The sequence below is a fragment of the Sphingomonas longa genome (assembly GCF_016892685.1).
Classification (GTDB): Bacteria; Pseudomonadota; Alphaproteobacteria; order Sphingomonadales; family Sphingomonadaceae; genus Sphingomonas; species Sphingomonas longa.
This window is the reverse complement of sequence record NZ_JAFEMC010000003.1, coordinates 328344-553523: the sequence shown is the minus strand read 5'-3', so window position 1 is coordinate 553523 and position 225180 is coordinate 328344. Positions and strand designations below refer to the sequence as shown.

At 65.3% G+C, this 225180-nt stretch carries 219 protein-coding genes, 2 tRNA genes and 6 pseudogenes (1 of these 227 cut by a window edge); 116 read left to right on the top strand and 111 right to left on the bottom strand.

Annotated features, from left to right (window positions below; genetic code table 11):
- Nucleotides 1-142 precede the first annotated feature (142 nt).
- The 5 genes from ILT43_RS12680 to ILT43_RS12660 all read left to right on the top strand — a co-directional run bounded on the left by ILT43_RS12680 (nucleotide 143) and on the right by ILT43_RS12660 (nucleotide 8397).
- A complete protein-coding gene (locus ILT43_RS12680; RefSeq protein ID WP_204199327.1) occupies nucleotides 143-889 on the top strand; it encodes a FadR/GntR family transcriptional regulator in 747 nt (248 codons plus the stop codon).
- A gap of 258 nt (nucleotides 890-1147) precedes the next feature.
- Nucleotides 1148-4183 (top strand): TonB-dependent receptor, encoded by a 3036-nt coding sequence (locus ILT43_RS12675; RefSeq protein WP_204199326.1) that lies wholly within the window; start codon nucleotides 1148-1150, stop codon nucleotides 4181-4183.
- Between the two features lie 244 nt (nucleotides 4184-4427).
- Complete coding sequence (gene uxuA, locus ILT43_RS12670) at nucleotides 4428-5639, top strand: mannonate dehydratase (protein WP_239474740.1); 1212 nt, start codon at nucleotides 4428-4430, stop codon at nucleotides 5637-5639.
- A 71-nt stretch (nucleotides 5640-5710) separates the two neighbouring features.
- Complete coding sequence (locus tag ILT43_RS12665) at nucleotides 5711-7021, top strand: MFS transporter (protein WP_204199324.1); 1311 nt, start codon at nucleotides 5711-5713, stop codon at nucleotides 7019-7021.
- 95 nt (nucleotides 7022-7116) lie between these two features.
- A complete protein-coding gene (locus tag ILT43_RS12660) occupies nucleotides 7117-8397 on the top strand; it encodes an MFS transporter (protein WP_204199323.1) in 1281 nt (426 codons plus the stop codon).
- Between the two features lie 6 nt (nucleotides 8398-8403).
- On the opposite strand, the gene ILT43_RS12655 is transcribed toward ILT43_RS12660, so the two are convergent.
- Together ILT43_RS12655 and ILT43_RS12650 are read right to left on the bottom strand one after the other, a co-directional pair.
- Nucleotides 8404-9315 (bottom strand): CE1 family esterase, encoded by a 912-nt coding sequence (locus ILT43_RS12655; protein ID WP_204199322.1) that lies wholly within the window; start codon nucleotides 9313-9315, stop codon nucleotides 8404-8406.
- A 46-nt stretch (nucleotides 9316-9361) separates the two neighbouring features.
- Nucleotides 9362-10054: a cell wall hydrolase gene (locus ILT43_RS12650; protein ID WP_204199321.1), complete on the bottom strand. Its 693-nt coding sequence runs from the start codon at nucleotides 10052-10054 to the stop codon at nucleotides 9362-9364.
- Between the two features lie 100 nt (nucleotides 10055-10154).
- Between ILT43_RS12650 and ILT43_RS12645 the strand changes: the two genes are divergently transcribed.
- Nucleotides 10155-10400: a hypothetical protein gene (locus ILT43_RS12645; RefSeq protein WP_204199320.1), complete on the top strand. Its 246-nt coding sequence runs from the start codon at nucleotides 10155-10157 to the stop codon at nucleotides 10398-10400.
- A gap of 5 nt (nucleotides 10401-10405) precedes the next feature.
- Nucleotides 10406-10627, top strand: coding sequence for a hypothetical protein (locus ILT43_RS12640; protein WP_204199319.1), 222 nt, complete (start codon nucleotides 10406-10408; stop codon nucleotides 10625-10627).
- A gap of 24 nt (nucleotides 10628-10651) precedes the next feature.
- Here the strand turns inward: ILT43_RS12640 and ILT43_RS12635 are convergent, their stop codons facing one another.
- Nucleotides 10652-11578 carry an alpha/beta hydrolase gene (locus ILT43_RS12635; RefSeq protein ID WP_239474568.1) on the bottom strand — a complete coding sequence of 309 codons (927 nt, stop codon included), beginning with the start codon at nucleotides 11576-11578 and terminating at the stop codon, nucleotides 10652-10654.
- Nucleotides 11579-11951: 373 nt separating this feature from the next.
- Between ILT43_RS12635 and ILT43_RS12630 the strand changes: the two genes are divergently transcribed.
- Both ILT43_RS12630 and ILT43_RS12625 read left to right on the top strand, forming a co-directional pair.
- Entirely contained in the window at nucleotides 11952-12764 is an 813-nt protein-coding gene (locus ILT43_RS12630; protein WP_204199317.1) for a hemerythrin domain-containing protein, read from the top strand.
- 15 nt (nucleotides 12765-12779) lie between these two features.
- Entirely contained in the window at nucleotides 12780-13067 is a 288-nt protein-coding gene (locus ILT43_RS12625) for a hypothetical protein (protein WP_204199316.1), read from the top strand.
- Between the two features lie 36 nt (nucleotides 13068-13103).
- On the opposite strand, the gene ILT43_RS12620 is transcribed toward ILT43_RS12625, so the two are convergent.
- On the bottom strand, nucleotides 13104-14102 hold the full coding sequence (locus ILT43_RS12620) for a methyltransferase (RefSeq protein ID WP_204199315.1): 999 nt from the start codon (nucleotides 14100-14102) through the stop codon (nucleotides 13104-13106).
- A 205-nt stretch (nucleotides 14103-14307) separates the two neighbouring features.
- On the opposite strand from ILT43_RS12620, the gene ILT43_RS12615 reads away from it, so the two are divergent.
- On the top strand, nucleotides 14308-14790 hold the full coding sequence (locus tag ILT43_RS12615; protein ID WP_204199314.1) for an ANTAR domain-containing protein: 483 nt from the start codon (nucleotides 14308-14310) through the stop codon (nucleotides 14788-14790).
- A 168-nt stretch (nucleotides 14791-14958) separates the two neighbouring features.
- Here the strand turns inward: ILT43_RS12615 and ILT43_RS12610 are convergent, their stop codons facing one another.
- The 3 genes from ILT43_RS12610 to ILT43_RS12600 all read right to left on the bottom strand — a co-directional run bounded on the left by ILT43_RS12610 (nucleotide 14959) and on the right by ILT43_RS12600 (nucleotide 18617).
- Complete coding sequence (locus ILT43_RS12610) at nucleotides 14959-16011, bottom strand: zinc-dependent alcohol dehydrogenase (protein ID WP_204199313.1); 1053 nt, start codon at nucleotides 16009-16011, stop codon at nucleotides 14959-14961.
- Complete coding sequence (locus ILT43_RS12605; RefSeq protein ID WP_204199312.1) at nucleotides 16008-17021, bottom strand: lactonase family protein; 1014 nt, start codon at nucleotides 17019-17021, stop codon at nucleotides 16008-16010. The genes ILT43_RS12610 and ILT43_RS12605 overlap by 4 nt, the downstream gene beginning before the upstream one ends.
- A 75-nt stretch (nucleotides 17022-17096) precedes the next feature.
- Nucleotides 17097-18617: an MFS transporter gene (locus ILT43_RS12600; RefSeq protein ID WP_204199311.1), complete on the bottom strand. Its 1521-nt coding sequence runs from the start codon at nucleotides 18615-18617 to the stop codon at nucleotides 17097-17099.
- 113 nt (nucleotides 18618-18730) lie between these two features.
- Here ILT43_RS12600 and ILT43_RS12595 point away from each other — a divergent pair, with 113 nt between their 5' ends.
- The 4 genes from ILT43_RS12595 to ILT43_RS12580 all read left to right on the top strand — a co-directional run bounded on the left by ILT43_RS12595 (nucleotide 18731) and on the right by ILT43_RS12580 (nucleotide 25868).
- A complete protein-coding gene (locus tag ILT43_RS12595) occupies nucleotides 18731-21880 on the top strand; it encodes an autotransporter domain-containing protein (protein ID WP_204199310.1) in 3150 nt (1049 codons plus the stop codon).
- Nucleotides 21881-22069: 189 nt separating this feature from the next.
- On the top strand, nucleotides 22070-22531 hold the full coding sequence (locus ILT43_RS12590; protein ID WP_204199309.1) for a sigma-70 family RNA polymerase sigma factor: 462 nt from the start codon (nucleotides 22070-22072) through the stop codon (nucleotides 22529-22531).
- Entirely contained in the window at nucleotides 22528-23472 is a 945-nt protein-coding gene (locus ILT43_RS12585) for a FecR family protein (protein ID WP_204199308.1), read from the top strand. The genes ILT43_RS12590 and ILT43_RS12585 overlap by 4 nt, the downstream gene beginning before the upstream one ends.
- Complete coding sequence (locus tag ILT43_RS12580) at nucleotides 23469-25868, top strand: TonB-dependent receptor domain-containing protein (protein WP_204199307.1); 2400 nt, start codon at nucleotides 23469-23471, stop codon at nucleotides 25866-25868. Before ILT43_RS12585 ends, ILT43_RS12580 begins: the two co-directional genes overlap by 4 nt.
- On the opposite strand, the gene ILT43_RS12575 is transcribed toward ILT43_RS12580, so the two are convergent.
- Nucleotides 25865-26794 (bottom strand): LysR family transcriptional regulator, encoded by a 930-nt coding sequence (locus ILT43_RS12575; protein ID WP_204199306.1) that lies wholly within the window; start codon nucleotides 26792-26794, stop codon nucleotides 25865-25867. The two genes, ILT43_RS12580 and ILT43_RS12575, sit on opposite strands and share 4 nt — an antisense overlap.
- Nucleotides 26795-26927: 133 nt before the next feature.
- Here ILT43_RS12575 and ILT43_RS12570 point away from each other — a divergent pair, with 133 nt between their 5' ends.
- Entirely contained in the window at nucleotides 26928-27626 is a 699-nt protein-coding gene (locus tag ILT43_RS12570) for a pirin family protein (protein WP_204199305.1), read from the top strand.
- A 55-nt stretch (nucleotides 27627-27681) separates the two neighbouring features.
- The gene (locus tag ILT43_RS12565) at nucleotides 27682-28602 is read left to right on the top strand and encodes a pirin family protein (RefSeq protein ID WP_204199304.1); all 921 of its coding nucleotides are present in this window, start codon (nucleotides 27682-27684) and stop codon (nucleotides 28600-28602) included.
- 10 nt (nucleotides 28603-28612) lie between these two features.
- Here the strand turns inward: ILT43_RS12565 and ILT43_RS12560 are convergent, their stop codons facing one another.
- A complete protein-coding gene (locus ILT43_RS12560; RefSeq protein WP_204199303.1) occupies nucleotides 28613-29971 on the bottom strand; it encodes a cation:proton antiporter in 1359 nt (452 codons plus the stop codon).
- A gap of 195 nt (nucleotides 29972-30166) precedes the next feature.
- Here ILT43_RS12560 and ILT43_RS12555 point away from each other — a divergent pair, with 195 nt between their 5' ends.
- A complete protein-coding gene (locus ILT43_RS12555; RefSeq protein WP_204199302.1) occupies nucleotides 30167-30400 on the top strand; it encodes a type II toxin-antitoxin system Phd/YefM family antitoxin in 234 nt (77 codons plus the stop codon).
- Complete coding sequence (locus tag ILT43_RS12550; RefSeq protein ID WP_204199301.1) at nucleotides 30400-30897, top strand: PIN domain-containing protein; 498 nt, start codon at nucleotides 30400-30402, stop codon at nucleotides 30895-30897. Before ILT43_RS12555 ends, ILT43_RS12550 begins: the two co-directional genes overlap by 1 nt.
- On the opposite strand, the gene ILT43_RS12545 is transcribed toward ILT43_RS12550, so the two are convergent.
- The 3 genes from ILT43_RS12545 to ILT43_RS12535 all read right to left on the bottom strand — a co-directional run bounded on the left by ILT43_RS12545 (nucleotide 30872) and on the right by ILT43_RS12535 (nucleotide 36912).
- A complete protein-coding gene (locus ILT43_RS12545; RefSeq protein ID WP_204199300.1) occupies nucleotides 30872-32407 on the bottom strand; it encodes a tryptophan halogenase family protein in 1536 nt (511 codons plus the stop codon). The two genes, ILT43_RS12550 and ILT43_RS12545, sit on opposite strands and share 26 nt — an antisense overlap.
- Nucleotides 32408-32500: 93 nt before the next feature.
- Nucleotides 32501-35296: a TonB-dependent receptor gene (locus tag ILT43_RS12540; RefSeq protein ID WP_204199299.1), complete on the bottom strand. Its 2796-nt coding sequence runs from the start codon at nucleotides 35294-35296 to the stop codon at nucleotides 32501-32503.
- Between the two features lie 104 nt (nucleotides 35297-35400).
- On the bottom strand, nucleotides 35401-36912 hold the full coding sequence (locus ILT43_RS12535; protein WP_204199298.1) for a hypothetical protein: 1512 nt from the start codon (nucleotides 36910-36912) through the stop codon (nucleotides 35401-35403).
- A 76-nt stretch (nucleotides 36913-36988) separates the two neighbouring features.
- On the opposite strand from ILT43_RS12535, the gene ILT43_RS12530 reads away from it, so the two are divergent.
- Nucleotides 36989-37906: a hypothetical protein gene (locus ILT43_RS12530; protein ID WP_204199297.1), complete on the top strand. Its 918-nt coding sequence runs from the start codon at nucleotides 36989-36991 to the stop codon at nucleotides 37904-37906.
- A gap of 579 nt (nucleotides 37907-38485) precedes the next feature.
- Here the strand turns inward: ILT43_RS12530 and ILT43_RS12525 are convergent.
- From ILT43_RS12525 to ILT43_RS12510, 4 genes are all read right to left on the bottom strand, one after another.
- Entirely contained in the window at nucleotides 38486-40042 is a 1557-nt protein-coding gene (locus ILT43_RS12525) for a family 43 glycosylhydrolase (RefSeq protein ID WP_204199296.1), read from the bottom strand.
- Nucleotides 40039-42408, bottom strand: coding sequence for a glycoside hydrolase family 127 protein (locus tag ILT43_RS12520; RefSeq protein WP_204199295.1), 2370 nt, complete (start codon nucleotides 42406-42408; stop codon nucleotides 40039-40041). Before ILT43_RS12520 ends, ILT43_RS12525 begins: the two co-directional genes overlap by 4 nt.
- Before the next feature lie 114 nt (nucleotides 42409-42522).
- Nucleotides 42523-43563 (bottom strand): glucokinase, encoded by a 1041-nt coding sequence (locus ILT43_RS12515; RefSeq protein WP_204199294.1) that lies wholly within the window; start codon nucleotides 43561-43563, stop codon nucleotides 42523-42525.
- Nucleotides 43564-43660: 97 nt separating this feature from the next.
- On the bottom strand, nucleotides 43661-44515 hold the full coding sequence (locus ILT43_RS12510) for a hydroxypyruvate isomerase family protein (RefSeq protein WP_204199293.1): 855 nt from the start codon (nucleotides 44513-44515) through the stop codon (nucleotides 43661-43663).
- Between the two features lie 135 nt (nucleotides 44516-44650).
- Here ILT43_RS12510 and ILT43_RS12505 point away from each other — a divergent pair, with 135 nt between their 5' ends.
- Entirely contained in the window at nucleotides 44651-45829 is a 1179-nt protein-coding gene (locus ILT43_RS12505; RefSeq protein ID WP_204199292.1) for a glycoside hydrolase family 43 protein, read from the top strand.
- Nucleotides 45826-47409 carry an alpha-N-arabinofuranosidase gene (locus tag ILT43_RS12500; RefSeq protein WP_204199291.1) on the top strand — a complete coding sequence of 528 codons (1584 nt, stop codon included), beginning with the start codon at nucleotides 45826-45828 and terminating at the stop codon, nucleotides 47407-47409. Before ILT43_RS12505 ends, ILT43_RS12500 begins: the two co-directional genes overlap by 4 nt.
- Before the next feature lie 40 nt (nucleotides 47410-47449).
- On the opposite strand, the gene ILT43_RS12495 is transcribed toward ILT43_RS12500, so the two are convergent.
- The 14 genes from ILT43_RS12495 to ILT43_RS12430 form a co-directional block, all read right to left on the bottom strand.
- Nucleotides 47450-49261 carry a DUF885 domain-containing protein gene (locus ILT43_RS12495; protein ID WP_204199290.1) on the bottom strand — a complete coding sequence of 604 codons (1812 nt, stop codon included), beginning with the start codon at nucleotides 49259-49261 and terminating at the stop codon, nucleotides 47450-47452.
- Nucleotides 49262-49382: 121 nt separating this feature from the next.
- Entirely contained in the window at nucleotides 49383-50396 is a 1014-nt protein-coding gene (locus ILT43_RS12490; protein WP_204199289.1) for an inorganic phosphate transporter, read from the bottom strand.
- Between the two features lie 7 nt (nucleotides 50397-50403).
- On the bottom strand, nucleotides 50404-51468 hold the full coding sequence (locus tag ILT43_RS12485; protein WP_343283971.1) for a DUF47 family protein: 1065 nt from the start codon (nucleotides 51466-51468) through the stop codon (nucleotides 50404-50406).
- 197 nt (nucleotides 51469-51665) lie between these two features.
- Entirely contained in the window at nucleotides 51666-52214 is a 549-nt protein-coding gene (locus ILT43_RS12480) for a hypothetical protein (protein WP_204199287.1), read from the bottom strand.
- A gap of 52 nt (nucleotides 52215-52266) precedes the next feature.
- The gene (locus ILT43_RS12475) at nucleotides 52267-52800 is read right to left on the bottom strand and encodes a demethoxyubiquinone hydroxylase family protein (protein ID WP_211534476.1); all 534 of its coding nucleotides are present in this window, start codon (nucleotides 52798-52800) and stop codon (nucleotides 52267-52269) included.
- Nucleotides 52797-53276 carry a disulfide bond formation protein B gene (locus tag ILT43_RS12470; protein WP_239474725.1) on the bottom strand — a complete coding sequence of 160 codons (480 nt, stop codon included), beginning with the start codon at nucleotides 53274-53276 and terminating at the stop codon, nucleotides 52797-52799. Before ILT43_RS12470 ends, ILT43_RS12475 begins: the two co-directional genes overlap by 4 nt.
- Nucleotides 53276-54622, bottom strand: a complete 1347-nt coding sequence (locus ILT43_RS12465; RefSeq protein WP_204199285.1) for a S41 family peptidase — start codon at nucleotides 54620-54622, stop codon at nucleotides 53276-53278. Before ILT43_RS12465 ends, ILT43_RS12470 begins: the two co-directional genes overlap by 1 nt.
- A gap of 235 nt (nucleotides 54623-54857) precedes the next feature.
- Entirely contained in the window at nucleotides 54858-56015 is a 1158-nt protein-coding gene (locus ILT43_RS12460) for a murein hydrolase activator EnvC family protein (RefSeq protein ID WP_204199284.1), read from the bottom strand.
- Complete coding sequence (locus ILT43_RS12455; protein WP_204199283.1) at nucleotides 56015-56437, bottom strand: 23S rRNA (pseudouridine(1915)-N(3))-methyltransferase RlmH; 423 nt, start codon at nucleotides 56435-56437, stop codon at nucleotides 56015-56017. Before ILT43_RS12455 ends, ILT43_RS12460 begins: the two co-directional genes overlap by 1 nt.
- A 12-nt stretch (nucleotides 56438-56449) precedes the next feature.
- Entirely contained in the window at nucleotides 56450-56863 is a 414-nt protein-coding gene (gene rsfS / locus ILT43_RS12450; RefSeq protein ID WP_055849198.1) for a ribosome silencing factor, read from the bottom strand.
- Nucleotides 56864-56891: 28 nt separating this feature from the next.
- Nucleotides 56892-57479, bottom strand: coding sequence for a nicotinate-nucleotide adenylyltransferase (locus tag ILT43_RS12445; protein WP_204199282.1), 588 nt, complete (start codon nucleotides 57477-57479; stop codon nucleotides 56892-56894).
- Nucleotides 57476-57763, bottom strand: coding sequence for a type II toxin-antitoxin system RelE/ParE family toxin (locus ILT43_RS12440; protein WP_204199281.1), 288 nt, complete (start codon nucleotides 57761-57763; stop codon nucleotides 57476-57478). The genes ILT43_RS12445 and ILT43_RS12440 overlap by 4 nt, the downstream gene beginning before the upstream one ends.
- Nucleotides 57754-58005: a CopG family ribbon-helix-helix protein gene (locus tag ILT43_RS12435; protein ID WP_204199280.1), complete on the bottom strand. Its 252-nt coding sequence runs from the start codon at nucleotides 58003-58005 to the stop codon at nucleotides 57754-57756. Before ILT43_RS12435 ends, ILT43_RS12440 begins: the two co-directional genes overlap by 10 nt.
- 37 nt (nucleotides 58006-58042) lie before the next feature.
- Complete coding sequence (locus ILT43_RS12430) at nucleotides 58043-59314, bottom strand: glutamate-5-semialdehyde dehydrogenase (protein ID WP_204199279.1); 1272 nt, start codon at nucleotides 59312-59314, stop codon at nucleotides 58043-58045.
- A gap of 75 nt (nucleotides 59315-59389) precedes the next feature.
- Between ILT43_RS12430 and ILT43_RS12425 the strand changes: the two genes are divergently transcribed.
- The gene (locus ILT43_RS12425; RefSeq protein WP_204199278.1) at nucleotides 59390-60463 is read left to right on the top strand and encodes a DUF3667 domain-containing protein; all 1074 of its coding nucleotides are present in this window, start codon (nucleotides 59390-59392) and stop codon (nucleotides 60461-60463) included.
- Between the two features lie 32 nt (nucleotides 60464-60495).
- Here the strand turns inward: ILT43_RS12425 and ILT43_RS12420 are convergent, their stop codons facing one another.
- The 7 genes from ILT43_RS12420 to ILT43_RS12390 all read right to left on the bottom strand — a co-directional run bounded on the left by ILT43_RS12420 (nucleotide 60496) and on the right by ILT43_RS12390 (nucleotide 67197).
- Nucleotides 60496-60867, bottom strand: coding sequence for a hypothetical protein (locus ILT43_RS12420; protein WP_204199277.1), 372 nt, complete (start codon nucleotides 60865-60867; stop codon nucleotides 60496-60498).
- 78 nt (nucleotides 60868-60945) lie between these two features.
- Nucleotides 60946-61734, bottom strand: coding sequence for a MipA/OmpV family protein (locus ILT43_RS12415; RefSeq protein ID WP_204199276.1), 789 nt, complete (start codon nucleotides 61732-61734; stop codon nucleotides 60946-60948).
- A 436-nt stretch (nucleotides 61735-62170) separates the two neighbouring features.
- Entirely contained in the window at nucleotides 62171-63166 is a 996-nt protein-coding gene (locus tag ILT43_RS12410) for an MlaA family lipoprotein (RefSeq protein ID WP_204199275.1), read from the bottom strand.
- A 221-nt stretch (nucleotides 63167-63387) separates the two neighbouring features.
- A complete protein-coding gene (locus ILT43_RS19700) occupies nucleotides 63388-63963 on the bottom strand; it encodes a PEPxxWA-CTERM sorting domain-containing protein (protein ID WP_204199274.1) in 576 nt (191 codons plus the stop codon).
- Between the two features lie 103 nt (nucleotides 63964-64066).
- Nucleotides 64067-64276, bottom strand: coding sequence for a hypothetical protein (locus tag ILT43_RS12400; protein WP_204199273.1), 210 nt, complete (start codon nucleotides 64274-64276; stop codon nucleotides 64067-64069).
- Between the two features lie 83 nt (nucleotides 64277-64359).
- Nucleotides 64360-65937, bottom strand: a complete 1578-nt coding sequence (gene serA, locus ILT43_RS12395; RefSeq protein WP_204199272.1) for a phosphoglycerate dehydrogenase — start codon at nucleotides 65935-65937, stop codon at nucleotides 64360-64362.
- A 105-nt stretch (nucleotides 65938-66042) separates the two neighbouring features.
- Entirely contained in the window at nucleotides 66043-67197 is a 1155-nt protein-coding gene (locus ILT43_RS12390; protein ID WP_204199271.1) for a phosphoserine transaminase, read from the bottom strand.
- Nucleotides 67198-67331: 134 nt separating this feature from the next.
- On the opposite strand from ILT43_RS12390, the gene ILT43_RS12385 reads away from it, so the two are divergent.
- Nucleotides 67332-67970 (top strand): extensin family protein, encoded by a 639-nt coding sequence (locus ILT43_RS12385; protein WP_204199270.1) that lies wholly within the window; start codon nucleotides 67332-67334, stop codon nucleotides 67968-67970.
- Nucleotides 67971-67979: 9 nt separating this feature from the next.
- Entirely contained in the window at nucleotides 67980-68867 is an 888-nt protein-coding gene (locus tag ILT43_RS12380; protein ID WP_204199269.1) for an LOG family protein, read from the top strand.
- Nucleotides 68868-69036: 169 nt separating this feature from the next.
- Here the strand turns inward: ILT43_RS12380 and ILT43_RS12375 are convergent, their stop codons facing one another.
- On the bottom strand, nucleotides 69037-69744 hold the full coding sequence (locus tag ILT43_RS12375) for a c-type cytochrome (RefSeq protein ID WP_204199268.1): 708 nt from the start codon (nucleotides 69742-69744) through the stop codon (nucleotides 69037-69039).
- A 99-nt stretch (nucleotides 69745-69843) separates the two neighbouring features.
- On the opposite strand from ILT43_RS12375, the gene ILT43_RS12370 reads away from it, so the two are divergent.
- Nucleotides 69844-70734: a prephenate dehydratase gene (locus ILT43_RS12370; RefSeq protein ID WP_204199267.1), complete on the top strand. Its 891-nt coding sequence runs from the start codon at nucleotides 69844-69846 to the stop codon at nucleotides 70732-70734.
- Between the two features lie 84 nt (nucleotides 70735-70818).
- Complete coding sequence (locus ILT43_RS12365; RefSeq protein WP_204199266.1) at nucleotides 70819-71115, top strand: hypothetical protein; 297 nt, start codon at nucleotides 70819-70821, stop codon at nucleotides 71113-71115.
- Between the two features lie 121 nt (nucleotides 71116-71236).
- Here ILT43_RS12365 and nudC read toward each other — a convergent pair whose 3' ends face one another.
- The 3 genes from nudC to ILT43_RS12350 are packed head-to-tail and all read right to left on the bottom strand — an operon-like array spanning nucleotide 71237 to nucleotide 74492.
- Nucleotides 71237-72109 (bottom strand): NAD(+) diphosphatase, encoded by an 873-nt coding sequence (nudC, locus tag ILT43_RS12360; protein WP_239474719.1) that lies wholly within the window; start codon nucleotides 72107-72109, stop codon nucleotides 71237-71239.
- Nucleotides 72110-72120: 11 nt separating this feature from the next.
- Entirely contained in the window at nucleotides 72121-73431 is a 1311-nt protein-coding gene (locus tag ILT43_RS12355; RefSeq protein ID WP_204199264.1) for a serine hydrolase domain-containing protein, read from the bottom strand.
- Nucleotides 73428-74492: an NUDIX domain-containing protein gene (locus tag ILT43_RS12350; RefSeq protein ID WP_204199263.1), complete on the bottom strand. Its 1065-nt coding sequence runs from the start codon at nucleotides 74490-74492 to the stop codon at nucleotides 73428-73430. The genes ILT43_RS12355 and ILT43_RS12350 overlap by 4 nt, the downstream gene beginning before the upstream one ends.
- A 26-nt stretch (nucleotides 74493-74518) precedes the next feature.
- Between ILT43_RS12350 and ILT43_RS12345 the strand changes: the two genes are divergently transcribed.
- The 4 genes from ILT43_RS12345 (at nucleotide 74519) to ILT43_RS12330 (ending at nucleotide 79958) form a co-directional block, all read left to right on the top strand.
- Nucleotides 74519-75034: a DUF721 domain-containing protein gene (locus tag ILT43_RS12345; RefSeq protein ID WP_204199262.1), complete on the top strand. Its 516-nt coding sequence runs from the start codon at nucleotides 74519-74521 to the stop codon at nucleotides 75032-75034.
- Complete coding sequence (locus tag ILT43_RS12340; RefSeq protein WP_204199261.1) at nucleotides 75034-75696, top strand: thioredoxin domain-containing protein; 663 nt, start codon at nucleotides 75034-75036, stop codon at nucleotides 75694-75696. The genes ILT43_RS12345 and ILT43_RS12340 overlap by 1 nt, the downstream gene beginning before the upstream one ends.
- Before the next feature lie 9 nt (nucleotides 75697-75705).
- The gene (locus ILT43_RS12335; RefSeq protein ID WP_204199260.1) at nucleotides 75706-76431 is read left to right on the top strand and encodes a thioredoxin domain-containing protein; all 726 of its coding nucleotides are present in this window, start codon (nucleotides 75706-75708) and stop codon (nucleotides 76429-76431) included.
- Nucleotides 76432-76571: 140 nt separating this feature from the next.
- Nucleotides 76572-79958: a chromosome segregation SMC family protein gene (locus ILT43_RS12330; RefSeq protein WP_204199259.1), complete on the top strand. Its 3387-nt coding sequence runs from the start codon at nucleotides 76572-76574 to the stop codon at nucleotides 79956-79958.
- Nucleotides 79959-80110: 152 nt separating this feature from the next.
- Here the strand turns inward: ILT43_RS12330 and ILT43_RS12325 are convergent, their stop codons facing one another.
- A complete protein-coding gene (locus ILT43_RS12325) occupies nucleotides 80111-80863 on the bottom strand; it encodes a porin family protein (protein WP_204199258.1) in 753 nt (250 codons plus the stop codon).
- A 139-nt stretch (nucleotides 80864-81002) separates the two neighbouring features.
- Between ILT43_RS12325 and ILT43_RS12320 the strand changes: the two genes are divergently transcribed.
- Both ILT43_RS12320 and ILT43_RS12315 read left to right on the top strand, forming a co-directional pair.
- The gene (locus ILT43_RS12320) at nucleotides 81003-81287 is read left to right on the top strand and encodes a CsbD family protein (RefSeq protein WP_204199257.1); all 285 of its coding nucleotides are present in this window, start codon (nucleotides 81003-81005) and stop codon (nucleotides 81285-81287) included.
- A gap of 112 nt (nucleotides 81288-81399) precedes the next feature.
- Nucleotides 81400-82647 (top strand): putative DNA modification/repair radical SAM protein, encoded by a 1248-nt coding sequence (locus ILT43_RS12315; RefSeq protein ID WP_204199256.1) that lies wholly within the window; start codon nucleotides 81400-81402, stop codon nucleotides 82645-82647.
- Here the strand turns inward: ILT43_RS12315 and ILT43_RS12310 are convergent.
- Nucleotides 82595-84016: a glycosyltransferase family protein gene (locus tag ILT43_RS12310; protein ID WP_204199255.1), complete on the bottom strand. Its 1422-nt coding sequence runs from the start codon at nucleotides 84014-84016 to the stop codon at nucleotides 82595-82597. The genes ILT43_RS12315 and ILT43_RS12310 overlap by 53 nt on opposite strands.
- A 49-nt stretch (nucleotides 84017-84065) precedes the next feature.
- On the opposite strand from ILT43_RS12310, the gene ILT43_RS12305 reads away from it, so the two are divergent.
- Nucleotides 84066-85451: a UdgX family uracil-DNA binding protein gene (locus ILT43_RS12305; RefSeq protein WP_204199254.1), complete on the top strand. Its 1386-nt coding sequence runs from the start codon at nucleotides 84066-84068 to the stop codon at nucleotides 85449-85451.
- An 89-nt stretch (nucleotides 85452-85540) separates the two neighbouring features.
- On the opposite strand, the gene ILT43_RS12300 is transcribed toward ILT43_RS12305, so the two are convergent.
- Nucleotides 85541-86353 carry an aldo/keto reductase gene (locus ILT43_RS12300; RefSeq protein WP_204199253.1) on the bottom strand — a complete coding sequence of 271 codons (813 nt, stop codon included), beginning with the start codon at nucleotides 86351-86353 and terminating at the stop codon, nucleotides 85541-85543.
- Between the two features lie 72 nt (nucleotides 86354-86425).
- Between ILT43_RS12300 and ILT43_RS12295 the strand changes: the two genes are divergently transcribed.
- Nucleotides 86426-87061, top strand: coding sequence for a DedA family protein (locus ILT43_RS12295; protein ID WP_204199252.1), 636 nt, complete (start codon nucleotides 86426-86428; stop codon nucleotides 87059-87061).
- A gap of 892 nt (nucleotides 87062-87953) precedes the next feature.
- Here ILT43_RS12295 and ILT43_RS19695 read toward each other — a convergent pair.
- Entirely contained in the window at nucleotides 87954-88838 is an 885-nt protein-coding gene (locus ILT43_RS19695) for a cold-shock protein (RefSeq protein WP_275431443.1), read from the bottom strand.
- Nucleotides 88839-89083: 245 nt separating this feature from the next.
- Between ILT43_RS19695 and ILT43_RS12280 the strand changes: the two genes are divergently transcribed.
- From ILT43_RS12280 to rpoN, 5 genes are all read left to right on the top strand, one after another.
- The gene (locus ILT43_RS12280; RefSeq protein WP_204199251.1) at nucleotides 89084-89704 is read left to right on the top strand and encodes a ribonuclease D; all 621 of its coding nucleotides are present in this window, start codon (nucleotides 89084-89086) and stop codon (nucleotides 89702-89704) included.
- On the top strand, nucleotides 89697-90347 hold the full coding sequence (gene lptC / locus ILT43_RS12275; protein WP_204199250.1) for an LPS export ABC transporter periplasmic protein LptC: 651 nt from the start codon (nucleotides 89697-89699) through the stop codon (nucleotides 90345-90347). The genes ILT43_RS12280 and lptC overlap by 8 nt, the downstream gene beginning before the upstream one ends.
- 5 nt (nucleotides 90348-90352) lie before the next feature.
- Complete coding sequence (locus tag ILT43_RS12270) at nucleotides 90353-90892, top strand: LptA/OstA family protein (protein ID WP_204199249.1); 540 nt, start codon at nucleotides 90353-90355, stop codon at nucleotides 90890-90892.
- A 115-nt stretch (nucleotides 90893-91007) separates the two neighbouring features.
- Nucleotides 91008-91787, top strand: coding sequence for an LPS export ABC transporter ATP-binding protein (gene lptB, locus ILT43_RS12265; RefSeq protein WP_204199248.1), 780 nt, complete (start codon nucleotides 91008-91010; stop codon nucleotides 91785-91787).
- 2 nt (nucleotides 91788-91789) lie between these two features.
- Nucleotides 91790-93250, top strand: coding sequence for an RNA polymerase factor sigma-54 (rpoN, locus tag ILT43_RS12260; RefSeq protein ID WP_204199247.1), 1461 nt, complete (start codon nucleotides 91790-91792; stop codon nucleotides 93248-93250).
- Nucleotides 93251-93508: 258 nt separating this feature from the next.
- Here the strand turns inward: rpoN and hemA are convergent, their stop codons facing one another.
- Together hemA and murI are read right to left on the bottom strand one after the other, a co-directional pair.
- Nucleotides 93509-94789: a 5-aminolevulinate synthase gene (gene hemA / locus ILT43_RS12255; protein ID WP_204199246.1), complete on the bottom strand. Its 1281-nt coding sequence runs from the start codon at nucleotides 94787-94789 to the stop codon at nucleotides 93509-93511.
- Nucleotides 94790-94870: 81 nt separating this feature from the next.
- Nucleotides 94871-95668: a glutamate racemase gene (gene murI, locus ILT43_RS12250; RefSeq protein WP_204199245.1), complete on the bottom strand. Its 798-nt coding sequence runs from the start codon at nucleotides 95666-95668 to the stop codon at nucleotides 94871-94873.
- Nucleotides 95669-95769: 101 nt separating this feature from the next.
- Between murI and plsY the strand changes: the two genes are divergently transcribed.
- The 3 genes from plsY to ILT43_RS12235 are packed head-to-tail and all read left to right on the top strand — an operon-like array spanning nucleotide 95770 to nucleotide 98989.
- Nucleotides 95770-96372, top strand: a complete 603-nt coding sequence (gene plsY, locus ILT43_RS12245; RefSeq protein WP_204199244.1) for a glycerol-3-phosphate 1-O-acyltransferase PlsY — start codon at nucleotides 95770-95772, stop codon at nucleotides 96370-96372.
- The gene (gene dprA, locus ILT43_RS12240) at nucleotides 96369-97310 is read left to right on the top strand and encodes a DNA-processing protein DprA (RefSeq protein WP_204199243.1); all 942 of its coding nucleotides are present in this window, start codon (nucleotides 96369-96371) and stop codon (nucleotides 97308-97310) included. Before plsY ends, dprA begins: the two co-directional genes overlap by 4 nt.
- Entirely contained in the window at nucleotides 97208-98989 is a 1782-nt protein-coding gene (locus ILT43_RS12235) for a recombinase family protein (RefSeq protein WP_204199242.1), read from the top strand. The genes dprA and ILT43_RS12235 overlap by 103 nt, the downstream gene beginning before the upstream one ends.
- Before the next feature lie 95 nt (nucleotides 98990-99084).
- Here ILT43_RS12235 and ILT43_RS12230 read toward each other — a convergent pair whose 3' ends face one another.
- Nucleotides 99085-99273 (bottom strand): hypothetical protein, encoded by a 189-nt coding sequence (locus tag ILT43_RS12230; protein ID WP_204199241.1) that lies wholly within the window; start codon nucleotides 99271-99273, stop codon nucleotides 99085-99087.
- Between the two features lie 165 nt (nucleotides 99274-99438).
- On the opposite strand from ILT43_RS12230, the gene ILT43_RS12225 reads away from it, so the two are divergent.
- Complete coding sequence (locus ILT43_RS12225; RefSeq protein WP_204199240.1) at nucleotides 99439-99738, top strand: hypothetical protein; 300 nt, start codon at nucleotides 99439-99441, stop codon at nucleotides 99736-99738.
- Nucleotides 99735-100094 carry a DUF2958 domain-containing protein gene (locus ILT43_RS12220; RefSeq protein WP_204199239.1) on the top strand — a complete coding sequence of 120 codons (360 nt, stop codon included), beginning with the start codon at nucleotides 99735-99737 and terminating at the stop codon, nucleotides 100092-100094. Before ILT43_RS12225 ends, ILT43_RS12220 begins: the two co-directional genes overlap by 4 nt.
- Before the next feature lie 83 nt (nucleotides 100095-100177).
- Here the strand turns inward: ILT43_RS12220 and ILT43_RS12215 are convergent, their stop codons facing one another.
- From ILT43_RS12215 to ILT43_RS12205, 3 genes are all read right to left on the bottom strand, one after another.
- Nucleotides 100178-100522 (bottom strand): hypothetical protein, encoded by a 345-nt coding sequence (locus tag ILT43_RS12215; protein WP_204199238.1) that lies wholly within the window; start codon nucleotides 100520-100522, stop codon nucleotides 100178-100180.
- On the bottom strand, nucleotides 100519-101109 hold the full coding sequence (locus tag ILT43_RS12210) for a hypothetical protein (RefSeq protein ID WP_204199237.1): 591 nt from the start codon (nucleotides 101107-101109) through the stop codon (nucleotides 100519-100521). Before ILT43_RS12210 ends, ILT43_RS12215 begins: the two co-directional genes overlap by 4 nt.
- 114 nt (nucleotides 101110-101223) lie before the next feature.
- Nucleotides 101224-101652, bottom strand: a complete 429-nt coding sequence (locus tag ILT43_RS12205; protein ID WP_204199236.1) for a hypothetical protein — start codon at nucleotides 101650-101652, stop codon at nucleotides 101224-101226.
- Between the two features lie 183 nt (nucleotides 101653-101835).
- Here ILT43_RS12205 and ILT43_RS12200 point away from each other — a divergent pair, with 183 nt between their 5' ends.
- Nucleotides 101836-102348 (top strand): Ros/MucR family transcriptional regulator, encoded by a 513-nt coding sequence (locus tag ILT43_RS12200; protein WP_204199235.1) that lies wholly within the window; start codon nucleotides 101836-101838, stop codon nucleotides 102346-102348.
- Nucleotides 102349-102393: 45 nt separating this feature from the next.
- On the opposite strand, the gene ILT43_RS12195 is transcribed toward ILT43_RS12200, so the two are convergent.
- The 3 genes from ILT43_RS12195 to ILT43_RS12185 form a co-directional block, all read right to left on the bottom strand.
- Nucleotides 102394-103182 (bottom strand): hypothetical protein, encoded by a 789-nt coding sequence (locus ILT43_RS12195; RefSeq protein ID WP_204199234.1) that lies wholly within the window; start codon nucleotides 103180-103182, stop codon nucleotides 102394-102396.
- Nucleotides 103183-103497: 315 nt separating this feature from the next.
- Nucleotides 103498-104112 (bottom strand): hypothetical protein, encoded by a 615-nt coding sequence (locus ILT43_RS12190; protein ID WP_204199233.1) that lies wholly within the window; start codon nucleotides 104110-104112, stop codon nucleotides 103498-103500.
- Between the two features lie 39 nt (nucleotides 104113-104151).
- Entirely contained in the window at nucleotides 104152-104742 is a 591-nt protein-coding gene (locus ILT43_RS12185) for a hypothetical protein (protein ID WP_204199232.1), read from the bottom strand.
- Between the two features lie 81 nt (nucleotides 104743-104823).
- Between ILT43_RS12185 and ILT43_RS12180 the strand changes: the two genes are divergently transcribed.
- Nucleotides 104824-105132 (top strand): HNH endonuclease, encoded by a 309-nt coding sequence (locus ILT43_RS12180; protein ID WP_204199231.1) that lies wholly within the window; start codon nucleotides 104824-104826, stop codon nucleotides 105130-105132.
- A gap of 1 nt (nucleotide 105133) precedes the next feature.
- Here ILT43_RS12180 and ILT43_RS12175 read toward each other — a convergent pair whose 3' ends face one another.
- Nucleotides 105134-105667, bottom strand: coding sequence for a hypothetical protein (locus ILT43_RS12175; protein WP_204199230.1), 534 nt, complete (start codon nucleotides 105665-105667; stop codon nucleotides 105134-105136).
- A gap of 178 nt (nucleotides 105668-105845) precedes the next feature.
- Here ILT43_RS12175 and ILT43_RS12170 point away from each other — a divergent pair, with 178 nt between their 5' ends.
- Nucleotides 105846-106532: a hypothetical protein gene (locus ILT43_RS12170; protein ID WP_204199229.1), complete on the top strand. Its 687-nt coding sequence runs from the start codon at nucleotides 105846-105848 to the stop codon at nucleotides 106530-106532.
- Entirely contained in the window at nucleotides 106525-106875 is a 351-nt protein-coding gene (locus ILT43_RS12165; protein WP_204199228.1) for a hypothetical protein, read from the top strand. Before ILT43_RS12170 ends, ILT43_RS12165 begins: the two co-directional genes overlap by 8 nt.
- A gap of 140 nt (nucleotides 106876-107015) precedes the next feature.
- Here ILT43_RS12165 and ILT43_RS12160 read toward each other — a convergent pair whose 3' ends face one another.
- Entirely contained in the window at nucleotides 107016-108041 is a 1026-nt protein-coding gene (locus tag ILT43_RS12160) for a hypothetical protein (RefSeq protein ID WP_204199227.1), read from the bottom strand.
- A gap of 26 nt (nucleotides 108042-108067) precedes the next feature.
- On the opposite strand from ILT43_RS12160, the gene ILT43_RS12155 reads away from it, so the two are divergent.
- Genes ILT43_RS12155 through ILT43_RS12145 form a run of 3 tightly spaced genes read left to right on the top strand, consistent with a single transcriptional unit; the run spans nucleotide 108068 to nucleotide 110501 of the window.
- The gene (locus ILT43_RS12155) at nucleotides 108068-108439 is read left to right on the top strand and encodes a hypothetical protein (RefSeq protein ID WP_204199226.1); all 372 of its coding nucleotides are present in this window, start codon (nucleotides 108068-108070) and stop codon (nucleotides 108437-108439) included.
- Entirely contained in the window at nucleotides 108436-108837 is a 402-nt protein-coding gene (locus tag ILT43_RS12150; RefSeq protein WP_204199225.1) for a hypothetical protein, read from the top strand. Before ILT43_RS12155 ends, ILT43_RS12150 begins: the two co-directional genes overlap by 4 nt.
- A 2-nt stretch (nucleotides 108838-108839) precedes the next feature.
- Nucleotides 108840-110501 (top strand): terminase TerL endonuclease subunit, encoded by a 1662-nt coding sequence (locus ILT43_RS12145; protein WP_204199224.1) that lies wholly within the window; start codon nucleotides 108840-108842, stop codon nucleotides 110499-110501.
- 4 nt (nucleotides 110502-110505) lie between these two features.
- On the opposite strand, the gene ILT43_RS12140 is transcribed toward ILT43_RS12145, so the two are convergent.
- Complete coding sequence (locus ILT43_RS12140) at nucleotides 110506-110970, bottom strand: hypothetical protein (RefSeq protein WP_204199223.1); 465 nt, start codon at nucleotides 110968-110970, stop codon at nucleotides 110506-110508.
- Nucleotides 110971-111051: 81 nt separating this feature from the next.
- On the opposite strand from ILT43_RS12140, the gene ILT43_RS12135 reads away from it, so the two are divergent.
- The 3 genes from ILT43_RS12135 (at nucleotide 111052) to ILT43_RS12125 (ending at nucleotide 114282) form a co-directional block, all read left to right on the top strand.
- Nucleotides 111052-112353 carry a phage portal protein gene (locus ILT43_RS12135; RefSeq protein WP_204199222.1) on the top strand — a complete coding sequence of 434 codons (1302 nt, stop codon included), beginning with the start codon at nucleotides 111052-111054 and terminating at the stop codon, nucleotides 112351-112353.
- The gene (locus ILT43_RS12130) at nucleotides 112350-113024 is read left to right on the top strand and encodes an HK97 family phage prohead protease (RefSeq protein ID WP_204199221.1); all 675 of its coding nucleotides are present in this window, start codon (nucleotides 112350-112352) and stop codon (nucleotides 113022-113024) included. Before ILT43_RS12135 ends, ILT43_RS12130 begins: the two co-directional genes overlap by 4 nt.
- Before the next feature lie 94 nt (nucleotides 113025-113118).
- Complete coding sequence (locus tag ILT43_RS12125; RefSeq protein WP_204199220.1) at nucleotides 113119-114282, top strand: phage major capsid protein; 1164 nt, start codon at nucleotides 113119-113121, stop codon at nucleotides 114280-114282.
- A gap of 63 nt (nucleotides 114283-114345) precedes the next feature.
- On the opposite strand, the gene ILT43_RS12120 is transcribed toward ILT43_RS12125, so the two are convergent.
- A complete protein-coding gene (locus ILT43_RS12120) occupies nucleotides 114346-114582 on the bottom strand; it encodes a hypothetical protein (RefSeq protein WP_204199219.1) in 237 nt (78 codons plus the stop codon).
- A gap of 99 nt (nucleotides 114583-114681) precedes the next feature.
- Between ILT43_RS12120 and ILT43_RS19895 the strand changes: the two genes are divergently transcribed.
- The 10 genes from ILT43_RS19895 to ILT43_RS12070 all read left to right on the top strand — a co-directional run bounded on the left by ILT43_RS19895 (nucleotide 114682) and on the right by ILT43_RS12070 (nucleotide 121401).
- The gene (locus tag ILT43_RS19895; protein ID WP_204199218.1) at nucleotides 114682-114954 is read left to right on the top strand and encodes a head-tail connector protein; all 273 of its coding nucleotides are present in this window, start codon (nucleotides 114682-114684) and stop codon (nucleotides 114952-114954) included.
- Complete coding sequence (locus ILT43_RS12110; protein WP_275431442.1) at nucleotides 114951-115265, top strand: phage head closure protein; 315 nt, start codon at nucleotides 114951-114953, stop codon at nucleotides 115263-115265. The genes ILT43_RS19895 and ILT43_RS12110 overlap by 4 nt, the downstream gene beginning before the upstream one ends.
- The gene (locus tag ILT43_RS12105; RefSeq protein WP_204199216.1) at nucleotides 115265-115726 is read left to right on the top strand and encodes an HK97-gp10 family putative phage morphogenesis protein; all 462 of its coding nucleotides are present in this window, start codon (nucleotides 115265-115267) and stop codon (nucleotides 115724-115726) included. The genes ILT43_RS12110 and ILT43_RS12105 overlap by 1 nt, the downstream gene beginning before the upstream one ends.
- Nucleotides 115723-116082 carry a tail completion protein gp17 gene (gene gp17 / locus ILT43_RS12100; protein WP_204199215.1) on the top strand — a complete coding sequence of 120 codons (360 nt, stop codon included), beginning with the start codon at nucleotides 115723-115725 and terminating at the stop codon, nucleotides 116080-116082. Before ILT43_RS12105 ends, gp17 begins: the two co-directional genes overlap by 4 nt.
- Before the next feature lie 60 nt (nucleotides 116083-116142).
- Nucleotides 116143-116559 carry a phage tail tube protein gene (locus tag ILT43_RS12095; RefSeq protein WP_204199214.1) on the top strand — a complete coding sequence of 139 codons (417 nt, stop codon included), beginning with the start codon at nucleotides 116143-116145 and terminating at the stop codon, nucleotides 116557-116559.
- Between the two features lie 3 nt (nucleotides 116560-116562).
- Complete coding sequence (locus ILT43_RS12090) at nucleotides 116563-116988, top strand: hypothetical protein (RefSeq protein ID WP_204199213.1); 426 nt, start codon at nucleotides 116563-116565, stop codon at nucleotides 116986-116988.
- 38 nt (nucleotides 116989-117026) lie between these two features.
- Nucleotides 117027-117413: a phage tail assembly protein T gene (locus tag ILT43_RS12085; RefSeq protein WP_204199212.1), complete on the top strand. Its 387-nt coding sequence runs from the start codon at nucleotides 117027-117029 to the stop codon at nucleotides 117411-117413.
- Between the two features lie 63 nt (nucleotides 117414-117476).
- Complete coding sequence (locus ILT43_RS12080; protein WP_204199211.1) at nucleotides 117477-120068, top strand: tape measure protein; 2592 nt, start codon at nucleotides 117477-117479, stop codon at nucleotides 120066-120068.
- Nucleotides 120069-120169: 101 nt separating this feature from the next.
- A complete protein-coding gene (locus ILT43_RS12075; protein WP_204199210.1) occupies nucleotides 120170-120724 on the top strand; it encodes a hypothetical protein in 555 nt (184 codons plus the stop codon).
- Complete coding sequence (locus ILT43_RS12070) at nucleotides 120724-121401, top strand: hypothetical protein (RefSeq protein ID WP_204199209.1); 678 nt, start codon at nucleotides 120724-120726, stop codon at nucleotides 121399-121401. Before ILT43_RS12075 ends, ILT43_RS12070 begins: the two co-directional genes overlap by 1 nt.
- Nucleotides 121402-121411: 10 nt before the next feature.
- On the opposite strand, the gene ILT43_RS12065 is transcribed toward ILT43_RS12070, so the two are convergent.
- The gene (locus ILT43_RS12065) at nucleotides 121412-121849 is read right to left on the bottom strand and encodes a hypothetical protein (RefSeq protein ID WP_204199208.1); all 438 of its coding nucleotides are present in this window, start codon (nucleotides 121847-121849) and stop codon (nucleotides 121412-121414) included.
- 200 nt (nucleotides 121850-122049) lie between these two features.
- Between ILT43_RS12065 and ILT43_RS12060 the strand changes: the two genes are divergently transcribed.
- The 7 genes from ILT43_RS12060 to ILT43_RS12030 are packed head-to-tail and all read left to right on the top strand — an operon-like array spanning nucleotide 122050 to nucleotide 128095.
- On the top strand, nucleotides 122050-122490 hold the full coding sequence (locus tag ILT43_RS12060; protein WP_204199207.1) for a DUF6950 family protein: 441 nt from the start codon (nucleotides 122050-122052) through the stop codon (nucleotides 122488-122490).
- The gene (locus ILT43_RS12055) at nucleotides 122490-125510 is read left to right on the top strand and encodes a phage tail protein (RefSeq protein ID WP_204199206.1); all 3021 of its coding nucleotides are present in this window, start codon (nucleotides 122490-122492) and stop codon (nucleotides 125508-125510) included. The genes ILT43_RS12060 and ILT43_RS12055 overlap by 1 nt, the downstream gene beginning before the upstream one ends.
- Nucleotides 125511-125564: 54 nt before the next feature.
- Nucleotides 125565-125849 carry a hypothetical protein gene (locus ILT43_RS12050; RefSeq protein ID WP_204199205.1) on the top strand — a complete coding sequence of 95 codons (285 nt, stop codon included), beginning with the start codon at nucleotides 125565-125567 and terminating at the stop codon, nucleotides 125847-125849.
- Nucleotides 125849-126592, top strand: a complete 744-nt coding sequence (locus tag ILT43_RS12045) for a hypothetical protein (protein WP_204199204.1) — start codon at nucleotides 125849-125851, stop codon at nucleotides 126590-126592. Before ILT43_RS12050 ends, ILT43_RS12045 begins: the two co-directional genes overlap by 1 nt.
- Before the next feature lie 11 nt (nucleotides 126593-126603).
- Complete coding sequence (locus ILT43_RS12040) at nucleotides 126604-127260, top strand: DUF4376 domain-containing protein (protein WP_204199203.1); 657 nt, start codon at nucleotides 126604-126606, stop codon at nucleotides 127258-127260.
- Between the two features lie 59 nt (nucleotides 127261-127319).
- Nucleotides 127320-127562: a hypothetical protein gene (locus ILT43_RS12035; protein WP_204199202.1), complete on the top strand. Its 243-nt coding sequence runs from the start codon at nucleotides 127320-127322 to the stop codon at nucleotides 127560-127562.
- A complete protein-coding gene (locus ILT43_RS12030; protein WP_204199201.1) occupies nucleotides 127562-128095 on the top strand; it encodes a hypothetical protein in 534 nt (177 codons plus the stop codon). Before ILT43_RS12035 ends, ILT43_RS12030 begins: the two co-directional genes overlap by 1 nt.
- Nucleotides 128096-128179: 84 nt before the next feature.
- Here the strand turns inward: ILT43_RS12030 and ILT43_RS12025 are convergent, their stop codons facing one another.
- Nucleotides 128180-128710, bottom strand: a complete 531-nt coding sequence (locus ILT43_RS12025; protein WP_204199200.1) for an FxDxF family PEP-CTERM protein — start codon at nucleotides 128708-128710, stop codon at nucleotides 128180-128182.
- 224 nt (nucleotides 128711-128934) lie between these two features.
- Between ILT43_RS12025 and ILT43_RS12020 the strand changes: the two genes are divergently transcribed.
- Nucleotides 128935-129297 carry a hypothetical protein gene (locus tag ILT43_RS12020; protein WP_204199199.1) on the top strand — a complete coding sequence of 121 codons (363 nt, stop codon included), beginning with the start codon at nucleotides 128935-128937 and terminating at the stop codon, nucleotides 129295-129297.
- Nucleotides 129298-129330: 33 nt separating this feature from the next.
- Here ILT43_RS12020 and ILT43_RS12015 read toward each other — a convergent pair whose 3' ends face one another.
- From ILT43_RS12015 to ILT43_RS11980, 8 genes are all read right to left on the bottom strand, one after another.
- Entirely contained in the window at nucleotides 129331-129561 is a 231-nt protein-coding gene (locus ILT43_RS12015; RefSeq protein WP_204199198.1) for a hypothetical protein, read from the bottom strand.
- Nucleotides 129558-129809, bottom strand: a complete 252-nt coding sequence (locus tag ILT43_RS12010; RefSeq protein WP_204199197.1) for a hypothetical protein — start codon at nucleotides 129807-129809, stop codon at nucleotides 129558-129560. Before ILT43_RS12010 ends, ILT43_RS12015 begins: the two co-directional genes overlap by 4 nt.
- A gap of 237 nt (nucleotides 129810-130046) precedes the next feature.
- Nucleotides 130047-130292 (bottom strand): hypothetical protein, encoded by a 246-nt coding sequence (locus ILT43_RS12005; RefSeq protein WP_204199196.1) that lies wholly within the window; start codon nucleotides 130290-130292, stop codon nucleotides 130047-130049.
- Nucleotides 130293-130302: 10 nt separating this feature from the next.
- Complete coding sequence (locus ILT43_RS12000) at nucleotides 130303-131466, bottom strand: hypothetical protein (protein WP_204199195.1); 1164 nt, start codon at nucleotides 131464-131466, stop codon at nucleotides 130303-130305.
- Between the two features lie 330 nt (nucleotides 131467-131796).
- Nucleotides 131797-132252 carry a hypothetical protein gene (locus tag ILT43_RS11995; RefSeq protein WP_204199194.1) on the bottom strand — a complete coding sequence of 152 codons (456 nt, stop codon included), beginning with the start codon at nucleotides 132250-132252 and terminating at the stop codon, nucleotides 131797-131799.
- 276 nt (nucleotides 132253-132528) lie between these two features.
- On the bottom strand, nucleotides 132529-133134 hold the full coding sequence (locus ILT43_RS11990; protein WP_204199193.1) for a hypothetical protein: 606 nt from the start codon (nucleotides 133132-133134) through the stop codon (nucleotides 132529-132531).
- A gap of 53 nt (nucleotides 133135-133187) precedes the next feature.
- Nucleotides 133188-134117 carry a hypothetical protein gene (locus ILT43_RS11985; protein ID WP_204199192.1) on the bottom strand — a complete coding sequence of 310 codons (930 nt, stop codon included), beginning with the start codon at nucleotides 134115-134117 and terminating at the stop codon, nucleotides 133188-133190.
- Nucleotides 134118-134481: 364 nt separating this feature from the next.
- Entirely contained in the window at nucleotides 134482-135114 is a 633-nt protein-coding gene (locus ILT43_RS11980; RefSeq protein ID WP_204199191.1) for a hypothetical protein, read from the bottom strand.
- Nucleotides 135115-135251: 137 nt separating this feature from the next.
- Between ILT43_RS11980 and ILT43_RS11975 the strand changes: the two genes are divergently transcribed.
- The 4 genes and pseudogenes from ILT43_RS11975 to ILT43_RS11960 form a co-directional block, all read left to right on the top strand.
- Nucleotides 135252-135932 (top strand): hypothetical protein, encoded by a 681-nt coding sequence (locus tag ILT43_RS11975; RefSeq protein ID WP_204199190.1) that lies wholly within the window; start codon nucleotides 135252-135254, stop codon nucleotides 135930-135932.
- A gap of 63 nt (nucleotides 135933-135995) precedes the next feature.
- On the top strand, nucleotides 135996-139595 hold the full coding sequence (locus ILT43_RS11970) for a hypothetical protein (protein WP_204199189.1): 3600 nt from the start codon (nucleotides 135996-135998) through the stop codon (nucleotides 139593-139595).
- 847 nt (nucleotides 139596-140442) lie between these two features.
- Nucleotides 140443-140619, top strand: a complete 177-nt coding sequence (locus ILT43_RS11965; RefSeq protein ID WP_204199188.1) for a hypothetical protein — start codon at nucleotides 140443-140445, stop codon at nucleotides 140617-140619.
- A gap of 141 nt (nucleotides 140620-140760) precedes the next feature.
- A pseudogene (locus tag ILT43_RS11960) lies at nucleotides 140761-141060 on the top strand (DprA-like winged helix domain-containing protein); the annotation flags it as partial.
- A 10-nt stretch (nucleotides 141061-141070) separates the two neighbouring features.
- On the opposite strand, the gene ILT43_RS11955 reads toward ILT43_RS11960, so the two are convergent.
- Nucleotides 141071-141490: a BLUF domain-containing protein gene (locus ILT43_RS11955; RefSeq protein ID WP_204199186.1), complete on the bottom strand. Its 420-nt coding sequence runs from the start codon at nucleotides 141488-141490 to the stop codon at nucleotides 141071-141073.
- 164 nt (nucleotides 141491-141654) lie between these two features.
- Between ILT43_RS11955 and ILT43_RS11950 the strand changes: the two genes are divergently transcribed.
- Together ILT43_RS11950 and topA are read left to right on the top strand one after the other, a co-directional pair.
- The gene (locus ILT43_RS11950) at nucleotides 141655-142392 is read left to right on the top strand and encodes a Crp/Fnr family transcriptional regulator (RefSeq protein ID WP_204199185.1); all 738 of its coding nucleotides are present in this window, start codon (nucleotides 141655-141657) and stop codon (nucleotides 142390-142392) included.
- A gap of 109 nt (nucleotides 142393-142501) precedes the next feature.
- Nucleotides 142502-145078, top strand: a complete 2577-nt coding sequence (topA, locus tag ILT43_RS11945; RefSeq protein ID WP_204199184.1) for a type I DNA topoisomerase — start codon at nucleotides 142502-142504, stop codon at nucleotides 145076-145078.
- Nucleotides 145079-145290: 212 nt separating this feature from the next.
- Here topA and ILT43_RS11940 read toward each other — a convergent pair whose 3' ends face one another.
- Both ILT43_RS11940 and panC read right to left on the bottom strand, forming a co-directional pair.
- A complete protein-coding gene (locus ILT43_RS11940; protein WP_204199183.1) occupies nucleotides 145291-145587 on the bottom strand; it encodes an SEL1-like repeat protein in 297 nt (98 codons plus the stop codon).
- Between the two features lie 121 nt (nucleotides 145588-145708).
- The gene (gene panC / locus ILT43_RS11935; protein WP_204199182.1) at nucleotides 145709-146551 is read right to left on the bottom strand and encodes a pantoate--beta-alanine ligase; all 843 of its coding nucleotides are present in this window, start codon (nucleotides 146549-146551) and stop codon (nucleotides 145709-145711) included.
- Nucleotides 146552-146642: 91 nt separating this feature from the next.
- Between panC and ILT43_RS11930 the strand changes: the two genes are divergently transcribed.
- The 7 genes from ILT43_RS11930 to ILT43_RS11900 all read left to right on the top strand — a co-directional run bounded on the left by ILT43_RS11930 (nucleotide 146643) and on the right by ILT43_RS11900 (nucleotide 152904).
- A complete protein-coding gene (locus ILT43_RS11930) occupies nucleotides 146643-147461 on the top strand; it encodes a division plane positioning ATPase MipZ (RefSeq protein ID WP_239474559.1) in 819 nt (272 codons plus the stop codon).
- Entirely contained in the window at nucleotides 147458-147706 is a 249-nt protein-coding gene (locus ILT43_RS11925) for a J domain-containing protein (RefSeq protein ID WP_211534472.1), read from the top strand. Before ILT43_RS11930 ends, ILT43_RS11925 begins: the two co-directional genes overlap by 4 nt.
- Nucleotides 147703-149094: a phosphoglucomutase/phosphomannomutase PgmG gene (gene pgmG, locus ILT43_RS11920; protein WP_204199180.1), complete on the top strand. Its 1392-nt coding sequence runs from the start codon at nucleotides 147703-147705 to the stop codon at nucleotides 149092-149094. The genes ILT43_RS11925 and pgmG overlap by 4 nt, the downstream gene beginning before the upstream one ends.
- A gap of 5 nt (nucleotides 149095-149099) precedes the next feature.
- Nucleotides 149100-149864, top strand: coding sequence for a hypothetical protein (locus ILT43_RS11915; RefSeq protein WP_204199179.1), 765 nt, complete (start codon nucleotides 149100-149102; stop codon nucleotides 149862-149864).
- Nucleotides 149865-149930: 66 nt separating this feature from the next.
- Nucleotides 149931-151424, top strand: a complete 1494-nt coding sequence (locus ILT43_RS11910) for a sensor histidine kinase (protein WP_204199178.1) — start codon at nucleotides 149931-149933, stop codon at nucleotides 151422-151424.
- Nucleotides 151421-151873 carry a response regulator gene (locus tag ILT43_RS11905; protein ID WP_204199177.1) on the top strand — a complete coding sequence of 151 codons (453 nt, stop codon included), beginning with the start codon at nucleotides 151421-151423 and terminating at the stop codon, nucleotides 151871-151873. Before ILT43_RS11910 ends, ILT43_RS11905 begins: the two co-directional genes overlap by 4 nt.
- The gene (locus ILT43_RS11900; protein WP_204199176.1) at nucleotides 151870-152904 is read left to right on the top strand and encodes a response regulator; all 1035 of its coding nucleotides are present in this window, start codon (nucleotides 151870-151872) and stop codon (nucleotides 152902-152904) included. The genes ILT43_RS11905 and ILT43_RS11900 overlap by 4 nt, the downstream gene beginning before the upstream one ends.
- A gap of 255 nt (nucleotides 152905-153159) precedes the next feature.
- Here the strand turns inward: ILT43_RS11900 and gyrB are convergent, their stop codons facing one another.
- The 5 genes from gyrB to dnaN are packed head-to-tail and all read right to left on the bottom strand — an operon-like array spanning nucleotide 153160 to nucleotide 158650.
- The gene (gene gyrB / locus ILT43_RS11895) at nucleotides 153160-155727 is read right to left on the bottom strand and encodes a DNA topoisomerase (ATP-hydrolyzing) subunit B (protein ID WP_425530300.1); all 2568 of its coding nucleotides are present in this window, start codon (nucleotides 155725-155727) and stop codon (nucleotides 153160-153162) included.
- A 45-nt stretch (nucleotides 155728-155772) separates the two neighbouring features.
- Nucleotides 155773-156819 carry a DNA replication/repair protein RecF gene (gene recF, locus ILT43_RS11890; RefSeq protein WP_204199174.1) on the bottom strand — a complete coding sequence of 349 codons (1047 nt, stop codon included), beginning with the start codon at nucleotides 156817-156819 and terminating at the stop codon, nucleotides 155773-155775.
- On the bottom strand, nucleotides 156816-157241 hold the full coding sequence (locus ILT43_RS11885) for a PIN domain-containing protein (protein ID WP_204199173.1): 426 nt from the start codon (nucleotides 157239-157241) through the stop codon (nucleotides 156816-156818). The genes recF and ILT43_RS11885 overlap by 4 nt, the downstream gene beginning before the upstream one ends.
- Nucleotides 157241-157483 (bottom strand): type II toxin-antitoxin system Phd/YefM family antitoxin, encoded by a 243-nt coding sequence (locus tag ILT43_RS11880; RefSeq protein ID WP_204199172.1) that lies wholly within the window; start codon nucleotides 157481-157483, stop codon nucleotides 157241-157243. The genes ILT43_RS11885 and ILT43_RS11880 overlap by 1 nt, the downstream gene beginning before the upstream one ends.
- 48 nt (nucleotides 157484-157531) lie before the next feature.
- Nucleotides 157532-158650 (bottom strand): DNA polymerase III subunit beta, encoded by a 1119-nt coding sequence (dnaN, locus tag ILT43_RS11875; RefSeq protein WP_204199462.1) that lies wholly within the window; start codon nucleotides 158648-158650, stop codon nucleotides 157532-157534.
- A gap of 281 nt (nucleotides 158651-158931) precedes the next feature.
- On the opposite strand from dnaN, the gene ILT43_RS11870 reads away from it, so the two are divergent.
- The 6 genes and pseudogenes from ILT43_RS11870 to ILT43_RS19890 form a co-directional block, all read left to right on the top strand.
- Nucleotides 158932-159558: a histidine phosphatase family protein gene (locus tag ILT43_RS11870; RefSeq protein ID WP_204199171.1), complete on the top strand. Its 627-nt coding sequence runs from the start codon at nucleotides 158932-158934 to the stop codon at nucleotides 159556-159558.
- Nucleotides 159555-160025, top strand: a complete 471-nt coding sequence (locus tag ILT43_RS11865; protein WP_204199170.1) for a hypothetical protein — start codon at nucleotides 159555-159557, stop codon at nucleotides 160023-160025. The genes ILT43_RS11870 and ILT43_RS11865 overlap by 4 nt, the downstream gene beginning before the upstream one ends.
- Before the next feature lie 183 nt (nucleotides 160026-160208).
- Complete coding sequence (gene rlmN / locus ILT43_RS11860) at nucleotides 160209-161414, top strand: dual-specificity RNA methyltransferase RlmN (RefSeq protein WP_211534509.1); 1206 nt, start codon at nucleotides 160209-160211, stop codon at nucleotides 161412-161414.
- Between the two features lie 4 nt (nucleotides 161415-161418).
- Nucleotides 161419-162165 carry a sulfite exporter TauE/SafE family protein gene (locus ILT43_RS11855; RefSeq protein WP_204199168.1) on the top strand — a complete coding sequence of 249 codons (747 nt, stop codon included), beginning with the start codon at nucleotides 161419-161421 and terminating at the stop codon, nucleotides 162163-162165.
- 28 nt (nucleotides 162166-162193) lie between these two features.
- The gene (locus ILT43_RS11850; protein ID WP_204199167.1) at nucleotides 162194-162586 is read left to right on the top strand and encodes a putative quinol monooxygenase; all 393 of its coding nucleotides are present in this window, start codon (nucleotides 162194-162196) and stop codon (nucleotides 162584-162586) included.
- 626 nt (nucleotides 162587-163212) lie between these two features.
- A pseudogene (locus ILT43_RS19890) lies at nucleotides 163213-163329 on the top strand (PEPxxWA-CTERM sorting domain-containing protein); the annotation flags it as partial.
- A 22-nt stretch (nucleotides 163330-163351) separates the two neighbouring features.
- Here ILT43_RS19890 and ILT43_RS11840 read toward each other — a convergent pair.
- Nucleotides 163352-163963 (bottom strand): flavin reductase family protein, encoded by a 612-nt coding sequence (locus ILT43_RS11840; protein WP_204199165.1) that lies wholly within the window; start codon nucleotides 163961-163963, stop codon nucleotides 163352-163354.
- Between the two features lie 27 nt (nucleotides 163964-163990).
- Between ILT43_RS11840 and ILT43_RS11835 the strand changes: the two genes are divergently transcribed.
- The 3 genes from ILT43_RS11835 to ILT43_RS11825 are packed head-to-tail and all read left to right on the top strand — an operon-like array spanning nucleotide 163991 to nucleotide 166722.
- A complete protein-coding gene (locus ILT43_RS11835; RefSeq protein ID WP_204199164.1) occupies nucleotides 163991-164728 on the top strand; it encodes a cytochrome b/b6 domain-containing protein in 738 nt (245 codons plus the stop codon).
- Nucleotides 164725-165480 carry a molybdopterin-dependent oxidoreductase gene (locus ILT43_RS11830; RefSeq protein WP_204199163.1) on the top strand — a complete coding sequence of 252 codons (756 nt, stop codon included), beginning with the start codon at nucleotides 164725-164727 and terminating at the stop codon, nucleotides 165478-165480. Before ILT43_RS11835 ends, ILT43_RS11830 begins: the two co-directional genes overlap by 4 nt.
- A gap of 18 nt (nucleotides 165481-165498) precedes the next feature.
- Nucleotides 165499-166722 carry an SAM-dependent methyltransferase gene (locus ILT43_RS11825; protein WP_204199162.1) on the top strand — a complete coding sequence of 408 codons (1224 nt, stop codon included), beginning with the start codon at nucleotides 165499-165501 and terminating at the stop codon, nucleotides 166720-166722.
- A gap of 37 nt (nucleotides 166723-166759) precedes the next feature.
- Here the strand turns inward: ILT43_RS11825 and ILT43_RS11820 are convergent, their stop codons facing one another.
- Complete coding sequence (locus tag ILT43_RS11820; RefSeq protein WP_204199161.1) at nucleotides 166760-167143, bottom strand: EF-hand domain-containing protein; 384 nt, start codon at nucleotides 167141-167143, stop codon at nucleotides 166760-166762.
- Nucleotides 167144-167251: 108 nt separating this feature from the next.
- Here ILT43_RS11820 and ILT43_RS11815 point away from each other — a divergent pair, with 108 nt between their 5' ends.
- Both ILT43_RS11815 and ILT43_RS11810 read left to right on the top strand, forming a co-directional pair.
- Entirely contained in the window at nucleotides 167252-168490 is a 1239-nt protein-coding gene (locus ILT43_RS11815) for an argininosuccinate synthase (RefSeq protein ID WP_211534471.1), read from the top strand.
- 669 nt (nucleotides 168491-169159) lie between these two features.
- Complete coding sequence (locus ILT43_RS11810; RefSeq protein WP_204199160.1) at nucleotides 169160-170797, top strand: hypothetical protein; 1638 nt, start codon at nucleotides 169160-169162, stop codon at nucleotides 170795-170797.
- Here ILT43_RS11810 and ILT43_RS11805 read toward each other — a convergent pair.
- The 3 genes from ILT43_RS11805 to ILT43_RS11795 form a co-directional block, all read right to left on the bottom strand.
- Nucleotides 170761-171891: a GNAT family N-acetyltransferase gene (locus ILT43_RS11805; protein WP_204199159.1), complete on the bottom strand. Its 1131-nt coding sequence runs from the start codon at nucleotides 171889-171891 to the stop codon at nucleotides 170761-170763. The genes ILT43_RS11810 and ILT43_RS11805 overlap by 37 nt on opposite strands.
- A 185-nt stretch (nucleotides 171892-172076) precedes the next feature.
- Nucleotides 172077-172409: a tRNA-binding protein gene (locus ILT43_RS11800; protein WP_204199158.1), complete on the bottom strand. Its 333-nt coding sequence runs from the start codon at nucleotides 172407-172409 to the stop codon at nucleotides 172077-172079.
- Entirely contained in the window at nucleotides 172409-173080 is a 672-nt protein-coding gene (locus tag ILT43_RS11795) for a glutathione S-transferase family protein (RefSeq protein ID WP_204199157.1), read from the bottom strand. Before ILT43_RS11795 ends, ILT43_RS11800 begins: the two co-directional genes overlap by 1 nt.
- An 83-nt stretch (nucleotides 173081-173163) precedes the next feature.
- Between ILT43_RS11795 and ILT43_RS11790 the strand changes: the two genes are divergently transcribed.
- Both ILT43_RS11790 and ILT43_RS11785 read left to right on the top strand, forming a co-directional pair.
- Entirely contained in the window at nucleotides 173164-173418 is a 255-nt protein-coding gene (locus ILT43_RS11790; RefSeq protein ID WP_204199156.1) for a type II toxin-antitoxin system VapB family antitoxin, read from the top strand.
- A complete protein-coding gene (locus ILT43_RS11785; protein ID WP_204199155.1) occupies nucleotides 173415-173804 on the top strand; it encodes a PIN domain-containing protein in 390 nt (129 codons plus the stop codon). Before ILT43_RS11790 ends, ILT43_RS11785 begins: the two co-directional genes overlap by 4 nt.
- Here ILT43_RS11785 and gltB read toward each other — a convergent pair whose 3' ends face one another.
- From gltB to ILT43_RS11755, 6 genes are all read right to left on the bottom strand, one after another.
- Entirely contained in the window at nucleotides 173805-178319 is a 4515-nt protein-coding gene (gltB, locus tag ILT43_RS11780) for a glutamate synthase large subunit (RefSeq protein WP_204199154.1), read from the bottom strand.
- Nucleotides 178316-178795 carry a hypothetical protein gene (locus ILT43_RS11775; protein WP_204199153.1) on the bottom strand — a complete coding sequence of 160 codons (480 nt, stop codon included), beginning with the start codon at nucleotides 178793-178795 and terminating at the stop codon, nucleotides 178316-178318. The genes gltB and ILT43_RS11775 overlap by 4 nt, the downstream gene beginning before the upstream one ends.
- Complete coding sequence (locus ILT43_RS11770; RefSeq protein ID WP_204199152.1) at nucleotides 178792-179085, bottom strand: hypothetical protein; 294 nt, start codon at nucleotides 179083-179085, stop codon at nucleotides 178792-178794. Before ILT43_RS11770 ends, ILT43_RS11775 begins: the two co-directional genes overlap by 4 nt.
- Nucleotides 179082-180524, bottom strand: coding sequence for an NAD(P)-dependent oxidoreductase (locus ILT43_RS11765; RefSeq protein WP_204199151.1), 1443 nt, complete (start codon nucleotides 180522-180524; stop codon nucleotides 179082-179084). The genes ILT43_RS11770 and ILT43_RS11765 overlap by 4 nt, the downstream gene beginning before the upstream one ends.
- A 147-nt stretch (nucleotides 180525-180671) precedes the next feature.
- Nucleotides 180672-181472 (bottom strand): undecaprenyl-diphosphate phosphatase, encoded by an 801-nt coding sequence (locus ILT43_RS11760; protein ID WP_204199150.1) that lies wholly within the window; start codon nucleotides 181470-181472, stop codon nucleotides 180672-180674.
- Nucleotides 181469-182407, bottom strand: a complete 939-nt coding sequence (locus ILT43_RS11755; protein ID WP_204199149.1) for a complex I NDUFA9 subunit family protein — start codon at nucleotides 182405-182407, stop codon at nucleotides 181469-181471. Before ILT43_RS11755 ends, ILT43_RS11760 begins: the two co-directional genes overlap by 4 nt.
- A 122-nt stretch (nucleotides 182408-182529) precedes the next feature.
- Between ILT43_RS11755 and ILT43_RS11750 the strand changes: the two genes are divergently transcribed.
- Both ILT43_RS11750 and ILT43_RS11745 read left to right on the top strand, forming a co-directional pair.
- Nucleotides 182530-182616 (top strand) — tRNA-Leu (locus ILT43_RS11750).
- 189 nt (nucleotides 182617-182805) lie between these two features.
- Nucleotides 182806-183159 carry a VOC family protein gene (locus tag ILT43_RS11745; RefSeq protein ID WP_204199148.1) on the top strand — a complete coding sequence of 118 codons (354 nt, stop codon included), beginning with the start codon at nucleotides 182806-182808 and terminating at the stop codon, nucleotides 183157-183159.
- Between the two features lie 57 nt (nucleotides 183160-183216).
- On the opposite strand, the gene pepN is transcribed toward ILT43_RS11745, so the two are convergent.
- The gene (gene pepN / locus ILT43_RS11740) at nucleotides 183217-185814 is read right to left on the bottom strand and encodes an aminopeptidase N (protein WP_204199147.1); all 2598 of its coding nucleotides are present in this window, start codon (nucleotides 185812-185814) and stop codon (nucleotides 183217-183219) included.
- A gap of 98 nt (nucleotides 185815-185912) precedes the next feature.
- Between pepN and ILT43_RS11735 the strand changes: the two genes are divergently transcribed.
- Together ILT43_RS11735 and ILT43_RS11730 are read left to right on the top strand one after the other, a co-directional pair.
- A complete protein-coding gene (locus tag ILT43_RS11735) occupies nucleotides 185913-187577 on the top strand; it encodes a M28 family metallopeptidase (RefSeq protein WP_204199146.1) in 1665 nt (554 codons plus the stop codon).
- Nucleotides 187574-188398, top strand: a complete 825-nt coding sequence (locus ILT43_RS11730) for a Rossmann-fold NAD(P)-binding domain-containing protein (RefSeq protein WP_204199145.1) — start codon at nucleotides 187574-187576, stop codon at nucleotides 188396-188398. Before ILT43_RS11735 ends, ILT43_RS11730 begins: the two co-directional genes overlap by 4 nt.
- Here the strand turns inward: ILT43_RS11730 and ILT43_RS11725 are convergent.
- From ILT43_RS11725 to ILT43_RS11705, 5 genes are all read right to left on the bottom strand, one after another.
- A complete protein-coding gene (locus tag ILT43_RS11725; RefSeq protein WP_204199144.1) occupies nucleotides 188308-189228 on the bottom strand; it encodes an EamA family transporter in 921 nt (306 codons plus the stop codon). The genes ILT43_RS11730 and ILT43_RS11725 overlap by 91 nt on opposite strands.
- Nucleotides 189225-190226 carry a threonine aldolase family protein gene (locus ILT43_RS11720; RefSeq protein WP_204199143.1) on the bottom strand — a complete coding sequence of 334 codons (1002 nt, stop codon included), beginning with the start codon at nucleotides 190224-190226 and terminating at the stop codon, nucleotides 189225-189227. Before ILT43_RS11720 ends, ILT43_RS11725 begins: the two co-directional genes overlap by 4 nt.
- Before the next feature lie 184 nt (nucleotides 190227-190410).
- Nucleotides 190411-192555: a transglycosylase domain-containing protein gene (locus ILT43_RS11715; RefSeq protein ID WP_204199142.1), complete on the bottom strand. Its 2145-nt coding sequence runs from the start codon at nucleotides 192553-192555 to the stop codon at nucleotides 190411-190413.
- A 205-nt stretch (nucleotides 192556-192760) separates the two neighbouring features.
- A complete protein-coding gene (locus ILT43_RS11710) occupies nucleotides 192761-193693 on the bottom strand; it encodes a Gfo/Idh/MocA family protein (RefSeq protein WP_204199141.1) in 933 nt (310 codons plus the stop codon).
- Nucleotides 193694-193715: 22 nt separating this feature from the next.
- On the bottom strand, nucleotides 193716-194447 hold the full coding sequence (locus ILT43_RS11705) for a FadR/GntR family transcriptional regulator (RefSeq protein ID WP_239474697.1): 732 nt from the start codon (nucleotides 194445-194447) through the stop codon (nucleotides 193716-193718).
- Between the two features lie 129 nt (nucleotides 194448-194576).
- Here ILT43_RS11705 and ILT43_RS11700 point away from each other — a divergent pair, with 129 nt between their 5' ends.
- The 3 genes from ILT43_RS11700 to ILT43_RS11690 are packed head-to-tail and all read left to right on the top strand — an operon-like array spanning nucleotide 194577 to nucleotide 197696.
- Complete coding sequence (locus ILT43_RS11700; protein WP_204199139.1) at nucleotides 194577-196169, top strand: sodium:solute symporter family transporter; 1593 nt, start codon at nucleotides 194577-194579, stop codon at nucleotides 196167-196169.
- A 10-nt stretch (nucleotides 196170-196179) separates the two neighbouring features.
- Nucleotides 196180-197073 carry a 2-dehydro-3-deoxygalactonokinase gene (locus ILT43_RS11695; RefSeq protein ID WP_204199138.1) on the top strand — a complete coding sequence of 298 codons (894 nt, stop codon included), beginning with the start codon at nucleotides 196180-196182 and terminating at the stop codon, nucleotides 197071-197073.
- Nucleotides 197073-197696 (top strand): 2-dehydro-3-deoxy-6-phosphogalactonate aldolase, encoded by a 624-nt coding sequence (locus ILT43_RS11690; protein ID WP_204199137.1) that lies wholly within the window; start codon nucleotides 197073-197075, stop codon nucleotides 197694-197696. Before ILT43_RS11695 ends, ILT43_RS11690 begins: the two co-directional genes overlap by 1 nt.
- Nucleotides 197697-197706: 10 nt before the next feature.
- On the opposite strand, the gene ILT43_RS11685 is transcribed toward ILT43_RS11690, so the two are convergent.
- From ILT43_RS11685 to ILT43_RS11650, 8 genes and pseudogenes are all read right to left on the bottom strand, one after another.
- Nucleotides 197707-198576, bottom strand: a complete 870-nt coding sequence (locus tag ILT43_RS11685; protein WP_204199136.1) for an SMP-30/gluconolactonase/LRE family protein — start codon at nucleotides 198574-198576, stop codon at nucleotides 197707-197709.
- A gap of 221 nt (nucleotides 198577-198797) precedes the next feature.
- A complete protein-coding gene (locus tag ILT43_RS11680) occupies nucleotides 198798-201602 on the bottom strand; it encodes a TonB-dependent receptor (RefSeq protein WP_204199135.1) in 2805 nt (934 codons plus the stop codon).
- A gap of 251 nt (nucleotides 201603-201853) precedes the next feature.
- Nucleotides 201854-202011, bottom strand: a pseudogene (locus tag ILT43_RS11675) (IS3 family transposase); the annotation flags it as partial.
- 189 nt (nucleotides 202012-202200) lie between these two features.
- On the bottom strand, nucleotides 202201-203553 hold the full coding sequence (locus ILT43_RS11670; RefSeq protein ID WP_204199134.1) for an HlyD family type I secretion periplasmic adaptor subunit: 1353 nt from the start codon (nucleotides 203551-203553) through the stop codon (nucleotides 202201-202203).
- Nucleotides 203550-205319, bottom strand: a complete 1770-nt coding sequence (locus ILT43_RS11665; RefSeq protein WP_204199133.1) for a type I secretion system permease/ATPase — start codon at nucleotides 205317-205319, stop codon at nucleotides 203550-203552. Before ILT43_RS11665 ends, ILT43_RS11670 begins: the two co-directional genes overlap by 4 nt.
- Nucleotides 205320-205363: 44 nt before the next feature.
- Nucleotides 205364-205885, bottom strand: a complete 522-nt coding sequence (locus ILT43_RS11660; protein ID WP_204199132.1) for a PEPxxWA-CTERM sorting domain-containing protein — start codon at nucleotides 205883-205885, stop codon at nucleotides 205364-205366.
- A complete protein-coding gene (locus ILT43_RS11655) occupies nucleotides 205882-207522 on the bottom strand; it encodes a TolC family outer membrane protein (protein WP_204199131.1) in 1641 nt (546 codons plus the stop codon). The genes ILT43_RS11660 and ILT43_RS11655 overlap by 4 nt, the downstream gene beginning before the upstream one ends.
- A gap of 63 nt (nucleotides 207523-207585) precedes the next feature.
- A complete protein-coding gene (locus ILT43_RS11650; RefSeq protein ID WP_204199130.1) occupies nucleotides 207586-210213 on the bottom strand; it encodes a S8 family serine peptidase in 2628 nt (875 codons plus the stop codon).
- 925 nt (nucleotides 210214-211138) lie between these two features.
- Between ILT43_RS11650 and ILT43_RS19885 the strand changes: the two are divergent.
- A pseudogene (locus ILT43_RS19885) lies at nucleotides 211139-211413 on the top strand (IS5 family transposase); the annotation flags it as partial.
- A gap of 380 nt (nucleotides 211414-211793) precedes the next feature.
- Here ILT43_RS19885 and ILT43_RS11635 read toward each other — a convergent pair.
- Nucleotides 211794-212942, bottom strand: a pseudogene (locus ILT43_RS11635) (IS3 family transposase).
- 172 nt (nucleotides 212943-213114) lie between these two features.
- Between ILT43_RS11635 and ILT43_RS11630 the strand changes: the two are divergent.
- Nucleotides 213115-213264: pseudogene (locus ILT43_RS11630) on the top strand (IS5/IS1182 family transposase); the annotation flags it as partial.
- A 66-nt stretch (nucleotides 213265-213330) separates the two neighbouring features.
- Here ILT43_RS11630 and ILT43_RS19880 read toward each other — a convergent pair.
- Genes ILT43_RS19880 through ILT43_RS11615 form a run of 3 tightly spaced genes read right to left on the bottom strand, consistent with a single transcriptional unit; the run spans nucleotide 213331 to nucleotide 214442 of the window.
- Nucleotides 213331-213756: a tetratricopeptide repeat protein gene (locus tag ILT43_RS19880; protein ID WP_425530299.1), complete on the bottom strand. Its 426-nt coding sequence runs from the start codon at nucleotides 213754-213756 to the stop codon at nucleotides 213331-213333.
- Entirely contained in the window at nucleotides 213756-214277 is a 522-nt protein-coding gene (locus ILT43_RS11620; protein ID WP_204199128.1) for a toxin-activating lysine-acyltransferase, read from the bottom strand. Before ILT43_RS11620 ends, ILT43_RS19880 begins: the two co-directional genes overlap by 1 nt.
- A gap of 9 nt (nucleotides 214278-214286) precedes the next feature.
- On the bottom strand, nucleotides 214287-214442 hold the full coding sequence (locus ILT43_RS11615) for a hypothetical protein (RefSeq protein ID WP_204199127.1): 156 nt from the start codon (nucleotides 214440-214442) through the stop codon (nucleotides 214287-214289).
- 816 nt (nucleotides 214443-215258) lie between these two features.
- Between ILT43_RS11615 and ILT43_RS11610 the strand changes: the two genes are divergently transcribed.
- The 3 genes from ILT43_RS11610 (at nucleotide 215259) to ILT43_RS11600 (ending at nucleotide 217586) form a co-directional block, all read left to right on the top strand.
- A complete protein-coding gene (locus ILT43_RS11610) occupies nucleotides 215259-215444 on the top strand; it encodes a hypothetical protein (protein ID WP_204199126.1) in 186 nt (61 codons plus the stop codon).
- 607 nt (nucleotides 215445-216051) lie between these two features.
- Nucleotides 216052-216378: a DUF4145 domain-containing protein gene (locus tag ILT43_RS11605; protein WP_343283970.1), complete on the top strand. Its 327-nt coding sequence runs from the start codon at nucleotides 216052-216054 to the stop codon at nucleotides 216376-216378.
- 457 nt (nucleotides 216379-216835) lie between these two features.
- Nucleotides 216836-217586, top strand: a protein-coding gene (locus ILT43_RS11600; protein ID WP_204199460.1) for an IS5 family transposase whose coding sequence is annotated in 2 segments (ribosomal slippage) — nucleotides 216836-217167 and nucleotides 217166-217586 — 753 coding nt in all. Because the reading frame shifts where the segments join, the coding sequence is not laid out codon by codon here.
- Between the two features lie 213 nt (nucleotides 217587-217799).
- Here the strand turns inward: ILT43_RS11600 and ILT43_RS11595 are convergent.
- A tRNA-Thr gene (locus tag ILT43_RS11595) sits at nucleotides 217800-217874 on the bottom strand.
- 80 nt (nucleotides 217875-217954) lie between these two features.
- Here ILT43_RS11595 and ILT43_RS11590 point away from each other — a divergent pair.
- Nucleotides 217955-218095 (top strand): hypothetical protein, encoded by a 141-nt coding sequence (locus ILT43_RS11590; protein ID WP_204199124.1) that lies wholly within the window; start codon nucleotides 217955-217957, stop codon nucleotides 218093-218095.
- A gap of 49 nt (nucleotides 218096-218144) precedes the next feature.
- Here the strand turns inward: ILT43_RS11590 and ILT43_RS11585 are convergent, their stop codons facing one another.
- Genes ILT43_RS11585 through ILT43_RS11575 form a run of 4 tightly spaced genes read right to left on the bottom strand, consistent with a single transcriptional unit; the run spans nucleotide 218145 to nucleotide 221081 of the window.
- Complete coding sequence (locus ILT43_RS11585; RefSeq protein ID WP_204199123.1) at nucleotides 218145-219950, bottom strand: aminopeptidase P family protein; 1806 nt, start codon at nucleotides 219948-219950, stop codon at nucleotides 218145-218147.
- Nucleotides 219947-220069 (bottom strand): hypothetical protein, encoded by a 123-nt coding sequence (locus ILT43_RS19690; RefSeq protein ID WP_275431441.1) that lies wholly within the window; start codon nucleotides 220067-220069, stop codon nucleotides 219947-219949. The genes ILT43_RS11585 and ILT43_RS19690 overlap by 4 nt, the downstream gene beginning before the upstream one ends.
- 27 nt (nucleotides 220070-220096) lie before the next feature.
- Complete coding sequence (locus ILT43_RS11580) at nucleotides 220097-220753, bottom strand: retropepsin-like aspartic protease family protein (protein WP_204199122.1); 657 nt, start codon at nucleotides 220751-220753, stop codon at nucleotides 220097-220099.
- A gap of 49 nt (nucleotides 220754-220802) precedes the next feature.
- Complete coding sequence (locus tag ILT43_RS11575; protein ID WP_204199121.1) at nucleotides 220803-221081, bottom strand: UvrB/UvrC motif-containing protein; 279 nt, start codon at nucleotides 221079-221081, stop codon at nucleotides 220803-220805.
- Nucleotides 221082-221135: 54 nt separating this feature from the next.
- Here ILT43_RS11575 and ILT43_RS11570 point away from each other — a divergent pair, with 54 nt between their 5' ends.
- Genes ILT43_RS11570 through ILT43_RS11560 form a run of 3 tightly spaced genes read left to right on the top strand, consistent with a single transcriptional unit; the run spans nucleotide 221136 to nucleotide 224172 of the window.
- Complete coding sequence (locus ILT43_RS11570) at nucleotides 221136-223223, top strand: S9 family peptidase (RefSeq protein WP_204199120.1); 2088 nt, start codon at nucleotides 221136-221138, stop codon at nucleotides 223221-223223.
- Nucleotides 223199-223768 (top strand): VTT domain-containing protein, encoded by a 570-nt coding sequence (locus tag ILT43_RS11565; protein ID WP_204199119.1) that lies wholly within the window; start codon nucleotides 223199-223201, stop codon nucleotides 223766-223768. Before ILT43_RS11570 ends, ILT43_RS11565 begins: the two co-directional genes overlap by 25 nt.
- Complete coding sequence (locus tag ILT43_RS11560) at nucleotides 223765-224172, top strand: acyl-CoA thioesterase (protein WP_204199118.1); 408 nt, start codon at nucleotides 223765-223767, stop codon at nucleotides 224170-224172. Before ILT43_RS11565 ends, ILT43_RS11560 begins: the two co-directional genes overlap by 4 nt.
- Here ILT43_RS11560 and ILT43_RS11555 read toward each other — a convergent pair.
- Entirely contained in the window at nucleotides 224144-224506 is a 363-nt protein-coding gene (locus ILT43_RS11555; RefSeq protein WP_204199117.1) for a response regulator, read from the bottom strand. The two genes, ILT43_RS11560 and ILT43_RS11555, sit on opposite strands and share 29 nt — an antisense overlap.
- A gap of 22 nt (nucleotides 224507-224528) precedes the next feature.
- Here ILT43_RS11555 and ILT43_RS11550 point away from each other — a divergent pair, with 22 nt between their 5' ends.
- Entirely contained in the window at nucleotides 224529-224816 is a 288-nt protein-coding gene (locus ILT43_RS11550; protein ID WP_204199116.1) for a DUF3572 domain-containing protein, read from the top strand.
- Nucleotides 224813-225180, top strand: the 5' portion of a protein-coding gene (locus ILT43_RS11545; protein WP_204199115.1) for a hypothetical protein. It continues 262 nt past the right edge of the window; 368 of the gene's 630 nt are visible here — the first part of the coding sequence; it begins with the start codon at nucleotides 224813-224815; the stop codon falls past the right edge of the window. Before ILT43_RS11550 ends, ILT43_RS11545 begins: the two co-directional genes overlap by 4 nt.

The window sequence follows — 225180 nt, the reverse complement described above, 5'->3', positions numbered from 1 at the left end:
TATCGTTGATGCATGGGTGCTATCGCACCTCTCCTGTCCCGGACCCTAAGTGCTGGTCGGACCACATGCAATAGAGATGTCAGACATTTGTCTGCAAAGCAGCTTTCAGCTACACGTTCGCGAGCGAATGCAAGGACCCAGAATGCGCAGGACAGAGAGTGGCGGCAAGCTGTATCGCAAGATCGTCGACGCGATCATGGCCGACATCGCCGCAGGCTTGTTTCCGGTCGGATCGCGCCTGCCCGCCGAGCGTGACCTGACCGAACGCTTCAAGGTCAGCCGCCCAACCGTGCGCGAGGCGATGATCGCCCTCGAAATGCAGGGCATGGTCGAGGCGCGCAAAGGTTCCGGCGTGTTCGTGCTCGCCACCGGCACCGCCGACGCGGACCGCGAACTCGATATCGGCGCGTTCGAGATCACGGAGGCCCGCCGCCTGCTGGAGGGCGAGGTCGCCGCGGTCGCCGCGACGGAGATCGATGCCGCGCAACTCGCTGAATTGCGGACATTGCTCGCGCAGATGCAGCAGCCGGACAACAGCGCCGCGGAGGACGCCGACCGCCGCTTCCACATCGCCATCGCGGAGGCGACGGGCAACGCCGTCATCATCGCCGCTGTCACCGATTTCTGGGACATGCGTTTCCGCTCCCCGCTGGCGCGCGAAGTGCTGCTCAAGGCCGGCAGCCTCGGCACCGAAAGCCGCATGGCCGAACACGGCCGCATCCTCAGCGCACTCGAAGCGCGCTCACCCGTCGACGCCCGCAACGCCATGCGCGACCATCTCGCCCGCGTCATCGACCATTTGCTCGACGTAACCGAAACGGAAGCTGTGGAGCGCGCACGGGCAGAAGCCACACAGCGCCGGCACGCGCTTGCCAGGCGCTCCGTCTAGCCTTGTGGAATCTGACGGCACGTCCGAGAACCGTTCGTGCTCAGCGTATCGAAGCACCATTGGGGCTCATGCCCCTCAACCTTTGGCATCGCTCGAAACAAGCTTCGACACGCTTGGACGATCGCGCCCTGATGTAAGACGGTGTTGTCATACCTGCCTGACACTGGTATCTGACCAATAAGGCAGCGCAAAAAGCTACTGCCGGGAGCACGGTCCGGACCGCAGCAAATGCGGCCAGCCAGCGAAAGGGAGAGGGTTTTGACCTGTCAGCACGGCTATAAGCGCCACCTTCACGTCTCGATCAGCCTGTTGAGCCTGATCGCGGCCACGCCGGCGTTCGCGCAGGATGCCGGCGCGGCCCTGACGCCGCAGACCCCGTCTCCCGCCGCTGCGACCAACGATCAGGACGCGCCGCCGCAAGTGACCGACACCGGCGAGAACAGCGATATCGTCGTCACCGGCTTCCGCGCCGCGCTGAACAACGCGCTCAATCAAAAGCGCAACGAAACCGCCGCGATCGACAGCATCGTTGCGGAGGATATCGGCAAGTTCCCGGACTCCAATCTCGCCGAATCGATGCAGCGCATTCCCGGCGTCGCCCTGTCCCGCGGCGACGGCGGCGAGGGTCGCAACATCTCCGTCCGTGGTCTCGGCGCACAGTTTACCCGCGTCCGCATCAACGGCATGGAAGGCGTGTCGCAGGTCAGCGGCAGCGACATCCGCGGCGGCGTCGCCACCGGCCGTTCGTTCGACTTCGTCACCTTCCCCACCGAGATCTTCTCGTCGCTGTCCGTGCGCAAGACACTGTCGGCGGATGTGGAGGAAGGCTCGCTTGGCGCGACCGTCGACCTGCGCGCGCCCAAGCCGTTCGACCAGAAGAAGGACTTCATCTTCTCCGGCACCGCGCGTGGGATCTACAACGACATCCGCAAGGACGTGGACCCTCGCCTTTCCGCCCTTGTGTCGAAGAAGCTGGGCGACACGTTCGGTATCCTCGGCACCGTCGCCTATTCGAAGCGGCATATCGACGAATACGCGTATTCGGCGGTCGATGTCGTGCCCACTACGGTCTACGGTCTGGCGCAGCCGGCCGGAACCGCCAACGCCGGCGTGATCTTCCCCTTCTGTACGCCGGTCGGCTACACCTTCCGCGGCGCGCCCGCGACCAGCCCCGTCCCCGGCTACACCCAGCCGAACGGCGTCGCGATCGGCGCGGACGCGAACAATTGCAGCACCGGCAACCCGCGGACCGGCACCGCCGCGGCCTATGATTACATCATGGCCCGGACCGGCGTGAACGGGCGTCCCGGCGGCGGCGTCTACCTGCCTCGCCTGCCGCGCCCGGTGAAGAGCAGCCAGAACCAGGAACGCCTCGCCGGATCGCTAACGCTGCAATGGAAGCCGAGCGACAACACCGACATCTCGGTCGACGGCCTGTATTCGCGCTTCAAGGTCGCGCGGCTCGACACGATGTTTGATGCCCGCTCGTTCGGCCGCGCCATCTCGAACAACGGCCAGCCGCTGACGTCGGTGCGCGATATCGAGGTCGATGAGAACGGCTCGCTGATCCACGGCCTGTTCGACGGTGTCGACCTGCGTTCCGAAATGCAGGACGAGAAGTTCAAGTCCAAATACAAGCAGGCCAATCTCAACGTCGATCACCGCTTTTCCGACACGTTCCGCGTGTTCGGTCTGGCCGGCATCAACCAGTCGCGCCTCGACGTTAACCGCCTTCAGGTCGCGATCGACTCGAACGACACGCGCAACTGGGGCATCGACTTCCGCGACAATGCCGACATTCCGAAGATCGACTACGGCATCGACACGACCAACCCGGCGCTGTTCGGCTACGGTGCGCCGCTGTCGAACGGCGATCAGCGGGGTCAGCTGTCGAACTTCATTCGCCGCAACACGATCACCAGCAAGACGTTCGAACTGAACGGCGAGTGGGAGGCGGCGCGCAACTTCACGATGCAGTTCGGCGGCCAGTACCGGACCAACAAATACACCGCGCGCGAACGGCAACTGGCGACCAACACGCCGCTGGCGCTGCCCGCCGGCGTCTCGATCGCCGACTTCTCGTTCGTCACCAGCGGCGTCGGCAAGAACCTCGACGGCCAGCTACAGGATTTCGTCTCGATCGATCCGGACAAGTTCCGCTCGGCGGTCGGCCTCGACAGCTATGTCTATTGCAACGTCGAATGCGCCAAGGGCACGTTCGGCGGCGTCGAGGAGAAATACAGTTCCGGCTATCTGATGGCCAAGTTCAACACCGAGGACATCCTCCCGTTCAAGCTGCGCGGCGATGCCGGCGTGCGCTACGTCCACACCAATCTCGACACCTATGGCCCGATCACCACGGCGGCTCCGGCGGGATCGCTGTATCCGTCGCGCTTCGTGATCTCCAACGTCGGCCGCAAATATGACGACTGGCTGCCGTCGATGAATCTGGCGCTGGACATCACGCCCGAACTCATCGCCCGCGCCTCCGCCGCGCGCGTCATGTCGCGACCCTCCTACGGTCAGTTGATCCCTGCTGGCTCCGCCAATCTGGTGATCCAGACGGCCTCGTTCAGCAACCCGTTCCTCGACCCAATCCGCGCCAACACCTTCGACGCCTCGCTCGAATGGTATTTCGCGCCCGGCTCGCTGATCTCGGTCGCCTATTTCTACAAGAACATCGAAACCTACATCCAGACGACCAGCCAGTCGGTGGCGTTCCAGGATATCGGCCTGCCGCTGACCTTGCTGAACGGCACGCAGTTGCGGCCGACCGACCAGTTCACCGTCCAGCGCAGCAACAACACGCCGGGCGGGCCGCTGCGCGGGTTCGAGGTCAACGTGCAATTGCCGTTCACCTTCCTGCCCGGCGTGCTGCGCAACTTCGGCGCGCTCGCCAACTTCACGCGCGTGCGGTCGAACATCGACTATGTCATTTCGTCGACGCTGACCCGCACCGCGCCGCTCGTCGGCCTGTCCCCGGAAACCGCCAGCGGCACGCTCTATTACGAGGATAACCGGTTCAGCATCCGCTCCACCGTCAACTACCGCGCCGCATTCCTGACCGCGGTGCCCAGCGGATCGGTCGATGCGGACTCGACGTCCAACGCCAGTTCGATCTTCGTCGACGCCTCCGCATCCTACAATATCAGCGACAATATCAAGCTGATCGCCGAGGTGTCGAACATCACGAACGAGACCAACCGCCTGACCGTCGACACCAATCGCAAGGACCCTTTGTACACCGCCTACTTTGGCCGGACCTACGCGCTGGCCGCCAATTTTCAGTTCTGACGCGACACACACCAGGATCGTCCCCAGGTCGGTATCGCCTTTCCTACCGATGCCGATCACACGATAGGTGCATCGCGCGACCGCGCGGTGCACCCTTTTTTTCACGCCGTTCCCAAGCCAACATTCGTCCGCATTTTGGCCTGACAGCATCTTTGCTTCTGGCCTATCAGATTCATGGATGCTAGACTTGTGCGGAGGTGAGCGGCGGAACGGCCGCCACGGCAGAGAGGACGCCCAGACGGTGATGATGACCGAAACGATGCGCTGGTTCGGCCCGTCTGATCCGGTCAGGTTGCGCGACATCAGACAGGCCGGCGCCACCGGCATCGTGACGGCTTTGCACGAGATTCCCAATGGCGACATCTGGTCCACCGACGCGATCGTCGCCCGCAAGACCGAGATCGAGGCGGCCGGTCTCGACTGGACCGTGGTCGAGAGCTTGCCCGTGCATGAGGGCATCAAGACCCGCAGTGCCACCGGCAATCCCGGTTGGGATGCGCTGATCGATCACTACCGACAAAGCCTGCGCAATCTGGCCGCGTGCGGCATTCGCACGGTCACCTATAACTTCATGCCCGTGCTCGACTGGACGCGCACGGACCTGGCCTGGACGATGCCGGACGGCGCGCTCGCCCTGCGGTTCGAGCTGGAGGCGGCAGCCGTCTACGACCTCCACATTCTCCGCCGGGCCGGTGCCGAAGCATCCTACGACCCGGACCTGATCGACCGTGCCGCTCGCCGCTTTCATGCGATGGGCGAGCACGAGCGGCATCGGCTGGAACGCACGATCATCGCGGGTCTTCCGGGCAGCGAGGAGGCGTTCACCAGCGAACAATTCCGCCAGGCGCTGGCCGAATATGACGGCATCGATCCGGAAACCCTGCGCGCCAACCATGTCGCGTTTCTGGAGGCGGTGTGCCCGCTCGCCGACGAACTCGGCATTCAGCTCGTCGTTCACCCCGACGACCCACCATTCGCCCTGTTCGGTCTGCCCCGCGTGGTCAGCACCGAGGCGGACGTCGCATCCCTGTTCCGGCGGGTCCCCAACCGGTCCAACGGGCTGTGCTTCTGCGCGGGATCGTTCGGTGCGCGCGGCGACAACGATCTCGCCGGGATGATCGATCGCCTGGGTGACCGGATCGGCTTTTTGCATCTACGCTCCGTTCAGCGCGAACCGGGCGGCGCCTTCCACGAAGCGCCGCATCTGGAGGGCAATGCCGACATGGTGGGGCTTGTCGCCGCGATCCATGATTTGCAGACCAGAGAGGGACGGTCGATCCCGATGCGGCCCGATCACGGGCACCAGATGCTCGACGATCTGTCGAAGACGCCGCTGCCCGGATACTCGTTGATCGGCCGGATGCGCGGTCTTGCGGAGTTGCGCGGGCTGGAACGCGGCATCGCCCATGCGACCGCTGCGCGCGCGTCTGCCGCCCCTTCTCCGGTCGAAGCCTGATCGGTGGCCCACACGCTTCGACAAGCACCGGCCGATTGCGGACCGTGCGGTACCAGCCCGGGAGAGTATGCGTGAACGGATCCACCGTGGCAGTCGCCGCTCCCTCCCCGACCCGGGCCGGCGGCAACGTCCGCTGGGTGATCTGCGCGCTGCTCTTCTTCGCGACGACGATCAACTATATCGACCGGCAGGTCATCGGCATCCTGAAGCCGACGTTGCAGAACGAGCTCGGCTGGTCGGAGATCGATTACGGCACGATCGTCTTCTGGTTCCAGGCCGCCTACGCGATCGGCCTGCTCGCCTGCGGACCGATCATCGACAAGATCGGCTCGAAGCTCGGTTACGCCGCCGCGATCACGGTGTGGAGCCTCGCCGCGCTGGTCCACGCCTTCGTCCGCAGCCCCGGCGGGTTCGCCGCGGCGCGCTTCGCGCTGGGGCTGGGCGAATCCGCAAACTTCCCCGCCGCGATCAAGTCGGTCGCCGAGTGGTTCCCGAAGAAAGAACGCGCGCTGGCCGCCGGCATCCTCAACGCCGGCGCCAATGTCGGCGCGATCGCCACGCCGATCGTCGTGCCGCTGATCGCGCTGAATTACGGATGGCAGGCGGCGTTCTTCATCACCGGCCTGCTTGGTTTCGTATGGCTCGTCGCATGGCTCGCTTTCTACCGCGCGCCGGAAAAGCATCCGCATATCACTGCGCAGGAACTCGCCTACATCACCTCGGATCAGGATAACGACGCGGGCACCGCGCCGATCCCATGGCGCCAGCTCTTCCGCCGCCGCGCGACCTGGGCGTTCGTCGTCGCCAAGTTCCTGACCGACCCCGTCTGGTACCTGTTCCTGTTCTGGCTGCCCGATTTTTTCGCCAAGCGGCACGGCCTCGACCTCAAGACGTTCGGCCCGCCGCTGATCGCGGTGTATCTGCTGGCGGATGTCGGCAGCATCGGGGGCGGCTGGCTGTCGTCGGCGCTGATCAAGCGCGGGTACAGCGTCAATGCCGGCCGCAAGCTGGCACTGCTCGTCTCCGCCATCCTCGTCACGCCGATCGTGTTCGCCAGCAGCGTGTCGAGCCTGATCGCCGCCGTCGCGATCATCGGCCTCGCCGCCGCCGCGCATCAGGGCTGGTCGTCCAACCTCTACACGATGGTGTCCGACACCTTCCCGCGCACCTCCGTCGCCTCCGTGATGGGCATCGGCGGCGCGGCGGGCGCAGTCGGTGGCATGATCATGTCGAACTATGTGGGACGGGTGCTGGAAACCGTCGGCACTTACGTCCCCGTCTTCCTGTGGGCCGGCAGCGCCTACCTCGTCGCCCTCCTGCTCGTCCACCTGCTCGTCCCCAACCTGGAGACCGCGGTGCAGGTCCCGGCCTCCGACGACTAGCAAAGGCTTGCGCGCGCCGACGATTACCCGAACAAGGGGCAAGACGGCGAGGGGCCGAAGACGGCGAGACCCCAGAGACGGCGAGAGGATGGACGATGGACGAACTGGGCGACCGCACCGTCCGGCGCGTGATGACGCGGCTGATCCCGCTGCTCGGCCTGATCTACATGGTCGCCTATATCGACCGCCAGAACGTGTCCTACGCCAAGTTGCAGATGGTCGGCGACCTGGGGCTGAGCGAGGCCGCCTATGGGCTCGGTGCAGCGCTGTTCTTCATCGGCTATTGCCTGTTCGAGATCCCGAGCAACCTCGTCCTCGAACGCGTCGGCGCGCGGCTGTGGTTCGCGCGAATCATGGCGAGCTGGGGCGTCGTCACGCTGCTGCTCGCCTTTACGCCGAACAAGACCATGTTCTACGTGCTGCGCTTCCTGCTCGGCGTGGCGGAGGCGGGGTTCTTCCCCGGCGTGCTGTATGCCCTGACCCTTTGGTTCCCGCAGGCGCACCGCGCGCGCGCGATCGGCCTGTTCATGGTCGCCAGCGCCTTCGCCAACGCAGTCGGCGCCGCGATCGGCGGCATGCTGCTCGACCTCGACGGCTCGCTGGGTCTGCGCGGGTGGCAGTGGGTGTTCCTCGCCACCGGGGTTCCGGCTCTGCTGCTGGTGCCCGCGGTCCTGCGCTGGCTGCCGCGCGGGCCGGAGGACGCGCCGTGGATGCCGGCGGCGGAGAAGGCTTGGCTGGCGGAGACGCTGGCGGCGGAACGCGCCGCGGCGGGGATCGTCGCGCACGGCAACCCGTTACGCGCCCTCGCAGATCTGCGCGTGCTGATGCTGTGCGGTGCATATCTCGGCTTCCCGCTGGCCGCCTACGGCCTCAGCTACTGGCTCCCGACGATCGTGAAGGGCTTCGGCGTGTCGAATACCGTCAACGGCTTCCTCAACGTCATCCCGTGGCTGCTCGTCGCGCTCGCGCTGTGGTGGGTGCCGCGCCACGCCGCGCGCTTCGCCGACCCGCGCTGGCACATCGTCGGTCCGGCACTGATCGGGGCGGTCTGCCTCGTCGCGAGCGTGATCGTCCCCGGCGCGGTGCTGAAGTTCGCGCTGCTGTGCATCGCCGCACCGGCGATCTTCTCCGGCCAGCCGGTGTTCTGGACCCTTCCGCCGCGCTTCCTGTCCGGGGCGGGCGCCGCCGCCGGGTTCGCGGCGATCAACTCGGTCGGCAACCTCGGCGGTTTCATCGCGCAGACGGTGGTGCCCCGCATCCGTGACGATACCGGCAGCGATCTGGCACCGATGCTGTTCCTGGCGCTGTGCCTGCTCCTGGCCGGTGCCGCCGTGCTGCTGGTCGAACGCCGCCTGCCCCGCTCCCAACGCGGCTGAGCCCCCCTACGGCCGCCGGTGACGAGACAGGAACGCCCACAGCGCCTCGTTGTCGACCACCCACTCATGCCCCCGCCCCACGGACACGCGCGCGACCACTTCGCTGTCGCCGCGACAGTCGGCGTAGCGCTCCTCATAGATCCCCGGCGACACCCAGCGCGTCGTCGGCACCACGGTACAGCCGTCGAGCTGTGCCCAGCGCTGCTCCGCCGCGTGCATCGTGTACTGCCAGTATCCTGCGCCCCCGCCCTCGATGGGATTGGTCGTGTCCTTGTCGCCCGCGAATGCCATCACCGCGACCGGCGTGCGCGGCTGGCAGGTGGCCGGATCGGGCCGCGTCGGATCGGATGCCAGCGGATTGCCGGCCCGCAGCCCCACGACCGGAGCGATCGCCGCGAACCGCTCCGGCACGACGCAGCCCAGCCAGGACACCATTCGCCCGCCACCCGACAGTCCGGTGACATAGACGCGCCGCGGATCGACGCAGCCCGCGGCCGCCAGGGCATCGATCAGGCCGGTGAGATAGGCGACATCGTCGCGGTCGCCCGGACCGGGGACCGTCCCCTCCACCGTCGGCACGCCGGGGATGTTCCACACGAAGCCGCTCTTCGCGGCGATGCCGCCGTCCGGGTAGGCGAGCAGAAAACCGTGCCGATCCGCCGTCTCTGCCAGACCGGAGCTTTGCAGCATCTGCGCACCGGTCCCGGTGCTGCCGTGCAGCAGGATGACGAGCGGCGCCGGCCTTGCTCCCGTCCAGCCGGCGGGGACATGCACGTCCACCGGCGCGACATCCGGCCTCGGCGAGAAGCGACCCGCGCCCCCCGGTCCCAGCGGGCACGCCGCGGCTCCGGTCGCGATGGATCCCAGAAGCGCGGCGAACATCCAGATTGCGAGGCGGCGCAGCGATACTTTTGTCATGAAAGCATGATGCTGGCGACCACGCCCGATCGTCAATCGCGACGCCTCATGACCGGACGTAGAACAGATGCGTGCCGATCCGCGCAACCTTGACGAGGGAGTCGCGCCAATAGGGTACCATCCAGTCTGTGTGGTAATGCGTCGCCCGCCCGACCTCCGGGTAGACGCGCCCCGACAGCGCCCGCCGCGCCTCCCGCCGTGCATTGGCCCAGCCAGCATGGATCGTCCGCCGCCGGATCGATCCGTCGCAGGTGAAGGAGAACTGGCAGCCGGTGATCCGCGACGACCCCTGATACACGACGCCGCACACCGTCTTCGGAAAGCCCCGCGCACCGACGCGGTTCAGCACGACCTGCATCACCGCCCGCTGCCCTCGCCGGTCGTCGCCTGCTTCGTAAAGCGCGGCGGTGGCGAGACATTCGGCCGCCTGCTCGCGCGCTGCCGGGCCACCACGGAACCGAAAGCGTGCCGCGCGCCGCAAACGGCTATAGACGGTCGGCACCTTCGCGTTCGACGCCCGCGCCGCCGCCATCGACATCGGCTTCGCCACGTTCGGCGGCGCGACCGTCAGAGGTAACGACCCGATCCAGGTCGCCGCGACGATGACAGCCGCGACGACACCCAGCAGCAGGAACCAGCGGCGTTGCGACGCAGTCCGCCGCCGCGCCGTTCGCCTGCTGGCGCCGGTTCTGCGCGTGGCCGATTTACGCCGTGTGCTGGGTCCTCGCCGTTGCGCCATGTCGGGCCTTTAGCGGAGCCGCGCGATGGGATCAGCACCCGATCATGCGACCAGCCGGCGTGCGGTGCGTTGCTGCCTCGACGACAGCGTACAGGAGAGCATGATGATCGATCCCAGAGCCACGGATACCGACACCACGAACGAAGCCGCCCCGGAAGGCTTCGGCGACCTGCCGATCCAGCCCACCGGTTCGGGCGTCGCAGATCTGGAGATCGCGTACGAGCAGATGCGCCTGTCCGAAGATGCCGACGCGGATGTTGCCGCCCTAAACGAAGACTTGGGCCCCGCTACCGTGCCGACCGAAAGTGGCGACGCCGCCACCGAAAGCGCAGCCCACCCGAGCTGATCGACATGACGGAAACCGTTATCAGCCCCAGCGGCCCTGGCGCGATCGAAACCGGCCTGATGATCGACGAGACGGGCACGCGCTTCGTCGTGCTGACCTTCAAGGAACCGGGTGCCGACCCGGTTCTGGTCACCTTCACCGTTCCGATCTTCGAAAATTTCTACCGCCATCTCGGTCGAACGGCAGAGGCGGCGGTAGACGAGGAGAGTTGGCGCGTGCCGGACTGACGACCAGTGACCTAGCAACGCGGCTTATGACCGCGGCTTCAGCCAGCCGTGCATGTCCATCCAGCGGGCGAACTCCTCGAACCAGCCGGTGCTGGTCGTCGTCTTCGGGTACATGCCGAACCCATGGCCGCCCTGCTCGAACAGGTGAAACTCCACCGGAGCCTTCGCAGTCCGCCAGCTATCGACCAAGCCGAAGCCGCCATTGCCGAAGAACGGGTCATCCGACGCCAGTGCCACGAACAGCGGCGGCGCACCGGCTGGTACCGTTACCGCCGCCAGTGGCCCGTAGATGTTGCCGATGAAGGCCGGCTTGGCATCGTTGCCGGACAGCGCCGTCGCCATCGTCAGCATCGCGCCGGCGGAGAAGCCGACCATACCCACGCGGGCCGGATCGACGTGCCACTCCCCGGCGCGACGACGGATCAGCACGAAGGCGGCGCGCGCATCGGCGATCTGCGGCGCGATGCCGGCCATCGCGTCGCGCGGGTTCGGCCGCGGCGGGCGTGCGGTGGCCGAGAACATCGCCGTCATCGACGCCTCGAACCCCTTCATGTCTTCCGGCGTCGGGTTCAGCCGGTACTTCAGCACGAACGCCGCGACGCCCTTCGCCGCCAGCGCCCGCGCCACGTCCCACCCCTCGTTCTCCATCGACAACGTCCGGAAACCACCACCGGGCGCGACGACCACGGCAGTGCCGGTAGCCTTGGCAGGATCCGGAAGGAACGGTGTCAGTGTCGCGACGGTAACGTTGCGCGCGAAGACGCTGCCATATTGGCGGTGCCACGCTTCGGGCGCAGTCGCGCCCGGCAGCTTGCCGGTGTCGAGGGGTATCGCGGTCGGCTGCGCCGGGACCGGGATCACGACCATCTTGTCGTCCTGCGCCAGGGCCGGGGCTGCGGCGCAGGCCGCCGCTATCAGGCCAACTTGCACGGGTCGCAGACTATGGAACATGGCTCGTGCCACGAGTCGCCGCATCATCTCCGCTCTCCCTATATGATATTATCCATTCAGCTTAGCGGTAGCGCTATCACCGTACAATACTGTCGGTTGACGAAGATCGGCCGTCCAATAGCAGCCGATTTTCCACTCACGTTGGTTCACGATCATCCCACCGGAGCCAACGCTGTCGGACGTCGCGTGACCGTACCGCATGACGCCGCGGCGGTGACCGCAGACAGCACGGAGGCGGCGGAATAATCAAGATCGCACGTCGCTTGAACATCGCTGACGACATCCAACACATTGATAATGCAAGTTATATAACGGAACCCTCAGCATGGCGGAGGGTTGCTCCGGTTTCGATCCCCGAGCGCAGGATAGCCCGATGAGCGACGCACCCCATATCTACGGCACCCCCGAACCAGACGACAAGCAGGGCAACGCCACCCGCGATGTCGCCACCGGCGACCAGCGCGCGGAGGAGCCGGGATACGACCACGCGCTGAACCTCGATGGCGGCACCTTCGTCGTCGTGGAGGAAACGTCGGGCGTCGCCTATGCGGAGGCCACACGCGACATCGGCGGCGGTGGCGGCGCGGCTACCGAGGTCGAGGCGGACGCCCTCCGCGATCAAGCCGACCAAACGACGCGCTCCGAGGGTCTGAGCCGCACGGTGGCAATCGGTGCCGCGGTCGGGGTCGGTGCGGGCCTGCTCGCCAATCTGTTGCGCAAGGCGGTGGTGCAGGCCCCGTCCGTGCTGGCGGGCAGCTGGGATAAGGCACTGGCGGCGGAACACCGCGCGGCCCTGGCGATCTTCGACCAGATCGAGGCGACCGGCGAAGACGAGGTGGCGAAGCGCACCACCCTGCTGACGACGCTGAAGCACGCGATCGGCAAGCACGCGTTCCAGGAGGAGAACAGCATTTACGCGATGATGCGCGACCTGGAGATGGCGGAGGCGGCCGATCACCTGAATCACGAACACGGCTATGTGAAACAGTATTTCTTCGATCTCGGCGAGATGCCGCGCGATGACCCCGCGTGGCTATCGAAGGTGAAGGAGTTTCGCGCGATGATCGAGTCGCACATGCGCGAAGAGGAGGACGAACTGTTTCCGCGCATGCGCCGCACGCTGGACGAGGCGCAGAACCGCCACCTGACGAAGCTGATGCACCGCGAGGGGCTGAAGCTGGCCTGATCGAGGGAGGCGAAGATGGGCGAGAATGCACCCGGCGATACGATCCTGATGAACGTCCTGATCGCCATCGCCGCCAGTCTGGTGCTGCTGGTGATCGGCATCGCGTTGCGTAAGCGCGGCCGGCTCGCGTCGCGCGGCGCGGCGATGCTGTGGGCGGTGCTCACGATCCTGCCGCTGTTCGGGGCCGGCGCGCTGATGTTCGTGCGCCACACCGCGGACATGGCGTCCGGCCAGACGCGATCGGGCGTCGACCAGCTCCCCCAAGGCGCACTGACGCCGACGCGACAAGGGCGGAGTGCGTGATCGCCCTCCGCCCTCACCCTGTTGCGACGACAGGCGTTATTCCGGCTCGTCCATCCGGCGGATCACCAGCCCCACGGCGGCGATGCGCTCGACATCGACATAGCCGAGCTGATCCAGGTCCTCGCTGAAGATATCCGGATCGAGTTCGCGATATTCCATGCCCAGCCCGGTCGCCGGCAGCCGTTCCCGCAGTGCGTCGAGCAGCACGTCGCGTCCCCCGACGATCGACACGCCGGTGTGCAGGATCAGGCGACCGCCGGGCGCGAGCAGGTCGATGGCCTGCAATACCCATTCCAGCGACAGCCGCGCGCCGTACAGGTCGCCACCGTCGCGATACGCGCGCTGCCCCCCGTCGATCATGAACGGCGGGTGCGTGACGATCAGGTCGTAATGGCCGGGCACGTCCCGTGGCTGTTGCGCGTGGACGGTACCGTGGTCGATACCGGCGAATTCGGCGTTGATGCTCGCGAGGAACAGCGCCTTGGGGTTGATGTCGGCCAGCGTCAGATGCGGCTCCCGCGTTTCCCGCGCCGCGACGATCCCGCCGACCCCGGCCCCCGCGCCGTAATCGAGGATGCGATGCGCCGAGGGCAGCAGCCGCGCCGCGATCCACTGGGCGAACCGGTAACTGTCGGGACCGAGAAACACCGAGTCGTGATCGGTCGTCGGATACGCGGAATGCAGGAACAGCGTCCCCTCCACCGCCGACACGCGCAGCAGCGCGGCCAAGCGCCCGTTCTCCACCTCCGCCAGCATCCCGGCGGCGTCGAGCGCGTCGAACATCTCCGTGTCGAGCAGGTCGCGCTCGAACGGCAGGCTCCAACCGAGCACGTCGCGCAGATTGCTCGCGACTCGCCGTGTCGGCCGCTTGACGACGCGCGCATGCGTCGCCGGAGTCGCGGTGACGAAGGTGTACCCGCGCGCCGCGAGCAACCGCAGCACGGCCAGCAGCGCGGCCCTCCTCTCCGGGGAGAACCAGCCGTCGCGATCAGCGGCTTCCACCAGTTCGTCGGTCGGCTTAACTAACGTCAACATACTGTAATCCTGCGATTTATCTCGCGGAAATAATGAGGGCGACGGCAGCCGGTTCCCCCCTCTGACCTGGGTTACGCACTTCGCGGCAAGGCTCGACACGCCGCCCGCCGGATGCGACGAAATCCGCCGTCGGCTGATGGCGATCAATGCGTTGTGCCAGCGAAGGGAGGACACTCCCGCATCAGAACGATCGAAAGTGTCCGACGTGAAACAGACCTACGCTCCCATGCCGACGCACGCGCCCGACCGCGCGTTGCGGCGCGACCGGTTGGACGGCACGCGCGTGGCGATCGCCGTCGCCAATGACTACCGCGCCGCCTATCTCGGCAACGCCATCGTTGCGTCTGGCGGACGTGTCGCCGGCGTTGCCGCCGATGTCGCGGAACTGGAAACGCTGCTCGACCGGCACGCTCCGGCGGCGTTGATCGTCAACCACGAACTGCCCGGTCGCGGTCTGTCCACTGCGCTCGATGCCGCGATCGACCGCGGCGTGCGCGTGGTGGTCGTCGGCCCCGCCCGGCTCGACAGTGGCAGCCCGCTGCACCGGCACGCGTGCATGCTGGACCCCTGCGCCGGGTTTCAGGTCGTGGAGGCGGTCGTCGAGGCGCTGGATGTTGGCGCGGACGAGGCGGCGAGTTCCGCACGGGCATTCTGGCCGGTAGGGAACGGTCGCCGGGTTACTTTATAAGCACCGCCGCCACGGCCTCTATTTCAGCCTCCGCCCCCGCCATCCCAACTTTTGCCGTCACTCCAGCGGAAGCTGGGGTCTCCCTGTGGTAGCGGACAGCGCCGCCTCAGGAGACCCCAGCTTCCGCTGGGGTGAGGGGGGGGGGGGTGGACTGACTGTCCTCACCCTCTAAATCGTCAGCCCCACGAAGATCGCTCCCGTCCGCGCCTTGTCCTGCGCGATGTCGAATGCTTCGTTGATGCGGTCGAGCGGGAAGCGGTGGGTGATCAGCTTTTGCGTCTGGAGTTTGCCGCGCGCGACCAGTTCAAGCACCTCCGCCTGCTCGGGATAGATGTCGTGGAACGCGAAGCTGGCACTGGGGATCAGCGTGATCTCCGACATCTGGATACGCTGCCACTCCAGCGGGATCCTCGTCTCGCCATCCTCGAACCCGCCGACGATCACGACCTTGCCGCCGCGCCGCACCAGCTTCGTCGCGAGCGGCAGCGTCGTCGGCATTTCCTCGCCGCCGACGCATTCGAAGACGATGTCGGCGCCGCGCCCTCCCGTCATCGCAATCACCGCCGCGACCGGGTCCGCGCTCGACGAGTCGACCGCATGATCGGCACCCAACTCGCGCGCGACGGCCAGCGAGTGATCGACCGTGTCGACGATCAGCACGTCCGCACCGCCCGCCTTGGCGAGCATCGCCTGCCCCAGCCCGATCGGACCCGCGCCGACGATCGCGACCTTGGCGTTGACCGTCAGTCCCGACAGGTGATGCGCGTGCAGGCACACCGCATAAGTGTCGAGCAGCGACGCATCGTCGAACCCGATCGCGTCGGGCAGGCGATAGAATTTGTGCGCCGGCCCGACGACATATTCGGCATAGGCGCGCGACACGCTGGCGCGGCGCGTGGCGTACAGGCCCGGACAGCGGTTATACTGGCGCACGCGGCACCATTCGCAATGGCCGCAGCCGAGTACCGATTCGATCAGCACCCGGTCGCCGACCGCGACGTTCGTCACGTCGGCCCCGACCTCGACCACCTCGCCCGCGAGTTCGTGGCCCATGATGCAGCAGGCGAGATGCTCGTCCGGCTTCTTCCAGTGGCGCAGGTCGGTGCCGCAGATGCCGGCCATGCGGACGCGCGCCTTGACCCAATCGGCCGCGGGCAGCACCGGCTCCTCGACATCCTCGATCGTGAAGCGACCGTCATCGGTCTTCAGCGCGGCTTTCATGCGGACAAAACTCCCAGAAAACAGGCAGCCGGCACGTCGGCGCGGGCAGTGGACGACTGCGGCAGTCCATCGGCATCCAGCGGCAGGAGGGTGACGCCGCCTGCCTGTTCGTGAGCGACGAGCAGATGATCGTCGGACAGCAGCAGGAATCGCGGCGACTGGCCACCGGTCGGGGTGTGCCCCAGCGGCGTGACGTTGCCGACCGCGTCGAGGGCGAAGGTCGCGACGCTGTCGTGGCCGCGGTTGCTGGCGTAGAGGCGCGTGCCCTCCGCGTTGAGCGCGATCGCGCCGCCCAGGCTCTCCGTCTGCGTTCCCGCCGGTAGCATCGAAAAGCTGCGTTCGGCGGTCAGCCCGCCGCCGCTGACCCGCAGCACCGTCAGCGTCGACGCGAGTTCGCTCAAAAGATACGCCATCGGTCGCGTCGGGTGAAACACCAATTGCCGCGGTCCCGATCCAGAAGGGGCGACATGGGCGAGCGTCGCCTCCCCCAGCACGCCGCCCTGCGGATGAAATTTCAGGATGCGGTCGATGCCCAGGTCGACGACGTACAGCACATCGTTCGGCCCGAACCCGACCCAGTGCGCGTGCGGACCGGCCTGACGCTCCGGGTTCGGTCCGCTCCCTGCGTTGCGGTGGATCGACGGCGCGCCGAGCGGTCGGTTCGTCTCCGGATCCAGCCGGAACAGCGCGACCACGCCGTCGCCGTAATTGGCCACCGCGAGCAGATCCCCCGCCCCCGACAGCGCGAGGTGGCAGGGGTCGACGCCCCCCGATGCGAACGATGCCAGCGACAGCCACCCGGATGTCGCGTCGAGCAGATGGATGTGCGCCGCCGCCTCGTCGACCACGAACCAGCGGCCGCTGCCGGGCAGCGCCACGCCCGCGGACACGTTGACGACCGGCGCGACCGGATCGCCGACCCGGAGCACGCCGTCCGCCGTCGGTTCCAGCGGATAGAGCCCGCGTGCGCCCGGTCCTGCATAGCCGCCTGCGATCAGTCTCGTCATCATCGTTCCGCTATATCCGTTCACGCTGCCGGCGCTGTCGACGCCACCCCTACCCCACCGAACGCGCCGCGAAATAAATCAGGTTACCTCCGACTCCCGCGTCGCCTTCGCCTGTTGCGCCCGGCGGAGGCGCGTGCGCAGGCGGGCGTCGCGCAGCAGCGTTCCCGGCAAGTCGGTGGCGGCGCGCAGGCCGGCGACGGTGGAGATGTTACGGATCGTGCGCCGCGTCTCGACCAGCAACTGGCCGACCATCGCCCGCCGCTCGATCTCGCCGCGCTCCTCGACCAGCGACAGGCGGTGGATCGCATACAGGCCGATCATCCCGGCGATCAGGAAGTAGAAATCCCAATGCGTCAGCGTGATCGGCAGGGCGAACACGCCGCCCGGCCCGGTCCAGCGCGCGATCAGTTCGATCTTCCGCGCCGCGAATACGTCGGCGAGCAGGCCGCCGACGATCGGTGCCGCCCCCGCCGCGACGGCGGTGACCATCGCGTTGGCGGCGACATAGGCGGTCGCAGACCCCTTGGGCGACAGTTTCAGCGCGATGTTGGTGCTGGTCAGCGTCACCCCCGCGATCGATGCGCCCATGACGACGTGGAGCAGCACCAGCCACAGCTTCACGATCTCGCGCGAGCCGAATTGCGATGCGCCGATCATCGCGACGATCGCGACGATGTAGGTCGGGGCGCACACCGCCAGCACCGACTTGTTCGCATAGCGGTCGCTCAGCGTTCCCCAGGTCCGCAGCGCGAGGATGTTGGCGATCTGGCTCAGCACGCTGAGCAGCACCACGAAGCTGAGATCGAAGCGCAGTTGCCGGACGATGAAGATCGTAAAGAACGGCGTCGCGAAGTTGATCGCGAACTGCCAGCTGGCGACGAACACCAGCAGCCGCCGGAAATTGCCGTCGCGCAGCGGCTGGCGGACCAGCTCGCCGACATTAACCGGGCCGGGCGCGGGCGGCATCAGCGGTTCCGGCATGCAAGCCACCAGCCGCGCGCTGATGAGGCCGGTGACGCAACCCGCACCGAACATCGCCGCGAACACCCAGTCGCGTGCGGACGAGCCCGGCGCGGTACGGTCCAGCGCCAGTGCCGCGACCAGCCCCAGCACGACGCTGATCGCGGTCAGCCACGCGGTGCGCCGGGCGAACACCTGTCCCAGCCGGTCCTCGGGCGCGAGGTCGCGCATCCACGCGTTCCACGCACACGCGCCGATCGCGCCGAGCCCGCACAGCACGACCTGCGCCGCGAGGAAGATCAGCAGCGGGCCGGTGCCCACGAAGAACGCCAGCACCGCCATCACCGCCAGCATCGCCCGTCCGATCAGGCTGGTGCCGACCGAGATCGCCTTGCGATTGCGCCACCGCTCCACCAGCCCGATCGCGGGAAGCTGCAATAACTGCGCGAGGAACGGGGCACTCGCCAGCACGCCGATCATCACGTTCGACGCGCCGAGGTGCAGGGCGAACGCGGTCAGGATCACGCCGGTGGTCAACGCCGCCGTACCGCCGGAAAAGGCGGCCTCCCGAACGAGCAGGGTCAAACCGCGCTCCCGGTCTTCGGGCGTGACGAGCGCTTGCGGGGCCAGCGACAGCATGCACGGACCAACGATTTGATTTTGCTGAGGTTTCTAAACATCGGACACACCGTTCAAGGTTCCGGCGCATCGCCTCCGTCTGGATGTCAGAAGATATCCGAAGGGGAATTTCCGTGTACCGCCTGCTCCTCGCCTCCGCCGCGCCGCTCGCCCTGATCGCCGCGACCTCCGTTACCGCCCAGACCAGCATCGCCACCAAGCAGACGACGCCGGTCCGCACCTCCACCGTCAAGGCGGGCGCCGCGGACACTATCAGCATCACCTCGGCCGGCAGCATCGTGCCCACCGGCGGCGTCGCGGTGACGATCGACAGCAACAACAATGTCGCCAATGCCGGCACGATCCAGATCACCGACGCGAACGGTGCGACCGGCATCCTGGCGCAGGCCGGCGTGCGCGGCGACATCTCGAACAGCGGCAAGATCATCGTCGACGAGACCTATACCGCCACCGACGCGGACAAGGACGGCGACCTCGACGGCCCGTTCGCTCAGGGCTCCGTGCGCACCGGCATCCGCACCGCGGGCGCGTTCACCGGCGCCATCTCCAACACCGGCGAGATCACCGTCGAGGGCAATGATTCCGCCGGGATCTATCTTGGCGGACCGCTGACCGGCGCGGTGACGCACAGCGGCAAGACCAACGTGCTGGGCGACCGCAGCGTCGGCGTCCGTACCGAAAACGTGTCCGGCGCCGTCACGCTGGGGGGCACGATCACCGCGACCGGCCGCGATGCGGTGGGCGCACGGCTGGACGGCAACATCGGCGGCGCGCTGGTCGTCGAGGGGCTGATCGGCAGCACCGGCTACCGGTCGACCACCGCGCCCGCCGACGTGTCGAAGCTGGATGCGGACGACCTGTTGCAGGGCGGATCGGCGCTGATCGTCGCGGGCGACGTGGCGGGCGGCATCACGCTGTCGAACGCCACCGGCAAGGTCGGCGACATCGTCACCTACGGCGCGGCACCGGCGTTCCAGATCGGCTCCGCCACGCGGGCGGTGACGATCGGCGCGGTCGCCGGCACGCCCGCGCCCAACGCCGGCCTGATCGTCAACGGGCGCGTGACCGGCAACGGCATCTATAGTGGCGTGACCGCCACGGCGCTGGCGATCGGCGGGCTCGGCGGCAATGTCACGATCGCGCAGGGTCTCGCGGTCGGCGGCACGGTGCAGGCGACCGCGGTCGGCGCGTCCGCCACCGCGATCCGCTTCGGCGCGGGCGCGTCCACGCCGGAACTGCGCGTCGGCGGCACCGTCACGGCGACGGGCGGCGGGGTTGCCGATACGCGCTCGGCGGCGATCCTGATCGACAGCGGCGCAACGGTGCCGACGATCCGCAACACCGGCTCGATCCGCGCGTCCGCGACGGGGGCGACCGCGGTCGCGATCCTCGATCGCACCGGTGGCGTGACCCTGGTGGAGAATAGCGGCACGATCGGTGCGGCGGGGGCGGACGCCACCCGTTCCGTCGCGATCGACCTTTCCGCGAACACCGCGGGCGCGACCGTTCGCCAGATCGCCGTCACCGGCCAGACCGCCGCCCCGGCCATCTCCGGCGCGGTCCGGTTCGGATCGGGCAACGACCGTCTCGACCTTCAGGCCGGATCGGTGTCGGGCGACGTATCGTTCGGCGGCGGCAGCAACCGACTGGAAATGACGAACGCCAGCATCTTCGCGGGCACCGCGACCTTCGGCAGCGGTGCGGACACGCTGGCGATCGGCGGCACCGGCCGGTTCGACGGCATCGCCGATTTCGCGGGCGGCGGCGCGGACGTGCTCGCAATCACCGGCAAGGGCGTCTTTGCCGGCCGACTGACGAACGCCGCGAACCTGGCGGTCACCGTCGCATCCGGCGGCGGCACGTTCGGGGCGACGGGCGGGGCGACGATCGGGTCGCTGACGCTGGGCGACCAGTCAGTGCTGAGCGTCGCGCTCGACAAGGCGAACCCCACGGGCAACCTGATCGTCGTGAACGGCGCGACGACGATCGGCGCGAACAGCCAGCTGGCGCTGCGCGTGACGGGCGGCACCGACATCACCGGCCGCTACGTCGTGCTGCGGTCCGGCACCCTGACCGGCGCGACCAACCTGACGCTGGCGAGCACGGCGGTGCCGTTCCTGTACAAGGGCGCGATCGTCGCCAGCGCCCCGAACGAGATTGCGGTGGAGGTCGCGCGCAAGGCCCGGACCGAGCTTGGCCTGAACGCCGCCGGCACCAGCGCGTTCGACGCGATCGACACCGCGATCGGCAGCGACGCGAAGGTCGGCGCGGCGATCCGCGGCCTCTATGACGGCGCGGCGTTCCGGGCCGCGATCGACCAGATGCTGCCCAATTATGCCGGGGGCGTGTTCGAAAGCGTGACGCTGGCGTCGCGCGCCGCCGCCGGGCAGTTGCGCGATCCCGCGGGGTCGTTCGCGGAGGAAGGCCGCTGGGGCATGTGGCTCGCCCCCGTCGGCTGGGACTCGTCGAAGGGGGCGCGCAGCACCACCAGCTACGACGTACGCGGCTGGGGCATGAGCGGGGGGCTGGAGCGCAAATCGCAGATGGGCAACATCGGCGTCTCGTTCGCCTATCTGCGCGGTCGCGACAACGAGGGCGTGGCGGTCAACCGCGTCAACCACAGCCAGTACGAACTGGCAGGACACTGGCGCGGCCATTGGGGCGGGTTTGCCGCGCAGGTCCGCGGCTCCGCCGCCTTCCTGTCGTTCGACGCGGTGCGCCAATTCGACGACGCGATCGGATCGGAAGCGGTGCAGCGCCGGGCGGATTCCGACTGGAACGGCATGCTCTATTCCGGCTCCGGCTCCGTGTCGTACGAGCATGTCGTCGGCCAGTTCAGCCTGCGGCCGATCGTCGCCCTGGAATATTACAAGCTGAACGAGGACGCGTACCGGGAAACCGGCGGCGGCACCGCGTACGACCTGACCGTGCGCAAGCGCAGCAGCGACGAACTGGCGGTCACGGCGACCTTGGCGGCGGGCATCAACTTCGGTGGCGACGATCGCTATTCGCAGTGGAGCCGGATCGAGGTCGAAGGCGGCCGGCGCGAACGCATCTCGGGCGCGATCGGTCGCACCACCGCCAGCTTCGGCAGCGGCACGGCCTTTACGCTCGATCCGGAAGAGCGCGGCGGCGGCTGGACCGGGCGGGTCCGCGCGATCACCGGCACCACCGAAGTCCGCCTGAGCGGCGAAGTCGGTGCCGAACAGCGCTTCGGCGACGTGGCGCTGACCGCGCGCGCCGCCCTGCAATTCGCCTTCTAGGCGAATTCCCGCGTGCCCAGCCCCCGCACGCGTGGCGAACCGGCGCTCCACCCGCCCCACGGGTGGAGCGCCTTTCCGCATGCCCGCGCATCGGCTAGACGAGCCGTCTTCCGTCCCATTCGACCGGTCATCATCATGCCGCCCCCCGGACCTGCCCCCGCGCCCCACGCGGGATTAGAGGCCGTATTCTTGGCCAATCGCGACAAGCTGGTGCGATTCCTGCTGGCGCGCGGGGCGGGCGATGCGGCGGAGGATCTCGCGCACGACGTATGGCTGAAGGTGGCGGGGCGGGCGGACGGGCCGATCGGCAATCCGCTGGCGTATCTGTACCGTGCGGCGGACACGCTGATGATCGATCGCTACCGCGCGCGCCGACAGGCGGAGGCGCGCGATCAGGCGTGGAGCGACCGTCACGCGCAGGAACAGCCGGCCGCCGACCGCAGCGTCGCGGCGCGTCAGGAAGCGGGCGAAGTCGCGGCGCTGCTGACGACGCTGGGCTCGCGCCGGGAGGCGGTGTTCCGGCGCGTGCGGATCGACGGCGCGGCGCAGCGAGAGGTGGCGGCGGAACTGGGCGTCAGCCTGAGCACCGTCGAGAGCGACCTGCGGATCGCCAGCCGCGCTCTGGCCGACCTGAAGGAGCGGTTACGATGAACGACGACTCTACCCCGCTCGATGACGAAGCCTTCGGCTGGGCGTTGCGGATGGAGGGGCCGGACGCCGACTGGGACGCGTTCACGCTGTGGCTGGAGCATGATGCCTCGCGGTCCGAGCGGTACGACCGGGCGGTCGCCGCGCTGCACGATTTCACGGCGGATGTCGCGGCGCTGTCGCCGGTGACGGTTCCGGCAAGCGATCTGATTGCGGCGAACGACGACATGCCCGCGCGCCGGTACACCCGACGCTGGATCGGTGGCGCCCTCGCAGCGGTGCTCGCCGGCGCGATCGGACTGGGCGTGTGGACCGAGACACCACGCCCTTATGCGGTCGAAACCGCACCGGGCGAGCAGCGCATCGTCGCGCTGGCGGACGGCAGCAGCATCGTGCTGGCCGGCGGATCGAAGGTGCGGCTCGACCACAATGCGCCGCGCGTGGCGATGGTCGAGCGTGGCGAGATGCTGTTCCGCATTCGCCACGACGCCGCGCATCCGTTCGCGGTCGGCGTCGGCGACCTGACGCTGGTCGATCTCGGCACCGTATTCGACGTGAAGACGGACGCGCAGCGCACCCGCGTCTCGGTGGCGGAGGGCGCGGTGATGATCGATCCGGACGGCGCGGCGCTACCCCTCGATCCCGGTCAGGCGGTGGTCGCCGAGGGCGACTCGCTGCGGCGGCTGGCGGTGGAACCGGGCGATGTCGGGGCGTGGCAAGAGGGGCGACTGGCGTTCGACGGCGTGCCGCTGGACGAGGTCGCGGCCGACCTGTCGCGCCAGCTCGGTCAGCCGGTCCGCGCCGCGCCCGCCGTCGCGCGGCGCACGTTCCGCGGGACGCTCGACGTGCAGGCGCTGAAACGGCGGCCGGCGCTGCTCGGCCAGTTGCTCGACGTGACGGTGCGGCAGGACGCGGACGGGTGGACGCTGGAACCGCATCCGTGATCCGCACCGCGGTCGCGGCCGCCGTCACGCTCGTTGCGGCTCCGGCTGCGGCCGAGAGCATGTCGCTCGACCTGCCGGGCGGCAGCGTCGGGCAGCAGGTCGTGGCGCTCGGCCGGATTGCGCGGGTCAGCGTCGTCGTGCCGGAGCCGCGGTTGTGGGCGCAGCGGGTGCCGGCCTTGCGCGGGCGGTGGACGCCGGCTGCCGCACTGGCGCTGATCGCCCGGCGTGCCGATGCCGAACTGGTGGCGATCGGCCCGGGAAGCTGGCGGCTGGTGCCCCGCCGCCCCGCCATGCGACCCGCTCGCGTGGCCGTGCGCCGGGCGGCTCCCCGGCCGGACATAGCCTCCGATCAAGGCGGCGATATCGTCGTCACCGCCAGCAAGCGTGGTACCACGCGCGACAATTTCGCGGGGCAGTTCGCGCGCGTCACCGGCAGCGAGCTGGAGTTCGGCGGCGCGGGCGGCACCGACCGGCTGGCGAACCGGCTGACCAGCGTCGCCTCCACCTATCTGGGCGCGGGCCGCAACAAGCTGTTCATCCGCGGCATCGCCGATTCCAGCTTCACCGGCCCGACCCAGGCGACGGTGGGCCAGTATTTCGGCGACCTGCGCCTGAGCTACAACGCGCCCGATCCCGATCTGCGCCTGTCCGACCTGGCGGCGGTGGAGGTGCTGGAGGGGCCGCAGGGGACGCTGTACGGTGCGGGATCGCTCGGCGGTCTGATCCGGCTGGTGCCGAACGCGCCCGACCCGACGCGCTTCGGCGGCTCCGCGACGGTGGGCGGATCGGTGACGCAGCACGGGGCGCCCGGCGCGGACACGCAACTGGTCGCGAACGTGCCGCTGGTCGCGGACCGGCTCGCCATCCGCCTCGTCGCCAACGCCTCAACCGAAGGCGGGTATATCGACAAGCCGCTGCTCGACCGCACCGACGTCAACCGCACCCGCATCGAGGGCGGTCGCGCCGCCGCTCGTATCGACCTGTCCAGCGACTGGAGCGTGGAGCTGATCGGCATCGGTCAGCGCATCCGCGGCGCCGACAGCCAATATGCCGATCGCGGCGACCCGCCACTGACCCGTGCGGCACCGGTGACGGAGGGGTTCAGCGCCGATTTTGGGCAGGCGCAGCTCGTCGTGTCGGGGCGGCTCGGCACGGTGCATGTCCGCTCGACCAGCGGCGTCACCGCGCACGACCTGATGGAACGCTACGACGCGACAGCGCCGGACTCGCCGGTGCGGCTGTTCGCGCAGGCGAACCGCACGCGCATGCAGGCGAACGAGACGCGGCTGTGGTCGTCCGCCCCCGACGGATCGGGCTGGCTGGCGGGGTTCAGCTACATCCACAACCGCACCCGCCTGACCCGCCTGTTCGGCGCACCCGGCGCACTGGAGCCGACGACCGGCGTCGTGAATTCGATCCGGGAGGCGACGCTGTACGGCGAGACCAGCGTGCGGCTGCTCCCCGGCCTGCTGACCACCGCCGGGCTGCGCGTCACGCGTTCGGTGCTGGACGGCGCAGGCGAGGACATCGCCGCACGAGTGCCGGTCGCGCTGTTGGCGATGAGCGCACGCCGCAAGCAGACGATCGTCCTGCCGTCCGCCGCGGCCTTGGTCGACCTGACCCCGCGCCTGCAGATGTTCGCGCGCTATCAACAGGGATTCCGGCCCGGCGGACTGGCGATCGAGAGCGACTTCGTGCGCCGGTTCCAGAACGACCGCGTCGCGACGATCGAGGCGGGGCTGCGCACCGGGCGCGCCGGATCGGACCGGTTCGACGGATCGCTGACGCTCGCGCACACCGCATGGCGAGACATCCAGGCGGACTTCATCGACGGATCGGGCCTGCCCAGCACCGCGAATATCGGCAACGGCCGGTTGTGGACGATCGAGGGCACGCTCGGCGCACGCGTCAGCGACGGCCTGCGGGTGGAGGCGGCGCTGTCCTATAACAACGGCCGGATCGATGAACCGTCCGCGGTGCGGCTGTTCGATCTGGTCGGCAGCTTCACGATCGATCCCGCCGCCGCCCGCGCACAGGTCGCCGCGCGGCTGAGCCAGATCCCGAACACCGCGCGCGTCACCGCTCGCACCGGCGCGGTCTACACGCGGGACCTGGGGTCGTCGGCCGACCTGAAGGTGGACGGGTGGCTGCGCTATGTCGGATCGTCGCGGCTCGGCGTCGGGCCGGTGCTCGGCCAGCTCCAGGGCAGCTATCTCGACAGCGGCATCACCGCGCGCATCGGGCTGGGTGCGATCGGGATCAGCGCGGGCGTGACGAACCTGACGAACGAGCGCGGCAACCGCTTCGCGCTCGGCACGCCGTTCACCACCGGCCGCGATCAGGCCACGCCGCTGCGGCCCCGGACGGTCCGGCTAGGGCTCGACGCGGCATTCTAGATATCGCCAAGCCCCGCCGCCTCGCGATCGTCGCGGCCGAGTTCGACGAAGCGGTTGAGCAGCCACGACGCCGCCGGGCCGGGCGGCGTGTCGCGTCGCCAGACCCCGGCGAAGCGATAGATACCGCCGGGATGATCGGGCATCGCCAATTGCTTGAGCGTGCCCGCGACCAGATCGGGCTGGATCAGCGGCAGCGGCATGTTGCCCCACCCGATTCCCTCCCGCAGCAACGCATGCTTCGCCCCCAGATCGGCGAGCCGCCACGTCCGCGTGCTCATCACCGAAAAGTCCTGCCCCTCGGTCAGCGGCGACCGATCGGTCAGCACGAGCTGCGTGAAGTTGCGGCCCGCACCCGGCGGGATCCGCTCCATCCGCGCCAGCTCGTGATCGGGCGCGGCGACCGGCACCAGCGCGACCGATCCGGCGGAGTTGCAGTCGACTCCCTCCACCCCCGCCGCGAGCGGGCCGGAGATGCCGACCACCGCCTTGCCGTCCAGCACCAGCGCGGTGACCGCCCCCAGCGCCTCGACATGCAGGCGCAGCGCAACCGTGGGATAGGCGACCGCGAACTCACGCAGGATGCGCCCCAGCCGCTCCGCCGGCAGCATCACGTCGACGGCCAGATTGACCTCCGCCTCCAGCCCTTCCAGCAGGCCCTTCACCTTGGCGCGGAGTTCGTCGATCCCGTGCGCGATCCCGCGCGCCTCCGATAGCACGGCGCGGCCGGCCACGGTCAGCTGCGGCTTGCGGGTTCCCTCCCGGTCGAACAGGCGCAGCCCAAGCTGATCCTCCAGATTGCCGATACCGTAGCTGACGACGGAGACCGCCCGGTTCAGCCGTCGGCCCGCCGCGGCGAAGCTGCCCGCCTCCACCACCGCCAGAAATACGCGCAACTGATCGAGCGTCGGCGTGCCCGGACCTGACATTACAACTTCCTCGAACATTCGGTTTCACTTTATCCCACTGATCGATCATGTCGAGAGCGCCTATCTCCACGTCATCGGAACGGGGGACGGCAGCGGAGACAGTCCGGCCATCCTCCAGCAAGGAGCTACGGACATGATCGAACTTCGCCCCTTCTCGTCGCTCGGCGGTGCCAATCACGGCTGGCTCGACGCGAAGCATCATTTCTCGTTCGCAAATTACTACGATCCCAAGCGGGAGAGCTGGGGCAATCTGCGCGTCTGGAACGACGACACGATCGCGCCCCAGTCCGGATTTCCGCCACACCCGCACCGTGACATGGAGATCATCACCTATGTCCGCGAAGGCGCGATCACGCATCAGGACAATCTGGGCAATCACGGTCGGACCGAGGCCGGCGACGTGCAGGTGATGTCCGCCGGTACCGGGATCGCACACGCCGAATACAACAAGGAGGACGTGACGACGAAGATCTTCCAGATCTGGATACAGCCGACCCGCACCGGCGAGAAGCCCAGCTGGGGCGCGCGGCCCTTCCCGAAGGGCGAGCGCTCCGGCCGGTTCGTGACGCTGGCGTCGGGGTTCGCCAACGACGACGACGCGCTGCCGATCCGCACCAATGCGCGGGTCGTCGGTGCCACGCTGAAGGCGGGCGAAACCGCGGCCTATCCGCTCGGCAAGGAACGCCGCGCTTATCTGGTGCCTGCCACCGGTGCGGTCGAGATCGAGGGCCAGCGAGCAAATGCGCGTGACGGCGTCGCGATCAGCGATACGGATACGCTGACGATCACCGCGATCGAGGACAGCGAAATCATTCTGGTCGACGCCGCCTGACCTTACCTGCCGCCGGGCGTTAAACCCGGCGGCCATTTCTTCTCGGAGCAAGTCCATGTCCATCCGTTCCAGCGATATCGAGGGGGTCGAGCAGGTGATCCTGCCCCCGGTCCGCGATCTCGGCGACGGGTTCACCGTGCGCCGCGCGCTGCCGTCCGCGCATCGGCGGATGGTCGGCCCTTTCATCTTCTTCGACCAGATGGGGCCGGCGGCGTTCCGCGGCGGCGAGGGGCTGGACGTGCGTCCGCACCCGCATATCGGGCTGGCGACGGTCACGTATCTGCTGGAGGGCGAGATCCTGCACCGCGACAGCGTCGGTTCGGTGCAGGCGATCCGGCCGGGCGAGGTCAACTGGATGACGGCGGGTTCCGGCATCGTCCATTCGGAGCGCACCGCACCCGAATGGCGGGAGCGGGAGGCGTCGCTGTTCGGTCTGCAGACGTGGCTGGCGCTACCGACGCAGATGGAGGAGGTCGCGCCCGACTTCGCCCACTACAAATCGCACGAGATCCCGGTCGCGGAGGCGGACGGCACGCGCCTAACGCTGGTGGCGGGCACGTCGGACGGTTTGGTGTCGCCGGTGAAGGCGTTCTCCGACCTCGTCTATGCCGACATCCAGCTTCGGCCGGGCGCGCGCTATCAACTGCGCGCCGAGCACGTCGAACGCGCGATCTACGTCGTGTCGGGCTCGATCGGCGTCATCGGCCAGACGGGCGGCTTCGCGACGGGCGAACTCGTCGTGTTCAAGCCGGGGGCGGAGATCGTGGTGCACGCCGAACACGGCGCGCGGCTGATGCTGATCGGTGGCGAGCCGTTTCCGGAGCGCCGCCACATCTTCTGGAACTTCGTCTCCTCGCGCGAGGATCGCATCGAACAGGCGAAGGCGGACTGGCAGGCGGATCGCTTCGCGCATGTGCCGGACGAGCACGAGTTCATTCCCCTGCCGGAGCAGCCCGCACCCGTCCGTTACCCGTAACGTCGCGCGGTCAGTTCGACCGGGCGAGCTCCGCCAGCTCGCCCGACTCGCGACCGCGACGACCATAGAACAGCTCGAACAGCGGGGTGGCCATCATCGTCGTCGCGATCGCCATCAGCACCAGCATCGCAAACAGGGTCGGGCCGATGATGCCCTTCTGAAGGCCGATGTTGATGATGATCAGCTCCATCAACCCGCGCGAGTTCATCAGCGCGCCGATCCCCAGCGCGGTGCGGTTGTCTTCCCCCGATAATCTCGCCGCGAGGTAGCAGGCGCCGCCCTTCGCCAGCACCGAGGCGATGAGGATGCCGAACGCGATCAGCAGCAGCGACCCGGAATTGACCATGTCCATGCGGGTGTTCAGCCCCGAATAGGTGAAGAACATCGGCAGCAGCAGAACGACCGTCAGCGGCTCCAGCTTGCGCTTGAGTTCGGTCGCGAGCAGCCCGCGCGGCATCACCGCGCCGAGGATGAAGCCACCGAAGATCGCGTGGATGCCGACCACGTCCATCAGGAACGCCGACGTGCAGAACGCGATCATCACGAACGCGAAGGCGGTCATGCTCAACTGCCCTTCCCGCTCGACCATCCGCGCGAGCGGCGCGAGCAGGCGCGGCCCGACGAGGATGACGAACGCCGCCCACGCCAATCCACCGCCGATCGCCAGGATAGCGACGCCAGCACCACCGCCGAACGTCGCCAGCACGATCGCCAGCACGCACCACGAACACGCGTCGTCGAAGGCCCCCGCGGTCAGCGACAGCGTCCCGAGCGACGAGTCGGCCAGCCCGCGCTCGTTGATGATCCGCGCCAGCATCGGAAACGCCGTCAGCGCGATGCAAGCGCCGAGAAACAGCGTCGCGTTGACCTGACTGATGCCCGCCGCGAACAGGCCCGGCACGGTCAGCAGCAGCGGCGTGATGAGCACCGCGATCGCGAACGGTGCGGCGATCCCCGCCATCGACACCATTGACGCGGCCTTCGCCTTGCTGCGGAAATGATCGAGGCGCAGCGTGGTGCCGACGAGGAACATGTACAGTCCGACACCGAGTTGCGCGCCGGCGTAGAGCACGTTGCGCGTCTCCTTCGGGAAGATCGCGCCCTGTAGTCCGGGAAGGACGAGCCCGAGCAGCGACGGCCCGAGCACGACGCCGGCGATCATCTCGCCGACGACCTGCGGCTGGCCGAGATACTTCCGGCCCAGCCAACCGACGACGCGGCACGTCACGAGGATGACGGCAAGTTGCAGGAAGAAGTGGATGCTGAAATCGCCGGGAGCATAGCTCTGCTCAGCCGCCTGCACCGCCGGACCATGCGGCCCCAGCAAGCCTGCCACGGTCCCGTTCAGGCTGTCCATCCACCCGCTCATCGTCGTTCCTCTTCCCGCGGCAAGGCTTCCGCGCCTCGTCTATCAGCCGCAGGAAGCGTGCCGCGGGGCTGCGCGCAAGCAGGCTTCGCATGGTCGACACGCGATTTTGCTGCTGCTGCGACAAAGCGTTGCGTCCCCGCAACAAGCTAGTATCGTACCTACATCATTATCACGGAAAGGTAGGCAGGTAGGTTCATGAAAGTGGTCACCAGCCGCGCCTTCAACCAGGATGTTAGTCAGGCAAAGCGGCTCGCGCGCGAGGAGCCCGTGTTCGTCACCGACCGCGGCAAGCCGACTCATGTGCTGCTGAGCTTCGATGCATTCCAGCAGCTTGCCGGGCCACGCGACGGCTGGCTCGACCAGATCGCGGAGGACGAGCCCGTCGCCGTCGAACCGGATTGGCAGCGCATCCGTGGCGGCCTCGCCTGATGTACCTGCTCGATACGCCCGTCGTGTGGGCGCTGCGCGCGATCCGGCAGCGCGACGCCGACCCGGCAATGATCCGCTGGGCAGAGGCACAGATGCTGTCGACGCTGTTCGTGTCCGCCCTGACCCTCGCAGAACTGGGCGCGGGCGCGGCGCAGGTGGAGAAAGCGGACAAGGCCGGCGCGGCGACGATCCGGCGGTGGATCGACGGCCCCCTGATGTCCGCGTTCGAGGGGCGCATCCTGTCGCTCGACGCGACCACGGCGCGGCGGGCAGCGGCGCTGGGGTTGGCGCATCTCCGCGACGGCATGGTCGCCGCGACCGCGCTGGAGCATAGCCTGACGATCGCGACCCGCACGCCGGCGGCGTATCGCCTCGCCAAGGTGCGCACCGTCGATCCGTGGAGCTATTCGGCGCGCGCGGAGGGCGACGACGGCGACTGGCGTCAGGCGTCGCGGAGTGGCCCGGTGTGGCTCAAGAACTTCTTCGCACGCGGCTAGGCGCGGCGCGGGACATCTGTTCGACGAGCGCGCGGTGCGACGGCAGGTCGCGGCTGGCGCGATCGCCGAAACTCCTGATCCGCGCGAACTGGCGCTCCGCCTCCGCGGCATCGCCCCGCCCGTCCGGCAGGTCGGTGCGGAATTCCATTCCGTACAATATGTACTGGTAGTTGAAGAACGCGAAGGACTCGACCTCGCGCGCAAAGTCGAACCGGCTCGGCGGGCGATAGCGCCACTGGTCGAGCAGCGCCTTCAGGCTCGCCGGGATGCTCGCCGGATCGGCATTGTCGCGCCAGAACGGCTCGGACCGGCGGCTAAGGCAGTAATGCAGCTTCAGGAAATCGACGATGCGGGCGTAGCGCGCCGTCATCAGGTCGTTGAATCGGCCCGCGGGCAGATCGACGGGGCCGTGATGCGGGAACAGCTCCGCGATCATTCCCGCCGCCGCCTCGATCAGGACGACGCCGGTCGACTCCAGCGGCTCGAGGAAGCCGCCCGCCAATCCCACCGCGACGCAATTGCCGATCCACTGCCGCTCGCGCCAGCCTGCCTGGAAGCGCAGCAGGCGCGGCGACACGTCCTCGGCGCGGGGGCCCAGATAATCCGCCAGCACCGCGGCCGCGTTGTCGTCATCCATGTGCCGGCTGGAATAGACGCAGCCGATCCCGCGCGCGCCGGCCAGACCGATGTCCCAGATCCAGCCCGCGGCATGCGCGGTCGCGATCGTCGCGCTCTCGATCGGCGCGTCCGCCCGGTCGTAGGGGAGCTTGCAGGTCAGGGCGCGGTCGGTGAACAACTGGTCCGCGACCGAATGGATAGGCGATCCCAGCGCCCGGCCGATCAGTTCGGCGCGAAAGCCCGTGCAGTCGATGAACAGGTCGGCGGTCAGTGCGCCCGCTTCGGTGTCGAGCCGCGCGATCGAGCCGCCACCGTCGAGCACCACGTCCAGCACGCGCCCCGCAACATGCACGACGCCGAGTTCCCGGGCACGGTCGGCGAGCACGGCGGCCATCCGCACCGCATCGAAATGATAGGCGTAGTTGAGCGGCCCCTCGAAATCCCCCTCCCCCGCCTGTTTCGGCGCGCGGCCGGCGTCGGCGACGCGGTTCTGGATCGTCACGGCTTCCGCGAAGGAGGGACGGGCGCCCGCATCCTGCGCCAGCCAGTGCGGGATCAGGTTCGCGCCGTCGCCGGCAAAGGGCGGCTCGAACGGGTGGAAATAACTGTGGCGGTGATCGTCCGCAGGAGCCTGCAGCCAGTCGCGGAAACGAACGCCCTGTTTGAACGTCGCCCCCGCCTCCCGCACGAAGGCGGCTTCGTCGATGCCGAGGAAGCGCAGCGTCTCGCGGATCGTCGGGAACGTGCCCTCGCCCACCCCGACCGTGGCGATGTCGGGCGATTCGAGCAGGACGATGTCAACCGCGGAGCCCAGCGCTCGGGCGAGATAGGCCGCGGTCAGCCACCCCGCCGTTCCTCCGCCCACGATCAGGATGCGCCGCTTGCCGGTCATCGCACGACGATAGCGCGCGGTGCGATGCGCGAACAGGGCGGTGTGGCCGCGATCGGTCGGGCGGCTGCCAGCCGCCCGGCCGATTGCTGCGCGCTAGAAGCGGAAGCGGGCGCTGGCCTGCACCGTACGGGCGAGCGTCCGGACCCCGAGCGGCAGCAGGTTCTCCTTACCGAAGTAGCGATAGACGTCATTCCCCAGCAGGTTCGTGCCCTCGATCGAGAGGGTCATGAACTTGACCGGCGTATAGTTGATCGCCGCATCCAGGCGGTAGGTATCGTCATTGTAGAAGGAGTATGCCGGGTTAGGCTCCCAGATGAAGAATCGGAACGCCGATCGGTAGTTGAACGCGACGCGGGTGCTGAATTTAGGCGTGTCGTAGAACAGCGCAGCGTTGGCCGTCCACTTGGATGTGTTCACCGAGTCGTAAGCACCCGGAAAATTCTCGGGAAACGGATATTCGACACGTGCTTTCAGGATGTAGCTCGCATTCAGGCTGACACCGAAATTGCTCCAGAAGCCGGGCAGGATATCGAAGAATGTTTGTGCGGTCGCTTCCAGACCGGCGAACGTACCGTCCCCGGCATTGCGCTGTTGCGCCACGAAGCCGCTCTGGCCGGGCAAGCCATACTGCGCGAGGTCGGCGACGACCTCCCGGCTGAAGAACAGGAACCCCGTGGCCTTCTTGTAATAACCCGCCAGCGACAACTGACCGCCGCGGCCGAAATAATATTCCGCACTGACGTCGAACGCATGCTCCCGCTGCGCCTTCAGATCGGGATTGCCCGCGTCGATGACCGGCGGCACCGCCTGCGTGTTGGCGAAGTAGAACGGACGAAGGTCGTAGAAGCTCGGCCGTTGCACGTTCGTGGTGTAGGACAGGCGCAACTGCGCCTTCGGCGTGAAATGGATCGTCGCCGTCGCGTTCGGCAGAATGTCCTCGTAATTGCCGCGAGCCGGCGCAAACTCGACGATGTCCTGGCCACCGGTGGACGCGTTACCGGGGCGGAAGTTATAGCTGCTCGAGCTTCCCCAGGTATTAGTGTACCGGACGCCGATCAGCCCATCGACGGGAACCGGCAGGTCGAACGCGTAGCCGATCTGGGCATAATAGGAGAGGCGATTTTCCCGTCCGACATAGGTTTGGCCTCGGTCCGAAGGAATCTCTTCCGTCGCAAAGCGGGTGGCGTTGCCGGGATCGTTGGCCTGGATGTACTCCCGAATGTCCGGGCGATTGGCGAATACGACGTTGCCGGGAATGCGATACCAGCGCGGCGCGCCGGGAAGGTCCGGCCCGACCAGTTCCGCCTGATCGCCGCCGGGGAACTGCGACAGCGGTGTGAGTTGCCGATTGATCCGCGGCAAACCGTCCCGGTAGCCGTAGAACCGGCTGGGATCGCGCCGGTTGAACCGCACGCCAGCCTGGATCGTCCGCAACAGGCCCGTTTCGCTCGCGATGATCGTCAGATCGCTCTGCGTTGCGAACTCGCGATTCTTCGATCCGCCGGCCAGATCCTGGTAGCGATCCACGCCGTAGCTGGCGATGTTGGCCAGATCGACGCCGGGGAACGTGATTGACGGTACCGGCTTCGAATAGGCATCCGACGCGAAGTCTACGTTGGCGGTCGTCAACCCGAATGGTCGTGTCAGGTGCTCAGCCTGAACGTTGCTGTCCTTGCTCCAGTTATACTGGACGCTCGTGTTGAGCAGCGCCCGCTCGCTTCGCCAATGCATCTCGAAATTCGTGGTGTAGAGGTCGGATTTGGCCCGATTGTAGATCGAGTCGATGCCCGCCGGCAGTCCGCCCGAACCGTCGGACGCGAGGGGAACGGTGACGGTCAGCGACTTGGCGGTGCGACCGTCCGGCTGCAAGACGAGATTCGTGTACTTCGATCCGCCTTCACGGGTCAGAACGTACAGGCGATCCGACGTATTCTGCGCCCGCGACCCAAGATACCCGCCCTCGACCACGAAATCGAGATTGTCGTTCGCTCGCCATTGCAGGGATACGTTGATCGAGGGGCGATCCACCCGACCTTCTTCGAGCCCGTAATAGGCGCGGTAGGGGATGATCGTGTTTTCGAAACCGGCCGGGAGGCCGGCGCGCGGCGAGTTGGGCTCCGCACTGCTGCCGAACGGCACATCAGGAGACTCACTCTCGATGAAATTTTCCTTGTAGTTGGTTCGCGTCCACGACGCGTTGACCAGCAAACCGATCTCGCCGATGCCGGTGTCGCGGCGGTTCGCCACCAGCAGACTGCCATAGGGACTGACGTTCTTCGCAATGTCGTCGTAGATGCCCTTGACGCTCCCGGCGACGGTCCAGCCCTTCGGCAGGTCCAGCGGGCGGCGCAGTTCCACATTGACCGTGCCGGCAATGCTGCCTTCGACCTGATCGGCGGTGCGGGTCTTGTACACATCGACCGACTTCAACAGTTCGGCCGGGATGTCGGCCAGATTGAGGGAGCGACCGTCGCCGAGACTGGTGTCGTTGCCGTTCACCGTGGTCTGCACGCCGGACAGCCCGCGAATGGCAATGCCCTGCCCCTGCCCGCGCGATCGTTCGATCTGCACGCCGGTGACGCGCGACAAGGCTTCGACGACATTGTTGTCGGGAAGCTTGCCGGCATCCTCCGACACCACCGAGTCGACGATCTGCTTGGCATTCTTCTTCTTGTTGGCCGCCGATGCGACCGATCCGCGGATACCGACCACGATGATGTCGGTCCTTTCCGGGGTGTCGGAGGTGCCGGTGGGATCGACGATGTCCGTCCGATCCTGTCGCGGATCGCCGTCCTGCGCCGTCGCTGTGGTCGTCGTTTGCGCCCACGCCGTTGCCGGTACCAACGCCGCCGCAGCAATCAATGGCCCGAACCGGAACCCCCTCAGCATACCAACCACCCCTTATTGTCTTATGTATATCGTATACTTCCTTTTTGTAGGAGTGATTGTCAACTCTGTTGTAAGCTATGTACTTAAACAACCGCATGACGATATTACTGTAATTTAGCTTTCATTAGTAAAACTGAACTTCCATGTGGCGCTATAGTTACCGCCGACGTCGGCTGAACCTTCCGCCCCGACCAAAGCTCATTCAATTGTCCGACAGTCCGCGTCCCGAAGTCCGCGGCGGTCAGCGTGACGGACGCCGCGGCCGTGCCGCGGTTGAACACCGCCACCGCCGCCGATCCATTCGCCAGTTCCTTGCGCCAGATCTCCACCTGACCGTCCGCGCGGACGCGGCGTCCCTGAACGCCCAGCGCGTCCTGGTCGATCGCCAGCACCGCCCGGTTGGTCAGGATCCGCATCGCCGATGCCGTCGTCTTGCGCAGGTCGTGGCCCATGATCAGCGGTGCGGCCTGCATCGCCCACAGTGTCATGTGCGTGCGATATTCGTCGTCGGTCATGCCGCCATTGCCGACCTCCAGCATGTCGGGGTCGTTCCAGCCGCCGGGTCCCGCCGGCGCGAATTTCGGATTCCGGACGAAGCCGATGTCGGACATCGTCTTGTAATCGTCGGTGATGTCGCCCGTCGTCCGCCAGAGGTGCCCGCCGACCTGCCGCCCCCAGGACGACACGGCGAAGCGCCCGTATTCGCAGAGGGAATAGATCATCGGCCGGCCCGTCGCCCTCAGCGCCGCACCCATCTGGTAATAGGTGCGCTGGACGCTGTCGGCATCGGCGTAGAACCACTCGCCCGAGCACAGATCGTATTTGACGTAGTCGACGCCCCAGTCGGCGAAGGTCTTCGCATCCTGTTCGACATGGCCGTAACTGCCTTCATACCCTGCGCAGGTCTTCGGGCCGGGGGAGGTGTAGAGGCCCAGCTTCAGCCCCCTGGCATGCACATAGTCCGACAGCGCCTTCATGTCGGGGAATTTGGCGTTGGGTTGCAGCACGCCGGCGGCGTCGCGCTTCCCCTGCCAGCCGTCGTCGATGTTGATGTGCGTGTATCCGACATCGCGCAGCCCGCGCGCGACCATCGCGTCCGCCATCGCGCGGATCGTCGCATCGTCGATGCGATCGGCGAACGCGTTCCAGCTCGACCAGCCCATCGGTGGCGTCGCAGCGAGGCCATCGGGTGCGAGCGTACCGAGCGGCGGCAGGTCTGGCGCAGACCGGAACGTGCGCGCCGCGACGTCCGCTACGGCGGCGGGGCGTCCCGCCTGGCGCACGTCGGAATGCCACAACCCGCCCTCCAGCATCACACGCTTGCCGTCGACCCGCGCGGTCCAGCGCCGCGTCGGCCGATCGGGGTCGTTCAGGTTGCGCGTATCGAACGTCAGCGTGCCGCCGGACCAGCGGGCGTTCTGCATCGGGATCGTGCCGTACCAACCGGTCGTGACCGATCCGCTGACCGATCCCTGTTCGTCCGATACCTGCATCATCGTCACGCCGGGATAGGCGGGCGCATCGTCGAACACCCACGCCCGCTCCGCAGCGGCGGCAAGGCTCGCGTGACCCGCGCCCGTCAGGCATGCCAGCACCAACATCGTCAACGGTCGCATTCTCGTCCTCCCCCACTTTACGCAGACATAATGTCGCGTTTATACCGTATACGATAAAAAGGGAGCAAGTCGTTCGATGATGCGGATCAGGTCGTTCGCCCTGCTGGCTCTTGGCTGCACGGCCATCCCCGCGGGCGCTCAGGATGCGCCAGCACCGGCGACGCCGGCCGCCTATGCCGCAGCGATGATCGGTCCGCCGCCCGCCACATTGAAGCTCGATCCGTTCTATCGTCGCTTTATCGATGCGGAGGGTATTCCGATCGCGTCGTCCGCCGCGGTGCCGGACACCGCGCTGCTGCTGGCGCGCGACATCGCGGTGGCGATGCTGGCGGAGCGGCCGGACCTCCGCCGGGCGATGATCGCGTCGGGTTTTCGCGTCGCGATCATGGGTGAGAAGGAGGGCACGGTCGACCTGCCCGAGCAGCGCGACTGGAAGAAACCGACGATCGACGATCCGCGGCTGACGATCTGCGAGCGCAAACTCTACCCGGAGCGGATCGGCAAGCTCACCGACGCCGAATATTGGAACCGGCGCGCGCGCGGCATGGGCGGATCGCTGACCAGTGCCGCGACGGAGAACCTGCTCGGGATGCCCGACACCCGCTATTACGGGGAGAACATCTTCGTCCACGAATTCTCCCACGCGATCCTGGAGGCGGCACGGACGGTCGATTCGGGCCTCTACGCGCGTGTCGAGCGGGCCTATGCGTCGGCGATGGCGCGCAAGATGTGGACGGGTGAATATGCCGCCGTCACCGTCGACGAATATTGGGCGGAGGGAACGCAGACCTGGTTCAATTCGAACATGCTCGCGGTGGTCGATGGTCGCCGCATCCTGTCGGACACCGATCTCGCGGCCTATGACGTCGCCCTGTTCAACATATTGAGCGAAGTCTACGGCACCCGCCACCGCGTCCCCGGCGACGCCTATTACATGCATCCCGCCCGCGTGCCGCCGGGCCCGCCGCCGACCTCGACCGCGGAGGTGTGCTGACGCCGGGGTGTCATGCCGCTCCCTCGATCCCGGACGACGTGGCTCGTGGGAACGGCCGCTTCGACCAATCGAGGACGACCGCAACAACTCGCGATCTGATTGCGCGAGGTCGAACCGACCTCCCTCCCGCCCCGTAGAGGGATCGTTGCGAGATAGCTCCACTTCCTGTCACCAAGCCACCACCCCGGCGAAGGCCGGGGTCCAGTTGGGCAACGTTCTCAGTCGATTACCGCTGATATGCCACTGCGCCGGTGGTCGCCGAGGCGGTAGAAGGTTCTGCAACGGTTCACTTTGGAGGAGGACTGGGTCGCGACCTCTCCACCAGCGCCCCCGCGAAGGGAAAGGAGTACCTCACAAGACGAGACCGACGGGTTCTCGCCCCTTCGGGCACGTACCGGTCCTGTGTCCGCGCGAAAGCGAGGACCCAGTACTGGGCTCCCCCCTCCGCGGGAGCACGGAGGTGCTGGAGCCGTCGCCCGCCGTTCAAGGGGAATGAGTATCAACCCCGCCCGGCGTCCCGAAATGCCCCGCGCCGGTTCCATGCTCCCAGCCCGAGCGTCGATCCGACCAGCTCCCGCTCTACCCGCACGTAGGTAACGGACCCGCCGGCACCGTCACCGGCGGCGCAGCGCGCGGGGCAAGTGCTTCCCACTCCGACACCGCGACGGCGGCATGGCGTGTGCCGCTGCCCGCTGCATCGAACACGGCGCGCAGGCACCGCGTGGTGATCGCCGGAAAGCGCACCGCCTGCCAGACATCGGGTGCGGTGGCGTAGGCGCTCGCCCCCGGTACGCGCTTCCACGCGCCGTCCCAATATTCCAGATGCCAAGCGGCCGGCGGCGCAACGCCCTCGTTCGCGCCGGCGGGATGATCCGCCCAGAAGCGGATGCGGCTGCCGTCGAGCGTCACCGGCTGCGGCCAGCGATATTCGATCCACTGCTGCGGCGGATTGTCGGGGGACCAGCTGCCCCACAGGTCCGGAGGCAGCGGCGCATCCCGGACGATGCCGTCGTTCAGCGCCTTGATCCAATATTGTACCGGCACCGGCTCGTTCGAGGCGTGCGCCTGCGCCGCGGCGGCGACGTTGCGGGTCGGGACGGGCGGCGGCACCGGGCGGCGGGTCGTCACCACCGGCCGGATCGCCGCGGGCGAGACGCTGTCGTCCCATTCCAGCCGGTCGATCGCCACGCTGCGTCGGAAATGGCCGCCGCCGACCGCATCGGCGGTGTGATAGGCCAAATACCACTGCCCCTTGAACGCGACCGCGCCGGGGTGGCTGGTGGTCGAACTCACGGGCTTCAGCACCGTCCCGCGATAGGTCCACGGCCCCAGCGGCGATGCGGCGGTGCCGTACGCGATGCAGGCATGGTAGACGGCCGGCGTGCAGGCGGAGTCCGGCCCGGCATTGTTGCCGGCGTACAGCATGTAATAGGTGCCGTTGCGCTTCATCAGCCACGGCGCCTCGAAGAAGCCGGTCAGCGATTGAACCGCAACCTCCGCCCCCTTGGTGGTGACCATGTCGCGGGCCAGTTCGATCCCGCGCAGCTGCCCGAACGTGCCCCAGTACAGATAGACGCGGCCGTCGTCGTCGATCAGCACGGTCGGATCGATGTTCTGGATGTCGTTCGCGACGGGCGTCGTCTGCGACACGATCGGTCCGGCGGGATGCGCATCCCGCCACGGGCCGGTGATCCGGTCCGCGACCGCCACACCGATCGCGAACTTGTCCGCCCCGTTGCTCTCGCGCTGGAGCACGGGCGCGTACAGATAGAAGCGCCCGTCCGGCCCCTTCACGATCTGTCCGGCATAGGCCCTGCCCGGCTCTGCCCACGCGAATACCGCCTCCGGCTTGACGAGCGCCGGATAATGCGTCCAGCGACCGGCAGCCGGGTCCTTGGTCGACAGCAGCTGCCACTCGTTCATGATGAAGTCGTTGACGCCCGCCTCCGCCTCGTCGCGGCCGGCCAGTATCCACAACGTGTCGCCGTCCACGATCGGCGCGGGGTCGGTCGAGTAATAGCGACCATCGGCGAGGATCGGGTTGCCCGGCGCGGTGACGGGCACGCCGGTCTGCGCCGTGGACGCGCCGGCCAGCGACAGCGCAGAAATGGCGGCGACCAGGACCGGGCGCCTCACTTGCCCGCTCCCGCCAGCAGGCGCGCGCCGAAGACCGGCCCCGCCGTTCGCCCCTCGTGCGGCACGAACCGCACGCGCACGCTCGCCTTGCCGCGGGTCAGCGCCGGGGGCAGCGGATAATCGACATCGATGAACTTGCCGGGGGCCTTGCCCGTCAGCTGCTCGCCCGCGACCTTCACGTCGTCAACCAAGATGTCGAAATCACGGTTCTTGTCCTCGCCCCAATAGGTCGCTTGCAGGATCAGCGGGCCGGGCCGCGTCTTCAGCGTGAAAGCCATATATCCGCCCGACCGCACATCGCGGCCGTTACGCCCGCGATAGCTGACCGGCCACGACTGCTCACTCTCCAGATTGTGATCGCGCTCCGGCTGCATCTCGCCGAAATACAGGATGTCGATGGAGCGGGCCGCCACGTCCTGCTGCCGCGCGAGTTCGGCCTTGAACGCGACTTCTTCCTGCTGCCACTGATCTTGCGTGAACCGCCGGAAATAGACCGCACTGCGGCGGTCGAACTGGCGGTAGAAGGGAACGAACGTCAGGTCGCCGGGCCGCCCGACACCACGGGCGGTGAAGGTCGACACCTTGGTGGCGACCGGCGCGAAGGCGGCCAGCACGTCGTCCCCGACCAGGGCCGGCTCCATCCCCGTCCATTTGTCCTCCGCCGGGCCGAGGTCGGCGGCCATCACCAGCGGCCCGCGCAGGATCGCGACCGGTCCGCCGCCCTCCGCAACCTCGGTGCGCAGTTCCAGCGGCAGCGTGATCGCGACGGTATCGCCCGCTTTCCAACGGCGTTCGACGATCGCGTAGCCCGCGGTGTGCGACACCGGCACGGCCTGACCGTTGACCGTCACCGCCTCCTTGCCCGCCGCCCAGCCGGGTACGCGCAGCGCGACGCGGAACCGTCCGCCCTTGCCCAGGGTCGCGAAGGTCAGCCGCGCCTCCGGATCGTGGGGATAGCCGGTGTCCAGCGCCACTGTCGCCCTGCGCGCCACCCAGGTCGCATCCGCCGGGATGTAGAGGTTGACCATCAGCATCCGGTCCCCCTCCCAGAAGATCGAATCGCCATGCTTGGCATGCGCTTCCATCCCGCTGCCGCCGCAACAGACGAAGCCTTCTTCCCCCGCCGGCGCATATTCGCGCGCCGCCCCCGACAGCATCGGCGTGAAGTAGGAGAAGCCTGCGTTGCGCGGATTGAGCTGCGACAATGTGTGGTTCACGTGCGCGCGCTCGTAATAGTCGAACAGCGCGCCGTTCGGCTCCCACGCGAACAATTGCCGCGTCAGCTTCAGCATGTTGTACGTGTTGCAATGCTCGCACGTCGCCTCGCTCAAGGCGCCGGCGATGCGATCAGGCCCGAAGAAATATTCACGATCGGCATTGCCGCCGATCGCGTAGCTGTGGTGCTGCGTCACCGTCTCCCAGAAGAAGCGCGCGGCGGTGCGGTATCGTTCGTCGCCGGTCAGGTCGTACAGGCGTGCGAGGCCGACCAGCTTGGGCACCTGCGTATTGGCGTGGAAGCCGGCCAGCTTGTCCTCCCGCGCGGCGAGCGGATCGAGGACGCGGCGATCGTAGATCCGCTGCGCCACCTTCAGCCAGCGGGCATCCTTCGTGCGCGCGTACAGTTCGGCGTAACTCTCGTTCAGGCCGCCATATTCGCACCCCAGCACCTCCTGCATCTGCGCGTCGTCCAGCGCCGCGAACACGCGCTCGAAATAGGTGGCGAGGCCGATCAGCACCGTCAGCGCCTGCGCATTGCCCCATGCCTCGTGCACGTCGAGCAAGCCGGCGAACAGCTTGTGCACGGTGTACAGCGGCGACCACGAACCGTTGAGATCGAACCCGCCCGACTTGATCTCCCCCTTCATGATCTCCGGGAAGATCTCCTCCCCGTCGACGATCGCGCTTTCGCCTTTTCGCTTCCGCCCCAATGCCCCGACATAGCCAGTGCCGCGCTTCGCCTGCGCCTCCGCCAGTTCGGTGACGATGTAGTCGGCGCGGCGGCGACACTCGGCATCGCCGGTCTGCGCGTTCATCAGCACCAGCGCGGTCAGGTAATGACCAAGCGTGTGGCCGGCGAGCGAATCGCTCTCCCAGCCGCCATAGATCTCCGCCTTCGGCGCCAGCCCGGCATATTTGCGGAAATTGTGCAGCAGCCGGTCGGCGCTGAGACCCAGCAGATACCGATGGTTGACCGTCACCGCCGTCGCGAAGTCGGACGGTTTCAGCCGTACCGCCGCCAGCGGCAACGGCTTCAAAGCCGGCAACACCGCCGGTCGATCGACCGCGGCGTGCAGGGGCCTCGCAAACGTCGCCGCCGCCAGTGCCGTGCCGCTATGCAGCAATGACCTTCGCGTAATCGGCGTCATGATCGTTCCCTCGTCCGTTCGACCCCGTGTAGTCGGACAAGAAAATTTCGTATACCTTATTTTACTCGTGGCCGCACGGATGATGCCGAATGGCGGCTGGAACGCTGCCGAGCGTCACCTGCTGCGAAGCGCCTGTGCCGCTCCGATCAGTTCGGCATGATCCAGATCGCAGAAGGCGCGCGGCATCGCCTGAAGCAGCCGGCCATATTTCCCCGTCCCGGCGAACACGGCCCGCATGCGATCCGACGCCAGGATTGGACGCAACGCGCTCGCCAGACCACCCGTCACGATCAGGCCGTCCCATGCGCCGAAGGTCAGGACCAGACTGCCGAGATGCGCCGAGAAGGCCTCCGCCAGCAGGTCGCAGGCCTGACGCGCGACGGGGTCCGTGGCACGGTTACGCGTGATCGCTTCGGGCGTCGTCGATCGTCGCGGCAATTTCTGCACGGTGGCAAGATGATCGTAGATCGTGCCGAGTCCGACCGCGGAGATCAGATGCTCCGCGACAACCGGATAGCGGTCGGGAAACAGGGCCGCCGTCAGATCCGCCAATGCCCGTGATGCGGGAGCCAGAGCGGCATGCCCGGCCTCCGTCGCCACGACGGCGATGCCGCCATCGGCATGGCGCGTCATCAGCGACACGCCCAGGCCGGACGTCATGCCGACGATGCAATAGGTGCCGGGGCGCTGCGGATCGATCGGCGGCGACGCTCCGATCGGCTCGAACCGCCGATCCTGATGCTCGGCGAGTGCCCACGCTTCCGCCTCGAAGTCGTTGAGGATCAGCGGCGGCCGGCCGAGCATGGCGCGGAGGCCGGAGCGCGACACGAACCAGCGCGTCTGCGTGACCGATATCGTATCGCCGCGGGGCAACCCCGCGACCGCGATCGCGATCCGTTCCGGCAAGCGGTCGAGGCCGAGCTCACGCTGGAACGCGGTCAGCGCGCCGGCCACGCTCGAACTGGCATCCGCGCCATAGGTGCGGATGCCGGTGAGTTGGGGAAGCCCGCAAGCGTCGGTCAACGCGATCCGCAACCCCTTGCGCCCGAGATGCGCGACGAGGGCGGGTTCCAGTCCGGTCTCCACGACCGTGCGCGGCGGTGGCGGACATGGCGATAGCGGGTGCGGCAGTCCGGCCGCTCTGGTGTCGAGCACGAATCTCTCTCCTGCGCCCACTGTCGTGACGTGCAGGTGTTATCGCTAACGTCCGTTGATTATTCGTGTTCGATCGATCGCCGCACCGCGCGGCGCACTACACCGTGCAGATGCGCACCGCCTCTCGAAGGGCCGGCAGCGGATCGCCGGCGGGCACGAACTCATGCGCGAAATACCCCTGGAAGTTCAGGTCGGCGACCGCCCGCGCGACGCCGTGCCAGTTCACTTCCTGCGTGTCGTTCAATTCGTGGCGACCCGGCACGCCGCCGGTGTGGAAATGTCCGATCCACTTGATGTTCTTGCGGATCGTATCGATCAGATCGCCTTCCATGATCTGCATATGATAAATGTCGTACAGCAGCTTCACGTTCGGTGAGTTCACCTGCTCCATCACGCGCGCTCCCCACGCGGTGTGATCGGCCATATAGTCGGCATGATCGACCTTGCTGTTGAGCAGTTCGAGGCAGATCGTGACGCCATTATCCTCGGCGATGCGCTTGACGCGGTTCAGGCCGGCGACGGTGTTCGCCGCTCCCTCCTCATCGGACATGCCGCGACGATTGCCGGGAAAGGCGATGACGTTGGGCACGTCGGACTTCTTCGCCTGGGGGATGCCGACCCGGAACGCCGCCTCGATCGCCGCATGGTTCTCGCGCCGGTTCAGCCCGTTCGCGATCGTCATGCCGTCCGCCGCATAGCCCATCGTGCAGCGCAGCCCATGCTTGCGCGGCACCTCGTAATCGGCCGGTTGCAGCAGATCGATCCCCTGCATCCCGATCTTCGCAGCGAACGCGCACAGGTCGTCGAGCGGAATCTTCTCGTAGCACCAGCGGCTGACCGACTGCTTCAACCGCCCGGCGGAGGGTGCGGCAGCGCAGGCCGCGATCGGGCCGAGGCTCGTCGTCGCTGCAAGGGAGAGGGTGGAGCCGATGGCCTGTCGCCGTGTGATCATCGTCGCACGGTACCGGAGCGTGCGGCGAGTGCAAGGCGCGTCGCGTCCAAGCCGGCCATACGATGATATTGTCAGACTAATTGACGCTGCGGAGGCGTCATGATCTAAGGCACTCCAAAATAGGAGAGAACCGGAATGAAGGCTGCATTCGGATACGGCATGGCATTCCTGTGCCTCGGCGCCCTGACGATTCCCACCGGATCGCGCGCCGGCGAAACCCCGGCGAAGACGCCGTCAGCGGGCGACACCTCGGCGACGCCGCCGGCAGCGGGCGACCGCCAGCTCGAGGTGGTTCGCGATCTCGCCCGCCATCCAGCACCTCCGGTCGCCAAGCTCCCGCGCTCCGCCTATCTGATGACCTATTTCAAGGACGAGACGCACTCGCTGTACTTCGCGATCTCGCGGGACGGATACAGCTTCACCGACGTGAACGACGGCCGCCCGGTTCTGTCGGGCCGCGCTATCGCCGACCAGAAGGGCGTGCGTGATCCCCACATCGTGCGCGGTCGCGACGAGGCCTTCTACATGTCCATGACCGATCTTCACATCTTCGCCCAGCGCGAGGGGTTGCGGACGACGGAGTGGGAGCGGCCCGACAAGGATTTCGGCTGGGGCAACAACCGCAACCTGCTGTTCATGAAAAGCCGCGACCTGATCCACTGGACGCTGGCGAAGGTCGACGTGTCACGCCTGTTCCCCGCCTTCGCCAAGGCCGGCAATGCCTGGGCTCCCGAGACGATCTGGGACCCGGCGAAGCAGCGGATGATGGTGTATTTCACCACGCGTTACGGCAACGGCCCGAACTTCATGGTCTATTCCTATGCCGATCCGGCGTTCACGACGCTGACGACGGTGCCGAAGAAGATCCTCGATTATCCGCGCCCGGACGTGAACGTGATCGACGCCGACATCACGAAGGTCGGTGGCAAATATCGCATGTTCTACGTCGCGCATGAAAAGCCGGGCAACATCCGCCAGGCGGTGTCGGACCGGCTGACCGGACCCTATGCGTACGATCCGCAAAAGGTCGATCCGGAGAAGGTCGCCGCGGAGGCACCGACGCTGTGGAAACGGTACGACACCGACACCTATGTGCTGATGTACGACGTGTTCGGGGCCAAGCCGAACAACATGGGATTTGCGGAGACGAAGGATTTCCGGACCTTCACCGATATCGGTCGCTTCAACGATCCCGGGTCGCGCATGAAGGCGACCAACTTCGCATCGCCCAAGCACGGCGCGGTGATGCCGATCACCGATGCGGAGGCGGCACGCCTCGAAACCTATTTCAGCGGCAGGGGCCCGGCGCGATGACCGGCGCGCTGCGTCGGCTGGCGCTCATGCTGGGTCTGATCGCCATGCCGGCATTGGCGCAGCAGACGACCCTGCTCGTTCACGCCGATCGTCCCGGCCCGCAGATCGCGCCCGAGATCTACGGCCAGTTCGTCGAGCATCTGGGTCGCGGCGTCTATGAGGGCATCTGGGTGGGCGAGGATTCGCCGATCCCGAACACGCGCGGTATCCGCAACGACGTGGTCGCCGCGCTGAAGCAGGTGAAGGTGCCCGTCATCCGCTGGCCCGGCGGCTGCTTCGCGGATTCCTATCACTGGCGCAACGGCGTCGGCCCACGCGACCGGCGCGCGCAGGAGATCAACGCGTCCTGGGGCGGCAAGCCGGATACGAATGCGTTCGGCACGCACGAGTTCATGGATTTCCTGGGCCAGATCGGCGCGCAACCGTTCGTGTCGGTGAACGTCGGCTCCGGCAGCGTGCAGGAGGCGGACGACTGGATGCGGTACATGACCGCCCCCGCGGACAGCGACCCCGGTCGTGCCCGCGCCGCCAATGGTCGCGCATCGCCGTGGGCGGTGCCCTATATCGGTGTCGGTAACGAGAGTTGGGGCTGTGGCGGCAACATGACCGCCGAGACCTATGCCGCGACGTTTCGCCATTACGCCGCATTCCTGCGCAGCTATTCGGGACCGGCCGCCCGCTTGATCGCGGTCGGCGCGGACACCGACGATTATGCGTGGACCGAGACGATGATGGCGCGCGCGATGACGTGGCGGCCCGATCCCACGCCGCTCGCCTATATCGATCGTCGGCCGTTGATGTGGGGCCTGTCGCTCCACTTCTACACCTTTGCGGGCAACGACTGGCAGGACAAGGGCCGCAACGTCGGTTTCGATCGCACCGGCTGGGCGAAGGCGCTGGGACGCGCGTCGCTGACCGATGCGCTCATCGCGAAGCATTCGGCGATCATGGACCGGTACGATCCCGGCAAGACCGTGGCGCTGGCGGTGGACGAATGGGGTGCGTGGTTCGCCAGCGAGCCGGGCACGTCGGCGCTGTATCTGGACAGCACCCTGCGCGATGCGGTGATCGCGGGTGTCAGCCTCAACATCTTCAACCGACATGCCGACCGGGTGAAGATGGCGAACGTCGCGCAGATGGTGAACGTCATCCAGTCGCTGGTGCTGACGCGCGGGGCCGACATGGTCGTCACGCCGACATGGCACGTCTTCGACCTTTACAAAGTGCATCAGGGCGCGACGATGATCCCCGTCGACGTCGCGGCTCCGGACTATGTCGAGGGTAAGGAGCGCATGCCGCAGGTCAACGTCTCCGGCAGCCGCGATCCGCAGGGCGTGCTGCACCTGTCGATCGTCAATCTCGACCCCGACCGCCCGGCCCCGGTCCGCGCACTACTGGCAGGGGTCGCGGGCCGCACCGCCACGGCCGAGACGCTGACCGCCGCCCGCATCGATACGCGCGTCGAATTCGGCAAGCCCGATCCGTTCGTCCCGCGACGCTTGCAGGACGTGCGCCTCGCCAGCGACACCCTGACGATGACGCTGCCCGCACGCTCGGTCACGCTGGTGACCATCCGGTAGGGGGGACGATCCGGCAGGCGTTCGCGAAGACAGGTTGCGCCTAGTTCTTGCCGATCCGCTCGCGCGCGACCCGTTCCAGCACCGTCAGCGGCATCGCGCCCATCGTCAGCACGCGGTGAAAGGCTTTCGGATCCCAGTTCGCTCCCGCCCGGCGCCTCGCCTCGTCGCGCATACGGACCCAGACGGTATGGCCGATCTTGTAGCTGCACGCCTGTCCCGGCCAGACGGTATAGCGGTCGATCTCGCCCTGGCTGCGCCCGCGGGCAATGCCGGTCGTTGCGATCAGGTAATCGGTCGCCTTCTCCCGGCTCCAGCGCTTGGCGTGCATGCCGGAATCCACCACCAGCCGTGTCGCGCGGAACAGCAGCGACTGGAGGTAGCCGATCTGCCCCAACGGATCGCCGTCATACAGCCCCATCTCGTCGGCGAGCTGTTCGGAATAGAGCGCCCACCCTTCCGAATAGCCGGAATAGAAACCGCGGCGACGGATCAGCGGAATGTCCTCGCTCTCCAGCGCCGACATGACCTGGAGGTGATGCCCCGGCACCGCCTCATGATAGCTGAGCGTGGCGAGCCCGAATTTCGGACGATCGAACGTGTCGCGCAGGTTGATGAAGTAGATCGCCGGACGCGACCCGTCGAGCGACGCGGACTGGTAATAGCCGCCGGGCGCACCGGCCTGGATCGCCTCGGGCACCCGACGCACCTCGACCGGAGCCTTGGGCAGGACGGCGAATTGTTCGGGCAGGCGCCGCGTCATCGCCGCGATCTGCGCGCGCAGTTGCTCCAGCAGCGCGTCGCGACCCGCATCGGTGTTAGGATAGAGCTGGTCGGGTCGCTGGTTCATCGCCACCAGCCGCTCGCCGACGCTGCCCTGGGTCAGTCCCTGCGCCGTCAACAGGCCATCCAGCCGCGCGCCGATCTCCGCCACCTGCGCCAGACCCAGCCGGTGGATCTCGTCGCCCGTCATGTCGACCGTGGTCGCCGCACTTGCCGCGGCCGCATAGTAGGCGTCGCCGTCCGGCAGGCGCCAGACGCCCGCATCGTGCACCGCCCGTGCGCGCAGGTCGGTCACCAGCGCCCGCTGCCGGTCCAGCGCCGGGAACACTCGATCGCGCATCAGCGCAGCGACGGCCCGCGCCCGCTCCGGCGGCAGGTTCGCCGCCTTCAGCTTGGCGGCCAGATCGGTGACCGGCCCGGTCGCGTCGGGTGCCCTGTCGCGCACCGCCGCCAGCTGCTTCAGCGTCGTATCGAGGATGAAATCCGGCGCGAACACGCCCCTGGCGGCATCCTCGCGCTGGCGTTCGGTTTCCGCGTCGATCGCGCCCGCGAATGCCTGCACCCGCGCCACATAGGCGTCGGCATCGCCCGCGTCGTGGACGCGGTGCTGGTTGCCGAGGAAATCGGGTACGTCGCGATATGCGCCGGTCAACTGCGTCAGCACATAGGGGGCGAACCGCCCGGCACTGGCCCCGAATCCGTAGCGCTGGCCGGCGACGACGCGCTGAAGGCCATATTCGACGACGTCGTAATCGAGCCTGGCCGCGTCGCCCAGCGTGTCGCGCGGCACCGCCTTCAGCGCGGCCAGTTCCTGCTTCGCCCGCGCGAACTGCCGCGTCTGGCCCGCGCGCGACGTGTCGTCGAGCCTCGCCTTCAGGCCGCTGCGCGCACCCGTATCCAGCCCCAGCGATGTCGCCTGCTCGGGACTGTCGTCCAGCCGTGCGTAGAAGAAGCGATCGAGCATGGCCCGGAACTCCGCATCCCGCGTCCCCACGGCGGCACGTACCTGTTGGGGAAGGACCATCAGGGCGGAGGTGAGGCTGGCCGATGCGAGGAAGTGGCGGCGATGCATGGACGCTCCCGACGATGGATGGTCGCACCGCAAGGTGCCCGGTGATGTTGAAGACCGCGACCGGCTTTGTCGAGGACCGGCCAAGACACGCAGATGATAGGCCGATCCTCGCGGAAGGCGCCTAGAACAAGAGCGTCAGCGCGTAGAAACCCGCACCGACCAGTGCGGACGCCGGGATCGTGATGATCCACGCCGCGACGACGCTCTTCGCCACGCCCCAGCGCACGGCGGAGGCGCGGCGCGCGGTTCCGGCACCGATGATCGCGCCGGTGATCGTGTGGGTCGTGGATACCGGAATGCCCATCGCCGAGGCGCCGAACAGCACGATCGATCCGGCCATCGAGGCGCTGAATCCCTGATGCTGCGACAACTTGGTGATCCGCGATCCCATCGTCTCGATGATCTTCCACCCGCCCGTCATCGTGCCGAGCGCGATCGCGACGTAGCAACTGATCGCGACCCAGTGCGGCACCTCGAACGGCCCGGTCAGGTTGCCCGTGGAATAGAGCAGGACGGTGATGATCCCCATCGTCTTCTGCGCATCGTTCAGGCCGTGGCTGAGCGAATAGGCCGCGGACGAGCACAGATGCAGCACGCGAAAGCTCCGCTCCGCCTGGGCCGACGACGAGCGCCGGAAGATCCAGCTCGACGCCAGCATCACCGTCATCGCCAGCATCATGCCGATCGTCGGCGACAGCACGATCGCGAGCAGCGTCTTGTTCAACCCGGTCCACTGCACGCCGGTGATGCCTGCATGCGCCACGCCCGCGCCGATCATCCCGCCGACCAGCGCATGGCTCGATGACGACGGGATACCACGCAGCCAGGTGACGATGTTCCAGAACATCGCCCCGCCCAGCGCACCGAAGATCACCGCCGGCGTCACCACCCGCTGGTCGATCAGCCCCTTGCCGATCGTTTCCGCCACCGCGTGCAGGCTCGGAAAGGCGATCGTCAGGAAATAGGCGGCGAAGTTGAAGAAGGCGGCGAAGATCACCGCGCGCACCGGCGACAGCAGCCGGGTCGCGACGACGGTGGCGATGGAGTTCGCGGCGTCGTGCAGCCCGTTCAGGTAATCGAAGGCCAGCGCGACCAGGATCAGGCCGACCAGCAGCGGAAAGGCGAGTTCGTGCATCGGAGCGTCAGGCGTGATCGATGACGATGCCGTCGATCTCGTCCGCGACATCCTCGAACGCGTCGACGATGCGCTCCAGATGCTTGTAGAGTTCGCGCTCGATCACGAACCGCAGCGTGTCGGTCGCACCATGTTCCTGGAGCGATCGCTTCAGCCCGGCGGCATGGATCTCGTCGGCGTGCCCCTCGATCCGGATCAGCCGCTCGGTCAACTCGTGCAGCCGTTCGCCATTGCGGGTCACGTCGCGCAACAGCGGCATCGCCTCCGCCGCCAGCCGGGCCGCATCGACGACGATCGCCGCCATATCGCGCATCTCGGGCGCGAAGCTGCTGACGTCGTACAGGTCGATCGCCGCCGCCGCCGCCTGCATCTCGTCGATCGTGTCGTCGAGACTGCCGATCAAAGCGGTGATCGAAGCGCGATCGAACGGCGTCAGGAACGTGGCGCGAACGCTTTTCAAAACCTCGCGCGTGATCTCGTCGGCATCATGCTCGCGCTCGATGATCTCGCGAATGTGTTCCTTGCCGGCCGGCCCGCCGTCGAGCAGCCGCGCGGTGGCTTCCGCGCCCGCCAGCACCGTCGCCGCATGCGCCTCGAACAGTTCGAAAAAGTTGCCCGTCTTCGGAAGGAGACGCTGGAACCACGCGAACATCGAATTGCCCTTTGCTGGATGACCGGGAGGGCGTCGATGACGGCCGCCTTGCCGCACCGCAAGCTGGAACTGCGCCGGGGCAAAGGACTGAATCAACTCCCGCAGATCAGCTTCGTCCACCGCCTTGGCAGCATCTGCAAGCGAGAACCAGCGCCGTTCCCGTTCCGCCCGCTCCTTCCAGTCGTCCAGCTCCTGCGTCACCGCCAGCGGAAACACGTCCACATCGACCATCAGCGACGCACCGCTGCCACGTCGCTTGCGGTAGCGATAGGCACCGATCGGCACGGGACACAGCGCGCCACACACCCCCGCCTCCTCTTCCGCTTCCGCCGCTGCGGCGGCGTGGAGCGAGGCGGTCGGGCCGACATTTCCCTTTGGGATCACCCAGCGGCCGGTCCCGCGGGACGTGACCAGCATGATCCGGACGGCGACCGCATCGCCGCTGCCTTCGATCCGGTACGGCAATGCGGCGATCTGGCGAATGGCGAAGGTCCGATCCGATGGGGCGACACCCGTGTGGCCGCATTACGGATTCGTGACAATCGCCGCGATCAGGTTTCGCACGGCCGATCACAGGAATGTCGCACGACTACACCTGTATCGCGCGGTCCCGTCGATCAGGGGACCTGCCGCGCGTCGCGCTGGCGCGCGCGCTTGTCGGCGCGGTAGGCCTGGTCGCGCTGGCCCATGCAGCCGACCGCACCCCCCGCGCCACCCGCGGCGGAGCACGACCCGATCCCGCTCGCACCCGTCGCCATCACGCCGCCGGCGTTCGCCGCCCAGCTCTGGTTCTGGGGCGTCACCTCCAGACTGCGGAGTTCCTTGGGCAGGCGATACTGCTCCTCGGCGGAGCGGCGTTCGCACACCACGATCTCGTCGCCGTCACTGTTGGTCGGGCAGCGTTCGTTGCCATAGATCACCAGCACGCCGTTGACCGGCGCGCCCTTGCCGACGCCCTCCTGAGCGACGGTGCCCTGACGCGGGCGCGCAATGCCGGGCAGCGCCGGCCGCGCACTCACCTGCGCCGCGACCGGTCGCGACGCCGCCGGGGGAGCGGCGCTGGTGACGGGTGCCGTCGCGGGGGCGGGCGTCGTCACCTGCTGCGCCATTGCCGGAGCGGTTAGGGGCGCGGCCAGCAACGCCAGCACCAGCATCGATCGTTTCACGCGCCACTCTCCCCGCCCGAGACATTCCCGAGACATCCCCGAGACATCGTAATCAAATCCGCTTCGCCGCCGCGATCGCCAGCCGGCACCCGAGCCGGATCGCGCCGCTCAGGACCGGATAGCCGAACGTATTCTCCGCGCCCGCCGCCAGGGCATGCTCGCGGTGCTCGACCTCTTCGGCCTGGAAATCGACGATCGCCGCCGACAGTTCGGGGTCGCTGTCGCCCAGCTCCTCGAGCTGCTCGGCATAATGTTTGTCGATCTCGGTCTCGACCGCGGCGGTGCACGCCATCGCCGCGTCCGGCCCCATCGCCGCCGTCGCCGCGCCCAGCGCGAAGCCGGCGACCGTCCAGAACGGCTGAAGCAGCGTCGGTCGCACGCCGCGCTCCACGATCATGCGATCGAAGAACGCCCGGTGACGCTCTTCCTGCGCCGCCATGTGGTGGATCGCGCGTGCCGCCGGATGCCGGTCGCCCAACACCGCCAGCTGCCCGGCATAGATACGCGTCGCGCCATATTCGCCGGCCTGATCGACGCGGATCATCGCATCGCTCCGCTCGCGCCGGTCACCGGGTTTCCAGCTCATCGCACCCTCCGCAACAGCCACAGGATCAGCGCCGCGCCACCGAGTGACAGGATCGCGTTGTAGCCTGCCATCGAAACGCCGAACAGCGACCATTGGGCCCGGTCGCACCGCACCACCGGCGCCTTCAGCAGCGCGTCGAGCCGATCCGCGGCCGAAATCCCGCCGAGTGGAGCATTGGCGGTGCAGGCGGTAAAGCCCTGCCACCAATGATATTCGACGCCGGCATGCATCACGCCGATCACGCCCGACACGCCGATGCACACCGCCGCCACCGCAACCAGCGCCGCGCGGCCGCCACCGCGCCGGACCATCAGCGCCAGTACCGCGATCACGACGGCGGCATAATGCGGCAGTCGCTGCCAGTGGCACATCTCGCACGGGATCAGCCCGCCGATGAGCTGCGACCCCCATGCGCCCGCCAGCAGCGCCAGCGGCAGCAGCAGCGCGATCAGGTTGGCGGTACGCAAGCGGCTCATCATTTGGCTGGCGTCTTCACCGTGACCCTGGTCGCCGCCGCCACCTGCGCCGGCCCGCCCAGCCGTGCGACGGTCTTCAGCGCATAATAGAGCTGGAAATCCTCGATTCCCTGCTTCTTGAGCTGCTCGGGCGTGGCGGCGAAGCGCGGGTCGGTCTTCGCATCCTCCTCCAGCACCTTGTTGTCGGCCTTGACCTCGTTGATCAGGTGACGGCGCAGGTCCGCCTCGCGGAACACCGGCCGCGACTTGTAATCGGCGTCGCTGATCTGCGGCACGGCGATATCGGGCTCGATCCCGCCCTCCTGCACCGACCGACCCGAGGGCGTGTAGTAGCGCGCCGTCGTCAGCCGCAGCGCCGTCTCCGGCCCCAGCGGCAGCAACGTCTGCACCGATCCCTTGCCGAAGCTGCGCTCGCCCATCACCAGCCCGCGGTGGTGATCCTGCAACGCGCCCGCGACGATCTCCGACGCCGACGCGGTACCCGGATTGGTCAGGACGACGACCGGCAGGCCGTGCGCGTCGTCGCCCGGCTTCGCGAAGTACCGTTCGATATCCGACTTCTCGCGTCCGCGCTGCGACACGATCTCGCCGTGGTCGAGGAACGCGTCGCTGACGGCGATCGCCTGCGTCAGCAACCCGCCGCCATTGTCGCGCAGGTCGACGACATAACCCAGCGGCCGGTGCCCCAGTGCCTTGTCGATCGCCATGATCGCCGCGCGCGTGTCCGCCCCGGTCGCCTCGGAGAAGGTGTTGATGTTGATATAGCCGACCTGCCCGCGGACTTCCCACTTCACCGGCTTCTGCGTGATGACCTCGCGCATCATCGCCACGTCGATCGGCTTGGTCGTACCCGGCCGCACCAGCGTCAGCGCGATCTTCGTACCCGGCTTCCCCCGCATGAGGCCGATCGCCTCGTCCAGCGTATCGCCATAGATCAGCTTGCCGTCGATGTGGGTGATGTAATCGCCCGCCTTCACGCCCGCACGTGCCGCCGGCGTATCCTCCTGCGGCGCCACGACCTTCACCGCGCCGTCTTCCATCGACACGGTCAGGCCGAGACCGCCGTAATTGCCCTCGGTCATGATCCGCAGATTCTGGAAATCGAGCGCGTCGACATAGCTTGAATGCGGGTCCAGGCTGGTCAGCATGCCCTGGATCGCGCCCTTGATCAGGGTCTTGTCGTCGACCTTGTCGACGTAATCCGACTTGATGCGGTTGAACACGTCCATGAACTGGTCGAATTCGCGATAGGTGTCGCTGTCGACCGCCGCCATCGCCGCGGTGGCGAGCGGGATCGCCGACATTGCAGCGACGATCGCGGTGGCAGTCAGGAGCGGACGACGCATGAAGTTCCTCTGGCGGCAGGACGAACCGCCCATGTAGCGGATTACGGACGGCCGATCAAAGCGGGGTTGCGGTGAACGGGGGCTGACCGGATCGGGCGAGCCGCGGACGATACCGACCTCCCCGGCGAAGGCGCCCCGCGTGTCCCGTGGAGGCGGGAACCAGTAGCCCGGCAGCATTCGCCCTGCTTCAAGAACACCGGGCTCCGGCCTACGCAGGAGCACCCGTAGGTGGTTCCTACCCCGCCAACGCTGCCGCATCGATCGGCCGCCCACGCCGCCGCACCTCGATCGTCACCGGCAGTCGCTCACCTCCGACCGCCAGACCGATGGCCCGCCCCTGCGCCACCGTCGCGCCGGCCCGCACGCCGACCTGCGCCAATCCGGTTAGCAGGCTGGTCCAGCCATCGCCGTGGTCGACCACGACGATCGCACCGTATTCGCCGAACCGCCGCGCATAGCGCACCCGCCCCCCGGCCGGCGCGACCACCGTCGCTCCCGGCGCGGTCACAAAGGACAGTCCCCGCGACCGCACCCCCGCTTCCGAAATCTCGCCGAACCCGGTCACCAGCCGCCCCGCAACCGGCATCCGCAACACGCCGCGCGGCGGAACCGGGCCGAGCACCCCCACCGCCATCGGCCGCGCGACCGGGCCGGGCAGCCGCGACAGGCCGGCGACCGTCGCCTGCCCTTCGCCGTCTTCCGTCATCCGGTCGATCAGGTCGCGTGCCTCCTCGCCCAGGGACAGCGCACGATCGGACTCGATGATCGCGCCACGCCCCAGCGCCACCGCCTTGCCGCGATGCGACGCTTCCAGCGCGGCAAGGTCGCGGCGCTCGCGCTCCAGCGTCGCGCGACTGTCGCCGATCGCCCGCGCCGCCAGCGCCGCATCCGCGCGCAGCCCCCGCGTCCGCTCCAGCTCCGCCCGCACGCCGGCCGTTCGCGTCCGGATCACCGGCAGCGTGCCGCCGAGCACGGCGCGCAGATGCACCAGATCGTCGACCGACCCCGGCTGGGCCACCGCCACGATCGCCGGCCGCGCCGCCAGCGACTGCAACGCCGCCAACAATCGCGCGACGGGTGCCTGCGCCGCCGCCAGTCGCGCGCGTTGATCCGCCAGCAACCGGTCGACCACAGCCGCGCGCGCCCCCGCCGTCGCCAGATCGGCCTCCGCCGCGCTCACCCGCGCCGCGAGCGCCCGCTCCTCCGCCGCCGCCTTCGCCGCGGCATCACGCTCCCGCCCGGCCGCGGCGGCGAGCCGGTCGGCGCGCGCCTGCGCCGCCGCGCCCGCGCGCTTCGCCTCCGTCAGGCTGCGCTGGCGATCGACGAGTTTAGGGCCCGCCGTCGCGACCCCGCCCGTCGCCAGCAGCGCCAGCAGGATCGCCGCCGCGCGCATCAACCCTCGCGATGGTACGGATGATTGGCGAGGATGCTGGTCGCGCGAAACAATTGCTCGGCCAGCATTGCGCGCGCCAGCATATGCGGCCACGTCGCGCGCCCGAACGAGAACAGCATGTCCGCCTCCGCCCGCTCGGCGTCACCGAACCCGTCCGCCGCACCGAGCAGGAAACGCGTCTCCCGCACCCCCTCGTCCCGCCAGCGGCCCAGACGCTCGGCGAAAGCAAGCGAACCCAGCACCTCGCCCTTCTCGTCCAGCAGCACGCGCCGCGCATGCGGCGGCATCGGCGGTTCCTTGCCACCCGTATCGGGCAGCTCCGTGACCTTGGTCGGCCACGCGATCCGCTTCAGATAGCGATCGACCAGTTCCGCCTCGGGCGACCGGCCGATCCGGCCGCGCGCGACCACGTGGAGCAGCACGCGAGGGTGCCGTCAGTGCGCGGCGGGATCGGTCTTCGGGGTCGCGCCGCTCGGGTCCGGCGCATCGCCGAACGACCACATCCGCTCCAGATTGTAGAAGGAGCGGACTTCGGGCCGGAACAGGTGGATGATGATGTCACCCGCATCGATCAGCACCCAGTCTGCGGTCGGCAGCCCCTCGGTCCGGGTGAGCCGGCCCGTCTCGGCCTTGATCCGCTCGGACAGCTTGGCGGCCATCGACGCCACCTGCCGGGTCGATCGCCCGCTGGCGATGACCATGTAATCGGCGATGCTCGATTTCCCCGCGAGCGGGATCGACACCGTCTCGACGGCCTGATCGTCGTCGAGCGAGGCCAGCACCAGCTTGTGCAGCGCCTCGATCTCTTCGGGATCAGCGGAACGGGGAACGGGAGAAGAAGTGGCCAAGGGAGCTCCTGTGAGGACCGGGCGGCGCTTAGGAGAAGCGCCGGTGCCAGTCGGGGTCGCCGGCGCGGATGCCGGTGGCGGACGTCGGATCGGGGCGGAAGCGCAACAGCACGAGGGCCGGCAAACTCCACGTCGTCCATCGGTTCGCGGCCGACCGCGGTCGCCGATATCGCCGCAGCCAGGCCATCGCGGGACCCGCGAGGGCACGGCCATCATATCCCGGCCGCGCCACGACCGCAATCGGGATCGCGCGCGCGATCCCGCGCCAGTCGCGCCAGCGGTGGAACTGCGCCAGATTGTCCGCGCCCATGATCCACACGAATTGTCGTTTCGGATAACGACGTTGCAGCTTGCGGATCGTGTCGACGGTATACCGCGTGTCGAGCCGCGCCTCGATCGCGGTGGCGCGGATCGGCGCCCGCCGCGCCACGGTCCGCGCCGACGCCAGTCGCGCGGCCAGCGGTGCCATGCCCTTCGCGGGCTTGAGCGGATTGCCGGGCGACACCAGCCACCACGCCTCCTCCAGCGCCAGCGCGCGCATCGCCGCCAGCGTGATGCCGCGATGCCCCCGGTGCGCCGGATTGAACGATCCGCCGAGCAGGCCGGTGGGGATCATCGAGAAGGCTGCGACCAGTTCTGGCGCTCGTGATGCACGCGCAGCACGTCCACACCCTCCGAGACCAGCCGGTAGCGGATCAGGTAAGGCGTATGACCGACCTTCAATATTCTATGACCGTCGGCATGCGGCCGCCCTATCTGCGGAACGTTCGCCAACGCGCTCGCGCGTTCCCGGATCGTCGTCAGGACCTCGACGGCGACATTGCCGCTCGCTTCACGGAGCAGCCAGGTATCGATTTCGCGCAGATCGTGGAGTGCCGGAGTCGTCCAGTTCACGCGCATCGTGCGCGGTGCCTGGCGATCATCTCGTCGAGTTTGATCATCACATCCGCATGCGGCACCACATCACCGCGATCGGCCGCATCCACACCTTCCTGCACGAACGCCCGGAACTCCGCCTCATGCTCGGCGACGCGCTGCACCGCCTCCGCCACGAACTCCGCACCGGTAATCCCCCGGCTGCGCGCCAGCTCCTCGACCAGCGACGCGGTTTCGGCCGGAACTTCGGCGGTGATCCGGGTCATTTCCATCACGCGAGGCTACGCCGATCCCGGCACCGCATCAACCGCGCACCTGCCCCGTGCCGCGGCCAAGCCATTTGTACGTCGTCAGCCCCTCCAGCGCGACGGGCCCACGCGCGTGCAGCCGGCCGGTGGCGATGCCGATTTCCGCGCCCAGCCCGAACTCGCCGCCATCGGCGAACTGCGTCGACGCGTTCCACAGCACGATCGCCGAATCGACCTCCGCCAGGAACCGCTCCGCCACCACTTCATCGCCGGCGACGATCGCGTCGGTATGATGCGACCCATGCGCGGCGATATGCGCCAATGCGCCGTCGACCCCGTCCACCACCGCAACGGACGCGACCGCGTCGAGATACTCGGTGTCCCAGTCCTCCGCACTCGCCGCCGCCACGCCAGGCAGCGCCGCCCGGATCGCCTCATCGCCGCGCACCTCGCACCCGCGCGCCGCCAGCGCCTCGACCAAAGGCGCGGCATGCGGCCAGCGACGGTCGATCAGCAGCGTCTCCATCGCGCCGCAGATGCCCGTCCGGCGCATCTTCGCGTCCAGCACGATGCTGCGCGCCATGTCGAACCCGGCGGACGCATCGACATAGACGTGGTTGATCCCGTCGAGATGCGCCAGCACCGGCACCCGCGCCTCCGCCTGCACGCGCGCGACCAGGCTCTTGCCACCGCGCGGCACGATCAGGTCGATCAGACCCGCCGCGGTCAGCATCGCGCCCACCGCCGCCCGGTCCGTCGTTGGCACCAGCTGCGCCGCGTCGCGCGGCAGGCCCGCCGCCGCCAGCCCGTCTGCGAACGCCGCATGCAGCGCGCGGTTGCTCGCCACCGCCTCCGACCCGCCGCGCAGGATCACGGCATTGCCGCTCATCACGCACAGGGCCGCCGCGTCGACCGTCACGTTCGGGCGGCTTTCGTAGACGATCCCGATCACCCCGATCGGCACCCGCACGCGCGACAGCACCAGCCCGTTCGGCCGGGTGCGCGTGTCGATCGCCTCCCCGACCGGGTCGGGCAGCGCCGCGACCGCCTCGACGCTGTCGGCCACGCCTGCCAGCCGCGCCGCGTCCAGCCGCAACCGGTCGAGCAGCGCCGGCGTCAGCCCCGCCGCCGTGCCCCGCGCCATATCCTCCGCATTCGCCGCCAGAATCGCCGGCGCAGCATCGCGCGATGCCGCCGCCGCCGCTCGCAGACCCGCACGCCGCGCCTCGCTCGGCAAGCGGGCCAGCACCCCGGCGGCGACACGCGCTGCGGTGCTTATCGCGGCGATGAGAGCGGCGGGTTCGGCGGCAGGATCGGTGTCGGCCATGATCGTTCCGCTACCATGCCGAACCCCCTCGCGCCACAGCGCACGCCGCGCTAGACCGCTCTTATGATGGGGGACATGGCAGCAGCCGCGGGGGACGTGGCGACGGGAGCATTGTGGGCGCGGGCGGTCGAACCGCGCGCGGGCGAGCATGCGGATCACAACGGTCACGGCGACGCGGGCGGCCTGTGCCTGAACTGCGGCACGACACGGATCGGCGATTTCTGCCACGCCTGCGGCCAGTCGTCGCACGTCCATCGCAGCTTCGGCGCGATCGGCCACGATCTCGCGCACGGAGTCTTCCATTTCGAGGGGAAGATCTGGCGCACGCTGCCGATGCTGTTCTTCCGGCCGGGCGAACTCACCCGCCGCTACGCGCACGGCGAGCGCGCGCGCTTCGTGTCGCCGCTCGCGCTGTTCCTGTTCATCATCTTCATCCTGTTTACGATCCTCAGCATCATCGGCGCGCATCTCGAGGCGCCGCAGTTCGCGACAGGTGAAGGCAAGGCGTTCCAGACCAAGCTGGAGCAGAAATACGCCGAACAAGGCGAGACGATTGCCGCCCTGACGCGGCAACGGGCGGCCGCAAGCGACCCCGCGCGGTCCGCCTTTCTGGACAAGCGGATCGCCGGCGTGCGGGACGATCAGAAAGCAGTCGGATCGACCCTGTCGGTCATCAAACGCGAGGGCGGTTCCTCGTTCGAGGATGTCCACACCGGCTGGAAACGGCTCGACAAGGGCCTGTCGAAGGCGATCGAGAACCCGAACCTGATCCTCTACAAGCTGCAATCCAACGCCTATAAATTCGCCTGGGCGCTGATCCCGCTGTCGCTCCCGTTCATGTGGTCGCTGTTCCCGTTCAGCCGTCGCTTCACGATGTACGACCATGCGGTCTTCATCACCTACTCGCTATGCTTCGTCAGCCTCGTCGGGATGATCGTCAGCTTCGGCACGATGGCCGGCATCATGGCGGCGTGGCTGTGGACGGCGGCGTGCATCGCCGTGCCCGTCCATATGTATAAGCAGTTGCGCGGGGCCTATGGTTGCAGTCGCGTCGGCGCGGCGGTGCGGATGATCCTGCTCTTCGTCGGCGCGAACCTCGCGCTGATCGCCTTTGCCGGGTTGCTGGTGGGCCTCGGGCTGGTCGGCTGACCCGAACCGCGCGACGTCCCGCCCCCGTCACCTCACCCGCATGGATACCGCTTCGCGAGCACCCGCGCATAGCCGTCCTTCAACGGCCGCTTCTTTTCCGCCGGCGACAGCGCGTGCAGCCCGTCGAGCATTTCCATGATGCCGACCGAGGATCCTTCCGGCACGCAGGCGATCGGCGGCTTGCCCGCCGCACGCCGCGCCTCGTCCTCGGCACGAAGCTGCCGCGTGGCGGCCTTCGCCTCGTCACGCAGCGCGCCGAATTCGGGCGACAGCATCGCGCCGATCCCCTGCGCCTTCAGCGCGTCCGCACGGGTCAGGAACGCGCCGACGCTGATCGCCGCCGATGCGGCGGAGACGGGCAGGACGGCCGCAGCAGCGGCAACGAGAACGACGACATGACGCATGATGCGAACTCCGGTGGTTGCCCGGCGCCGTAACCCGGCCCGGCTGTCTTCACCGTGAACCGCGACCATCCCCCTCGATCACCCGCCGAACGTATAGGTCAGCGCCAGCCCACCCGACACCTGGTTCCGTGATCCGTAGCGGCGGACGATCGGTGATCGCGCCGGATCGTCGACCAGCCGGTCGTATTTGGCATAGCTCGATACGCCCCAGCGCCCGCCCAGATGCCGGACGAATCCGGCGGTGATGCCTGCCGCCTGCAACCCGCCCTTCGCATCGAACGCGCGCAGCCCGGTGGCGACCGCTACCGCCGGCGCAACGCTGAAGAACGCATCGTGGTAGCGTCCATCCGCGAACGTCACGCGTGGTCCGATCGAAAACAGCCAGTCGTCGCCCTTCCGCGCGACATAATCCCCGCCGACGTTCGCGATCAGGCCCTTGTGCCCACCCAGCCCCTTGCGCACTTCGCCGCGCAGCCGGATCATGTCGGTCAGCGCATATTGCAGGAAGCCGCCCGCCTCGAACGTGGCACCGACCTTGGGCAGCGCCGCCCCGACATCGCGGGCGGTGCGGCTCCCCTCGAACCCCAGCGCCGGCCCGATCGCGAACCGGCCGCGCGTCAGGACCGCGAAGCCCGCGCTTTCGTCGGGTGCTTCGAACGGCAGCGAATCCGTGCCCCGCGCGCTGACGACATCGACGAACGGGCGCAGGCTGATGCCGTCCGCGCCCGGATAGCTCGGCACCAGTTGCGGCCCCAAACCCACCCGCGTCCGCCGCGGCCGGTCATCCTGCGCCTCCGCCGCGCCGGCACTCGCCAGCAGAACCAGGGTCGCGACGAACGCGGACGAGCAGAGACGGAGGGCGGTCATACGCGCATGGTAGTGCAGAGCACCGCATTGCCAAGCGAAAGCGGTGGAGCCTTGGCGCTACCGTCCCGCCTGTGGCGCCCCTCGTAAGCGAGGGTGGCAAGAAGGCGAGCGACACTGGTCCAGTGTCCTCTTCCGCTGGGGATCGTGCAAAACCCTCTTCTACCACCCCGGCGAAGGCCGGGGTCCAGTCGGGATGTCGGCGGTGATCTACTGACAAGGTTGCCCAACTGGACCCCGGTCTTCGCCGGGGTGACGGCGTGTTGTCAGATCGCCGAGCCCAAACATCGCCGCTGTCCTACACGGACAAACTATGACACCCCGGTCGAGGCTCTTTCTCATCGCCGGTCATTCTCGCCGACGCCATCCCACCGGCGCGTGCGAAACACCGCGTTGGACTAACCTTAGCCTAACCTTCCGGCCGGCCCGCACCACCAAGTCACTGATTGACCGGCACAACCCCCGAAACGGTCGGAACCGGCACCACCGGAACCACCGGCTGGACCGGAGCGGGCACTTCCACCGCATCCGACCGCGGCCGCACCCTCACCGGACCGGTCGGTGCCTCCGTCATGCCGCCGACGGTGCCCGTCGGCCGGCCCTTCAGCCGATCGATCTCCGCCTGTCGCCGCTGGAGGTAGAAGTCGCGGCTGTTGACGTACGGATCGCCGCCCTTGTCATGCAGCTGCACCAGCGTCTCGTCGAACTCCGCCCGGTGGTCGAGCGCGCCGAGCACGCCCGCCGGCACCGCGAACTTCGGATCGGTCACGCCCTGTCCCAGCGTCACCGGCAGCACGATCCGGTCGATCGCGCCGCCGAACAGGTCGCGCACCGTCGTCGGCCCGACCAACGGCAGGAACATGAACGGCCCGTTCGGCACCCCGTAGAATCCCAGCGTGTTGGCGAAACCGTTGCTCCGCCGCGGCAGCTTGAACGGCTTGCGCTTGGCCATGTCGAACAGACCGATCACCCCGACCGTGGAATTGACCGCGAATCGTCCCACCGTCTCCAGCGCCTTGCCGATCTTGTGCTGGAGCACGAAATTCACGAACACGACCGGCTCGCGCAGGTTGTAGAGGAAGTTGTGGATGCCGCGCCGGATCGGACTCGGCACCTTTTGCTTGTAGGCGCGTGCCACCGGACCGACGACCGCCTTGTCGACCGCCTCCGTCGCCTTGAACGACTGTTCGTTGACCTTGCTCAGCGGATCGGGCGCTTCCCAGTCGCCGCGACCGGTCACGACGATATCCGGCTGTTGCGCCGCACTCTGGGCAGTCTGTCCGGGCGGCGTCGCGGGAACCGCCGCCTGCCCCGGCGGCGCTGCGATCACGACCTCCGCCGCGACGACCGGCGTCGGCACCAGAGTCTCGGGCGCGTCCTGGAGCAGCATCGCGCTCAACACCATCGCCGCGTTCACGACCAGCACGTCCGACATTCCCCTTGCGCCAGTCGAACGCGCCGCGACTCTGGGACGCGACCGACTGCATCAGCGATCACTAGGCGGCAACCACGGCAAAGCCAATCGCTTCGCTGACCCGCCCCCGCTCCTACCTCCACCAGTCTTCGAAAGCGGTTAACCGATCGATCGCCCACACACGAAAGGGGCGCCGGTCCTGCGACCGACGCCCCTCCGTATTCGCTATTCGCCGGGATGGATCAGGCGAACGAAACGGTCGCCTTGCGACGACGCAGCGCGCCGCCGACCATGCCGAAGCCGCCGATCATCAGCGCCCACGATGCCGGCTCCGGCACCGCGCCGGCCAGGTTCGCCGTGGCGAACGCGGTCGCACGGGCGTCCAGCGTTCCGGTGCCGACCTGGGCCGCGCCGTTGAACAGCGTGTAGATGTAGTTGTCACGGAACCCGCAGCAGCTATCCGTACGACCGAAGATCGAAATTGTCGTGACATCGAACGCGCCGCCCAGATCGACCGTCAGGATGTCGCCGGCGTTGTAGTCGTCGCCGTGATAGATGAAGGGATAGTCGCCGCGCGTGTCGCCGTCGACTGCGAACGACGGAACCGCCGGGCCGTTCACATAGACGCTGGTCGCCGTGGCGTTCTTGCCCTGCGCGACGTTCAGGCCGTTGGCGAACAGCTGAAGCTCTGCGACCTGCAGCACTTCGACCGTCGACTTGATCTGCACCGACGTCACCGTCACGGCCGAGGCCGGGCTGGCCACTGCGACCACTGCCGTCATCGCCGCTGCTGCGGCCAGTACGCTCTTGAACTTCACACCGTGTCTCCTCGTTCGTTGACGAGGCGTTAACAGAGCGTTCAGGTTCGATATACCGATTTAAATGTGGTTAAACAAAGTGTCATCCCGAAACGGGACCGCTTCAGATCAGTCCACTGCGGGCTAGAACGAACAGAGCGACCGGCCACAGCACCGAGTTGACGATGTCCGCGATCGTGTCGGGCAGCCGCCACGATCCCGTCCGCACCCGGTCGAAACACTCGTTCACCAGCTCGGCCAGAACCGCCACGATCAGCGGCCAGACGGCGCCGACATCGCCCGCGATCGCGACGCCCACGACCCATATCAGCATGCCGACATGGACGTGGAGCGTCGCGTGGTCGAGCCCGGTGGTATTCGCCAGCCAGACCTTCGCGCGGTTGTGGAGCGGCTCGCTCAGAAGGCGAGGCCCATCGCGGTCTTGACGCCCGGCAGCGCCTTCAGCTTGGCCAGCAGGTCCGCCGATACCGGCTCGTCCACCGACAGCAGCAACACCGCCTCGCCGCCCGCCTGACGCCGACCGAGATGGAAGGTGCCGATGTTGACCCCCTCCTCACCCAGCGCGGTGCCGAGGCGACCGATGAAGCCCGGCGCGTCCTCGTTCACGACGTACAGCATCGGCCCGGCGAGATCGGCCTCGATCTTGATGCCGAACAGCTCGACGAGGCGCGGGGCCTGATCGCCGAACAGCGTGCCCGCCACCGACCGTTCGCCGTCGGCGGTCTTCACCGATACCCGCACCAGCGTGTGGTAATCGCCCTCGCGCTCGGTCCTGACCTCGCGCACCTCGATGCCGCGGTCGCGCGCCAGCAGCGGCGCATTGACCATGTTCACCGTATCGGTCTGCGTCCGCAGGAACCCTGCCAGCGTCGCGCTGACCAAAGGCTTCTGGTTCAGCTCCGCCGCCGCACCCTCGCTGTGGACCGACAGACGCGGGATCGCTCCGGTGGTCAGTTGCCCGACGAGGCTGCCCAGCTTTTCGGCCAGCTGCATGTACGGCTTCAGCTTGGGCGCTTCCTCCGCGGACAGCGACGGCATGTTCAGCGCGTTGGTAACGCCGCCCGAGACGAGGAAGTCGGCCATCTGCTCGGCGACCTGGATCGCGACGTTGACCTGCGCCTCCGTCGTCGACGCGCCCAGATGCGGCGTCGAGATGAAGTTGGGCGTGTTGAACAATGGCGACGCCTTGGCCGGCTCCTCCACGAACACGTCGAGCGCCGCGCCGCCGACCTGCCCCGAATCAAGCGCCGCCTTCAGCGCGACCTCGTCGACCAGTCCGCCGCGCGCGCAGTTGATGATCCGCACGCCCTTTTTGGTCTTGGCGATTGCCTCCGCCGACAGGATGTTGCGGGTGCTGTCGGTCAGCGGCGTGTGCAGCGTGATGAAGTCGGCGCGCGCCAGCAACTCGTCCAGCGTCACCTTCTCCACGCCCATCTCCACTGCCCGCTCGGGCGTCAGGAACGGATCGAACGCGACGACCTTCATCTTCAGGCCGCGCGCACGGTCGGCGACGATCGAGCCGATGTTGCCCGCCCCGATCAGGCCCAGCGTCTTCGACGTCAGCTCGACGCCCATAAAGCGGTTCTTCTCCCACTTGCCGGCCTGCGTCGACGCATCCGCTTCCGGCAACTGCCGGGCGAGGGCGAACATCAGTGCGATGGCGTGTTCGGCGGTCGTGATCGAATTGCCGAACGGCGTGTTCATGACCACGACGCCCTTGGCCGACGCCGCCGGGATATCGACATTGTCGACACCGATGCCGGCGCGACCGACGACCTTCAGGTTCGTCGCGTGATCGAGGATCGCCTTGGTGACCTTGGTCGAGGAGCGGATGGCGAGGCCGTCATACTCGCCGATGATCGCCATCAGCTCTTCGGGGGTCTTGCCGGTGATTTCGTCGACCTCGACACCACGCTCGCGAAAGATCTGCGCGGCTTTGGGGTCCATCTTGTCGGAAATGAGGACTTTAGGCATGGTTTGAAGCACCTTCGTCATCCCGGCGAACGCCCGGATCTCGTGCGGCCAGCGCACGGTATATGGAGGAAGACCCCGGCTTTTGCCGGGGTGACGTGTCTGGGATCAGCCCGCCTTGACGGTCGCGTAGGCCCAGTCGAGCCACGGCCCGAGCGCGACGATGTCGGCGGTATCGACCGTCGCCCCGCACCAGATGCGCAGGCCCGGCGGCGCGTCGCGATAGCCGGCGATGTCGAATGCCGCGCCTTCCTTCTCCAGCAGCGACGCCATCGCCTTGATGAACGCTTCGTCCGCACCGTCGACGGTCAGGCAGACGCTGGTCTTCGAGCGGCTGGCAGGATCGGCGGCGAGGTGGCCCAACCAGTCGCGGTCGGCCACGATCGCGTCGAGCGCGGCCGCGTTGGCATCCGACCGCGCGATCAGCCCGTCCGCACCCAGATCCTTCGCCCATTCCAGCGCAAAGATCGCGTCCTCGACGGCGAGCATCGAGGGCGTGTTGATCGTTTCGCCCTTGAACACGCCCTCGGTCAGCTTGCCCTTCGACACGAGACGGAACACCTTGGGCAGCGGCCATGCCGGCGTGTAGCTCTCCAGCCGCTCGACCGCACGCGGGCCGAGGATCAGAACGCCGTGCGCGCCCTCGCCGCCCAGCACCTTCTGCCAGCTGAACGTCGCGACATCGATCTTCGCCCAGTCGATGTCATAGGCGAATACGCCCGACGTAGCGTCGGCGAAGCTCAACCCCTCGCGGTCGGCCGGAATGAAGTCGGCGTTCGGAACGCGGACGCCGGACGTGGTGCCATTCCAGGTGAACAGCACGTCCGTCGACCAGTCGATCTGCGTCAGGTCGGGCAGCTGCCCGTAATCGGCACGGATGACGGTGGGGTCGATCTTCAGCTGCTTGACGGCATCCGTCACCCAGCCCTCGCCGAAGCTCTCCCACGCCAGCGTCGTGACCGGCCGCGCGCCGAGCATCGTCCACATCGCCATCTCGAATGCGCCGGTGTCGGAACCGGGGACGACGCCGATGCGGTGCGTGTCGGGCAGCTTCAGCGCGGCGCGCATCAGGTCGATGCAATATTGCAGCCGCTGCTTGCCGATCTTCGACCGGTGCGAACGACCCAGCGATGCGGTGGCCAGCTTGGCAGCGTCCCAGCCTGGAGGCTTGGCGCAAGGGCCGGAGCTGAAGAAGGGGCGAGCCGGCTTGGTAGCGGGCTTCTGCGCACCCCGAACGTCGGGGGCGGTCACGGTATCCGTCAATGTATCTCTCCTCACAGAGAGCACGCGCCGCGTTGGGACGGCGTGGCCCGCCGACGGCCCTAGCGGTGATCGGCGGGGAGTCAACCTCGATCAAGGGGCTGACACAGTCCGCTCGACCGGCGATGATAGTCGGGATGAAGGCCGTCACCGTTCTGTTCGCACTGTTCCTGCTCTCCGCGTGCGGACGGACCCAACGGCCGGGCGGCCCCCGCGAAGCCGTACGTCCGCCGGCGCGCGAAACCGCGCAGTGTCTCGCAGACCTGCGACGCGACGGCGTCGATTTCCGGGTGTTGCCCGACAAGGATTACGGCGAGGGTTGCGGCGTGTTCGGGGCGGTGCAGTTGACCGACATCGGCGTGCCCGTGACCGGCATCACCGCCATGCGCTGTGGCACCGCGCGCGCCTTTGCCGGCTGGATCAGGAACGCGGTCGCACCCGGCGCATACCAGATGCTGGGGTCGGAACTGGCGCGCGTCGAGGGCATGGGCACCTATGCCTGCCGCAACGTCGTCGGCTCCACGCGTGGCGGTGACCGGCGATCCGGGCATGCCATCGCCAATGCGGTGGATGTCGGCGGCTTCGTGCTGAAGGACGGACGGCGGATCAGCGTGCTGCGCGACTGGAACTCTGCGGACGAGGTCACGCGCACCTATCTTCGCCAGATGCGGGCATCCGCCTGCCGCCGGTTCGGTACGGTTTTATCCCCCGATTATAACGCAGCGCATGCAAACCACCTGCATCTGGAGGATGACGGCGCGCGCTTCTGCCGCTAATCGCAGGCGATGACCGATACCCGCGTTCCGTCCCGCGTCTTCCCCCGTGCCAAGCAGGATGCGGAGAGCGCCGAAGCCGTCGTCCACACGCCGCAGACGCAGAGCCCCGCCTATAAACTCGCGTTCCAGGACATGGATTTCCTGTTGCGGGAGGATCTGCGCCCGGTGCGCTTCCAGCTCGAACTGCTGAAGGCGCAGCTGCTGTTCGAGGAGGCGAAGATCGCCTCCACCTTCGTCTTCTACGGATCGGCGCGCATCCCGGAGCCGGCCAAGGCGCAGGCGATGCTGGACATGGCGACCGACGACAAGAGCCGGAAGATCGCCGAGCGGCTGGTCGACAAGAGCCGCTATTACGACATGGCGCGCGAACTGGCGCAGATCACCAGTCGGCTGCCGCGCGACGAAGCGGGGCGGCGGCATTTCGTCGTATGCTCCGGCGGGGGTCCGTCGATCATGGAAGCCGCCAATCGCGGCGCGCACGACGTCGGGGCCGAGTCGGTCGGGCTGAACATCGTCCTGCCGCACGAACAGGCGCCGAACCCCTATGTCACCCCCGCCCTGTCGCTCCAGTTCCACTATTTCGCGCTGCGCAAGATGCACTTCCTGCTGCATGCCCGCGCGCTGGCGGCATTTCCGGGCGGGTTCGGGACGTTCGACGAGCTGTTCGAGCTGCTGACGCTGATCCAGACGGGCAAGATCGCGCCGATCCCGGTACTGCTGGTCGGTCGCGAATTCTGGGAAAAGGTCGTGAACTTCGAGGCCCTGGTCGAGGAAGGCGTCGTGTCCGAGCGCGACCTGTCGATCTTCACCTATGTCGAAACCGCCGAAGAGGCATGGGACGTGGTCCGCAACTTCTACGAGGAGCGCGCGCGTCAGGAAGACGCGGCGGAAGGTTAGGCTAAGGTTAGTCCAACGCGACGTTTCGACACCGTCCGATCCCGGCCCTTCTTCGCGGGATCACAGGCGTATAGCCGTTTGCCCACGTGTAGGACAGAGCCACCCCGAACATGACGAAGGCGCGCCCACCGACCGGTGAACGCGCCTTCGTCATGTTCGCAGCGGCGGGTTATTCCGTGCGAGCACCCTTGCGAGCCGCTTCCGGATCGATCGACGGTGCGCCGCTGGCGGGGGTGCCGGTGTTGCCGATATCCGCGGTGTTGCCGCGCGCGCCGACTTCCTCGGCGTTCTCGCCCTTGGGCGCAACGTCGCCTTCAGCGGGTGCAGCACCGGGCGCAGCCGCACCAGCCGCGGGCGCGGCGGGCAACGGCAGGTTCGAACCCTGCTGGTTCAGATACAGGATCACGTTCGCGCGGTCCTGCGCGTTGCCGAGACCGGCGAACGTCATCTTCGTGCCGTTGGCGAACTTGCGCGGGCTGGTCAGCCACGCGTTCATCTTGTCGAAGTCCCAATTGCCGCCGACCGACTTCAGCGCGTCCGAGAAGGCGAAGCCGCCCTTACCCTGCGCGATCGCCTCGCCCATCGTGGCGTAGAGGTTCGGGCCGACGCCGTTCGCGCCGCCTTGGTTGATGGTGTGGCAGGCGGCGCATTTCTTGAACACCTCCGCGCCCTTGGCCGCGTCGGCGGTCGGCAGCAGCGACGCGATCGGCACCGCTGCGGCCTCGCCGCCGCCGGCTTCCTCGACGCCCTCGATCGCGTAACCCATCTTTTCCGGGCGATGCCCCTCGAACAGCATGTTGCCGACGATCGCAGAGCCGAGCGCGACGATGCCCGCGCCCAGCGCCCAGCCCGCGATCGTGTTGGTCTTCAGGTCCATCTTTTGCCCCAGAATATTTGGGTCGTCCTTAGGAAAGCCTAGCGTCGACCGCAAGCGGCGCTTGATCGCGACCGCCCTGACGGCCTAACGCCAGCGTCCATGCAGAGTTTCGCCGCCCCCGCCGAAGCGCTGGTCGCGGCGATGACCGCCGCCGCCGCCGCCGAGCCCGATCGTGCCGTCGCCTTTCAGGGCGCACCCGGTGCCAACAGCCATGTCGCCGCCGCGCAGGCGTTCCCGGAGGGGTTGCCCCTGCCCTGCTTCGACTTCGCCGATGCGATCGACGCGGTGAAGGAGGGGCGCGCCGATTGTGCCGTCATCCCGATCGAGAACTCGCTGCACGGTCGCGTCGCCGACATGCACTTCCTGCTGCCCGAATCGGGGCTGGTCATCACCGGCGAGCATTTCCTGCCGATCCGTCACGCGCTGATGGCGCTGGGGCCAATCGACGATATCCGTCAGGCGATGAGCCACCCGCAGGCGCTGGGCCAGTGCCGCCACTGGCTGAAGGCGCGGCGCATCGAGCCGATCGCCTATCCTGACACCGCCGGTGCGGCGGCGCGGGTGGCGGAGCTGGGCGACCCGACCGTCGCCGCGCTCGCCCCACCGGCCGCCGCCGCGCTGTACGGGCTGGAGTTGCTGGCGACCGACATCGCCGATGCCGACCATAACATGACGCGCTTCGTGACGCTGGCGCGCGGCGGTCGGCCTGCGACGGGCGAGGGGCCGTGGATGACGACGCTGATCTTCGAGGTCCGAAACGTCCCCGCCGCTTTGTACAAGGCGATGGGCGGCTTTGCGACCAATGGCGTCAACATGACCAAGCTGGAAAGCTATCAGCGCGGCGGCAGCTTCGCGGCGACCGAGTTCATGGCCGATGTCGACGGGCGTCCGGGCGATCCCAACTTTGATCATGCGATCGAGGAACTGGGCTTCCACAGCAAATGGCTGCGCGTGCTGGGCACCTACCGTCAGGCGCGCGCACGCGGCTGACGACCCGTCCGGCGGATCGCTTGACGGGCACGCAACTTCGGTGTTCTTCCAGCATTATCAATGTGGTCCGAACCAGAGACGAGCATGTCGAACCCGAACTCCTCCGAAGATTCCTCGTTCCAGCACGACGCCAATCCCAAGCCGGACGCGCAGGGTCAGGCAGCGCTGCTGCTGATCGAAAGCCTGATCCACAGCCTGATCGACAATGGCGCGCTGACCAAGGCGCAGGCGATCGAGGCGATCGAGAGCGCGAGCGAGGTGAAGGAGGAGAGCGCGAGCGAGAACAAGGAGTCGAAGACGGTCCTGCGCCGCTCGCTCGCCTTGCTGGAGCAGATGCAGATCAGCATCGAGAGCAAGGAAGGCCGGTACGACACGGCGTGACGGGTCGGACGCACCCGCTTGTTTGTCCGTGAGGGAGACTGCGCGACCTGGCGATCCGAAGCCGCGAGCGCGGGATTGGATCGCTCAGCTACGCTCGCAATGACGGAGGCTGGGCGTGGACTCAGGGCTTGGCGGATGTCGCGTCGGCCCACACCGACAGCAACGTATGCGCAATGGCGTAGGCCGGCGGCGCCCGGAATGGTCCCTTCTCCCCGGCGAGTACTGCGCGGACTTCATCGCGGGACACCCAGATCGCGTCCTCCAGCTCGTTCGTGTCGAGCGTGATGCGGTCGTCGAGCGCGCGAGCGGTGCAGGCGATCATCAGCGAAGACGGGAATGGCCAGGGCTGGCTGGCGACGTAGCGGACGTCGGTGACGGCGATGCCCGCTTCCTCGCCGATCTCCCGCGCGACGGCTTCCTCCACCGATTCGCCGGGTTCGAGGAAGCCGGCCAGCGCGGAATAGCGGCCGGGAGGGAAGGCAGGCTGGCGTCCCAGCAGGGCTCGACCGTCATGCTCGGCGATCATAATGACGACGGGGTCGACGCGCGGAAAATGCTCCGTTCCGCACGCCGAACAGGCGCGCCCCCAGCCGGCGCGGAAGGGCGCCGTCGCCGATCCGCAATTGGCGCAGAAGCCGTGGCGCGCATGCCAGTCGAGCAGCGATCGTGCACCGGCATAGGTCGCCGCTTCGCCGGGCGCGAGGTCGTGCAGCGCGGCGATCAGGTCGAACGACCGCCCCTTCGCACGCTCGCCGGTGATCGTCGCGAAGTGCGGTACGCCGTCGCGGTCCAGGCCGAGCAGCGCCAGTTCGGAACCGTCCTGCGGCAGGGCCGTCCACGCAAGCCGATCGCCGTCATAAGCCGGCGTGTAACCGTCCAGCACCAGCAGTCGCGCGCGCGGATCGGCCTTCGCCGCCGCCAGCCCAATCGCATCGTGGCGCAGCGCATCGCCCCGATCGAGCGTGCCACCGGTAAAGCCGATCATCTTCGTCATCATCCGATCGCTCACCGCGGCGGATTGCCACCGTGGAGCCGCTGCATGTCCTGCAACAGGGCGCCACCGATATCGGTCGCCAGCGGATAGGCGGTGCCGGGGAAGTAATTGACCATCACCGTCGCGCGGAAATTGCGCACCGGATCGACCCAGGCCAGCGTGCCGGCCGCGCCGCCCCAGGCATAGGTGCCCTTCGACGAGCCGCCGGGCTTGTCGGTCAGCCGCACCGATCCGCCCGCCCCGTACCCCTGATCGCCCTCGAAGAAGACGCCCCGTGGCAAGAGATTGGATGTCGCGAGCGCCACCGTTTCGGGCTTCATCACCTGCACGCCGTCGACCGTGCCGCGCGCGGCGATCATGTGCAGAAAGCGATCATAGTCGTGCGCCGACGAGACGAGGCCCGCACCGCCATACGGGAAGCTGGGCGGCGACAGGTAGATCGAGGTCGCGCCGGGATCGAGCGGTACGCGCTGTTCCCCGACGATCGTGTAGTTGGTGGCGAGCCGCGCCCGGTTGCGGGTCGGCACGAAGAAGCCGGTATCCGCCATCTTGAGCGGCGTGAAGAACCGCGTCTGGAGGAACTGGTCGTACGGCATGCCGCCCGCCACCTCGATGACGCGCGCCAGCACGTCGAGCGCGACCGAATAGCTCCACGTCGTACCCGGCTCCGCGATCAGCGGCACGGTCGCGACGCGGTTTGCGAACTCCGCCAGCGTTTTCGGCCGGACGAGCTTCATCTTCGCTTCCGCCGCGCCGTTGACCTCCAGCGGCAGCAGGCCGAGCCGCTCATACTCGGCGAGCAGCGGCCCCTTTGCGACGATCGAGTAGCTGAAACCGGCGGTGTGCGTCAGCAGGTGGCGGATCGTGATCGACGCCTTCGCGGGCACCGAGTCGAGGCTGGCCTGCGGATTGGTCAGTACGCGCATCTTCGCGAAGGCCGGGATGTATTTCGACACCGGATCGTCGAGCTTGAGCTTGCCCTCCTCGATCAGGAGCATCGCGGCCATGCCGGTAATCGGCTTGGTCATCGAATAGACGCGCCACAGCGAATCGGATCCCGTGACGGGGGCGGTCTCCTCGTCGGCGATGCGTCCCGCCTGCACGTAGACGGGTGGACGATCGCCGACGCCGAACGCGGCGACGATGCCGGGCATCTTGTCGTCGCGGATATAGCCGTCGAACAGCGCCTGCGTCGCCGTGAGCAGGGTCCGGCCGGAGGGTTGCGTCGGCGACATCGGTGCCGGCGTCGGTTGCGGTGCCGCGACCTGCGCCAACGACGGGGACGAAAGGGCGATCAGCGGCAGCAACAGCCAGGACTTCATACGTCTCTCCCGATGACCGCCTCCGCGGCCGTTGATTCGATGACCGCTTCCGCGGCCTTGGCGAACAGGGTCGGCAAGCCCGCCGCCGACAGATCGGCGATCGGCCACCACTCGCCGTCTTCCTGCGCTTCCCCGACGCCGACCGCCAGCGTCAATTCCAGATCGAAGTGCGTGAAACCGTGGCGAATCGTGACCGGCAGGATGCGCCAGTCGGCGGCGGCGGGCGCGTCCGTGAGCGCGGGTGGCTCCGTCGCCCACGGCCCGGTCGGCAGCGCGCGCATGCCGCCCAGCAACCCCTTGGGCGGACGCCGGACGAGGCGCACCGTGTCGCCGCGTCTGAGCCAGAAGATCGTGCCGTATTTCTGCGGCCGGACGCGCTTGGCGGCTTTGCGGGGCAAGCGCTCCGGCTGTCCTTCCGCGAAGGCGGCGCAGTCTTCGCGTAACGGGCAGAGCAGGCATTTCGGCGCACGCACGGTGCACAGGCCGGATCCGAGGTCCATCATCGCCTGCGCGAAGTCGCCGGCGCGAGCGTCCGGCGTGATCGTATCGGCGGCGACGCGGATCGCGGGGCGGGCGGCGGGCAGTGGCGTGTCGATCGCGAACAGCCGGGCGACGACACGTTCGACATTGGCGTCCACCACCACCGCCCGCTCCCCGAACGCGATCGCCGCGACTGCGGCAGCGGTGTAGGCCCCCAGCCCGGGCAGCGTGCGCAGTTGCGCCTCGGTGCGGGGAAAGGCTCCGTCGTGATCCGCGACGACGGCCTTCGCCGCCTTCACCAGATTGCGCGCCCGGGCATAATAGCCAAGCCCTGCCCAAGCGGCCATGACATCGGCGTCGTCGGCGGCGGCGAGGCTGGCGAAGTCGGGCCAGCGCGCCACCCATGCTGCGAATCGGGGGCGGACCGCGGCGACCGTGGTCTGTTGCAGCATCACCTCCGACAGCCAGACGCGGTACGGGTCGGGCACCTCTCCCGGCAACGCCCGCCACGGCAGGACGCGGCGGTGCGCGTCGTACCACGTCAGGAGGTTCTTCGAGATCGAACTGCGCTTTGCGTCCACCCGATCGCTATGGCATGGCGGCGGGCATGAGCAAGCGCGTCCGCGCCCCCAAACCAGAACCCGTGCGATCGAACCGGTCGCGTGCGGTGTCCGAGCTGTTGCCGGACATCGGCGGGGCCGCGTTCCGCAAGTTCGGCTTCGTCCAGTCGTCGATCGTCAGCCGCTGGCCGGAGATCGTCGGCGAACGGCTGGCCTCCGCGTCCGCACCCGAATCGATCCGCTTTCCGGTGGGAAAGAAGCAGGACGGAACGCTGACGCTGACCGTGAAGGGCGCGCATGCGGTGATGCTGCAACATGTGGTGCCGGAGATCATCGAGCGGGTGAACCGCTTCTTCGGCCACGCCGCCGTCGCGCGCGTGCAGATCCGGCAGGGCGAGGTGATCGCCCCCGCGCCGCGCCGCGCCGCGCCGCCGTCGCTGAAGCCCGTGCCCGCGGAGATGGGCGAGGGGATCAAGGCGATCGCCGATCCCGAACTGCGCGCCGTGCTCGAATCCCTCGCTGCGGGCGTCGCCGCCACCCGCGGCCTGCCCAAGGTGTCGTGATGCGCTGGTTCGCCGTCCTGCCGCTCGTGTTGCTCGCCGCCGCCGTCCCGGCCCGTGACTGGTCGACCAACGTCACTGCCGGTGCGGACGGCGCGTGGACGATCGGCAACCCGGCGGCGCGCGTGAAGCTGACCGAATATGTCAGCTACACCTGCCCGCATTGCGGCCACTTCACCGCCGAATCGACGCCGGTGCTGAAGAACCAGATGGTCCGGTCCGGCTCCACCAGCCTGACGATCCGGCATCTGGTGCGCGACGCGCTCGACCTGGCGGCGGTGACGATCGCGCGGTGCGGCGGGCCGGCGGGCTTCCCGGCGCGGCATGCGGCGATCTTCGCTGCTCAGGAGACGTGGATGGCCACCGGCGAGACGTTCCTGCGCGGCAATGGCGAGGCGCTGGACAAGCTGGCGAAGCCGCTCGCGTTCCGGCGCATCGCCGATGGCGCGGGGCTGACCGCGATCGGCAAGGCGAGCGGGCTGACCGAGCGGCAGGTCGCGGCCTGTTTCGCGACGCAGGGTGCGCTGGACTCGGTCGCCAGGCTCAACGCGTCGGTCCCCGCCGAGGTGCAGGGCACCCCCACCTTCTATGTCGACGGCACGCTGGTCCCCAATGTGGACTGGGCGAAGCTGGAACCCGTTCTGCGCGCCAAGGGCGCGAAATAGGAGTACCCCATGAAGCTCGCGTTCCTTCTTCCGCTCCTCGCACTGGCGGCCTGTTCGGGTCAGGGCAGCGGCGGCAATTCCACCAATGCCGCCCCCGTCGCCGCGCAGGCCGCGCCGAACGGCGGCGACTGGACGCAGACGGTCGCGAAAACCGACGAGGGCATGGTGATCGGCAACCCGAACGCACCGATCAAGCTGGTCGAATACGGCTCGCGGCTGTGCCCGGCGTGCAAGGGGCTGGCGGACGAGGCGTACACGCCGCTGATCGGCACGTACGTCAAGTCGGGCAAGGTCAGCTTCGAGTTCCGCGAATTCCTGATCCACGGCGCGGCCGACCTGCCGCCGGCGTTGCTGGGCGCGTGCGGCGGCACCGCGACCTTCTTCCCGGTGCTGGAGCAGATGTACGCCAATCAGGAAGCCTTCACGAGCAAGTGGCAGACGATGCCCGCCGACGTGCAGCAGCGGATTCAGGCCGCGCCACCCGCGCAGGCGATCCTGCTGTTCGCGGAGCAGATGGGCATCATCGATTTCATGAAGCAGCGCGGCCTGCCCGAGGCCAAGGCGCGCGCGTGCCTGACCGACATGGGCCGGATCGACGCGCTGACGAAGCAGACCCAGACCAAGGGCCAGGACGGCACGGTGTCGGGCACGCCAACGCTGTTGATCAACGGCGAGAAGATCGACGGCATCACCTGGGCCTCGCTGGAGAAGGCGTTGAAGGCCGCGGGAGCGTAAGTTCCCGATCCTCCCCTGCAAGGGGAGGTGGCAGGCCAAAGGCCTGACGGAGGGGTGTCGACACTGATGGTGTCACCGCTCCGGCGCTCCGCGCCACCTCCCCTTGCGAAGGAGAAATTCAACGGGAGAAAGGCCACCGGATGCGCATCAAGCGGCTGCGGCTGGCCGGCTTCAAGAGCTTCGTCGAACCCGCAGACCTCGTCATCCGCGAGGGGCTGACCGGCGTCGTCGGTCCCAATGGCTGCGGCAAGTCCAACCTGCTGGAGGCGCTGCGCTGGGCGATGGGCGAGGGCAGCGCGAAGTCGCTGCGCGGCGCGGGCATGGACGACGTGATCTTCGCCGGCACTGCGACCCGGCCGCCGCGCGACTTCGCCGAGGTGTCGATCCTGATCGAGAGGGCCGACGACACCGAGACGGAGGTGGTCCGCCGGATCGAACGCGGCGCGGGCTCCGCCTACCGGATCGACGGACGCGACGTGCGCGCGCGAGATGTCGGACTGCTGTTCGCGGATGCGGCGACGGGCGCGCATTCCCCGGCGCTCGTCAGCCAGAACCGAATCGGCGCGGTGATCGCCGCCAAGCCCGCCGACCGTCGCCAGATGCTGGAGGAGGCGGCGGGCATCGCCGGGCTCCACGTCCGTCGCCGCGATGCCGAAATGCGGCTGCGCGCGACGGAGGCCAACCTCGCGCGGCTTGACGAGGTGCTCGCCGATCAGGGCGCACGAGTCGCGTCGTTGCGACGGCAGGCGCGTGCGGCGGAACGCTATCGCGATCTGTCCGACCGCATCCGGCTGGCGGAGGCACGGATGATCTACGCCCGCTGGCGCGATGCCAAGCAGGCGGCGGACGCAGCCAAGGCCGATGCCGAAGCCTGCGAAGCCGCGGTCCAGACCGCGACGGATGCCGAAGCGGCGACCGCGGCACTTCAGCACGAAGCGGCGGCGACATCGGCGACCGCGCGCGCCGACGCCCTCGTCGCACGCGACCGTGCCAGCGAGGCGGGACATGAATTGGCGGCGCTCAAAACGGAGGCGGCCGGCGCAACGCGGCGACTGACCGAACTGGAAACGGCGCTGGTGGGGATCGCCGACGATCGCACGCGCGAGGGATCGTTGGCGACCGATGCAGCGGCGGCGCTGGAGGCGCTGGCGGTCGAGGGCAAGCGCCTCGACGCGGCGATCGTCGCGGCGGCGGCGCAGGTGCCGGTGCTGGAGGCGGCGCTGGCCGAGGCGGAGCGAGCCGGTCGCGATGCGGAGGTCGCGCTGGCGCAGGCGATGAGCGCACGTGCAAGCGAAGCGGCCGAAGCCCGCGTCGCCGCCGCGGCCCTCGCCGCCGCGACCACCCGTCTCGATCGGGCGGCCCGCGAGGTGGCCGAGGTGACGGGGGCGCTTGGGTCGTTGCCGCGCCTCGAACCGCTGGAGGCGGAACGGGCGGCGGCGGCACGTCGCGCGCGGGCACTGATCCAGGCAGACGCGGCGCGGACAGCGATTGCCAAGGCCGAGGGAAGCGAGCGCACGGCCTTGGCAAAGCGCGACGCGGACGAGGCGACGCGCGCGACGGCCCGTGCGGAGCTGGCCGCAATCGACAGTGAGATCGCGGTATTGGAGCGGACGACGAAGCGCGGTGGAGCCGAGCGGCTGGTCGATCGATGCACCCCCCGGCCCGGTTATGAGCGCGCGCTGGCGGCGGCGCTGGGTGACGATCTGGAGGCCGGACCCGCGGCATGGGCCGGGGCGGCGGTGGAGGCGGGCGATCCTGCGCCGATCGCGGGGGCGGACGTGCTGGCAAACCATGTCGCGGCCCCCGACCTGCTGGCACGACGACTGGCGCAGGTGTTCGTCGTGGACGCGGATGCCGGACAAACGCTCGCGGTGGGTCAACGGCTGGTCACGCGCGGTGGCGCGCTGCGGCGGTGGGACGGGTTCCACACCGCGCAGGCTGGCGGTGCGACGGCGGAGCGGCTGGAGCGGCGCAATCGGCTGACAATCCTGACCGCGGCCCGACCGGCAGCGGCGGCGGCGGTCGCAACGGCCGAGGCGGCACGCGCGGCGATCGACGTGACGATGGCGGAGGCCCGGACCAGCGCAGCGGAGGCGCGGGCGAGACTCGCGCGCGCCGAGACCGAGGTGCGGGACGCCCAGCGCTCGGAAGACTCGGCGACCACGCAGGCGGAGCGGTTGGCCGGGCGGCGCGCCGATCTGGACACCCGTGCCACGCGACTGGGACGTGAACACGACGAGGCGGAGACGGAACGTGCGCGTGCCGCCGCAGCGATGGCGGCGTTGCCGGACGGATCGGCCAGCGCCGCCCGCGCGGAAACCCTGTCGCGGGAGGCGGGGGAGCGGCGGCTGGCGATCGCCGAAGCGCGAGCGGCCCGGTTGGGACTCGATCGCACCGTCGCGGCGGACCGGGAACGGCGCGCAGCGGCGCTGGCGGAGGTGAAATCCTGGCGGACGCGTGCGGGCGAGGCGGCGAAACGGATCGCGGCGATGGCGGTGCGTGAAGAGGCGATTCGGCAGGAGCGCGATGCGCTGGCACCCCACCCTGCCCTGCTCGCGGTGCGGATCGCCGAACTTGCGACGGAGCATGATGCCGCCCGCACGGCGCTGGACTCGTTGACCGCTACCGAGCGCGACGCGGAACACGCGGTGCGGGCGGCGGAGGCACGGCACCGTGTGGCGCTGGAGACGCTGGGTCAGGCGCGCGAGGCACGGGCCGGCGCGGTCGCACGGGTCGAGAATCAGGAACTGCGCCGTGTCGAGATGGGCCGGCTGTCCGGCGAGCGGTTCGGCTGCCCGGCGCCGGTGCTGCCCGAACGGCTGAATTTCGTCGGCGGCGAGGTGCGCTCGCCCGCCGACGAGTCGCGAACGCATGAGAAGCTGTCGGCGGAACGCGAGCGGATCGGGCCCGTGAACCTCGTCGCCGAACGCGAGCTGGCGGAGGTGGAGTCGTCGAGCACCACGATCGCCGCCGAGCGCGCCGAACTGGGCGAGGCGGTGGCGGCCCTGCGCGGGTCGATCCAGACGCTGAACCGCGAAGGTCGCCAGCGCCTGCGTGCCGCGTTCGAGGCGGTGGACGGCCATTTCCGCCGATTGTTCGCTACCCTGTTCGACGGCGGCGCGGCGCATCTGGAACTGGTCGATTCGGACGATCCGCTGGAGGCGGGGCTGGAGATCATGGCGCAACCGCCGGGCAAGCGGCTGCAATCGCTGACGCTGTTGTCGGGTGGGGAGCAGGCGCTGACCGCGGTGGCGCTGATCTTCGCGCTGTTCCTGACCAATCCGGCCCCGATCTGCGTGCTGGACGAGGTCGACGCGCCGCTGGACGATGCGAATATCGAACGCTTTTGCGACCTGCTCGACCGGATGACGCAGGAAACCGCGACCCGCTATCTTATCGTCACGCACAATGCCGTGACGATGAGCCGCATGCACCGGCTGTTCGGCGTGACGATGATCGAACGCGGCGTCAGCCGGCTGGTGTCGGTCGATCTTCAGGCAGCGGAAACGCTGGTCGCCGCGGAATGATGTCGCCGAATAAGGCGGATGTGCCGCATTGCAGCACCATACCGACATAATACCGCAATGATCCGCGGCCAGAGGGATCGGGCCGGGCCTCCTCCCCCTGTGTCCGGCACCCGAACTACGGGGCAGCCGCGATCCCGCGGCTGCCCTTTTTTTCAGAACGCGAAACTGACGCCGCCGACTGCGCTGTGATTGCGGATGTTCAGGTCGATGCGGATGTCGCCGGTGGTGCCGGTCTGGCCCGCGATCTCGCCACCGATCCGTCCGGCGATGGCGTCCGCGGCGACGCGGGTGTAACGATATTCCGCGAACACGCCGATCCAGCGCGTCAGCATCAGCTTCGCACCGCCGCCCGCGCGCAGGCCCCAGTTTCCGCCGATATCGCTGTCCGTGATGAGATACGCCGGCCCCGCGAACGCATAGGGCTCGATCCCGCCGGCGGGTACGCGCACCATCGCCAGTGCGGCGATGGTCGCGGTCATTGGCACGGTCAGACGCGGAATATCCACCGCAACCGAGCGACCGGGGTCGATCACGACCTCCTCCCCAAACAATCGCTCGTCCAGCCGCAGGTTCGCGGTGGCGCGGATCGTCTGCTGCTTGACGTCCGGGTCCAGCGTGGCGGCGTCGACTGCGACCCCGAACGCACCGAACCAGTGACCGACGCGCGCGCCGTATATGTCGGATCGGGTCGGCCGCAGCGTCTCGATCTCGACGCGCAGGTCCGCCGGCACGATCTGACCGTTGATCCGCGCCTCATCGGCGGTCAGCGTGGCGGCGGTTTTCTCCGGCCACGCTCGACCGGCAAAGACATCCACAAACGTCTGTGCATCCGCACCGCCCGCCACCGCCGCGCCGCTCACCATCATCATCGCCGCCAAAGCCGCGCGCGCGTTCCACATTCCCACCAGCCCCTTTTCGAATCCCGACCCAAATCACGGATCGACGGGATGTTCCGGCCGGCTTGTCGTGGAGGATCGTTGCGGGGGCGGCACTTTCCAGCGTGCCGGTCGTTCAGGGCGCGTCATTTCCAACAAAGGACCGATCATGAACGCGACCACTTTCGAAGGCGACACGCAGAAGCTGACCGGCAACGTCAAGGAAGGCGTGGGTGCGGCCCTGGGCAACGACTCGCTGCGCAGCGAGGGCGTCGCCGATCAGGTCGTCGGTTCGGCGAAGCAGGCGGCAGGCGTGGCGCGCGACGCGATCGCCAACCCCGGCCCGGTGGTCGAGAAGGCCAAGAGCTTCGCCAAGGAGCGTCCCTATGCCGCCGCGGCGCTGGTCGGCGTAGTGGGGCTCGCCATCCTCAACACGCTGCGCGGCAAGCGCTAAGTGACGGACGGGGCGGGATTTCCCGCCCCGCTCGGCAACCTGGGTTACCGGTCGCAAGGTTCTTGGCGGCATCGACTTGTGACCGGGGCACCGGGAACGTATGTCGAACGCGATGGCACAACTCGACACCCAGCAAAAGCTCGAGATTTTGGCCGATGCGGCGAAGTATGACGCATCCTGTGCGTCGTCGGGCACCGCCAAGCGCAACAGCCGCGATGGGAAGGGTATTGGCTCCACCGAGGGGCACGGTATTTGTCACGCCTACGCACCGGACGGGCGCTGCATCTCGCTGCTGAAGATCCTGCTGACGAATAGCTGCATCTTCGACTGTCATTACTGCATCAATCGCAAGAGCTCCAACGTCCGCCGCGCACGCTTTACCGCGCAGGAGGTCGTCAATCTGACGCTCGCCTTTTATCGCCGTAATTATATCGAGGGCTTGTTCCTGTCGTCGGGGATCATCCGCTCGTCCAACTATACGATGGAGCAGATGGTCGAGGTCGCGCGATCGCTGCGCGAGGATCATCATTTCCGCGGCTACATCCATCTGAAGACGATTCCGGATGCCGATCCCGAACTGGTGCATCAGGCGGGACTGTACGCGGACCGCGTATCGATCAACGTCGAACTTCCGACCGTCGGCGGGCTGAAGCGGCTCGCCCCCGAAAAGGACGGCGCTCGGATCGAGGGTGCGATGCGCGATGTGAAGGCATCGATCGCCGACACGGGCGATGCGCGCAAGAAGTACAAATCGGCGCCCAAGTTTGCGCCGGCCGGCCAGTCGACGCAGATGATCGTAGGGGCGGATTCCGCTACGGACGGCGATATCGTCACGCGCGCGTCGAATCTGTACGATCGCTTCGGTCTGCGCCGCGTCTATTACTCGGCCTTCAGTCCCATTCCCGATGCGTCGTCGGTGCTGCCATTGCAGCGCCCGCCGCTGATGCGCGAGCATCGTTTGTACCAGTCGGATTGGCTGATGCGCTTTTACGACTTCACGCCGGCAGAGGTCGTGTCCGCGGCGGACGATGCGACGGGCATGCTGCCGCTCGACATCGATCCGAAGCTGGCCTGGGCGCTGAAGTTCCGCGACCGCTTCCCCGTCGACGTGAACCGCGCGCCCCGCGAAATGCTGTTGCGGGTGCCGGGGCTGGGCGTGAAGGCGGTCAACGGCATCCTCACCAGCCGGCGCTGGCGGAAGTTGCGGCTGGACGATATCGCGCGGTTGACCGTGTCGGTCGCCAAGCTGCGGCCGTTCATCATCGCCGAGGACTGGCGACCGGTGGTGCTCGCCGATCGTGCGGAGATCAGGCCGCTGGTCGCGCCGAAGCGGCAACAGCTGGAGCTGTTCGCCGCCTGAGCCATGCGGCCGCGCCGGCGACCAGCGTCAGCAGCAGGAACGGCGTCACGACATCGCGGTGACGCTCGTCGAACTCGAACCACACGTCGACGAGCAGCATGTGCGCCAGCGCGGCGATCAAAAACGCGACCGGCACGCGGCGCTCGAACCGCAGGACAGCGGCCGTCATCGCCAGCATGGCGGTCTGTGCGGCCTGGGCGAGCGGCAACAGCGCAGCGGCGTACACGGGTGCGATCGGTGGCCGCATCGCACTGAGCCGCGACACGCCGCTCTGCGCCAACCCCAATGCACGGATCGCCTTGGCCAGCGTCAGGCGCACGAATTCGGCCGGATGCGCGATGATCCAGCGTCGTGCCATACCGCCGGCTACGCGGCCGACCTCCAGCTCCGGCAGGCCGTGCAGGATTGCCGGATAGGCCATCCAGCGCCCGGTCGCGTCGGGATTGTTGCCGATCCACAGGCTCAGCCCGGATACGCTGGTCAACGGGACGAACGCGCCGAACAGCGCGCCGTTACGCAGCCACCACGGCAGCATCACCGCCGCTGCAACGCCTGCGGCCGGAGCGCCGACCGCCAGCATCCGCCGCCAGCCGATCCGCGGCCACGCCGCCAATCCGAACGCCAGCGCGAGCGGTGCCCAACCGGGCTGCGTCAGGGCGAGCAGCCCCGCCGCCACGCCGATCGCGAGCGACCGCCGCCACCAGCGCCCCTCCCCCGCCATGCACCACGCCAGCGCCAGCAGGACCGCGAGTGCCACACCCAACCCCTCTTTCTGCGCGAGGGGCGCAGAGAACAGGGTCGCCGGCCAGATCAGGTAAAGCGCTGCCGTCGCGACGCCGATCCGCCGGTCGGCGACCCGCTCGCCAAGCCGCACGATGGCGGCGGCGGTCAGCAGGTCGATGGCGGTGGACAGGATCAGCAGCGACGGGGTGGAGAACCCCGCGAGCCAACTCCATCCCGCCAGCAGCAGCGGGTACAAAGGCGGGTAGAAGGCGCGGACGGCGATCCCCAGCCACGGGTCGTCGATCGCGAGGCCGCGCCCGGCGAGCCCATTCTGCGCAAGCTCCACGTAGATGGCGGAGTCGCCCGGCGACACGCGGTTCGCGGCGAGCAGCGCGCTGCCGATTCGCAACGCCGCGGCGGCGACGGCCAATCCTGCCCATTCCGCACGGGACGGTGGTCGTACGGCGCCGGCGAGGATGCGGCAGGCAAGCCCGGCCCAAACGAGCGTCAGGACGATTCCGACCGGCGATGTCCCCCAGCGTTCGACCAGCGCCGGCGTCGAAAAGACGCCATAGGCCGCGGCGAGCAACAGCAACGCCGCCAATGCGTTGGTCAACCAGCAGGATCGGGCAGAACGCGTTGTCATCGCGACCCTCGTAGAAGCCACGACTTGCAAAGCGTTTAAGGAGCGGCGGATGCGCGTGGTGACATTGGACCAGCCGGACGATTTCGACGGCTGGCGCAATGCGGCACGGGGGCTTGCGGCCGAGCAGGTGCCGCCCGACGATGTCGTGTGGCAGGTCGGCGACGTGGCGACGGACCTGTTCGCGGGCGAGGCGGAAGCGCGAGCCGTGCCGGCGTCGTCCGGCTTCTCGGTGCCGCGGGCCTTTATCGATCTCGCGCGCAGTGTCGTCCTGTCGTCCGAACCGGAGCGATTCGCGCTGCTCTATACGCTGCTCGCGCGACTGCGGACGGAGCCCAAGCTGGTCGAGGATCGTGCCGACCCGCTGGTGCGGCGGCTCGACCGCATCGCCAAGGATGTCCGCCGCGACATCCACAAGATGCGAGCCTTTCTGCGCTTTCGCGAAGTCGAGGATGCGGACGGCACGCGCTTCGTCGCGTGGTTCGAACCGGACCACCACATCGTCCGCGCCAATGCCGCGTTCTTCGTCAATCGCTTCGCCAGCATGCGCTGGTCGATCCTGACTCCGGAGGTTTCGCTGCATTGGGATGGCAAGACGTTGCAGGAGGGTCCGGGCGCGAGCAAGGCCGATGCGCCCGAGGGCGATCCGATCGAGGATGTCTGGAAGACCTATTACGCCAGCATCTTCAACCCGGCGCGTGTCAAGGTTGGCGCGATGCTGCGTGAGATGCCGCGCAAATACTGGAAGAACATGCCCGAAACTCAGTTGGTCCCACAACTGATCGCGGGCGCACAGGCGCGGGAGGCGAAGATGATCGAGACGGCGCGGCAGGATATCGGCGGTAACAGCATGGCGGCGTGGCAGGCGCTGCGCGAGGAAGCCGCAGGCTGCACCCGCTGTCCGCTCTACAAGCCCGCGACACAGACCGTGTTCGGCGAGGGACCGGTCGACGCACCGCTGATGTTCGTGGGCGAACAGCCCGGCGATCAGGAGGATCTGGCAGGCAAGCCCTTCGTCGGTCCGGCGGGACAGGTGTTCGACCGCGCATTGGCGGCGGCGGGGATCGATCGCAGCCGCACCTACGTCACCAATGCGGTCAAGCATTTCAAATTCGAACAGCGCGGCAAGCGGCGCATCCACTCCAAACCCGGCACGGGCGAGATCGATGCCTGCCGCTGGTGGATCGAGCAGGAACAGATGCTCGTGAAGCCGCAGGTGACGGTGGCGCTCGGCGCGACGGCGGCGCGGTCGCTGTTCGGCAAGACGATGACGATCGGTCGTGAACGTGGCCGCAAACTGCGCCTGCCGGATGGAGGCGCGGCGTGGATCACGGTGCATCCGAGCTATCTGCTGCGCCTGCCGGATCCCGCGCAGGCAGAGGAGGAGTTCGGTCGGTTCGTGGAGGATTTGAAGCTGGCGGGCGCGGTGTTGGGTTAAGCGTCATCGGCCGCAATTCAGCCACCCACCCTATTGCACTTGGAAGTGCAAGACCCTCCCTCTCCCAGCAGGAGAGGGGAGCAACACACTCACATCTCGCGTGGATCGGGGCCTAGTCGGCCGTCCTCCGTGTCCATCGCGTCGATCGCGGCGATGTCGTCGTCGTCAAGCGTCAGGTCGGCGGCGGCGAGGTTGTCGCTCAGGTGATCGGGGCTGGACGCCTTGGGGATCACCGAGAACCCCTTGGCCAGATGCCAGGCGAGAACCACCTGCGCGGCCGACCGGCTATGCCTGTCTGCGATCGCGGTGATCGCCGGGTCCGTCAGCAGGTCCTTGCCCTGCCCGATCGGGCTCCAGCTTTGCGTCACGATGCCGTGTTCCGCGTGGTATTCCCGCGCCTCGCGCTGCTGAAAACGCGGATGAAGCTCGATCTGATTGACCGCGGGGACGACGCCGGTTTCGGACGCGAGCCGCTCCAGATGCTCCGGCAGGAAATTCGATACGCCGATCGAACGTGCCTTGCCCGCCTCACGCAGGGCGATCAGCGCCTGCCATGCCGCGACATAGTCGTCCTCGCGGGGGACGGGCCAGTGGATCAGGTACAGATCGACCGCATCGATGCCCAGCAGCGACAGGCTCTCGTCCAACGCGGCCGTCGCGTCGCCGTGGCGGTCGTTCCACAATTTGGTGGTGATCCACACATCGCCGTCCGGCCCCGTCTCGCCCTTGATCCCGTCACCGACACCGCGTTCGTTGCCGTAGATCGCTGCCGTGTCGACGAGGCGAAAACCGAGATCGAAACCCTTGCGCACGACCAGCGCGGCCTGTGGGTCGGGAATCTGCCACGTTCCCATGCCGAGTTGGGGCATGATGCGGCCGTCGTTGAGCGTCAGATTGGTCATGCCGGCTCAACCCGTGCCGAACGCGGGCGGTTCCGATTGACCTGACGCGCCCCGACGCCCTAGCGCGACGGCATGTTCGAGAAGATCCTGGGCGCGCTGGCCGCTTTCGTTATCTGGGTGATTTCCAGCGGAGGCTATATCGGCATCGCCGCGCTGATGGCGATCGAGAGCGCATGCATCCCGCTCCCCTCCGAAATCGTGATGCCGTTTGCGGGATACCTCGTGTCGACCGGTCGGTTCGACCTGTTCTGGGCGGCGACCGCCGGCGCGATCGGATGCAATATCGGCTCGATCGTCGCCTATGAGGTGGGCAAGCGCGGCGGCCGGCCGCTGGCGGAGCGCTGGGGCCGGTACATCCTGATCGGGCATGACGAATTGGATGCCGCCGACCGCTTCTTTGCGAAATGGGGCTCCGCCGCAGTGCTGATCGGACGGCTGCTGCCGGTGATCCGCACCTTCATCGCGTTTCCCGCGGGCGTCGCGCGAATGAAGCTGCTGCCATTCCATATCTATACGTTCGTCGGCTCGTGGCCGTTCTGTTTCTTTCTCGCGTGGGTCGGCATGAAGCTGGGCGACCAGTGGAACAGCGATCCGCGCCTGAAGGCCGCCTTCCATCAGGCGGACCTTGCGATCGGGCTGGTGCTGGTAGCGCTGGTCGCGCTGTATGTGTGGCATCGGGTGCGGGGCATTCGGAAGAACCAGTCCTAACGGGGTTGCTTCAGGCGGTCGGGTACGGCGGCCGCGGCAGGTACGTCGTCAATCCGGACTGGTTCGGTACTGGTCGCGTTCGAGCAGGGACGCGGACTTCTCGGGAGCACATGACCAGTTTACATCTGAAGGGAATAGCTACCGACTCGCTCCGTTCCGTCGGCAAGCGTGCCACCAGGAGGCTGAGCGGATAGCGTTTGCTGGACCGCGCCCCCCCGCAACACGTCGCTAATTATCCCCTTGAGACCGATACCGATCCTGTGGCGCCGCAAAGGCGGGGACCCAGTATTGGGCTCCCGGCTTCAAGGAGAAAATGGGATTTCGCGCTCGCTCCTCTCCCTGTTCGAAGGGGTAAGTACCCAACACGTTTGGGGTGACGCGGCTGGAGTGAGGAGGCGGGTCGGGCGAGCCACGTCGCGTGAATGTCGATTCGACGTGGGTCGTGAGGGCTTCCGTCTTTCAGGCTTGTCCCGGCGCTGACCGGACGGAAAAGCCATAATCTGTGGGTGGTGCGGCCGAGGCCAAAACGGACAACGTATCACGATAGCCACGGCGAGATTTCGCGCCGGGATTGCCGTTGATTCGTCCTTGATGGCCACCTGTGCGGGCATGATACTCGACACCGCCGTCACTGCCATTCCGTCATACGGGCCAGTCCCGGGATCAACTGTTCCAACGAACCAGCGCGGTCTGGTCGCCCCGTTCGGTGCATGCCCGGACGAATCCTGCACGAAGGACGTGAGTTCGTCGCAACTCGACATGCGAGCCGAATCGAGAACCCGGTGGCGCAGCGATCCCCTGCTCCACCCCCAAACGCACGAACGGCCCGCCCGGCGAATGCCGGACGGGCCGTATCGTTCAGGCCCAACAGGCCGCAATCAGGAGATTGCGATCAGCTGCCCTGCGCCAGATTGACGGCGGCATACTTGCCGCGACGGTCGACCTCGATCTCGAACTGAAGGCGGTCGCCCTCGTTCAGGCTCGACATGCCGGCACGCTCGACGGCCGAGATGTGGACGAACGCATCGGGCTGTCCGTCGTCGCGCTGGATGAAGCCGAAGCCCTTCATCGCGTTGAAGAACTTGACGGTACCCGTCGCCTTCTCGCCGGTCAGCTGACGCTGCGGCGCACCGCCGCGGTCGCCGCCTGCACCGCCGAAGCCGCCACGATCGCCGCCCGGACGCGGGCCACGGTCGCCGAAGCCACCTTCGCGCGGCTCGCGCGGAGGCGCACGATCGGTGACGGGCATCGGCTCGCCCTCGATCTTCAGCTCGGTCGCCGAAATGCGGCCACCGCGGTCGACCAGGGTGAAGCCGAGCGGCTGACCCTCTGCCAGACCGCTCAGGCCGGCCTGCTCCACGGCGGAGATGTGAACGAACACGTCCTCGCCGCCGTCATCGCGAACGACGAAGCCGAAGCCCTTCTGTCCGTTGAAGAACTTGACCACGCCGGTGCCCTCGCCGACGACCTGCGGGGGCATGCCGCGGCCACCACCACCGCCGCCGCCACCGCCGAAGCCGCCACCGCCGCCGCCGCCGCGGAAACCACCGCCGCCGCCGCCGCCGAAGCCGCCACGATCACCGCCGCCTCCGCCGCCGAAGCTGCTGCCGCCGCCGAAGCTGCTGCCGCCACCGAAGCCACCGCCGCCGAAGCCGCCGCGATCACCGCCGCCGAAGCTGCTGCCGCCGCCGAATTCCTCGCCGCCGCCACCAAAACCGTCGCGCTTGTCGCGTCCACGCCCGCCGCGATTGCCGCGGCCGCCTTTATCGAAACCCATAAGCCCTGTTCGTCTTCCCGGTTCGCCCGTATGCATCCTCAAGAACCCGAGCGCCGGACGACGAACGAGGGGCCTTAGAGCGCGAAACCTATTGCGCCCACTTCGCGGCATAACCGATTCGCGCGACGCCTGCGAACAAAATCGTCAATTTCGAGGCCGGGGAACGCGTATACTTGCGTTATGTGGCCCACATGCCGACGTCGCGGCCCATTGAGCGTTCATCCCCCAGCCGCTACGGCATCGATATGACCGTTCATTTCCACGAAGAAGACATTCCCGCCGGCCTGTTCGCCGATGCCGGCAGCATCGCCGTCGATACCGAGACGATGGGACTGATCACGCCGCGCGACCGCCTGTGCGTGGTGCAATTGTCGGACGGTGGCCCCGACGAGCATCTGGTTCGCTTCGGCCCGAACAGCGATTACGCCGCCCCCAATCTCAAGGCGTTGCTGGCGGATACCGGTAAGGTGAAACTCTATCATTTCGGTCGGTTCGATATCGCCGCGCTCCGCCACTATCTCGGTATCGTCGCGGGGCCGGCCTGGGACACGAAGATCGCGTCGCGGCTGATCCGGACCTACACCGACCGCCACGGCCTGAAGGAGCTGGTGCGCGAATTGCTGGGGCAGGAACTGTCGAAGCAGCAGCAATCCTCCGACTGGGGCGGACCGGAACTGTCGGACGCGCAAAAGGAATATGCCGCGTCCGACGTGCGCTATCTGCACCGGCTCCGCGCCGAGCTGGAGAAGCGGCTGGTGCGCGAGGGGCGGATGACGCTGGCGCAGGCGTGTTTCGACTTCCTGCCGATGCGTGCGGAACTCGATCTGGCCGGCTGGCCGGAGCAGGACATCTTCGCGCATGCCTGATCCCCTGCCCCAGCCGGTCCGCCGGGAGCGCACCGCGCGCGAGATCTGGGCCGCGCCGGGCAGCAGCCACGACCGGCTGGTGACGATCGCACGCGTCGGGTTGCCGATGTCGATCGGGGTGCTGGCCGCGTTTCTGGTGATGGCGCCGCTGACCGCGACCGGCGACGTGTCGTTCGTGCTCGACAAGAACAAGGTGGAGGTCGCGACCGAGCGGCTGAAGATTCAGGCCGCGCGCTATAGCGGACAGGACACGAAGGGGCAGCCGTTCCAGCTGACCGCCGGCTCTGCGATCCAGAAAAGCTCCGCCGAACCGATCGTGCGGTTGAACCAATTGAAGGCCGGTATCCAGTTGACCGACGGCCCGGCGCAGGTCGTGGCAAACACCGGCCGCTACGACATGGATACGGAAACCGTGAAGCTGGACGGGCCGATCGCGATGCGCGCGGCGGGCGGCTACGCGCTCGATACGCGCGACGCGACGCTGAACCTGAAGAACCGGCAGATGCAGAGTCAGGGCGGCGTCAGCGGGACTGTGCCGCAGGGGACGTTCCGCGGCGACACGATGCGCGCGGACCTCGAAAACCGGACCGTGACGATCGACGGCAACGCGCGCTTGCGGATCGTGCCGAGAGGGGCGAGATAGCGTCGATGCGCGCCCTGCTTCCGCTCCTGATCCTGTCGTCGTCGCTGATCGTCCCCCCGGCGGGCGCGCAGCAGCGGCACAACACCAACGCGCCGATCGATTTCGGGGCGGACCATATCGAGTTGCAGGACAAGGCGAATCGCGCCGTGCTGTCCGGCAACGTGTCGGTGAAGCAGGCGGAGATGACGCTGAACGCGGCGCGGATGACGGTCGCCTATACGGGACAGGTTGTCGGCGGGAGTCCGCAGGTCTCGCGCCTCGATGCGGCCGGCGGCGTGACGGTGCGGCGACCGGACCAGACCGCCAAGAGCCAGTATGCGATCTACGACCTCAACCGCCGCGTCATCACGATGCTGGGCGCGGTGACGCTGACGCAGGGGACGAACACCGTCAACGGCGGTCGCCTGACCATCAACCTCGACACCGGACGCGCGGTGGTGGACGGATCGTCGGTGGGCGGCAGCAGCGGCGCGCCCGGAACCGGGACGACGCAGCAGCGCGGCGGTCGCGTGACGGGCACCTTCTCCGTCCCCAACCGCAATTGATGCCCCGCCGGGCGCGGAGGGGCTTCCCGTCCGCGTCGACGTCGGGCATGCACGAACCCTGCCAAGCGGGCGTCCGTTAACGGCCCGGTAACGAAGATTTGCGAGGCACCCGCCGATGGACGTCGCCACCCTGACCCCCGAAATTCCGCAGCCGATCGTGGAAGCCCCCGTATCGGAGGGACTGCAGGTCGTGTCGATCGCCAAGTCCTACGACAAGCGCATCGTGCTGACCGACGTGTCGGTCTCGGTCGGGCGCGGCGAAGTCGTCGGGCTGCTCGGCCCGAACGGCGCGGGCAAGACCACCTGCTTCTATTCGGTGATGGGGCTGGTGAAGCCCGATTCGGGCCGCATCATGCTCGACGGCGACGACATCACCGGCCTGCCGATGTACCGCCGCGCCATCCTGGGGTTGGGCTATCTGCCGCAGGAAACCTCGATCTTCCGCGGATTGTCGATCGAGAAGAACATCCTGACCGTGCTGGAGCTGTCGGAGCCCGATCCGGCGGCGCGGCAGGCGAAACTGGCCCGCCTGCTCGACGAGTTCGGCCTGACGCGGCTGCGCGCGGCGCCCGCGATGGCGCTGTCGGGCGGCGAGCGGCGGCGGGCGGAGATTGCCCGCGCGCTCGCGGCGGAACCGTCGATCATGCTGCTCGACGAGCCGTTCGCGGGCATCGACCCGATCTCCATCGCCGACATCCGCGATCTGGTGAAGGACCTGAAGCGGCGCAGCATCGGCGTGCTCATCACCGATCATAATGTCCGCGAGACGCTGGACATCGTCGACCGCGCCTACATCATCTACGACGGCCGCGTGCTGTTCACCGGATCGCCCGCCGAACTGGTCGCGGACGCGAACGTGCGTCGCCTGTACCTCGGCGAAGGCTTCTCGCTCTAATCATGAGTCTCGCGCCGCGCCTGGACCTTCGCCAGTCGCAGTCGCTGGTGATGACGCCGCAGTTGCAGCAGGCGATCAAGCTGCTCGCGCTGTCGAACCTCGAAATCGAGGGGTTCCTGGCCGAGGAGATCGAGAAGAACCCCCTGCTCGAAGCAACGACCACCACCGAAGTCGTGCGGCCGGAACCGGTCGAGCGCGAACCGGCCGCCGCCGACGAGATGGTCACGGGCGCGGTGCAGGCGGATGCGCCGATCGACGTCGATTACGCGACCGAGAGCCACCAGCAGGATTCCATCTCGGACGGCGGCGCCGGGTTCGACGGCGCGCTCAGCCGCGGCGCGATGCCGGAGGATGGGCCGGATCTCGACTCGTTCGCGGACACCTCGCTCAGCCTCGCCGACCATCTGCTCGCTCAGGCCGGACCCGCGGTGGCGGGACCGGACCTGTTCATCGCGCAGCACCTGATCGACCAGATCGACGAGGCGGGATATCTGACCGCGTCGACGCTGGAGATCGCCAACCGGCTCGGCGTCGCACAGGCGCGGGTGGAGGCGGTGCTGGGCATCGTCCAGACCTTCGATCCGACGGGAGTCGGCGCACGCGACCTGTCCGAATGCCTGACGCTGCAGGCGCGCGAGGCGGACCGGTTCGATCCGTGCATGGCGAAGCTGATCGGCAATCTGGACCTGCTCGCCCGCGGCGAGCTGACCCGGCTGAAGCGGATGTGCGGTGTCGACGACGAGGACATGGCAGACATGATCCGCGAACTCCGCGCCTACGACCCCAAGCCGGGGTGCCGATACGGCGGGGAGCCGAGCCAGGCGGTGGTGCCAGACCTGTTCGTGACCCGGACATCGGGCGGCTGGTCGATCGAACTCAACAGCGCGACGCTGCCGCGCGTGCTGGTCAACCGCCGCTATCATGCGCAATTGTCGCACGGGCCGCAGGACAAGGCGTCGAAGGCGTGGCTGGGCGACATGCTCGCCAGCGCCAACTGGCTGGTAAAGGCGCTCGACCAGCGGCAACGGACGATCATCAAGGTCGCAACGGAGATCGTGAAGCAGCAGGAGGCGTTCTTCCGTCTCGGCGTCGCGCATCTGAAGCCGATGACGCTGGCCAAGGTCGCGGAGGCGATCGAGATGCACGAATCGACCGTCAGCCGCGTAACCAGCAACAAATACCTGTCCTGCGCGCGCGGGCTGTTCGAGCTGAAATACTTCTTCACCAGCGCGATCCAGTCGGCGGACGGCGGCGATGCGGTATCGGCGGAGGCGGTGAAGAGCGCGATCCGCGCGCTGATCGCGAACGAGGGCGTGAAGATCCTGTCCGACGACACGCTGGTCGAGTTGCTGAACGCCAAGGGCTTCGACATCGCCCGCCGCACGGTGGCGAAATACCGCGAGGCGATGGGGATCGGAAGTTCGGTGCAGCGGCGACGGTCGAGGACGCTGGAGGGAGGCTGAGCCTGCTGCCTCTCCCCCCCTTCAGGGGATCGTCACAAAACCCTCGTCTGCCACCCCGGCAAAGGCCGGGGGCCAGCCAGGATGTTGGCGGTAATATACTGAGAACGATGCCCAGCTGGACCCCGGCCTTAGCCGGGGTCGCGGCCTCGTAGCTGGCAGCGGAGCCAGTTCGCAATGATATCCGGCCGGCGGGGGCGGAGTCCTGGCGGAACTGCTTGTGAGAGGCCCGCTCCCCCGAGGGAGGTGAGCAGCTTTACCTCAAGCCGCCTTCTTCAGCTCCAGCCGGCTCCAGATCTCGACCAATGCGTCGGTCAGTTCCTGCATCATCGCGGGGGTGTGCGTCGGGCCGGGGGTGAAGCGCAGGCGCTCCGTGCCGCGGGGGACGGTGGGGTAATTGATCGGCTGCACGTACGCGCCGTATTCGGCGAGCAGGATGTCGCTGATCCGCTTCGCCTTGATCGGGTCGCCGACCATCAGCGGCACGATATGCGTGCCGCCGAGCATCACCGGCAGGCCGGCATCGGCCATCATCGTCTTCAGCATCGTCGCCGCCGCCTGCTGCCCCTCGCGCTCCGCGGTGGAGGCCTTGAGATGGCGGACGCTGGCGAGGACGCCGGCGACCAATACCGGCGACAGGCTGGTCGTGAAGATGAAGCCGGGCGCGTAGCTGCGGATCACGTCGATGATCGTGCGGCTGGCGGCGATGTAGCCGCCCATCACGCCGAATGCCTTGCCCAGAGTCCCCTCGATGATCGTCAGCCGCCCGGCGACCTCGTCCCGCTCCGAAATGCCGCCGCCGCGCGCGCCGTACATGCCGACCGCATGGACTTCGTCGCAGTATGTCAGCGCGTTGTACTTGTCCGCCAGATCGCAGATCGCGCCGATCGGGGCGATGTCCGCTTCCATCGAGTACACGCTTTCGAACGCGATCAGCTTGGGCACCGCCGGGTCCTCGGCGGCCAGCAGCCGTTCGAGATGATCGAGGTCGTTGTGACGGAAGATGCGCTTTTCGCAGCCCGAATTGCGGATGCCGGCGATCATCGATGCGTGATTGAGTTCGTCCGAAAAGATCACGCAACCGGGCAGGATCTTGGCGATCGTCGCCAGCGTCGCCTCGTTCGAGACATAGCCGCTGGTGAACAGCAACGCCGCTTCCTTGCCGTGCAGATCGGCAAGCTCGCCCTCCAGATCGACGTGATAGTGCGTGTTGCCGCCGATGTTGCGCGTGCCGCCGGAGCCCGCGCCGACATCGTGCAGCGCCTCTTCCATCGCCGCGATGACCTTCGGGTGCTGGCCCATCGCGAGATAGTCGTTGGAACACCAAACGGTGATCGGCTTCGGCCCGTTATGCCCGGCGAAGCAGCGCGCATTGGGGAACGCGCCCTTGTTGCGCAGGATGTCGATGAACACCCGGTACCGGCCCTCGGCATGCAGCCGGTCGATCGCCTGGGTGAAGACGTGCGCATAGTCGACGCGCGCCTCCGCACCGTGGCTGCTGGGGGCGGAGGTGAGTGCCGGAGCGAAAGAGGCCGGGGTCATGACCCGGTCGTCTACGCGCCTCCGCAGCGTTTTTCCAGCGCGGAAGAACGAACGCACTGATCGGCTTTATGCTTGTAGTCCCTAGAGTTGTTCGAGGAGCGGCAGTCCCCGCCCCGCCAGCGTCGCGGCGATCGCACGTTCGCGGCCGGCGATGCGGGTGAACACGAGTCGCCCGGGCTGCGGCGTCGCCGGCCACGTCTGCCCATCGGTCAGGAAGGCGATGCGCCGCGCGATGCCGGGACCACCGTCGACGAAGCGCACGCCCGGCGGCGCGACGGCGGCCATGTCGCTCTCCAGCAACGGGAAATGCGTGCAGGCGTTGACGATCACGTCGATCCGGTCGCCCCCCGGCTGACCGAACAGCCCGTCGAGTTCGGCGGCGACGGCACCCTGCGGCGGCGGCGTTCCGGCGAGCGCGCCCTCGGCCAGTTCGACCAGCGCCGCGGAACCGTGGCGCAGGACAAGGCAGTCGCCCGCGAATCGTGCGGCGAGATCGTCGACATAGGGCTGGCGCACCGTCGCCTCGGTGCCCAGCACGCCGATCACACGCGTGCGGCTCATCGCGGCGGCAGGCTTGATCGCGGGCACCGTGCCGACGACGGGCAGGTCGAGCGCGGCACGCACGACCGGCAGCGCGATGGTCGAGGCGGTGTTGCAGGCGATCACCACCAGTCGCGGCCGGTACCGCTCCACCAGCCGCCCCAGCAGCGCCGGCACGCGCGCGGCGATCTCCGCCTCCGACTTCGTGCCATAGGGGAAACCCGCCGAATCGGCGACGTATACGACGGGTGCGTTCGGTAGCAGCGTCAGCGTCGGCGCGACGACGGACAGGCCGCCGACGCCGGAATCGAAGAACAGGATCGGGGCCAGGTCGCTCATCGGCGACCCCTTAGCGGCTTGGGGCTGGCGGTGCACGGCTGATCCAGATTAGTGGACAGGTGACGTGAACGCGTTATGTTCCGTTTCGCTTAGGGGGACGTTTGCAGACCCAAATCCTCTGGATCGCCCCGACACTGGCGCTCGTGCTCGGCTATGTGCTGGGTTCCATCCCGTTCGGGATCATCCTGACCCGCGTCGCGGGCGCGGGCGACCTGCGCCAGATCGGCTCCGGCAACATTGGCGCGACCAACGTGCTGCGGACCGGGCGCAAGGGGCTGGCGGCGGCGACCCTGCTGCTCGATATGGCCAAGGGGCTAGCGGCGGTGCTGATCGTCGAGGCGATCTTTCCGGGTAACGGACCGCTGGCGGGCGCGGCGGCGTTCGTCGGCCATTGCTATCCGGTGTGGCTGCGCTTCCGCGGCGGCAAGGGGGTGGCGACGCTGATGGGCATCGTGCTGGCGCTGCACTGGCCGATCGGATTGGTGTACGCCGCGGTGTGGCTGGGGCTGCTGGCCACGCTGCGCATCTCGGCGGTGGCGGGAATGAGCGCGGCGATCAGCGCGCCGGTCGCGGCGGCGTTGTTCGGGCGGTTCGACCTGGTGCTGCTGCTGATCGCACTCGCGCTGCTGGTGCTGTGGAAGCACGGCGACAATGTCGAACGGCTGCTGGCGGGGACCGAACCGAGGATCGGCCGGGCGAAGTGAGCGGGACGGACGTGGCGCGGCTGCGCCTGATCCGCACGCACGGGATCGGGCCGGTCGGCTATCGCCAGTTGCTCGCGCGGTACGGCACGGCGGAGGCGGCGCTCGACGCGCTGCCGATGCTGGCCCGGCGTGGCGGCGGTCAGGCCCCGCGGGTGGCCGCACTGCCAGACATCATGGCGGAGATGACGCGGACGGAGCGGCTCGGCGCACGCTATCTGTTCCTGGGCGATGTCGATTATCCGCGGCCGTTGGCCGAGATCGACAATGCGCCCCCTGCCCTGATCTGGCGCGGCGACCTGTCGCTGGCGGCGCGGCCGTGCGTCGCGATCGTCGGTGCACGCAACGCCTCTGCGGCGGCGTGCCGCTTCGCCCGCATGTTGGGCCATGATCTCGCCGAACAGGGCGCGACGGTCGTATCCGGGCTGGCGCGCGGCATCGACACCGCGGCGCATCAGGGCGCGCTGGCGGCGGGCGGCACGATCGGCGTTATCGCCAGCGGCATCGACGTGGTCTTTCCGCCGGAAAATGGAGCGTTGCAGGAGGAGGTCGCGACGCGCGGCCTGCTGCTGGCCGAACAGCCGCCGGGCACCGAGCCCCGCGCGCGGCATTTCCCGTACCGCAATCGCATCATCGCCGGCCTGTGTCAGGGCACTGTCGTGGTCGAGGCGGCGCCGAAGTCCGGATCGCTCATCACCGCGCGACTCGCGACCGAGATGGGGCGGGAAGTGATGGCGGTGCCCGGCAGCCCGCTCGATCCCCGCGCGCAGGGTTGCAATGGCCTGATCATACGTGCGGCAGTTGCCCTATGGGTCGGAAGACGCTTTAACCCTCCCGTATGTCCATCCCGGCCTTCATATATGCGCGCTTTTCCTCGTTGGAGCAGGGGCGCGGTACCTCGCTTGTCAGGCAGTTTGAGAACGGCCGAAAGTACGCACTGAAGAAGGGTTGGCTGCTCGATCCAGACCGGGAAATCTCAGACAAGGGGCGCAGCGCATTCCACGGAGCCAATAGGGCCGAGGGTGGCGCGCTATATGATTTTGAAAGGCAGGTCGAAAAGGGCTTTTACCGCAACGGTGCGGTGTTCGTGGTCGAACATTTCGACCGCATCAGCCGACAAGGATGGGAAGAGGTTCACGCCTTTCTCAAGCTATGTACCAGCCACGGCGTCAGCGTGGCGATCATCGACGACGACCGCTATTATCCCGCTGGTCAACGGATCGACGGCGGCACCATCATGGAATTGGTGTTCAAGGCCGAAGGTGCGAGAGCAGAGAGCAAAAAGAAAAGCGAGCGTGGCCTCGATAACTGGTCGCGCAAGATCGCTGCTATCCAGGACGGCAACCGCTCCACGAAGATCGGGCTTGTTCCTGGCTGGATGGACCGCGACCCCACGACCAATGAGCCTGTTCTAAACGACCACCGCACAAAGGTCCTTAGGGAAATATACGACCTCTACGTCGAGGGACATGGCCTTCCCAGCATCGTTGCAATGTTAAACGCCCGCAAGGAACCCAGCTGGTCGATGGGCCAGCGTGGCAGCGGGAATGGCTGGAACACTGCTTACCTCCACAAGCTGCTGACGAACCGCGCGGTGCTTGGTGAGTATGTGCCTATGTCACGCACTCATTCGGGCGCGGTCGAAGTCAGCAAGGGCTTAGTCGTGCCCAACCACTACCCTCAGGCTATTCCCGCTGAGCTATTTGACCGCGTTACGGCGGTTCGCAAACTGCGCCAACGATCAGGTGGCCCAGCGGAAGGCAACGTCAGCAACCTCTTTTCAGGTTCGGCCTTCTGCCAATGTGGTGCGCCCATGTATTTTCAAAGCCAGCAAAAAGCTGGTCGGCCTACCAACCACAAAAGCAAGCTGGATGGTCGCAAGCTGTCCTACACCTCAGGGGTCAACCGCAGCTATCTGCGCTGTAACAACAACCGCCGAAAACACGAGTGTGGGAACGGTCTGTCGTTCCGCTATGAGACGCTAGAACCCGCTATCCTCGACGCCGTGCTGGCAGTGGCGATTGACGACAAGAAGTTCAGTGTTCCCGATCATGTCGCGGCTTTGTCGGCGGCGGTAAGCGAAGCTGAACGGCTTCTCGAAGGCAAGCGCCAGAACCTCAAGTCCATCGTTGATACGTTGGGCGAACATTTTATCCGCGCACTGGCGGTTAAAGCAGCGGAGATCGAAGCCGAGATCGACGTAGAGGAAGCGCAGCTAAAGACCATGCGGGAAGACCTAGCGCGCGAACGCGGCGGGGCAAATCCTGAGGAACACCTAGCGCGTGTTCGCGAGGTCAAAGACAGCATCAACAGCGAGGACAAGGACGCCCGCTACAGCGCAAGGGTCAGGGTCAAACAGGCGCTTGCCTTTCTCACGCGCAGCACATTCGGAGCCGATGGGACGATCACGGTGATGTTGCAGAACGGGTTGATGGCATGGCGCTTCAACCGAGCCGGTGAGCCAATCGGCGAGCCTGTGGACCTCCGCAATCGACTAGACCTACATCGCGGCATCCCCGGTCCTCAAAGCCTGATTGATGACGTGCGGCGTAGGATGCCAGCGGTTGAACGGATGCCCGTTGATCCCTCGCTACAGCAGTGGAAACACAAAGCCCGCTGACCGCTAAATGTGGAGGCAGACAGATAGAGCGCGCTTGACGCATGCCCTACCAGTTTGCCCCTGCTAGACGCCTCTGAGGGCGTCAGCGAACCCGCTTAGAAGCGGACGCAGCGAAACGTTTCACCCTTGTAGGTCAACTCGAATTCGTCCGGCAGTTTAACGAACGCAACCTGCTCGCTTGCCCAAGGAAAGTAGCCGCTGGTCGCATCAAAATAGCGGCAATCCGTGTCCAGATGCTCCTGAACTTCTTCAATGAGGTCGTTGATGTTTAGTTCGTACTTCATGTCGTCAACTCCTGTTGCCGACACTCGATCAATAGCCTTCTGGTTGGGCAGTCACCTATTTTCTGGCTCTTCCAACCAGATAATTTCCTCCTAAACCAACCACTCTCTTCTTGCTCGTTTCACCAGATGGCGCTTGATGTTCTGACGGCAACAAGGAGCCGTAGAATGGACGAAAAGACGTACAGGGCGAGCAGCTTGGAAACAGCGGCTTGTATTTGGGAAGCGTTGCTTGAACACCGAAGTAATCCGCCCCTAGCAGCGGCGTTTGAGCGCCTTGGCACCAGTGAACTGCGCTTGATAGCAATGGGCTGGACTGACGCCGTAGACGCAGCTTGGAAGGTCGCAGAGGACGATTACCAAGGCCCGTTTGATTGGGGGTTCGTCACCGACTGGATAGCGGAGAACATTGACTGGACAGGCCCTCGCCCTGTTCGCCGCAATGCTGCGCCCACAGGTGCGATATGAGGGTCGTCCGTTTACGCGGGCTGCTCAGGCCAGCCACCATCACGCAGCTACAGGCCAATCACCGCGAGGGAACGCCAAAGCGGGGCACCAAGGGCGAGATAGATTTCCCGCCAGTATGCCGCGTCTACGTGCCCTACACGCGCTGCCAGTGGCTGCTCACGGAATTGGACGAGGACGGCATAGCGTTCGGTCTATGCGATCTGGGTTATCCAGAACTCGGTAGCGTCAGCATCGCGGAGATTGAGGCACGGGACCTCAAGGGCGTTCGCGCAGTCGAGGACATCGCTTGGCGTGCCGACAAAACGCTGAGCCAGTACGCGGAGATTGCCCGACGGGAGGGCTGCATCCTCGCATAAATATCGGGGCGGCGATTGCTTTCCCCGCTTAGTCAAACGTTGAGCCGACCGTGGACTGCTTACCACCGGTCGGCTCAACTGCCTCACTCAAACTCATCTTTGAAACGCGCTGCGTCTTGATCGCGAAAGAACGTGATCGCCAAGAACCAGCCGTGTTCGCCTTTGGGTAAATCAAGGGCACTTGCCCAACCCATAACGCCGCCACCCGACACATTCGGATCACGCTCTTCCAGAGGATCAGCGTTTTCGATCTTGGTGAAAGCCACCATCGAAGCATGTGGTCTGGTCCGAACAGCGTACTCTTCGTCGTCTCTTCCGCCTCTATAAACCTGGACGATCACGCCGCCTACACACTGAATGGCAAGCCAGTCCCGCAGTGCCTCCCACTCGTATCTGATCTCCTTGCGCTCGCGAGTAATGACCTTCATGCGACACCCGTCATCGACGCTTTGCGCTTCTGCGACTTCGCACTGTCGGCAATTACCTGCTCAGGGCTGCGCCAGTAGCTGCCGGCCTTGTTCGCGACATAACTTTCGTGTGGTGGTGTCGTGGCATGGTCGCCCTCGATGGGCACGCGGTGGGGCAAGCCATCGGCACGCGCGTCCAGCTTGCTAGCCTGAGGTCCACGGCTGCCCGTGCCACGCGCTTTACCAATGTGAACGTCCGTGTTGCCCTTGCCGTGACTGGCGATCACTGCGTCGAAGTCACCTGCATCAACGTGACTGCGCATCTCGTTGAGGAATTCAACGAAGCGCTCTTCAGGCATGTGGTTGGTGCCAACGCCATTGATGAGGAAAGGCCGTCCTTCCAGCTTGGGAGTGAAGGCCACGACCTTGTTACGGGATGACCACCAGCGATTTGGTCCCTTCACCTGACCAGCTTCAAACTGGCGCTTGGCTACGTCGATGCCACGCAGCAGCGGTTGGCGTGCTTTCGTGGGATCATGGGGCTTGCTGGAAAATGTCTCCGCAAGGGTGTTGTCGAAGAATTTCCCAAATAGGTCTTTTAGGGCCATTTTGCACCTCCCGTTGCTAGAACTGGCCAACGATGCGCGGCCAAAGACAGGGAGGTCAAGACGCAGAGACGCAAAAAGGGGGCATTGCTGCCCCCTTGGTAGTCCAATGTTGCGTTAAGCGGGCTTAGCAGCCGCCTTTTTCGTAGCCCTCGTTGCCCTCATTTTGTCAGTGCGTGCGTTGCGGACAGTGTCCAACTTGGTCAGCTGGTCATCGTAATCGCCAGCCTCGATGCGCTTGCGGTAGTAGAGGAACGCGTCCTTGAGGTCTTTGGCTGGCACGGCCATTTTGCGCACCTCAACCTGCGTTCCTTTAACGTTGGCCGTTTCCAGCACCATCGCGCTGTTGTTGACGCGCACCTCGAACGCTGAATGGTCGCCCTTGACCTCGTATGTGCGCTTGCCCTCGATTGCTGGGTCTGCGAGCAGCGCGATCTGCTTGTCGATGTTCGCGATTGCGACCTGCTTGATGCCACGGGCACCAGCGACCTTTGCGAACGCTGCGACCTGATCGGCCGGGACGAGCTTTGCGGGATCAAATGCCATTACGTTTCTCCGATTTAAGCAGCGCAACATCGCCCTGCTTCAATCGTCTGCTGTCGAGATTACCAAAAATCATCCTATCAATGGCGTTGACAGGTGGAATTCTCCAACCATCTAATCCAAAGGCTACATCGCATTTCAAAGCCACCCCGACTTTGAGCCAGCCCGAAACGAACGAGTATCTTCATGACCACCGAAACCGATAACGTTGCTCTCGCCACTGAGTTGACGATTGCATGGCTCTCCAACCCCAACACACGCACCAATCCTGATGACGTGCCGGCATTTATCGCCAAGATGCACAGTGCCTTAGGTCAGCTTGGCAACGCGTCCGCAGAACCGACAGCCGAAGCCCCGCAGGAGTACACGGCCGCCGTTACCGCCCGCAAATCGCTGTCGTCGCGCGATCACATCATCTCCATGATTGACGGCAGGCCCTACAAGACGCTTCGTCGCCATCTGAACGGCCACGGCCTGACCCCTGAGCAGTACCGTGAGCGCTATAACCTGAAGGCCGACTATCCCATGGTCGCCGAGGCTTACAGCGAGGCCCGTCGCGACATGGCGAAGAAGATCGGACTGGGTCGGAAGCCCGGCCAGACGGTCGCCAAGAAGGTCCAGGACGACGCCAAGCCCGCTCGCAAGTCTGGTAAGGCTGCTCTAGACGCAGCAAAGCAGTCGCTCGGCACCGCCGAGTAGTAGTTCGTGGGGGGGGCTTGCCCCCCCCACGCTTTGAGCCGAGCCTCAATGTCCTAGGAGGTTTGATCCAAGGAGGTATGGGGTGGTGACGGCGCTGACTAGTTTATAGCCGGACCAGATCACCCCACCTGCATCTTTGTATTCGGTGGCTGACTTCGTAACGGCTACCAACCGCGCTACGATCGCCCCAAATCCTCGGACAAAGGCCTCTGCGTCGGGGTTGCTCATTAGGTCGTCGTTAGCCGCGGCACGATCGTAAACCTCCATGATCTCGCGAAGGGATGCGAGCGCATATCCGCTGCCCAGCCACTTCACATGCTGCAACCTAAATCGTAGAAGGCTCATACCGTCCCCAAGCGAGTGCCTGACGACGAGTGGCACATCGTTGCTCGCGGCTAACTCATTCAGGTAAGCATCGACTAGACCGATAAATTCTGTAACTTCTTCATCGGTGTAGCGAGGGTAGTTTATCTTTTCACGGACAGTTGCAGACAGATATTGCAGCGATCTACCATGCTCCTTTAAAACGGCGGCAGTGCTAGACGCCTGATTACTGGCAATCCTCAACTTTTTCGGCGTAAAAGCATCCTTGATAGACGATATATCTTCGAGCGCCTTTACGACAAGGTCATCGTCTAGCGATGAGAGCGGGATCACCTTCGTCAGCACGTCGGCACGTTCATGAATACACAGTATCAGCTTCAGGAAATCGGTAGACCAAGGTTCGATGCCCGTGCTTTGCTGGATGATCTGATCAGCGGTAAGGCTCGATTGTATCGCGAAGAAGCCGGAAATCTCGGACAGTTCTCGCGCGGGATCAGTAATGGACGCCATCCGTGATGTATCGCGGCATGCGAATGCTAGGTCAACGGCAGCCGCTGCATCCAGCTGGTCCTAGACCGCTCGCGGGTAAATACCATACAGGGTGGCGTACTAATCCAACTTGCCGACAATGTTCCCGGCCAGTGGCAATGCTCAACCTGCCAAACACCGGATGCCGACAGGTTCATCATATTCCGTGTGAGGTAAACAGCGAGGCAAAAGTCAGCACGTTGCTGGCCCTACCACCCTCCTAGTAGGCGTTACTCGTTTAAGGCTGAGAAGAGAACAAAGGGATAGCAGCTGGGCAACTGGCTGCTATTTTCACGTCTAGCTAAGCAGGTCGTTTGTCCGATCTTGTTCGGAATAGTGAGCCTCGCCCTCTTCCACAGCCTCTTCGATATGACCTTCCCGCAAAAGTGGCATGACACGTCGGATTAGCTTGAGGTGATCGGCCAATTCATTGATTGCCCATTCCTGCCGGCGAGGCATTGGCAATCCGTATTCCTTGTGTCCAGATAGCAAAACTGCCCTTACTTCACCAAGCTGTTCCATGGCATACTTGGCACCACCGCGATTGACGGCGACTTCAGCATGGGTTGCCGCTTGATCTAGCCTGTCTATGAAGGCAAAACGTTTGGAGCGATTTGCGGCCTCAACTGACCTGCCTCTTGTCAAAACAGCGGCCATCGGAGACTCAGGTGGACTGCTTGATTTCTGAGGATCTGTCTTTTGCGCTGCTATCTGCTCTTCAAGCTGAGCAATCCTTTGATCGCGCGCCTCTATTCGTGACTTCAGGGTGTCGAGCCGTTCTTTGTGCAGGACCCAAATAATCGCCCACATCAGCAATCCGATGGCGACAACAGCACTGACGTAAAGCCATGGTGCGGCACTTACGGCATGCCACTGGACCTCAAGGCTGCTGGGTTCGGGCTTAGCACTCATGCGCTGACCATACCGGAGGCACAAACGGGGGCAAGGAGCCTACTTGAAGACCGAAAGGATGGCGATCAGGCCGCGCATCACCGGCACAAAATGACTGTCGAATGTGTTATCGTCGTTGGTCCAGCCATCGCTAAGCGCCATTTCAATGCGGTTCTCAAGCTGATTACAAGCCTGATCCTTGGTGTCGGGCTTGCGCTGCCTCAGGGCAAAAACCTTTTCCAGCTTGCGGTCCATGCGAACCGAGTACCTGGCACAAACAGGATCGTTGTTCTCGTAGTTGATCGCCTCCGGTGAGAACGTTGCCTGATAGGTAGAGGTGTCAGGAGCACCCACGCCGTTGTCGATCACCGTAACGTTGCTTTCCCTGCACCGTCCTTCAGACTCGAAACATTCGATCTGTGTAGCGCTGGGAGTGAGGCTGCCGCCACCGTCGGTTCGCTGCCAACGACCTGACGCAACGGTGTAGTCGCCCACCGAAACCATTGAAGCCGACACTGCAATCCGCGCAGTTTCGTTAGACGCGATTACCGCCCATTCCCTCGCGAACTCCGCCAGTAGGAGCATGACGAAGAAGCCGATCTTCCACCAATTACGTCGCCGCCACCATGACGCTGTCGCTTGCCCGTCCATGCCCACCCCCGTTTAGATGGCGAGCCTAGCCTAGAGGCGCGGAGCCGTCACGAGCGGCTATGAGCCGCGCAACCGCTAAGTATGGAGGTGCCGACCCGCAATCCAACATTCCGCCTCAACGGCAATGCTCCACCGGCTCTCAAGCCACCCACACGTGCGGGTTCATACGATGCCAACTGGCGGAAGCTGCGCAACCGCAGACTGGATGCTGAGCCGCTATGCCGACACTGCACGGCGAACGGACATGTGACACCCGCAGTTGAGGTCGATCACATCATCCCCAAGGCTCTGGGTGGCAAGGACGTATGGGACAACACGCAGAGCCTATGCGTGCCATGTCACCGCACCAAAACCCGCGAGGACGTACAGAGGATTAGGCGAGGTTGGTAGGCTAATCCTCGCCGCGCTCCCAGCCCGCTATCATCTTCTCAGCGTGCGTCTTGGCGTACGCGCTACGACCTTCCGAGAGGTACTTGCCGACATGATGAAGGTAGAACGAGCAGCGATCTTTGTTCAGTAGTCGCTCCGCAGGAACAGGAATGCCGACCTGAGTGAGGTCGATGATGACTATATTGAATTCGCTAATGAGGTGATTACTAACCGATGATGGCATAACATTGTCGAAGTCATAGGCTAGGTTGGTGGCGCGCTCCCCCAACAACATCAGAGGGTCTACTCGTTCAGCCCGGTTCTTTCGATCACGCAGCCACCAGCCCAACCACACGCCAATCGACAGACATGTGATTGCCAATGTCCACCGCGATCCCGCAACTGCCATGATCCAATCAGGTAACGAACGCACAACAGGCAATGACATCCAGCCAGACGCTCGCTCCTGCACGTCCTTGGGGCTGTTGCTGGCGAGAAGGACGAGGACACTCCACAAGCCTGCCCCGATCCAGCCTAGGTACTTGATTGCGCGCATTGCCCCTCCGTGCCCCAGAGATGCCCTGTGAGGGTCCATTGGGCAAGCCAGCACCCTGCGCGCACCCAAGTCCGCTGACCCCTGTGTAACAGCCGCGCGGTCAGTCTCGCGCTTGCTGGAGCGGCAATATCAGATATGGTTTGTCGAGGCGTCGGGGGTGACGCCACGGGGGAAGAGAATGCTGATAAGAATAGAAAATGCCTATCTGGGCATACTGAGGATCGTTGTCCTCGTCGTGGCTTCAGTGGCGCTGGTTGTGGCCGCGATAGCGTTTATGATGTCCATTCCTCCTCTGGCTCGTCAGTTCGGGCTTGTTTCGCCACCCGTGCCTCACGGCGGCACGCTGGGCGACTACGTGGAACAGAAGAAAGCAACAGCGCCCGCCAACCCGACTGCTAGCGGCGATAGGGAGGATGCGGCTCAACCAAAGCGATCCACCAATCCCGACGTTCAGGCGGCGGCCAAACAGCTTCAGGCCTATACCAAGGGTGCGGGCGAGATGACCATTCCCAAGTGGGAAGTGGAAGTAGAACAATCCGGCGGCAACATCCCATATGAATTGGAACGCGCCTATTATGCCGACGTTAAGGGCCTGACTGATCAGCTAACTAAATCCACTGGCAAACGTTTGTCGCTGGCGCAGGTGCGTGAGCTAATAACATGGAACAATCGCCACTTCGTCGGCGATGCTACTGCCAAAGCTGAAGAGGCCGCCGCTCAAGGTCGCCGCGCCCTTTTCACCCTCTACGTCGCAAGCGCCGCATTTGTGTTGTTCATCCTCGTGGTCTTCACGTTCCTGTTCGTCAAAGTGGAACGCAGCCTGCGTGTCGTGCGCACCGTAAGACTGGAGGATCAAAATGCATAAGGTCCTTATCGTTCTATCAGGCATCATGCTGACTACCGCGTGCGGCGACACAATTGATCGCAGTGCGGCCGTCGACACGACGTTGCCGAACAGCGTGGCGGCTATCGACGAGGCAAGCATGACTGGCGACATGATGGTCACGGACATGAACGCGACTGACGGCTTCGACACGATGACCGACAACATGACCGCAGTAGACGCGGCGACATCGGGCTCAACGATCCCCGATCCACCGACGGCTGACTACCAAGGTTCGGACGAGACAATGATGTCGGGGGATGAACCCGATCAAACCACTGACGATCTGACTGATCCTCAAACCGTGGACACAAGCGGAGAGTGAGTTGAAGCTGGGCGACTGGGTCAACCGGTCGCCCAGACGCACCTGATCCGTGATCCCATTGCACGGGGGCCACCTTTTTCTGCGATATGGCCGTTCTCAGTAACACCCACCCAGTCAATTTCACTCCAGTGCGAGTTAAACTAGATAGCCTTGTCTGGCGATCCAAACTCACCGATGGTGGCGATTACACGGTCACGTATCCGCTTGCGCAAGTCTTCGGGGTTTTGCCACGTGATGTGGTTGTATTGGCGTGTGTCGAAGTGAACCAGCCCAATTTGGTCTGCTCGGACTGACCATACGACAGGCATGTTCAGTCCTTGCGCGAACCCAGCCTCATAGTACACGCCGCCTCGCGGGAGAGCGACTAACTCAGAATCTACCTGCAAAGTGCCGCACGTAAAGTCTGCCAGCAGGAAGCGTGATCGCCTGATCTCCGCGATTATCTCATCATCAATTTTATTGGCATGTTCTTTGCGATCGATGCGGAATGCTCGATATCCCGCATCCGCTAGACCCGGAGCGATACCGTCTTCGTATGCCGCATCCATTTCTGTGCCAAACCACATAGCAACAAACGCTTGATCATTGCTCGCACCTGCGAGATCAATTTGCTCGAGTTTAAGCAGGCCCTTCGACGTGAGATATAGCGCGCCCCCGTCGCGAAAAATCTGTCCGTCACTTTCGAGCGCGCCAATAAAGCCCTGGAGCTCTCGGTCAAGCGTTGCCTCGATCCAACGCATCATTGTTAGGTAAGAAGAAAGGTATTCCGGATCGGCAGTGCTATCGCCGTAAATGATAGGATGGCCGGGTCTATATCCACGCTCCTGAAGCATCAGGTAGAATCGTTCTACCTGCTTGCTATAGGGTATTGGTCTAGCGTCATAAGCGGATTCCAAGACGTGATTTCTAATTTCCGGGAATTTCTCGCCGGATCGGTTCTGGTCGTTAATCCAACTGGTAAGCCGTGCTTTACTAGTAGCGGGCCAATCTACCATATTCTCGTTGAAGTCTCGGCGGCACCGATACGTCCCTGATCGGTCACTAGATACTACCCAACCTCTCGCCGTTTGATAGACGATTGCTTGAGTTCCCCATATTGGATCGGCTTGATCTATTCTACCGACCACGTCGAGGTCTCGCTTCTCCCAATCGTCGAGGTCGATCATTTGACTGCCTTTGTGCTAAGTATGGGATGCGAACCAACGAAGAACTCTACGACGACCTGACGCAGCGAGCCCTTGATCTGCTAACGACCCACGAATTTGGGTCGAGCAGGAAGCGAACTGCCAAGCTGCGTGAAACCATCTACCTCATGGACGCCCATGCGGCCGGTCAGGACATTACCTTAGCAAAGCTGGCCTACAACCCCGACGAGCATCGCAGCGAGAACCCGATCGCCAGCTTGCGGCAACATCTAGGTGCAGCGATGCCGGATGCGATCAGCACGGCCATCGACGTGGGCAACGGCTATTACGTGTTGCCTAGGGCAAAGGGCTGGGTTGGCGGCGGCTTCACAGGCAATATCTTCCCTGACGACATCGGATATCGGGCGGGGCGGCTATGAAGCCCGGCACCAAGCGCATGAGCGCAGCCGAGAAACAGGCCAAGGGCACGTATCAAGCTTGCCGCGACAAGCCGCAGCACCTCATCATCGACTTCAGCGCGCCCGTTATGCCGGGTTATCTCACGCCTGAGGCTCAGAACGTTTGGCACGAGGAAATCGACCGCGTTGTTCAAGCGGGGATCGGCAGTCTCGATAGCAGCTTCTTCGCCGATTATTGCGCGCTCGCGGCACTGACCCGCGCAACATTCCGGCTGGGCCAGCTGCCTCAAGCCGCGCAGCTTACGGAATTGCGCAAGCGTGGCGAGATTTTGGGGATCGCGGGACCATCGAGCCGCGCACTCAGGGGAACAGCAAGTGGCCAGGAGCAGGGAGGCTTTGACGGCTTCCCTGACGCATAACCGTGCGGGTTGGTCAGGGCGAGTTCGCTCAGGTCGCGGTCAAATATGCCGGTGACGTGATTACCGGCACGATCCCCGCGTGCCTTCAGATCAAACAAGCCTGCGCACGCTTTATCCGCGACATCGACAGCGACGAGTGGGTCTACAACGCGGTCAAGGTGGACCGCGTTTGCCGGTTTATCCAGCTGCTACCGCATACCGAGGGCCAGCTTGCCGGTCAGCTGATCCGCTTGGAGCCGTGGCAGGTGTGGATGCTGGCGGCGATCTTCGGCATTCTGGGCCATGACGGGCTGCGAAAGCACAACGAAGTCCTCGCCCTGATCCCGCGTAAAAACGGCAAAAGCACCCTTGGTGCAGGTATCGGCCTATACATGCTGGTCGCGGACGGCGAACCCGGCGCTCAGGTCTACATTGGTGCGAACAGCGAGCGGCAAGCCAACTTCTGCTTTAAGCCCGCACGTCTCATGAGCCTCCGCGCTCGTGGCTTTGAAGCCCGCTTCGGCGTCACAGTTAGCGCAGGGTCGATCACGCGATCCGATGGATCGTTCTTGCAACGGATGATCGGTCGGCCCGGTGATGGATCCAATCCCCACTGCGCGATCCTCGATGAAGCGCATGAGAACAACACCAGCGACCAGTACGACACCATGAAGACCGGAATGGGCGCGCGGCGTCAGCCGCTGCTCGTAACGATCACGACGGCCGGTACGAACACCGCCGGTCCCTGCCGCGAGTTACAGCTTTACGCCGAACAGGTCCTCGCCGGGATAGCGGACAACCCTCGCCTGTTTGCGGCCATCTACACCATCGACAAGGGCGACGACTGGAAAGACATCGAGTGCTGGAAAAAAGCCAACCCTAACTTTGGCGTCAGCTTTGGCCTAGACAAGCTGGAAAACTACCTCAGTGACGCCATGGCCAGACCGGCTAAAAAGGTCGGCCTTTGTACCAAGCACCTGAACGTTTGGGAAAGCAGCGCCAGCGCGTGGGTCAACATGGCGCAGTGGGATGCTTGCGCGAACGCACCACCGTTCAATGAAGTTGTGGATCGCGGCTACAGAGCGTGGCTTGGCATCGACATCTCCACGAAGATCGACATCACGGCTGCCGTGCTGCTCGTGGAATTGCCAGACGGCAAGCAAGCCGCTTACCCATTTATGTGGCTGCCCCATGCGGCAACTCAGGCAAACAAGAACGCTGCCATGTACGCAGCTTGGGCCGATGACGAGCAAATCCACGCCAACGAAGGCGATGCCATTGATTACGCGCTGGTTCTGGAACAGCTACAAAAGCTGAGGTCGCAGTTTGCGATCCAAAGTATCGCTTATGACCCTTGGCAGGGCGCACAAATGGCGCAAAGCCTCAGTGACGGCATCGTGCCTGTCTACGAATACAAACAGACGTTCACGCAAATGGCGCTGCCCATGGTTGAAATGGAAGCCATGTTGGCCACCGGCAAGCTGTCACACCCTGACAATCCGGCGTTTAACTGGATGGCCAAGAACATTTGCGCCATGCTCCGCAGCGAGCAGATGCGTCCTGTTAAGCCACATGGTCAGGAACACCTAAAGATCGACGGCATGGTCGCGCTCCTAATGACGATTGGCTTGAGCGTCGTGGACGCACCAAAGCCCGCGCAGCTTTGGATCGACTGGCTGGACTAATTTTTCAGAGGCTTCCAAACGTTTGGATTGCCGCCTCGCGTGGCAGCCTGAGCCGCGACGATGTGGCCCTGACATACTGAAGCGTATGCTCATTTCGTCTTCCGCGCAGTGGATAGGCGTAAAAACGATTTCGGTGATAGAACGCGATGTGCTCAACGTAGTGGCGCACCTCGTCACGTAGCTGTAGTAGAGGAAATTGGTTGCGATCTATAGCATCCCATATCTTCAGTAAGTCATGCCCGTACTTCAGTCGTACGGCATCCGCCGTATGACCTTGCTTCCGAAGACAAGCCTTTAGATTGAGCTCCCACGCATGCGCAAACAAGGACCTAATTGGGTCTTCGAAACGCAGCTTGATTTCGCCCCCGACAAGTTCCTCCGCCGCATCCAAATAGGACGTACCAACTAAATGCCAGCCAAGCGGCGTTAGGGTTCGCTCGTCCACCGCATCACGAACATCTTTATCCAACGGTACACTCCACAGACCGAGGCAAATTATCATCTAGCGCACCACGAACGGCGCGAGAAGCTCCGTTTCGCTAAATATCCGATGGCGACATTTTTCGAGCGAGCGATTGATTGGATGGAGGACCGGAAGACCGGCTCCGTCACGGATAAAAAGTACGGACCTGATCCCGTCTATCCCGATGCCGCGACCCCTGATCAAATCCTCTTGGACATCAAAGCCAGCCTCGACAGCGCGGGCGAGACGGTCAACCGCGCCACTGCCTTGCAGGTATCGGCTGTTGCGGCATGCGCCCGCGTCATCAGTCAGGGCATGGCGCAGGTTAGCTGCCGAGTAATGCGCGAAGACGGCAAGGGGTCTTTGGTCGAGGCCAAGGACCACGCGCTTTACATGCTGCTCAACCGCAAGCCCAACGACTGGCAGACCAGCTTTGAATTCCGCGAGCAGATCGGCTTACACCTCGCCCTAAACAGCAACGCCTACGTGTTCAAAAACACCGTACGATCCAAGGTCGTGGAATTGTATGCGTTCCCGCCTGAGAACGTTGCTGTCAAACAAAATGATGACATGTCGCTGAGCTATCAGGTCACGACCAACGGTCGCATCATGAATGTTCCCGCCGCTGAAATGTGGCACATTCGCGGCCCCAGCCTAAACGGTATCTGTGGCGATCCAACGATTGAACGCGCACGCCGCACCGTTGGCTTGGCACTGGCCACTGAAAAGTATGGCGCAAAGCTGTTCGAGAACGGCGCACGCCCCGGCGGTATCATTACCTCCAAGTCAGATGCGACACCGCTGACTACGGAGCAACGCATCCAACTCAAGAATATGTGGGCCGAGCAGCACCAAGGCACCGCAAACGCGCACAAGACACTGATGCTGCCTTACAATCTGGAATTTACCGAAGTCAGCAGCACTGCCAACGATGCGCAGTGGATCGAGAGCCGCCGCTTCTTGATTGAAGAGGTTTGCCGCTTCTTTGGCGTCCAGCCCATTATGGTCATGCAAACCGGAGCGACCAGCTACGCCAGCGTTGAGCAGATGTTCCTATCGCACCTCGTCCACACGTTGATGCCTTGGTACGAACGTTTTGAGCAAAGCGCAGATGCCAACCTGCTCACCGAACGCGAGATCAAAGACGGCTACTGCGTCAAGCTAAACGGCAACGCGCTTCTACGCGGCAGCACCGCCGAGCGCACTGCCTATTACACGCAGATGGTCACCCTCGGTGTGATGACGGTCAACGAGGTCCGTGTTCGCGAGGACATGACAATGAGCGATGATCCTGAGGCAAACAAACTCAGGGCAGCCGCAAACCTGTTTGGCTACGAGCCAACCACCACCCCTGAGCCTACCCCCAATCAAAACGAGGTATCCAAGTGAGCCGTATCATTGAACAAATGGCGGTAAGCCGCCTCGACTGCAAATTTGAAGAGGTCAACGACAACGACGGTAAGATGTCGTTTTCAGGCTATGGTGCCGTGTTTGGCAACGTTGATAGCTATGGCGATGTCATTGCCCCCGGTGCGTTCGCTAAGAGCCTAGCCACTCACTACAGCGAGGGCAGCCAGCCCTTGATGTTCCTCAACCACGATGCCTTTGGCAGTCTGCCAATCGGTCGCTGGACTGAGATGTCCGAGGACGGTCACGGTCTAAAGGTCCATGGCGAGTTGCTGGACACGCAGATGGGCAAGGACACCTACACTGCGCTCAAGGCCGGTGCGATCAACGGCTTGTCGATTGGCTTCCGCCCGATTGAGTTCGCTACGCGCAGCAAGCCCGACGAGCCACGCCGCACGCTAAAGGCCATCGATCTGATCGAGGTTTCGGTGGTAACCATCCCAGCCAATCAAAAGGCTCGCGTTCAAGCCGTTAAATCGTTTGGCGAGCAGATGACTGTCAGGGATTTGGAAATGCTGCTCAAGGAGTGCGGTCTCAGCCGTGGTGAGAGCACAGCGGTGGCTGCTCAATTTGAAAGCAAATTGGAACTGGAAGAAGCCAAGGCGCTTAACGATAACATCGAAAGCCTGATTGCTAAGTTCAGAGCCGCCTAATTGGCGGCTCTGACTAAATAGCAGGCAAGCAAGATGAGGCAGAGGGATTCTGTTGATCGCGGTTGCGTTTTCAACCACGATGAAGGAGCCCCTAATGGCCGACATCAACGACATCAATGCAAACGTTGGCAAGCTCGCCAGCGCATTCGAAGAACTAAAGAGCACTAACGATCAGCGTCTTGCTCAGCTTGAAAGCAAGGGCAGCGCGGACGTTCTGACCACCGAGAAGCTAGAGCGCATCAACAGCGAGATGTCTGCTCTTCAGAGCGCGGTATCGGACATCGCTAAAAAGTCCAACCGCATCGGCGCAAGCGACGTTTCGGTCCAGGACGACGAGTACAAGTCGGCGTTCGATAAGTGGGCACGTAAGGGCGACCGCTTTCAGGACGAACTAGAAGCCAAGGCGCTTGTCACCAACGACACCACTGGCGGCTTCCTTGTTCCAAAGACCGTTGAAGCTGGCATCCGCGACGATCTGCGCACTCTCAGCCCAATCCGCGCTGAAGCGACCGTCATCAGCACGTCCAACGACCGCTACACCTTCCTCAAGAACAATCACGGTCTGACCACTGGTTGGGTTGGTGAAACCGATCCGCGTCCTGAGACTGCAACTCCAACGTTGATGGAAATCACCCTGCCCGGTGGCGAAATTTACGCTAACCCAGCAGTTTCCCAGCGCGCCTTGGACGACAGCCAGTTCAACCTCGAAGCATGGCTTCAGAACGAGATCACCAACGAAATGGCGATTGCTGAGAGCAAGGCTTTCGTCAACGGTGACGGCGTCAACAAGCCCAAGGGCTTTGCCGTTGAGCCGGGTCTCACGACTGTTAAGACCGGGTTCGCAGCTACTATGCCAGTTGGCACCGACTACCTGTTCAACATGATCTACTCGATGCCAGCCGCTTACCGCGCTGGTGCCAAGTTCTACAGCAACGGCGCGGTTTCAGCTTCGCTGCGCACTGCCAAGGACGGTCAGGGTAACTACATCTGGCAGCCTTCGTTGGTCCTCGGTCAACCAGCAAGCATTGCTGGCTTCGCACACGTTGAACTTGAGGACATGGACGCTATCGCAGCTGGCAAGGTGCCCCTGGCGTTTGCGAACATGAAGCAGGGCTATACGGTCGCAGATCGCATTGGCGTTCGCACTATCCGCGATCCATACACCCACAAGCCATTCGTCCACTTCTACGCTACCAAGCGCGTAAGTGGCATGGTCACTGACGCCAAGGCGTTCGTTGTGCTGAAGGTCCAGGCCTGAATTACACTGCTGGGAGGGAAACAGAGAAGCGGGGTCGAAAGACCCCGCTTCTCTCGTGTTTGATCAGTATGTTCCACCATCGACATCGCGAACATGCGCTCGAAGTTCGTTAGCCATTGCCTTCAAGTCGAGAGGGCGCCCATCCTCACTCCTAAACTCCATCTTTGCTCCCGGTTTGTCCATCACCGTTTCCTCGCCCCGCTGCTGACGGATGACGCGGTCCATTTCCGTTGCGGCCAGCCACATCGTGTCATGAAGGGCGTCCAGATCGTCTGCGATCTCATTCAGAGGTCGGCTCATGCGCTATTCTCCAATGTTCGTGCTGCTCCCCAGCGGCAATAAACGCGTGCGGCCGCCGAAAGACCCCGCTTCTTTGCCGTTCTGCATAAGTAATGATGTATGCCAAACATCATTACATCCGCCGAAGTCAAAGCATGGTGCCGCATCGACGATGATGCCGATGATGCCGTGTTGGACCTCTTGATCGAGACGGCTCAGGAGCAAGCCGCTGCCTACACGAACACCGTTCTGGACGCAGCCACTTGCCCAAGTGGCATCAAGCAAGCCGTAGCTGTCTTTGTTGCTGACCTGTACGCCAATCGCGAGGGTCAGATGGTTGGAACGCAAACGTTCTACCGCCTTCTCAACCAGCACCGGTTAACGGTCCTTTGATCCCCGCTGGCTCACTCAATCGGCGCATCCGCATCTTTGCTCCTGAGGCAGTGAGCAGCGCAACCGGCATGGAAACCGTTGAATGGGTTCTGCTGGCGTCGGCGTTCGCTGCGCAAAAGGGCCTAACTTACAAAGACGCCACGCGCATGGCGGGTCTGGATGTGACCGCTGAAGCCAAGTTCGTCATCCGTTACCGCCAAGGCATCGACGCGACCATGCAAGTGGAGTGCGAGGGCAAGCGATACAGCATTATCAGCGTGGAAGAGCAGGGCAACCGCGAGGGCTTGGAGCTGCTCGTCAGGGCCGTGTAATGGTCAACCGCAGCAACTTCAGCATGGAAGGCTTCAGCGACTTGGAAAAGGTCTTAAAGGACCTTGGACCGCCGTTTGCCAAAAAGGCCGGGTCAGAGGGACTGCGCAAAGCCACCAACGAACTTAAGAAAGACGTTCAGGCTGGTGCGCCAACGGGCACGGCTCGGACCAAACGCACTTGGCGCAACAAAGACGGCACCAAAGGCAGCGCCGATTATGGGCGTTTGAAGCAAAACATTAAGACCCGCAAGCGCCGCTCCAAGAAGCAAAACACAATCGTGTACGTGGTCACCACAGGTGACGCATTCTGGGGTCGCTTTAGCGAGTTTGGCACCGAAAAGGAGCCAGCACGCCCTTGGTTTAAGCCAGCGGTTGACCGCTCCGTTAGCCGGATCGTCAAAGCCCTCAAAGACGAACTCCATAAGGCCGTTGAAAAGCAGGTCAGAAAGGCTCGCGGATGATCGAAGCCACAATTACGGGATTGCTCAAGCAGATTTGCCCGCAGACGTACCCAACGACTGCCCCAGCGGGCCGTGTAGCGCCCTTTATCGTCTACACGCGCGTCAGCACGCCCAGACTGCGCGATTTCGACGGATTGACCGGCATGGCGATGCCAACGTTCCGTGTTGATGCTTACGCGGCCAACTTTGACGCGGCGCGTGGCATGGCCAACGCAATCAGAACCAAGCTGGACGGCTACACAGACACCGAAGTTCAAGAGATTGCGGTGGTCAACGAGCAGGACCTAAGCGACCTCACAACCGAGGCTTATTTGTCCCGCGTACAGTTGGAATTCAAAGTAACGCACTCTGAGTAGGTCTGAATAAATAACGGCGGCCCCGTTGTTGGGCTTGCCCAATAATAAGGAGAGCCAAAAATGGCCACAGGAATTACTACTGCTAAGACCAAGTTCGAGTGGAAGGTCGGCACCGGAGCCGCTGTAAAGATCGGTGGCGTTGTCAGCTTCAGCGGACTTGGCGGCGGATCGTCGGCAGTCATCGACACCACGGATTTTGATAGCACTGCCAAGGAAAAGGCCATGGGCCTTCCCGATGAAGGTCAGGTCAGCCTCAGCATGATCCTGATCCCGGGTGACGCTGGACAGACTGCGCTCGGCGCGGCTCGTAGCGCCCAGACCAAGGGAACGCTGATCATCACCCTGTCGGACAAGACCATTTACACTCAAGATGCGTTCGTTTTGACCTTTGAACGCAACGGCGAACAGGACGACGTTGCCAAGGCTTCCTGCAACTTGGAAATTACGGGCGCTATCGTCCAGAGCAAGGGCGTCTAATACATGTCCAAGCTACTGAGCCGATCTGCGTTGCTTTCGGTTAAGCTGCCGTACCGCGATGTCACTGTTCCAGAGTTGGGACAGGATGTCGCGGTTCGCGTTCAGCAAATGAGCGTCAACACCCGTGCTGCTTACCTTGAGCGCATCCGCGTCAATCAAGCTGACAGGCTGGCCTACGAAGAGGATCAGCTTCTACCTGTTGAGGATCGCCAGAACGGTGCCCAGCCAGCGGACCTAGATGTCGGCCTTTTGGCTCTGGTCCACAGCCTTGTGGACGAGGACGGCAAGCCAATGTTCGCGGAAGCCGACATGTCGCTGTTCAACGAATGGCCGCACAATGCCGTGACGCGCATCTACGAACAGGTTCTGGACATCAACTATTACAACCAGTCCCCGATTGCCGCCAAAGAAGCCGAAAAAAAAGGCTGAGGGCTGACCCGCTAAGACGGTTCCAATTCCGCTTGGCAATGGGCTTGGGCAAAACATTGGTCGAGATTGACCACATCAGCCCCGAAGAACTCACGGGATGGCAGGCCTTCTACGAGTTGGAACCTTGGGGCTGCTTGGTCGAGGATCACCGCACCGAGTTGGGCTTGAACCTGCTCTACGGCATCAACAGCAATCCGGGTCAAAAGATACCGCGCTTTATCGACCGCGATCCAGAAGCAAACAAACCAGCAGAGCAAACGCCTGAGGAGTTGGAAGACGACATCCGCGGCTTCTTCTCTGGCAAGACGATCATGGCAGAAGATGCCGTTGCCGTTGAGGAAGCAGTACCAGAACCAACGCCAAAGAAGTCAAAGGCTCGCAAGTCAAAGGACCGCCAAACAGGGCCAGAGCGCACCTCCAGCTAAGTAGAGTGTAACTCTGGCGCTGGAGGCGCAATGGCCCAAAATATAGCATCCCTTGAAGCAACAATGTCGCTCAACAGCGCCGCCTTTGTAAGCGGCCTTGAGCGAGCAACCAAGGCGACTAATCGCGCATCTAGCGCAATCGAAATGGGCATGGGCCGCGCTGGTCAGGCGGTCAAAGGATTTGCGGCGGTCTTTGCTGCCGACAAGGCAATCGACGGCGCACGGCGCTATCTGGAAGTCGCAGACGCATCCAAAAAGATGGATGCCCAAATGAAGCTGTCCACGGCAACGTTTGGCAATCAGGGCGTCGCTATGCGGGACGTAAGCCGCATTGCCAAAGAAACGCGAAGCAGCATGAGCAGCATCAGCGACCTGTATGCCAAGTTCATGCCCACATCCAAGGAATTGGGCCGCAGCCAGCTTGATAACGCCCGCGCAGTCGAGACGTTTAGCAAGGCCATGAAGGTTGGTGGTGCCGACACTCAGGCTCAAATGTCTGCCACGCTACAGATGGGCCAAGCACTGTCTGGCACGAACGTTCAGTGGGAAGAGCTGGGCGCTATCATGGACGCCAGCCCGCGTCTCACCCGCCTCTTTACCGAGAGCCTTGGTGTTACGCGCGGCGAACTCAAGAAGATGGCCGAAGACGGCAAGCTGACGAGCAAGATGCTCTACGACGCACTGACGAACACAAAAATGACCGCCGCTATTGATGCGGAGTTCCGCGAACTGCCCAAGACAGCCGCTGAAGCCTTTACCCTGATCGAAAACGGCATGCTGGAAATGGTTGGCGCGTTCGACCGTGGCGCTGGCATCAGCGATGCTATCGTAGGCGCTCTCGGCGAAGGCGAAGACGCCATGGGATCGCTGAGCCAATCCGCTGAAGATGCAGGTATTGAAATCCGCGCACAGTTTGCGGGTCTACATGATGCTTTCGCGCCCATGGGCGAGGGCGCAGCTAACGTCTTCAACGCAATCCGCATCGACGCCGCGAACACGCAGGAGTCGATTGGTAACATCCTGCGTTTGATCGACAAGGCCCACAACGCCTACGCTGCCATGGATAATATTGGCACCGACATTGAGAATGGCGTCAAGCGCGTCGCCAACCGCATGATCGACCGGGCCGGTGGTGGCCAGCACTTCCAAGAGGCACCGCGCATCGCGGATTGGAACATGGGCGACAACTATGATCGCGGCTATCAGCGGTCGCGACTGGCTGCTCAGCGCAAGCGCGTGGTTCGGGGCATCCAGCAAAACGGCGGTGACAAATATCGGGGCTTTACCGGCTCTGGAATGACCGACGCTCAGGTCATCGCGATCAGCCGTCAGGTCATTGCCGACCACAACGCCGGTCGGAACGTTGTTCACGGCACAGGACGCAGCACCGTGAAGCCCCCGGCAGCAAAAGGCGGCGGTAAGGGCAAGGGCGATGGTTCGGCTTCGCACGCAGCTGACAAAGCGCAGCGCGAGGCAGAGCGTGCCGCTGAGACGCAGCGCCGCAACACAGAGGCTTACCAAGCTGACCTGAACCGCAGCAACCGCGAGGAACTGGACACACGGGCCGATCTCGCAAGTGTGGGTGCAGAACGCTTCCAGTTTGAGCGTCAGCTGCTCGATCAGGACCGGAAGACCCGCCTCGATCAGATCGACAAGGACGGACCTCAGGGCAGCATGCGTTACACGGCTGCTCAGGTCACAGAACTCAAGGCGATTGAGGACAGGATCACCGCTAATCGTGGTCAGGTCATCACGCTCAAGGAGCAGGAGTTCCAGCAGCAGGAGGCGCTAAAGCTGGCCAGTGCCAGCCTCGCAAACGCGGAGGAAATGGCGCAGCTGGACAGCAACATGGCGCGCACGGCCAAGGATCGCCGCGCTAGCGAGTACCGATTGCTCGATCTGCGCATGCAGCAAGAAAAGCTGGCTCTGGACGCGATCATCGCAAGCCGTGACGCAACGGAAGCTGAAAAGGAGATTGCGCGTCGTCGCCTCGCCTTGTTCCCTGCTCTTGCTACGCAGGGGCGCCGCAACGTCGATCAGCAGACCATGGGGCCGATGGGAACGTTCCTCGATCAAATCCCTCGCACGGCCGAGGAAATCAACGAGGCGCTTCAGGGCGTAGAGGTCGAGGGCCTTCAGTCCCTACAGAACGGGCTGGTCGATGCCGTTAAAGGCGTGGGCAATCTGGGCGATGCCTTTGGCAACATGGCCGATGCCGTGATCGACGGACTGTTGCGCATTGCGCTCCAACAGATGCTCATCAAACCTTTGGGCAACCTCTTGTTTGGCGGCGGATCAGGCAGTGGCGGCAGCGGACTTATGGGATCGTTGATCGGCAGTATTGGCGGCTTGTTTGGCGGCAAGACTGGCAAGGCCAACGGAGGCATGGGCAACAGGGGCCGTTACCTAGTTGGTGAGCGAGGACCTGAGGTTCTGGATATTGGCAGCCCGTTTGCCATGACACCAAACCACAAGCTGGATGGCGTTCGCGGAAGTGGTGGTACGAGCGTCAACGTTACCTTTGGCGCAATTACCAGCAACGACCCAGCGGCAGTCAAGCAGATGGCCATGCAGGCAATTATGGAAGCTGCGCCAATAATCACCCAGAACGCCAAGAACTACACCATTGCTGAGCTTCAGCGTCCGCGAATGTAAGCCCTGAGGGTCAAACCGATAAGTAAGGGACACTTACTTGAGGTTTGCCCTTGGCTACGTATCCAATCAACTACAGCGTTCCCAACGCACCAGCGAGTGAGATGCTACGCATTTCGCTTCAGCAAGCCGCAATGGAAAGCCCCCACACGTTTGCTCAACAGGTCGTCAGCAATGCCGACCACTGGACGTTGGAATTTACGTGGCCGCGCATGAGCCATGGCGATGCTGAGATCACACAGGCATGGATTGACAGCCTACGCGGTCAGCTTGGCACCTTCTTGTACCAGCCTCGCCTAGCGTATGGTTCTGACCTCACCGGCCGAACATTGGCCCTGCCCGCATACAGCTATGGATCGCTGGTCACGATGGGCGGATGGGCAGCTAACGCGGCTTCCTCGCTTTACTTGGGCCAGTATTGCCAGATCGGCACGCGGCTTCACCGCGTTGTCTCGGCACCAGCGAACGCAAACACCAGCGGCCAGTGTACCGTTGAACTAGCACCTCAAATCCGCTCGCTTCAGCCAGCAGGTACGCCAATTAACTTCCAAACTCCCAAGGGAACGTTCCGGTTGGTTAGCGGTGACAGCGTTGCCTACACTCTGGATGTTGATCGCCAGCCCAGCTTTCCAAGCATTCAGGCAAAGGAGGCTCTGTAATGCGTTATGGCATGAACGCAGAGGTCCTAGCCGCTCTAGCAGCCGCTGGCATAACAACCGCTATTATGGCCCGCTTGGATTTCAAGAGCGAAACGATCTGCATTTGGACCGGCCAGGAACGACTGACAGTGACGGGCAGCGCAGACAGCCAAATCAACAACATGGTCTTTGACCCGCTGGTACATGGCGTTGTCCTCGACATCGGGGAAAACAACATGAGCATGTCGGGCAGCGACGTGCTGAGAATAACCCTTGGCATCCCCAGCGATCCCAGCGAAGCCATTCAGGCTGCTATCGTTTATCCTGACGAGTACCAGTCCCGCCCCGCAACGTTGTGGCGCGCAATCATGATCGCCAGCGCAGTACCGGGCGCACCAGCAACATGGGCGTTCAAGCGCATCCGCACAGGTCGCATGGACACGCTGGAAATCAGCAACGACGGGTCGGTACAGCGGTTCATTCTCGGTATCGAGGGGCACGCCGGTCTTATCAGTCCAGCAACAGGCCAGACTTACCAAAACCAAAAGCAGCTAGACCCCACGGATACTGCCATGGATTACGCAGTCTCGGTTGCCAACGGTTCGCCTGTTCCAACAAAGCCCGGTAGTGCTGGTGGTTGGGCTGGACTAGCGGAACAGCTTCAGGCTCAGAAAAACATCAACTTCAGCTTCAAGTAAGGCACACGACCTACTGACTCTTACCTCGCATCACCGCGAAATAAAGAAGTTCGTTCTTCAACGGCCGAGCGAAGGATAGTGAAAGCGTCTCGTCCGCTTTCCCGCTTCCCCTATGTTGACCCCAGTATCCTCTTGGAAAGCCGTTCTTCCCGATACCGGGCGTCACGACTGCTACATGCCCGTTGGTAGTTTTGTATTTTGGCTCGCGATACTTGTTTATCATGTCGCTCGTCGCGCCGGCGATGACAAACGCGCCCGCGTCCGCGTACTCCATAGCGCGGTACGCTGCACCTTCACCAGCTGGGATCGCGAGAAAGGGCGAGTCCCCCAGCGGCAGCCAATTTGCGATCCACATTCCGATGATGTCCGCTGGAAAGCGTTCCTTTCCAGAGTCGTACAGGTTCGCACTCGGCATAAACACACGCAACTCAGATGCGACTGCGTTCACGAATCCGCTACAATTACCTATGTGTGCAGCGAAATGCTTCTCACAAGCTTGCTTAGGCTCAACTATTAACGAGTACCCCATTCGATCCTCCCCCAAGGTTCGACTCGGCTTGTAATACGCTTGCCCGTACGGTGGCAAGCGTCACGCGGCGTGATAGGCCGCTTTCCGATAAGTATGGGATGAATGCTCCATCCCCTATTATGCGCGCGCCCGATTGGGAAGATCGGCTCGCAACTTACCTAGACCGCGTAGCTGAAGAGCCCTTTGCTTGGGGCAGCAACGATTGTGCGTTGTTTGCGTCAGGCGGCATCCGCGCAATGACGGGCGTTGATCCCGGCGCGGACTTCCGTGGTGCCTATGACACGCGCCAAGGTTCAGCTGAAGCACTCCGAACATTCGGCGAAGGCACGCTGCTGAAGACCACCACGGCGTGGCTCGGCAACTCCAAACACGTCAGCCAGGCCAAGCGCGGCGATGTCGTGATGAAGGACCGGCACACGCTCGGCATCTGCGTGGGGCTTCACTCCCTCTTCGTTGGTGAGGAACACGGGCACCACGGCACCGTCTACGTCCCTACAGCTGATTGCACGCGGGCTTTCACGATCCCCTTCGACGCTCCCTCTGACGGGGAGGATCGCTAATGTCGAAGGTCCTCAAAGTCGTCGCCATTGTCGCGATCGCGGTAGCAGTCGTCGTCTTCGCACCAGCAATCGGCGCGGCACTGGCCAGCGTAGCTGGCAGCCTTGGTGTCACGATCACGGGCGCAGCTATCGCCAGCGCCTTTACGACCATGGCCATTACAGCGGCCCTGACCGCTGGAGCGAGCCTGTTCCGCAAAGCGCCGTCCATGAGCAACAGCATGGCGGATCGTCTCAGGGCGAGTGTCAATCCAACTGCGCCACGCAAGATCGTCTTTGGACTGACTGCCGCTGGTGCAGACGTTCCGTTCGTAGAAACCTACGGCAAGAAAAAGGACCGCAGCGCCCAGATCATTGTTCTCGCTTCCCACAAGATCAATCGTGTCGTTGGCTACTATGTTGAAAACGACCTGACTTGGAGCGGGTCGCTGATCCGCCATGCTGATGGCATCGAAAACATGCGCTTTGTCACTCAGGGCGCAAACAACGGCTTCAGCTACGGAACCGGAAATTATTGGAAGCCAACAGCCAAGTTCACTGGCTGCGCCTACATGGCACTCACGTGGAAGCTGAGCAATGATGCTTGGCCCGGTGGACTGCCCAGCGAAACCCGCACCATCGTTGAAGGCTGTCCGGTCTACGATCCGCGCCTAGATAGCTCAACGGGCGGGTCTGGCCCGCATCGCATTGACGATCAAAGCACATGGACTTGGAAAAACGGCAGTGTGGAGATTGGACGCAATCCTGCACTCTGCTTGCTGACTTACCTCACGGGCTACAAAATCGCTGGCCAGACCGTCTGGGGAATGGGCATCCCTGCCTCGTCCATCGACCTCGATAACTTCCGCTATTACGCCAATGTTTGCGAAGAGCGCGTTGCCCTGTTGGGTGGTGGAACGGTTCAACGTTACCACTGCGATGCAATCTATTCGACCGCCGACGCTCACGAAACCGTCATTGGCGGCATCACGGCCGCCATGGGTTCTACCAAACTCGTGGACGTCGGTGGTGCTTACACACTCGTGGGCGGTGTCGATGATACTGCTGGTCCCAAGGTATCGCTAACTGCGGACGACCTAGTTGGACCGCCCGGTGGTGCCAGTCCCTACGTCTGGAATCCAGCACCAGCGGCACGTGACCGCTTTAACATTATCCGGGGTCGCTTTGCTGATCCCGACAACCTCTATCAGCTAAGCGATTGGGGCGACCCGATCATCCAGCCGCCATTGGCCGATGGTGTGCCTCGCACCATGAACCTCGACCTCGGCGCAGTCAGTCGGCCTGAAACCTGTCAGCGCATCGCCAAGCAGTTTCTGCTCCGCGAATACCTGACCCCCGGCAAATTCAGCGCAACGTTTAGCCCAAAGGCATTTGCGGCCAATGTTGGTAGCCTCGTCACCCTGACGATCCCAAAGGAGGGCTGGAACGCCAAGCTGTTCCGTGTGGAGTCTCAGGCAGAAACGCACGACATGTGGTTTCAGATGACGCTCCGCGAGGAAAGCGCAGCCGTCTACGCATGGGACAGGGAAGAAAAGCCACTACCACCTAGCATCCGTCCTGAAGGCTACGATCCAGCGGACACTCTGGCACCAGAGAACTTCCGCCTGACCAGCCATAGCTATGCCGGTGCCAACAACTACGATGTCTCGGAGGTCCATGTAGCTTGGACGCCTGAGGACAGCGGACGTGTTCAGGGCATACAAATTCAGAGCCGTGCCGTGGGCGTGGATAGCTGGACCAACCAAGCCACGCTATTCGATGCAAACGTTGGCACCTACACGTTTACCTCGAACGCTCCGGGCGTCACGCTTGAGGTCCGCGCACGCTTCCGCATGACGACCGCTGTTTACGGCAGCTGGGTCACTGCCAATGTTGCTACGGCTGCCGTGGTTGTACGACCTGATTGGGACAACGTTCTCGATCCATCGGGAACACGTCCAGACGCCAATGCAGACGTGACGGGCGATCACACGTCCAAGGATACTGCCGCTGTTGGCGGTGTGCCGTCTGGTACGCTCCTCAACAACGTCAACGCTGCGCTGGCAAACCAGCGTGACCCTCAGGGCAACCTCATCCTCATCAGCGATGTAAAGGCCGCTGTTGATGCCGCGAATGGCCGGATTGATACGGCGAACGGGCAGATCACAACGGCCAACGGCCAGATCGTAATCGCGAAGAACCGGGCTGATGCCGCTTACGCAGTTGGGTCGACGGCTCAGCAGAATGTCGATAGCTTGGGAACGTCGGTGAACACGCGCTTTCAGGGCGTCAACGACAACGCGGCTTCGCTGTCTACGCGCATCACGGCGGTATCGGATGCCAACGGCGCTTTAGCGGTTCGCACTTCCAATCTGGAAACGGATAGCGGAAGCGCAAAGACCCGGATCACGGCTGTTGAAACAGCGGTGACGGATGGCCGGTTCGCAACCGCGCAACGGGCAGCCATTATCGAAACCTCGCTTAGCGGCGCATTGGGCCGGATCAGCAACGTAGAAACCGCGACAACGGACGGCAGGTTCGCAACCGCTACGCGCGCAGGTAACATCGAAACATCCCTGAACGGGGCGCTGGGCCGCATTGGCGCTGTAGAGACAGCTACAACCGATGGCCGGTTTGCTACCACTCAGCGCCTCAACACCGTGGAAGCTACGGCGAATGGCTTCTCAGGCCGGATCAGCAGCGTGGAGACTGCGACGACCGATGGCCGCTTTGCTTCTGCGGGAACCCTGAACCAGCTGCGCAGCGAGTACAATGGGACCGCTGCTACCGTCACAACTCAAGCTGGTACGCTGACGGGACTACAAAGTAAGACTGCCGCATATTGGTCGGTTCAAGCTGATGCTGGCAATGGCCGTGCGCAGTTGACGGTCTATTCGGATGCCTACGGAAGTGCGGGTGTGGACATCGTTGGCGATGTTAGGATCACTGGCAGCAATGGTGGCGGTCGCACCATCGTCAGTCGCCTTGGCATGGAGGTCTATGACGCCAACAACATCCGCCGCGTCCAACTCGGTATCTTCTAACTCTCCATAAATACCCGGACGGCTCGATCCAATGAGCCACGGGAGGAAAATGGAGTGGCTACAGGACTGCGCATCTGGGACGATCAAGGCAGGGAAACGTTGTCCGTAACGGACGATGTTGGCCGCATCCTTGGCAGCTTTGCGGTTTCGGCTGGCTCCAGCGGCAGCACGATCGTTGCTGGCTTCTCAGGCTACATCCCGTTCGCCCTGACAGTGGCCAGCGACTACGGGACAAGGCCAGAAGTTGCGATCAGCGGCACAACCCTGAGTTGGTCCTATAGGCCAAATTCCATCTACTCGACGGCTGTACCGGCTACCATCTTCTACGGTGTCTACTGATGGCTTCCTTTGAAGTGCGCAATGTCGCGGGACGCCTGCAATTCAGCGTCGATCAACCGCCACTTTCGCTGCTCCAAAAGATCACCCTCACCCTGAATGCCGGTACGCCAAACCGCATCGGTGGCGGAAGCGGTAGCACGGCTATTTCGCATTACGGGACCAGTGTCACGATCCCAGCGGCCACGCAGATCATGGCGACCTATTGTACGATGACGCACAAGGTCAATTATCGCTATGGAAATACGGCCTACATCGCACACGCCTACAACGGCAACGTGGCGCTAGAACTTTTCTGCTTTGGCTTTGGCGTGCCCACGTCAAATAGCGGCGGCTTCGAAATGCGTGACGCGAGCAACCAAGTTATCTTCAACGCCAACACCCGTGTGCTGAAGCCGGTGGCGTTCGTCACCTATGCCAATCCTGACGGCAACAACGGCAACGGATCATTGCTCAGCAGCTACACAGGGCCAAGTGGGCGCAAGCTGGCCTTTGTAATGCAGAACGAAGGCTCCTACCTCGAACGAAACTATGACTACAATCCACAGGCCAATTCAGAGGCCCCGCAATACATCGTCCAGACGGAGATGTTTGCTTCGGCGATGAACAATTTCAACAACTCCATCAACTTTGATAGCTTTCTCATGAACCGGCTAAAGGCGCTTCCTGCTGACTCCGACGAAAGCGGTCCACCGCAAGTCAACGCACGTGGCAGCGGCCTCGTCATAGATGTCACAAATTACTAAGTACGAGTGACATGTTTATCCTTTCTCCAAAGACGATGCCAAACGGCTCAGCGGGCGTTGCCCATTACATCGAACAACTGACCGTCACGGCTGGCGGCGCAGTCGCGACCATTACCAGTAAGCTAGAAGCTGATGGTCAGGTCTGCTGGCAAGAGCGCGTTGATATTCCCTATGAGGCCCTGACCACTGATCCAATGGCCGCTGGCGTGGCTTACTTGACTGCTCAGGGCGGCTATCTCGCGGGTGGCGAGTTGGTCAGTGATCCAACGGCACTTGAACTCGTCCGGGCCGATATGCTGGCCCGCATTGCCCGTGAACGTGACGCGCTGTTGATTGGCGGCTGCGCTACACCATCGGGAGTGATCGACACTGACATGGTAAGCCGGAGCAATATTACTGGCACGGTCGCCATGGCCATGCTTGCCAAGTCCTCAGGTGCGCCGTTCTCCACGCTTTGGCGGATGCGCGACAATAGCAGCGTTGCGCTCGATGCAGATGCGATGATCGCCGTGGGCGTGACAGTGGGAATGTTTGTGGCGTCCGTTTACGCGACCTCGTTCCAGTTCAAGGATGCCGTCCGGTCAGCCGAGGACCTAGACGCTCTTGCGGCTATCGACCTCTCCTGGCCGCAGTTAGCGGCCTCTGAGGCTGAGGGCGAAGCCGAGTAGCCCCGAGGGGCTTAGACCCTGTACGGCGCTCTGAGGCGGCCCTCGGTCTAAATACGAGCATGAAGCTGCCCGACCTCAACATCCGTAATCGCGCTATCGCGGTCCTCGCTTATCTAGGTGATGCTGCGCATCGGCGGTTTGTGGCCGTCATGGTCGCGTATGCGTTCACGCATTTCGTGGGCAAGGAGATTGCCAGCGACGACATCGTTCTCGGACTGGAATTGTTCGTGGCGGGTCTGGGAGGCATGTGGTCTAGCCGCACGCCGCAGCTGGATGCTCCTGACGATCAGGCTGGCGCGTAATGGCCAAGCAGCACAACAAAGTTGCAGAGCATCACGAGCCTTCCAATCCCGGCACCACAACGGTGACCGCTGGAACGCCGATCATCACCAGAACCGAGACTACCATCCCGATCAGCCAGCCCGTTAATCCCATGATGACGCTGGAAAACTGGATGCCGTTGCTGGGCCTAATCATGGCCGTTGCAACTATCGTAGGCTTGTTCACCAAGCACATCACCAGCAAGTTCGCTGAATTTGAAAAGGCACACAAGCCGATCCACGACACGCTTGAGCGTGACATCCGCCAGCTCGAACACAAGCTGTCGAATGAGAAGCAGAAGATCGAAATCCTAGACAACAACCGGCAAAAGGACGTGGAGCGCATCGTCAAGCTAGAGACGCAGCTTCACAGCATCGAAAAGGGGCAGGAGCGCATTGAACACGCGCTTGAGAAAATGACCAGCGATCTAGGTGGCCGTATTGACCAGTGGGCCGAACAGTTTGCTACCAGCTTGCGCGAGGTCAGGAACGTGACGGCGCGCCCCAACGGCTGAACGCAAGCCGATTGCAGATACAGAAAAGCCGCTGGTTACCCGACGCAACCAGCGGCTTCTTATCACCCGTGAAGGTGAAGCCTGTTAGGCGAAGCTGACCTTCGTGCTGACGCGACGACGACGCATAGCGCCACCGACTACGCCCATGCCGCCGATCATCATTGCCCACGTGGCCGGCTCAGGAACCGCACCAGACGAGATCAGTTCGACACCACCGCCGCCGCCGCCGTACGGAGATAGCGTGACGGCTGCGGTCAGGACGTAGTTGCCAGATGTGAGAACATAGGAGCCATGGCTGAACGACGAGGACGAAAATGCGATATCGTAATCGACGGCGCTCGATCCGTCATTCACAGGTGTTGAAGTAAGGCCCTTGCTGAGGCCATTCAGGAACACTTCAAACTGATCGCCGCTCAAAAATGCATCCGTGATCTTCAGGGTAGCATTGCCAACAACGGTGAACTCGAAGCTCGGGCTGATCTGCGATCCGACATCGCCGAACGACATATATTGCCAGCCGCTATCTTGAACCAGAGTTACAGCAGAAGCCGGAGCGGCAAGCGCGGACGCAAAAAGCAGGCTTGCGGCCACAGCCGAAAGACGGGTCTTCATCATGATTTCTCCCCCCAGCCACCCCACGGGCCGGTGCGCAATTCTTTCTACGAGATTAACGAGATTCGCAATCCCGTTTTACTACGGCTGCGGCCCAATTTGGGGCAGTGCGCAAATTGAGCCGCGCGCAGAAGCGTCGTGGCTCTTCACGGTGCGGCCGGGATCAACGCTCATTGAAACTCCCGACCACCTAGACCAGGACTCGATGAACTGCCAAAGGTAGCTGAATGGCAAACGCAATCCACTTTAAGAATGATCGGGAAGGTCTCGCATTGCGCGGTCAGACGCAGATCGCCGGCAAACCGAACGGATACCGCTCATGTTGCTGGCTCCTTACTGAAGCTGACCAGAAAGCCCTGATCGGTGGGTGGCTGTACCTTCACCCAAGCAAAAGCCAAGGCGCCACGCATGGAGGCCGCATCATCGGGTTCGAGCCAGCTATTCGCGAAACATCCGCAATTCAGGACGGTGTGGCGATCCTATACATTGCCGACGTCGCTGCCCGAGGCGTGAAGTGGCGAGGCGCAAGCCACGGCATGGCTTACACGAGTGGGATCGTCACGGCAGGTTTATCCCACGAAGCCGACTAGCCATCGAAGCAGCGGCTTCGCTCATCAGGCTACTCAACCAAATCGCAGCTTGAACGACAATGCCGTTCCGCGATCCGCGAACGCAACTTTGGTCGTGTACTCATAACGAAAGCCGTTGCGCCAGTTCACCGAACGGGTCCTAGCCTGCTCGTGCCCCATTACGATGCCAACTTCATCATCGAAAAAGCCTTGCGCTGCCGCCTCATTCGCCCTGAACGACTGGACCTCTAGAACGTAGGGGTAATCCCCATGCTGCTGGATCATGCCGCACCTCCTTCATAGGACAGCTTGAAGAGAACCGCGTCACGCCTGTCTGCAAACTCCAAGTGGAACAGCCTGCGTCCGCGACGACCGCCGCTCCGTTCTGCGCCGTAGGTGTAAGCTGCGCTGGCGACCTCAGGCCGACCGGGAAAAATGCGCTCTAGGTCGCGTCCCACGCTGACCGCTAGGGCTATCATGTCCTCGTTGTTCATTGTCTCGCTTGCGAGGAAGATGTAAATGTTATCGTTCATGTTGTGATGCTCCGAATAATAGAAAGACCCGGAGGGAGCATCACCTACCTCCGGGTCCACGAAATCCCCCGAAGGGAACACTGAAACTGGTTATGAAGCTAGTGTGATGCGCTGGCTCCGATCTACAAATCTATTTATCACCGCAGGGTAGTTGCGGAGTTTGTGGTCGGGAACAACGCTCATTGAATTTCCCGACCACAATCTTACTATGCTGTCTTGCCGCATCATCTGTCTATATTAAATCTGAGGAAACAGCGGCGGAAGTGTATTGCGGATCAGGATCGCATCCAGCCAAGTTGCCTGAGGATCGCTGAGCGTAAAGCGCCGCCCTCTTGCATTGGCGAGGAGGCCGCTGATGAACGCTGGTTCGTTGGGGTGGAGTATACCGCCGTTGAGTAGGCTTTCTACGCGGTCGAAAACCTGTTCATGATCCTCAAGAGGAACGGTCCAGTACGCCTTGTTGTTTCGGAATGTGCGGTACATGGCGTCCCCCTCAAGCTGCCGCAGCTAGGATCACGCGGCCCTTGTGCTTGGGCGCGCGAATGTTGCTGCTATTGAATGGCTTCAGGGGAATGTTGGTGATCTGGCCACCCGTGAGCAGGTTGACCGCAACCGGTACGCCGTTCTCCCAGATTGCAATCGCAACCGCGTTTCCTTCGACGGGCGCTTTCAGCGCCCGCGTGTCTCTGGCCCCGTAGAACGGGCTCATGCTGTAGCGGCTTAAATCCCGCGTCTTGCGAGCAGCCTCACGCAGCGCAGCACCGCCCTTGGCATCAAGCTCGTCGAGCCAGTCCTGAGTGCTGATCGGCCTTAGGTCGCGCTCGGCGATATCGGGTTCTTTGAAGGTCAGGCTGTAGACGGTCTTGCCGACCTCCAACTTTGCTGAGGGCGCGTTGTCGTCCTGCTGGAACCAGCTGACCGCGATCTCGACCGGCCCGTCTTCCTCACCACCCACGTCATGACCATCTTCATGAGTAGCCGTCCTGGCATGGAGCGCCGCAGGCTCATGGGTCTGAGGCTCAGTGCCTTGGTCATGCGGCGAGCCTGCGAGCCTCATGGGCTGCGAAGCAAAAGTCATTGCGCCGTCAGGCTCATGGTTTGTTTGCTTTTGTTCCCATTCCATTACTTTAGGGTCAGGGGTCAGACTAGATGTAGCGCCAGACCCTATGTTCTGTGCGGCCTGAGACACTAGCTGTTGTGCCAGTGCCAATGCTTCGAGCGGAAAGGTAGCGGAAAGGCAGCGGAATGATAGCGTAATGGAAGCGGAAAGGTCGCGGAATGGGAGCGGAATGGCGGGCTGCTGAAGCGGAATACTTTGATCCATTCCGCTCCCATTCCGCTCCCATTCCGCTGGTAGGTCGTCGGCTGCGAGATCGTGGCCGAACCACTCAGGGTTCGTCTTGCGCGCATACTGGATTTGGTCACGTGTCAGGCGGATTTCGCCTTCAGGGCGCTCCACGCAAAAGCTGGTCCGCATGTTGATGTTGTCGATAAGCGAGTCCTTGAGCCGGGGGCTTAAAGCCTTCCCTGCTGCCAGCCAGCTTACGATGCGATCCATTACGCGCCGCGCAACGTGATCGTTTAGGTGATGCCCGGTGCCAAAGCTGTCATAGACTGCCCGGATCATCTTGGGCCATTTTGTGGCATTGTTTGCCATCTTATTTCTCCTCGTCATGGACGACCCGACTGCGCGGGTCCGAATACGCGCAGTCGGGTCTTGAAGTCGTCATGATGAGGGACGGAGCATACAGGGCCAGAGCTGCCATGAGCGGCAGCTTTTCGGACCTGCGCTCACAATGTTATTTAGCATTTTCGGGCAAAACCGCGCTCAAATGCCGTATATCTGGTATACGGGGATCGCGCGGCGGTTGTCATTATTCGTGGCGGGTCACGCGATGCAGGTAAGGCAGGATCGGAGCGCCTAAACACGCCGATCCTGCCCCTCAGACGCCCGTGTAAGGACCGGACGCCCGATCACGTATGCGGCTTAGTCTGAGGACTGCTCGTCCTCATCCTCGTCCTCGTCCTCGTCGTCAAACATCCACATCTCAGACGCAAACTCAACCTCGATGTATTCGGGAATATCGGCGAACGTTTTGTAATCAACCACTTCGACCTGCCCGTCGAACCACTTCCCGCAGAACTGCTCAGCCGGTTCGAAGAAGAAGGCCTCAACGTGCCAGCCCTGCCTCTTCATAGTTTCGAAGAAATCAATCGGAGCGATGTTTCGGTAACCCCAATCCATATCCACGCACCGTTCGTTCCTGCGAACCATATAGCCACTTACCGGGCGATTGTTGTCTTCCCAAACTGCGAAATAGCTTGGATCTACTTCGCCGGGTTTATCAGCAATCACGTTTTCGACATCCCTGTAATCCTCTCCCGCTGTAAATGCGGTCCAGAATTCGTCAGCTTCATCGACTGACGGCGCAGTCAGTGTCACGTGTGTTAGGCACCAGTTTGCCATTTCTTCCACTCTGGCGGCACACCTCAGAACGTTCCGAGGGCAAGACATCGGCAAAGACCCTGCCGCACTACTTCAATGATGCTTGGAGACGCGCCGAAGGAATCGAACCCACGGACTGACCATCGCGCGTCTTTTGGTCGTGATCGCTAACTGTGGAGGCTTGGCGTTTGCCATACTCGCCAAGCCCCACAGACGTTCATACAGGGGCCTAAGCCCTCGGGAGCATGTCAGGCGCGCTCAGTGGCTCCACACTTAGCGATCACGCCGGGCAATTTCCCGCAACTTCCGCGAGGCTTCAGCTGTCCGGGCTTGCTCCTCGTCCGATCGCTCCTCGTGGAGAAGGCTCCCAAGCACCTGAAGCTGCGCATGGTTCATAGTGTGGTCGATCAGGCTGGCCTCGCGAAGTTCACGTCTGAGAAGCGGCGGGTCATGCTCCACGTAGGACCAGAGATCATCCCAAGTTTTTTCGAAGCTCTCGATCGTCCTGACATCGAGACGAATGAACTTGCCTTTTTCCGAGTCGGGAACGCGAGCATCGAACGACTCCGCACAATTTTCAGCTGCTATCGAGACACGCTTTTCGATCTTTCTGCATCCCTTTGCCTGACCTCTTTTGCCGCGAGCGATCACGCGCTTTACTTCCGCCCAGTAATCTGCCGCGTCGGGTGAAAGACCGGCTCCATTCGCACTAGCGGTTTTGTTGAAGTTCCTCGCGTTACTGTCTTCGGTTTTTATGTCATCGACAACAGCCGCACCAAAATACGTTTTCAGCAGGGCCAAACTGTGCGCGAATTCAGGGTCTGCTTCCAAGGCACTGATCGCCAGTCGCGCAAGCGCGCGTTGTGTTTCTGTAATCATGATTTTTCCTCGCAGGGATAGCGGGACGGGGCAAACGCCCCGTCCCAAAGTGGTCAAGCTGCGGCGGCTTCAGTGACCGGCTTACGGCTGAGAATGGTCTTGGCCTGCGACTTGGTGACCTTAACGGTGCCAGATGCGTCGATGACCGGCTTCTTGCTGTTTTTGACGACAGCTAGGCTCAACTTCTCCCAGCTATCGGCGGCCAGCCTGGCCAGCTTGGCAGATGCATCAGTTTCGCTGATGCCCCGGAACGCAAACCCGTCGGCGGTTTTTTCAACGATGATGCTGAAAAACTGACCATCTTCAACGTCATCCGGCACAGCCAACTTTGGCAGCTTGAGCGCGCAATGCGGGCCATCGCTGAGGTACAAATCCCGCTGCGTGTTTTGCGTCTCGATCAGGCTAGGCTTACCCTCGTCGGCGATGCGGCGCTTGCGGACATTTGCTACAACCTGCGCACCACCTTTTGCCATGATCCAAGCTGCGGCGTCGGACTCGATCCCGGCGTCGGCCAGAGCTTCCATGGTGTGGAAGTAAACCGACATAGACCGGTTCGGCACCCAGCGGCGGTAATATTGCCCATCCAGAGCCTTGAACGTTTTGCTTTCATCGGGGTCTTCTTCGCCCCAGAAAGCGGCAATCCAAGGAGTAAACTCGCTAGTTTTGCCAGTAGCAGGAGGAATTTTGAAGCGGTTGAGCAGTGCTACTTGGTCATCTTTAGTAGCTGGTAGAAGTTGGTTGACGATAATCTCGTAAGCATCGCCTACCATTTGGGCCAAGGCTTTTCGACCCCGCGCATTGGCGTAGACTAGCTGCTGATTTTGGATGGTGGAAAGCAGCGTTGAGTTCACGACAGTTGCCGTGTTATTCGCATTATTCGACATGGTAGTCATTTCCTTCAAGCACACCGATGCCAACCCGAACATGCGCAAACATTTGCGCTCAGGATGCGAAGTCATGACGTTCCTCCATTGTTGGCTCATTCCAACGATAGTTCGCTCCACCCGTGTCTGATGGCCGTCTGTAGTCTTCGGGTGCTGCCCAAGGAGTCGAACCTTGGCGACCTCGCGGTCCACCACTCAGCACTGTTTCCGCTTCGCTAGGAAGCAGTTGGCACCGCCGTTGAAGGCGATGGGTTTTGTCTACGGGCAGGTTGAAACTTTGTCCAGCACTATTTTACATGTTCGTGTTGATTTGTTTGGGTGATGCTTTTGGGCAACAGTCATCGGTCCGCACACGAGCAGTATAGAAGGTATAGAGGGCGAATTGGGACACCACGCGATTCAGCCAATTCTTCAGCTAAACCGCGCGGGGTCGCACACTGTTGGATCGCTAAGTGCGGAGGGCTTACCGGACCACAGGTTCGAAGCGTTTTGCCTCGGGGAGCGGCGCAGGTTCGCCCCCGGTCTTCTTTTTCTCGTAGCGAACGCGCTGGACGCTGCGGATCGGAACGGCAAAGCGATCCGCTACTTCACGGCTTGTGCCCTGTGCCCCTTCGATCGCGGCGCGCAACTCAGGTGTGATCCACGGCTGCCGACAAGTGGTGGAATCTGGCAGCGTCTGCTTGCGGTGATTGCGGCGAGCCTCTTCAACCGACCATGCAGAAACATTGAACCGCTCAGCGACCTCGCTGCTCGTCCCTTCTGCCGCTACAATCTCAGCCAGCAGTGCGGGCGTGATGCGCTTGCGCCCTGCGGGGGTCAGCGTGTTCACCGCGCCATCGTTGCGCCAGTAGTCGCGGCGGATGCGGGCAATGGTGTGATCGGCCAGATCAAAGCGGTCAGCTAGGGCGCTCGAAGGCTCTGAGGACATGGCGATGACCTTCAACGTGTCCTCGCTCAACATCGTACATGCTGCCTTCTTTGGCGGCTTACCAAGCTGGCGCTTGCGCGTCTCGGGATTGAAGTACCACGTCTCATGATCTGTGGATGAGCTTTCGCGGGCGACGCGATTGAATTCCCTGAGGTGGTCGATAGTCATAATAGTATTTTAGCGCCTGACCGATCAGCGCGTCAGTAATCGCGCGACCAGAATGCCCATTTTTGACCCTTTTGACCCCGGGTTTGACGGGTCTCCCATAAGTAAGAGTGTTAACCATACGCTCATTGGAGAACATTATGACGACAAAACTTGCGATTACACCTTGGGACGAACACGGCATCACGAAGAAATACGTCCGAGCATCACCCTACGTTGCCAGCGTTGAAGCCGATCATCGCTTCCGGTCTATTCTCGATTACATCGACAACGCGGTGCGTCAGCTGCGCTTACATAGCGGACCACGGGGCATCCATTTTGGGGAATGGTCGGGCACGCAGAACGTAAAAAGCAACCTCAAGGCCAACCACGCCATGCTGCTGGATTATGACATCCGGCAGTTCGAGGAATTAAGGGCAGCGTGTGACCGCCTCAACGTTGGCCGCTTTTACATGACCACGGAAAACAAGGCTCGGAAGCAGAACACGATCAGCCTCGTCATCCCTTTTTCCGCACCTGTGGATGCTGCGACCTATGAGCGCGTGACATCCTGCATCGTCAAGGAACTGGACGTGTACGGCTTGGTCGTTGGCGTGCTGTCCTCAACATTCGTCACCAACATCCACGCGACGACGCTGACGGTTCATGAGCGCGGCCCGCTATTTGACGCGGAGGCTTTCAAGGTCCGCACGGCGCATCTGTATCGCCGCCAGGACGCCTCAAAATATTATCAGCAGACCCGGCCAGTATCCTTGAAGCCCGTCATCGAGCGCGAGAAGCCGCTTCGTACAAGTCATGACGGGTTGTTCGAGGGCCTGTAAACAAGCCTGAGACACAGTCTCAGACCCAAACAGCGATAACGGCATGCCGACATAAATATCGGCATGCCGTTGACCATCACACCCAATGTATCCGCAATGCGCTGCGCTTCGGGCGAGCCTATTGTTTTCCAGCTTCAGCTTTGTAGCACCCTTGGAGTGCCCGAGGACCTGACAGGTCGCTCGGTTGCTTTCTCGGTTTACGATATTGCTCGGGTTGAGTCATTTTATCTGCACGGCGTCAGCAAAAGCGATGCTTCAGGTCCGTTCTTCGAATGGGCAATCGACGGAACGCAGAGCAAAGCATTCTTCGAAAGCGGCAAGTCTCTTCGCTTCCAGATTGCCGAACGTTTGGACAACGGCATCGACGACATCGTTCGCGGCACGCTTACTATTGAGGAAGCTGCGCCTCGCGTTGACGATCTAAACTCCGCGCCCATCGCTCGCTTTGTAAGCCGCATCACGCGGAAGAACGATCCAGCGACGATCAACAGCCCGGTTTTTACGGTCACGGTCGCTGCTTTCAACCCCGGCGCAACTCCACTTCCATCGTGGACAGCGCAGCCCTCGATCACCGGCAGCACGATCAGCGGCCAAACGCTGACTGGTCAAGACGGCACCATTGCCAACGGCAGCGTCACAGGACGCCAGTGGCTGCGCGGCGGCACTGCGATCAGCGGCGCAACTTCGAACACCTACTTGCTTGTCTCGGCCGACGAAGGCCAGACGATCAGCTACCGCGTTACCGCTACTGGCGCTGGCGGCACCAACACTTCGGCCAGCCCAGCAACCGCGACCATTACGGCTCCTGCGGTCCCTGCTCCTGCATTTACGGTTCTGCCGTCCGCTACTGGCACCGGCATTGTCGGCCAGACCCTCACGGCGTCTGACGGTACGATCAGCAACGGCACCGTTTCGGGCCGTCAGTGGATGCGTGACGGCTCCCCGATCAGCGGAGCGACTGGCGCAAGCTACCCGTTGGTCAGTGCCGATGAAGGCAAAAACATTGCCGTCCGCGTCACGGCCACCGGCCCAAGCGGCAGCACCAGCGCGACCTCGAACGCGATCGCAGTAAGCGCAGCACCGGTTGCGCCCTCGATCACTACGGCTCCGGTCGTATCGGGTTCGAGCGTTGTTGGTCAGAGCCTTACCACCAACACTGGCATCTGGACTGCCTCTCCTACCTCTTACGCTTACCAGTGGTTGCGTGATGGTGCGGCGATCAGCGGTGCAACCTCAAGCACCTACCTGCTTGTCAGCGCCGATGACGGCAAAGCTGTAGCCTGCCGGGTTACGGCGACCAACGCCGTAGGATCGTCCTCCCCAGCTACCTCGAACAGCATCGCAGTTAGCGCGGCCCTTGCAGCGCCAACAAACACATCCGCACCTGTGGTTTCGGGCAGCGGTACGGTTGGCCAAACCTTGTCCTCGTCAGCAGGCGGATGGACCGGCAGCCCTACCTCTTACGCTTACCAGTGGACCCGCGATGGCTCGGCTATCAGCGGAGCAACGGCATCCACGTACACGCTGGTTTCGGCTGATGCGTCGAAGACGGTCTTGTGTCGTGTCACCGCTACAAACGCCGCTGGTTCGTCCTCGCCCACCGCATCGAACGCTATTGCCGTAGCTGCCGAACAGTCCGCTCTGCCCGCAATCACAGTTGCGGACTTTGTTGCCGCTGGTGACAGCCGCACGGCAAGCGGCGGTGGTTACTCAAACTCTGGTGGTACTGAAGGCGCAGGAGCCGCCATGGGCGCATCGGTTGCCGGTTGGTACGCACCAGCGTTTAAGAACCGCCTGCTCATGGGGCGTGACTGGAACTACGGCGTGGGCGCTGTAACGAGCCGCAACCTCACCATTCGTGCGCGGGTCGCAAACAATGCCTCCACCGGCAACCCGGCGCGTGACGAAACCAATGTCGCTTCGGACGTGGCTTACAACACCGGCACGCAAGGCAAGTATTCCCTGAACGGCCACCCTGCGCAGTTCACGGTTCACTTCATGGACGTAAACGACGGCAACCCGCCATTTTACACGTCACCTCTTGCGTCGATGATTGAAGAGTCCACGCAGATTGATGAGCGTCAGGCTGGTCGTCCCAACGGTGTCCAATACGTCCTCAACGGTATGCCCAAAGGCTCTACGCCAATCATCGGTGAGGCCAAAACTGTGGCATCGGACGGTAAGGTCAATGCTTCCTACTCGAACGGCTTCGTTGATGGAGAAAGCTGGGGCGAGACTGGTGTCGTTGCTGCCGATGGTATCAAGGTTCTATCCAAAACGACCGGAACGCCAAGCGAGGATCAATATTCCGTAACAGGCGGCGTCTGGACCTTCCACTCGTCGCGTATCGGGCAGACCGTCTACGTTAGCTATGCCTATCAGGCCTCAGGCGCGACCAGCACCTACATGCGGACCATGCGCAACTGGAAGAACAGCAGTTCGCCAGCGCCGTTTGTCGATCCCGATACCGGCGTCAGCTACGCAATCGCTGGCCTTCGCTACAATCGCCCTTTCATCCGCTTGGTGGACTCGTGGGGCGCAGTCGCGGACCTCACCCGCGATCCAACGGGCATGACCGCAATTCCCGGCGGCATGGACATTCTGGGCATCCATCAACATCCGCGCATGGCCTACTTTGGCGCATACAAGCCGCTCAAGGCCGCGTTTGAAGCCGACTACCCAGCTGCGCCCTCGCAGGACAATCCGCTTCAGGGAAACAACGGACAGCTTGCCACGGCGAATGGCGTTCTCAAGGTCTACAGCGGCACGCTACCCGGCGCGATGGCCAGCCACCCAACGGTTCGCAGCACGACGACCTTCCGCACGTTTCATACGTCTTCGGGCACCCAGCAGATCATCAGCAATGACGGGCAAGGCAATCTCTCGGCGACCGGCGTGACTGGCACCGTTGATGCGGCAGGAAATTACACCCTGACGTACACGACGGCTCTGGCAAACGGCGCGTTCCTGTATGCTGAGCAGGACAGCACAAACCACATCTACAATCCCTACTTTGATCCGGCTCAGGGTTCAGGCGTCATGCCTACTGCCACTGGCCTCACGGGTTCGATCCCGCGCGGCTGGACACTGACACTGCCAACAGCGGTTACGAACGCTCTCAATGCAGGAACGTTTACCCTCGACGTACAGCCCGTGGCGACCAGCGGCGGCAAGTATAAGATGGTCATGACCATGCAGGGTGCTATCGGCAGCAGGGTCACAATCACGCTCCAGAACGGCAACGGTCTAATTGGCCTTGCTGCGCGGATGAGCGCCGGTCAGCAGATCAGAACGGGCCGCACCCGCACGATCAAGCCGGGACCAAATGGCCGCTTTTACGGTTTGGAAGGACCCGGCAATGTCAGCAGCCGCATCTCTACCCCAACGGCTGTCAGCTTCCCGTCGCCTTCGGGTCCAGTGACCGCCACGCAGCACACCTCGACTGCTTTCAACGCGTCCAACACCTATCCATTCAGCGGCACCATTGTTGCTGATGCGGGTAATGCGTTTACGAGCATCGACATTACGCCGCCCATCGACACCACGAATTTCACCGACTTCGGCTCGCTGTTGACGACCCTCAACGTCGTCACTGACGGAGCCAAGCCAATCTCGGCCGTAATCGAGTTTTCGGACATCTGGGTTCGCGCAACGCCAAACTGAGGGTCTGGACAAAACGGATCAAAAGGAGAACATGGCGGCTCGGAGATTCGCCATGCCTTCTATCCAGACCCTCGCTTACCGTGCCTTGTCGCCGGTCCTTCACGCGATGCCCGCGACGGACCTTCAGGCCCTGTATTTTGAGTCTATCAGCCAAGGACCCAATGCGCTGCTTCAGCCTATCCGCGACGAGTTCGCGATCCGGGGCCTGAACCCATTTTGTGCGCTGGATGACCGCAACCAGCTGGCTCTCCCGCTTTGAGCCGTGGTCCAAGCGCCTCGCGATCTCGCTGATATAAATCGGGCTGGTGGCTCGCTTCGTGCGGAGTGCCGTTCGTGCTTTCGAGTAGCATTGTTCTCGCCCCCTGAACTCTCGGCCTACTTTGCCAAGAAGGGGTGGGATCAAAGTTGGTCAGCATTCCCCAAGCGGCTGCGCTGTCAATGCGGCACTCGAAACCCCAAGGTCACTTGGCTGGTCACTGAGCCGCCCCCCAGCGATCCCGTGCCTCCACGACCTCGCTTTGTGCGGAACAGCGTACCTCGCGCGCCACAAGGCATCAACCAGTCGGAGTGGGATCGCGCAGTGGATGATCGGGAAAGGCGCAGGCTTGTTCGACGCGCGCGAGGCTGACACCGAAATGCCAGGTCGTCTTTTTTCGGAGGCCTCTTGAACCCATCTCTTCCACCACCATGTTCGTGACGGCCCACGGGACACACCGCAAGGTGATACCAGTGCTGGGGCGCTACAGGAACAGTGGGAGGATTAGCCCTCACCGCCGTAAACATGCTTGGCGGGATCTTTCCCGCCGTTACTTGGGGTGCTCTCGCATCCGTCTATGTCTACCGGTACTTGGCGCCGGAATTCAAAGCTAAGAAGATCGATGTTACGACTATGACTATCAACAACACCCAGAGCAGAACGAGAAAGGCGGTAAATATGGCAAAATCGATCGGCCGCGAACTCGCGAAGGCAGCATCTATTACGGTGCTGTTTCACACGGTTGGTGTGGACGCACTGTCCCTGTAGCGCCCCACTATCCTCCCTCCATCATTTCATCGCCGGCCTTAGTGCCGGCTTTTTTTTGCCACATCCCGACGACAACCATAAAAACTGATGAAGACGCAGCGTTTGCGACGCTGGCCGAGGCGTTGTGTAACTGCCGCACGCTTGATCCGCGAGGGTGCGACGCTGGTCCAGAGCGCCGCCGACGTGCTGGAACTGCTGCGCCCGATCGATCCGCGCGCCGTCCGCTCTCCCGGCAGCGATTACACGCCGCCTCCGCCTGAGGATGCGAGCGACGCGGACCGGCGGCGGGTTATCGACCTGCTCGGCCCCGTGGCGGTGTCGGTCGACGAACTGATCCGGCAGGCGGGCCTGACCACGGCAGTGGTGCAGACCGTGCTGCTGGAACTGGAACTCGCCGGCCGCATCGAGCGGCACGCGGGCGGCCGCGTGAGCCTGATCTAGCGCCTGCGGCTCAGGCCGCCCCCAGCCTCGACAGTCCCTGCATCACCGCGATCAGCGCGTGGGCGGCGGTGTTGCGGCCCTCGGGCGGGCGGCCGGCGGCCAGCGGGGCGAGCTGCGCTTCGACGAAATCCTCGGGCCCACTATACGCCATCGTCCAGCCCGCGAACTGGCGCGCGGGGATCAGGCGATCGAGGATGACATCGATGCCGGTGTGCCGCGGATCGACGCGGATCTTGCCCATCAACTCCGCAATGGGCGCCAGCGGCCCCTCGATCACTTGGGCGAAATGCTTCTCGGTGAACATCAGCGCGCCGGTGATGCCGACCTCCGCGTTCCAGCCGCGCGACCAGTCGACGATATCCTGCACCCGCGACTCCTCGGCGGGCATGACCAGCGTGCTGCGGCTGACGTACAAAATCGAGCGGATCATCGGGTTCGCGTTACGCTATCTTGCGTGAACAAGGCGGTATGATGTCATAAAGCGATCATTGATGAACTAACCCAATCATATGTAAGGGATTTTAGACCGCAATCGGTATCACTTACCTATTGCAGTTGATCTTTTCGGATGGGCTGCGAACGGGAGCAGCGACCATGATCGAGCAACGCAACACTCTTGGCCCCTTCGTTCGGGTCCTGAAGCGGCGATTTGTTCTCGACGCCGCGGATGCGGACGCCGTTCTGACGCTGCCGCACACGCTGAAGCTGGTCGATGCGGGCCGCTACATCATCCGCGAGGGCGACCTGCCCAGCCACTGCATCATTTTGCTGAAGGGCGTCGCGTCGCGTCACAAGACGATGGGCGACGGTACGCGGCAGGTCGTCGGCCTGCACATGGAAGGGGAACCGATCGACCTGCATTACGCGATGCTGTTCCCCTCCGTCGACAACGTCCAGGCGCTGACACCCGTGGAGGTCGCGCTGGTGCCGCATCGCGCGATGCTGGACCTGATGCATTCGCGTCCGGCCGTCGCGGATGCGATCTGGACCGACAGTCTGGCGGGGTCGTCGGTGTTCCGGGAATGGATCGCCAATGTCGGGCGGCGCGGGGCCTATACCCGGCTGGCGCACCTGATCTGCGAGATGGCGCTGCGACAGGGCGCAGATATCAGCTCGGGAGCGTGCTCCTTCTACCTGCCGCTGACGCAGACGGACATGGCCGACGCGCTCGGCCTGACCAGCGTCCACGTCAACCGCACGCTGCAGGCGTTGCGCCGCGAGGGACTGGTCGAAACCAAGGCGAGGTGGGTGAAGATCCCCGACTGGACCGCGCTGGCGGATGCGGGCGATTTCTGCCCACGCTATCTGCAACTGTCGCGCGAGCACGCCTGACCGGAAATCGGGGCACAGGCTCGCAGCACGGCGGCGGATAGTTTCGTTGACAGAGGGTGGTGAGGCTCCCCACCCTCGCGCGTACACGTAAGGACTGTACAGAGCCCCCATGCAGCTAGTCATCGTCGAATCACCCGCCAAGGCCAAGACCATCGAGAAGTACCTGGGTTCGGACTACCGGGTCCTGGCATCCTACGGCCATGTCCGCGACTTGCCGCCCAAGGACGGCTCCGTGAATCCCGACGAGGGATTTTCGATGGAATGGGAAAACTACGCGGACAAGGCGAAGCAGTTGAAGGCCATCGCCGATCTGGCGAAGACCGCCGACCGCCTGATCCTGGCGACCGATCCCGATCGCGAGGGGGAGGCGATCAGCTGGCACGTGCAGGAGGTGCTGCGCAACCGCAAGGCGCTGCCCAAGGACGTGCAGCGGGTGACGTTCAACGCGATCACCAAACAGGCGGTGACGACGGCGATGGGCCAGCCGCGCGAGCTGGATAACGACCTGATCGATGCGTACCGCGCCCGCCGCGCCCTCGACTATCTGGTGGGCTTCACGCTGTCACCGGTGCTGTGGCGCAAGCTGCCCGGCGCGAAGTCGGCGGGCCGGGTGCAGTCGGTGGCGCTGCGCCTGATCGTCCAGCGCGATCGCGAGATCGAGGCGTTCAAGTCGCAGGAATATTGGTCGATCACCGCGCAGATGGAGCAGGACGGCACGCCCTTCACCGCGCGTCTGGTGCAGTGGGACGGCAAGAAGCTCGACCGGCTGTCGATCGGCGCGGAAGGCGATGCGCTGAAGGCGAAGGCCGCGGTCGAGGACGGTCGCTTCTCCGTCCAGACTGTCGAGACCAAGCCGGCGGGCCGCAATCCGCCGCCGCCGTTCACCACCTCCACGTTGCAACAGGAAGCCGCGCGCAAGCTGGGCTTTTCCGCCGATCACACGATGCGGATCGCCCAGGGCCTCTACGAGGACGGCGCGATCACCTACATGCGGACGGACGGCGTGCAGATGGACGGCAGCGCCATTTCCGCGGCGCGGCTGGCTGTGGCGAACCGCTATGACGCCAGCTACGTCCCCGACAAGCCGCGCCAGTACCAGACCAAGGCCAAGAACGCGCAGGAAGCGCACGAGGCGATCCGGCCGACCGATTTCGGCAAGGACAAGGTCGGCGGCGGCGATCATGCGCGGCTGTACGACCTGATCTGGAAGCGCGCGCTCGCCAGCCAGATGGCGTCGGCGCGGATGGAGCGCACGACGGTGGAGCTGGCGGACGGCACCGGTCGCAACCTGCTGCGCGCGACCGGTCAGGTCGTGCTCTTCCCCGGCTATCTCGCGCTCTACGAAGAGGGCACCGACGACAGCGCCGACGAGGACGCCCGCCGCCTGCCGCGTATGAAGGAAGGCGATGCGCCGGCGAAGAAAGCGGTCGACGCGGAGCAGCATTTCACCCAGCCGCCGCCGCGTTTTTCCGAGGCGTCGCTGGTCAAGCGCATGGAGGAACTCGGCATCGGCCGCCCCTCCACCTATGCGTCGATCATCAAGACGCTGAAGGACCGCGCCTATGTGCGGATCGAGAAGAACCGGTTCTTCGCGGAAGAATCCGGCCGGCTGGTGACCGCGTTCCTGGAGCGGTTCTTCGAAAAATATGTCGGGTTCGACTATACCGCCGAGCTGGAAGAGGAACTGGACGACGTGTCCGGCGGCCGTGCCCAGTGGCAGGCGGTGCTGGAGGCGTTCTGGCGCGACTTCAAGCCGCGCACCAGCGAGGTCATGGAACAACAGCCGTCCGCGATTACGGCCGAACTGGATCAATTTCTCGCGCCGTATCTGTTCCCGCAACAGGCGGATGGGGGCGATCCGCGACTGTGCCCGAATTGCGGCGCCGGGCGACTCGCACTTCGCGGCGGCCGATTCGGTGCGTTCGTCGCCTGCTCCAACTATCCGGAGTGCAAATATACGCGGCGATTCGCGCAAGGCGGCTCGGCCGACGAGGATTCCGGACCCGAGACGCTGGGCAATGATCCCGAGACGGGCCTGCCGGTGGAGCGCAAGTCCGGGCGATTCGGCCCGTATATCCAGCTCGGCGAGGGCAAGGAGGCGAAGCGCGCCTCGATCCCCAAGGACGTCGACCTCGATCTGGAGTGGGCGCTGAAACTGCTGTCGCTACCCCGCACGGTCGGCACTCATCCCGAGTCGGGCGAGCCGATCACCGCCTCGATCGGCCGTTACGGGCCGTATCTGGCGCATTCCGGGAAGTACGCGCGGCTGCAATCGACGGCCGACGTGTTCGAGACGGGCATGAACGCGGCCGTCGTCAAGCTGGCCGAGGCTGCTGCCGGCGGTGGCCGTCCGCAGCGCGGTGCGGCGCGTGCGCCGTTGAAGGAACTCGGCAAGCATCCGCGCACCGAGCTGGAGCTGAAGCTGATGGAGGGGCGCTACGGCGCCTACGTTACCGACGGCGAGACGAATGCGACGCTGCCCAAGTCGATCACGCCGGACCAGTTGACGCTGGAGGAAGCGGCGTCGCTGATCGACGCCCGCGCGGCGGCTGCCCCCAAGCCGAAGAAGAAGGCGGCGGCCAAGAAGGCGCCGGCGAAGAAGCCGGCCGCGAAGGCGGGAGCTGCGGCGGAGAAGAAGCCCGCCGCGAAGAAGGCGCCGGCGAAGAAGAAGGCGGCGGCCGAGTAGCGGCCTGAGCGTGGCTCCTCCCCGGCCAAGGCCGGGGTCCAGTTGCCACTCACTGCGTGAGACTCAGGAGCGCTTGCCAGACTGGGCCCCGGCCTTCGCCGGGGACGAATTCGGAGGTGGCTCGCGCCACTAGCAGGTCGCAGCGCACCGTGCTGTCGTCGTCGCCCCGCATTCCAACCACTGCATTCCCGCCTGCGCGGGAACTCAGCGGTTCAGGCTGCCAGCCGCCGCGTCATGCCCAGCCACGCCCGCGCCGCCGCCTGTGCGGTGGCGATTTCGCGTGCCGTCATGTCCTCGGCCACCTCGGCGCGCGCGTCCTGCGCGGCGGTGAAGCCGGACACGGCAGCGAGGTTAAACCATTTGTGCGCCTCGATCAGGTCGACGGCGACGCCGGACGTGCCGGTCTGATAGCAGATGCCGAGATCGTACAGCGCATCTCCGTCACCGGCGGCGGCATCGGCCATCCGGCTTTCGATCAGGAATTGCGCACTCTTGAGACTGTTGCCCATTGCTGGCCCCTTCGCTGCAAACGCTTGCAGTTCGTGGGACAACATGTGCGGGCCGACGCCTTCCCAAATGGTTAACGGCTTAACCTCGTTCGATTCGACGCGCGTTAGGGATGCTTGGTCATCAATTCGGTTCGATCGCGATATTGTCGATCAGCCGCGTCTGGCCCATGCGCGCCGCCGCCAGCAACCGGCGCGGCCGATCGGCGGCAGGATCGGGCGCGAGCGTCTCGGCATCGGCCAATGCAACATAATCGACCTCGAACCCCGCACCCATGAGTGTCGCGGTCGCATCCGCCAGCGCGGCGGCGGGATCGTCGCCCTTCGTGATCGCACGGGCCGCGATGCCCAGCGCGCGGGGCAGCGCCACCGTCTTTGCGCGCTCCCCCTCGTCGAGGTAGATATTGCGCGACGACAGCGCGAGGCCGTCGTCGTCGCGCTGCGTCGGCACGCCGACGACCTCGATATCGATGTCCAGATCGGCGACGAAGCGGCGGATCACCGCCAGTTGCTGGTAATCCTTTTCGCCGAAATAGGCGGCGTCGGCGCGGGTCTGGTTGAACAGCTTGGTCACCACCGTGGCGACGCCGTCGAAATGACCCGGCCGCGCCGCGCCGTCGAAATGGTCGCTGACGCCCGCGACGCTGATGTTCGTCGCGAAGCCCGCCGGGTACATGACCTCCACCGGCGGCAGCCACAACAGGTCGCAGCCCGCCTCCGTCAGCAGGCGCGTATCCGCCGCCTCGCGCCGGGGATAGCGGCCGAGATCCTCGTTGGGGCCGAACTGCTTCGGGTTGACGAAGATCGACGCCACCACCTTCGTACCCGGCCGCCGCGCCGCCTCGACCAGCGCCATGTGACCCGCGTGGAGCGCCCCCATCGTCGGCACCAGCGCGATCCGCGCGCCCTCTGCGCGCCATTCGCCGAGCACCGCGCGCAGGTCGGTCAGGTCGCGGACGGTACGCACGGGAAACTTCCTCTCGAAACGGGGGCCGGGGGCTTCTATGGAGAGGACGACCAACGATCAACACCAACGCGCAACAGGGGGGAACCCGGCATTGACCGCTGGCCCACATATCATCGTCTTCGCCAACGAAAAGGGCGGCACGGGGAAGTCGACGACGGCTGTCCACGTCGCGATCGCGCTGGCGGCGAAGGGCGCGCGCGTGGCGTGCTTCGACCTCGACCACCGCCAGCGCACCGTTGGCCGCTACCTCGACAATCGCGCCGAGACGATGCGGCGTCGCGGGGTCGAACTGCCGATGCCGCGCCACGCGACGCATGACGGGACCAGCGAGGCGTTCTTCGAGGATAACTGGCACCAGCTGGCCGAAGGGTCCGACTTCCTCGTCATCGACACGCCGGGGCGCGACGATCATTTCGCGCGCACCGCGGCGACGCTGTCGAACACGCTGGTCACGCCGATGAACGACAGCTTCGTCGATTTCGACCTGATCGGGCAGGTCGATCCTGACACCTATAACGTCACCCGCCCCTCCTTCTATTCGGAGCTGATCTGGGACGCGCGCAAGCAGCGGGCGCGGGCGGACGGCACCACGATCGACTGGGTCGTACTGCGTAACCGGCTCCAGCATATCGAGGCGCGCAACATGCGCCGCGTGTCGGATGCGCTGGCGCAGTTGTCCAAGCGGGTCGGCTTCCGCATCATTCCGGGGCTGGGCGAGCGCGTGATCTATCGCGAGCTGTTCCCACAAGGGCTGACGATGATCGACAGCCGCGAGTTCGGCGCGATGGGGCTGGCGCATGTCGCCGCGCGGCAAGAGCTGCGCGAGATGATGGCGGCGTTGCAACTGCCCGAGGCCGGTGCGGCCGAGCCCGCGCTGCCCGGCGTCGACCTCGGCGGGGTCGCCGCGTGAAGTTCCTCATCGCCATTCTCGTCATCTGGGCGGTCTGGACGTATCTGAAACCCAGCGGAAAGCGCCGCATGGCCGCCGACGAGGCGGAGGCGCGCGCGGTGCTCGGCGTCGGCCCCCGCGACGGCGCGGACGCGATCCGCGAGGCCCATCGTCGGCTGTTGTCGGGCGTCCACCCGGATCGCGGCGGCTCCGTCGAACTGGCGCGGCGCATCAACGCGGCACGGGATCGGTTGCTGAAGGGGTGAGCCACCGTTTCGATCCCACGATCCTGCGCGAATACGACATGCGCGGCGTCGTCGGGCGCACCCTGTTCGAAAAGGACGCGTATGCGCTCGGCCGCAGCTTTGCGACGCGGCTGCGGCACGCGGGCGGCACGCGGATCGCGGTCGGCCGCGACGGGCGGACGAGTTCGCCGATGCTGGAGGCCGCGCTGGTCGCAGGGCTGACCGCTGGCGGCGTCGATGTCGTGCGGATCGGCATCGGCCCCTCCCCCATGCTCTATTACGCCGAGGCGGTGCTGGACGTGGACGGCGGCATCCACGTCACCGGCAGCCATAATCCCAAGCAGGACAACGGCTTCAAGATGGTGCTCCAGCACCGTGCCTTCTTCGGCGAGGATATCCAGGATCTCGCCGCGCTGGCGGCGGATGGCGACTGGCTGGAAGGAGCGGGCAGCGTCACGGATGTCGATGTCTGCGGCGATTACGTGACGCGGCTGATGGCGGGCTATGGCGGCGGCACGTACCGGATCGGCTGGGACTGCGGCAACGGCGCGGCCGGGCCGGCGGTCGAGGCACTGACCGGGGTTTTGCCCGGCGAGCACCATCTGCTGTTCACGCAGGTCGACGGCGAATTTCCGAATCATCACCCCGATCCCAGCATCGATGCGAACCTCGCCGACCTGAAGGCGCTTGTCGCGCGCGAAGGGCTCGATTTCGGCCTCGCCTTCGATGGCGACGGCGATCGGATCGCGGCGGTCGATGCGCGCGGGCGGACGATCGCCGGCGACCAGATCCTCGGCATTCTGGCCGAGCCGCTGCTACGCGAACTGCCCGGCGCGACGATCGTCGCCGACGTGAAATCGGGTCAGGCGCTGTTCGACCGTATCGCCGAACTCGGCGGTACCCCGCTGATGTGGAAGACCGGCCACGCAACGCTCAAATCCAAGATGCTGGAGACAGGCGCGCCGCTGGCGGGCGAGCTGTCCGGCCACCTGTTCTTCGCGCAGGACTATTACGGCTTCGACGATGCGCTCTACGCCGCGGTGCGCCTGATCCGCGCAGTGCATCTGTCCGGCCGGTCGCTGACCGAACTGGTCGATGCGATGCCGGCGGTGGAGCGCACGCCCGACCTGCGCATTCCGGTGGCCGAAACACGCAAGGTCGGGGTCGTCGCGGAGGTTCGCGATCGGCTGATGGCGCAGGGTGTTGTGGTGGACGAGACGGACGGCGTGCGCGTCACGAGCGACAGCGGCTGGTGGCTGCTGCGCGCCTCGAACACGCAAGGGGCGCTGACCGTGCGCGCGGAGGCGGCGGACCGCCCCGCCCTGCTGGGCCTGCTCGCCACCGTCGAGGCGACGCTCGCCGACAGCGGCGTCGACATCTCGCTTTCGGACCTGCTCGACCCCACATGACCCGCATGGCTTCCCGCTCGCAACCGACCCTGATCCGCGTCATCGACCTAGAGACCACCGGCAATTCCCCACCCGCGCATGGCGTGTGCGAGGTCGGCTGGCAGGACGTGGCGCAGGGGCCGGACGGGCGCTGGGAGCTGTACGGAGACGGGGGCAACATTCTCGTCAATCCCGGCCGCCAGATCCCGCCGATCACGATGGCGATCCACCACATCCGCAACGAAGATGTCGAGGATGCGCGCTGGTGGCACGACGTCGCGCGGCCCGTGCTCGACCCGTGGCCGCGCCGCGTCGCCCTCGCCGCGCACCGCGCCAGTTTCGAGGAGCAGTTCTGCACGCCGTCGCTGACGCACGGCGCCGACTGGATCTGCACGTGGAAATGCGCGCTACGGCTGTGGCCCGACAGCCCCAGCTTCTCCAATCAGGTGCTGCGCTACTGGCGCAATCCGGAGGGGATGATCCACGAACGGGGCCTGCCGGTGCACCGCGCCTTCCCCGACGCCTATGTCACCGCGCATCACCTGCGCGACCAGTTGAACGAGGCGTCGGTCGCGCAGTTGATCCAGTGGTCGAAGGAGCCGGGCCTGCTGCCGCGTGTCCGCTATGGTCCCGATCGCGGCAAGGAATGGCGCGAGATCGAGGAGGAAAGCCTGGTCGGGTTCCTGACCGACCGCGACCCCGACATCCGCTACACCGCGGAAACCGAGATGGCCCGCCGTCGCGGCGGCGGCCATATCGGTCGGATGACGCCGCAGGACCTGCTGCTGTGACACTCCTGCTGTAACGCTATCGTACCGAAGGGTGGCGTTTGCATCGTCCTGCGGTAAAGCGCTTGCATGGCTCGGGCTTTCGACAAGGTCGCGGTATCGGAGGAACGGTTCGGCCGCGCGCTGGTCGCGTTCGTCGCGCTGGGCTTCGGCCTGCTGATCGCAGCGGCGGTCGCGGTCGGCTGGAACACGGTCCGCACGAGCCAACACACCGAACGGGTCGCGCATACCCAGATGGTGCGGCAGGCGATCGCCGACCTTCAGGTCGACCTGGAACAGTCCGAAACCGCCCGGCGCGGCTATCTGTTAACGGGCAAGCCGCTGTTCTTGACCGCCTATCGTACGACGGGCGGCGTCATTCCGGGACGGTATCGCCTGATCCGCCAGCTGGTCGAGGACAATCCGGCCCAGATCGCACGGCTCGATCGCATCGTGCCACTGTTGCAGCGGCTGACGGTGCTGCGGGCCAAATCGATCGCGTTCGGAGAGGCGGGCCGATTGACGGCGGCGCAGCGGGAATTCTCGGGCGACGCCAGCGTGCCGCTGATGCGCGCGATCCGCTACCGTCTGCGCGCGATGGCGAGCGGGGAAGCGGCGCTGCTGGCGGTTCGCACCGCGCAACAGGCGAACGCGGCGCGGCTGTTCTACATCATGGCCGGCCTCGCCTCCGTGCTGCTGGCGATCGTCGCGACGCTGACGCTGACCGTCGTCGTCCGCAATACGCGCGCGCTGACCGCCTCGCGCGATGACCTGCGCCGGCTGGCGGGATCGCTGGAGGACCGCGTCACCGAACGCACCGCCGACCTCGCGATGGCGAACGAGGAGATCCAGCGCTTCGCCTATATCGTCAGTCACGACCTGCGCTCGCCGCTTGTCAACGTCATGGGCTTCACCGCCGAACTCGAGGCCGCCGCCGCGCCGCTCGGTGAGCTGGTTACGCGCGCGGAGGCGGAGGCGCCGCAGATCCTGACCGAGGAGGCGCGGCTGGCGGCGCGCGAGGACCTGCCCGAGGCGCTGGGCTTCATCCGCACCTCGACCGCCAAGATGGACCGGCTGATCAACGCCATCCTGCAATTGTCGCGACAGGGGCGGCGGACGCTCGCACCCGAGCCGCTCGATCTCGTGGCGTTGTGCGACACCGTCATCGGCGCGATCCGCCACGTCATCGACGATCGCGGCGTCACCGCCACCGTCGTGCGGCCGATGCCGACGATGATCGCCGACCGTGTCGCGGTGGAACAGATCCTGTCGAACCTGGTCGAGAACGCGACCAAATACCTGCATCCCGGCCGGCCAGGCACAGTGACGCTGTCGGCTCGCAAGCATCTGGGCCGCATCGTCATCTCCGTCGCCGACAACGGCCGCGGCATCGATCCGCGCGATCACCAGCGCATCTTCGACCTGTTCCGCCGCTCCGGTACGCAGGACCAGCCCGGCGAGGGGATCGGGCTGGCCCATGTCCGCGCGCTCGCCTATCGGATGGGCGGCACCATCTCGGTGGAATCGGCGCTTGGCGAGGGCGCGACGTTCCACCTCACACTGCCTCAGGACCAGACCGTATGAACGCTCACGGCCAACCCCACCGCCCCGTCGGCATCGTGATGATCGAGGACGACGAGGGCCATGCCCGTCTGATCGAAAAGAACATCCGCCGCGCGGGCATCAACAACCCCATCCGCCATTTCACCGACGGCGGCACCGCGCTGCGCCATTTGTTCGAGGATGTGGACGGCCCGGCCAAGAACGGCCCCGCGCTCGTCCTGCTCGACCTGAACCTGCCAGACATGAGCGGCACCGACATCCTGACGCGCATCAAGGCCGAGGACAGCCCGCTCCGCCGCGCCCCCGTCGTCGTGCTGACCACCACCGACGACAAGGTCGAAATCCAGCGCTGCTACGATCTGGGCTGCAACGTCTACATCACCAAACCGGTGAACTATGAAAGCTTCGCACAGGCGATCCGCCAGCTCGGCCTGTTCCTGTCGGTAATCCAGGTGCCCGAGGTCGAGTGACGCCGCCGCGCATCCTGTTCATCGACGACGATGCCGGATTGCGCCGGCTGGCGACGCGCGCGCTGGAACGGCGCGGCTATCACGTGACGACGGCGGACGGCGGAGAAGCCGGGATCGCGCTGGCGGGCGAGGGCCAGTTCGACCTGATCGCGGTCGACCATTACATGCCCGGCATGGACGGCATCGAGACGCTGGAGCGGCTGCGCAAGATCGCCGGCTCGCCGCCGGTCGTCTACGTCACCGGATCGGAAGAGGGCCGCATCGCCGTCGCTGCGCTGAAGGCGGGCGCGGCCGACTATGTGGTGAAGACGGTCGGCGACGACTTCTTCGACCTGCTCGCCGCCGCGTTCGAACAGGTGCTGGCCCGCGATCGGCTGGAGCGTGGCAAGAAGGCGGCCGAGGACGAACTGCGCGCCAGCAATGCCCGGCTGGAGGCACTGCTGGTGGAGGTGAACCACCGCGTCGCCAATTCGCTGCAACTCGTGTCGGCGATGGTCGGGTTGCAGGCGGGTGCGCTGACCGATCCGGGCGCGCGCGATGCGCTCGAGGATACGCAGCGCCGCATCCGCGCGATCGGGCAGGTGCATCGCCGCCTCTACACCTCGAACGATGTCGAGGGCGTGGACATGCAGGATTACCTGACCGCGCTGGTCGACGAGCTGGCGGAGACATGGTCGACCGACTCCGCACCGCGCGCGCTCAGCCTCGCGGTCGAGCCGATCCGCCTGCCGACCGATCGCGCGGTATCGCTCGGCGTGATCGTGACGGAACTGGTCACGAACGCCTGCAAATATGCGTACGGCCCTGACACCGCCGGCGAAGTCCGGGTCGCGCTGACCCGCGACGGCGAGGACCGCTTCACGCTGGCGGTGGAGGACGATGGCTGCGGCTTGCCCGCCGATGCCGCGCCGAAGGGTACCGGGCTCGGCACGAAGCTGATCCGGGCGATGGCGCAGAGCCTGCACGCGGCGGTCGAGTACGACCCCGGCTATGCGGGCGTCCGCGCGACGTTGACGGCGGCGATGGGCTAGGCGGTCCGCCTGTTGCTGACGCGCAGCCATTCCATCGTCATGCCGGGCTCGTCCCGGTATCCACTGTCCCGCGAACCGGACGGGCGGTTAGTGCCCGACCCCGCGGCCGTGGTGACCCGTCCGGCATGACAGCAAGGGCGATACGGGTACCCCGCCTGCTTCCTCCCCTTCAGTCACCGGGGGTGGGCGGAGCATCGGTTGTGTTGCTCGCGGCAAAGCCCCACTCCTCCCTGAAGGGAAGGGAGCAACAGGGCTTCAAACGTCCAGATTGGCCACGTTCAGCGCATTGTCCTGAATGAACTCGCGGCGGGGTTCGACGACTTCGCCCATCAGCTGCGTGAAGATCATGTCGGCGGCGGATACGTCCTCGCTCGTCACGCGCAGCATCGTGCGGTTCGACGGATCGAGCGTGGTTTCCCACAACTGCTCGGCATTCATCTCGCCCAGCCCCTTGTAGCGCTGGATCGCCAGACCCTTGCGCCCCGCGGTCAGGATTGCGTCGAGCAACTGCGACGGTCGCGCGACGCGGCTCTCGCCACGGCCCAGCGTTCCTGCGGGGACCGGAGCCTCCGCCGTGCCGATCTGGCCCTCGCTGCCATCGTCTCCATCCTCGTCGCCGTCGTCGGCGAGCGGCGCATCCTCGACGACCGGTGCCGCCGCACCGCGCAGGGGCGACAGCTTCGCCTGCTGCGCGAAGCTCGCGGCCTGTTCCGCCGCCAGCGTGTGCAGCTTGCGCGCCTCCGCCGACGAGATGAAGCTGGCTTCGACGATGTGGTGGTCGGTCACGCCGCGCCACAGCCGTTCGAAATGGATGCCCCCCTCTTCGGTCAGCCGCGCAGACCAGCGCGCCTCACCCAGATCGCCCGACTCCAGCCGCCGCGTCACCTCCGCCACCGTCGCCGCGCGCTGTTCGCGCGACAGCGTCGGGTCGAGCGCGCCGGCCAGCGCCAGCACCTCGATGATCCCCGCGTCATACCGGCGCGGGACGTAGCGCATCAGCGTCCGCATCCGGCGCGCGTGATCGGTCAGGTCGCGCAGGTCGGCGCCCGTGCGCGGGCCCGCCGACGTCTCCAGCACCATCATCTGCACGCCCGCATCGACGAGGTAATCGTCGAGCGCGGCATCGTCCTTCAGATAGACTTCCGACCGGCCCTTGGTCGCCTTGTACAGCGGCGGCTGCGCGATGAAGAGGTGACCGCGGGTGATGAGTTCCGGCATCTGCCGATAGAAGAACGTCAGCAGCAGCGTGCGGATATGCGCGCCGTCGACATCGGCGTCCGTCATGATGACGATCTTGTGATAGCGCAGCTTGTCGGCGTTGAACTCGTCGCGACCGATGCCGGTGCCCATCGCCTGGATCAGCGTGCCGATCTCCTTCGAGGAGATCATGCGGTCGAACCGCGCGCGCTCGGTATTCAGGATCTTGCCCCTGAGCGGCAGGATTGCCTGGAAATGGCGGTCGCGGCCCTGCTTCGCGGAGCCGCCGGCGGAATCGCCCTCGACCAGAAACAGCTCGGACTTGGCGGGGTCGCGCTCCTGACAATCGGCGAGCTTGCCGGGCAACGAGGCGATGTCCATCGCGCCCTTGCGGCGGGTCAGTTCGCGCGCGCGCTTGGCCGCCTCGCGCGCGGCGGCGGCGTCGATGACCTTGCCGACAATGCTGCGCGCGTGCGCCGGATTTTCGTCCAGCCATTCGGCCAGCTTGTCCGCCATCAGCGATTCGAGCGGCTGGCGGACCTCGGACGACACCAGTTTGTCCTTGGTCTGCGACGAGAATTTGGGATCGGGCAGCTTGACGGAGACGATCGCGGTCAGCCCCTCGCGCATGTCGTCGCCGGTCAGCGACACCTTCTCCTTCTTCAGCAGCCCCGATTTGTCGGCATAGGTGTTGAGCGTGCGCGTCAGCGCGGCGCGGAACGCGGCCAGATGCGTACCGCCGTCGCGCTGCGGGATGTTGTTGGTGAAGGCGAGGACGTTTTCGTAATAGCTGTCGTTCCACTCCAGCGCGACGTCGATGCCGACCTCGTCCCGCTGGCCGTGGATCGCGATCGGCTCCGGGAACAGCGGCGACTTGGCGCGATCCAGCCACTTCACGAACGCGGCGATGCCACCCTCGTAATACAACTCCACCGTCTTCGGCTCGTCATGGCGCGCATCGGTCAGGAACAGGCGGACGCCGGAGTTCAGGAACGCCAGCTCGCGGTAACGGTGCTCCAGCTTTTCGAAGTCGAACTCGACGATCTTGAAGGTCGCAGGGCTGGGCAGGAAGGTGACGCGCGTCCCCTTCTTGCCCTCCGCCGGGCCGACTACCTTGAGCGGGGCGACCGCATCGCCGAACGCGAAGCGCATGTAATGCTCCTCGCCGTCGCGCCAGATCGTCAGGTCGAGGAACTCGCTGAGTGCATTGACCACCGACACGCCGACGCCGTGCAGGCCGCCCGACACTTTGTAGGCGTTGTCGTCCGACGTGTTCTCGAACTTACCGCCGGCATGAAGCTGGGTCATGATGACCTCGGCGGCGGAGACGCCCTCTTCGGGGTGGATGCCGGTCGGGATGCCGCGACCGTTGTCGGTGACCGACACCGATCCGTCGGGGTTCAGCGTGATGTCGATGCGGTCGCAATGCCCGGCCAGCGCCTCGTCGATGGCGTTGTCGCTGACCTCGAACACCATATGGTGCAGGCCCGACCCGTCGTCGGTATCACCGATATACATGCCCGGCCGCTTGCGCACGGCGTCGAGGCCCTTCAGCACCTTGATCGAGGAGGCGCCATAGTCATTGGTGTTCGGAGCGTTCTGGGGGTCGGTTGCCATGCCGAGCATATAGGGATTCGGGGCGTGTAACGAAAGCGAAATGGCTTTTGCGCGTCAGCCGAGCGCCACGCGGGTCGCCTCCGCACCGATCGCGTCGAACAATGCAGGCTCGGTGCCCGTCATCCAGGTCTGTCCACGGCCCGCCAGCCGGTCGAACAGCGCGGCGCGGCGGAGCGGATCGAGATGCGCAGCGACCTCGTCCAGCAGCAGCATCGGCGCGCGCCCGGTCCGTTCCGCCACCAGCTCGGCATGCGCCAATACGATGCCGAGTAACAACGCCTTCTGCTCGCCCGTCGATGCCAGCGCCGCCGCCTGCCCCTTGTCGAGGTGCGTCACGGCGAGGTCGGCGCGGTGTGGGCCGGAGAGAGTCCGCCCCGCCGCCGCATCGCGCCGCCGCCCGAGCGCCAGCGCGCGCTGAAACGCGTCCGGTTCCACCGCCTCCCCCTCCAGCGCCAGCCCGGCGCGCGCAAACGGTCCGAGGGGCGCGGTCGCCAGCCGCTCCGCCAGCAGCGTGACGGTCGCGACGCGGGCGGCGTCCAGCGCGGCGCCATGCTCGACCATCCGCGCCTCCAGCGCATCCAGCCAGCTCGGGTCGGCAGGACGCTCGTCGGCGAACAGCCGGTTGCGCTCGCGCATCGCGGCTTCGTAGCGGGTGGCATGGACGGCATGGCCGGGCGACAGAGCCAGCGTCAGTCGGTCGAGGAAACGGCGGCGCTCCCCCGCCGGCTCCACGAACAGCCGATCGGTGGCGGGGGTCAGCCACAGAACGGTCAGCCATTCCGGCAGCGTGGTCGCTGCGGCGGTCGCGCCCTGCACGCGCACGACGCGGCGCTCCGGTGCGGAGGCGAGCGTACCGGTCGCGATCTCGACATCGCCGGCCACCGTCGCGGCGACGCCGAACCCGCCCGCACCGTCCTGCCGCGCCATCGCCGACAGGCTCGCACGGCGCAGTCCGCGGCCGGGAGCGAGCAGCGACACCGCCTCCAGCACGTTGGTCTTGCCCGCACCGTTCTCCCCCGTCAGCACCACGAACCCCGCACCGGGCGACAGCGTCAACGCGGCGTGATTACGGAAATCGGTGAGGGTGAGGCGGGCGATCAAGATCGGGCGGGATGGACCGGGACGCCGAGAGACGTGGCGGCAGCCGCAAAGTCGATGTCGAACGTCGCCAGATCGCACCGGGCGTTCAGAACGGCAGCCATATGGAGCGCGTCCCCGGCCCTTAATCCTTTCGGTCCAGCATCCACAAGATCCGCAGCAGCGAGGAAATCCTTCGCCCCTAGCGGGATCAGAGCGAAATCAGCTCGCAAGTTCGTCCAGGCGTGCTCGACGATGTCCCTGAAAACACGGTCGATTGCTCCTCGGCGAAACTTCATCGCGATCGCACTGCTGAATTCCGTCAGGGTCCAGTCGCTGATGGCCAAAGCGCCGCGATCCTGCGCCAACAGCCAGGATCGCGCGATCGCAGAATGCGCTTCGCTGGTCAGCGCCGCGACAAGGAGCGACGTATCGCAATAAATCACTAGTAGCGGGCCTGCCGCCGCATCTCGGCCACGCTGTCGATGGGATCGACGGGCAAGTCCTTGATCGATTCGAAATACGCTGAAAGATCGAATCTTTTACCCGCGGCCCCCTGCTCCGATGCGGGGACGAGCCGGGCAACGACATGTCCGTCTCGCGCGATCTCGATGCTTTCGCCCGCCTCCGCTCGTCCGATCAGATCGCCGAATTGCTCCGCCGCGTCGCGGATTGTGTAAGCATCCATAGCCGTCGCCTCCGCGCGCAATCTATGCGCGGAGGCTCGACACCGCAATCATACCCGCATCGGCATCAGCACGTAGAGCGCCGGGCTCTTGTCGTTCTCGCGGATCAGCGTGGGGGCGGCGGCGTCCGCCAGATGCACTTCGACCAGATCGCCGTCGATCTGGCCGAGGATGTCCATCAGATAACGGCTGTTGAAGCCGATCTCGAACGGCGCGGCGATATAGTCGCCGGGGACTTCCTCCGCGGCGGTGCCGTTTTCGGGGCTGGTCACCGAGAGCGTGATCTTGTCGCGGTCGAGCGCCATCTTCACCGCGCGGGTTTTCTCCGTCGCGATCGTGGAGACGCGGTCGACGCCCTGCATGAAGCTCTTCGGATCGAGCTTCAGGATCTTGTCGTTGCCGGTCGGGATGACGCGCGAGTAATCGGGGAAGGTGCCGTCGATCAGTTTCGACGTCAGCAGCGCGCGGCCGAGATCGAAGCGGATCTTGGTGCCGGACAGCGACACGCCGACCGAGCCGTCGACCTCGTCGAGCAGCTTGCGCAGCTCGGCCACGCATTTGCGCGGCACGATCACGTCGGGCATGTTCTCCGCACCCTCGGGGCGCGGCAGCGTGACGCGCGCCAGCCGATGGCCGTCGGTCGCCGCCGCCTTCAGCACCGGCTCCGACCCGTCGCCGCCCGCGACGTGCAGGAAGATGCCGTTCAGGTAATAGCGCGTCTCCTCCGTGGAGATCGCGAAGCGGGTCTTGTCGATGATCTGCTTCAGCGTCTCGGCCGGCAGTTCGAACTGCGTCGGCAGCTCGCCCTCGGCGATCACCGGGAAATCGTCACGCGGCAGCGTGCCGAGCGAAAAGCGGGCGCGACCGGCGACGATCGTCATCCGCCCCTCGGCCGCGGACAGCGACACCTGACTGCCCTCGGGCAGCTTGCGCGCGATGTCGAACAGCGTGTGCGCGGACACGGTCGTCGCGCCCGGCTGGTCGACGGCGGCCTGCACCGACTCGTTGATCTGAAGATCGAGGTCGGTCGCCATCATCTTCAGCACGCCCTCCGCCGTCGCTTCGAGCAGGACGTTGGAGAGGATGGGTATGGTGTTGCGCCGCTCCACCACGGACTGGACATGGCTCAGCCCCTTCAGGAGCGTCGCGCGTTCGATCGTCGCCTTCATCATGATCCCCCGGGCCCGCTTCCGGCCGAAATGACGGTCAGTCCTAGCCGAAACATCGGCTTGGGCAAGGTGGGAGTCGCGATCGGGACGCTGGAAATATGCGGTTACCCGCGCCCCGACGCGCCGACCCGGCCACGAAGGTCCCGAAGATCGCGGGATCGCACGCAGCCGGGACGGCGGCACGGCTCATCGCCCGTCATACCGCATCCGTCCGGCTGTAGGACAGCGCCCAGCCGCCGAAAGCCGTTGCATTGCGCGCATCGCCGCCGGAAAGCAGGAGGATGCGGCAGGGTCGGGACTTCATCGCGCGCCACGGCGAGACCGTGTTCAACGCCGCCGCCCGGTTGCAGGGCGACGCGCCGCACACGCCGCTGACCCGCGCCGGCTTCGCGCAGGCGGATGCGATCGGGGCGGCGCTGCTGGCGCATCTGGGGCCGTCGCCGCGGCTGGAACTGTGGGCATCGCCGACCGGCCGTGCGCTCCAGACGCTGGCGATCGTCGCCGAGCATCTGGGGCTGGACTGGCACGCGGCGCGCACCGACGTCCGGCTGGTGGAGATCGGCACCGGATCATGGGGCGGGCGCAACTATGCGGATGTCGCGGCCGAGCACGGCGGATCGATCGTGCGCGCGGATGGGGCGCTCGCCGTCGCGCCGGAAGGGGAGACCTATCCGATGATCGCGGCGCGCGTCGGCGGCTGGCTGGCCGACAGCGACTCGCCCGGCGACCGGCTGGTCGTCATGCACGGCATCTCCAGCCGGGTGCTGCGCGGCGTCATGACGGGGCTGCCCGACGATGCGGAACTGGGCGCACCGATCGCGGCGGGGCTGCCGCAAGGGTCCGTCGTCATGATCGCTGGCGGTCGCGAGACCGTGATCCACCGCGGTAGCGGACGTGCACCGGCATGAAGGCGGTGGCGCTGCTGTTGCTGCTCGTGGCGGGACCCGCGGCGGCGCGCGAGACGATCGGTGTGTACAAAGGCTGGGCGGCATTCCGCGATCCGGACCGCTGCTACGCCATCGCGCAGCCCGTCGTCGCGGGCGGCGCAGCGCGCTGGCGACCGTTTGCCAGCGTTGGCAACTGGCCCGCCAAGCGGTTGCGCGCCTCGCTCCATGTCCGGTTGAGCCGCGAACGCAGCCGCGCCGCACCGGTGACGCTGACGATCGGCGAGCGCCGGTTCGAACTTGTCGGCAACGCGGTCGACGCCTGGGCCGCCGACGCCGCCAGCGACCGCGCGATCGTCGCGGCGCTTCGGTCGGGCCGCAGCATGAGCGTGGAGGCGGTCGGCGCGAGCGGCCGTCCGTTCGCCGACAGCTACGCGCTGAGCGGCGCCGCGACCGCGATCGACGCCGCCGTGCTGGCGTGCGCGGGGTAGCGCGGCTTCGCCGTAAACGCCCCCGTCCGAGCCGAGCCATCCACGACCGTCCGAGCTGGTGGAGGGCTGCCCTTAGACAGGCTCAGGGCGCACGATTGGCGATTTCCAGACGATGATGCACCAGTGGCGATGACCCCGATTTTCTGCTAAACGCGCCCGATGCTGACAGCTTCGTCGCCCCCCATGCCCATTCCCGGGCATATCGATCCCGTGCCCGTTCCGCGCAATCTGGCACCGCGTCCCGACGGTCGTGTCGACCTGATCGGCCTGTCCAAGGACCAGCTGCGCGAGACGCTGTCCGCCGCCGGCATGGAAGCGCGTCAGGCGAAGCTGCGCGCGAAGCAGATCTGGCACTGGCTGTACAATCGCGGCGCGACCGAGTTCGCGCAGATGACGGATATCGCCAAGGCGCAGCATCCGTGGTTGACCGAACGCTTCGTCGTCGGCCGGCCGGAGGTGGTCGAGGCGCAGGTGTCGACCGACGGTACGCGCAAATGGCTGCTGCGGTCGCCGGACGCACAGGATTACGAGATGGTGTTCATCCCCGACGCGGATCGGGGAACCTTGTGCGTTTCGAGCCAGGTCGGCTGCACGCTCAACTGCACCTTCTGCCACACCGGCACGATGCGGCTGGTCCGCAACCTGACCGCGGGCGAGATCGTCGGTCAGGTGATGCTGGCGCGCGATTCGCTAGGCGAATGGCCGTCGCAGCCGGAGGGGCGGATGCTCACCAACATCGTCATGATGGGCATGGGCGAGCCGCTGTACAATTTCGACAATGTCCGCGACGCGCTGAAGCTGGTGATGGACGGCGACGGACTGGCGCTGTCGAAGCGGCGGATCACGCTGTCGACGTCGGGCGTGGTGCCGATGATGGCGCGCGCGGGCGAGGAGATCGGCGTCAACCTCGCAGTGTCGCTGCACGCGGTGACCAAGGACGTGCGCGACGAGATCGTGCCCCTCAACCGCAAATACGGCATCGAGCAATTGTTGCAGGCGTGTGCCGACTATCCCGGCGCCAACAATGCACGCCGCATCACGTTCGAATACGTCATGCTGAAGGACAAGAACGACAGCGACGCGGACGCGCGCGAGCTGGTCCGGCTGCTGCGCCATTACGACCTGCCGGCGAAGGTCAACCTGATCCCGTTCAACCCGTGGCCGGGCGCGGAATATGAATGCTCCACGCCGGAGCGGATCCGCGCGTTCTCCGACATCGTGTTCGGCGGCGGTATCTCCGCCCCCGTCCGCACGCCGCGCGGGCGCGACATCGACGCCGCCTGCGGCCAGTTGAAGACCGCCGCCGAGAAGAAGAGCCGCGCACAGCTGGATCGCGAAGCGGCAGAGGCCGCTGCGGACGAGACGATCGAAGCCGCCGCGCTTGCTTGACGTCATGACGATCGCGCTCGCCGCCGGGGCGGGCGTGGTCGGCGGGGCGATGAACGCGCTGGCGGGGGGCGGCACCTTCGCGACGATGCCCGCGCTGCTGGCGATCGGCACGCCCGCCAACATCGCCAACGCCACGTCGAACCTAGCGCTGATGCCGGGTGCGGCGGCGAGCGCGTGGACGTTCCGCGATGAATTGCGGCCGGTCGGAGGCGTGTCGGTGCGGATGCTGGCGGGCATCACCTTCGCCGCCGGGCTGACGGGCAGCGCGTTGCTGGTGGCGACGCCCGCCGCCGCGTTCGACGTGATCGTGCCGTGGCTGCTGCTGATCGCATTCCTGGCGATCGCGTTCGGCGCGCGCCTGTCGGACTGGTTGCGCCAGCGCGTGACGATCGGGCGCACGACGCTGTTCGTCGCGCAGGCGTTGCTCGGCACCTATGGCGGGTATTTCGGCGGCGGCGTCGGGATCATGACGACCGCAACCTATGGATTATTGGCGGGCGAGACGCCGCGGACGATGTTCGCGCCGCGCACGCTGATGCTGACGACGGCGAACTTCGCCGCGGCGTTGGTGTTCATGCTGAGCGGGCTGATCCGCTGGGACGCCTGCGCGCCGATGATCGCGGGCGGCCTGGTCGGCGGCTGGCTGGGGGCGCATCTGGGCAAGCGGCTGCCAGACGGGGTCGTGCGGTGGTGGACGATTCTCGTCACCGCGGCGACGACGGCGGTGTTCTTCTGGCGCGCTTACGCGTGAGCCGCTTCACGACATAAGGGATGACGCGATGTTGAGCATGGTTCTGGCAATGGCGGTCACCGCAGCGGTTCCAACCGAGAGCACGCCAATGGTCCGCATTGCCGAACTGGAGATCGATCCGGCGCAGATTGACGCATATACGACGATTTTGGCGGAGGAGCAGGAGGCATCGGTGCGGCTGGAGCCGGGCGTGCTGATGCTGCATTCGGTCGCGCTTGCGGATCGGCCGACGCATGTACGCCTGCTGGAGGTCTATGCCAGCCGCGCCGCGTATGAGGCGCATCTGAAGGCGCCGCACTTCATCAAATACAAGACTTCGACCGAAAAGATGGTCCGGTCGCTGAAGCTGATCGAGACGAAGCCGATCCTCCTGTGCGCGAAGTCGGCGGGCCCGAACGGCGGTCCGGCGATCTGCTATTGACGCGAACCTCCACATCGGTTCGACTCCTCCGTCCCACTTCGGGACACAATCTTGGAAAATACTCAAGAAATCGGACGAACCCCTTCGTTAACATGGCGTTAACCCTTTTGAGGTTGCGCGCGGATGGCGCCCGACCCGCAAAGGGAATTCCCACCATGCGTATCACGTCGCACGCGATCCTGCTCGCCGCCGCCACCTCGATCCTCGCGCTCGCGAGTTCCGCATCGGCCACGCCGGTCATTACCAGCATCGGCGCGGACCTTGCCGCATCGCCCTATACCTTCACCTATCAGGGCAGCAGCTTCACCTTCGGGTATAATGGCCAGCTATTCTCCGGGCCGGTCACGATCAGCACCGCGAACGGCGGCGAGGTGAACACGATCTTCGGTCAACCGACGACCAACTTCGCCGACGGTCGCGGTGGGCCGGTGACGTTCGGGCCGACGCAGAATTACGGCGCGTTCGCCGACCAGACGGTCATCCGCTTCAGCAATGGCGGCAACTTCATCGGCCTGCGCGCGGTGACGGGGGCCGGCACCTTCTATGGCTTCGCCTATTCCACCGACAACATCCTCAACAGCATCGGGTTCGAGAATGTCGCGGATACGGCGATCACCGCGACGACCGCCGCGGGCGCGGTGCCGGAACCCGCAAGCTGGGCGCTGATGATCGCGGGGTTCGGGCTCGTCGGCGGAGCGATGCGCCGTCGCGCGGCGGTACGGACGACGGTCCGCTACGCCTGAACGAACGGGCGCACCGGCCGGATCATCCCGGCCGGCGCATCCGGAACAGCGTGTCCGGCGTCGTCTCGAAATAATCCTCCGGGCCGCCGCCGCGGCTGATCGGGCGGGCGCGCGCGGTCTGGTAGATGCCGTCGTCGAGCAGCGACGCGTCGATGTGGATGCCGACCGCTTCCCCGATCACCAGCCACTGGTCGAGCGAGCGACCGTCACGCGTCTCCAGCCGGACGATCTGTGTCACCACGCACTCGAACGCGACCGGGCTGGCCGCGACGCGGGGCGGTGCGACGATGCGGGACGGCGCGGCGTCGATGCCCGCCGCCGCGAATTCGTCGCCCTCGATCGCGGCGGACGTGGCGTTCATCGCCTCCGCCAGCGGACGCGTCGCGAGGTTCCAGACGAATTCGCCCGTCGCCTCCGCATTCGCCACCGAATCCTTCCACCCCATTGACGAAAAGCCGATCAGCGGCGGCTTGTAGTTCAGCACGTTGAAGAAGCTGTACGGCGCCAGGTTGCGCAAGCCCTCCGCCGACAGCGTGCTGATCCAGCCGATCGGCCGAGGCGCGACGATCGCGTTGAGGGGGTCGTGCGGCAGGCGGTGGCCGTTCGCGGGTTCGTAGAAATGCCATTCGGTCATGAGCTTCTGAATGCTATCAAGCGCGACATGGGTCCAGACGATCAGCACGAAGCCGCCCCGCCAAAGGTCGCCCCGCCCGGCACCGTGATCCGCCGCCACGGGATCGCGACGCGGATCTGGCACTGGGTGAATGCGGTCGCGATCTTCATCCTGATCGGTTCCGGCCTCGGCATCTCCAACGCGCATCCGCGGCTCTACTGGGGGCGATACGGCGCAAATTTCGATGCGGCATGGGCGCAGTTGCCGCGCTTCCCGGCGTGGATCACGATCCCGGCGAGCTACAACCTCGCCATTTCGCGGCGCTGGCACCTGTTCTTCGCGCTGGTGCTGGGGTTCGGACTGTTGGCGTATATGATCGCCAGCCTGCTCAGCCGGCATTTCCAACGCGACCTGAAACTGACGCGGCGCGACCTGAACCGGGGGCACATCTGGGCCGACGTCAAGGCGCACCTCGCCTTCCGCTTCCATGATCCGGAGCGTCCGCGCGAGTATAACGTGTTTCAGAAGCTGTCCTATATCGGCGTGATCTTCATCGCTTTGCCGCTCGTCATCCTGACCGGGATCGCGCTGTCGCCGGGCATGGATGCCGCTTGGCCGTGGGTGCTGGACCTGTTCGGCGGGCGGCAGTCGGCGCGCTCGCTGCACTTCATCGCGATGACGCTGATCGCGCTATTCGCGGTCGTGCATCTGGTGCTGGTCATCCTTGCTGGGCCGATCAACGAAGTCCGGTCGATGCTGACCGGCGGCTGGAGGGTCCCCGAATGATCGCGCGGCGTAAGCTCCTGACGGGCGGTCTCGCGGGTGGGGCCGGCCTGATCCTGTCCGGCTGCGACCGGGTCGTGCAGATTCCGGCGGCACGCAAGATCCTGTTCGCGGGTGAGGATATGCAACGCGGACTGCACCGCGCGCTGATGGCCCGGAACGCGCTCGCGCCCGAATTCACGGCGGCGCAGCGCTCCCCCTTCTTCCGACCCAACGGCACGCGCGATCCCGGCACCGATGCGTATCGCGCGCTGCAGGCGGGGCGCTTCGCCGACTGGCGCCTGCAGGTCGGCGGGCTGGTGACACGGCCGCTATCGCTGTCGCTGTCCGACCTCGGCGCGATGCCGCAACGCGCGCAGATCACGCGCCACGACTGCGTCGAGGGGTGGAGCGCGATCGCCAAGTGGCAGGGGCCGCAACTCGGCACGGTGCTGCGCGCGGCAGGTCTGCGGGACGCGGCGCGCTATATCGTCTTCACCTGCGCCGACCTCTACGGGGGCGAACCCTATTACGAGTCGATCGACCTGATCGATGCCTTCCACCCGCAGACCATCCTTGCCTGGGCGCTCAACGACCGGTTCCTGCCGGTGATGAACGGCGCGCCTGTCCGCCTGCGCGTGGAGCGGCAGCTCGGATATAAACATGCCAAATACCTGATGCAGGTGAGGGCGGTCGCGAGTCTGGACGGGATAGGCAAGGGGCAAGGCGGCTATTGGGAGGACAATGTAGACTATGATTGGTATGCAGGCATTTAGCGGATTAAAAGCGTCGCGATGCCTCTGATCGATCGTTTTCTCGGCCGCCTCGTTCAGCGTGGTCGCCTCCGTATCACCCATGCCGACGGCAAGGTCGCCGAGCTGGGCGCCGCCGATCCCGCCTTTCCCGATGTCGCGATCCGCTTCACCGACCCCGCGACTCCCGGCCGCATCGTCCGCCACCCCGCGCTCGGCGCGGCGGAGGCGTTCATGGCCGGCACGCTGGTCATCGATCAGGGCGACATCCGCGACCTCGTCAACCTGCTGAAGGGCAATACCCCCTGGGAGCGGGGCGGCGCGCTGAAGCCGTCGCTGCCGGTCAAGCTGGCAGGCGAAATGATCCACCGGCTGGACCGGGTGAACATGGCGCGCCGGTCGAAGCGCAACGTTGCGCATCATTACGACCTGTCGGACCGGCTCTACGACCTCTTCCTCGACGCCGATCGCCAGTATAGCTGCGCCTACTTCACCGATCCCGACAATACGCTGGAGCAGGCGCAGGCGGACAAAAAGGCGCATATCGCCGCCAAATTGCTGCTGAAGCCGGGCATGCGCGTGCTCGACATCGGCTGCGGCTGGGGCGGCATGGCGCTGTACCTGCACGAAAAGACCGGTGTGGAGGTGCTGGGCGTCACCCTGTCGGAGGAACAGCTAAAGGTCGCCCGCGCGCGCGCCGAGGCCGCCGGCGTCGCCGACAAGGTGAAATTCGAGCTGATCGATTACCGCGCCGTCACCGGCCAGTTCGACCGCATCGTGTCGGTGGGGATGTTCGAACATGTCGGCCCGCCGCACTACAAGGCGTTCTTCCGCAAGTGCCGCGACCTGCTGGCCGACGACGGCGTCATGCTGCTGCACACGATCGGGCGGATGGGCGTGCCGGGCGTCACCGACACCTTCACGACCAAGTACATCTTTCCCGGCGGGTACAATCCCGCGCTGTCGGAAATCGTGCGCGGATACGAGGGCACCAAGCTGTTTCCAACCGATATCGAGGTGCTGCGCGTCCATTACGCGCTGACGATCGACCACTGGTACGATCGCACCGTGGCCGCGAAGGACCAGATCGTCGCGCTGTACGACGAACGGTTCTACCGGATGTGGACCTTCTATCTCGCCGGCGCGGCGGCGGCGTTCCGCACCGGAGGCATGTGCAATTACCAGGTGCAGCTATCGAAGAGCCGCCTGACCGTGCCGCTGACGCGCGACTATATCGGCGAGGCGGAAGCGGGGTTTCGCGGGTAAACTCCCTCCCGTTCAGGGGAGGGAGCAAGCCGGCGGATCAGCGCCCCTTCTTCATCCCGGCCACCGCCGCGGCGCGTTCGTCGGTGCCGACCTGCCCGTCGCCGTTCGCGTCGTACTTGGCGAAGGTCTTCGCCAGCAGCGCCTGCGCCTCGGCTTTCGTCACCTTGCCGTTCTTGTTCGCATCGGCATTGTCGAACCACAGGTCGGTCACGCGCTTGGCGTGGGTCGCGTCGAGTTGCCGCTTGCCGACCGCCATCTTGGCGATCCGCGCCTGCACTTCGTCACGGGTCAGCACGCCGTCCCGATCGGTGTCGGACGCCGTGAACTCCTTGTCGAACTTAGCCGCAGCGGAGGCCCGTGTTTCCTGCGCGACGGCTGGGACGGCGATCAGGGCGAGGAGGGGCAGGAGGACAAGGCGCATCGGGGCTTCCAGGGACAATTGAACTTGTCCGCGCGCATAGCCGTCCGCGGCTGCACCGCCAATGAACCACCGGTTGCACGCGACCGTTGCAGCGAATAGGGGCGCGCCATGACCGACAGCCGCACCCGCTCCGCTTCTGGCATCAACAAGGTGGTTCTCGCCTATTCGGGCGGGCTCGACACCAGCGTGATCCTGAAATGGCTTCAGCAGGAATATGGCTGCGAGGTCGTGACCTTCACCGCCGATCTGGGTCAGGGCGAAGAGCTGGAACCGGCCCGCGCCAAGGCGGAGCTGATGGGCGTGAAGCCCGAGCATATCTTCATCGACGACCTGCGCGAAGAGTTCGTGCGTGACTACGTCTTCCCGATGATGCGCGCGAATGCGCTGTACGAGGGGCTGTACCTGCTCGGCACGTCGATCGCCCGGCCGCTGATCGCCAAGCGTCAGGTCGAGATCGCGAAGCAGGTCGGCGCGGACGCGGTGGCGCATGGCGCGACCGGCAAGGGCAACGATCAGGTCCGCTTCGAACTCGGCTATTACGCGCTCGCACCCGACATCAAGGTCATCGCGCCATGGCGCGAATGGGACCTGACCAGCCGTACGCGCCTGATCGAATTCGCCGAGTCCCACCAGATCCCGGTATCGAAGGACAAGCGCGGCGAGGCGCCCTTTTCCACCGACGCGAACCTGCTGCACACCTCGTCCGAGGGGAAGGTGCTGGAGGACCCGTGGGACGAGGTGCCGGAATATGTCTTCTCGCGCACCGTCAGCCCGGAGAATGCGCCCGAGATGGCGGAGACGATCACGATCGATTTTGAACGCGGCGATCCGGTCGCGATCAACGGCGAGGGGCTGTCGCCCGCGTCGCTGCTCGCGAAGCTGAACGATTACGGGCGCACGCATGGCATCGGCCGGCTCGATCTGGTCGAGAATCGGTTCGTCGGCATGAAGTCGCGCGGCATGTACGAGACGCCGGGCGGCACGATCCTGCATCAGGCACACCGCGCGATCGAGCAATTGACGCTGGACCGCGGTGCCGCGCACCTGAAGGACGAACTCGGGCCGCGCTATGCCGAACTGGTCTATAACGGCTTCTGGTTCTCGCCGGAGCGCGAGATGTTGCAGGCGGCGGTCGACCATAGCCAGACCAAGGTGTCGGGTACCGTACGGCTGAAGCTGTACAAGGGCGGCGTCTACGTGACGGGCCGCAAGTCGCCCAACTCGCTGTATTCGAAAAAGGTCGTGACGTTCGAGGACGATCAGGGCGCCTACGACCAGCGCGACGCCGCTGGCTTCATCAAGCTCAACGCCCTGCGCCTGCGTCTGCTAGGCCGCCGCGACGGGTGACCCATAATCCCTCTCCCATTGGGAGAGGGAGGGAGGCGCGAAGCGCCGGAAGGGTGAGGGTCTTTTGCGCGCAGAAACGCGAAGAGCGCAGAGAGCGTGCGCCCCCCTCGCCTGCCTCCTGCGTCATTGCGACCGCAGGGAAGCAATGCAGGGCGTTCGCCGCGGTCCCGACCCGCATCCCGCGGTCGAGCGCTAGGACTTATCGCATCTCGCTGGTGTTTGACGATCACCGCAGGTGCGGCTTCACCCGGATATGCCCAATGCCTGTCTCCTTAGGCAACGGCAGCGACCTGCCCCAGCACCCCATGTGCTCCAGCGAAGGCGGGAGCCCAGTCAATGGGTCCCCGCCTTCGCGGGGACATGACCGGGGACATGACTCAAGAGGATGTCCATTCGGCCTTTAGAAAGCGTACGTTCGAAGGGTACCCACCCCAGCCTCCTGCTGGAACCGTTGCGAAGTAGCTCCGCCGCCTCTCACCGAACCGCCACCCCGGCACAGGCCGGGGTCCAGTTGGGCCCCGTTCTCCGCCGAATACCACCGACATCCCGACGGGACCCTGGCCTTCGCCGGGGTGGCAGAAGAGGTTTTGCAGCCGCCCCGTTCCGACCGACCCGCGCCCCGCCGCTAAGCGATTGCGCACATCCGGCGCGCATCCTAAGGCTCAAGCCATGCAGGGGGACAAGCTGCACTGGTGGCAGACACGGTGGTTCGTTGTGGTCGCGGCGTTGGCGGCGGCTATTCCGTTGTTGCGGCCGGAGATCCCGCCGCTCGTCGATCTGCTCGGCCATATGGGTCGGTACCGCGTCCAGCTCGCGATCGGTGACAACCCGTGGCTGTACCAGTGGTTCGACTTCCGCTGGCAGTTGATCGGTAATCTCGGCATCGACCTGCTCATCATCCCGCTCGCGCCGATCTTCGGGCTGGAGCTGGCGGTGAAGCTGATCGTCATGGCGATCCCGGTTCTGACGGTCGCCGGCCTGCTATGGATCGCACGCGAGGTGCATGGCCGCATCCCCGCGACCGCATTGTTCGCTCTACCGCTGGCGTACAGCTATCCGTTCCAGTTCGGTTTCGTGAACTTCGCGCTGTCGATCGCGCTGTCGTTCGTCCTGTTCGCCCTGTGGCTGCGGCTCGGGCGGCTGGGCAAGTTCCGGTTCCGCGCGATCCTGTTCGTGCCGCTCTCGTGCCTGTTGTGGCTGTGCCACACGTTCGGCTGGGGCGTGCTGGGCGTACTTGCCTTCTCCGCGGAGATGATCCGCCAGCACGACCTGCGCAAGGGCGGTCGGGATGGTCGCGACGGGGGCGGCCATTGGCTGGAGGCGTGGGTGCGCGCCGGGCTCAGCTGCCTGCCGCTCGCGCTGCCGATGGTGCTGATGATCGTGTGGCGATCGGGCGAGCACGTCACCGGCCAGACCGCCGACTGGTTCAACTGGCAGGCGAAGATCAACTGGGTGCTGATGATCCTGCGCGATCGCTGGCAGTTCTGGGATATCGCCTCTGCGTTCGTGCTGTTTGCGATCCTCATCAAGGGATTCCGTGACGCGCGGATCGAATACTCACGCAATCTGGGCCTGTCGGCGCTGTTCCTGCTGGCGGTGTACATCGCACTGCCGCGGATCGTGTTCGGCTCCGCCTATGCCGATATGCGGCTCGCACCGTTCGCGCTGGCCATCGCCGTCATTGCGCTGCGCCCGAAGCGCGGCCTGTCGCTGCGCGGCGCGACGACGCTGGCAGCGATCGGGCTGGCGTTCTTCGGCGCGCGGCTGGTGGGCACGACGATCAGCTACTGGCACTATGCCGAACAGTTCGACCGTACGCTGACCGCGCTCGACAAGGTGCCGATGCGCGCGCGGCTGGTGACGATGATCGGCCGGCGCTGCTACGACGACTGGGCCTATTCCCGGCTGGAGCATGTGCCCGGCATCGCGATGGTCCGCCGCATGGCATATATGAACGACCAATGGTCGATGGCCGGTGCGCAGTTGCTGACCGCGCGCTACCGCGCCGCCGGCCGCTTCGCCCACGATCCGTCGCAGATCGTCACCGACCGGCGTTGCCGCGGCGAATGGTGGCGGCCGATCGCATGGTCGCTGCCGCTGATCCCGCGCGATGCGTTCGATTATGTCTGGATCGTCAACGCGCCGAAATTCGATCCGGCGCTGGTCGCGGGCTTCACGCCGATCTGGCACGACGGCGACGACACGCTGTACCGGATCGACGACCGCACGCAGCCGCCACTGCCCGCCGACCTGCCGATGCGGCGGCCGGTTCAGCCCTTTTTGAAGGGCGCCAGCTCGGCCAGATAGTCGGCCTCCGCTTCCACCCCGGCGCGCTCCCGCTCCAGGAAGTCGGCGATGGCGCGGCGGAAATTCGGATCGGGAATATAGTGCGCGGACCAGGTCGGCACGGGTACGTACCCACGCGCGAGCTTGTGCTCGCCCTGCGCCCCCGCCTCCACGCGGGCGAGACCGCGGGTGATGGCGGCGTCGATCGCCTGATAGTAACAGAGTTCGAAGTGGAGGAACGGCACCTCCTCGCGCGCGCCCCAATACCGACCGTACAGGGCATCGCCGCCGATCAGGTTGAGCGCACCGGCGATCGGCACCCCGTCCCGCTCCGCGAGGATCAGCAGCACGCGCTCGCCCAGCGTCTCGCCGAGCAGCGGGAAGAACGACCGCGTCAGATACGGCCGCCCCCATTTGCGGTTGCCGGTATCCTGATAGAAGGTCCAGAACGCGTCCCAGTGATGCGCCTCGATCTTGCGTCCGATCAGGTGCCGGATCGTCAGCCCCTCGACCGCCGCCGCCCGCTCCTTGCGGATCGCCTTGCGCTTGCGGCTCGCCAGCGCCGTGAGGAAGTCGTCGAAGGTCGTATAGCCGTCGTTCGCCCAGTGAAACTGCACCCCCTGACGGATCAGCCAGCCCGCCGCCTCGAACAGCGGCACCTGCGCCTCCGTCACGAAGGTCGCGTGGGCGGAGGACAGGCCATGCTGGTCCACCACCGCCTCCAGCCCGCCGATCAGTGCGGGCGCGTAGCTGTCGTCACGCAGCAGCAGGCGGGGACCGGGTACCGGGCTGAACGGGGATGCGACCTGAAGCTTCGGGTAGTAAGCACCGCCCGCGCGCTCCCACGCATCCGCCCAGCCGTGATCGAAGACATATTCGCCCTGGCTGTGGCTCTTGGCATACGCGGGCGCGATTGCGGCGGGGCGGCCGTCGGCATCATCGACGACGATCGGGATCGGCTGCCACCCGGAGCGGCCACCGACGCTGCCCGACTCCTCCAGCGCGCTTAGAAACGCGTGGCTGACGAACGGATTGCCGCTGCCGGCACAGGCGTCCCACTCGGCGGCGGCGATCGATCGAACCCCATCGGCGAGGCGTGCGGTGATTCCGGTCATCGCTTCCGCAGATAGGGCGCGGGGGGCGGCAAAGGAACCTCTGTCCTACAGGCGGGCGCATGAGGTAGGAGACACCTCACGCTCTTTCCACCGCCAGCGTTCATTCGCCGGCCGCACGGTCGCGAAACGCCGCATTGGACTAACCTTAGCCTAACCTTCCAATTTTCGCCGTTGCGGGAAGAAGGTCAAAACAGCCGCCCACCGTCAGGTACCGCCCGCTCCGGCTCGATCAGCACGACCTCGCCCGCTTCGTCCGGGAAGCCCAGGGTCAGCACCTCCGACATCATCGGTCCGATCTGGCGCGGCGGGAAATTCACAACCGCCGCCACCTGCCGCCCGACCAGAGACTCGGGCGTATAATGCGCGGTGATCTGCGCCGACGACCGCTTGCGCCCGATCTCCGCACCGAAGTCGATCACCAGCTTGATCGCCGGCTTGCGCGCCTCCGGGAATGGCTCGGCGGCGACGATCGTGCCGACGCGGATGTCGACCTTCAGGAAGTCGTCATGGTCGATCATCAGAAATCCAGATTGTCGTAATGCGGCGGCGGCGCGACCATCTCCATGCGTTCGGCCAGCAAGGGACGGAAGCTGGGCCGGCTCTTCAACCCGCGATACCAACGCGCGGTCTGCTCATGCCCCTTCCAGTCGATCCCGCCCAGATAGTCGGCGATCGAGATCTGCGCCGCCGCCGCGAGATCGGCGAGGCTCATCGTCGCGCCGCCCAGCCATTGCCGGTGGTCGAGCAGGTAGTCGGTATAATCGAGATGGCCGACCGCCGCCTTCATCGCCTCGCGCAGGCCCTTGGCGTCGGGTGCGGTCCGCTGCGCGATGCGCTTGACCATGCGTTCGTGCAGCAGCCGCTCGGTCACGTCGCGGTAGAAATGCGTGTCGAACCACGTCACCAGCCGGCGGATTTCCGCGCGGTTGGTCGCGGTGCCGTTGATCGTCGCGGACTTGTCCACCGTCTCCTCGAAATATTCGGCGATGGCCATCGAGTCCATCAGCACGATCCCGCGTTGCGCATCGACCATCACCGGCGTCTGCCCGGTCGGGTTCATGTCGAGGAACTCGTCCCGCCGCTCCCACGGTGATTCGCGGACGAGTTCGTACCCGACGCCCTTTTCCCCCAGCTGAAGCCGGATTTTGCGCGAAAAGGGACAGAGGGGAAATTGATAGAGTTGCCACATGCCGCCCCTCTACGCCCCCGGTCGGCATTGTTCCACCGGCTGAAGGCGCGTAGAATCGACGAACAGCGCGGAAGGCGGACGGCATGGGCATCATCATCGAACATGACGAGCACGAGCGTATGATCCGCCTGCTCGCCGCGCACCGGGGTATCAGCGAGGCCGATGCCGTGGGCGTCGCCGTCCGCAACGAACTGGCGCGGGAGGGGGTGGCGCTGGCATCGCTGCCGTTCACCGAACGTGCCCGCGTCGTGCAGGCGATGTTGCGGGATGCGCCCGTCCTCGACCCCCGCAGCGCGGACGAGATCATCGGTTATGACGAGAATGGCCTACCGGCGTGATCGCCGTCGACACCTCGGCCATCATCGCGATCGCGCTAGCCGAGCCTGAAGCAGAGCGTTTCGACCACGTCCTTTCGACCGAATCTTCCATCATCATCGGTATTCCAACCTTGCTGGAAGCAAGAATGGTGCTCGCCGGCCGTTTCGGTCCGACCACCGCCGAAAAGGCGATGGCTATGCTGGCCGACGGTTGGCAGGTGATCCCCTTCACCACCGACCACCTCACCGCCGCGACCCACGCGTTCGACCGTTTCGGCAAGGGGCGTCACCCCGCGCGGCTGAATTACGGCGACTGCATGGCCTATGCGGTCGCGGAAGTCGCCCGGTGTCCCTTGCTCTACAAGGGCGACGACTTCGCGCGGACCGACATCGTGGCCGCGGCGTAACTACTCCGCCGCGACGGCTTCCGGCGTGTCGTCGAGCGGATGCGACAGGCGGGTGAGCATCTCCTTGGGCACGACCTGCCAGAAATCGCCAGCGACCCGATCCCAATCCTCCAGCAGGCCCTTCGACCAGCGGCTGTCGGTCGCGGCGACGTGCGCGGCGATCAGGTCGCGCAGGACACCCTCCCAATGGGCCGACGAAAGCCGGCGCCAGACGATGCTCTCGCCGTTCGCCCGGCGGTCGAACTTCGCGTCGGGATCGTAGACGAAGGCCATGCCGCCGGTCATGCCGGCGCCGAAGTTCGCCCCGACCGCGCCCAGCACGACGGCGATGCCGCCGGTCATATATTCGCAGCCGTTCGCACCGCAGCCCTCGACCACGACCTGTGCGCCGGAGTTGCGCACGGCGAAGCGCTCGCCCGCCTGCCCCGCCGCGAACAGCCGGCCGCTGGTCGCGCCGTACAACACGGTGTTGCCGATGATCGTATTGTCCTGGCTGGCGAGCGGTGAGGATACCGCCGGTCGCACGACGATGATGCCGCCCGACAGGCCCTTGCCGACATAATCGTTGGCGTCGCCGAACACCTCCAGCGTGATGCCCTTGCACAGGAAAGCGCCGAGCGACTGACCCGCCGATCCGCGCAGGCGGATGGTGACGTGCCCGTCCGCCAGTTTCGACATGCCGAAGGTGCGCGTGATCTCGCTCGACAGCCGCGTGCCGACCGCACGGTGCGTGTTACGCACCGAATAGGTCAGCTGCATCTTCTCGCCACGAGAAAACACCGCCGCCGCGTCCTTGATGATCTGCGCATCGAGGCTGTCGGGCACTGCGTTCCGGAACGTCGAGAGCGAGAAGCGGCGCTCTGCATCGGTCGCATCGACCTTGGCGAGGATCGGGTTGAGGTCGAGATCGTCAAGATGTTCGGCGCCGCGGCTGACCTGACGGAGGAACTCAGTGCGGCCGATTACCTCGTCCAGTGAGGTGACGCCGAGCCGGGCGAGGATGTCGCGAACCTCCTCGGCGATGAAGGTCATCAGGTTGATGACCTTTTCCGGCGTGCCGGTGAACTTGGCGCGCAGGCGCTCGTCCTGCACGCAGACGCCGACCGGGCAGGTGTTCGAATGACACTGCCGCACCATGATGCAGCCCATGGCAACGAGCGACAGGGTGCCGATACCGAACTCCTCCGCCCCGAGGATCGCGGCAATGACGATGTCGCGCCCCGTCTTCAGCCCGCCGTCCGCGCGCAGGCGGATGCGACCGCGCAGGCCGTTGAGCGTCAGCGTCTGGTTGACCTCCGACAGGCCCATTTCCCACGGCGTGCCGGCGTATTTGATGCTCGTCTGCGGCGATGCACCCGTGCCGCCGACATGGCCGGAGACGAGGATGACGTCCGCGTGAGCCTTGGCGACGCCCGCCGCGACTGTGCCGATGCCCGCCGACGACACCAGCTTCACGCAGACGCGGGCGCGCGGGTTGATCTGCTTGCAGTCGTAGATGAGCTGCGCGAGATCCTCGATCGAATAGATGTCGTGGTGCGGCGGTGGGCTGATGAGCGTCACGCCCGGAGTCGCGTGGCGCAACTTCGCGATGAACTCGGTTACCTTGAAGCCGGGCAGCTGGCCGCCCTCGCCGGGCTTGGCGCCCTGCGCGACCTTGATCTCGATCTCCTCGCACGCGCCGAGATATTCGGCGGTGACGCCGAATCGGCCGCTGGCGATCTGCTTCACGCCCGAATTGGCGTTGTCGCCGTTCGCATAGGGCTTGAAGCGGACGACATCCTCGCCGCCTTCGCCCGACACCGCCTTCGCGCCGATGCGGTTCATCGCGATCGCCAGCGTCTCATGCGCCTCCGGCGACAGCGCGCCGAGCGACATGCCCGGCGTCACGAACCGCTTGCGGATCTCGGTGATCGCCTCGACCTGGTCGATCGGCACGCCTTCCGACGGAAAATTGAACTGCAACAGGTCGCGCAGATACACCGGCGGCAGATCGGCGACACCGCGCGAGAATTGCAGGTAGCTGGAATAGCTGTCGGTCGCGACCGCGGTCTGGAGCAGGTGCATCAGCTGCGCGGAATAGGCGTGCGTTTCTCCATCCGCGCGCTGGCGATAGAAGCCGCCGATCGGCAGCGTGACGATATCATCATCGAATGCGGTGTCGTGGCGCAGCTTGGCGTTGAGGTGAAGCGAGGCATAGCCCTCCCCCGAGATCTTCGCGGGCATGCCCGGAAACAGGTCGTTGACCAGCGCGCGGCTGAGCCCGACCGCCTCGAAATTATAGCCGCCGCGATAGGACGAGATGACGGCGATGCCCATCTTGGAGATGATCTTGAGCAAACCCTCCTCGACGGCGACACGATGCCGGTCGAGGCAGTGCTCGATCGACAGGTCGCCGAACAGGCCCCGCGCATGGCGATCGGCGATCGATGCCTCCGCCAGATAGGCGTTCACCGTCGTCGCGCCGACGCCGATCAACACCGCGTAATAATGCGTGTCGAGGCATTCGGCGGTACGGACGTTGATCGACGCGTAGCTGCGCAGGCCACGACGGACGAGATGCGTGTGGACGGCAGCGGCGGCGAGCACCCCGGCGATGGCAACGCGGTCCTCCGACACGTTCTCGTCGGTCAGGAACAGTTCGCTCTTGCCCTCCCGCACCGCCTGTTCGGCCTGATTGCGGATGCGCTGGATTGCGGCGCGCAGCCGCTCCGGGCCGCCGTCCGCCTCGAACGTGCAGTCGATCTCCGCCACGGAGCGACCGAAATGCGTCTTCAGCCGCTCCCACATCGCGCCGGTCAGCACCGGAGAGTCGAGCACCAGCACGTGTTCGCGCTGATCGCGTACGTCGAGGATGTTCGCGAGATTGCCGAACCGCGTCTTGAGCGACATCACGTGACGTTCGCGCAGACTGTCGATCGGCGGGTTGGTCACCTGCGAAAAGTTCTGGCGGAAGAACTGGCTGATGAGGCGTGGCTTGTCGCTGATGACGGCGAGCGGCGTATCATCGCCCATCGACCCGATCGCTTCCTTGCCGCCCTCCACCATCGGCGACAGGATCAGTTCCATATCCTCCAGCGTCTGGCCGGCCGCGACCTGACGGCGGGTCAGCTCGGCGCGCGGATAGCGGACGACGGGGTCGCCGGGCGCGGGGGGAAGATCGTTCAGCGTCAGGAACTCGCCCGTCATCGCGGCATAGTCCTGCTCGCCCGCGATCCGGTCCTTGACCGCGCGGTCCTCGAGCACGATCCCTTCCTGAAGATCGACGGCGATCATCTGCCCCGGCCCGAGCCGGCCCTTGGCGATGATCGTCGATTCGGGGACGACGACCATGCCGCTCTCCGATCCAACGATCAGCAGGCCGTCCGAGGTGCGGGTATAACGCAAGGGGCGCAACGCGTTGCGGTCCATGCCCGCGACCGCCCAGCGGCCGTCGGTCATCGCCAGCGCGGCGGGACCGTCCCACGGCTCCATCACCGAGGCGAGATAGCGGTACATCGCCGCGTGGCTGTCCGGTGTATCGCCACGCTCGTCCAGCGCCTCGGGCACCAGCATCAGCTTGGCGGTCGGCGCGTCGCGGCCGGAGCGGCAGATCGCCTCGAACACGGCGTCCAGCGCGGCGGTATCGGACGCGCCGGCGGGGATGACCGGCTTGATGTCCTCCGAATTGTCGCCGAACGCGATCGAGGCCATCCGGATCTCGTGGCTGAGCATCCAGTTCTTGTTGCCGCGGATCGTGTTGACCTCACCGTTGTGGGCGAGACAGCGGAACGGCTGTGCCAGCCACCATTGCGGGAAGGTGTTGGTCGAATAGCGCTGGTGGAAGATCGCGACGCGGCTCTCGAAGCGTCGATCGGTCAGGTCGGGGTAGAAGACCGACAGGCTCTCCGCCAGAAACAGCCCCTTGTAGACGATCGAGCGCGCCGACAGCGAACAGATGTAGAAGCCCTGGATCTGCGCCGCGATCACACGCTTTTCGATGCGGCGGCGGACCAGATACAGGTTCTTCTCGAACTCCGCCTCGTCCATGTCGCCGGGCAGCGGCCCGGCGATCATGATCTGCTCGATCTCCGGCCGGGTCGCCTGCGCCTTCATGCCGATGACGGACACGTCGACGGGCACCTGACGCCAGCCATAGATGGTGTAGCCCGCCTCGATGATCGCGCTTTCGACGATCGTCCTGCACGTCTCCTGCGCGCCCAGATCGGTGCGCGGGAGGAAGACCATGCCGACCGCGAGCCGGTTCGGCATCACCTTGTGCCCCGACGCCGCGATGCAGTCGTCGAAGAAGCGATGCGGCAGGTCGAGATGGATGCCCGCGCCGTCGCCGGTCTTGCCGTCCGCATCGACCGCACCGCGGTGCCAGACTGCCTTCAGCGCATCGATCGCCGACTGCACCACGCGCCGCGACGGCTGTCCGTCGGTGGCGGCGACGAGGCCAACGCCACAGGCATCGCCCTCGAATTCGGGGCGGTACATGCCGTGTTCGGCGAGATAGGCGTGCTGGTGGGTCGTCATATCAGGGTCTCCGAGCGAAGCACGGTGATGGTCCGTTGGGTCGCTGCGATCAGGTCGGGAAGATCGCGCCAAGCCCGGTTAGCCCGCTGCGCACGGGCAGGACCGTCCGTAGGGTAATCATGAACGAGCATGTTGCGGGTCGCGCCAATCTCGATCCAGCGATCCGCACTGCCGATTGCGCCGAGCGCCTCCATGCGGCGGAACTGGTTCTGCGCGGACAATCCGGCAATCGTCTCGCCGGACAGGAACAGAAATCCCCGAAACAGCTTGCGACTGGTAAGGTCGTACAGCTGTTCGAACATTCGCAGCAAGGCGTGCAAACGCTTCCACGGATCGTCTGACCAACGCGACAGGTCAGCAGGATCGACCGGGAGCAGGACCGACATCCTGCCAGACAAGCGCTCCAGATGCGCGGCTAACTCCTCAGCCGCGCGGGCAGCTTCGGCGGTTGCTTCGCGAACCTCCTGAAGGTTCACAAAATGACGCCTTCACGGACGGCAGCCCGATCAATCCATCGTTGCTGACCCCGCGCCGCAACGACGACATCGATCTGCTCCTCGTCCAGCGCCTTCCAGACGGCGGCGCGAAACTCGATTTCATGATCAACATCGGCGGTTTCAGGCGCTGCCTCGATATGGAGGTCGATATCACCGCCTAAACGTGTGTCGTCCACCCGGCTACCGAACAGGCGCACGACGACGTCATTGCCGAACGCCGCGACGGCCGCCGCCTTGATCGCGTTCACCTGTTCGGCCGCGAGCCTCATGCCGCGACCTTCTCCGCCGCCGCCTTTGCCTTCAGCCATTTGTGCATGGACGACGCCACGTCGCGACCGTCACGGATCGCCCAGACGACCAGCGATGCGCCGCGGACGATGTCGCCGGCGGCGAACACACCCTCCAGCGAGGTCATCAGCGTCTTGCCGTCGGCCAGCACCGTGCCCCAGCGGCTGACGCCGAGTTCGGGCGCCCCCCACAGGGTCGGCAGATCCTCCGCGTCGAAGCCGAGCGCCTTGATGACGAGGTCAGCCTGCAACGCCAGTTCGCCGCCCGGATCGACCTCCGGCGCGCGGCGGCCGCTGGCATCGGGGGCACCGAGGCGCATGCGGCTGGCGCGGACGGTGCCGACGCTGTCGACACCGTCGAACGCGAGCGGGGCGGAGAGCCAGACGAACTCCGCGCCTTCCTCTTCCGCGTTAGCGACTTCACGCTGCGATCCGGGCATGTTGGCGCGGTCGCGGCGGTAGAGGCACTTCACCGATTTCGCGCCCTGACGGATCGCGGTGCGGACGCAGTCCATCGCGGTGTCGCCGCCGCCGATCACGACCACGTCCTTACCAGCGGCATCCAGCGCGCCGCCGTCGAACTCGGGCACCGCGTCGCCGAAGCCCTTGCGGTTGGAGGCGGTCAGATAATCAAGCGCAGCGACCACGCCGTTCGTGTCCGCGCCGGGCACCTCGACCTGCCGCGCCTTGTACACGCCGGTCGCGATCAGCACCGCACCATGGCGGCGGCGCAGATCGTCCAGTGTCGCGTCCTGTCCAACCGCGAAGCCATAATGGAAGACGATGCCCGCCTGCTCCAGTCGCTCGACGCGGCGCATGACGACCGGCTTTTCCAGCTTGAAGCCCGGGATGCCGTACGTCAGCAGGCCACCGGCACGGTCGTGACGGTCATAGACATGCACCTCGTAGCCGCGGGCACGCAGCAGCTCAGCCGTCGTCAGCCCGGCCGGTCCCGCGCCGATCACGCCGACCGACTGGCCGCGGGCGGGCGCGACCTGCACCGGCTCCACCCAGCCCTCCGCCCAGGCGGTGTCTGTGATGAACTTTTCGACCGAGCCGATCGTCACCGCGCCGTGGCCGGAGAACTCGATCACGCAATTGCCCTCGCACAGCCGGTCCTGCGGGCAGATGCGGCCGCAGATTTCCGGCATCGTCGAGGTGCTGTTCGACAGCTCGTACGCTTCGCGCAGCCGCCCCTCGGCGGTCAGGCGCAGCCAATCCGGGATGTGGTTATGAAGCGGACAATGTACCGAGCAATAGGGCACGCCGCATTGCGAGCAGCGACCGGCCTGATCCTCGGCGGTCGGCACGGCGTAGCGGTTCGCGATCTCCCGAAAGTCCTGCGCGCGCTCGTCGGCGGTCCGCTTATCCGGATACGCCTGATCGCGATCGACGAACTTGAGCATCTGCTCCTGAGCCATGCGGCGCACCTTCGTAAAATGACGAGGATGCGCATATCGCAGAGGCGAAAACCTTACTAGTCAGCTATACTGACCTAATATGGAGTTCTTAGAGGCTAATAATGATGTCACTCCGCCGGAAGCGGCGGAAAGGGTATATAATCGGCCCTAATGGACGTTGAGAGCTATCAGCGCGACCCCGCCCGCAACAATGCGATACCACGCGAACGGCGCGAAGCCATGTCTCGTCACAAGCGCCATGAATCCCTTCACAACCACGAGCGCCACGAGGAACGACACGACGAAGCCGACGCCGATCAGTTGCAGGCTGCCGGACGTGATCGCGTCGCGATGCTTGACCATCTGCAACACGGTCGCGCCGGTCAGCGTCGGCAATGCGAGGAAGAAGCTGAACTCGGCGGCCGTACGCCGCTCGATCCCCAGCGTCATCGCGCCCATGATCGTCGCGCCCGACCGGCTGACGCCCGGAATCATCGCGATGCACTGGACCAGACCGATGCGGAGCGAATCGAACCACGACACGCCGGCGATGCCGCCGGTCTTGTAGGTCTTGGCCAGCCGCTCGACGATCAGGATCGCGACGCCGCCCACGATGAGCGCCCAGGCGATGACCGTCGCATTCTCCAGCAGCGCCTCGATCCGGTCGTTGAACGCGAACCCCAGCACCGCCGCTGGCAGGAACGCGATCAACAGGTTGCGGACGAACGCCACCGAATTCGGCTCGCGCCGGAACAGGCCCTGCAACACCGCGAGGAACGTCCGCCAGTACAGGACGACGATCGCCAGGATCGCTCCCGGCTGGATCGCGATGTTGAACACGGACCAGCGCGCCGCGTCGAAGCCAAGCAATTCCGTCGCCAGCACGAGGTGTCCCGTCGACGACACGGGCAGGAATTCGGTGACCCCCTCGACGACGCCGAGGATGATCGCGACCAGCCAGTCGCTCAAAGCGCCTGTTCCATGCGGCGGCCGAAGCGGCCCTGCTTGCGAAAGCGGACGAGCCATTCGGGCGCGACCGCGGCCATCGGCGTGGCATCGATGCCCAACGCGGCCAGCCCGTCCTCACCGCTCACGACATTGTCGCGCCCCAGCATCAGCCACTGGTCCCAGGTGATCGGTGCGCCGGGCAGGAAGCCGGCGCGCGCGATTGCGGCCCCGACCATGTCCGGCAACTCCAAAATGGTCGGCGACCGGCCGATCGCATCGGCGATCCAGCGAATGAGCTTGCCCATCGTGATGACGTCCGGCCCACCCAGCTCTAAAGTGTGGCCGGCGAAGCTGCCGGGCGACGCGACCGCGGCACGGATCGCCTCGCCGACATCGGCGGCGAACACCGGCTGGAACTTGGTGCCGGTCCGCAGCACGGGGACGATCGGCGCGACGGCGATCATGCCCGCGAAACGGTTCACGAAATTATCCTCGCGGCCGAACACGATCGAGGGGCGCAGGATCGTGGCGTTCGCGAATGCCTCTCGCACCGCGACCTCGCCATTGCCCTTCGACCGGCCATAGCGCGACGCCGATTCGGGATCGGCCCCGATCGCGGAGACATGGACCAGCGTCTCGACGCCAGCCTTGGCAGCGGCATCGGCGATCGTCCGCGCACCATCGACATGCGCGCGCTCGAAATCACCCGCCAGCACGCCGACGAGGTTCACGACGGCGTCCGCACCCTGCACGGCGCGCAGCACGGTTTCGGGACGGTTGATGTCCGCTGCGACGAACTGCGTCTGCCCGAGCGCCCCCTGCGGCTTCAGGTACCAGGCCTGCCGCGGATCGCGCTGCGCGATGCGGACGCGGGCGCCGGCCCGGAGCAGCGCCTGCGCGGCATAGCGGCCGACGAAACCGCCGCCTCCGATCAGCGTCACCAGCTTGTTCTTCATGTCCGCATACCGTCCCTGCTGCCGGCCCAAGGACCGGCGATTGGCGTCGCGAAGCCTTTGCCGTTTGGGATGCCTGTTGACAAGGCTCCGTCGCCCCCCCTAAAGGCCGCCGCCTACCCCGTGCCCAGATGGCGGAATTGGTAGACGCACCAGCTTCAGGTGCTGGCGATCGCAAGGTCGTGGAGGTTCGAGTCCTCTTCTGGGCACCATCCTTTCCGGGCTACTCGCCGTCCGGAAGGCGGCAGAGCGATCAGATAGCTGCGCGTCACCGTGGCCGAAGCCACATCTCGCCCCCGCCCATGCCACAGCCTCAGGCGGGTGAAGCGTCAGCAGCGATCGGCGTTGTCGGCGGACACACGTCGGGTTAGCTTAGCGCAGAGGCTGACCGGTGGGACGCGATGAACATCCAGGGCGTGTATGCGGTAGCGAGCGTGGCTGATCTGGCCGGCGCAGAGGAGTGGTATACGGCGTTGTTGGGCCGCCCCGCGGACGACCACCCCATGCCGATCCTGACGCAGTGGCGGAACATCGGCACGGCCGGTATCCAGCTCATGGTCGATGCGGAGAAAGCCGGCGGGTCGATCATCACCCTCGTGACGCCAGATATCGAACGAGAAAAGAGCAGGCTCGCAGATCTGGGCCTCCACCTCGGGCCAATCAGCCGCGGTGACTTCGGCGCGATCGCCGAGATCGCAGACCGGGACGGAAACAGGATCATCATCGCCGAGCCACCAAAGGGCTTCACGGGTTGACGCTCATAATGGGGCCCCGCTCCTCTCCGGCGGAGGCGGTGTTCGACGCGCCTACTTTCAGCCGTCGAGGCTTTTCGAAGCCTGTTCGAACAAGTCCTTCGACAGGCCCGGCTGTGCAACGATGCGTTCGAGCTGTTCGCGCATCAGGGCGGCGCGGTCCTCGTCGAAGCGGCGCCAGCGGCCGAGCGGGGGCAGCAGCTTCGCGGCGGTCTGCGGATTCAGCCGGTCGAGCGCGATCAACTGGTCGGCCAGGAAGCGATAGCCCGCCCCGTCGGGGCGGTTGAACGCGCGCTGGTTGACGCCGAAGGCGCCGACCAGCGATCGCGCGCGATTGGGGTTGGCGAGGGTGAAGTCGGGATGCTCCGCCAGCGCCGCCACGGTCGCGGCGGCATCGTCGCGCGACGACAGCGCCTGCGTCTGGAACCACTTGTCCAGCACCAGCGGATTGTCGGCATAGCGGTTGTAGAAGATGTCGAGTGCGGCGATCCGCAAATCGTCGTCGCTGCTGACGAGAGTCGTCAGCGCCGCCTGACGATCGGTCATGTTGTCCGCGACCTCGAACTGGCGGAAGGCCAGCGTCGCGGCGTCGGGAACGCCCGCTGCTGCAAGATAGCCGAGCGCGACGTTGCGAAGCCTGCGCTTGCCCTTCTCCTCCGGCGAATAGACGTAGGGAATCTGCGGAGCCTGCGCATAGGCGGTGCGCCAGCGATCCTCCAACCGGCGGCCAAGATCGCGGCGCAGCGCCTCGCGGGCGCGGAAGATCGCCTCGGGGTCGACGCTGGATAGCTGATCGCCCACGAACGCCTCGGACGGCAGTAGCACCGCTTCCGCCACGAACGCGCGATCGAGTTCGGGATTGTCGAGCGTGTCCGCCACGGCGGCGATCGCCGCCTCGTGATCCGCGCGGCCCTCGACGGCACCGGCGACCAGTGTATCGAGCATCAGCTGCTGCATCGCCTCGTACCGGGCGAAGGGATCGTCGTCGTGGCGCGACAGGAAAGCGAGATCGGCGGGGCTCCGATCGCTTTCGATCACGACGGGCGCGGAGAATCCGCGGTTGATCGACAGCACGGGCCGCTCCGTCACCGCCTCGAACACGATCGTCTCCGAATTGCTGTCGAGCAGGACGAGCCGTTCGTCGGTGAGCGGACGGCCGGTCTCGGCCCCGAACAGGCGGATCTTGAGCGGGAGCAGCATCGGCTGCTTCACCGGCTGGCCGGGGGTCGGCGGCACCCGCTGGCCGAGGCGCAGCGTCGCGCGGCCACCACCCGGCTGATGCTCCAGACTGGCGGAGACGCGGGGGGTGCCCGCCTGGCTGTACCAGAGGCGGAATTGCGTCAGGTCCTTACCCGACGCTTCCTCCATGCACGCCACGAAATCCTCGCAGGTGGCGGCAATGCCGTCGAAGCGGTCGAAATACAGGTCGGTGGCGGCGCGGAAGGCGGTCGGCCCCAGGATGGTCGCCATCATCCGGATCAGTTCCGCGCCCTTGTTGTAGATGGTCGCGGTGTAGAAGTTGCTGATCTCCTGATACTCGTCCGGGCGAACGGAATGCGCGAGCGGCCCCGAATCCTCGGGAAACTGCGCCGCGCGCAGGCCGCGCACATCCTCGATCCGCTTCACCGCGGCCGATCCCTGATCGGCGGAGAAGCCCTGATCGCGATAGACGGTGAAGCCTTCCTTCAGCGACAGCTGGAACCAGTCGCGGCAGGTGACGCGATTGCCCGACCAGTTGTGGAAGTATTCGTGCGCCACGACGGCGGCGATGCCGTCATAATCGTAATCTGTCGCGGTATCGGGGTCGGCGAGGATGTAGCGGCTGTTGAAGATATTCAGCCCCTTGTTCTCCATCGCGCCGAAGTTGAAGTCGTCGACCGCGACGATGTTGAACACGTCGAGATCGTATTCGCGGCCATAGACGCGCTCGTCCCACGCCATCGACAGCTTCAGTGCGTGGAGCGCATGGTCGGTGCGCGGCAGGTCCGCGGCACGGACCCAGATGCCGAGTTCGACGGTGCGGCCCGATTCCGTCACGAAGCTGTCGCGATTGACCTGGAGATCGCCCGCGACGAGCGCGAACAGGTAGCTGGGCTTGGGAAAGGGATCGTTCCATTCGGCCCAGTGCCGCCCCTCCCCCGCGTCGCCTTGCGCGACGGGATCGCCGTTCGCGAGCAGGACCGGGAAGCGCGCCCTGTCCGCGGTCAGGCGCACCGAATAGCGGCTGAGGACGTCGGGGCGATCGGGGAAGAAGGTGATGCGGCGGAACCCCTCCGCCTCGCACTGGGTGCAGATGTTGCCGCCGCTGGCGTACAGGCCCATCAACTGCGTGTTGCGGTCGGGCGCGATCTCCACCTCAGTCTCGATGCTGTGCGCGTCGCCCGACAGCGGGATGAAGAGCTGGTCGTCCTCGACCCGCCAATCGTTAACCGCAACCCCGTCGACGACGACGGATAGTGGTGTCTGGCCAGCCCCGTCGAGGCGCAGCGGCTCCGAATGGGCGCCATTGCGCAGCACCGACAGGGTCGCATGGACGCGGGTGGCGGCGGGATCGATATCGAACGCCAGCCGCGTATCGGGCACCAGCCACGCGGGCGGGCGGTAATCTTCGCGACGGATCACCAAAGGCGGCTGGGCGACGGCGTGCTGGATATCCATGACACCGGTATATGTCGCCCCGGCCTAGCGTGCCAGCGACTTGCGCGGACCCATCGCCGTGGTAGGCGCGCTAGGTTATCTTTAGAGGGTTCAACAGGATGCACCACAGGATCGCCGCGCTTGCCGCGCTGACCGTTTCCGCCGCGGCCATCGCGCAGGAGACGCCCGCACCGGCCCCCGCCACGCTGTCTGCGAAGGAGGCGAATGCGCGGATCACCGCGCCGCTGCCCGCGGATCAGGCGGCGATGAAGGCGCACGTCATGTTCCTGGCAAGCGACGCGATGCGCGGCCGCGAGGCGGGCAGCCCGGAATACGACATCGCAGCGCAATACGTGGCGGCGCAATTCTATGCCGCCGGGCTGAAGCCGGGCGGCGACGAGGGCGGATTCCTGCAAAAGGTGCCCTTGGTCAGCTACAAGGCGGCCGGACAGGGCAGCGCGGTGTGGACGCCGGCCGGCGGCCAGCCGCAAACCTTGGTGTTCGGGGAGGATTACGTCCCCGCCGCCAATCCGGCGAAAGCGGAGACGAGCGTGTCCGCGCCGGTGGTGTTTGTCGGCTACGGCCTCGACGCGCCGACGCTGGGGCAGACCGATTATCGCGGCGTCGACGTGCGCGGCAAGGTCGTCGCGTTCGTGGCGGGCGCGCCCGCGTCGCTGGGCGGCGAGGAGCGCGCGTTCCTGGGCTCTCCCGCGGCCAAGCAGAAGTTCGCGGCGGCGCGCGGGGCGATCGGCGCGGTCCAGATCGGCGGCGGGCGGTACGGCACGGTGCGGTCGCTGGCGCAGGGGTATGACCGGGCGCGCATGACCTGGGCGCGGCCGGACGGCAGCGGCTTCGTCGACAGTGCCGGCACGCCGATGCTGGCGACGTTGAGCCCCGAGGGCGCAGCGAAGCTGTTCGGGAAGACCTGGGCAACGATCGCCGCGGAGATGGGCAAGACCGCGCCGAAGTTCCGGCCGCTGACGGCCACCGGCACGCTGACGGTCGCGACGAAGACGACGCTGACGCCCGCGGCGAGCAGCAACGTCATCGGCGTGATCCCCGGCAGCGACCCGAAAGTCGGCAAGGAAGTGGTCGTGCTGTCGTCGCATCTCGACCATCTGGGCGTCGGGCGCGCGGTGAACGGCGATACGATCTACAACGGCGCGTTGGACGACGCGGTGGGAATCGCCAGCCTGATCGAGGAAGCCAAGCGCTTCACGGCGAGCGGCACGCCGCCCAAGCGCACGATCCTGTTCATGGCGGTGACGGCGGAGGAGAAGGGGCTGATCGGCTCCGACTATTTCGCGAACCACCCGACGGTGCCGAAGGCGAACATCGTCGCCGACGTGAACCTCGACATGCCGATGCTGCTGTACAAATTCGAGGACATGGTCGTGTACGGCGCGGAGCGGTCGACGCTGGGACCCATCGTGCGCCGTGCGGTCGAGTCGGCGGGCGTTGTGCTGTCGCCCGATCCGCTGCCGGAGCAGGGCATCTTCGTCCGGTCCGATCACTTCCGCTTCGTGCAGCAGGGTATTCCGGCGGTGTTCCTCTGGCCGGGGGCGAAGGGGCCGGGCAAGGCGGCGATCGACGACTTCATGGCCAATCGGTATCACAAGCCCGGCGACGACCTGACGCAGCCGATCCTGTGGGATCAGGGCGTGCGCTTTGTCGACATCAACTATCGCATCGCGCGCGAGATCGCCGACGGGCCGCAGCGGCCGGTTTGGAACAAGGGTGATTATTTCGGCACGCTCTACAAGGGGCCGATGGCAGCGAAATGAGCCGGCTGCTGATCTTCGGCATGGGTTACACCGCGAACGCGCTGGCGGCTCGGTTGCGGACCGAAGGCTGGCGGGTGACCGGCACGACCCGCGACGGACGCGGCGATACGCTGCGCTTCGACGACCGGGATGCCGTGCTGGCGGAGATGGCGGCGGCGACGCATATCCTGTCGTCGGTGCCGCCGGAGGGCGAGGACGATCCCGTGCTGGCAGCGTATGACGTGCAGGCGCGGTGGGTCGGGTATCTGTCCTCGACCGGCGTCTACGGCGATACCGGCGGCGCGTGGGTGGACGAAAGCGCGCCGACCGGCGGCGGGCGGCGCAAGGCGCGCGCAGCGGCGGATGCGGCGTGGCTGGCGCGGGGCGCGCACGTATTCCGCTTGCCGGGCATCTATGGGCCGGGCCGCTCGCCGCTCAACAAGGTGCGGGACGGTTCGGCCCACCGGGTCGACACGAGTGGCGTGTTCAGCCGGGTGCATGTCGACGACATCGTCACCGGCGTGATCGCCGCCTTCGATGCGCCGCCGGGCGCGTACAACCTGGCCGACGACCTCCCCTGTTCCCAGAACGCGGTGATCGAGTTCGCCGCCGAACTGCTCGGCCTGGCGCCGCCGCCGTTCGTGCCGGTCGAAAGCCTGTCGCCAATGGCGCGCGGTTTCCACGCCGAGAACCGGCGGGTGGCGAATGCGAAGGCGAAGCGGGTGCTCGGCTGGCGGCCCATCCATCCGGATTACCGGTTCGGCCTGCGCGCGCTCAGCGCAATGACCAGCCCGACGCCGGCCAGCGCCGCGCCAGCGCCCGCCAGCAGCGACCAGCGATAGCCCTCGAACAGGGTCGACAGCAGCATGGCGATGACCGGCACGATGACGCTGGAATAAGCGGCCTTGGCCGGCCCGATCGTCCGCAGCACGCCGTAGTAGAGCGGAAACGCCAGCGCCGACGCGAAGATGCCGAGATACAGGATGCCGGCGATATAGGCCGGGCGCACCTCGAACACCGGCGGTCCCGTGGTGATCCACGCGAAGATCCCGTCCAGCCCCGCGCCGATCAGCATCGCCGCCGCCAGCGTTGGCAGCATCGGATAGCGCTTTGCCGTCGGCGTCGCCTGCAACACATTCGCCGCCGAGGCCGACAGGATCGCGCACAAGGTCCAGCCGATGCCGGCAACCGTCGTCGCGGTGCCGTTCGGGTCGGCGCGTGCCTCATGCAGGAACAGCAGCGAGACGCCCGCCATCGCCACTGCGGACCCCGCCGCGAGCTGTCGCCCCATGCGCTGTCCGAGGAAGACACGCGACAGCAACGCGTTCGGCACCAGCAGCAGCGCGAACACCACGGCCACCAGACCGGAAGTGATGAAATGCTCCGCCCGGTAGACGAAGTTGAAGTTCAGCACGAACTGGAGGACGCCCAGCACCGTGGCGAAGGCGAGCCCACCCGCGCCGATGCGAAAGCTCTCGCGCCGGAACGCGGCCCAGCCGGCCATCGCCAGCCCGGCGACGATGAAGCGGTACGTCACCGACCAGCTGGCGGGCACGACCGCGATCTGATCGCGGATGACGAGCCACGTCGATCCCCAGATCAGCGTGACGATCGCGAAGGGGACGAGGACGCTGGCGCGGGTCGAGCGGGGGCGCTCCCCCGACAGGCTCACAAGCCGGCGATCGCGGTGGCGAGGGCGGCGATATGGTCCGGGTTCGTGTCCCATGCGGTGACGAGGCGAACCTCCCCCGGTGCCCAGTCGTAGAAGTCGAACCCGGCAGCGCGCAGGGCGGTCGCTTCGTCGGGCGTCGCGCGCAGGAACACTTCGTTGGCCTGCACCGGATGCACCAGCCGGTCGCCCGCCGCCGCCGCAAGGCGCGCGGCCCCGGCATTGGCGGCGCGGCCATTGTCCAGCCACAGGTCCTGTTCGAGCATCGCGAGGATCTGCGCGGCGAGGTAGCGACCCTTCGACAGCAGCAGCCCGGCGCGCTTGCGACGGCGCAATGTCGCGTCGTGATGCGCGGCGTCGAAGAAGACCAGCGCCTCCGCGCTCATCGCGCCGTTCTTGACGAATCCGAACGACAGCGCGTCCACGCCCGCACGCCACGTCACGTCGGCGGGGGAGCAGCCGACGCTGGCGACGGCGTTGGCGAAACGCGCGCCGTCCATGTGGAAGCGCCAGCCCCGCGCGCGGCACAGGTCGCCGATCGCGGCCACTTCGTCGGGGCGGTAGACGAGGCCGTATTCGGTGGCGTTGGTGATCGAGACGGCATGCGGCTGCACGCGGTGGACGTCGTTGGCCACGGCATCCGCGACCGCGGCGATGTCGGCCGGCGTCAGCTTCGCGCCGACGCCCTCCGCCAGCATCAGCTTCGCACCGTGCGTGTAGAATTCGGGCGCGCCGCCCTCGTCGTTCTGGATGTGCGCGTCGCGGTGGCAGATAACGCCGCCATAGGGCGGGCAGAACGCCGCGAGCGCGAGGCAGTTGGCAGCGGTGCCGGTCGGCACCCAGATCGCGCGGACCTCGGTTTCGAACAACTCCGACAGCCGCGCATCCAGGGACTGCGACCAGCGATCGCCGTCATAGGCAGTGTCGAGAACGTCGACATCCGCCATCGCGGCCATGACGCGCGGGTGGACGGGGGCGGCATTGTCGGAAAAGAAGCGCATGCGCAGCCGGTTGGACCGGCGGAGGCGGGGGCGTCAAGAGCGAGGCGGGAGCGTGATTGGCTTCGTTCGACGCGTGCCCCGTCAGGTCTGGCTCGTCCCGGCATCTACCGTGCTAGGTGTTGGTCGATCGTTGACTTGCGGAAGCGTGGATGCCGGGACGAGCCCGGCATGACGAATGGTCGCGTTAGAAGCCGCCCTGATCGCCGTCGCCGCCGTCCTCCTCGTCCGGCGGAGGGCGGCGATCCTCGCGGCCGGGCGGTTCGCGGCCCCCGCGACCACCGCGAGGGCCGACGGTGATCGAACCGTCGGGTGCGCGGCGGACCTCCAGCCCCATCTGGTCGAGCTGCTCGGTGGCGCGGTCGAGTGCCTGCGGGACGATGTCGCCGATCTCGTTGCCGAAGATGCCGCCTATGCCGTCGACTGTGTTGCCGTCGATCGTCACCTCCTCATCGGGCGTTTCGACCACGATCGGCGCGATGTTCAGCGCGTCCTGCATGAAACTGCGCCAGATGCGCGCAGGGACAGTTCCGCCGTGCAGGCCGGGATTGGGCGAGTTGTCGTCATTGCCCACCCAGACGCCGACGACCAGATCGCCTGCGAAGCCGATGAACCACGCGTCTCGGCTGTCCTGCGACGTCCCCGTCTTGCCATAGCTCTTGATGCTCAGCACGGCTTCCTTGCCGGTGCCACGGATCGAGGAATTGAGCAGCGACAGCATCTGCTCACGCTGCTGCGCCGGGATTTCACGTGTGCCGCCGGTCAGTTGCTCGTACCAATTCTTGTCGTCCTTGGTATCGACGCCGCGCGGCGACACCGGATAGCGTCCGTTGGCAATGCCCGCATAGGCGGCGGTCAGTTCCAGCAGCGACACCTCCGAAGTGCCAAGGCCGATCGTCGCTTCGTTCGCGATCGGGGTGGAAATGCCGAGATCGCGCGCCGCCTTGATGACGTTCTTGACGCCGACCTCCTGCGTCAGCCGCGCGGCGGCGACGTTGGACGATCGGGCGAAAGCGCGCGCGAGGCTGATCTCGCCCAGATAGCGGCCGTCGTCGTTCTTGGGTTTCCAGCCTGCGATCTCGACCGGGCTGTCGTCGACGGTCGAGGAGGTGGTCATGCCGGCGCGGATCGCGGCGAGGTAGACGAACAGCTTGAACGTCGATCCCGGCTGGCGGCGGGCCTGTGTCGCGCGGTTGAAGGGGCTTTTCCCGTAATCGCGGCCACCGACCAGTGCGACCACGCGCCCGTCGGGGTGCATCGCGACGAGCGCGGCCTGCGCCTGACGCAAGCCGGCCGAGCGGATCGACCGCTCGGCGATCCGCTGCATCCGGCGGTCGAGCGTCGTCTTGACGGTCGTCTCGGACTGCACCTCGCCCGCGCTGTCGCGCGCGGCGGGGAGGACCCAGTCGGCGAAATAGGTGCCGCTGGGCAGCGCCCCCGCCTGCCGCGGCAGCACGCGCTGCGGCTGCACCGCCTGCGCCTGCGCGTGCGTCAGAAAGCCCGCGTCCTCCATCGCGCCGACGACGACCATCTCGCGGGCGCGGGCACCCTTCAGATTCACGGTCGGGGCAAGGCGCGAGGGCGCCTTGACCAGACCGGCGAGCATCGCCGCCTGACCGATGTTCAGCGCCTGCGGCGTACGGCCGAAATAATGCTTCGATGCGGCGGTGATGCCGTAGACATTGTCGCCGAAATACACGTTCGACAGATATCGCGACAGGATCTCGTCCTTGGTCAGCCAAGCCTCCAGCCAGAACGCGATCATCGCCTCCCGCAGCTTGCGCGTGGCGGTGCGGTCGGAATCGAGGAAGGCGTTCTTCGCCAGTTGCTGCGTGATCGTGCTGCCGCCTTGACGCACGCCGCCGGAGCCGACGTTCGCCCACGCCGCGCGCGCGATGCCGCGCGGATCGATGCCCCAGTGCGAATAGAAGCGCCGATCCTCGATCGCCAGAAACGCCTCGCGGACATGACCGGGCAGCTTGGCCGCGTCGACCGGCGCGCCGATCACCGCACCGCGCCGCGCGATCGGGGTGCCGTCCTCTGCGGTCAGGGTGATCGAAGGCGGCGTTGGCGGCTTCAGCGATTGCGACAGCGGCGCGGTGATCGCGAGCCAGCCGATCGCGACGACCAGCAGCACCAGCGCCGCCGCCATGCCGCGCACGATCCAGCGCCCCCAGCGGATGCTACCCCAGCGAATGCCGCGCCGGGGCGGCTCCGGCGGTTCGGGCGGCGGCGTCCACTGGCCGCCGGTCGGATAGGGCGGCGGCGTGTCGCCGTCCCGCCAGGGTCGTGAACCGCTGAGCGCATAGGGATCATAGGGGTCGGGGCGCATCGGCGGGTTCCAGGACACGGCCGCTGTCATACAGGGCTAGGACACCCGGCGCAATGACGCGGGTCGGAGCAGGTTTTGGGCGGCAAATCCTCCGCCGCAAGCGGACGTAGCGGTCCGCAGGGCTGACGGAGGGGTGAAACGGCCGGCGTGACACCCCTCCGGCGCTTCGCGCCACCTCCCCTTTCGAGGGAGGATCGAGCGAACCTCAGAACTCGAACGGGTCGGCCACGACGCGGTGAGCGACGAGGTAAGCGTCCGCCACCAGTTGCAGCGGGCGCAGGTCGACGTCGCGACCGGCACTGGGGACCAGCTCGGCGAAGCGGGCGTAGAGCCGCGGATACTCACCCTCGTCGATGCCACCACCCTCGGCCGCACCTTTGCCGTCGATCGATAGCGTCTTGCCACCGTCGCGCAGGGTGAGCGTGCCGGCGGTCGTCTCCACGACGATGTCCCACGACTGCGGGCCGGTCTGGAGGAAGTCGAGGTCGACGCGGCCCGGCGCGCCGTTGCCGCAGCGCATCTGCACGGTCGCGGCGATCGGCGACTCGCGGCCATCGGGCACGTGCAGGGCACCGCTCTCCACCGAGAGTTCGGTCGGCAGGATCTTGGTGACGATCGACAGGGCGTTGATGCCGGGATCGAACACGCCGAACCCGCCCGGCCCCAGGATCCAGTCCTGACCGGGATGCCAGACGCGGATGTCCTCGCGCCACGAGATCGCGACCGACGTGACCTGCTTGTCCGCCAGCCAGTCGCGCGCAGCATCGACGCCCGATGCCTCCCGCGAATGCCATGTCGCGAACAGCGTGACGCCTGCATCCGCCGCCAGTTGTTCCAGCGCGACCACTTCGGACACGGTGGCGCCCGGCGGCTTCTCGATCATCACGTGCTTGCCTGCGGCGATCGCGGCGCGGACAATGTCGCTTCGCCCGCCCGGCGGCGTGCAGATCGACACGGCGTCGAGATCGGGAACACCCGCCAGCATCTCCTCGATCGTCGCAAAGCTGGCGATGCCGTCGACACTGGCATGGCGGCTGGCGGCGGCGACCAGATCGAAATGCGGATTTGCGGCGATGGCGGGCAGATGCTGGTCGCGGGCGATCTTGCCGACGCCGACGATCCCAAGCCGGATAGTCATGAAGTCACGTTCCTTGTTGCAGTCATTCGCGCTGGTCGGCGTCTCGCTCGATCAGCTGGAGGACGTCGTCGATCAGCTTCGCCATCGCGGCGCGGGCCGCGGCGGCATCGCCGGCCTGAATCGCGTCGGCGACCGCGGCATGATCCGCGATGCTGGCGCTTCTTCCGCTGATCCGATTGGTGAATCGGATCGATGTGCGCAAGGCCGTCGAGACAACTTCGCGGAATTGCACGAAGAACGGATTGTTCGACGCGCGCAGGATCGCGACGTGGAAGGCGATATCGGCGTCCAGCGTGTCGTCATCACCCATTTCCGCATCGTGCATCCGCACCAGACCGGCGGCGATCGCCGCTCGCTGGTCGGCGGTCGCGCGTTGCGCCGCGAGCCAGGCGGCCTGAGGCTCGACGCCGATCCGTAATTCGTTGAAGCGGCGCAGCAGCACGATCGAGGATTTGCGCTCCAGCAGCCAGCGGAGCACGTCGGTGTCGAACAGGTTCCACTGTTCGTCGGGCTGCACGAACGTGCCCTGTTTCGGGCGCGCGCCGAGCAGCCCCTTGGCCCCCAGCATCTTCACCGCTTCCCGCGTGACAGAGCGGCTGACGCCGTGCAGCTTCACCAGCTCGGCCTCCGTCGGGAAGGCGCGACCGCGATATTCGCCGACCACGATCGACCGGCCCAGAACCTCGAGCAGGCCGAACGTCAGGTTGCGGCCGAGCTGGCCCCGAACCTGCAATCCGCCCTCCCCGCCAACCATGTCGCCGGTCACGTGATCCTCCCCGATGTTTGCGTGCAGCATGGCGAAGGTTTCCGCCCTCGACAAGTCCGAACGATCATATAAAAAGACCGTAACAGCCGGCGCTGATCGGCGGTGAGGGGATCGCAGATGCAGTTGGCCACGCTCGATATCATCGTCGTCATCGCCTACGCGATCGGCATCTTCGCGCTGGCGCAGTGGGTATCGCGCGACAAGGCCGGCGCCGGGCCGAAGAACTCGACCGATTATTTCCTCGCGTCTAAGAATCTGCCGTGGTGGGCGATCGGCGCGTCCCTGATCGCAGCCAACATCTCCGCCGAACAGATCGTCGGCATGTCCGGCTCCGGCTATGCCATCGGGCTGGCCATCGCTTCGTACGAATGGATGGCGGCGCTGACGCTGCTGATCGTCGGCAAGTTCTTCCTGCCGATCTTCCTGAAGAACGAAATCTACACGATGCCGCAGTTCCTGGAGCGGCGGTACGGCCCCAACATCCGTACGCTGATGGCGGTGTTCTGGCTGCTGCTGTACGTGTTCGTGAACCTGACGAGCATCATATGGCTCGGCTCGATCGCGGTCACCAAGGTGGCGGGCGTCGATCAGGACGTCGCGCTCTTCGCGCTCGGGGCGTTCGCGTTGCTCTATCAGTTGAAAGGCGGACTGAAGGCGGTGGCGCTGACCGACATCGTGCAGGTCACGTTGCTGGTGCTGGGTGGCCTCATCATCGCCTATCTGACGCTGGGCGAGATCGGCGGCGACGCGGGCGTGATCGGAGGCTTCAGTCGACTGACCACCGAGCTGCCCGGCCATTTCCACATGATCCTGGAAAAGGGCGATCCGCATTACATGGACCTGCCCGGCCTGTCGGTGCTGATCGGTGGCATGTGGATCGCGAACCTCAGCTACTGGGGGTTCAACCAGTACATCATCCAGCGCGCACTTGCCGCCAAGTCGCTGGACGAGGCGCAGAAGGGCGTGCTGTTCGCGTCGTTCATCAAGCTCATCATGCCGATCATCATCGTCCTGCCCGGGATCGCCGCGGTTGTACTGGCGCCGAACCTCGCCAAGCCGGACGAAGCCTATCCGACGATGATGCGGCTGTTGCCGACCGGCCTGCTCGGCCTCGTCTTCGCGGCGCTCATCGCGGCGATCATCGCGTCGACCGCATCGAAGATCAATTCCATCGCCACGATCTTCACGCTCGACGTGTGGGCGAAGATGAAGCGGCAGCGCAGCGCCGCGGAGGACGGTACCGGCGCCGACGACCGCAAGCTGGTGCTGGTCGGCCGGATCGCCGCAGCGGTGGCAATCCTGATCGCGATCCTGACCGCACGGCCGCTGCTCGGCGCGTCGGATCAGGCGTTCCAGTTCATCCAGGAGTTCACCGGCTTCTTCACACCCGGCATCACCGTCATCTTCCTGCTCGGCCTGTTCTGGAAGCGTGCGAACGAGGCTGGCGCGCTGGCGGCGGCGATCGCCTCCGTGGTGCTGTCGTGGCTGTTGAAGGTGGCGATGCCAACGCTGCCGTTCATGGACCGGATGGGCGTGGTGTTCCTCGCCGCGCTGGCGCTGGCCGTGGTCGCATCGCTCGTCATCCCGACGCGACGGGCCGCCGACACGATCGATACGGGTGACGTGCGCTACGCCACCAGTTCGGGGTTCAACGTCGGCGCGATCGGCGTCGTGCTGATCCTGATCGTCCTCTATGCGACCTTCTGGTGAGGCTGGGCGCATGACCGACATTTCCTTCATCGCCGTCGACTGGGGTACCACCAACCGCCGCGCCTATGCCATCGACGCGAACGGCGCGGTGTTGCGGACCGAGCGGGACGGCGACGGTATTCTCGCGGTGCCGGCGGGCGGCTTTCCCGACGCCGCCGCCGCGATCCGCGGACGTTTCGATAGCGACGCGCCGATGCTGCTCGCCGGGATGGTGGGATCGAACCGCGGCTGGGTCGACGCCGGCTATGTCCCCTGCACCGCCACACTGGATGCAGTCGCCGCCGCGACGGTCGTCGCCGGCGACGGCATCCGCATCGTGCCGGGCGTCAGCCGCAGCGCCGATGGGCGCGGCGACGTGATGCGCGGCGAGGAGGTGCAGTTGTTCGGCGCGGTCGCCGCCGGACTGGCACCCGGCGACGCGCTGCTCTGCCAGCCGGGTACGCATTGCAAATGGGCGTGGATGGCGGCAGGCGCGATCGCCGACTTCACCACCGCGATGACGGGGGAGTTGTTCTCGCTGTTGAAGGCGCACAGCCTGATCGGCGCGGACATGGCCGCGGGCGACGTGGCGGACGGCGACGCATTCCGCGCCGGTGTCGAGGATGCCCGCACGCGCGACCTGCCTGCCGCACTGTTCGGCGTTCGCGCGTCGGGCATCCTCGGGCTGCACGCGCGCGAGGACGCCGCCAGCTACGTCAGCGGCCTGCTGATCGGCAGCGACTGTCATGCGCGGCTCAGGGGCGATGCGCGCGACGTCTATTTGCTTGCCGATCCGGTGCTCGGCGCGCTCTACGCCACCGCCATCGACATCGCGGGGGGCCGTGCCCATCTGATCGACAGCCATGCCGCGTTCGTCGCCGGCATAACACGTATTCACGCCCGTATTCGCCAGGACCCGATCTGATGGACTTCGCCCCCGCCTTTGCCGCCTGCCCGCTCGTCGCGATCCTGCGCGGTGTGCGCCCCGACGAGGTCGAGGCGATCGGCGGCGTGCTGGTGGAGGCGGGCTTCACGCTGATCGAGGTGCCGCTGAACTCGCCCGATCCGTTCACGAGCATCGCGGCGCTGGCGAAGCGGCACGGCGAGCGGGCTATGATCGGCGCGGGCACGGTGCTGACGGTCGAGGACGTGGCCCGCGTTCAGGATGCGGGGGGACGGATGATCATCTCCCCCAACACCAACCCCGACGTCATCCGCGCGACGGCAGCAAAGGGCATGGCCTCGCTGCCCGGCTATTTCACACCATCCGAGGGATTCGCCGCGCTGGCAGCGGGCGCGACCGCGCTGAAGCTGTTCCCGGCGGAGGCGGCCAGCCCCGGCGTGTTGAAGGCGCAGCGCGCGGTTTTGCCGAAGGATGTGCCGATGCTGGTCGTCGGCGGTGTCGCGCCGGATACGATGACGCCGTGGCTGGCCGCAGGGGCGAACGGCTTCGGCCTGGGTTCCGCGCTCTACAAGGTGGGCGACGATGCGGCAAAGGTCGGCGCGGCGGCCAAGGCGTTCGTGGCGGCGATCAACGCCGCGCGCTGAGCGCGCCCGTTCACCCCCGATACCGCAGCGTCGGCAAGCCGCGGACGCCCGGATCGACCTCGAACAGCGCGCCGCCCGCTGCTTCGTCGACACCGTCGCCCGACGACGTGACGAACATCCGGTCGAGGTTCGGCCCGGCAAAGGTGCAGCTGGTAATCTGAGACGCGGGCAGCGCGATGCTGCGGTCGCGTTTTCCCTCCGGCGTGAAGCGCGTGACGCAGGACCCGCCCCAGCAGCCGACCCACAGCCCACCCTCGGCATCGAAGGTCATGCCGTCCGGGCTGCCCCAGGCGTCCTCGAACACGATGAACGGCGTGCGGGGACCCAGCGAGCCGTCGTCGTTCACCGGATAGCGGAAGATGGTGCCGAGCGCGGTGTCGGTGTGGAGCAGGAACGACCCGTCCGCCGCGATCGCGGGGCCGTTGGCAATCGTGTAATCGTCATCCACGCGCGTCGCAGTGCCGTCGGTGTCGAGGCGGTAGAAGCTGCCGCTCGGCCGGTCGCAGGTGAAGGGCATCGACCCGGCCCAGATGCGGCCCTGCGCATCCGCCTTGGCATCGTTGAAGCGATTGCCTTCGCGATCGTCCTCCGGCGCGGCGATCGGCTGCACCGTCACCGGATCGAGCGTCAGCGCGACGAAGCGGCGGCCGACACCTGCGACGAAGCCAGGTCTATCCTCGCGCTCCACGACCCAGCCGATCGTGTCGGGCATCTCCCAACTCGTCACCGCATCGCTGGCGAGATCGAGGCGGCTCAGCCGCTGGCCGAGGATGTCGACCCAATACAGCGCATTCTCCCGCGCCGACCAGGTCGGGCCCTCTCCCAGCCGGTCGCTTCGGTCGCGGGTGATGATGAGCAAACGGGGGGCCGGGGTGGTCATATCCGTCTCCTGATCGTCGCCAGCGCCATAGCCTAGCGGCGATTAGTCATACAAGATCGGTCATGACCGATCCGCAAGGCGGACTTGGCAGCCCTGAACAATCCCGTCGAGCAGTCGACCTCAACGAGATGCAAAATAGGAATATCGCGGCAGTCGACATGTCCGGGGAACTCCCGGAAAGGGCGCGGTGTCTTCCGACACGCGCGCCATTCCATGTCACATCAATACCGAACGCGAATGCTGCCTTGCACCGTTCGCGCCTGAAGCCGCACACCACTGCCGAGCAGGTTTTCCTTACCGAAATATTGGTATGCATTGTTGTTGGTCAGGTTCGTGGCTTCGATCGAGAACGTGACCCACCGCTTCGGCGTGTAGTTTACTGCTACGTCGAGACGTTCCGTTGCGTCCGAGAACTGCGAATATTCCGGGTTTCCAAGATCAGCGCCGTTTCTATAAGGTGAACGATAATTATACGCGATCCGAGTGCTGAACATCGGCGTGGTGTAGAACAGTGCCGCGTTGGCAGTCCATTTGGAAACGCCGTTACCGTCGTAGGCGCCCGGAAATCCTTCCTCGAACGGCAGGACCTGCCGCGCCTTGATCATATAGGTGCCGTTCAACGAAGCGCCGAAATTGGCCAGGGCGCCAGGCAAGAAGTCAAAAAACGCCTGCGCCTGTCCCTCGGTGCCGATGAATTCCCCAGCTCCGCCATTCCGGTTGGTCCGCAAGAATCCGGACCGACCCGGCTGGCCGTAACGACCCAGATCCAGAATCGGTTCACGATCATAATAGAGGAATCCGGTCGCCTTTTTATAGAAGCCGGCAAGGCTGAGGATGCCCCCGCGGCCGAAATAGTTTTCAAGGCTCACGTTATACGAACGCTCCCGCTGCGCCCTGAGGTCCGGATTGCCGGCATCGACCGTTGGCGGATTGTCATTCGGGTTGATGAAGTAGGATGGACTCAACGCACCGAAGCCAGCGCGCTGGATATTCGTCGTATAGGAGAGACGCATCTGCGTTCTGTCGGTGAAGTGAACAGTCGCAGTCACGGAGGGCAGGAGATCAACGAAGTTTCCACGTGCAAATGCAGCCCGGTTGACGTCATTCTCTACGATTTGGCCGTTCACGGTGCGCCGAATTCTTTCCGTAGCAGTGCTGCGGTTCGTGCCGAAATTGTTGACGTACCGCAGGCCTATCGTGCCGTCGATCGGAAATCCTAGTTTAAAACCATAGTTGATCTGACCGTAGATTGCGAAGTTGTTTTCACGGCTGGCAAACTGTTGCCCCAATTGGCCTTGTGGGAAAACCGTGGCAAATTGGGCGCCTCCCTGACCTGGTACGGCCTGCTGAAGATAGGTACGGATGTCAGCGATCCTGTCGTAAAGCACCTTGCCCGGAATCGCTGCCCATTGCTGTGCTCCCCTGATGGGTGGCCCGATCGGGCGAGCGGACTCGGCCCCCGGCAAAGCCGCCAGGGGAGCGAAAAACTCCTCGCCCCCTATCACTATTCTCGGAAACGCATCACGAAAGCCAAAGCTGTTTGCTACCTCGCGGCGATTGGCGCGCATTCCGGCCTGGAACGTACGAAGAAAGCCGGTCTCGCTGAATTTCAGGGTCAGATCGACCTGAGCCTGATATTCCTTGTTGTGATCGCTGCCGCGAAGATCCTGGAAACGCTCCAGTCCCAGATCGTTGATATTGGTCGGATCGATCCCTTCTAGGGTAATCGTCGGCACCGAATACCCGCCGACATTGCTGGCGAAATCGACCGTAGTCCGCTCCAATAGCGGAGGGCGGGGCAGGTTCTGGATGTTGTAGTTTCCGGAGTTGCTCCAGCTATGCAAGATGCTCGATGTGATGTCGGCGCGATCGCTCGTCCATCTCATCTCCCCGTTGATCTGGTAGAAACTGTTTTGGCTTCTGATGTAAAGATTGTCGATCCCGACGGCGATCGAGCCCGGTCGGTTCGAGATCATCGTCACCTTATCGACCGTTCGGCCGTCCGGCCTGATCGAGATGTCGGTAAGAGTCTCACCATATCCGCCTGTGATGGCGTAATATCGGTTGAGCTCGCGGCGTTCGCGTGAGCCCGTGTAGAGTCCTTCGACAACGAAACTGAGATTGGAGGAGGGTGCCCATTGAAATGCGGCGTTGAGCGATGGGCGATCCACATATCCGATGTCAATGCCTGACCGCGCCGCGAATGGAACGATGATGTTGCGCAAATTGGCCGGCAGCCGGGCGCGTGACGAGTTGGAATCGACCGTTCCGGTTTCGTCGTCACCGCAACATACCCTTGACGGCGACTCGCTCTGGATGAACGTCTCCAGATAATTCTGGCGGGTGAAGGAGCCGTTGACCAGAAAGCCCATATCGCCGATCCCGGTTTCCGCTCGATAGGCTACCAAGGCGCTCAGGAAGGGACCAGCCTTCTTGGCGATATTGTCATACAGGCCGCGCGCGCTGCCCGCGAGCGTCAATCCCTTGCTGAGGTCGAGGGGCCGGCGCAGTTCGATGTTCACCGTACCGGAGATGCTGCCTTCCACCTGATCCGCCGTGCGCGTCTTGAATACGTCGACGGCCTTGATGAGCTCGGCCGGAACGTCGGCAAGGCTGATCGATCGGGCGGTGCCCAGATTGGCGTTGTTGCCGTTGACCGTTGTCTGAACGCCGCCCAGACCGCGGATCAACACTTCCTGCCCCTGCCCCCGTTCCCGGGTGATCTGAACCCCGGGAATTCGAGCAATGGCATCGACGACGTTGTTGTCCGGCAATTTGCCGACGTCTTCCGAGACGACGGAGTCCACGATCTGCTTCGCATTGCGCTTTTTATTGACTGCGCTGGTGATGCTGCCCCGAATACCGACGACGATGATTTCATTCTTGGCCGCCTCCTCCTCCTCCTCGGTTTCTGCCGTGCTATCGGATGAGACTGCCGACTGACTGCGAGACGCGTCTCCGGATTGTCGCTGTCTGACCGAATCGTCTTGAGCGTGCACGCTGCTCGTACCGAACACGAGCGCCATGACCCCACAAGTCATGGATAGATATGCCTTTGTCATACAGCCCCCCACATACCCATATTATATGGTATAATATCGAGCATATCGGCTTGCAGAGGCTATTCAATATAAAAGTGCGTTTCTCATCAGAAAACTTGACGAAGATTTTCTGAAGACGCGCAGCAGCAGTTTGCTGCTGCTCCGCCGACGGAGCGGCGCCCGCGGTATGGTCCGGGTAGATAGTTGGTGCATCGTGGTTTCCGCCATTGCTGGCCAAGGTGGAGCGAAGCGGAACCGGAGGCCGACAATGGCGGTGTGGCCGCTTCCCGGGCCGGCGAGCGGTAGCCCCAGGCTACTGTGTGGGCGCTCGGCGTGTAGTGCCGCCGCCAAGCTTGAATCAGCACCTAGCCTCGACGAGGCTGTAGACGATCTCGCGGCCTTCCTCGATCCAGACTGTCATAGTCAATGGATCACTCAGACGGGGGCAGCTCATATGAGCGCGAAGGTGCTTGTGTCGGATGATCCATAGGCGGAAAATAGCTCATGCAACCGACGAGGATATGGATTGATACGTCTTGTATCGAAGCAAGCGGAAAGTGGAGCGGCTAACAGCGCGCTTTGGTTAACGCTCCGAGAAGGACCGGGACAAAGTCTCCGTCAGGGGATCTAGCATGTACTGGAGTGCGCTTCGCTTTTGAAGCGTGACAGTTACCTGCACGGGTACGCCGGCGCGGATACCGGTGTCCGCGCCCCGCGCCGCTCGCAACATGGCCACCTGATCGTCGGGTATGACGATCGTGGCGGTGAACTGGCTGAGCCCGGTGCGATCGTCGCGGACGCTATCGGCCGACACCGTCCGGACCACGCCCATCAGGATCGGCAGGTCGCGGTCGTGCAGCGACAGAAACTTTACTTCCGCCGGCTTGCCGGACACCACACCGTCGATATCCTCCGGCGCGAAGGTCGCGCGAACCTCCAGCGGGGCGGCATCAGGTACGATGTCGAGGATCGGCTGTCCGGCCGCGATCACACCGCCCGCGGAATGCACCCTGAGGTCGACGACGCGCCCCGACACCGGCGCACGGACGATCGTCCGCTCCACCTGCTCCTTTGCGGCGATCCACTTGGGGAGCGCATCATTGAGCTGAAACTGCGTCTCACGGAGCATCTTCGCGTTTTCGTCGACGAGCTGCCGACGGGCCTGGGCGACCTGATCGCGCGTACCCGCGACCTGGGCGCGAGACGCGGCGGCCCGTGCGATTAGATCCGCGTTGCTGCCGTCCAGTGCCGCCATGTTTCGTTCGAGCGCACGGACGGTATTGCGCGAAACATCCCCGCTCTCGGCGAGGCGGCGCGTGCTTTCCATTTGCGCCTGCAAGGATTCTCGTTGCTCCGCCGTCGATGCGGACTGCGCCTCGAAGCCTTGGATCTGCCTCGCAAGTTGATCACGTTCGGATCGCAGTATACCGTAGCGAGACGACAAAAGATTACGCTGCGCCTGGGATTGTGCGAGCTGAAGCCGCTTGGCCGCGTCCACCAGCAACCGGTCCGCGCCCTCGACTTGCGCGAATTCCTTGGGCCAACGGATCGTCCCGCCGGTCACCTCCGCTTCGAGCCGCGCCCGTTGTGCCTGGAGATCGATTACCGCTCCTGCGAGCGCGCGTTCCGTCGCGGCGACTTCGGACCCCGATAGCCGGACCAGGGCATCGCCGGCGCGTACGCGCTGCCCGTCCCTGACCAGCACCTGCTCTACATCTCCGCCGTAGCGGTGCTGGATCACCTGCCGATTGCCGGCAACGACAACCTGACCGCCGCCGAAAGCCGCTGCGTCCAGTCGCGCCATGGCGGCCCAGCCCAGAAAGACGACGAAGAACAGAATCGCGACACCGCTGCCGACGATCAGCGCCCGCCGCGGGGAGTCGTCAAGATCGTTGACATCGCCGAACCGCCCGTGCGCCGGGGCCACCGCGATCATGCTCCGACCTCCGCCACTACCTTGGGCTCCTGCTGCGGCGCTGAAACACCTTGCGCAGATTGCCCGGCCATCGCCTCGGCGCGGCTCTTGAAGAACTCTACCTCGCCATCGCGAAGCAGCAGGATATGGTCGGCAACTTGCAACAGGCCGGTGCGATGCGTCGAAACGATCGTCGTGATGCCGTTCGCCTTTGCATGCGCCAGGACACCCGCCAACATCACCTCGCCATTCGTGTCGAGATGAGCGTTGGGCTCGTCGAGAAACAGGAAGCGGGGGCGCCCGAACAGGGCCCGCGCCAGCGCGACGAGTTGCCGCTGCCCGGCAGAGAGGCCGCCGCTCTCGCGGATCGATAGCATCGTGTCATATCCCTGCGGCAGACGTAGGATCATCTCGTGTGCGCCCGCGCGCCGTGCAGCGTCGATCACCGCGGCATCGATATCACCCGATGTTTCCGATCTACTGAACCGCGAAATGTTCGCGTGGACACTGGCGGGGAACAGCGTCGGTGTCTGCGGCATGTACCCCAGATATCCACCGAGAGCCTGCGCATCCCAATCCGACAACTTGGCACCGTCTATCCTGACCTCGCCCGCGTCAGGCCGTATCGCACCGACGAGCGCGCGTAACAGGGTCGACTTGCCTGCGCCGCTGGGTCCGACCAGCGCAACGACCTCCCCCGGTTTGGCAGAGAAGCTCACCGCCTTCAGTATCGCCTTGTCGCTGCCAGGTGCCCGAACAAAGACCCTTTCGACGTCGAGCAGGCCTTCCGGCGCCGGCAATGTCGTGGGCGGAGCCGCTGAGGAATTCAGGGTGAGGAACGTGGACAGGCCCTGGTACGCGGCACGTGCGCCGGTCACGTTCTTCCACGCGCCCAGTATCTGTTCCACCGGTTGAAGTGCCCGACCGACGAGCAACGACGCGGCGAAGATCGCGCCAGCCGATATGCTCTGCCGGATCGCCAACCAGGCGCCCAGCGCCAGAGCCAAAGATTGGAACAGCAACCGCAGGAATTTGGTAGTTGCAAGAAAGCCGCCCGATGTCCTGGCGACCAGGCCCTGATCGGCCACCACGCTCGCGCGCTCCGACAGATGCCGGGCGACCAGAGCGTCGCGCATGCCCAGCGCACGTCCGACCTCCGCTGTCGCGATGGAGTAATCCTGCGAACGCGTGAGCACGCCCGCGCCCGCGGTGGACGCCGCGATTCCCGACCGCGTCGCACGCTCGCCGAGGAATGCCACAAGACTCAGCAACACCAGCGCGGCCACCGCCAGTAAACCGATCCATGCGTGCAACAGAAAACAAACGATCAGATACACCGGAGTCCAGGGTGCATCGAACACGGCCACCACGGCCGGTCCGACCAATGTTCCCCGCACGGTGTCGAAATTGCGGAGCGCCGTCATCCGGTCGGAGACCGTCGCCCGATTGGCATCGAGAATGCGGTGGAGGATCGCAGGAGCGGCCAGCTTCTCCAGCCGAACGCTGGCACGCAACAGCAAGCGCATGCGCACTAGGTCCAGCACCGCGAACACCGCCAACGTCACGATCAACACCAGGATCAAAGCCAGCAGCGTGGCTCCACCGCGGGTGGGGACGACGCGGTCGTAGACCTGCAGCATGAAGATGGATGGTGCCAGGTAGAGGATATTGACCAGGCCGCTGAACAACGCCGCGGCCCACAGATGCCGCCGCGCCGCGCGTAAGGCATGGGACAGGGGATTGGGAGCAGCGTTGTCGGACATCGGGGCTTTCCGGTCGTAGAACATGCGCCCGGCCGTTTCGGGCCGGGCGCATGCATGATCGTGGCAGGTCAGGCGAAGCGGACGGTCCGCCGGTTCGCGGTGCGACGCCGCGCCGCAAAGCCTACCGCGCCGAAGCCGCCGATCATCATCGCCCATGTGGCAGGCTCCGGCACGGCGGCCATGCCCGGCGTGATCGTCAGCGTCACGACGGACTGATCAATGTCCGATGCCAGCGTGTAGACGCCGGTCAGCAGCGTCGGCATCGCGGTCGTTCCGCTGAACAATTGCGAGCCCAGAAAGCCGCGGAAATCGTCATCGGGAAGTTGGATCGTCAGACCTCCATCCCAGGCGGTCGTATTGAACGTCACGGACCGCGCGATCTGCGTCACGCCACCAAAGGTGCCGGGCGTGTCGAGAATCGTGAAATAGCCCGCGGCGACCTCGGCGGGCGGCATCAGATCGTCGGTATCGACCGAAAAGCTCGCCTGATAGGCTCCCGTGATCTGGAACAGGAACGTTGCGGCATCGGCCGGTGTCGCGGCGAGGGCAATTGGGGCGGCCATCATCATCCATGCGGTCTTACGGTTCATTGTACTATCTCCCTCTTGGTGGTGCTGGATTGCGGCAAGTCGGGTAGGTCGCTGGCAAGCGGCCCCCCCGGCGCTGCGGCTGTCGTCGCCAGCATCTGCGGCGTCGGCACCGGCGCGGGCACGGGTGCGTCGCGGCTCCGGCCGCTGGGTACCGACAGCTTGTCGTAGGCGCGGACGAACGGCACGTAGGGGCCGATCTGCGAGCGACGCTGCTGCACGAGATTGTTCGTGGGATCATAGGGGGTGACGCCCCAGACCAGCGCATCCGCGCGAAGGCGGCCGATGAACGCCAGCAACGTCGCCTGGCCGAGATACTGGCCATATCGCGCGTTCACGACGAGAACCTGTGCGTTGAGCAGCCGCTGTTCGGAGTCGATCACCTCGAAGTTGGAGCGCAGCCCTTCTCCGAAACCACGACGGACGCCCGTCGCCGCGGCCTCTGCCGCCTGGATCGCAGCCATGCCGGCGCTCAACTGTTCCTGCGCGGTGACGGTCTGGTTCCAGGCATTGAGGATGCCGGCGGCAATGCTTCGGCGTGCATCCTCGATCTGGAAGCCGGCCGATTGCTGCGCCGCGATCGCTGCACGGACGCGTGATCCCACTACGCCCTGGGTCAGGATCGGCAGCGTGAACGTCACGCCCCCTCCGACGTTGCTGCCCAGATCACGGGACTGGAAGCCCAGCGGATTGACGTAGCCGAACGACCCCTGCGCCGCGATCGTCGGGTTGCGTTCGGCCCGGGCGGCGGCGATCCTGTGCCGGCTCGCCTTCTCCGCCAGCTTCGCCTGCCACAGCACGGGGCTGTCGTCAGCCGCCAGCGTCTGCGCCTCTCCCGATGTCGCGGGCACGCCCGGGAGCGGCGGTTCGGTATCGAGTGCACCGGGATTGCGGCCGACCAGCGTGGCGAAGCGGGAGCGGCTCTGTTCCAGATTGGCCTTCGCCTGTGCCAGTGCCGCCCTGATGATGAAGAGCTGGGCCTGAGCCTGCGAGACGTCCGTCCGGGCAAGATCGCCCTCCCGTTCGCGCGACTGGTTCTGCCTTACCTGACGATCGTAACTTTCCACGGCCCGCAACTGGATCGCGATCAACTGCTGATCGCGACGGACGGATACGTAAGCGTCCACGACTTGCAGCAGCGTATTGTTCTCCAGCTCGCGCAGGCGTTCGCGACCCGACAGGACATCGGCCTCCGCGGCCGACACCTGCGCCGCGGTGCGTCCGCCGCTGGTCAACAGCTGATTGACGGTCAGCGCCACGCCGATCGTGCGCTGCTCGAACAGCGTGAACCCCTCGGTCGAGATGCCGCGTTGGCGACGCTCGTTGTAGTTGAGGTTGCCGGCGATCTGCGCGCCCAGGCGATAGGGACTCAGCGCCTCGATCACGGTTTCGTCCAGCGCCCGCAACTCGGCGCGCTGGGCCTGCAGCCTGGGATTGCTGCGATAGGCATCGACGATCGCATCGGCCAGTGTTTCGCCGGAGGCGGTCGTTGGCCCTGCCAGCAGCAGCAACGACGCGACCAGCCGCCCACCGCGCCCGCGCGATGCGACCGGTTGAACCCGGCTGGCGCTACCGAAAGCAAGGCGCCGCCGATGGGCGAACGTCGTGCGTCGATCGCCTATGCTGAGCAGGGTCGCCAAGGGCACAGACTCCGATGTCAAGAAAAGGACCGGGGCGGCGTGGCGCCGCCCCGGTCGGCCGGATCAGGCCAGGGTCAGCGCGCCCGTCGACATGGCGTCGCCCATCGTGTCGTACAGGTAGAAGGCTGCGTCCTGCATCTCGAACGTCGTACCGGCGCCGCTCGCACCCAGCGATGCGGCGAACGCTCCAGGCAGTGCGCCGGCATCGCTGCTCACGGAGCCGGTCTGGACCGACGCCATCTCCATCACGCGACCATCGGTGAAGCCGTCCGTCCCGGCGGAGACGAAGTCGTACCACCAGTAGCCGCTGGACCGACCGGCTGCGCGCAGTACCGCGCCGCCCTCTCCGACGAGTTCCGCGGTGTCGCCGCGAAGGCTGTTGTCGAGCAGCAGCAAGGCGTTGGAACCGACCGTGATGAGACCCGTCACATCCGCACCGCGCAGCTGCTTGGTCGTCGCGATCCGGTCGCCCCCGCTCCAGTCGAGGATCTGGTCGAAACCGCTGATCCCGGCCGTATCGAACGCGAAGACATCGGTGCCCGCACCGCCGAACAGCCTGTCGTTGCCGGCCCCGCCGTTCAGCCAGTCGGCACCGCGCATGCCGTACAGCCTGTTGTCCAGCCCGTTGCCGGTCAGGCGATCGGCGCCGTCGCCGGTCACCACATTCTCGATCCGGCTGTTCGCCGCGATCGTGAAGGCATCCTGCGTGCCGAAGCGGGTCGTTGCGCCCTCGACCAGCGACACGTCGATGTTCGCCGCCACCGCCGCAGCGTTGATCCAGTCGTTGCCACCGTTCGTGTCGGACAGCGTGCGACGGGCCCCCTCTCCGGCGATGGCCGCCATCGTGAAGAACTCGCTGGTATAGCTATGCACGTCGTCACGCGACGCGCCTGCGCCGAACATGTCCATCGTCAGGCTGTTGATCGTCAGGCGGGTGTCGTTGAGCCCGAAGAACGAGGGCCTCGCGTCGAAGTCGAGATTCATGAACTGAAGCGTCCATTCACCCTGCGTTGCGACGCCCCGGAATCCCGAGAATCCGAACGTGAACTCCTGATCCGGAGAGTTCCGGTCGACTTGCGCCAATTGACCCGTCTGGGCCGTGAAGGCGGTCGTGCCGTCCGGTGCGACGAGTGCGATCTGGCTGATGAACATCTGCGCGAAGGCAGATCCCAACAATTGGTTCTCGTTGCCGTAGACGTCCACCGGCATCCTGAAATTGAGCGTCAGGTCGATATGCTCGACATCCACGTTCTGGCCGACCGCGAAATTGAACCTGACGGGCTCTTCCAGGAAGCCGCCGGCGAACTGTCCGGGAGCGGCACTGTTGAAATTGACCGAGCCGTTCGACGTCAACCCGACGGGAACCACGCCCGTGGAAACCGAGACCTCGTTCGCGGATGTCCCGGCCGCTCCGAACAGCGACCACACTTCGGCCATCCGCACCGCGTTATAGGCATCGACCGCGCCATAGCCATAGTCGTTGCTGTAGTGCATCGCACCGCCGTTCCAGCCCGCGGCATCGCCGGCGAGCTGGAAAGACCGTTCGTTCAGGACGCTCCGTGCCGTGCTCGAACCGGACTGAAAGTTGATGGCGACGGGTCCGGTTTCGAACGCCACCGGCAGCTTGGCCGAGGCCGCGAGAATGTTCCTGACGTCGCGCCAGCCGAGATCGTCGTTGGCGTCGAGCATCAATGCCACGACACCGGTGACGATCGGCGTCGCGCCCGACGTACCGCCGAACTGATTGGTATAGTCGGCTGCGCCCTGCGGATCGAAGGAGGTATTGTAGCCGGCCTCGCCGAGCAGGTCCGTCGTGACGAGACCGGTGCCACCGATTATTGCGCTATCGCTGGACGGCGCCGCGACGAGGAGGTGCGGTCCGTGGTTGCTGTAACTCGATGCCGCACCATCGGCCTCTCGATAGGCGGACACCGCGATAGTGTGGCGATCGGTCTTCCAGCCATCGTTCTGGCCATCGTCCGGCGTGTTGCCCGCGGCAGCGACGATAATCGTTCCAAGCCCGGCTCGACCCGTCTCGGCGGCCATCTCCGCGGCCTGCGCGAGAGCGTTCTGGGCCGTTCCCACGACGCCGCGCGAATTGGACGACCTGATAAGCGGGTTGTATGAACCCCAGCTATGGTTGGTGACGTCATACCGGTTCATCTGGGACATGGCATCGAAGAACGACGCGCCGCCATTCACATAGAGGGGGCTGTCGGGATCGAAGATGTTCACGCTGGTGAGCGAGGCGTTGAATGCGACACCGACGCCACCGCGACCGTTGAGGGCAGCACCGATCAGGCCGGCAACCGAGGTGCCGTGCGGCCCCGGAACCTCGTTGCCACCGATCGTGACGCCGTCGATGACGACATGACGCGATGAATCGTAATTGGCGCTCAAGTCCCAATGCGTGCTCTGCACACCTTCGTCATAGATGCCGACGCTGACGCCGCGACCGGTAAATTCCTGCCATACCGGAAGGATATCGCCGAGCCGGGTCAGGTGCCACTGGCGCAGGGTTTCAGCATTCGTAGCGGGCACATAGAAGTCGAACGCCGTGGTGACTGCAAGGCCGGTCCTGACGTCGTAAGCCTTTCCTGTCGGCGGCGCGGCTACCGCTGCTGCGACGTTCGCATCGGCAGCAAATCCAAGCGTCGCGTTCGCCGCCGTGAAGTTCGAACTATAGCCCATCGTCGTATAACCTCCCTGAATAGATGACAGCCAATGTCGGACGATCATGGAAACTCGGTCCCGATGACTTTGGGGCGCGCCGATCCCCGGCCCGGCACGTTGCGGACACGGCTCTACGGTCAAATTTCGGCATGCCGTCCGATCGATGCGCATCTCCCGACGCGCGACGATTATGGCCAGCGGATGTATGTTTTCCCGAACTTGTCACTCCAGCGATACGGCCGCTGCTACGGCTGCGTGATCGATGAACCTCCACTACCCTCCCGACGCGATTACTGCGCTGATTAGGGGTGAAAGCCATTTTTGAGTCAAGGGCCAGGGCGCGCCGTACAGGCTCAATGCCAATCTAGTTTTCGTACTGACTCTGCCTGCCAAATAAGTCTATATATTATAGATGGTTAGGTCAGGCGAGAATTCACCTCACTCCAAGTGCGGGTTCGAATTGTTTTTCGCAAATTCAATGGCCTAATTACCGGTTATCTACACGGCGACACAATGTAATATTCTAACATCCTGTAGCGTAATCAATTGCCCAGTTTTGGAACAGCGTTAAAACTTTATTGTTAATGACTAAAGTGAAATTATTTTCGTTTGGCTTTTTGGGGTGCATCTGCCCAAGAGAGCTGCCCCTTCTGAGTGGTTCATCGACGATAGCGGTCTGGATCGAGTAAGGGACGACGAACGCCTGCCAGGAAGCACAAGCCTGAGGAGATTACCGGCACGCTGCGCGAGGTTGAGATCATGCTGGGTCAGGGCGGCACGACCGCCGAGGCCGGTCGGCGCATCGCGGTCAGCGATGCAGACCTGCTATCACTGGCGCAAGGAGTAGGGTGGCTTGGAGACGGATCAGGCTCGGCGCGCATGAAGGATCTGTAGAAGGAGAACCCTTCGACAAGCTCAGGAGAGCCCTCCGGCTGCGCCGCGCGATCTCGGACCTGACGCTGGACAATCTCATCCTGCGCTAGGCGGCGCGGGGAAACTTCTGAGCCCCGCAGGGCGTCGTCGGTGCATCGATCAGGTGAAAGAGGTGCTCAGCGAGCCGGTCCGGTACGACAAGCGCCGCTACCGGCGCCGCAGACGCATCGAGATCATGTTCGGCCGCCTCAAGGACTGGCGCCGGGTCGACACCCGCTACGACCGCTGCCCATCGCCTTCTTCTCCGCCATCGCCCCCGCTGCGACCGTCATCTTTTGGCTATGATCAACGAGTCCTGACCCTAGGCGCCCTGACGGCCACAGCTCGGGCCAATCGTAATTTTGTATGTCGCTCGTCGATCACGATCACAGGGTCGGGGACGACGCGGCGTATGTCGTGGATGCCAACCTTCAACTGCCGGAGTTCGATACGAAAGCGATCGCAGATGGGTGTATCGTCGCCGTGCTCGAGCCTCTGCAAAAGCGAGAGTTCGACGGACAGGGCGGAAGGGCACTAAAAACCTCTGCAAGACAAAAAAGCCGACATTCTGTTGAGTGCTGCATGCGGAACCTGTTTCGAACGCTGCGATACTTACCGATGCCGATGTAACTGGCAGGCAAATGATTATCGTGAACGCTGTTCAGTATTGACGTGACCCCCGCCTTTCATCCAGCGGCAACCAGAAACCGACCGTCGTTGTTGCGCAAGAGCGCGGGTGAAGTAACGGCCGGGTTTAAGCCCGGCCGTTGTTTTTCGAATTGTGCGGCGAACGCCGCTGGTGTGGCATAGCCGAGCGAGGAGTGCGGTCGCTTTGTGTCGTAATCATCGATTCAGCGCGAGGATCGAGCGCGCTTGGCGGACCGTGAAGAACAGCATCTCGTTGAGCATTTCGTCGCGCATGCGACCATTGAAGATTTCGGCGAACGTTCTGCGTCGGATTGCATGGTGCGCTATAGTGCCACTCAACGCCGGTATCGCCCGACCATGCGAGCACTGCGTTCGAGGTCAGTTCGGTCCCGTTGTCACTGAAGATCATCCTGGGGGCGATCAGGTCGGCCAGTTCTCGCCCCACCCGCTTGCCCGAGATCGACGTATCCAGCACCGCCCGCAAGCACTCGCGCGTCACGTCGTCGACGATGTTGAGGATGCGAAACCGCCGCCCCGTGGTCATCTGATCATGGACGAAGTCCAGGCTCCAGCGCTGGTTGAGTAGCGCGAGCACGCGCGCTGGTGCCCGCGCACCGACGGCGCGCTTTCTTCCCTTCGGCGACGCACCGTCAGACCTTCCTCACGGTAGAGCCGCTGGGCCTTCTTGCGGTTGATCGCGATGCCGTCCCGTCGCAGCAGGATGTGCAGACGCCGATAGCCGAACCGTCGGCGCCACTGCGCCAGCGTACGCAAACGCGACCGCAGGTCGCCATCCTCTCCTTGGCACGAGCGATATCGCATGCTTGTGCGATCCGCTCCGACAACCATACACGCCCGCCGCTCGCTCATACCCAGCGCCGTCTGGAGATGCGCGACCGCCTCCCGCTTCGCGGCGGGCGTCACCATTTTTTTGACAGCAGGTCCTTCAGACCTGCGTTGTCAAGCATCGTCTCCGCCAGCAACCGTTTGAGCCGGGCGTTCTCCACTTCAAGCGCCCGCAGACGCTTTGCGTCGGACACCTCGAGGCCACCGAACTTCGCCTTCCACGCACAGTAGGTCGCGCTCGGCATCCCGTGCTTGCGGCACACCTCCGTCACCACCGCACCTGCCTCGGCCTCCTTCAGGACGCCGATGATCTGCTCTTCCGGAAATGGCTTCCGCTCCATTCCGTCCATTCCTTCCAGGGCCGGTCTCTAGGTCCAGGCGGATGAAGAAACGGGGGTCACGTCACGCCCTCCTCGACTAGGCGGTCGTCATACCCTTTCGACGTTAGCACCGTCAGCGTTCGCCGCCCTTCGATCCTAGCGTAGGTAAACTTCACTTTCGTGCGGTGACTCTAGATACGACAAGCGCCGCTGCCGACGTCGCGGCCGTATCGAGATCATGTTTGGTCGCCTCAAAGACTGGCGTCGGGTCGCCGCCCGCTACGATCGCTGCCCTGCCGCCTTCTTCTCCAACATTATCCTCGCAGGCACTGTCATCTTCTAGCTGTGATCAACGAGTCCTGACCTATGTCACAAATATCGTCGCCCCGACGATGTCAAAAGGCGAAGTCTAGCGCACCACGTAGCCTTCTATCAAAGCTGTGTTGATCAGCTCTGCAGCACGATCATGGTTCTCCTCAACACCACGTCCAAGCCGATACAGCATTCCCAACCGATATTTCGCCTCAGCTAACCCGGTCTGGTCGGGACCGATCCGGACGGCCACAACTTGACCCCGCGACTGCCCCACAGGTGGTGAGTAGACGTATGTCGTGCCTGATACTTGGGCGCCTGCCCTCCTGTACAGGTCGGCGGCGCGCGTGTAGTTCTGCTCCAAGTCACTGCCGAATTCGTAAGCTTTTCCAAGCTCAAGTTGAGCAATCTTGTCACCGCGCTCAGCCCGGCACTGTAGTGCGGCGACTCCAAAGTCAGGACAAGCCGGGGTTGTCACGCAGCTGGCGAGTAAGGCCAAGGGCAAGACCCAGACCTCCCTCATCAAACTACAGGGCCGCTGGTACCGTGAACGGTGACCTTGTCCTTGCGTCCAGTCGTCGGATCGATCCTGTGCAGACTAAACCGCTCGCCGGCGAACGGACCCGATATCAGATCGGCAAGCATGATTTCGGCAAGCTTGTTTTCGGATGTCGCGAAGGGTGAGATCAGCTCGAGTAGCCATAGCCGGTCGCCCGAATTCCAGTCGGCACTCTCGAGCTGTACGCCTTGCTCTACCTTTGCCTCGGCGGCTTCCGACAGCCAGCCCCAAAGCGCAACCCCAAGCGGCATCTGCTCAAGCCCTGCGCGGCCCATGCCCGGCGGGAACGCATGCGGATCGATATGATCCAGCCCCGGCAACGGACCGAACCGGAACACCCGGAACTGCTCGTGCAGAAGCGCTGGCATCACCGACCATTCAAGGTCGGCGATCTTGAGCTGCTTGTGCGCAGGTGACTGGCTGAACAGCCAGGTTACCTGACCGAGAGCCTCGGCTACTGTCGCGGGGGCACCGTTGCAATCCATGGTACGCGCCTAAACCGCCGGCGCCAGTTGCGCCAGCAGGTGATCGACCGGAGCTGCCGCCGACAGAACGCCCATGCCGATCTCTCCGCCGCCTTGGAACGCCGCCATTGCCGCAATCAATCGATCCGCGCGCACATCTCCCGAGCGCGCCGTGATGGTCGCCACGCTCCGGGGTCCGTCGAGCGCAAGTGAGCCGGAGGCACTGAGCGACCCGGCCTGCCCCCTACGCAGGATCGCTGCTGCACGTGCTGTCGCTTCGGAGGGCGCAGCGGACGCGAACCGCGCCGGTGGTGCGCCTGCCGGGACATCGTCGACGGTTGGGGCGGACGATGGTAGCGGAGCGGGAGCGGCGGCGTGCGTAAGGACTTGTTCGCTCGGATGTTCCGCCGAAGCAGAGCGCTCGGATGCGCCCGGTCCGGTCGGCGGCGTCTGCGCCTTGGACCATTCAACCGGAGCGGGAGCAGTGGCGCCGATCGCGCGCGCGGTCGCGCCCGTCGACCGAGCGCTCGGCGTGGCGCTAGTTACGACTGGACGGTCGACCATCGGCGGCGCAGTCTCGTCACCCGGAAGCGATAGGGGAGTCGCTTTTGGCCCGCCCAGCTTACTGGCGAGCGGGCGCGATCGATCAACGCCGGCAAGAGCGATCTCTCCTTCCGCATCCCCTACGATTTCCGACATCGGATCAAGTTTGCCCTGACCCTTCTTGAGATCAGTTCCGCCCGTTTTGCCGCTGCCGGCGCCACTCGCGCGGTAGGCCAAGAAGACGTCGGCAACGTCCAGCGTTGATCCGTAACAGAGCCCAGTTAAGTATGCTTGTTGCCACCGGCGGGATCTCAAAGCGCGACCAGACCGTCCGCGCAGCACGGACAGATCACCATACCGGTCCAACTACTCCTCGCGTTCTGCGGCCACGGGCTGACAGACGCGAGCTTCGGGTCGATCTCGTGGCTGTTCAGCGACTCGCTGAAGCATAGGTACCGAATGGTTTCCAGCGCCTTCTGCAACGAGATCGCACTCACCGGGGTCAAGCGCATCACCGTGATTACCGACGCCTGCCGGGAAGCCCGCAAGAACCTAGAACTCATGCGGCTGGATTCCCCTCGCGGCGTGGTTGTCCAGGGCGAGCCGGCGGACAGCCCGGCCTTCGATTTGCTGGCCGCCTGCTAGGACGGGCAGCAGGGGCTACATGCTTGCCGACCCCGCCTCGAACGAGCCGGGCAAGTGCGTCTTCTCGGGCGTCAGCGCCGACGCGCTGTGGGGCGAGGAGGCGGCGGCCTTTAACGACGGAGGATTGATCACCACGGCGACACTCGCCGCCTGCGTCCGGGTGAGGACGAGCGCGCGGGCGGAGGAGTACCGGCTCAGGATAAGCCCGCCGTGCCTCGTCGACCCGGTCGATGCCGTGCTTTACGGCCGTCGTATCCCGCCGGATGGGCCGCCGGGCCTGCGCCTTGGCCAGCGGTGTCGACCGCGTCGCCGATGGGCGGGGCGCCGGATCAGGCCGCCGACCGAAGCGAGGCGGTCCGCAACTTCGACCTGCTCGTCAACGACGGGGCGTCAGGGACAGCGTGCTCGGCCTGGCGTTCGGCGAGCGCGCCGGGGCCGGAACGCCGCCGCGCGACCTGATCTCGCTCGATCCGAGGAGCGAGTCGATTTTGCAGGACGTCGAGCGCAAGGCCGCACCCGACAGGTCCGGCCGCCATGGTTGGCTACGCTGGCCCACGAGACCGCACGCGACCTAGCGGACGAGGTTTACCGCGCTTTCGCCGCTTAGCTGCCCACGCTAGCCGCGATGGGCGTGCGCGCACTGCTCAACCGGACCTTCGATCTCGCGGGCGCCGATGCCGGTGCGGACTTCGACACCAAGCTGCGCCAGCTGCGGGGGGCCGGGACTGTCGGGGAGGCCGAACTCGAGACGCTGCGGGTGATGACCGACGCCGGCAGCGCCGCCGGGCACAGGGGCTGGCGACCCGATCCGGATCAGCTCGACACCATCCTGGACGCCGCTGAGGCACTGCTGCACTGCGTGGCCGTGCAGCCAGCCCGGACGGCGAGACTCCGCGGGGCGGTGCCGCCACGCCCGACCCGGCAACGTCGGTGACTCGTCTCCTCAACCAAGGCATGGCAGGCGTGCAACCATGACCGACTGGACCGAACCCGGCGGCTGGCCGCTCCGCTCGCCCGCCTGGCGCGATGCGCTGGGCAACGAGAGCCAGGCGGCATACATGCTGGCTCTCAGTGAACGCCTGCGCAGCTAAGCGCTCCGCGGCGCGCGCCCCACGCCGGCGCTGCCGCTGGACCTCACCGATCCGACGCGGCTGCGCGTAATAATCCTCGCCCAGGATCCATATCCACGCGCGGGCAGGGCGACGGGCCTCGCGTTCGCCGTGTCCGAGGGCGACACGGGCGCCAATTCGTTCGGCAACATGCTCGAGGAGCTGTCGCCTGCACCCGCGCCAGCCGCCGACCTTCTAGCCTGTATCGACATTCAGGATTCCCAAACGGGTTCAAGGCTGATTCATTGGTATCCGTGTTGAGGGGCGGTGCAGGTGATGGGGATCAAGCGGTACGAGTTGAGCGAGGCGCAGTGGTCACGGGTTGCGGCGCTGGTTCCGGGCAAGGTGGCGGATCCCGGCCGGACGGGCGTGGATAACCGCTTGTTCGTGAACGGATGTGTATGGGTGCTGCGGTCTGGCGCACACTGGTGCGACCTGCCTGAGCGTTATGGCAAGTGGAAGACAGTGCACCAGCGCTTCAGCCGCTGGTGCCATGCCGCCGTCTGGGAACGGGTGATCGAGGCGCTGACGACCGACGGGAACAACCAGGATCTGATGATCGACAGCACCATCGTTCGCGCCCACCAGCAGGCACCGACTGGAAAAGGGGGGTAAGGATCAGGCGCTGGGGCGTTCCCGAGGCGGACTGACGACCAAGATCCACATGTTCGCCACTACGTTCGGCCGCCTCTTGCGGTTTCGCATCATGCCTGGGCAGGCCAGCGACATCGTCTCAGCTTCTGCCCTGCTCGAAGGCCGGCAGGCAAAGGCCGTTCTGGCTGACAAGGCGTATGACGGCAACGACTTACGTGCCCGGATCGCCGCCATGAAGGCTGAGGCGGTGATCCCGTCCAAGCGCAACCGCAAGATTTCCATCCCGCACGATGTCGGTGCCTACAAGCATCGCAACCAGATCGAGCGGTGCTTCGGCCGCCTCAAGCATTTCCATCGCTTCGCCACCCGCTACGACCGCCGCACCGTCCATTTCACCGGCTTCGTCCATCTCGTCGCTGCCATGATCTGGCTTCGCTGAATGTCGATCGGCGCTAGGTATTTAGAGAGTAGCATGCCGGCTGATCGCCAAGGATATGGGACGCCAACGCCACCACGCGGTTCGCCAAGCCCCTGCCAACCCAATTCGAATCTTTCGAAATGCAGCTCGTCGCAATGACGACAACAGAAATGTCCCGCGCCTGCGTGCCATGGACTGATCCGCCCCACGGTGACAAGGTAAGTCGTTGAAAAATGGTGCTGCCGGTGAGGATTGAACTCACGACCTCAGCCTTACCAAGGATGCGCTCTACCACTGAGCTACGGCAGCACTCGCCGACGGGCGGGAGCAGCGCCTAGAGACGAGGCGGGCGGGATTGTCAAGGCTTGGGGAGCGGGTTAGCGCCGGGCATGGCCGATAAGGATCGAGAGCGCGAGGAACGGCTGGCGGCCCAACTGCGCGCCAATTTGAAGCGGCGCAAGGCGCAGGCGCGCGAGGCCGTCGACGCTCCTGCCGACCGGCCGCCGCCGGATACCGATCCGTCTGCGTAGATCGGTTCCCACGCCGAGATTGGGGCCACTGCGAAGGCAAGCGGCTCCATCACCCAAGCGGCGCGCATTTTGTCGCAAGCCATTCCCTGACCTCCCCATCCGCCAGCAACGGGCCGATGATCTCCGCCACTTTCGCGTGATAGGCATCGAGCCACAGAAGCTCATCAGCGGTCAGCAGGGCCGGATCGATCAGGTTACGCTCGATCGGGGCGAAGGTCAGCGTCTCGAACGCCAGCATCGCCCGCTCCGGATCGCCGCCGGCTACCGCATGCGGCACGACCAGCAGCAGATTCTCGATGCGGATGCCGTACTCGCCCGCCTTGTAATAGCCGGGCTCGTTCGACAGCAGCATGCCCGCGCGCAGCGGCTCCAGCGCCTGGCCGCTGGGGTGGTCCGGCGGGGCGATCCGCTGCGGCCCCTCATGCACCGACAGGTACGCGCCGACGCCGTGACCGGTGCCGTGACCGAAATCCAGCCCCGCCTCCCACAGGGGACGCCGCGCGAAGGCATCGATCTGGCCACCCATCGTGCCATCGGGGAAGATCGCGGTGGCGATGGCGATGTGCCCCTTCAGCACGCGGGTGAAGCGGTCGCGCATCTCCGCGGTCGGTTCGCCGATCGGCAGCACACGCGTAACGTCGGTGGTGCCGTCCGCATATTGGCCACCGGAATCGACGAGGTACAACTGCCCGAGTTCGATCGGCGCATTCGATTCCGGTGTGACGCGGTAGTGCGGGCTGGCACCGTGGCCACCTGTCGCCGAGATCGTGTCGAAGCTGGTGTCGAGCAACAGCCCGGTTTCCTGCCGGAACTCCAGCAACTTGGCGGCGGCGCTGAGTTCGGTCTGGCCGCCCTTCGGACACTCCGTCGCCACCCAGTGCAGGAAGCGGGTCAGCGCCGCGCCGTCGCGGCGGGACGCGGCACGGTGGCCGGCGATCTCGACCGCGTTCTTGATCGCTTTCGGCAGCAGCACCGGGTCGCGCAGCGGCAGCGTCGTCGCGCCCCCGGCTTCCAGCGCGTCGGCGATGGCAGCAACCGACCCGGCGGGATCGACAGCGACACGACGGCCCGCAAAGCCCGCCAGCGCATCGGCGAAGCCGGCACGATCGCGCAGGCGCACGGAGTTGCCGAGGTGCTGGCGGACCGTGTCGTCGACCTTCTCGGGCGCGACGAACAGGTCGGTCTCCCCATCGGCGTGAACGATCGCATAGCTCAGCGCCACTGGCGTGTGATCGACATCGCCGCCCCGCGTGTTGAGCACCCACGCGATGGAATCGAGCGCCGAGAGGACGACCGCATCGGCGTTCTTCTCCGTCAGCCAGTCGGCGATCTGCGCGCGTTTGGTGGCGGAGGACGCGCCGGCGACGGCGTCGGGCTGGACCGTCAGCCTGGCGGGCGACGGGGCCGGACGATCGGTCCAGATCGCATCGACGGGGTTCGCCGCGACCGCCACCAGCGCCACGGCGCGGTCGGCGAGAACGGCACCGGCCTGATCGACCCACGATCGCGTGTGCAGCCACGGATCATAGCCGATGCGCGCACCGGACGCGGCGTTCACCGCCAGCCAGTCGGCAATCGACGTTGCGGGGACGTCGACATAGTCCCAATCGTCCGCGGACACCTGCTCGCGCACTTGCAGCGTGTAGCGTCCGTCGGTGAAGATCGCCGCCCGGTCGGCGAGCACGACCGCGGTGCCGGCCGAGCCCTGAAATCCGGTCAGCCACGCCAGCCGCTGCGCATAGTCGCCGACATATTCGCTCATATGCTCGTCGGTGAGCGGCACCACGAAACCGTCGAGCTGCCGGTCCGCCAATGTTGCGCGGAGGGCCTCGAGTCGCGCGGAATGGACCGTCATCGGCGCACCGCCGCGGCACCGAAGTGGAGGAAGTGGAGGCGCTGGAACAGGGCCTCCAATTCGGATGCGGAATAGCGATCGGGAGAGGTGCGTGGAGGCATGGCGGCGTGGATCAACATCCGCCGCTTGTGGCATTTTCCAGACAATTAGGACAGCGGTGCAGGCTTGCCCTTGTCCGTTTTGCCATCGCCGACATCCTGCGGGTGATGCGGGACGAGGATCAGGGTGCGCTCCTCCACCCGCCACGACTTCAGCCGCGACAGGAAGTTCATGCCGACGACATTGACGTCGCCGAACGCAGGCGAGACCACCGCCGGCAGGTCGCGCGCGACGATATTGCCGAAGCGGAATTCCGGAATGGTGGCGGAGCGCGCGCGGATCGTGCCGTTGGCGGTCGTCAACAGCACGGGAACGATGCCGTCCTCCGCCCGCAGATCGGCCGCCGCCGCGGTCTGCGACGACAGCGCGGTCACGGTCGCGCCGCTATCGACCAGCATCCGCCGCTCGATCCCGCCGAACCGCGCGCGAATCCAGAAATGGCCGTCGGGGCTCATGCGGATGCGCGTTTCCTGCCCGAGGACGGACTGGTCCTCCAGCTTGAAATAGCGGGCGACGCCGCCGAGCCACGGGTCGAAATCCTGCCGTTGATTGAGCACGGTGACGAGCAGCACGAGGATCGCGCCCCAACTGGCGATCGAGACGATCGTGCGCAGCACCGGAATGCGCCGCGCGACGATCGTCACGACGATGATCGCGGCGGCGACGGCGTAGAGGGTCGGATGGGATCCGGGGGTCGGGATCATGTCGCCGGATTAGCGCAGAATGGCTGTACCGGGGCTGAAGGCGAGGCCGTCAACGACGCTTTCCCTGGCGGCCATTGGTCTTCAGGTCGGGCTTCGGCGGCGGGGTCCAGCCGGGCGGGGGCTCGACGGACTGGCGGCTGGTGCCCAGACCCATGCTGCCCGGTTGTTGGCGGGTCAGCCCAGCAGTGTCCGCCACCGCAGCATCTTCGGCGGACGCACCGGCGCGCAGCAGGGCGATGCGGTCGCGCAGCGCACGCGCCTGCTCGAAATCGAGCGCCTCGGCGGCAGCGTCCATCCGGTGCTGAAGATCGGCGAGCGTGTCGGTCATGACGGCTCAACGCTTTGGATCGTGTATTTGCCGCCGACGCGTTATGGCATCCGCATGATCGACAGCACCGCGCCTGCCACGCCCGCCCAGTCCGCCCTCTTGCCCCCAGTGGCGGAGACCCGCCCGCACAGCTTCACCGCGCACGGCGTGACGATCGAGGACCCCTATGCCTGGCTGAAGGACCCGAACTATCCGGAGGTCGGCGACCCCGACGTGCTCGCCTATCTCGAGGCGGAGAACGCCTATTTCGACAGCGTGATGGCCCCGCATCGGCCGCTGGTCGACACGCTGTACGAAGAGATGAAGGCGCGCATCAAGGAGGATGAATCCTCCGTCCCGCAAAAGGATGGCGACTGGCTGTACTGGACCGCGTTCGAAACGGGTGGCCAATATCGCAAATGGTGGCGCAAGCCCGTCGCGGGTGGCCCCGACGAGCTGCTGCTGGACGAGCCGGCGCTGGCGGAGGGCAAGGAGTATTTCCGGCTGGGCGCGTTCGCGGTGTCGAACGACGCGACCAAGCTGGCCTATGCGATCGACGACAATGGCAGCGAGCGGTTCGAGGTGCGGGTCAAGGACCTGACCACCGGCGAGCATTTGCCGGAGGTGATCGCCGGCATGCTGTCCGACATCGTCTGGACCGCGGACGACAGCGGCTTCCTCTATGGTCTCGCCAACGAACAATGGCGCACCGACAATGCGCGGCTGCACCGGCTGGGTACGCCCATCGAGGACGACATACTGCTGTTTCACGAGGCGGACGAGGGTTTCCGCGTCGGCGTGGCGGAGACGTCGTCGCGCCGATGGATCGTCATCGCGACGAGCGATCACGTGACGAGCGAGGTGCGGCTGGTGCCCGCCAACGATCCGACCGCGGAGCCGATCCTGGTCGCCGCGCGCAAGGTTGGCCGCGAATATGACGTGGACGAGCATGACGGCACGCTGTTCATCCACACCAACGACACCGATCCGCAATATCGCCTTTGTACCGCGAGCCTCGACGCGCCGGGCGACTGGCATGAGCTGATCGGGCCGGACCCGCATTTCTACATGACCGGCGTCGAATGCTACCGCGACTTCTTCGTGGTCGAGGGGCGCGAGGACGGGCTCGATCGCATCCGGCTGCACCGGTACGCCACGCCGACCGAGTTCACCGCGATCGACTTCCCGGAGGCGAGCTACGCCGCCGGGCTGGGCGACAATCCCGAATATGATCAGACGGTGCTGCGGGTCGGTTACGAGTCGATGGTCACCCCTGGCACGGTGTACGACTACGACACCGCGACGGGCGAACTGACCGTCCTGAAGGTGCAGGAAATCCCCAGCGGGTATGACGGAGCGAAGTATCGCACCGAGCGGCTGAAGATCGCGGCGCGCGACGGAACGCAGGTGCCGGTGTCGATCGTGTATCCGGCCGATTTCGTGCGCGGCGGGCCGTTGTTCCTCTATGCGTACGGCGCATACGGCTACGCGATCCCGCCGGGCTTCTCGACGGGTCGTTTGAGCCTGCTCGACCGCGGGTTCGCCTATGCCATCGCGCACATCCGCGGCGGCGACGACCTGGGCCAGCAATGGTATCTCGACGGCAAGCTGCAAAAGCGGGAAAACACCTTCAACGACTTCGTCGACGTGGCGAAGGCGCTGGTCGCGGACGGCTGGACCGAGGCGGGCAGGATCGCGATCGCCGGGCGGTCGGCGGGCGGCGAGCTGATGGGCGCGGTGGTGAACTCCGACCCCGACCTTTGGGGCGCGGTGATCGCCGACGTGCCGTTCGTCGACGTGCTGAACACGATGCTGGATGCCGACCTGCCGCTGACGCCGGGCGAGTGGCCAGAATGGGGCAACCCGATCGAGGATGCGGACGCGTTCGCGCTGATCCGGTCGTACAGCCCGTATGACAATGTCCGGGCGCAGGCTTATCCGCCGCTGTTCATCTCGGGCGGGCTCAACGATCCGCGCGTGACCTATTGGGAGCCGGCGAAGTGGGCCGCGAAGCTGCGTGCGACGAAGACCGACGATAACGTACTGCTGCTGAAAACGAACATGGGCGCGGGGCATGGCGGCAAGTCCGGCCGCTTCGAATCCTTGCGCGAGGCGGCGGAGGAGCATGCGTTCGTGCTGTGGCAACTCGGCGTCGCCGGATGACGATCGAGGCGCTGGTCGCGCGGTACGGACTGGCGGCGATCTTTCTCGGCGCGGGGTTGGAGGGCGAAACGGCGGTCGTGACGGGGGGCGTGCTGGCGCATCGGGGGCTGGTGCCGCTGGTCGGCGTGGCGTTGGCGGCGATCCTGGGATCGTTCGTGGCGGATCAGGGATTCTTCCTGTTCGGGCGGCATTTCCGCGAGCATCGCTTTGTCCGGCGCATCCGCGAAAAGCCTGCGTTCGCGAAGGCGCTCGACTGGCTGGAGCGGTATCCGCGCGGCTTCATCTTCGGCTATCGCTTCGTCTACGGCATCCGCACCGTCAGCCCGATCGCGATCGGCGCAAGCCGGATCGGCGCGACGACGTTCGTCGCGGTGAACGCAGTAGCGGCGGTGATCTGGGGCAGCCTGTTCACCGGCATCGGCTATATCTTCGGACAGGGCTTGGAGGCGCTGGTCGGGCGGGTCGGCGTCGGTCACCTGCTGATCGGCGCGGCGGTGGTCGTCGTCGCGGGCGCAGTCGGCTGGCGGGTGTGGCGCGCGGCATGAGCTTCGACCTGCGCTTCGTCGCCGAAGATGGCGACATCGACGAACTCGGCCACGTCAACAACGCGGTCTGGGTTCGGTGGATACAGGACATCGCGACCGCACACTGGCAGGCTACTGCGCCGGCGGAGCATGTCGCCGCCTATGTCTGGGTCGTGACCCGGCACGAGATCGACTATCGCGGCAACGTGGCGCTGGGCGAGGGCGTGACGGCTGAGACGTGGGTCGGGATCCCCAAGGGCGCGCGGTTCGACCGGCACGTGCGCTTCACCGGCGACGACGGGCGCGTGAAGGTGGAGGCGGTGACGACCTGGGCGCTGGTCGACCGCGCCACGGGCAAGCTGTTGCGCGTGCGGCCGGAGATCGCCGCGCCGTTCCTCACGCCAGCCGGTTCACCGAATCCATGAACCGCGCGAGACTGATCGGCTTCGAAACATAGGCATCCGCGCCGGCGCCGCGGATGCGATCCTCGTCGTCGCGACCCGCATAGGCGGTGACCGCCATGATCGGAATGCGGCGAAGCTCCGGATCGGCCTTCAGCGCGAGGATCAGTTCGTAGCCGGTCACGTGCGGCATCTGGATATCCATCACGATCAGGTCGGGGCGAAAGGCGCGCGCACGCTCCACCGCCTCGCGCCCGTCACGCACCGGCTCCGCGGCCCAGTCGTGCGCGCGGAGCAGGTCGCAGAACAGCTTCAGGTTCAGTTCGTTGTCCTCGACAACGAGCACCTTTTTCGCCACGCGGGAAACTACTCCTGTAAAGATGCTACGATACGCAATGCCGCTGCGCGATACAAACCCCGACGACCATCAAACGATGGCCTTACAGGCGCTCGTCTGGACGCTGGCTGAACCATCGCGCGCGGCGCGGCTGCTCGACACGACCGGGCTGGAGCCGACGGAGCTGAAGGCGCGTGCTGGCGAACCCGCGGTGCTGGCCGCGACGTTGATGTTCTTGGAGGCGCACGAGCCGGACCTGATCGCCTGCGCCGACGAACTGGGCGTCGCGCCCGCCCGGCTGGTCGCGGCGCGAGAGCGGCTGGAGACATGAGGCCGCTGCTGATCACCGATTGCGACGAAGTGCTGCTGCACATGGTGAAGCATTTCCAAACGTGGCTGGACGAGGCGCACGCGATCGATTTCCGCATCGGCGCGGGCGACTTCGCCGCGAGCATGACGCGGCGCGGTGCGGATGCGGAGCCGATCCCGCAGACCGAGATGTGGGGACTGCTCGGCGGGTTCTTCCCGGGCGAGATGGCGCGGCAGACGCTGGTGCCGCATGCCGCCGAGGCACTGGCGCGGCTGGCGGAGCAGGCCGATATCGTCGTGCTCACCAATTTGCAGGACGCGTGCCGGCAACCGCGGATCGACCAGCTGGCGGCGTTCGGGATCGCCCACCGCGTCGAATGTAACCA

What these genes read in the sequence shown, in the direction of transcription:
- ILT43_RS12680 (WP_204199327.1), top strand. Translation starts at nt 143, where the DNA reads ATGCGCAGGACAGAGAGTGGCGGCAAGCTGTATCGCAAGATCGTCGAC.
- uxuA (WP_239474740.1), top strand. Translation starts at nt 4,428, where the DNA reads ATGATGACCGAAACGATGCGCTGGTTCGGCCCGTCTGATCCGGTCAGG.
- ILT43_RS12660 (WP_204199323.1), top strand. Translation starts at nt 7,117, where the DNA reads ATGGACGAACTGGGCGACCGCACCGTCCGGCGCGTGATGACGCGGCTG.
- ILT43_RS12655 (WP_204199322.1), bottom strand. Translation starts at nt 9,315, where the DNA reads ATGACAAAAGTATCGCTGCGCCGCCTCGCAATCTGGATGTTCGCCGCG.
- ILT43_RS12650 (WP_204199321.1), bottom strand. Translation starts at nt 10,054, where the DNA reads ATGGCGCAACGGCGAGGACCCAGCACACGGCGTAAATCGGCCACGCGC.
- ILT43_RS12645 (WP_204199320.1), top strand. Translation starts at nt 10,155, where the DNA reads ATGATGATCGATCCCAGAGCCACGGATACCGACACCACGAACGAAGCC.
- ILT43_RS12640 (WP_204199319.1), top strand. Translation starts at nt 10,406, where the DNA reads ATGACGGAAACCGTTATCAGCCCCAGCGGCCCTGGCGCGATCGAAACC.
- ILT43_RS12635 (WP_239474568.1), bottom strand. Translation starts at nt 11,578, where the DNA reads ATGTTCCATAGTCTGCGACCCGTGCAAGTTGGCCTGATAGCGGCGGCC.
- ILT43_RS12630 (WP_204199317.1), top strand. Translation starts at nt 11,952, where the DNA reads ATGAGCGACGCACCCCATATCTACGGCACCCCCGAACCAGACGACAAG.
- ILT43_RS12625 (WP_204199316.1), top strand. Translation starts at nt 12,780, where the DNA reads ATGGGCGAGAATGCACCCGGCGATACGATCCTGATGAACGTCCTGATC.
- ILT43_RS12620 (WP_204199315.1), bottom strand. Translation starts at nt 14,102, where the DNA reads ATGTTGACGTTAGTTAAGCCGACCGACGAACTGGTGGAAGCCGCTGAT.
- ILT43_RS12610 (WP_204199313.1), bottom strand. Translation starts at nt 16,011, where the DNA reads ATGAAAGCCGCGCTGAAGACCGATGACGGTCGCTTCACGATCGAGGAT.
- ILT43_RS12605 (WP_204199312.1), bottom strand. Translation starts at nt 17,021, where the DNA reads ATGATGACGAGACTGATCGCAGGCGGCTATGCAGGACCGGGCGCACGC.
- ILT43_RS12600 (WP_204199311.1), bottom strand. Translation starts at nt 18,617, where the DNA reads ATGCTGTCGCTGGCCCCGCAAGCGCTCGTCACGCCCGAAGACCGGGAG.
- ILT43_RS12585 (WP_204199308.1), top strand. Translation starts at nt 22,528, where the DNA reads ATGAACGACGACTCTACCCCGCTCGATGACGAAGCCTTCGGCTGGGCG.
- ILT43_RS12575 (WP_204199306.1), bottom strand. Translation starts at nt 26,794, where the DNA reads ATGTCAGGTCCGGGCACGCCGACGCTCGATCAGTTGCGCGTATTTCTG.
- ILT43_RS12570 (WP_204199305.1), top strand. Translation starts at nt 26,928, where the DNA reads ATGATCGAACTTCGCCCCTTCTCGTCGCTCGGCGGTGCCAATCACGGC.
- ILT43_RS12565 (WP_204199304.1), top strand. Translation starts at nt 27,682, where the DNA reads ATGTCCATCCGTTCCAGCGATATCGAGGGGGTCGAGCAGGTGATCCTG.
- ILT43_RS12560 (WP_204199303.1), bottom strand. Translation starts at nt 29,971, where the DNA reads ATGAGCGGGTGGATGGACAGCCTGAACGGGACCGTGGCAGGCTTGCTG.
- ILT43_RS12555 (WP_204199302.1), top strand. Translation starts at nt 30,167, where the DNA reads ATGAAAGTGGTCACCAGCCGCGCCTTCAACCAGGATGTTAGTCAGGCA.
- ILT43_RS12550 (WP_204199301.1), top strand. Translation starts at nt 30,400, where the DNA reads ATGTACCTGCTCGATACGCCCGTCGTGTGGGCGCTGCGCGCGATCCGG.
- ILT43_RS12545 (WP_204199300.1), bottom strand. Translation starts at nt 32,407, where the DNA reads ATGACCGGCAAGCGGCGCATCCTGATCGTGGGCGGAGGAACGGCGGGG.
- ILT43_RS12540 (WP_204199299.1), bottom strand. Translation starts at nt 35,296, where the DNA reads ATGCTGAGGGGGTTCCGGTTCGGGCCATTGATTGCTGCGGCGGCGTTG.
- ILT43_RS12535 (WP_204199298.1), bottom strand. Translation starts at nt 36,912, where the DNA reads ATGCGACCGTTGACGATGTTGGTGCTGGCATGCCTGACGGGCGCGGGT.
- ILT43_RS12530 (WP_204199297.1), top strand. Translation starts at nt 36,989, where the DNA reads ATGATGCGGATCAGGTCGTTCGCCCTGCTGGCTCTTGGCTGCACGGCC.
- ILT43_RS12520 (WP_204199295.1), bottom strand. Translation starts at nt 42,408, where the DNA reads ATGACGCCGATTACGCGAAGGTCATTGCTGCATAGCGGCACGGCACTG.
- ILT43_RS12510 (WP_204199293.1), bottom strand. Translation starts at nt 44,515, where the DNA reads ATGATCACACGGCGACAGGCCATCGGCTCCACCCTCTCCCTTGCAGCG.
- ILT43_RS12505 (WP_204199292.1), top strand. Translation starts at nt 44,651, where the DNA reads ATGAAGGCTGCATTCGGATACGGCATGGCATTCCTGTGCCTCGGCGCC.
- ILT43_RS12500 (WP_204199291.1), top strand. Translation starts at nt 45,826, where the DNA reads ATGACCGGCGCGCTGCGTCGGCTGGCGCTCATGCTGGGTCTGATCGCC.
- ILT43_RS12495 (WP_204199290.1), bottom strand. Translation starts at nt 49,261, where the DNA reads ATGCATCGCCGCCACTTCCTCGCATCGGCCAGCCTCACCTCCGCCCTG.
- ILT43_RS12490 (WP_204199289.1), bottom strand. Translation starts at nt 50,396, where the DNA reads ATGCACGAACTCGCCTTTCCGCTGCTGGTCGGCCTGATCCTGGTCGCG.
- ILT43_RS12475 (WP_211534476.1), bottom strand. Translation starts at nt 52,800, where the DNA reads ATGAGCTGGAAACCCGGTGACCGGCGCGAGCGGAGCGATGCGATGATC.
- ILT43_RS12470 (WP_239474725.1), bottom strand. Translation starts at nt 53,276, where the DNA reads ATGAGCCGCTTGCGTACCGCCAACCTGATCGCGCTGCTGCTGCCGCTG.
- ILT43_RS12465 (WP_204199285.1), bottom strand. Translation starts at nt 54,622, where the DNA reads ATGCGTCGTCCGCTCCTGACTGCCACCGCGATCGTCGCTGCAATGTCG.
- ILT43_RS12460 (WP_204199284.1), bottom strand. Translation starts at nt 56,015, where the DNA reads ATGCGCGCGGCGGCGATCCTGCTGGCGCTGCTGGCGACGGGCGGGGTC.
- ILT43_RS12445 (WP_204199282.1), bottom strand. Translation starts at nt 57,479, where the DNA reads ATGATCCCCACCGGCCTGCTCGGCGGATCGTTCAATCCGGCGCACCGG.
- ILT43_RS12440 (WP_204199281.1), bottom strand. Translation starts at nt 57,763, where the DNA reads ATGCGCGTGAACTGGACGACTCCGGCACTCCACGATCTGCGCGAAATC.
- ILT43_RS12435 (WP_204199280.1), bottom strand. Translation starts at nt 58,005, where the DNA reads ATGACCCGGATCACCGCCGAAGTTCCGGCCGAAACCGCGTCGCTGGTC.
- ILT43_RS12430 (WP_204199279.1), bottom strand. Translation starts at nt 59,314, where the DNA reads ATGGCCGACACCGATCCTGCCGCCGAACCCGCCGCTCTCATCGCCGCG.
- ILT43_RS12425 (WP_204199278.1), top strand. Translation starts at nt 59,390, where the DNA reads ATGGCAGCAGCCGCGGGGGACGTGGCGACGGGAGCATTGTGGGCGCGG.
- ILT43_RS12420 (WP_204199277.1), bottom strand. Translation starts at nt 60,867, where the DNA reads ATGCGTCATGTCGTCGTTCTCGTTGCCGCTGCTGCGGCCGTCCTGCCC.
- ILT43_RS12415 (WP_204199276.1), bottom strand. Translation starts at nt 61,734, where the DNA reads ATGACCGCCCTCCGTCTCTGCTCGTCCGCGTTCGTCGCGACCCTGGTT.
- ILT43_RS12410 (WP_204199275.1), bottom strand. Translation starts at nt 63,166, where the DNA reads ATGTCGGACGTGCTGGTCGTGAACGCGGCGATGGTGTTGAGCGCGATG.
- ILT43_RS12400 (WP_204199273.1), bottom strand. Translation starts at nt 64,276, where the DNA reads ATGCTGATATGGGTCGTGGGCGTCGCGATCGCGGGCGATGTCGGCGCC.
- serA (WP_204199272.1), bottom strand. Translation starts at nt 65,937, where the DNA reads ATGCCTAAAGTCCTCATTTCCGACAAGATGGACCCCAAAGCCGCGCAG.
- ILT43_RS12385 (WP_204199270.1), top strand. Translation starts at nt 67,332, where the DNA reads ATGAAGGCCGTCACCGTTCTGTTCGCACTGTTCCTGCTCTCCGCGTGC.
- ILT43_RS12380 (WP_204199269.1), top strand. Translation starts at nt 67,980, where the DNA reads ATGACCGATACCCGCGTTCCGTCCCGCGTCTTCCCCCGTGCCAAGCAG.
- ILT43_RS12375 (WP_204199268.1), bottom strand. Translation starts at nt 69,744, where the DNA reads ATGGACCTGAAGACCAACACGATCGCGGGCTGGGCGCTGGGCGCGGGC.
- ILT43_RS12370 (WP_204199267.1), top strand. Translation starts at nt 69,844, where the DNA reads ATGCAGAGTTTCGCCGCCCCCGCCGAAGCGCTGGTCGCGGCGATGACC.
- ILT43_RS12365 (WP_204199266.1), top strand. Translation starts at nt 70,819, where the DNA reads ATGTCGAACCCGAACTCCTCCGAAGATTCCTCGTTCCAGCACGACGCC.
- nudC (WP_239474719.1), bottom strand. Translation starts at nt 72,109, where the DNA reads ATGACGAAGATGATCGGCTTTACCGGTGGCACGCTCGATCGGGGCGAT.
- ILT43_RS12355 (WP_204199264.1), bottom strand. Translation starts at nt 73,431, where the DNA reads ATGAAGTCCTGGCTGTTGCTGCCGCTGATCGCCCTTTCGTCCCCGTCG.
- ILT43_RS12345 (WP_204199262.1), top strand. Translation starts at nt 74,519, where the DNA reads ATGAGCAAGCGCGTCCGCGCCCCCAAACCAGAACCCGTGCGATCGAAC.
- ILT43_RS12340 (WP_204199261.1), top strand. Translation starts at nt 75,034, where the DNA reads ATGCGCTGGTTCGCCGTCCTGCCGCTCGTGTTGCTCGCCGCCGCCGTC.
- ILT43_RS12335 (WP_204199260.1), top strand. Translation starts at nt 75,706, where the DNA reads ATGAAGCTCGCGTTCCTTCTTCCGCTCCTCGCACTGGCGGCCTGTTCG.
- ILT43_RS12330 (WP_204199259.1), top strand. Translation starts at nt 76,572, where the DNA reads ATGCGCATCAAGCGGCTGCGGCTGGCCGGCTTCAAGAGCTTCGTCGAA.
- ILT43_RS12320 (WP_204199257.1), top strand. Translation starts at nt 81,003, where the DNA reads ATGAACGCGACCACTTTCGAAGGCGACACGCAGAAGCTGACCGGCAAC.
- ILT43_RS12315 (WP_204199256.1), top strand. Translation starts at nt 81,400, where the DNA reads ATGGCACAACTCGACACCCAGCAAAAGCTCGAGATTTTGGCCGATGCG.
- ILT43_RS12310 (WP_204199255.1), bottom strand. Translation starts at nt 84,016, where the DNA reads ATGACAACGCGTTCTGCCCGATCCTGCTGGTTGACCAACGCATTGGCG.
- ILT43_RS12305 (WP_204199254.1), top strand. Translation starts at nt 84,066, where the DNA reads ATGCGCGTGGTGACATTGGACCAGCCGGACGATTTCGACGGCTGGCGC.
- ILT43_RS12300 (WP_204199253.1), bottom strand. Translation starts at nt 86,353, where the DNA reads ATGACCAATCTGACGCTCAACGACGGCCGCATCATGCCCCAACTCGGC.
- ILT43_RS12295 (WP_204199252.1), top strand. Translation starts at nt 86,426, where the DNA reads ATGTTCGAGAAGATCCTGGGCGCGCTGGCCGCTTTCGTTATCTGGGTG.
- ILT43_RS19695 (WP_275431443.1), bottom strand. Translation starts at nt 88,838, where the DNA reads ATGGGTTTCGATAAAGGCGGCCGCGGCAATCGCGGCGGGCGTGGACGC.
- ILT43_RS12280 (WP_204199251.1), top strand. Translation starts at nt 89,084, where the DNA reads ATGACCGTTCATTTCCACGAAGAAGACATTCCCGCCGGCCTGTTCGCC.
- lptC (WP_204199250.1), top strand. Translation starts at nt 89,697, where the DNA reads ATGCCTGATCCCCTGCCCCAGCCGGTCCGCCGGGAGCGCACCGCGCGC.
- ILT43_RS12270 (WP_204199249.1), top strand. Translation starts at nt 90,353, where the DNA reads ATGCGCGCCCTGCTTCCGCTCCTGATCCTGTCGTCGTCGCTGATCGTC.
- lptB (WP_204199248.1), top strand. Translation starts at nt 91,008, where the DNA reads ATGGACGTCGCCACCCTGACCCCCGAAATTCCGCAGCCGATCGTGGAA.
- rpoN (WP_204199247.1), top strand. Translation starts at nt 91,790, where the DNA reads ATGAGTCTCGCGCCGCGCCTGGACCTTCGCCAGTCGCAGTCGCTGGTG.
- hemA (WP_204199246.1), bottom strand. Translation starts at nt 94,789, where the DNA reads ATGACCCCGGCCTCTTTCGCTCCGGCACTCACCTCCGCCCCCAGCAGC.
- murI (WP_204199245.1), bottom strand. Translation starts at nt 95,668, where the DNA reads ATGAGCGACCTGGCCCCGATCCTGTTCTTCGATTCCGGCGTCGGCGGC.
- ILT43_RS12235 (WP_204199242.1), top strand. Translation starts at nt 97,208, where the DNA reads ATGTCCATCCCGGCCTTCATATATGCGCGCTTTTCCTCGTTGGAGCAG.
- ILT43_RS12230 (WP_204199241.1), bottom strand. Translation starts at nt 99,273, where the DNA reads ATGAAGTACGAACTAAACATCAACGACCTCATTGAAGAAGTTCAGGAG.
- ILT43_RS12225 (WP_204199240.1), top strand. Translation starts at nt 99,439, where the DNA reads ATGGACGAAAAGACGTACAGGGCGAGCAGCTTGGAAACAGCGGCTTGT.
- ILT43_RS12220 (WP_204199239.1), top strand. Translation starts at nt 99,735, where the DNA reads ATGAGGGTCGTCCGTTTACGCGGGCTGCTCAGGCCAGCCACCATCACG.
- ILT43_RS12215 (WP_204199238.1), bottom strand. Translation starts at nt 100,522, where the DNA reads ATGAAGGTCATTACTCGCGAGCGCAAGGAGATCAGATACGAGTGGGAG.
- ILT43_RS12210 (WP_204199237.1), bottom strand. Translation starts at nt 101,109, where the DNA reads ATGGCCCTAAAAGACCTATTTGGGAAATTCTTCGACAACACCCTTGCG.
- ILT43_RS12205 (WP_204199236.1), bottom strand. Translation starts at nt 101,652, where the DNA reads ATGGCATTTGATCCCGCAAAGCTCGTCCCGGCCGATCAGGTCGCAGCG.
- ILT43_RS12200 (WP_204199235.1), top strand. Translation starts at nt 101,836, where the DNA reads ATGACCACCGAAACCGATAACGTTGCTCTCGCCACTGAGTTGACGATT.
- ILT43_RS12195 (WP_204199234.1), bottom strand. Translation starts at nt 103,182, where the DNA reads ATGGCGTCCATTACTGATCCCGCGCGAGAACTGTCCGAGATTTCCGGC.
- ILT43_RS12190 (WP_204199233.1), bottom strand. Translation starts at nt 104,112, where the DNA reads ATGAGTGCTAAGCCCGAACCCAGCAGCCTTGAGGTCCAGTGGCATGCC.
- ILT43_RS12185 (WP_204199232.1), bottom strand. Translation starts at nt 104,742, where the DNA reads ATGGACGGGCAAGCGACAGCGTCATGGTGGCGGCGACGTAATTGGTGG.
- ILT43_RS12180 (WP_204199231.1), top strand. Translation starts at nt 104,824, where the DNA reads ATGGAGGTGCCGACCCGCAATCCAACATTCCGCCTCAACGGCAATGCT.
- ILT43_RS12175 (WP_204199230.1), bottom strand. Translation starts at nt 105,667, where the DNA reads ATGCGCGCAATCAAGTACCTAGGCTGGATCGGGGCAGGCTTGTGGAGT.
- ILT43_RS12170 (WP_204199229.1), top strand. Translation starts at nt 105,846, where the DNA reads ATGCTGATAAGAATAGAAAATGCCTATCTGGGCATACTGAGGATCGTT.
- ILT43_RS12165 (WP_204199228.1), top strand. Translation starts at nt 106,525, where the DNA reads ATGCATAAGGTCCTTATCGTTCTATCAGGCATCATGCTGACTACCGCG.
- ILT43_RS12160 (WP_204199227.1), bottom strand. Translation starts at nt 108,041, where the DNA reads ATGATCGACCTCGACGATTGGGAGAAGCGAGACCTCGACGTGGTCGGT.
- ILT43_RS12155 (WP_204199226.1), top strand. Translation starts at nt 108,068, where the DNA reads ATGCGAACCAACGAAGAACTCTACGACGACCTGACGCAGCGAGCCCTT.
- ILT43_RS12150 (WP_204199225.1), top strand. Translation starts at nt 108,436, where the DNA reads ATGAAGCCCGGCACCAAGCGCATGAGCGCAGCCGAGAAACAGGCCAAG.
- ILT43_RS12135 (WP_204199222.1), top strand. Translation starts at nt 111,052, where the DNA reads ATGGCGACATTTTTCGAGCGAGCGATTGATTGGATGGAGGACCGGAAG.
- ILT43_RS12125 (WP_204199220.1), top strand. Translation starts at nt 113,119, where the DNA reads ATGGCCGACATCAACGACATCAATGCAAACGTTGGCAAGCTCGCCAGC.
- ILT43_RS12120 (WP_204199219.1), bottom strand. Translation starts at nt 114,582, where the DNA reads ATGAGCCGACCTCTGAATGAGATCGCAGACGATCTGGACGCCCTTCAT.
- ILT43_RS19895 (WP_204199218.1), top strand. Translation starts at nt 114,682, where the DNA reads ATGCCAAACATCATTACATCCGCCGAAGTCAAAGCATGGTGCCGCATC.
- ILT43_RS12105 (WP_204199216.1), top strand. Translation starts at nt 115,265, where the DNA reads ATGGTCAACCGCAGCAACTTCAGCATGGAAGGCTTCAGCGACTTGGAA.
- gp17 (WP_204199215.1), top strand. Translation starts at nt 115,723, where the DNA reads ATGATCGAAGCCACAATTACGGGATTGCTCAAGCAGATTTGCCCGCAG.
- ILT43_RS12095 (WP_204199214.1), top strand. Translation starts at nt 116,143, where the DNA reads ATGGCCACAGGAATTACTACTGCTAAGACCAAGTTCGAGTGGAAGGTC.
- ILT43_RS12090 (WP_204199213.1), top strand. Translation starts at nt 116,563, where the DNA reads ATGTCCAAGCTACTGAGCCGATCTGCGTTGCTTTCGGTTAAGCTGCCG.
- ILT43_RS12085 (WP_204199212.1), top strand. Translation starts at nt 117,027, where the DNA reads ATGGGCTTGGGCAAAACATTGGTCGAGATTGACCACATCAGCCCCGAA.
- ILT43_RS12080 (WP_204199211.1), top strand. Translation starts at nt 117,477, where the DNA reads ATGTCGCTCAACAGCGCCGCCTTTGTAAGCGGCCTTGAGCGAGCAACC.
- ILT43_RS12075 (WP_204199210.1), top strand. Translation starts at nt 120,170, where the DNA reads ATGCTACGCATTTCGCTTCAGCAAGCCGCAATGGAAAGCCCCCACACG.
- ILT43_RS12070 (WP_204199209.1), top strand. Translation starts at nt 120,724, where the DNA reads ATGCGTTATGGCATGAACGCAGAGGTCCTAGCCGCTCTAGCAGCCGCT.
- ILT43_RS12060 (WP_204199207.1), top strand. Translation starts at nt 122,050, where the DNA reads ATGCGCGCGCCCGATTGGGAAGATCGGCTCGCAACTTACCTAGACCGC.
- ILT43_RS12055 (WP_204199206.1), top strand. Translation starts at nt 122,490, where the DNA reads ATGTCGAAGGTCCTCAAAGTCGTCGCCATTGTCGCGATCGCGGTAGCA.
- ILT43_RS12045 (WP_204199204.1), top strand. Translation starts at nt 125,849, where the DNA reads ATGGCTTCCTTTGAAGTGCGCAATGTCGCGGGACGCCTGCAATTCAGC.
- ILT43_RS12040 (WP_204199203.1), top strand. Translation starts at nt 126,604, where the DNA reads ATGTTTATCCTTTCTCCAAAGACGATGCCAAACGGCTCAGCGGGCGTT.
- ILT43_RS12035 (WP_204199202.1), top strand. Translation starts at nt 127,320, where the DNA reads ATGAAGCTGCCCGACCTCAACATCCGTAATCGCGCTATCGCGGTCCTC.
- ILT43_RS12030 (WP_204199201.1), top strand. Translation starts at nt 127,562, where the DNA reads ATGGCCAAGCAGCACAACAAAGTTGCAGAGCATCACGAGCCTTCCAAT.
- ILT43_RS12025 (WP_204199200.1), bottom strand. Translation starts at nt 128,710, where the DNA reads ATGATGAAGACCCGTCTTTCGGCTGTGGCCGCAAGCCTGCTTTTTGCG.
- ILT43_RS12020 (WP_204199199.1), top strand. Translation starts at nt 128,935, where the DNA reads ATGGCAAACGCAATCCACTTTAAGAATGATCGGGAAGGTCTCGCATTG.
- ILT43_RS12015 (WP_204199198.1), bottom strand. Translation starts at nt 129,561, where the DNA reads ATGATCCAGCAGCATGGGGATTACCCCTACGTTCTAGAGGTCCAGTCG.
- ILT43_RS12010 (WP_204199197.1), bottom strand. Translation starts at nt 129,809, where the DNA reads ATGAACGATAACATTTACATCTTCCTCGCAAGCGAGACAATGAACAAC.
- ILT43_RS12005 (WP_204199196.1), bottom strand. Translation starts at nt 130,292, where the DNA reads ATGTACCGCACATTCCGAAACAACAAGGCGTACTGGACCGTTCCTCTT.
- ILT43_RS12000 (WP_204199195.1), bottom strand. Translation starts at nt 131,466, where the DNA reads ATGGCAAACAATGCCACAAAATGGCCCAAGATGATCCGGGCAGTCTAT.
- ILT43_RS11990 (WP_204199193.1), bottom strand. Translation starts at nt 133,134, where the DNA reads ATGATTACAGAAACACAACGCGCGCTTGCGCGACTGGCGATCAGTGCC.
- ILT43_RS11985 (WP_204199192.1), bottom strand. Translation starts at nt 134,117, where the DNA reads ATGAGCCAACAATGGAGGAACGTCATGACTTCGCATCCTGAGCGCAAA.
- ILT43_RS11980 (WP_204199191.1), bottom strand. Translation starts at nt 135,114, where the DNA reads ATGACTATCGACCACCTCAGGGAATTCAATCGCGTCGCCCGCGAAAGC.
- ILT43_RS11975 (WP_204199190.1), top strand. Translation starts at nt 135,252, where the DNA reads ATGACGACAAAACTTGCGATTACACCTTGGGACGAACACGGCATCACG.
- ILT43_RS11970 (WP_204199189.1), top strand. Translation starts at nt 135,996, where the DNA reads ATGCCGTTGACCATCACACCCAATGTATCCGCAATGCGCTGCGCTTCG.
- ILT43_RS11955 (WP_204199186.1), bottom strand. Translation starts at nt 141,490, where the DNA reads ATGATCCGCTCGATTTTGTACGTCAGCCGCAGCACGCTGGTCATGCCC.
- ILT43_RS11950 (WP_204199185.1), top strand. Translation starts at nt 141,655, where the DNA reads ATGATCGAGCAACGCAACACTCTTGGCCCCTTCGTTCGGGTCCTGAAG.
- topA (WP_204199184.1), top strand. Translation starts at nt 142,502, where the DNA reads ATGCAGCTAGTCATCGTCGAATCACCCGCCAAGGCCAAGACCATCGAG.
- ILT43_RS11940 (WP_204199183.1), bottom strand. Translation starts at nt 145,587, where the DNA reads ATGGGCAACAGTCTCAAGAGTGCGCAATTCCTGATCGAAAGCCGGATG.
- ILT43_RS11915 (WP_204199179.1), top strand. Translation starts at nt 149,100, where the DNA reads ATGGCTTCCCGCTCGCAACCGACCCTGATCCGCGTCATCGACCTAGAG.
- ILT43_RS11910 (WP_204199178.1), top strand. Translation starts at nt 149,931, where the DNA reads ATGGCTCGGGCTTTCGACAAGGTCGCGGTATCGGAGGAACGGTTCGGC.
- ILT43_RS11905 (WP_204199177.1), top strand. Translation starts at nt 151,421, where the DNA reads ATGAACGCTCACGGCCAACCCCACCGCCCCGTCGGCATCGTGATGATC.
- gyrB (WP_425530300.1), bottom strand. Translation starts at nt 155,727, where the DNA reads ATGCTCGGCATGGCAACCGACCCCCAGAACGCTCCGAACACCAATGAC.
- ILT43_RS11880 (WP_204199172.1), bottom strand. Translation starts at nt 157,483, where the DNA reads ATGGATGCTTACACAATCCGCGACGCGGCGGAGCAATTCGGCGATCTG.
- dnaN (WP_204199462.1), bottom strand. Translation starts at nt 158,650, where the DNA reads ATGAAGGCGACGATCGAACGCGCGACGCTCCTGAAGGGGCTGAGCCAT.
- ILT43_RS11870 (WP_204199171.1), top strand. Translation starts at nt 158,932, where the DNA reads ATGCGGCAGGGTCGGGACTTCATCGCGCGCCACGGCGAGACCGTGTTC.
- ILT43_RS11865 (WP_204199170.1), top strand. Translation starts at nt 159,555, where the DNA reads ATGAAGGCGGTGGCGCTGCTGTTGCTGCTCGTGGCGGGACCCGCGGCG.
- rlmN (WP_211534509.1), top strand. Translation starts at nt 160,209, where the DNA reads ATGCCCATTCCCGGGCATATCGATCCCGTGCCCGTTCCGCGCAATCTG.
- ILT43_RS11855 (WP_204199168.1), top strand. Translation starts at nt 161,419, where the DNA reads ATGACGATCGCGCTCGCCGCCGGGGCGGGCGTGGTCGGCGGGGCGATG.
- ILT43_RS11850 (WP_204199167.1), top strand. Translation starts at nt 162,194, where the DNA reads ATGTTGAGCATGGTTCTGGCAATGGCGGTCACCGCAGCGGTTCCAACC.
- ILT43_RS11840 (WP_204199165.1), bottom strand. Translation starts at nt 163,963, where the DNA reads ATGACCGAATGGCATTTCTACGAACCCGCGAACGGCCACCGCCTGCCG.
- ILT43_RS11835 (WP_204199164.1), top strand. Translation starts at nt 163,991, where the DNA reads ATGGGTCCAGACGATCAGCACGAAGCCGCCCCGCCAAAGGTCGCCCCG.
- ILT43_RS11830 (WP_204199163.1), top strand. Translation starts at nt 164,725, where the DNA reads ATGATCGCGCGGCGTAAGCTCCTGACGGGCGGTCTCGCGGGTGGGGCC.
- ILT43_RS11825 (WP_204199162.1), top strand. Translation starts at nt 165,499, where the DNA reads ATGCCTCTGATCGATCGTTTTCTCGGCCGCCTCGTTCAGCGTGGTCGC.
- ILT43_RS11820 (WP_204199161.1), bottom strand. Translation starts at nt 167,143, where the DNA reads ATGCGCCTTGTCCTCCTGCCCCTCCTCGCCCTGATCGCCGTCCCAGCC.
- ILT43_RS11815 (WP_211534471.1), top strand. Translation starts at nt 167,252, where the DNA reads ATGACCGACAGCCGCACCCGCTCCGCTTCTGGCATCAACAAGGTGGTT.
- ILT43_RS11810 (WP_204199160.1), top strand. Translation starts at nt 169,160, where the DNA reads ATGCAGGGGGACAAGCTGCACTGGTGGCAGACACGGTGGTTCGTTGTG.
- ILT43_RS11805 (WP_204199159.1), bottom strand. Translation starts at nt 171,891, where the DNA reads ATGACCGGAATCACCGCACGCCTCGCCGATGGGGTTCGATCGATCGCC.
- ILT43_RS11800 (WP_204199158.1), bottom strand. Translation starts at nt 172,409, where the DNA reads ATGATCGACCATGACGACTTCCTGAAGGTCGACATCCGCGTCGGCACG.
- ILT43_RS11795 (WP_204199157.1), bottom strand. Translation starts at nt 173,080, where the DNA reads ATGTGGCAACTCTATCAATTTCCCCTCTGTCCCTTTTCGCGCAAAATC.
- ILT43_RS11790 (WP_204199156.1), top strand. Translation starts at nt 173,164, where the DNA reads ATGGGCATCATCATCGAACATGACGAGCACGAGCGTATGATCCGCCTG.
- gltB (WP_204199154.1), bottom strand. Translation starts at nt 178,319, where the DNA reads ATGACGACCCACCAGCACGCCTATCTCGCCGAACACGGCATGTACCGC.
- ILT43_RS11770 (WP_204199152.1), bottom strand. Translation starts at nt 179,085, where the DNA reads ATGAGGCTCGCGGCCGAACAGGTGAACGCGATCAAGGCGGCGGCCGTC.
- ILT43_RS11765 (WP_204199151.1), bottom strand. Translation starts at nt 180,524, where the DNA reads ATGGCTCAGGAGCAGATGCTCAAGTTCGTCGATCGCGATCAGGCGTAT.
- ILT43_RS11755 (WP_204199149.1), bottom strand. Translation starts at nt 182,407, where the DNA reads ATGAAGAACAAGCTGGTGACGCTGATCGGAGGCGGCGGTTTCGTCGGC.
- ILT43_RS11745 (WP_204199148.1), top strand. Translation starts at nt 182,806, where the DNA reads ATGAACATCCAGGGCGTGTATGCGGTAGCGAGCGTGGCTGATCTGGCC.
- pepN (WP_204199147.1), bottom strand. Translation starts at nt 185,814, where the DNA reads ATGGATATCCAGCACGCCGTCGCCCAGCCGCCTTTGGTGATCCGTCGC.
- ILT43_RS11735 (WP_204199146.1), top strand. Translation starts at nt 185,913, where the DNA reads ATGCACCACAGGATCGCCGCGCTTGCCGCGCTGACCGTTTCCGCCGCG.
- ILT43_RS11730 (WP_204199145.1), top strand. Translation starts at nt 187,574, where the DNA reads ATGAGCCGGCTGCTGATCTTCGGCATGGGTTACACCGCGAACGCGCTG.
- ILT43_RS11720 (WP_204199143.1), bottom strand. Translation starts at nt 190,226, where the DNA reads ATGCGCTTCTTTTCCGACAATGCCGCCCCCGTCCACCCGCGCGTCATG.
- ILT43_RS11715 (WP_204199142.1), bottom strand. Translation starts at nt 192,555, where the DNA reads ATGCGCCCCGACCCCTATGATCCCTATGCGCTCAGCGGTTCACGACCC.
- ILT43_RS11710 (WP_204199141.1), bottom strand. Translation starts at nt 193,693, where the DNA reads ATGACTATCCGGCTTGGGATCGTCGGCGTCGGCAAGATCGCCCGCGAC.
- ILT43_RS11705 (WP_239474697.1), bottom strand. Translation starts at nt 194,447, where the DNA reads ATGGTTGGCGGGGAGGGCGGATTGCAGGTTCGGGGCCAGCTCGGCCGC.
- ILT43_RS11700 (WP_204199139.1), top strand. Translation starts at nt 194,577, where the DNA reads ATGCAGTTGGCCACGCTCGATATCATCGTCGTCATCGCCTACGCGATC.
- ILT43_RS11695 (WP_204199138.1), top strand. Translation starts at nt 196,180, where the DNA reads ATGACCGACATTTCCTTCATCGCCGTCGACTGGGGTACCACCAACCGC.
- ILT43_RS11690 (WP_204199137.1), top strand. Translation starts at nt 197,073, where the DNA reads ATGGACTTCGCCCCCGCCTTTGCCGCCTGCCCGCTCGTCGCGATCCTG.
- ILT43_RS11685 (WP_204199136.1), bottom strand. Translation starts at nt 198,576, where the DNA reads ATGACCACCCCGGCCCCCCGTTTGCTCATCATCACCCGCGACCGAAGC.
- ILT43_RS11680 (WP_204199135.1), bottom strand. Translation starts at nt 201,602, where the DNA reads ATGGCGCTCGTGTTCGGTACGAGCAGCGTGCACGCTCAAGACGATTCG.
- ILT43_RS11670 (WP_204199134.1), bottom strand. Translation starts at nt 203,553, where the DNA reads ATGATCGCGGTGGCCCCGGCGCACGGGCGGTTCGGCGATGTCAACGAT.
- ILT43_RS11665 (WP_204199133.1), bottom strand. Translation starts at nt 205,319, where the DNA reads ATGTTCTACGACCGGAAAGCCCCGATGTCCGACAACGCTGCTCCCAAT.
- ILT43_RS11660 (WP_204199132.1), bottom strand. Translation starts at nt 205,885, where the DNA reads ATGAACCGTAAGACCGCATGGATGATGATGGCCGCCCCAATTGCCCTC.
- ILT43_RS11650 (WP_204199130.1), bottom strand. Translation starts at nt 210,213, where the DNA reads ATGGGCTATAGTTCGAACTTCACGGCGGCGAACGCGACGCTTGGATTT.
- ILT43_RS19880 (WP_425530299.1), bottom strand. Translation starts at nt 213,756, where the DNA reads ATGAGGGAGGTCTGGGTCTTGCCCTTGGCCTTACTCGCCAGCTGCGTG.
- ILT43_RS11620 (WP_204199128.1), bottom strand. Translation starts at nt 214,277, where the DNA reads ATGGATTGCAACGGTGCCCCCGCGACAGTAGCCGAGGCTCTCGGTCAG.
- ILT43_RS11610 (WP_204199126.1), top strand. Translation starts at nt 215,259, where the DNA reads ATGGTTTCCAGCGCCTTCTGCAACGAGATCGCACTCACCGGGGTCAAG.
- ILT43_RS11590 (WP_204199124.1), top strand. Translation starts at nt 217,955, where the DNA reads ATGGCCGATAAGGATCGAGAGCGCGAGGAACGGCTGGCGGCCCAACTG.
- ILT43_RS11585 (WP_204199123.1), bottom strand. Translation starts at nt 219,950, where the DNA reads ATGACGGTCCATTCCGCGCGACTCGAGGCCCTCCGCGCAACATTGGCG.
- ILT43_RS19690 (WP_275431441.1), bottom strand. Translation starts at nt 220,069, where the DNA reads ATGTTGATCCACGCCGCCATGCCTCCACGCACCTCTCCCGATCGCTAT.
- ILT43_RS11580 (WP_204199122.1), bottom strand. Translation starts at nt 220,753, where the DNA reads ATGATCCCGACCCCCGGATCCCATCCGACCCTCTACGCCGTCGCCGCC.
- ILT43_RS11575 (WP_204199121.1), bottom strand. Translation starts at nt 221,081, where the DNA reads ATGACCGACACGCTCGCCGATCTTCAGCACCGGATGGACGCTGCCGCC.
- ILT43_RS11570 (WP_204199120.1), top strand. Translation starts at nt 221,136, where the DNA reads ATGATCGACAGCACCGCGCCTGCCACGCCCGCCCAGTCCGCCCTCTTG.
- ILT43_RS11560 (WP_204199118.1), top strand. Translation starts at nt 223,765, where the DNA reads ATGAGCTTCGACCTGCGCTTCGTCGCCGAAGATGGCGACATCGACGAA.
- ILT43_RS11550 (WP_204199116.1), top strand. Translation starts at nt 224,529, where the DNA reads ATGCTACGATACGCAATGCCGCTGCGCGATACAAACCCCGACGACCAT.